Source organism: Pleurocapsa sp. PCC 7319 (genome assembly GCF_000332195.1).
Lineage (GTDB): Bacteria > Cyanobacteriota > Cyanobacteriia > Cyanobacteriales > Xenococcaceae > Waterburya.
The window spans coordinates 5,467,475-5,698,160 of sequence record NZ_KB235922.1 but is presented as its reverse complement, the minus strand read 5'-3'; the positions used below and the strand labels follow the sequence as shown (position 1 = coordinate 5,698,160).

The window sequence follows — 230,686 nt, the reverse complement described above, 5'->3', positions numbered from 1 at the left end:
GCGAAGATTACGGGTTTAAAATTGCTGAGAACGATGGTGTACTAGTAGTGCGAGTAATTCCTCGCTCGCCTGCTGCCAGAAGTGGTTTTAAGCCAGGAGATATTATTCTTAAAGTTGGTGATAGTCTTGTAAAAACGTCTCTCCAAGTACAAGAACAGGTAGATGTCAGCGAAATTGGTTCCGAACTCAGAATCGAAGTTTTACGAAATGGAAAGGTAAATAATCTCAAAGTTAAACCTAGTGCTTTTCCTAAAGCTGAATTTGAGTAATAGTGGAAACTACGACAGTCCTTTCTTGTAATTTAAGTTAAATGTGATTGAAGTAGAAGTCCATTCATCCCTGAGAAATTTTTTGCGGGAACATGGGGATCGTAATTTTCCTCATCATTTGACGATGTCACGCCTTATTGCCAGAGCTTTACGCTTAGGTCGTCCTGCTTTGATGCAGACTGGCAGTAGTGTTAGTCGGTATTGTCTCAGTTACTTAATGCCCATACTCTTGGGTGAATGGTCAGTAATAATCGTTACTCCTTCAGCAACGCAACAGTACTTGTTGGAGCAAGAGATTCCTCAATTACAGAATTGGTTGGGAACAAACAAAAAAGTCAGAATTGGCGATCGCTGGGAAGAGCACGATCAACTACTGTTAACTTCCCCTGATAATTGGCTGAGAGATCGTCTTGAGCACCTTGAGAGATTCCCCCTCAATATCCCGATAATTATCGACCGTGCTGACGATTTAGAAGAATGGGCACGACAAATATTGAGCATTAGTATTACCACTAAGGATTGGTCAGAATTATTACAAAATGTTCCTGATTTTAGTGAATTAATTCGCAACACTAGAGTCAAATTAACTAAGTCTATTTTTGCTCGTCCCGAAAATCCCTATCGTAATTATGTCTTACTTGATTCAGAATTAAAAATTCTGAGTTATTTATGTGAATTACTCAACGAAAAAAAACTATTAACGCCAAAATTTAGCCTCTTTTGGCAGCAAATATCTCATAAATCGATTATCTCTTGGATTTCACGCGATCGCAGTTTGGGTCTTTTTACGATTCATCTTGCTCCTGCTGATGTAGGAACTAAGCTACAACGGATTTGGCGTCAGCAACCAGTAGTTATCATTGGCAGTTTTCTGGATATCGAAGCCTCTGCACCAATCTATCGGCAACAGTTAGGTCTAGATTTAGAAATGCTAAGTCTTAAATTTACTCCTAACCGACAAAACGATCATATTCAGTTATACTTACCTGATCGCTTTCCCCTGCCCAACACTCCTAACTTTCAGTCGGCTCTAATTAAACAGGTTCTACTACTGGTAAGTCTTAGTAGCAGCGTCGAACAATTGGTTGTCGTCATTGTTGATGATATACCTCTTCAAGGACAAGTTGGTTCAGCTTTGGCTGGTGAAGTTGGTTCACGGGTTCAAGTCGAAAAAACGGCGATCGCAGATAATAGTGTTTTAATTTGTGGCTGGTCTTTTTGGAAACTACACCAAGAAGAATTACCTATTCCCAGACTTTTGATCATTGCTACGTTGCCCATACCATCCCTAGAAAACCCCCTAGTTGCCAACCGAGTTGCCTATCATAAACGTCAAAAACAGGATTGGTTTCGCCTATATCTGCTACCTACTGCCTTAAAAACTTTAGAACAAGCAGTAGTACCTCTTCGAGAATCTGAGGGTATTGTAGCTTTGCTGGATAATCGAGTTAACTTTCGGAGCTACGGCAAAACGATCTTATCTACTCTAGAGCCTTGCGCTCGCATTAATTATATCGATCCTACTTGGTTTGGATATCCTAATTCTTAAACTTATAGTCATTCCAAATAAAAATCATACGATTGTGTAAGGGCGAATCGCGATTCGCCCCTACGATAAATTATCTATCTAACAAAATCTCTCGTCATAGGTCAACTAATTGGAATGACTATACTTGAAAAACAAAAAAAAGGTTAGCCACCAAGCTAACCTCACTGTTACGGAATCTATAAAATAAAGTCTTTGGTCTTAACCTCCAGCAACTGCAGGCACAATACTGACTTCATCACCATCATTTAAAGCTGTATCCGTACCTTCTAAAAAACGGATATCTTCACTATTGACATATAGATTAAGAAAACGCCGGGGTTTGCCAGTTTCGTCACAAATACGAGCTTTAATTCCAGGACAATTAGTTTCCAGAGCATCAATTAGCTCATCTACATTGCTACCACCACATTCGATAGTAGCTTGATTGTTGGTAAATTTTTGTAGAGGGGTCGGGATTAATACTTTAACGGTCATATGAAATCAGAAAAAAATAGATAATTGATGATTAACGATGGCTACTTATTAATTAACTTAATTAACCACCTGTCGAAGATAGATTAAATTAAAGTTGAAAACTATACACTAGTTTGTTGCCATTCAAGACGCTCTAGAGTACGAGAACGTTCTAATGCACGCTCAAAACTGTCTAGCTTGGGTTCAATGATTAAAGGTTCGCCAATGTATCCTTGTACGGCCTCTTGGGTTTTTAAACCATTTCCAGTAATGTAGACAACTGTTTTCTCCTCGGGATTAATTTTGCCAGCTTCTACTAATTTTTTCAGCACGGCGATCGTAGTACCACCAGCAGTTTCAGTAAAGATACCTTCGGTTTCTGCCAGCAGCTTCATTCCCTCTACGATTTCGGCATCTGTTACAGATTCGATATTACCGTTAGTTTTGCGTGCTATATCTAAAGCGTAGAATCCATCGGCGGGATTACCGATCGCAATGGACTTAGCAATAGTATTAGGTTTAACAGGAGTAACAAAATCTCTACCTTCTTTAAAGGCTTGAGCGATGGGAGAACAGCCTTCTGCTTGTGCGCCACTAAACCGAACAGCTTTTTCTTCTACCAGACCCACTTTGACAAATTCATTAAAACCTTTATAGATCTTGGTAAACAGAGAACCAGAAGCAAGAGGAGCGACGATGTGATCGGGTAATTCCCAGCCTAGTTGTTCGGCTACCTCAAAACCAAGAGTTTTAGAACCTTCAGAATAGTAAGGACGAAGATTAATGTTGACGAAACCCCAACCGTAGCTATTTCCTACCTCAGAACAGAGACGGTTTACTTGGTCATAGTTACCTTTGACTGCCATTAATGTTGGGTTATAAATTAAAGTTCCCAGAACTTTTCCTGCCTCTAAATCCGCAGGAATAAATACACAACAGTCCATTCCAGCATGAGCAGCGATCGCCGCTGTGGAGTTAGCTAAATTACCAGTACTGGCACAAGAGACTGTAGAGAATCCTAGCTCTCTAGCACGAGTTAGAGCTACTGATACTACCCGATCTTTGAAGCTGAGGGTAGGCATATTGACCGCATCGTTCTTGATATAAAGATTTTTTAGACCCAGTTGACGAGCTAAACGATGAGATTTGACCAAAGGAGTCATCCCAGTACCAACGTCAATAGGATTTTCACTTTCTACAGGTAGAAACGCTTTATAACGCCAGATAGAATGAGGACCTGCTGCAATACTCTCCCGGCTTACTTGTCGACGGATTTCGTCATAGTCATAAGCCACTTCTAGAGGAGAAAAAGTTTCCTCACATACGTTAAGAGCTTTAAGGGGATATTTTACTCCACCTTCTTTGGACACTAAATTTGTGAAAGTCTTGCCTTTAGTAGTTTTGATTGGTGTCTGAGTCATGATTTAACTAGGATTCCGTCAACAGTGATTCCGATAGTATCACAGTCAAAAACTGTCGGTCAAATATACCCGATAATTTTAGTCGGGATTAAAAACAGTCATAAAAAAACGGGATTTTAATCCCGCGAATTCTTGATTTAGCAATAGTTTGACTGAATAATTAAACCTCTGCCAAAATACTTTGAGCTAATTCCTGCAAATATTTTTCTCGGGCGATCATCGCCGGACTGGGTTTCAGATCCAACGCGGCTAACATATCGCGCCAGCGGTAAGCCCAATCGTGCTTCAGTAAACAGTTCGCTACATTATGACGGCTGATACGTCCTAATCTTTCTGGTTGAGCATCTAGCTCGGCGATCGTTTCAACTACATCTGTTCCTGAAAAATCCACCTTAATCATTGCATCTTCCCAATCAAAATAACGGGGGAAAGCGTCTCCTGCGGGTGGCATTCCCACCATTACAGTTCCTGCTGCTGCTCCTTCGAAAAAGCGATAGCCAATCTCTTGAGTCCCCCCTGTTTCTTCAGTAGAGTTAAATTTAGCGTAGTTAGTAATGTTATAGCGACTTCTTTGAAAGAGACCTGCTAATAATAGGCGATGTTCTTTAGGATTACCTATTTCTAACTGACCTTTCATGGTGTCGTAGTAGTAAAAGAAGTTATCTTTTGATGCCCTTTGTACCAAAGCATCATGAATATTAGGCGATCGCCTTCCCACATAAGAAACATCAATTAGACGCTCAGGAGGATTGGGGTAAGGAGAAAATCTTAAAGTATCAACAGCAGGAGGCACATAAGTCACAGGAGGTTTAATGGACTTACTCAAGCCTTCTAGACATTTGGTAACTCCCAAGAAAACATGATCGAAATCCTCCCAAGGCTCTTGAAACAAACGCCAATTGTTTAAATCAGGCTCCCACATCTCCGCAATATAGCAAGCAGAGTGGCGACATTTATCTCGCCATCCCTGGATCGATTCTAATAGATGCATTTGCCAAGGATTATCCAGCACCGCAAACAACAGATCGTATTCATGGTCTAAGGACAACTCTTGGGGGAAAGGCGCAATATTAGCGGCAAAAGGATCTGAACGACTAATGTATTTAGCAATACGATAAATTTTCCTGGCAAAATCATGTTCTTGACTGGGAATAAATAACTCTGCCGATTCTAGATCGGTAAGTAAATCTTCAAACTCATAGATACAGCAATTAGCTGCTTGAAATCGATATCCACGAACCGAAACAACTAAAATACGAGGGGATTTATCCGCATCTATAGAAGAAGAATTATTTGACATGGTAAAACTGTCTCAATAGTTAATACTCAAAAACAAGCAAGATAGCATCCGACCATGTTACACAATAGTCAACCCTTTGTTAGATGAAGTTTTGAACAAGATTATGTATCAGAAATGATAAGTTTGTTAGTGCATAATTACTATTACTATTCCAGTCTGGTTAAACTGGCATTTTGATAATAGTGAACCAGAATTTGATGATAGTTGACTCCTTGTTTGGCCAAATAGTAAGCTCCCCATTGACTCAAGCCTAATCCGTGACCAAAACCACGACCGCGAACTCGAAGATTATTACCATCAGTAGAAACACGAAATAAGGTACTACGCAAGTCTAGAGCTTTACGTAACTTTTTGCCGCTAACGGTTGCACTTCCGCGATCGCCTGTAACTTTCATAGTGACGACCCGACCATGAGGAGTCATTTGGGCAGGTTGTAAACCTTTAATTTGACCGACACCAGCAACTAAACTTTGAATTCGGCTGACGGGAATTACCTGTTGCCACTCAAATACAGGAGATTGATGGTCGTAATCTATCACGGCTCGCAAATAGGGTAAAGGAGAAGTCCAGATATCTTCAACATTTTCCGTATGTCCTCCTGAGGAAGAATGAAACGCAGCTAAGATAACCTCGTTGTTATAAGTCATAATTTGACCAAGAGTACCATTAACTGCTTCATGGGTCGTAGTATATTCGCTATCCAAGCCTTTATAAACCTGAGTACTAATGGTCGTGTCTAAATCGTAAATATTATTGGCTTCGGTGTTGCGTTTGTAGAGGGCATAGGAGCGAGCGGCAACTGCTTGAGCTTTGAGGGCTTCAATCGGCCAAGTAGAAACAGCTTCCGCCCCAACTACACTATATAAATAGTGCTCTAAATCAACATGATTAATCGCAGTTATATTACTTCCTTGACGAATTAAACGAGTTCTTCCCCGATACCAGCGATCGCCAATCCACACATAACCATTATCTTGAGGTTCAATAATTAATTCCCCCGCACCAAGACGATTATTGATAGCAATCCCTTGCTTTTGAGGTTGTGCTGCCAGAGCAGACATCGGAGAAAGAGAGCCAATTTGTTTCCCGGCACCATCTCTGACTATAGCTGCGGTGGAGCTGCCAACTTTCAGACTATCGACGTTTTTTTGAATTGCCACTCTTAACTCTACTGCTTGAGCAGGCAAAACAAATAAAAGCCAAATTAGCCCAGAAAAAAGCCAGTGGTGTTTACGATGAAGAAAGATAGATTGAATAAGAAAATTAATAGAGTTTAAATTTAGTGATGTCATTCTCATTGATTTTAATTCTGTGAGATAAGAGCTTCATCAATAATACTGCTACATTTTACCAAGGATGACAATGACACTTTTCGACATGTTTTGGACATATTTTTTTATAGATTGTTGAAACCAAATTGCTTTTGATATTGACGCTAGCGATCTCTAGCAAGGGTTTGAATTGAACTAGCATCTCGAGAGCAGAAAGTACGTAATCTCAAACGTTTTATTTGTAGTCTTGATGATGATGACATTTTGCCCATAAAAAACGCTTAATTGATTTTTGCCTCCAAAACCTGTAACCGATCTTTAACCCAACGACGAAATGCTTTCATCCCTTTATTTCTGCCTTCAGTTCTACACTGGATTAAGTATTGAGGAATTACTTCAAGAAGAGGAAAATTGGGAAAGTTAGAACTAGTTTCAGACTCAATATATTTACCCTCTACCAACAGCAAAAACTTTAGCTTCTCTTTTTCGTATTGCCATAATTCGGGTACGCCTAAAGACTGGTATATCTCTGGATGAGAGCGATTGGTAATATCTATTTCCAAGGCAAGATCTGGTGGCGGATCGACATTCAAATCCAATCTATCTTTCCCTCTGACTGCTGTTTCATGCTCAATATAGAAACAGCTATCAGGTTCAATTCCTTTGAACATTACCTGATTTTTGAAAGTAGTAGAACCTAAAGGACAAAATTCAATATCTAGTTCTTCAAGCAGAACTTTGACAAAATTACCGATGTATTCTTTATTAACCTCATGTTCTGGTAATGGTGTCATTATTTCCAGAGTTCCTTGGTCATAAGCTATTCGAGAACTACGACTTTCTCCCAAATCTTCTAATATTGCTTCAAATTCATCCCAGCTAATGTCTTCCAGAACAACTGTTTGTCCTGGCGGAACTGTAATTCTTGTTATTTCTAACAGCATGGTTTTTTCATGGTGTGATTCATTTGCTCTTAGTATTTAAAAGCTAAGAGCTGCTAGCTGCTAACTAATAGCTAATAGCTAATAGCTAAAAACCTAATAAGTCTGAACGAAGCAAATTCATCTGTATAATCACTACTAAATCTGAGCCAGAATACTTTAGTTTAACAATTGATTTTAATTGAGAGCTTCGGCAGTATCGGGGGAATTAGCCAATTCCTCTAATCTTTCTTGCTGATCTTGGGAAATACAGGACTGAATCATTACTTCTATATCTCCTTCTAAGGAGTTCGCTAAAGTAAAGTTTTGTCCTAAACGATGGTCGGTAATGCGATTATCTTTGTAATTATAGGTACGAATTTTTTCAGAACGCGCTCCTGTACCTACTTGAGATAGTCTTAAGCCTCGAACTTCCTTTTGTTGTTCTGCTAGCTTAATCTCATATAGTTTTGCCCGCAGAATTTGCATAGCTCGTTCCCGGTTTTGCAGTTGCGATCGCTCTTCAGTACAAAAGATTCTAATTCCTGTAGGTTTATGAATTAAATCTACTGCTGTTTCAACCTTGTTAACGTTTTGTCCTCCAGCACCACCAGATCGAGCCGTTTTGAGTTCAATATCTTTGGGATCGATTTTCACTTCTACATCATCTACTTCTGGCATCACCGCTACCGTAGCTGTAGAGGTATGTACTCTACCTCCAGCTTCAGTTTCAGGTACTCGTTGTACACGATGTACTCCAGCTTCAAACTTGAGCTTACTATATACTGAATCTCCTGTAATTTCTAAAATTGCTTCTTTAAACCCCCCCATATCTGCTACAGATTCACTGAGTAAAAAAACTTTCCAGTTTTGACTTTCAGCATATCTAGAGTACATACGAACTAAGTCTCCAGCCCAAATACTCGCTTCATCCCCTCCTGTACCCGCACGAATTTCTAACATGATATTTTTATCATCATTAGGATCTCTGGGTAACAAGAGAACTTTGAGCTTTTTCTCTAACCCTTCTATCTTTTCTTCGAGCTCGCTGACTTCTAGACTAGCCATTTCCTTCATCTCAGGATCGTCAGCTTCCTTGAGAATTTCCTTGGCTCCTGACAGTTCTTCTGTCGCTTGCTGCCAATGCTTATAGGTCGTGACTGTTTCTTCCAATGAAGAACGAGCTTTCGCTATTTTTTGTAATTCATCAGGGTTGGTAGCAATGTCGGGATCGGCTAGACGATGGGTTAACTCTTGAAAAGTTTGTTCTACAGACTTTAGTTTATCTAGTAAATATGTTTCTGCCATTGGATTTTCTCCTGTCAAGACAAGATGGTTTATTAAGAAAAATTCATCAAAAATACAACAAACCCAGTAGTTAATTAAAGCTAACTACTGGGCAGATAATCTCTATTAAATGGCTATTTTTCGGCGTCAGAATCAGATTCGCTACTAGAATCGAGCATACCGTACTTACGTAAAAAGCGATCAACTCTACCTTCTGTATCAATGATTTTTTGGGTACCAGTATAAAAAGGATGATTACCAGACCAAACATCAACATGAATTTCTGGCTGGGTTGAACCGACTGTCATAACTTCTTTCCCATTACAGATAACCTTCGCGTCTGGATACCAAGTGGGATGTATATCGGGTTTAGGCATTTGTATGTCCCTCAAACAATTTATTAATTACTAATTTAAATTTATCTTGATGATATTTATCGTTTAGAGAACTGAGGCGCTTTGCGAGCTTTTTTCAGACCATATTTTTTCCGTTCCTTACAACGAGGATCGCGAGTTAAGTAACCTTCTGTCTTTAAAGGCTGACGGTTGTTAGGATCTTGTTTACATAATGCTCTTGCTACTCCTAATTTTACGGCATCAGCTTGACCAGTTAAACCTCCACCATGAGCATTGACTAGAATATCGTATTCGCTTTCAAAACCCAATGTTTCCAAGGGTCCTTTAATAGACATTAAATAGCTGGGAATACGATTGAAATAATCTTCTCCGGGCTTACCGTTAACTACGAGTTTGCCTTCACCTGGTACTAAACGCACTCTAGCGATCGAGGATTTACGTCGCCCCGTAGCCCAGTATACTACTTTGTCTTGTGTTCCTTCCATAATTTAGTTCCTCGCGGGGATAGTGTTAATAGTTAAAGTTTCAGGAGTTTGAGCAGCATGGGGATGATCTGGTCCGGCATAAACTTTGAGCTTAGTAAATAGCTTGCGTCCCATGACATTTTTAGGCAACATCCCCTTAACGGCTTTTTCGATAATTCGATTGGGAATTCTCCGTTGTAATTGGTCAAAAGTTTCAGTTTTCATGCCTCCGGGACGACCAGAGTGACGGCGATAAAGTTTTTGCTCGTTTTTTCTACCAGTTACCACAACTTTTTCGGCATTAACAACGATGACGAAATCTCCAGTATCCATATGGGGAGTGAAGCTGGGCTTATTTTTGCCCCGTAAAATCATCGCGATTTCTGTAGCTAAACGACCTAATCGCTGACCTTCGGCGTCAACCACATACCATTTTTGCTCTAGTGTTTGTTTAGTTGGTAAAGGAGTTTTGTTCATTTTTCAGTGATAGTATTTTGTGGATTATTTTAAATAAAAGAGGTTTACTGAGCTAAGAGAAAATTTGGCTGAGTATCAAACCATAAGTGATTAGAAAAGGGCATTTGAGGATAACCAACTCGCAATAAACACAAACCTTTGGCAGGAGCAGAATATTTTACTTCTTCTCGTCGTTGGTTTTGCCAAATGTTGGTAAAATCTTCGGGCGATCGCTTTCCTCCTCCTACTTCTACCAACATTCCCACTAATAGACGTACCATACCGTACAAAAAACCATTTGCCTGAATCTCTAAATATAAAAATGCTCCTTGACGATAGCATTCGGCAGCTTGGACATCTACTAGAGAATCATTTCTATCTGAACCAGTTCTTTTGAAAGCTGACAGATTGTGTTCTCCAAGTAAAGGTTTTAATGCTGCTTGAATTAAAGACTCCTCTAATACATACTGGTAGTAGTGCCAACAAGTTTGGTTAACAAACACGTTAGGCTGCTCATCGGTATAGATTGTGTAACGATAACGCCTCCAGACAGCCGAAAAACGAGCATGCCAATCAGCAGAAACCTGAGCCGAAGCTCTAACTAGTATACCCTCTGGCAGTCTCGCATTGATAATTTTTGACCACTTGTGTGCTGGGATCGGTCCTTGGTACTCAAAGTGAGCTACCTGAGCCGCAGCATGAACTCCCGCATCTGTCCTACCTGCACCATGAATTCTTACAGGATAACCAACGACATCTGAAATGGCATTTTCAAGATAGCCTTGGACACTAACTTGATTGGGTTGCCTTTGCCAGCCGTGAAAGTTAGTTCCCAAATACTGAATAACCAGCGCTACTCTAGTTGGCGAATTTACTTGTTGAGTTGGGCAGCTTACAACCATGCATCAAAACGCCCAGTTAAACTAGCTCAATAATAGCCATTTCAGCATTATCCCCACGACGACGCTTAGTTCTGATAATGCGAGTATAACCACCATTGCGATCGCTATAACGGTCATTTACAGCTTTGAATAGTTCGCTGACTAGCTCTTTGTCATAGATATAGCTTAAAGCTTGCCTTCTGGCAGCCAACGAGCCATCCTTAGCCAAGGTAATCATTTTTTCTACTTCACTGCGAACTGCTTTAGCCCGTGTTTTAGTAGTTTTGATTTGACCATGACGAATAATTTCTGTTGCCAAAGAACGCAGCAGCGCCTTCCTTTGATCTGCTGGCAACCCCAACATGGGAACTTTACATCGATGACGCATAATTTATAATCTTTCTTTATTGCTATGTTTACTTACCTGATTTTTCTTGAGGCAAAGTGATCCCCAAACGTTTCTGTAACGCCTCAATCACCTCATCAGCAGATTTCTGACCAAAGTTTTTAATTTCCAGGAGATCTTCTTGAGTATAATCGAGCAAATCAGAAACAGAGTTTATCTGCGCTCGCTTCAAGCAATTGTAGGCTCTCACTGACAATTGAAGTTCTTCAATTGGTATTTGACTTGTAGGATCTTCATCTGGTTCATAATCATCTTGAATTTCTTCCAGAGTCAGATCTTTCAAGGGATTAAACAAATCAACCACAATCCCTGCCGCTTGAGATAGGGCTTCTTCTGGCTTCACACTACCGTTCGTCCAGATTTCCATGATCAATCGTTCTCTAATACCAGAACCATCAACACGAGCATCTTCAACACTGTAATTCACTTTGGTAACAGGCATAAAGACAGCATCTATCTGTAAAAAGTCTAAAGAACTGCCTTCTTCTTTACTTCTTTCTACTGCACGATAGCCCTTTCCTTTCTCAACTCGAAATTCCATTTCCAAGCTAGTGCCTTCAGCAATAGTAGCTACGTACTGACTAGAGTCCACTGTTTCTATCTCAGAAGGTAACTCAAACTGCGCAGCAGTCACTGTTCCAGGACCAGTAGCTACTAGACGACCTATTTGAGGCTGATTAGTATAACTTTTGAGAACGATCTCTTTCATATTTAGAATAATTTCGAGAACGTCTTCTCTGACTCCCTCAATAGTGGCAAATTCATGAGTAGCAAACCCAAACTTGTGTTCTTGCTTACTTTCATCCTTTGCCATTCCGCCACCAATACGAATCGCTGTAACAGCAGCACCTTCTAAATTGGACAACAGAACTCTTCTCAAAGCATTACCAAGAGTAGTACCTTGACCACGCTCTAAAGGTTCAAGAACGAACTTACTATATTGATGTTGATTTTTGAGGGTTTTAGACTCTACACACTCAATTTGAAATTGCGCCACAGGCTGTTCTCCCTTCTATTCGACAAGCGATCTGGTAAATAGAGACCCATAAAAGTACTCTATCCAGTCGCAACTATGATAATTGCTAATTAAGGTTATACTCTACGTCGCTTGGGCGGACGACAGCCATTATGAGGAATAGGTGTAACATCACGAATCAAAGTGATTTCTAATCCTGCACCTTGTAAGGCTCTTATTGCTGTTTCCCGACCAGCACCAGGACCACTAACCATTACTTCTATTTGACGCATTCCCTGATCCATTGCTCTTCTTCCGGCACTATCAGCCGCCGTTTGAGCTGCAAATGGGGTTCCTTTCTTCGCTCCTTTGAAACCACTAGCACCAGCAGAAGACCAAGATATTACGTCTCCTCTAGTATCGGAAATGGTCACAATAGTATTGTTGAAAGTCGACTGGATATGAGCTACACCATTGGGAACATTTTTTTTATTTTTCTTTGCGCCGCTTCTTCTTTTTGGTTGCGCCATGTTACTTTTTCTGTAATCTAGTTATACTTAAGGGTGTGCTTGCAAATTATTTATTTTTTACCTGGAGCTTTCTTCTTACCGGCTACTGTTAATCGTCTGCCTCTCCTGGTACGGGCATTAGTACGAGTTCTTTGACCTCTAAGAGGTAAACCCATACGATGACGCCGACCGCGATAAGTACCGATGTCAGCCAAACGTTTGATGTTCATCGCTTCCCAACGTCTCAAGTCTCCTTCAACTTGATAGTTATCTTCGATATAGGCTCTCAGTTTAGTTACATCTTCATCCGATAAATCCCTTACTCTGGTATCTGGATTGACACCAGTTTCGGCGATCGCTTTTTGGGCTCGGGATAAACCAACTCCAAAAATATAAGTCAGCGCAACTTCCACACGCTTGTCACGAGGAAGGTCTACGCCAGAAATCCGTGCCACGTTTATTTCTCCCTAATTGCTTTAGTTTTTTAATTTTGCTTGACTTTATTAGCTATTAGCCGCTTTACTGCAAGTAGTAACATAGTAATTATTTCGTTATCCTTGGCGTTGCTTATGCTTAGGATTACTGCTACAAATCACCATTACCCGACCGCGTCTTTTGATGACACGACACTTTTCGCACATTTTTTTAACTGATGGTCTAACTTTCATGCCTTACTCTGGCCATATTGCAAGCCTATTATTATATCTATAAATTTGTTTCTATGTCAAATACACACTTATGCCTTTTAGACAAGTTATTTACTTGTTTTTGAGGCGATAAGTAATTCTGCCTTTGGTCAAATCATAAGGTGTTAATTCCACTTTGACTCGATCACCTGGTAAAATTTTGATGTAGTTCCGCCGAATTTTCCCTGAGATATGAGCTAGTACGTTAAAGCCGTTATCTAAATCGACGCGAAACATTGCATTAGGAAGAGATTCTGTTACTGTTCCTTCCATTTCAATTAAATCTTGTTTAGCCAATGTTCATCTTCTCCGCTACTTCGTGATGAATAGTCAACGGCAACTCCTACTATTCATCGGTTTACTTGGCAAATTGCCTGTAGTTTTTTTGACACAGCATCTCTCATCTTACCTTTTTTGGCTATTTTGATCGATAACATTCGATTATTAGGTAAATCAGTCTGCTATGATATTGCTTCACTCAAAGATTGAGTTACTTCTGTCATTGTTTGATTACCGTCAATAGTTTGCAAAATTTCTCTTTGCTGATAAAAATTGATTACTGGTACCGTATCCTGGTGGTAAACTTCTAAACGACGACGAATTGTTGATTCGTTATCGTCTTTACGTTTTCTGGCTAATAGCCTTCCTACCAGCACTTCATCTGGTACTTCTAAATTTAAAACGCAGTCAGCATTTTGCTCTAGTTTGGCCAGCAAATCCTCTAAAAAAGCGGCTTGATTGACATTTCTAGGAAATCCATCCAAAATCCACCCACTGACTGCATCTTCATAAGAGAGGCGATCTTGAATTAGGTTTAGAATCAGGACGTCAGGAACCAATTCTCCTCTGTTCATATAATCTTGGGCTTGTTTTCCTAGAGGAGTTTGCTGCGCAACAGCAGAGCGCAAAATATCTCCAGTGGATACATGAGGAATTTGGTGATTTTCAGATAGTATTTGTGCCTGTGTTCCTTTTCCTGCGCCAGGAGGACCAAGAAATATTAACCGCTTTGCCATATTAATTTCTAAAACTTAATTTTTAAAGTAGTGAGCTTTAACCAAATTAGCTTTAGCTCCCTATTGCTATTTTTGCCAGCCTATTGCTTAACCATACCTTCGTAACGCTGAGAAATCACGTATGTCTGGATTTGCTTGGCTGTATCAATTGCTACCCCCACCAAAATTAGTAAAGAAGTTGCTCCGAACCCACTAAAGACAGTCGTTCCTGCGGGAATTGCACTTTCTACTAGGGTCGGAATAGTGGCCACTAAGCCCAAGAAAATTGCCCCCAATAAAGTCAAACGATTGAGAACTTTTTCTAGGTAAGCACTAGTTGCTTTTCCTGGTCTGATCCCAGGGATCGATGCTCCCATTTTTTTGAGATTTTGGGACATATCCACCGGGTTGACAATCAGAGAAGCGTAAAAATAGCTGAAAAATAGAATTAGAACCAAATAAACTACGATATAAGCCCAGTTACCTGGTTGGATCGCCGCAGCGACTTGGTTGAAGACATTTTTGACTGCTCCATCGCCAGGTAAAAATCCAATTAATTGAGCCGGCAAAAACAAGACAGAAGAAGCAAAAATAATCGGCATTACGCCACCTTGATTTAATCTCAAAGGAAGATAGTTACTTCTCTCACGATATACTCTTCGACCTACTTGACGACGAGCTGAAATAATGGGGATACGACGAGTTCCTTCTTGGATAAAAACAATCCCCACAATCATGGTTAAAAATACCAACAACAGGATAATTACTTGAGCGATCGCTTCCCGTCCACCACTTTGGGCATATTCAATGGTATTACCTAAAGTTTTGGGTAATACAGCCACAATATTGACAAAAATCAGTAATGAAGCACCATTGCCAATACCTTTTTCTGTAATAAGTTCTGAGACCCACATGACAAACATGGAACCAGCCGTCAGAGCTAAGACTGTTTCACCAATAGGAAAGATACTTTTTTCAATAATGCCGTTATTGACTAATAAACCCAGGGTAATACCAAAACTTTGGATAATTGCCCCCCCTAAAGCAACATAACGCGTAATCTGAGAAATTTTGCGTCTTCCTGCCTCACCCTCGTTTTTTTGTAAATCTTCTAGAGTAGGAATGGCAGTTGCTAACAACTGCATGATGATAGAAGCATTAATAAAGGGTAAAATTCCCAGAGCAAAAATACCCAAAGCGGAAATCCCACCACCAGTAAAAATATCTAAAAATCCGACTATCGAAGCATTCCCAGAATTATTAATAAAATTACCAAAAATCTCGCGATCAATCCCTGGAACAGGTATAAATACACCTAGCCGCACTAATATTAGAAGACCAATGGTTACTAGCAGCCTGCCTCGAAGACCAGCTGCTTGCGCCATTTGTAAAAAGGTCTCTTGTGCTGAGGGAGTTTTTTCTCTAACCATGCAGGTTTACCTCTTATATGCCTAGTACTGAATAAGTTATTAATGGAGGAATATTATATAAATTTTAGATAAATTTAAAATTTTCACCTTCGCTCCTTATGATATACCAATCGCGATGCTTACCTAATTAGTAATAACTTCGCAAGTACCACCGGCTGCTTCTATTTTCTCAGTTGCACTCTTAGTAAAGGCTGCTGCTTTAACGTTTAAAGCCACCTTTAATTCGCCATCACCCAAAATTTTCAGTGGTCCATCATTATTAGTTACGATGCCATCTTCTAGTAAGGAATTTAAGGTGACTTCTGTTTTCGCTGGTAATGACCCTAGGGCTTTAACATTAATCGTGGTGTAATATTTCTGGTTGACCAAAGGAAAATGTTTGAGCTTAGGAACTCGACGGTAAAGGGGCATTTGACCACCTTCAAATCCAGCCTTAGTACCAGTACCAGAACGAGATTTTTGACCACGCATACCAAAGCCGCAGCTAGCACCTTGTCCTGCTGCAATACCACGACCTACTCTGCGTTTACGCCGTTTAGCCCCAGACTTGGGACCAAGATTTTCGATTTTCATTTATGTTCTCCAAACTATAGAGGGGTGAAATCTCTGAATTAATTAGTTTATGACTTATGAATTAGAGCTTTCTTAAGCGTATAGCTGTTCTAAAGGAATATCTCTTTCCCGAGCCACCTCAGCAAAAGTACGTAAACTCTCTAAAGCATCGATTGCCGCTCTAGCATTATTCAACGGACTATTAGAACCCAGTTGCTTCGCTAAAATATTTTTTACTCCTGCAAGTTCTAGTACTGTACGGACTGCACCACCAGCGATTACCCCAGTACCAGGAGCAGCAGGACGCATAAATACTTTAGCCCCACCTGCAACGCCATTGGTTACATGAACAATAGAACTAGCTTTGGTTAAGGATACTTCGACCAATTGCTTCTTGGCATCAGCAACCCCTTTACGAACTGCACCGATGACATCAGCAGCTTTGCCTACTCCTACTCCTACTTGTCCTTTCTCATTGCCAACGACGACGATGGCACGAAAACTAAGTTTTTTCCCGCCTTTAACTACTTTACTAACCCGGCGAATTTGTACTACTCGTTCTTGCCAGTTTGAGTCTTTTTCCTTTGCGCGACCTTTCTTACGCGACTTAGATTTAGCCATAGTTATTACTCTTGATATTTTGATTTAAAAGTCCAAACCTGATTCGCGAGCTGCATCAGCCAAAGCCTTAACTCGACCATGGTAAAGATTCCCGCCTCGATCAAAAACTACTTTAGCAATTCCTTTCTCTAATGCTCTTTGAGCTACTAGTTTGCCGACTTCTGCGGAAACTTCACAAGTTGCACCAGAGGTGGAACCAGATTTAACATTAAAGTCCGATGCCGCCGCTAAAGTATGCTGAGCGACATCATCTATAACTTGGGCATAAATGTGATTGTTGGACCGGAAAACACACAAACGAGGACGTTCGGCAGTACCGCTCACTTTTCTGCGTACCCGTCGGTGACGGCGTGTGACTGATTCTCTGCGTGAAAGCTTCATGATTTCTACTTACCTGTCTTACCAGCTTTACGTTTTACTTGCTCATCAAAGTAGCGAATTCCTTTCCCTTTGTATGGTTCGGGAGGTCTAACTGCTCTGATTTTGGCAGCTACATTACCCACTACTTCTTTGCTAATACCACTGATTATGACTTCTGTATTTCTATTTTCGACTGCCACATCAATTCCCTCAGGCATTTCTATTTCCACGGGCTTACTATAACCAACATTAAGGGTTAGTTTTTTCCCTTGTGCCTGAGCTCTATAACCCACTCCTTGGATCAAGAGACGTTTTTGAAATCCTTGAGATACTCCATCAACCATATTGGCAACTAGAGTTCGACAAAGACCATGACGTTGACGACCCATACGAGAATCATTGGTGGGATTAACTACTATTGTATTTCCTTCTTGCTTGACCTCAATTGGTTCGGGAATTTCTCTGGATAAAGTTCCTTTGGGTCCTTTGATAGTGACTGACTGTCCAGAGATTTGCGCACTGACTTTGTCAGGAATGGGGATGGGCTGTTTGCCTATACGAGACATGATTAAATTCTCCTCATTGATTACCAGACATAACAGAGGATTTCACCGCCAACTCCTTGGCTGCGTGCTTCTCTGTCCGTCATTACTCCGCGGGAAGTGGAAACGATCGCAATACCAATACCGCCCAGAACCCTGGGAATATCTTTTTTGCGCGAGTAAACCCTTAGTCCTGGTTTACTTACTCGCTTTAGGGTACTAATAATTGGTTGACGATTTCTGCCTTTGTACTTTAGAGAAATAACAATGAATTTTTGGGGTTCTTGCCCTGTTTCCTCATAACCTTCGATAAACCCTTCTTTTTGCAGAACATTAGCAATAGCACGGGTCATGCGAGTTGAAGGAACTTGAGTTGTTTGATGCTTGACCATACAGGCATTACGGATGCGGGTCAGCATATCTGAAATAGTATCGGTTGCCGCCATTATTTCCTATTTTTATGTTTAGATACTAAGAATATTAGTTGTCACGGAAAGGCATTCCCATCTCTTTTAATAAAGCTCGTCCTTCCTCGTCATTGTTGGCGGAAGTGACGATGGAAATATCCATCCCTCTGATTTGATCGATGCTATCGTAATCAATTTCTGGGAACATCAACTGTTCTCTGACTCCCAAGCTATAATTGCCTCGACCATCAAAGCTTGTGGGGCTAATACCACGAAAGTCACGAATCCGGGGTAGTGCCAAACAAATTAGTCGCTCAAGGAAGGCATACATCCGCTCTCCTCGCAGAGTTACCATTACTCCAACAGGCATTCCCTGACGAATTTTAAATCCAGCGATCGCTTTTTTGGCCCTGGTAACTACGGGTTTTTGTCCTGTAATCACCATCATCTCGTTAATCGAAGATTCTAAAGCTTTCGCATTTTGGGATGCTTCTCCTAAACCTCGGTTAACGACGATTTTAACTACTTTAGGAACTTGATGTACGTTACTGAAGCTGAATTGCTCAGTTAGCTTAGGAACGATATCTTCTAAATATCTGGTTTTTAGTGGTTTGGGCATAATTTTTATTTTTCCTGGGCTTGGTCAGGAGAAGTTAAATTTAAAATTTTCAGCGCACTGGATGCCTAGAAAACTAGTCAATTATTTCACCTGTTTTCTTCAGCATGCGCACTTTACGACCGTCTTCTGTAAAGGTGTAACCAACTCGACTAACGGTTTTTTCCTTACTGGAATAGAGCATGACATTTGAACTGTGGATCGGAGCTTCAAAAGTCACAATTTGACCAGATTCTCCTTCTTGTTGAGGCTTAACGTGCTTAGTACGGACGTTTACCCCTTCAACTACTACTTGACTAGTCTTGGGAATTACTCGGGATATTTCGCCTACCTTGCCTTTATCCCGTCCAGAGATCACTTGGATCGTGTCTCCTTTCTTGACGTGCATCTTATAGCGAGTAGGTGCTTGTTTACTTTTTGCCATTTAAATTACCTCTGGAGCTAAAGAGACGATCTTGGTAAAGTTTTTCTCTCTTAATTCTCTTGCCACAGGACCAAAGACACGAGTACCTCTAGGGCTACCCTGTTCGTTGATAATCACAGCAGCATTGTCATCAAAACGAATGCTCATCCCACTAGGACGATTGACTGACTGTTTAGTACGGACAATTACTGCTTTAACCACTTCGGATTTTTTGACACCCATGTTGGGTAAAGCATCTTTAACTACGGCAACTACGACGTCACCGATAAAAGCATAGGGGCTGTTTCCCTTGCCAATTACTCGTAAACACATTAGCTTACGGGCACCGCTGTTATCAGCGACATTTAGATAGGTCTGTTGTTGAATCATTTTGGAACTCGACCGGGGAAATTGGGTTAATAGAAGTTAGGATTTTGGGGATTCAATAATTTCCTCGACCGTCCAGCGTTTGGTTTTGCTTAAGGGACGAGTTTCTCTAATCCTTACGCGATCACCAATTTGACATTGGTTTTCTGCATCGTGAGCTTTATATTTTTTAGTTCTGACGACAATCTTGCCGTACTTGGGGTGAGGGGAACGGTTTTCAATAGCAACAACCACGGTTTTATCCATTTTGTCGCTCACCACTTCTCCGACTCTTTCTTTTACTGCCATGATTTACTCTTCTCCTTTAGCGGCGGCTAATTCACGCTCACGTTCTACAGTTAATAGCTGAGATAGACGATGTTTCGTGTGCTTAAACAGATGAGGTTTTTCCAGACGGCGAGTTGCTTGCTCTAACCTAAGCTGAAATAACTCTCGCTTAACCGCTAAAATTTCTTCTGCCAGTTCTTCATCACTCAGCTTTCTGGCATCTTCAATCTTTGGTAAAGCCATAATCTTAGTTATAATCCTCGTCACGAGTGATAAATTTAGTTTTGATTGGTAGCTTCTGTGCTGCTAAACGCATTGCCTCTTTAGCTATTGGTTCAGGAACACCAGCCATTTCAAACATGATTCTACCTGGCTTAACCACTGCTACCCAAAATTCGGGGGAACCTTTACCCGAACCCATACGAGTTTCCGCAGGACGCATCGTCACGGGCTTATCAGGAAAGATTCGAATCCAAATCTTACCACCCCGTTTCACATAGCGCGTCATCGCTCGGCGAGCAGCCTCAATTTGTCGAGAAGTAATCCAAGAAGGTTCAGTAGCCTGAAGTGCATAATCACCAAAGTTTAGGGTATTACCACGATAGGCCATACCTCTCATGCGACCGCGGTGTTGTTTCCGATATTTCGTTCTTCTGGGACTAAGCATAATAGTAATATTTTGCTAAATAAGTCTTGTTAATAATTACTCAGAGCGATCATCAAACTTTTGACGACGACGCTGACGGCGAGGAGCCTGACTGGGAACTGCAGCAGCAGCTTCCTCTTGTCCTGGGATAATTTCGCCTTTAAATACCCAGACCTTAACTCCGAGAATGCCGTAGATAGTTAAAGCGGTACGATAAGAGTAATCAATATCAGCTCTTAGGGTATGCAGTGGGACTCGACCTTCCCTAACCCATTCTGTGCGAGCAATTTCAGCCCCATTTAAACGCCCACTAACCTGGATTTTGATTCCCAAAACCTCAGCTCGTTGCGCTCTTTGAACTGCCTGACGCACAACACGACGAAAAGAAACTCTTCGCTCTAGTTGCTGACAGATATATTCAGCAATTAGCGCTGCATCAGCATCCACACGGGGTACTTCAATTACGTTAATGCGAATCTGACGGTTGTTGCCGACTTTAGCCTGTAACTCAGTACGTAACTTTTCAATCCCCGAACCACCGCGACCAACAACTACACCAGGTCTAGCGGTATGAATCGCCAAATCAATTTGATCGGCCTTGCGTTCAATTTTGACTTGAGAAATGCCTGCATTACTCAATTCTTTATTGACGTATTCTCTGATCAAGCGATCTTCTTGTAATAATTCTGGGTAGCGCTTAGTATCGGCATACCAGCAAGATTGATGATCTTTGGTTATCCCCAAACGAAAGCCCGTTGGGTGTATCTTTTGTCCCACAAATGTTTCCTCGTAATAGTAATTAATTAAATTCTGCCAATAAGGTTCTAATCGGTTACTTCAGGCGCAACAGCCACAGTAATGTGACAGGTGGGCTTACGAATTTGGTAAGCTCGACCTTGAGCCCTAGGACGATAACGTTTGAGAACAGGACCACCATCAGCAAAAGCTTTACTGATTACCAAGGTTGCTGGGTCTAACCCGTTATTGTGTTCTGCATTAGCTACAGCCGAGCGCAATGTTTTTAAAATTGGCTCACAAGCTTTATAAGGCATAAATTCGAGAATAATTAAAGCTTCTCGATATTGACGACCGCGAATTTGATCTAGCACCCGTCTGACCTTAAAAGGAGACATCCGGATGTACTTGGCGATCGCTTTTACTTCGTTATTAGTATCTATTGCCATAGTGGTATCTAATATCTAGCGTCTCCCTTTTTTGTCGCTTTTAGCATGACCCCTAAAAGTACGGGTAGGAGCAAATTCTCCCAGTTTGTGTCCGACCATCTGATCGCTAATGAACACAGGAATGTGTTGGCGACCATTATGTACGGCAATTGTATGTCCGACCATTTGCGGCAGAATAGTTGAAGCTCTAGACCAAGTTTTGATTACTTCTTTCTTGTTATTAGCATTCAACTTCTCAATTTTCTTGAGTAGGCTGTCGGCGATAAAAGGCCCTTTTTTTAAAGAACGACTCATATTTTTAAAATCAACAATGAATTAACGACGACGACGGACAATCAGCTTATTACTGAGTTTGTTTTTCTTACGAGTTTTCTTACCCAAAGCTGGTTTACCCCAAGGAGTAACCGGACCACTTCTCCCAATAGGGGCACGTCCTTCACCACCACCATGAGGGTGATCGCAGGGATTCATCGCGCTCCCCCGAACTTCGGGTCTTCTACCCAGGTGACGCATTCTACCTGCTTTACCTAGTTTGAGGTTGCGGTACTCAACGTTACCTACTTGTCCAATAGTGGCGTAACATTCCTTGCGTACCATTCTGACTTCTTTGGAAGGAAGACCAATGGTTACGTAGTCGCCCTCTTTGGCCATCACTTTGGCAGCAGCACCAGCAGCACGAACAATTTGTCCACCTCTACCTGCTACTAATTCCACGTTGTGAATCGTCTCACCTAAAGGCATATTACTTAGAGGCAAGGCATTACCTACTTCAATAGGAGCGTCAGGACTGGCAATGATTGGTGTCCCCACTTTCATACCCACAGCGGCTAAAATGTAACGTTTTTCACCATCCTCGTACTGCACTAGAGCAATCCGAGCATTACGGTTAGGATCGTATTCAATCGCAATTACCTCTGCGGGAATATTGCGCTTGTCGCGGCGAAAATCGATAATGCGATAAAGACGTTTATGTCCACCACCACGGCGACGACTCGTAATTACCCCTCGATTGTTACGACCTTTCTTACGATGTTTATATTTGGTTAAAGATTTTTCTGGCTTCTTTTTAGTAATTTCAGAAAAATCGGGAACTACGGCTTGGCGAGTTCCTGGTGTATACGGTCTAAATGAACGAGTACCCATAATTTGCTGTTATCTAGCTTTTTCGAGTTCTAAAATTCGGTTACATCTATACATCGGGGAATAAGACGATTGAATCACCCTCTTTGAGAGTAACGATCGCCCTTTTATATTGAGCCTTATAGCCTATAAATCTTCCTACACGACGTTTTTTGCGAGGTAGTGTCAAGGTATTGATCTTGACCACTGTGACATCAAATAAGCTTTCAATCGCTGCTTTAATATCGGGCTTGGTAGCTTTGGGCAATACATCAAAAACGTATTTATTAAGCTCCATTTGGATTGTGCCTTTCTCGGTAATGATCGGCTTGAGGATTAAGTCTGCTAAATCTCTCGCTTGATATTTAGTCTTCACCGTAAACCTCCTGAATCTGTGATAAAGCGTCTTTGCTGACTACAATTTTGTTAGCATGAAGGACATCAGCCACGTTGAGATTAGTTGCTTTAATCAACTTGACTTTAGCTATGTTGCGAGTAGACAAATTGACGTTCTCAGAAACTTCTTTCAGAATCAATAAAACTTTCTCGTCAGCAGCTACACCCCATCGTTCTAAGGCAGCGATCACTTCTTTAGTCTTGGGTCGTTCTAGTTCAGCACCAAAGTTCTCAACCACAATCATATCTTCAACACGGGAACTAAAGGCTGTTCTCAACGCCAAACGCCTTTCCTTGCGATTCATCTTAGTGCTGTAGTCTCTAGGTTTGGGTCCAAAGATTACACCACCACCACGCCATAGAGGAGAACGAATAGAACCGGCACGAGCACGTCCAGTCCCTTTTTGTCTCCAGGGTTTACGTCCCCCCCCCCGAACTTCGGAGCGAGTTTTGGTAGATGCTGTTCCCTGACGGGAGTTATTTAACTGCCGAACTAATGCTCGGTGAACAATATGTTCGGCGTTTTCCTCTTTGGCCACTTTTAGTTCTAGGGTTGCCTCGCCAGCATTTTCCCCCTGCCAATTTTTGACTACACAATTAACCATAGTTATTTGTTGTTTGCTATCTATCTCTGCTGTTCTTAAATAACTGACAAGTTGCTATTACTATCCCACGATGTTGCTGGGAGAAATACTGAGCAAAGCTCCAGGTTTACCTGGGACTGCGCCTTTAATAAGTAGCAAATTCTGCTCGGCATCAACTTTGACAACTTTTAGTTTGCGAGTAGTTACCTGTTTTCCGCCGTAGCGCCCTGCCATTTTCTTACCAGGATAGACACGACCAGGAGTAGTACCTGCTCCCGTAGAACCAGGCGCACGGTGATTTTTAGAACCGTGACTCATCAAGCCTCGTTTGAAGTTATGTCTTTTTTGATAACCAGCAAAACCGCGACCCATTGTTTTGCCACTAATATCCACAGTAGTGTCGGTGTTGAAAATCTCAGAAATGTCTAGGGTCTTGCCTAGTTCATAACTTGCCGTATCTTCAATGCGATACTCTTTAAGATGACGTAATGGATTAGCACCTGCTTTGCTTAGATGACCAATTTCGGGCTTCGACAAAGCTTTCTCTTTGACTTCGCCATAGCCAATTTGAATCGAACTATAGCCGTCTGTTTCTTTAGTTTTGATCTGAGTTACGACACAAGGCCCAGCTTGAACCACAGTAACGGGAATAGCATTTCCTGTATCCTGGTCAAAAACTTGGGTCATGCCTAATTTTGTGCCAAGAATGCCGACAGACACGAGTTTTAGCCCCTCTATAATTGCAACACGATAAACCTTAGTCTTGTTTAACGACTTCCGGTTAGGTTATCAACCGCCGACCACTGCTAGTCAACAGGCGGTTTAATTTTGCCTGACAAAAAAATAATCACCTTGTCGGCATTTACCATCAGAAACATTTATGTCTAAACACAAACGAATTCCTGGTAAAACCGCTATAAACAAGATGCACAGCAGCAAATATATAATTTTATTTTCTAAGATTTACAGTCAGATTTAGTTTTAGTTTGAGCTTCTACTGTTTCCAACTTTGACAATTACCTGAACCCCCGAAGACTTAAAGTAAGAAATACTTCAGTATCTTAACGAGGAGGTAGCAAATCCTATAAATTTCTCACTAACCCCATAACGAGATTGTTTTCATTTGTGAATGAACACCTTGAAAACTCACTTATTTAGCCTCAGAATTATAAGTTAATAACTCTCTTCCTTGGCTAGGGGGATGATTTAGACTTTTATCTAGAATGTGAGATTTGCCAGTTTTAACCACAATCATTAATGATACATGAATCTATGTAGCTATGACAATATTTTTTTTCAGTTTGGGGATTTTGTTGTAGGGATGGAGGGAGTAGAGCGATCACGTTAAAAAGAGCAATATGCGACGATAATTATAATAATTTAGTCTGAGTAAATTTAGTCCGAGTCATAGATGGTGTAGGCAGAGCAAAGAATGACTAATTCCTGGTTGGCATCTATTGTCAATGCAGTAGTAAGAATTAAAAAATTAAATCAAAGAGATAAAAATTCTTACTATATCAAAGCTACTGATTGGGATGATTATTTAGAAGAGGCTTTAGAGTTAGCTAGCTTGGAAGCAGCAAAAGAAGCTTTTGGGGGGATTTACTCAGTAGAACAACTATCAGAAAAATTCAATTGCGATCGCGTTTTAACTATAGCTTGGCAAATGTTAGAACTGACTTATCAGAAAGACTCTAAGGATTTACCACGGGCAATTAGAGGATTCATTGATAAACCTAGTATTTTATAGCTGCCTGTTATGAATGTTGCGATCGCAGTTTGTAATTCTGACAAAGATATTTTTTTGAAGCGATGGAGAAAGGAAGGTGAATACTTTTATTTACAATGAACAGATAGTAAACAATGTATATATTTAAATCGATGTTATAAAGACTTTTAATCGAGGGTTGAGATAAGAGTATTAAAGTTGCAATGCCAACATCGAAACCATAGGGAATGATAAAACACTCTAAGCAGGCAACCACAACACTATACGTATAGTTGATATGTTTATCAATGTATCTAGCAGAGAACAATATAACAATTGAAATACTCAGAAGAATTGCCATCAACCATACTAATAAAATCCAAAACCAAAGACCAGAATCATCATCGAATGCAAATATAATTAAAATTGGATATGCAGCTTTGTATATAGAGTAGAAAAAATAAGGAACACCTATAAATCTCAGCCCATAATGAGCAAATTCTAATATTTTGAGAAAAAAATTTGGTGTAAATCTATTCATCTAACGTCGTAAGGAAACCGACGATCGCATAGCTTCTTTTACCAAACAAACTATGACAATCAAATGAAACAGTAATTGTTGAAATTGCAAAATAGGATCTAGTCTCCAGCCATTGAATATTAAAATTCCCCCTGACAATAATAAAGCAATTGGACAAAATAATAATTCCAATACTTTTAAAATTATGTACAAAGAAGAATTGGATTTTCTGACACTTTCTAAAACTTGAGTGATTATTAAAATAAAATAGCCAATTCCCCCTAAAACATCAAATAAGCCAACTACAGAAATAAAATTAAGTCCAAAATTTACCATGAATTAAAAAGTGAATTACAGTATAAAGTATAACAATTTTTCTATATGCAGATCAATTACTAGCTCCATTGTAGTTTGATATATTTTAAAAATTGTTTTACTTATTTAAAATGATGCCAAACTAAAAGCGATCGCTCTGTGAGAAATTTAGAAAGAAATACAATCTTGAAGATAATTCAAGTACAGTTGCGATCACTTTTTGTATTTACTCATAATGAAACCTACAAGCTAAAAAGTCTATTTGGCTTTTATTAACTCTATAAATAAATCTATGTTCGAGATCGATTCTTCTCGACCAAATATTTGCATCCATATATTTGAGCGGTTCAGGTTTACCAATTCTCTTAAAAGGATTTTGCATTACTGCCGTTACCATATCCAAAATCTTGGCAGCTTTCTTCGGATTTTGTTTGAACCACCAACCTAAATCTTCTTTAAATTGGGAACTAAAACCAGGAACGCGATGGATAATAACAGGCTGTAATGGCTCAGTTTTATGCTTGTTCGATTGTTTCTTCTTTTTCGCCATCTATTCCTAATTCTTGCTTTAATTCTTTCACTGTTTGAGGCTTGATTTTCCCTGACTGAGACTCTGCGATCGCATTTAAGAGACGATTACCATTTGCAGGAGAACGTAGAAGATATACAGTTTCTATCAAGCTAGTTAAATCTGATTCAGAAATTAAAGCTACATTTTCGCCATCACGTCGATTAATCATATATACTTGATGGTTTTCAGCCACTTGTTCTAGTAATTTAAAAAACCCATTTCTAGCATCAGTAGGATTAGTAATTTCGTAAGAGAACATAGACTCATGTACGTATTAATGTACATAACAGTTTAACAAATCTCAGAGCGATCGTATTACCTGGACTTTAAGAAAATCATAAAGTGATTAAGCTAATCCACATTTAACTTGCATATTTATTAATCAGGAAATAAACCTGACAATCCTCTCCCCATCCCCCTATCTCCCTATCAGCCTCAACCAATAAATTTGATGTTGACCAGCTTATAGGCTTCTTATTTGGGATCGTTTCAGAAGAAGTCTGCTTTAAAATATAATCTAGGGAAACTATCACACAGACATAGAGCCTATGCCACTAATTACCACTGGAAAATCATTTATTCGTGCTTTAGAAAAAAATGGTGCTTTAGGCTTGTATATGCCTCTAGAGGGAGGATCAGAAGGACGTTATCAAAGACGTTTACGAGCTTATGGTTATCAGACTATTAATATCACTGCTAGAGGATTAGGTGATTTAGCAGCTTATTTGACAAGAGTACACGGGGTACGTCCTCCCCACTTAGGCAAAAAGACTATCGGACGTGATGCCTGTGTTGGTGATATTTATTATGTACCACCTATTGCTACTTATGAATTAGATACTTTACCTGCCAAAGCTAAAGGATTAGCATTGTGGATTATTGAAGGACAAATACTATCTCGCCAAGAAGTTGAGTATTTGGTTGATTTAACTAAAAGCGAGCCCAAGATAAAAGTAGTTTTGGAACTAGGTGGCGATCGTTATGTGAATTGGAAACCTTTGGCAGATACTTTAGCTGCTGCATAATTCATAATATAAATAAAGCTCTGGACAGTACAGTATTCTGAATAGCAAATGGGGTGGTATCTGTGTCGGATAAAGATATGAATGATTTATTGGCTCAGCTAAAAGAGGAGTTCGAGCCGAAAAGACAGTTAGAAACTCATAACAAGAAGTCGTCTAGTCATAAATCGCCGCAACCACCCCAAAATCAGGCATCTAAGCAATCTATGGAGCAGATGCTAACTGAACTAAGAACGGAGCTAGAGTCTGGTAGAGAGCAAGCAAGTGATCTATCTAGTAAACCCCAAGTATCTCCCAAACCTAATCAGACCAGTGCTAGTAGTAATTTAAGCAAATATCGTAATCGCCTTAACGCTCTGATCGATCAAGACTATCAGATGCAAGAGCGAAAACGAGAAGCCAAGTTTGCTGAAATAAAACGTCAGGAAGAAGCACGCATCGCTGAACAAAAACGCCGTCAACAAGAGCTAATTGAAGCGCAACGACGAGAAGAATTAAGAGAGCGTAGACGGAAAGAGGCATTACGAGAAAAGGCTCAGCAATGGCTCAAGAATCTAAATCTGCGCTCAGAAGAAGGCAGATGGTTTGAAGAATTTTCTTATTCTTATGAGGATAAGCTACAAGCAGCGATCGACTATTTGGAAGCAATGCGAGAAAGTGGACTTTAAATTTAGTTCGTAGTTCGTAGTTCGTAGTTCGTAGTTGCTAAGGCTGTTTTCCATTTTCGAGATCAATTTTTGTCAGAAAAACTAGAGCAAAATTACTAGCTAAAATCAACCATACTTAATCATTTTCTGCAATCCCCTATCGCCTGCACCCCCTGCCCTACTATAATCACACAGAAAGCCAAAGTAGGTTTCAGCAACCACAGTAACTAAATGCGGATTTTATTTGTAGCAGCAGAAGTAGCTCCCATCGCCAAAGTAGGTGGTTTGGGAGATGTCGTCGGTGCATTACCCAAAATATTAAGAAAATTAGGTCACGATGTCCGTATTTTGATGCCTTACTATGGCGGTTTACAGGACAAAATAGATATTCCTGCTGATCCTATTTGGTGGGGTTATGCCATGTTTAACGACTTTGCTGTTTATGAAGCTTGCTTACCAGATAGCGATGTTCCACTTTATTTATTTGGTCATCCCGCCTTTGATCCCCAGAGAATTTATGGAGGAAAAGATGAACCATGGCGGTTTACTTTCTTTAGTAATGGTGCTGCGGAGTTTTGCTGGAATTACTGGAAGCCAGAAATAGTACACTGTCATGATTGGCACACGGGTATGCTTCCCGTATGGATGAACCAATCCCCTGATATTTCTAGTGTTTTTACTATCCATAATTTAGCCTATCAAGGACCTTGGCGATGGTATTTGGATCAGATTACTTGGTGCCCCTGGTATATGCAGGGACATAACGTTATGGCTGCTGCGGTACAATTTGCCGATCGCGTCAATACTGTTTCGCCTACTTATGCTAAACAAATTCAGACTATTGAATATGGGGAAAAGCTAGAAGGGTTGCTTTCTTTTATCAGTGGTAAAACCAGAGGAATTTTAAACGGAATTGATACTGATAGTTACGATCCTGCTATCGACAAAGCTCTAAAACAGAATTTTACTCAGAATACTCTAGAAAAGCGCTCGGTAAATAAAGCAGCACTGCAAAAAGAGTTAGGTTTAAGCGTAGATGAAAAGGTTTTTTTAATTGGGGTTGTCTCTCGATTAGTCGATCAGAAAGGAATAAACTTGCTATTGCAAATTCTAGATCGCTTTATGGCATACAGTAACTCTCAGTTAGTGGTTTTAGGAACTGGCGATCGCCAAATTGAAACTCAACTATGGCAGGTAGCAGGTCGCTTTTCTGGTAGGATGTCGGTACAGTTGCTCTACAATGATTCTCTGGCACGCAGAATCTACAGCGGTTGCGATGTGTTTGCCATGCCTTCTAAATTTGAACCCTGCGGTATCAGTCAAATGTTAGCAATGCGCTATGGTTGCATTCCCATAGTGAGACGTACTGGTGGTTTGGTAGATACAGTAAGCCATCACGAGCCGATGAATCAAGCTGGCACTGGCTATTGTTTTGATCGTTATGAACCCTTAGATTTGTTTACCTGTATGGTTAGAGCTTCAGAGGGTTTTTTATATAAAGATAAATGGCAAAAACTACAACAACGAGCAATGAGTCAAAACTTTAGCTGGTTAAAATCAGCTCTAGAATACATCAAAATGTACAAAGAAGTACTTGGTCAATCGACCGATTTAACCATCCAAGAACAGGAAAAGCTAGAATCTTTGAGATCCTAAATAATTTGTATATATTTTTTTGTGCGTTGGAATCTATGAAACCAATTTACAATGACTAGGCTGTTGAGATAACTGTTTCGCTTGGTGAATAAATTCATCTTGTGGAACTGATTTAGACAGGTAAGCATCGGCACCAATAATATCGCCTAAAATAAAATCTGCTGGAGTAGTTTTAGTCGAACAAATAATCACAGGGATGGAGCAAGTCTTTCTACTTTTTTTGAGCTGGAGACAAAACTCAAAGCCACTTTTACCACCCATAACTACATCTAAAATGATTAAATTGGGCTCATAACTTTCTAAGGCTTGCTGTGCTTCTTCTACACTAGAAACTTTTTTGATAGTCCCAAATCCTGCATTATATAAATACTCACTGAAAACTTCTCTCATCATCAAACTATCGTCAACTACTAAAGCTTTTTTCATTATCAAATTACCAAGTTCTAAAATTTTTCTTTTATAAGCTTATGGTTCCCAGCTTCTATCAAGAAAAATCAACGATTAATAATTAGACATATATAGACATATAACAATAACTTCTGTTTCTTATCTTCTGACTACTAGTCTGCCAATTTTGAAATGATGGATGCTAAAAAAGTTCGGAGTTCAGAGTACTCGCTACCCTAAAGGACTCGCTTCGCATCGCGCGAGAAGCTACCCTAAAGGACTCGCTGTCGCGTCGCGCAACGGAATTCGGAATTAGAAGTTATAGGTTATAGGTTATAGGTTAATTTGGAGTCACAAGATTTACCCCTCAATTCAAACCTGTTAGGGTACTACCGCTTTCTCCGTCAAAGGTCGAAAAACAGGTATAATCTGATATTGGGGTAAATTGTTCAGACTCAAATAGAAACAAAATCAATGTCACAGTTAGAAAGATTAATCTTGATGGCAGAAGACGAACTAACTCAATACAGTACAGATGCACGGAAAATTGAACGTCTGCGTCGTAAAATAGGGATTTCTGTGACTCCAACTGAACAAAAAGAAGTAAAAGAGGCACTTATTGCTGAAATGCCGACAGGATTCTTGGGTAAGCTAATCGAGGAACAGCGTCAGACCGTAGCTCTCCCTTTTTGGGGGATTGCTGGATTAGGATTGTTATTTGGTATTTCCCTTCGACAACCGGTAGATTTTTTAGCTCCAGCTATTGGTATTCCGATTGCTTTCAATATTCAAAAGTGGGGTTGGCAACTACAAGCGAAGCGTATTTTGCTGAAAACCCTGGAAGAAATTGAGGAAAGAAGCAAAAATCCAATTACAGATCAATAATATTACAGGGCTTCTATTTGTAGAAGCCATAGGTCGTATATCTAAGCTAAATTATGGCGATCGCTCAAAATTTCGTAGCCATCTTGAGTGACTAATACAGTATGTTCAAACTGAGCCGATAGATTATTATCAACAGTTACGACTGTCCAGCGATCGCGCAACACTCTAGTATGCTTAGAACCAGCGTTAAGAATAGGTTCAATAGCGAGAGTCATCCCGGCTTTCAGCTTAACATTGGGCATCCATTTGGTACGGAAGTTAAACACTGAAGGTGCTTCATGCAGATTTTTACCAACACCGTGTCCAGAGTAATCTTCTACCACACTATAACCGTGGGCTTTTACATAATCTTCGATCGCCCCGGCAATATCTAAGAGGTGATTATCAGCTTTGACTTGCTTGATACCTTCATACAATGAATCTTCTGCAACTTTGATTAAGTTAGCAGCATCTTGAGATACTTTCCCGATGGCAATAGTAATACAGGAGTCACCATGAAATCCATCACAATAAGCACCTGTATCCACTTTAAGAACATCTCCACGGCGAATTACTTTTTTAGGACTGGGAATACCGTGTACTACCTCGTTATTGATACTGGCGCAAATGGAAGCCGGAAAACCATAATATCCTTTAAAACTGGGAGTTGCTCCCATTTCACGAATGCGTTTCTCAGCATATTCGTCTAAGTCAGCGGTTGTCATACCAGGCTTTACCATTGCCTCAATCTCTTTTAAGACAGTGGCGACGATTTTGGCCGAACGTCGCATTTTCTCGATTTCTGGTTGAGATTTAATATGAATACCACGAGGATTACGCTTTAAGGCAGGAAGTCCAGTAGATTTAGAATCTGTTGAACTTGCTTTAGACTTAGGAAATAATAAATCGGTCAGAATATTCATCAAATATTTTTATCTTAAATATTTTTAAAAAAGTGTATTGAATGTAGAAAAAACCAAGAATTAAAAAAAGACTGAGAGCTGTTGGTTAAGCTCTATATCTATTAATTTTTTACCAAGTTACTTATTTATTCCGTTCGTTATAGGCGGCATAAACACTCTGGACATTATACCAGTTGAGAAAAATACGGGCTACTTGCTCGGCTAATTGAGGTTGATTACGGGTAATTAGCCACTGTAATAAAGGTTTGAGGGTACGCTCATTAAGCATTCCTCTCAGGGAAAATAGTCCCCAGAGAATACGGTGTAAAATGGTCATTTGAATCATCATTTTTACTTCCCAAGTTGGATGTTTCTGATAAAAAACAACACCCATTTTTCCTCTTTGAATTTCTTGCTCGATTAACTTGGGAATTTGTTCTAAATTAAAAGCAGGATGCCAATGATAACCGACTGCTTGAGGACATTTGATTAATTTTAAACCTAACTTTTTTAGGCGCACTCCTAACTCTAAATCTTCCCAGCCATAGAGTTGAAAGCCAGTATCAAATAACCCAGCTTGTTCTAACCACTTACGAGCGATCGCAACATTGCCTGTAGCAAAATAGGCTGCCGAAAAATCAGTAATTTTATAGGGTTCGGCAGTTGGCTCGACAAAGTTATTAGTATTAATTACTGCTCCATAGGTAAATAAGCGATCGCTTTTAAGGTTTTGCTCTCCTAGAACTAAAGCATCTGCGTGAGACTGAAGAAAGCTTTCCGTTACTACTAAATCACTATCAATAAAAATTATGGTGTCACCGACAGCATTCATTACTCCGAAATTCCTGGCGGCAGCGGCTCCCTGATGCTTTTGCTTTAATATTTTTACGTGAGACAGTTGAGCTGAATTTTCTGTTAACCAGGCTAGTGTCTGATCTTGTGAACCATCATCAACTACCAGTATTTCGTAACCACCAATTTTATGATCGGTAAATTTTTGGTTTTCTAAAGCAGCCAGACTCTTTTGGAGAATTGGTAAACGATTATAAGTAGGAATTACGACACTAATATACATTCAAATTAAGCATTCAATGCCTAAATTAATAAGTTGCTACACGCTATTTATTTGTTGTAATAATTTCTTGATTGTTGGCGCATCTTCACTATTGGGAGCAATTTTGAGAAAATATTCCAAATCTAGAACTGCTTCTTGCCAACGCTTTACTTGATAGTACAACAAACCGCGATCGCGTATTTCAGCGGCATTTCCCGGAAATAACTTTAAGATACCACTCATAGTAGCTAAAGCTTTATTTAACTCTTGGCGATGTAAATAAATAAATTTAAGATTATTCAGCATTCTCGCTAAGATCTGTTTATTACTTACAGGCGCCAAGAAACTGGGTTCTAGCTCGACTGGCTGTTGATAAATTTGATTTAACTTTTCCTGACAGTCTTGTTTAAACAAAATCTCTCCTCGATTGAAAGGATCGATAAAAATTTCGACATCTTCAAATTCTGGGCGAATCAAGAAGTGTCCAGGCATGCCAATTCCTACCATGGGAAAGTCAAGACGCTTGGCAACTGCTAAATAAATTACAGACAGAGTGATCGGAATTCCTAATTTTCGTTCAATTACCCGATTTAAAAAGCTATTATCAGCATCATAATAATCTTGATTATTACCCTTAAATTTTAGGCAATCATAAAGATGATAGTTAATGATTTGAATTACTTTAAGGGGATAAAGTTCGGCTGGCAGTTGTGGTCTAATTTCTGAGGCGATCGCCTTAAGAATAGCCAAATATTTGTCAATATCTAAATCAGGATATTCTGCCTGAGCATAACAAAGAGCAGCTTTCGCTAAATCTATTTGCTCATCTGGTTGGTCAATTTCTTGATAAAAATTATGCCACAGTAACTGATTATCCATTGGGCTGATTGTTGAGTTTTATGCCTACTTGGAGATTATTTTAATATTTTTAGGGCATTTATCTCTGATTTTTTCCAGAAAAAATTGAATCGTCAATTAGATTTGCGATTTAAATAATAGTGCCACAATATTTTGGTAGCAATGGCTCTATATGGTCGCCATTGTTCAGCTATAAATTCTAATTCAGATGGCGGAGGAAGAGTCAGTAAATTTTTAATTTCTTTAACAGCGATTTTGACTGCCAAATCTTTTGTGGGAAATATATCTTGACGCTGTAATGCCATCATCAAATACATATCTACAGTCCAATCACCGATACCTTTGATCCTGGTTAATTTTCTTCTGATACTTAAATTATCTAATCTGACAAAACTGTCTAAATCTAAAATATTTTTAGTAATAGCCTGAGCTAATTCGCGACCATATGTAATTTTTTGGCGACTAAAGCCAATGCCTTTAAGCACATCATCTTCCAAACATAAAAAGGTTTCTGGTGTTAATCGATCCACTGCATTATTGAGACGTTTAAAAGTAGCTTGAGCTGAAGCTAGAGAAACTTGCTGTTCTAAAATAATCTGAATCAAAGTAGCAAACCCAGGTTCTCTTTGCCATTGCGGGGGATAACCTAGGGTGTCGATAATTTGAGCTAAATCAGGATCGCGTTGAGTAAGTACTTGTATACCTGCGATTAAGGATGTTTTTGCTTGAGCCATTTTTAAACATCAAACTTCGTTAGAATTTTAGGTGAAATCACTTTTAGCTGTCGATTATGAGCCAAACTACCATTAATTTTAAGGATATTGAAGTAGAAACCCCCACAATCGAACAAGTGACGGCAGAGTATCAAAACATCAATACTAATTTAGACCAGGCAACAACTTTGGCAGCCAAACAAGAAGCTCTGCAACAGTGGGAGAATTTACGCCGTCGCTTGGATAGCTGGACTGCTCTTACTTCTCTACACTTTAGTCAGGACACTGCCAACGAAGCTTTCAAACAAGCTCAAGAATATAGTGACGAACTACAGCCCAAACTAACTGCGCTGGAAATAGCTCTGAAGCGAAGATTATTAGATAGCAAAGAGCAAGCTGAATTAGAGTCTATTTTGGGTAAACAGGCCTTCAGCCTATGGTCTGCTGATGTGACTACTTTTGAATCGGCGATCGAGGATGATCTAGTTCAAGAATCAAAATTAGTTAATCAATACGTGCAACTGCTAGCTTCAGCTAAAATTGAGTTTCAAGGTGAGACGGTTAACCTTTCGGGAATTCGCAAATACACTCAAGACAGCGATCGCCAAACTCGATATCAGGCAGAAAAGGCACGTTGGAATTTTTTTAGCCAACATCAATCACAGTTAGATAGTATTTACGATCAGTTAGTCAAGCTACGTCATGGGATGGCGCAAAAGCTAGGCTACGACAACTATATTGGTCTGGGCTACAAAAGGATGCAGCGCGTTGATTATAACGAAACAGATGTAGAAAGCTATCGGAATGAGGTAGTAGCGCAAGTTGTTCCCTTGGCACAAAAAATTATGGCTCAAAAAGCTGCCAAGCTGAACTTAGATCGAGTTATGTTTTGGGATGAATCTGTATTCGATCTCCAAGGAAATCCCAAACCTCAAGGGGATCATGACTGGATGCTTCAGCAAGCTCAACAAATGTTCGACGCGATGCACCCTGAATTAGGTAGTTTTTTCAAGATGATGGTGGGGGGCAACTTCCTCGATCTCAAAACTCGCCCTGGTAAGGCTGGCGGTGGTTTTTGTACTAGCTTTCCTACCGCAGGTGTTCCCTATATATTTGCTAATTTTAATAGTACTAAGGGCGATGTTGAGGTGTTTACCCATGAGATGGGTCATGCTTTTCAAGCTTGGCAAAGTCGCGATTTACCTTTGATTGACTACCTCTGGCCCACTTTGGAATCATGCGAAATCCACTCTATGAGTTTGGAATTTCTCACTTGGTCACAGATGGATAAGTTTTTTGCTGATGATGCGGATCGTTTTCGTGAAATTCATCTAGCAGAATCCCTCTTATTCTTGCCCTATGGCTGTGCGGTAGATCATTTTCAACATCTTGTTTATACTAACCCTCAAGCCACTCCCCAAGAAAGAAATCAAATGTGGCAACAGATGGAAGCCCGTTATCTTCCCTGGCGACAATATGGAGACTTAGCCTATCCTGCCCAAGGTGGTTTATGGCAAGAAAAACAACATATTTATTGTTCTCCTTTTTATTACATCGATTACACTTTAGCTTTATGTTGCGCGATGCAATTTTGGCTAAAATCAGAAGCGAACTTTGAAGATGCTTTAACAGAATATATCGCTCTTTGTCAGCGTGGAGGTCAAGCACCATTTCAAGAGTTGGTAAGTTCAGCTAATTTAGTTTCTCCCTTTAAACCAGGTTCCTTGGCAGATGTAGTTGAGAAAGCCCAAGATTTTTTGGGACTATAAGTTTACACGACACGCTAAATTGCTAAGTCGTGAGTTTAATCAATTAAGTATTGGATTTATCAAATCAATATTTATGCCTAAGCTGATTTGTCTGGGAGATAGCATTACAGCCAAAGAAAAAGATCCTAATGGAACCTTAAAACTTACTCCCAGGCTCAAGCAAGTTTTGCCAGGTTGGACTATTGTTAATGCTGGTATCGGAGGGGATAACACCAGAGGCGCACTGAGAAGATTACAAACAGACGTTTTAAATTGTTGTCCTGACCTCGTGACAGTCTTATTCGGCACTGCTGATGCTAGTGAAAATAAAGGTATTGATATCAGAGAATATGAACAAAACTTGATATCAATAGTCGAACAGATTACACCTCAAAGGACACTGCTGATTACCTCTCCACCAATCAATCAAGCTCTCTTGTCTGCACGCAAAAAAGCTTTTCCCTCAGCTAATTTTGTAACAATGGAAATTTTAGAACAATATGTTCAAGTTGCTGCTAAAGTGGCAGTCTTAACAGGGAGCCATTTTCTAGATCTTTGGTCTTTAATGCGATCGCAATCAAACTACTCAAGGTTTCTCAAAAGTAAAGATGGTGTGCATTTTAATCAGCAAGGTTATGAATTTTTGACACAAGTTTTATCACAGAAAATTCAATCAATCGTATATTGAATCAGCGAAGTGGAGAAAGTAACTCGGTTAATCTTTCCATTATCATGCACAGCTAATGGCTAACAGGTAAGTAGGTAGGCATAATAATTTATAAAACCCAGGTAGTTAATTTTTTCCCTATCACCCATCCCCTAACCCCTGCCAAAACCGTTTTATATTTAATTTCACCCACCTACTTAATAGCTTTCATTGCGAAATAATACTCAACCCTACTTCATCCCGATCTTGTAGGGGTTGGCTACTACGAATTACATATCTTTCTCCTGGTGAAATTCCAGCAGTGATTTCTACTTTGCCATTTGCACGATCGCCAGTGACCACTTTCCGCTTAGTAACTTTGCCTTGATTATTTTCTTTTGTTTGAGTAACAGCAAAAATATAGTTGGCTCCTTCCTCTGTCTTAAGAGCTGATTCCGGTACAATCACCTTTGACTTACTGTCAGACACAAAGTTAACTCTGGCTAGGAGTCCTCCTTTAATCTGACGCTCGGGATTATCAACGATAATTTCTACGGGAATTTGACGAGAAGAATTATTGGTTGTAGGTGCAATTCGGCTAACTTGTCCTGTAAACTGGCGATCGCCATAGGCATCTAATTTGACTCCTACCCTTTGCCCCACCACAACCTGCCCCAAATCTAATTCTGAAAGCGGTACGACAATTTTAATCTGACTAAAATCACCAATGGTTACAACTTCTTCTCCAGCCTGAATCAGACTGCCAGGTTCACTAGCTCTTGCCGTAACTATGCCACTAATGGGCGCAACTATTTGAGAATAAGTCTGACGTTGTTGAGATTCAGCGATCGCCGATTGTTGGGTGGCAATTCTTCCTTGGACTACTGCTACCGCTTTTTCTTCAGTTTTGACGGCTTCCTGGGCAGTTAACACTACCTTTTCGGCGACTCGGGCTGCAGTTTGAAAAGATTCAGCTTGCTGTTGCGCAATTAATCCCGTTGCCGCCAGCCTTTGATATCTTTGGGCATCACTTTTAGCTTGTTCTAGCTGAATTTCCGCTTCTTCTAGACTAATTTGCGCGTTTTTTACCTGGATCTTTGCTTGTGCCAATTCTGATTCTAAGGTGGCTAATTCTCCTTCTCTTCCAGCAACGTCGGCTGCTAAGAGGAGATCGTCAAGTTGACCAATTAGTTCTCCTTTGGCTACTCTATCACCAACTTCTGTTGATAGTTCTAATAGTATTCCTTCAGTTTGCGATCGCCAAGATACCTCTTGTTGAGGTTGAGTTGTGCCAGTATATTTGCGTTCAGAGCTAATAAAACCTAAGCCAGCAACTTCGACATCAACATTGATCTTATTTTGCTCTAAAGATACATTGGTTAAATTTGATTTTGTTGGTTGAGATGTTTGAGATTTATTCTGTGACTCAAAGCTACAACCGATCAAGCTCATAGCACCTAAAACTAACCATATAAACTTTAAATTGCTTTTAACGAAAGGTTTTTCCCAGTTGTTTGCTTGCGAGGGAGCTGGCATCAAATTAATTTTAAGTCTTAATTTCTAGATCAATATCTATACTAAATCCAATTACCAAAGTATACTTTTTGAATATTTTTATTCATAATAAAGTTTCCAGCTCAACAATTAGATACTATCTTCTTAATTTACTAGTACTTTTGTACAATGCGACTTAACTCATTGGTGCAACCAAAAATAAAATTATGTCGCAATAATCTTCGATACATTAAATTATCTTGACGATGCCAGTCTTAATAGATTAAAACCTTGATGGAAAGTTTTGAAGCTTTAACCTTCAGTCCACTCCTTAACGGAAAATCTGCTTGTAGAGTAAGACAATAGAGATTTTGGAACTTAATCACTAAGGATCATCAACGTAAATTTTCTTTATGGGAGCTGTATCTACGTTGAAAAAACATTAAGTAAAATTTTCTGTTTGGTACTTTTTATTAGAGAGTAACTCGTAACAACAAGCAAAATTTAAAGTCTGCCAAAGGTTTGATGCTGGATTGAACCATAGTTTTTCAGTTTAACAATTTTTTACGGCTAGTTTATGAAATTTAGTTGCTGTTCGCCCAGAAGTATTCCTTTTACTATTAGTTGTGTAACTCTGATTCATTTATTTTCTCTCACTCCTGTTACCGCTGACACAGCTGCCCACCTAGACAACAATTTAGATGCTATTGAAATTCCTGTTCCTTTACCTGAAAATAATTCTCCTGGTATTTGCTCGAATTACATAGAACCAGTTATCGATCAAATCGTTGAACATCCCAGTCTCGAGAAGGTAAAGTGGGCAATTTTGGTTCAATCTCTCAGCGGAAGTAATATTTATAGTCGTAATCCTGACTCTTATATGGTTCCTGCTTCTAATATGAAGTTGTTAGTCACTGCTGCTGCTTTACAAAAGCTCAATCCAGATGGGCAAATTCGTTCTACATCGATTCGCGATTGGATTACAGTTACTAATCTTAAAAGTGACAATGATTATGCCAATGTTTTGCTGCGATACGTCGGCGGCTCTCAATCAGTTCAACAGGCTTTAACTAATTTGGGAATTGATTCTAACGGTTATCGATTAAAAGATGGCTCAGGTTTGTCCCGTAATAACTTGGCAACTCCTAGAACTTTAACTTCTACTCTTAGAGCTATGTTTGATGCTCGGGGAAATGATGTTTTCTTGGCTTCTCTTCCCATCGCTGGTATCAGTGGTACTCTCAGAAATCGTCTCCGCCACACTACTGCGGAAGGAACAGTAAGAGCCAAGACGGGTACCCTTAGAGGCGTCAAGGCTTTATCTGGTTATATCGATCACCCAGAATATGGGGTTTTTGTTTTTAGCATCATTACCAATCAACCCACTAATCAGTCAAATTATGCCGTAGTTGAAGCAATAGACGAAATAGTTCTGCGTTTGAGTACTATTACTAAGTGTTAAGTGTAATTCAAAACGGCAGAATATTGAGAAATATTACAATATTGACGTCATAGCGTCTTACTGTCTTGACAGAAAAAAATAAAATAAGTACATTGACCTGTATACCCGGGTGATTAATCAACTTAGTGATATGCAAAGTAAGCAGAAAGTAACTTTATATATACCTCCAGAACTGCATAGGAAATTAAAAATAAAAGCGGCTGTAGATCTTGAGTCAATGTCTGCTCTTGTCGAAAAAGCGATCGCCTTTTATATGCAGTATCCAGAAAAGGTAGAGGAAATTGAGGCAACTACCCAGGGTAAAACGCACCAAGTGCATTTATGTCCAGAATGTGATGCGGCGTTAGTGGTGAGAGAAGGAGAGATAGTCTCTCTAAACAGTCAAGCAGGAATGATAGCTGAAGAGATACCTCTGAAAGTAGCGAGCGAAACAGGTGGCTCGGATGGATTTAACGAAGAAGAGCTTGTTTCCTGTCTGTAAAGTTTTCGAGATGCAGTAAAAAGCTTAACCATAAATATTAAGGATTCAGCAAGGTCGATATCATGAAAGAAGAGCTAAATATTCTCGTACAAGCTCAATACCCGTTAATTTATCTAATTACTCCAGAGGAGGAGCGGGCAGAGCAAGCTATCTCTAATATTGTTAAAGATAATGCTGAATACAAGCGAATTTTTGTGTGGACTGTAACACGAGGAATGGTTGAATATGGTCAACCTCGTCAAGCAACCCAACACAATACTGTTTCCCCCGAGGCAGCAATTGAATGGACTATTAGGCAGAAAGATTCAGGAATATATATATTCAAAGATTTGCACCCTTTTATTGATGGTCCTGTAATTACTAGGTGGTTAAGGGATGGCATAGCATCTTTCAAGGGTACTAATAAAGTAATTATATTAATGTCACCTGTTCAAAACTTACCCATTGAGTTAGAAAAGGAAGCCGTAGTCCTAGACTATCCTTTACCAAATTTGACTGAACTGAATCAGGTTCTTTCAGAAAGACTGTTGAAAAGTAATAGTAGTCGTCTCAGTACAGAAACTAGAGAAAAGCTGCTGAAAGCTGCATTGGGTTTAACCAAAGATGAAGCCGAAAAAGTCTATCGTAAAGCTCAGGTGAAAGCAGGTCGTCTGACCGAAGAAGAAGTAGAAATTGTTCTTTCAGAGAAAAAACAATTAATTCGTCGCAATGGTATTTTGGAGTATATCGAAGAAGACGAGACTATAGACTCAGTAGGCGGTTTGGAGGAGCTTAAGCGATGGTTGAGACAGCGTTCCAATGCATTTACAGAAAGAGCTAGAGAATATGGACTCCCTCAGCCCAAAGGAATGTTAATTTTAGGAATTCCTGGTTGTGGTAAGTCTTTGATCGCCAAAACAACATCTCGTCTCTGGGGTTTACCTTTACTGCGCCTCGATATGGGTAGAGTTTATGACGGTTCAACAGTGGGTCGTTCAGAAGCGAATTTACGAAATGCTTTAAAAACAGCAGAATCTATTTCTCCCGTAATTCTTTTCATTGATGAACTAGATAAGGCTTTTGCCGGTGGGGGTGGCTCTGGAGATTCTGATGGTGGAACTTCTGGTCGCATATTTGGTTCATTTTTAACCTGGATGCAAGAGAAGAAATCTCCCGTATTTGTAATGGCTACAGCTAACCGTGTTGAAAGATTGCCAGGAGAGTTCTTACGTAAAGGAAGATTTGATGAAATCTTTTTCGTGGATTTACCTAGTTCAGCAGAAAGGGGAGATATTTTTAGAATTCACCTTGGAAAAAGACGCTCGGAGATCAATCGTTTTGATTTAGAGCAGTTAATCAAAGTGTCAGAAGGTTTTTCAGGTGCAGAGATTGAGCAAGCAATTATCGCTGCAATGTATGATGCTTTTGCTCAGGATAGGGAGTTTACGCAGCTAGATATTATTGCTGCTATTAAATCAACCTTACCTCTGTCACGAACTATGACTGAACAGGTAACAGCCTTGAGAGATTGGGCTGGGCAAAGAGCCAGACCTGCGTCAGCTTCCGTTGCTGAATATCAGCGACTGGAATTTTAACAGGCTTTCTTCTGCGAGTTAAAGTAATTCGCAGAAGCAGAGGCTAGCAATTGTAAAGCTAGCAGTTTATTAAATAGTCCGTCTCTCAAAAGAGCTTAGGCGGTTATTGATTTTAAAGTTGTTGTTTACTTCTCTTCTACTGGAGGAAATCATATGTCTCACTTTAGCACTCTACGCACCAAAATTAGCGATTCTGAAATTTTAACTAATTCTCTTCGCGATCTTGGTATTAATGTTCAAACTAATGCAGATGTTCGTGGTTATAACGGTCAGAGAATCCGTGCTGATATCGTTGCTACCTTGGAAGGCGAATATGATTTAGGCTGGTCCGAAAATAGCGATGGTACTTTTGATTTGATTGCCGATCTTTGGGGTGTAGCTAAAAAACACAACCAAACCGAGTTGATCAACTCTATTAACCAAAAATATGCTGTTAATAAAACTTTGTCTGAAGTCAAGCAGCGTGGTTTGCAGAATGCCAACGTTAAATTAGTTCTTCAGTAATAGCAAGAATTTGATTTTAAGTTGAAGCGCGTTCCCAAGCATGGGGGTTGACCAAAAGTAAGATGTCAACCCTTTTTTGTTGTTTTGCTTATTTATTTTGACCGAAGGTAATGGGATACAAGCCTCGTGCTTCTAGCACGACTTTATATGGCTGGACGGTTTTGCTCTTTAATATACTTGATTAATACTTCTATGGGTGCGCCACCTACAGAAACCGCAAAATAACTAGGACTCCATAATGCTTTCCCATTTTTAGGCTTTTTGAAACCAGCTTGCCCAAATCTACGACTAGATACCCCTTTAAGAGAGTTAACCATTTTAGATACAGATAACTTGGGAGGATATTCAACCAAAACATGAAGATGGTCTGTCTCTCCATTAATTTCGAGTATCTGTATATTCATCTTTTTAGCTACTTCATAAAATACTTTTTCAATTAATTCAATCTGCGGTGCAGAAAACACTTGAGCGCGATATTTGGTTACGCAGACTAAGTGTACTTTTAAATCTGTAACGCTATTTCTCTCTCTTCTAAACTTCATAATCTTATGTACAGACCAATGTTATCATACTGTACATGAAAGCTAGATACCAGTACAGAATTTATCCCAGACCGACTCAGATTGAGCCATTAGCCAAAGCTTTTGGTTGCGCTCGTGTAGTTTGGAATGATGCGTTATGGGTCTACAAGAAAGCTTTCAGAGAAGGTTTGCCAAGACCAAAGGATGTAGACAAACAGGTTATTACTCAGGCTAAAAAAACTGAAGAAAGAAGTTGGTTGGCTGAAGTCTCTAACATTGTTCTCCAACAGTCATATAGAGATTTATGCACTGCCTGGAATAATTATTTTTCTAGTTTAAAAGGAAAAAGAAAAGGTAAACCAGTAGGAAAACCTAAGCTCAAGAAAAAACAATCTAGACAATCAATTAGATTCAGAATTGGTGGCTTTAGTGTACATTCTCAATCGGTTAAACTTGCCAAAATTGGTCATATACCAATAGTTTTTTCTCGACCACTACCAAGCGAACCATCAAGTGTGACTATCATCAAAGATTGTTCTGGCAGATATTTTGCTTCTTTTGTAGTTGAAGTTGAGCAACCTGTTTCACCTGTTACGGAGCAATCTGTTGGGATTGATTTAGGTTTAACCTATTTTGCTATTTTAAGTTCAGGCGAAAAGGTTGAAAATCCTCGTCTACACAAGAAAATGCTCCGGAAAATCCAAAAAGCTAATCGAAGATTATCCAAAGCTACCAAAGGCTTAAGCCGCATGGAAGAATCTGAGCGGAGAAAAAGACGCAAGCATAGGCTAGCTAAACTTCATGCTAAGGTAAAAGACCAAAGAACAGATTTTATTCACAAGTTAACTACTCGCCTAGTACGCGAAAATCAAGCTCTGGCAGTAGAAGACTTGAATGTGGCAGGAATGGTTAAAAACCGTAAGTTGTCACGAGCAATTAGTGATGCAGGTTGGAGTAAATTTAAAACTACACTTGCTGCTAAATGCGACAAGTACGGTAGGCATTTAACTATCGTAGACAGATGGTTTCCATCATCTCAAAAATGCTCATGCTGCGGAGAGTCAGAAGGAAAAAAAGAGCTAGATGTTAGGGAGTGGGAATGCTTGTTTTGCAATACTATTCACGACCGAGATATCAACGCAGCAGAAAATTTAAATCGATGGGCGGGTGGGCAATCCGACCAATATATCAACGGACGTGGGAGCAAATGTCAGACTACAGTAGTAGCAGTTTGTGTTGAACCGTCTACCACCCCTAAACAGTTAACTTTGTTTTAGGGAATCTCCGTTCTTTAGCGTCAGCGCAGGACGGAGAGGATGTCAAAATCTAATGTTTCCGCTAAAGCTCAAAACGTTGGATTCTTAAGAGATTAAGAATTCTTCTCAATTGAGTGATTCCGAAGTAGGAAAAAACTGATAAATCAAACTAGAAACTAATGTCAATACAATTGAGCCAAATAAAGCCGGAAAAAAGCCAGCTACCGCTAATCCTGGGGTTAGATAGCCTACTAAGCCCAAAGCGATCGCATTTACTACTAGGAGAAACAAACCCAAAGTTAAAATTGTCAGTGGTAAAGTAAACAAAATCAAAATTGGTTTGATAATCGCATTAACTAAGCCTAAAACTGCTGCCCCCACTAATGCAGATGAAAAGCTTACTATAGTGAAGCCAGGCACTACAAAAGCAGTAATAATTAAAGAAACAGCTGTCGCTAACCATGTCAGCAAAAATTGCAACATCTTTGTTACCTAAATCAGTAGTTTATCTGATAATTTAACCACTTAAATATTAGTCGATTTCTGTTAGCCTTTTCTATTAGTGAAAGTTCTCTATTTTTGGTAACTTTAGTACGGGAAATAACATTGACATCTATAGCGTTTCTCAAATAAGTGAGGTACATATATAAACTTAGTCAAAAACCTTAAAACCTCTATTCCCTGTTCCCTATTCCCTATTCCCTATTCCCTGACTTCAACAAGGTGTATCTCATTAATACGAGAAACGCTATATACTAGATTGTCCTGTAAATCAGAAGGTGGCTAGATATTTTTATCAATTATTTAATATATTTAGCCAAGGCTAATTCCAAAGTTGCTATTAGTTGATCGATATTACCATCAGTAGCAGCAAAGCAATCGGGTGGAGTAATTTCGGGTTGAAAGTTAATTAGTTTGACTTGTCCTTTAGCAATGACAATAATTACTATTTCCGTTGCTCGATCAGAACCATCAACAATTCCGAGAATTTCCTGTAGCTGCCCTCTAGTATTATGATTTAACTTGTCCAAACTTTCCTGAGAACAGGCTACAAAGTGAGGAGTTGGTTCAAGATCAATACCCAATACATCGTTTACATCACCACTGTCTTGCCATTCCTGTTGCAATCCCCAGGCTAAAGCTGCAAGTTGATGTTCGTAATCATCAACAAAATGATCTAATTGCGATCGCCATTGCTGCTCTGCTATTTCTGGTCGATTATTACCCAAATTAAACATAGTTTAGCTGTTAAATATCCTGATATCTTTGGCTACAGCTAACAATTATCCCACCGACAGATTTAGATTTAGGGCTTTTGAAAACTGCATCATCATTTATCGTCTTCTGAGTCCAAACTAAAGTCAAATGATATTAAAGTCAAATAATAGAGTTATCTACAGTATTCATTGTATCCGAGCATCCGACCTGGAAAAGAAGTATTGAGTTAAAAACTTGGTTCCAACCTCCAACCCTGGTAATAACCAAAAAAACTATACTCAATTCTAGCAAAGCTAAATTTCGCACTCCATTAAAGCACAAATAATAGCATCAAACCCAAATGCAAAAATTAGAGGCATTGGTGATAGACAAAGATAACTGGAAATTAAAGCAAACACACTGACAACCCCCGCAGAGAGCAACCACTTTTGCTCACAGCGACTCAGACCTTTTTCACTCTTGATTACCCTCATCACTTTTTGTGGGATTGGCTCTGGCATGACGCAATTAGGCGGAAAAGCCCAGTAATGATCGTAGCGTTCTTGAAATAAATCTGTCCAACCATTATGATCACACCATTCTTGAATCCATTCGTCATGAAAATGTTGCATTGTAATACGAGAGTATTCAGTATAGTAAAAAAAATTATGAGATAGATATAACTTTAAAAATAAGTTCAATATTTACTGTTTAAATAGACTAGCAAAAGCCTTATTTTTTTTAAATACTTATCTTCTATTACTTAACAAAGCTTAAATTACGTTCGCTTTAATACTCATATAAACCGAGCACAATTACTTATTTCCTCATATTATCTTAAGAATATATCAATATAACTTAATGATTAAATTATTTCCCAGCTAAAATAAACTTGACCAAATTCTTAGACGATTTAATCTTCTTGGATTACGTTGCAACTTTTGTTGATAAAAATTATAGCTAGCTTGTTGTAGAATTTCAGCAAAACTTGGATAAATAGTAGAAACTGAAAACTCAGTTAGTCCTCGAAATGGATTATTATCTAGCCTGATATTGTGTTCCATCATCAACGCGATCGCAGAGATAAATTCTCTAGCGTTCTCGCCTACTAAACTACAACCTACTATTACTCCATTTTCTCTGACTAAAAGCTTACATAAGCCAGTGTTTTGGTCTAAAATACGTGCTTGGTCGGTATCATTAAAATATTGTTTAATAATGTAAATATTGACACCATATTGTTGTTGGGCTTGCTTTTCATTCAATCCTATTCTTACTAAATTAGGGTCGGTTAAAATCGCCCATGGTAGAGAAAAATAGTTGGTTTTATACCAAGGGGAAAATAATGAATTTTTCAGAATTAAATTAACTTCATATTGCTCAATATTAGGTAAACAATATCCTCCAATTAAATCACCACAAGCATAGATATTCGCATTAGTAGTTTGCAGCTTTTTATTAACATAAACTCGGCAATGATCGTATTTAACTTCTACTGACGCTAGATTTAATTCTTCGATATTAGGTTGACGACAATCAGCAAAAATAATCTCATCGGCTGACAAAGCTTGATCGCCAGCCTGTAACCATTTTTGCTCATTAATTATTTTGATTTGGCTAACTTTTGCTTCAGTTAAAATTCTGATCCCTTCGGCTTCTAGTTGTCCTTGAATTAAGATGGCAATATCTAAATCTTCCTGAGGTAAAATTCTGGGTTGATTGACAACTAAAGTGACTTTTTTATCAAATCTAGCTAAATTTTGAGCTAATTCTAGAGAAATTGGATCCTTACCAACAATAATTATACTTTGCGGTAATTTACCTAAATTTATCCTCCACAAGTCTCGTAGCGTTATGTAATTTTCTGTATTATTGCCATCAAGTAATCTGGGAACGAATTTAGAGCCGGTAGCTAGCAGGTAATGACGCGATCGCAGTTTTCTCTGACCTACTTGAAACCCCAATTTAGGTAGGGAAAAAAATTGACCCTTGCCCACAATTACATCTACCCCCAAAACTGCCAAACTGGATAGAGAATTTTCGGCTTTTATCCTTGAATTAATGCCTTTCGTCCAATCACTGGCTTCTTGCAAAGAAATAAACGGAGATTGTCTCTCTGATGCTATAGCAAAAGGATGATTTGCCAGTTGATAATTAAGCCGTCCTATCTCGCTCAGGCTATGATTGACTAGCACATCATTTGGTAAATATTGGTTTTGGCATTGAGTCACAAGGGCAACACGAGCTTGAAGTTGAACCGCATTCCTCGCAGCATAAATACCTGCCCAACTACTACCAATTACCACTAAGTCATAATCTACCGCCATATCGATTGAGTCTTACAATAAATTAACCCAAATTAAACGATAGCAGCAATAGCTTCTACTAAACGATCATTCTCTGCTGGTAAACGTACTGCAATCCGAAAATAGCGATCGCCCAATTCGGGAAAACTGAGACAATCTCGAATCACAATTTGATAGTTAGTTAATAATTTTTCTTGTAACTTTGTCGCCGAAATTTCTGTTTTCACCAAGAGATAATTGGCTGCACTTGGAAAAGGATGTAGCCCTGGAATAGCTTGTAATTGCTCAAATAATCGCGATCGCGCGGTTGCCAACCAGTTCCACGTCTGCTGCTGAAATTCTTGGTCTTGAATCGCAGCTTTGGTTGCTACTACTGCTAATGCATTAACTGACCAGGGATCACGCCACTTTTGCCATTTTTGTAATCTTTCTGGATGAGCGATCGCATAGCCAATTCTTAACCCTGGTAAACTATAAAACTTGGTTAAAGAACGCAAAATAACTAAATTAGGATACTTCCCAATTAAAGGAATTAAACTTTGCTCCTCAGATGGCATTAAAAAGTCCATAAAGGCTTCATCAACCACTACCAGGCTGAATTGCTGTAAACAAGGCAATATTTCTTCTCTTGTCCATAACTTGCCCGTTGGGTTGTGGGGATTGTTCAACAGTAACCCCGATTCGGAACGGGGCGATATGGGGATAGGGAGAGGGGATGTTTGGGGCGATGGGGCGAACGGCAGTTCGCCCTTACAGGAATTAAGTGGCAGTGGACAAGGATATATTTTGCCGTCAAAAGCATTCAATGCTCTGGCGTAATCACTAAAGGCTGGGGTAATTAAATATGTAAATTTTTGTTGCGCTAGTTCTCTGGCAGCCCAAGTTAACAACTCTGCTGAACCATTACCAGGCAAAATAAACTTATGATCAATTTTATGGTACTTGGCTAAATGCGATCGCAGATCGGCATATCCAGGATCGGGGTAGACAGTTAATTGTGAAATATTATTAATAATACTAGCGATCGCTGTCTTGGGAGTTCCCAAAGGATTAATGCTGGCAGAAAAATCTGTTAACAGAGAAACTGGGCAACCAGCAACAGTGGCTGCCCAATTTAAATTTCCACCGTGTAGTGGTCTGTTCAAGATCAATTAAGTATCTTGCCTATTACTTAGGTGCTACTTTCTCTTTAAACAGCTTCCCAGCTGAGAAAGCAGGAACTTTGGTAGCAGGAATAGACATTTTTTCTCCAGTTTTAGGATTACGTCCTTCCCTTTCCTTGCGATCGCGTCTTTCAAAAGAACCAAACCCAACTAAAGTTACTTTATCTCCTTCAGATACAGCTTCCATAATGGTTTCGATTGCTGCCGATAGCACTGCATCAGCTTGCTTTTTAGTTACAGTCGCTTTTTGAGAAATGCGATCAACTAATTCACCTTTATTCATTTTGATGGTCTCCTTCTTTTTGTTTGTGGCTTGTTTAATTTAGTCCTCGGTATCAGAGAACTTATGAATGTGAAAATTGGATTTACCAGCCATATTTATAACATCTGAGTTCAAAAAAACCACAGCAATTTATAGACTGCTTTTTTCACCAACAGTCACAACAGACTCCGTCGCGTGTAAGCGGAGTAATTGTGACTGCCTTATTCTAAGCTCTACTTGGCAAATATGGATCGTTGAAAGTGCTAATTTATATAGATTTCAACAATTTTTTTTATTTCAACCACCAAAAACAAGCCACAAAACAACCTATTCAGTCGGCTACTTAAGCAGTCCAACCCCTTCTCTCTGAAGGATTTCACGGCTTTCCTTGCTGGGTGAAAAGTTGCTGGCTAACCCTGCATCCTCTTCCACGATCTCGGGAGTTAACAAAACTACTACTTCTGATCTTTCGTTGGTTTTGTCAGTACTTCTAAACAGAGAACCAAGTAAAGGAATATCACCTAAGATAGGTACTTTAGAAATTGTAGTTCTTTCCCGGTCTTGAATAATCCCCGATAAGATTAGAGTCTGTCCATCTCTAACACGAATCAAGCCTGAACTTAGTTCTCTCGTCGCTAATAAATTTAATAAGTTTACTGCACCATCACCGCTATCGAATTCTTGAGTTGCCCCTATGGAACTAACTTCTGGTTCAACCCTTATAGAAATAAAGCCATTGTCATCAATTTTTTCTACTAATACTGGTAACAGCAATCCCGCTTCACCAATTACAGGAGTAATAGTTCTGGTACCTGATTCTCCATCAATATCAGTTTTAACGCTTTTCACAACTTCTTGGGTCAGTCTGATTGTTGCGATTTCACCTTCTTGTACCATTAAAGTTGGATCGGTTAGGATCTTGGCATTACCACTGGTGACTTGAGACTCCAATAGTGCTAGAAACTTATCTGGAATTTCATATAAGGTAGGTAGTTGAAACGTAATCTGCCCGTTGTCAGAGACTTCAGTAATCCCTGGTTGAAAAGGATTACTATCTGTACCAAAAGGTCCACGAGCATAAAATCCGGGAAAATTAGTTGAAGGAACTGATCCATCAAATAAAGCTCTACCTTGAACATTATCAAGGAAGCCAGCATTTTCAGTTGAGGTACCAGAAGGTATTGGCAAGGGAACAACTCGTGGAAACCCTGCTCTTGTAGTTACCGTCTCTGTTTCAGGGGGATTAACTCCGCCAAAATTTAGAGCTGCTGAACCTTGATCCTGGACAAAGAAAGTGTCGTTGATACCAAAGGAAAAACTACTGTTGTAAATATCTTGATTAAGCAAGTTGACATCGAGAACTTTTACGTTGACTGCCACTTGGCGGCGACGAGCATCCATTTGGGTTAAATAAGCAGTCGCGCGTTCGACAATTTGTGGTTCTCCAACTAAGGTAATGGAATTTAATCTTTCATCCACAGCAACGGCTAATCCATAAAATATTGTGGCACCTTTTGTATTCTCATTAACGTCCAATGTTAAGGCTTGAATTTCAGGTATACTACTGGTTGATGTTTTAATATCAAGACTTACTGAACCACCCCCACTACTTGAACCACCCCCACTACTTGAACTATTGCCACTACCTGAAGCATCAAATTCAATCTTGGATGACTGAAATATCCTAGCTTCAGCTCCCATTGATGATAAAAATGCTGCTGCGTCAAAAGCAGCAACTTGATTTAATCGAATAGTACGATTAACTAAGTTACGTGCCTGAGTAGGTAATTTTTCCCCAACATAGATAATGTTGCCTCGACGATTGGCATTTAAACCAGAAATAAGCAGAACGGAGTTAAACACTTCCTGGACAGGTTGATTTTGTATATCTAGAGAAATTTTTGGACCTGCTTCCTCATTGTTTTGCGAGTTATTACCTTGTGAACCTTGATTATCATTAGCGACAAAAACAACATTTAAACCCGCAGTTCGGGCAAGAAGCGATAAAGCTTCTCTTGCAGGAGCTTCACGCAAAACAAGGCGAGGAACTAAAGCTCCTGAGCCTAAATCTACCATGTCAGGCATGGTACTGATATTGGAAACTGCCATGTCGCCAACGGGAGGGGCAACGGCTCGAGGCAGAGTTTCTTGAGGTGTAGAATTATCTTGAGCCTGAAATAGCATCTCTTTTTGATTATTAACCCGATTATCGTTAATTACGATTTCTGGATTAGGAATTAAAACATCAGAATTTTTGGTGTTTTGTTTATTTTTTTTAGGACTAGTTGTGGATGATTTTTGATCGTCTTTGGTTTTTTTCTGACCTAGAGCAGTCTTATAAGTCTGCTTAATATTTTTGACTGCTTTATGGCTAAATTCCTTGACGTTCCTCTGGAAAGATTGGGTTTTAGTGATTCGATTTAGGCTCAGAATTAAATCATCTCCCTGTTGTTCTAGCAGATGTTCGATGGTGATATCTGGTTCAGTGGAAACTGTAATTTGAGTGTGTTCTTGATCGACTTGATTAATTTCTACTGTTTTAATTCCTGGCAGGGGATTTTCTTGTTTAAAAGAATCACCTTGAGGTAAATCTAGATTGGTGTTGAGTAGATTAGCTTCAATAGTATTACCTTTACGAACTGAGAAAAAAGAAGTATTATTACCAACTCGCTTGGATGTTGATAGTTTTATTTCTAGTTGAGTGTTTTCTTTTTCTAGCTCAATTTCCTTAATATTTAGTTCCGCAGCGAGAGTTGATTGGGCTGCCAAAAGTATAATTGTTAATGTAGTCAAAAATCCAAGGCGATCGCAATAATTTTTCACTGTTCAATCCTCAACCTATTCTATTAGTAAATATAATTTTCGTAGCCAGATTATTTAGTTGCTACTCTCAGTTTCTTCTGTATTATTTTTGCTACTTTTGCGTCTATTATTTCTTCGTTCTGCTTTTTCAGCTTCTTCTGCTTTAGCATCAGCTTCTTGAGCTTTTTCCAGTTCTGCTTGACTTAAGGGCAAAATGGCATCTAGCTTAATTTGCGTTTTTAACTGTGCCTGCTTTTGAGGCACAATTTCACTTCTACTACTGGTTAAAATTGCTGTTGGTTGCTCCTCAATACTAGAACTGATACTTTGCACCATTAATAATGGTTGTAGACGCTCTAAATCTTGCAGAATTTGTTTAGTTTCATTGAAAGTTCCTTCAAGAGTCAAAGAAATTCCCTGTCGCTTTAGTTTGCCTTGTACTTCAGCCCCCAGTGAAGCATCATCAATAGTGGTTATATTACTATCAGGTTGATATTGGGTTAAAACTCCCTGATTGGAGGTAATGAAGCTGTTTAAATCTAAGAGCAATGTTTCTAAGTCATTTTCGTTAGTAAACATGGATAAAACACGAGATCTAAGTACTTTTTGGGCTGCTAAATCAGACTCTAACTGAGCTAATTTAAGCTGTAAATCTCCTGTTTTAATTTTGTTTAATTGCCCCTTAAGTTCTTCTTGTCTAGTCACAGCCTCTTGATACCTTTTTTGCGCTGGTTGCACAAAATTGATAAAGCCATACACTGCCAAAGCAATTCCTGCTACTGCGATCGCTATCCCAGTAACTTGAGGGGTAAAGGTAATCCCAAAAGCAGAGGGGTAATCTTCGGCAAAACCTTGTTCTTCCGTTGCAAAATCATCAGCAAAGGTCATTTTGATAACGCTCCCTTACGTTCTAATGTTTTTAGTCTGGTTGCTACACCAACTGAGCCTTTTTGAGCAATTTCTTCAATTAGTTGAGAAGAAGGAACATTACTCAATTGAGCCGAAATTGTATACTTAATTCCTTGAGGAATCTCTAGTGTGGCGTTATCTGGTAAATCTTCTTCATTCTCTACTTCAACGGGAAATTCAACTAGATTAGCACCATTCAATTTAGTTTGTTTTTCACTAAAAAATGGCGATCGCTGGAGAAACAAAACAAAGTCATTGACATCGTTATATGAGCGGGCAACACCAGCTATATTGATTCCTGTTCCATTACCAGAACCACTCTGCTGAATTGAATCCACTAGAACTCCAGCAGGAGTGCGGTCGCTTACTTCTTGCATTATGGCAGCCCAAGGCTTGATGCTTTCAAATACGCTTACTAGGGCAGCAGTTTCTTGCTCTGCTTTTTGAATTTCTTCGTTTGCAGCTTCGATCCTCTTGTTTTGATTACCTAATTCAGCAATTTCACTTTCAATTTCTGTGATTTCTTGTTCAACACGTACTGTTTTCGCCTTAACACTTTGCAAATAGCCAAAAGCAATTGCTGGGGCTACTAGTGCGACAATAATTCCCGCAAAAATGGGAATTTTATCTGCCATTGTAGGTTCTTTTTTTTGTGCCAGACTACTAAGATCAGTAGACTGATCCAGACCCCTATCTCTAAGAAAATTAATATCTAAGTTATACATAAAGTCATACCGATTTCCAGAATAACGAATACTATAGTCAAGGCATGATTTCAGCTCGATGACTACTCAATAATGCACATCCAAAATTGATTAAAGATCCCGCATCCCTAACCCCAGGACAATGCCTAAACCGGGACGACTTTCAGGGGCGATATCTTGGCTAAGATCTAAACCTAAAGTTGTAATCGGATCGACTTTCATCGTGGGTAAATTTAATTTTTGAGTAAAAAATTCATCTACTTGACTAATACCAGCTCCAGGACCAGCCAAAAGTAACTGAGCTATTTCTAAATCTTCACTTTGATTAATATAAAAGTTAATTGAACGGCTCAATTCTTCGGTTAATTCTCCGAGAACTTTGATCAAGGCAGCTTTTCCAGAATCAATTTGCGATGAATCAATATCTCCACTATCTTGAATTCCATCAAGTATGTCTATGTCATGAAGCACTTGTGTGGCACCAGTGAGAGGTAAACCCATTGCCTGAGAAAATGCAGTACGCATTTGATAGGTACCAATCGGTACAGTTCTGGAAAATTGAGGAACTCCTTCCACAACGATCGCAATTTCGGTATTATCAAATTCTAAATCTACTAGAACCACAGCTTCCTTAGAACCAAACTGCCGTAATTGTTCCCTAATGGTTCTAATTAGAGCAAAACTATTGATTTCTAGAACCCTCATTTCTAAGTCTGCTTGCTCAAAAATTTCAGAATAAAGATCAGTGACTTCTTTTTTAGTTGCTACTAAGAGAACATTAACTTTTTCGATGCCATCTTCATCCATGAAGTAGCCGAGCTTAGCGTAATCTAGATCTACTTCTTCTCTAGGATATGGAAGGTACATTCCTGCTTCATGTACCAAAACCATATCTTTTAATTCTTCTTCATCTAATTCCGCAGGAACAGGAATAACACGTATTATTGCTTCCCTCATTGGTACAGCAGTTGATACTTTTTGAGCACTAATTTTATTAGCTTGTAGAGTATCTTTGATTAATTCAGACAAGGTCAAAGAATCGACAATTTGTCCATCTTCATAAACTCCTTCTGGAATATCAGCTGAGACATTTTTGAGCAGCTTATATTGCTGTCCCTGTTTAGCTATTTGAGCAATATTAATCTTTTGGGGATTAATTTCAATTCCAATGTTTCCATCATTCTTAGCAAAGATACTAGTTAAATTATTGAGCATATACCTGTCCTAAGTAATATTTCAAAACTTGTACTTTAACCTCAGATATGATGGTATGACTGTTTAGCTTATCCAGTAAAAACATATATAGTGTTTATCCTTGATAATTAGCATCGATTTAATATCTTAAATTTCATTATTTTATGGCTATTAAAATAGCTGATCATAAGTTAGAAATATCGGATTCAATCGATAATTGACTGGTCTCATTGGACATTGTAGCTGCTACAAATTGGATTTAAGATAAGTGGTTGTACCGAAAAAAACAGAATACATATATAGAGAAATAGTTAAAATCACGCATGGTTATTGCCATTTTTACTTATAAGTAATATTGTTTGTTTTGTTGTCTAGATCCAGCAAACTAATGAAAGTATTGTCTTTAACAAAAAGATTTGGCTTATACTTATTTATAGGAGTTGTTTTTAGTGGACTATCTAGCTGCAATCCCAGTACAGATAAAAACTCTAATCAGCTTGAGTTTTGGACAATGCAGCTTAAACCACAATTTGCTCAATATTTTGATAATTTAAATACTTCTTTTGAAGCTCAGAACGAAGGTATAAAGTTACGTTGGCTCGACATTCCTTGGTCAGCTATGGAAAATAAAATTTTGACCTCCATCTCCGCCAAAACAGCACCTGATGTAGTCAACTTAAATCCCAAATTTGCTTCACAATTAGCAACACGAAATGCTTGGTTAAATTTAAATGAGGTAATTGCCCCTGAAGTACAAGCGACCTATTTACCAAAAATATGGCAAGCAAGTACGATTGAAGTCTGTCAGGCTAATAACTGTAGTAGTAATACTTTTGGAATTCCTTGGTATTTGACTACTACAATTACTATTTATAATCAAAAATTACTAGCAGCAGCTGGTATTAAGCAACCGCCTCAAACCTATCAAGAATTGGCAACAGTTGCCCAACAAATCAAATCAAAAACGGGTAAATATGCTTTCTTTATTACTTTTGTCCCTAGTGATTCTGGAGATGTTTTAGAGTCCTTAGTCCAGATGGGAGTAACACTAATAGATGAGTCAGGCAAAGCAGCGTTTAATACTCCAGAAGGAAAAGCAGCCTTTCAGTATTGGGTCGATTTGTATCAGCAAAAATTATTGCCTCCTGAAGTTTTGACTCAAGGGCACCGTCATGGGATTGAACTATACCAAGCTGGAGAAACGGCGTTGTTAGCTTCAGGTGCAGAGTTTATTGAGAGTATTACTAATAATGCACCAACTATTGCTGAAGTTTCGGCTGCCGCACCACAAATTACTGGCAAGACGGGTAAAAAAAATGTGGCAGTCATGAATTTGGTAATTCCTCGTGATAGTGATAAATCACAGCAAGCAGTTGAGTATGCTTTGTATGTAACTAATACCAAAAATCAGCTTGCTTTTGCTCAAGAATCTAATGTGCTTCCCTCTACAGTTGAAGCAGTAGAGAAATACATTGACAATATTGAACAACAAGACCAAGAAACTTTAATCGAACAGGCAAAAAAAGTTAGCGCTATGCAGCTTGAGGATGCAGAAATTTTGATTCCTGTCAGAAAAGATATTCAGGTATTACAAAAAGCAATTTATGAAAACTTACAAGCAGCAATGTTAGAAGAAAAGAGTGTAGACCAAGCAATTAAAGATGCTGCCGAGGAATGGAATCGTCAAAATTGACCGAAAAGCTGGCAGCTTTTAAGTTAATACCTGCCAGATAATGCCAGGATGATATAAAGCTAGAGGCGATCGCAATAAATGACCAACTTCCAGAAATCTTAAATATAATTTAGGTTCATATGCCGACTTAGCTACTAATTTATTCATATAGCCTGCTAATAATTTGTTCATTGCTCCCTTTTTACTTGATTTACCTCCCACGGTGCTAGGAAAACGGGAGTCTTGACTAGTCGCAAACGTCCAATGAAAAGAGTTATTTTTTGCCAGTTGTTTTTGAAAACGATTATTGTCTAGTTTGTTAATTGATGATTTGTTTAGCCACATTTGTAAAGTCATTACTCCTAAAGCACTAACCGTCATTCCCTGACCATAGACAGGACATAAGGCACACACTGCATCTCCCAAAGTAATAAAATTTTGGGGAAGTTTGATTTTTTCATAGTTTCTTAAACGGTTAGCAGTTGCCCGATGAGCATAAATCGGTGACGTAGGAGTGGCATCGGCGATCGCCTGATAAAATTGTGGCTGGGCTAAACTTTGAGCAAATTTAAGAAACCCGCGATCTTCCAAAGGTGGAAAATCTTTACCGTATCCCCCTAAGGTGGCAATTAACTCGCCATTTTCAATTTGAGCTAAATATCCCAAACGAGTATTGTGGGGAGGAGTTTGGGAGATTAAATTGGAATTAGTTTAGCTGATGGCTGATAGCCGATAGCTCCTTTCATTACGTCCAATCTTGTTGTTCTCCTGTGGCTGTGCGCCGATATACCATTCCAGCAGCATGAATTGCCCGGGTTTTAGCGTAAAGTTCTGCTTCGGTTAGTTGCCAGGTGTTTAAAACTATCTGTAAATCCTTTTGTAAATCTCGCGCACCTGGAAAATCTCGGTAGCGAATAATTAAGCGCGCTAACTCTACCAACTCGCGCTCGCTTGGCTCAAGCTGCACTTTCAAAAGACTATCTACCGTAAGTCGATCTTTTTTACCCTGGGGATGCTTCTGGTCTAGCTCCTCTTTATTCGTAGTCATTAGTTGCCAAAAAAAGATAGAATTTCTCTCTTAAAAGCAGTTTATTTTCGGCGTTTGCTGCTTGTCAATAGAGGTAAAGGTTGGCGAGATGAACTAGGGGGAAGGAGATTTCTGACTGGTTCCGAAACAATCTCTTGAGATTTTTTTCCTCCTTGTTGCCAGCGCATGATCATACCTACCGTAGCAATTAATAAGCCGAGAGATAATAAACTCCCACGTCCACCGAATCCACCAATAAGAGCATCCGTTGCCCCTAAAATTAGGATAAACCCAGAAATTGGCTCCTTACGATACACTGACCTCAGAAATTTTGCTAAGAGAAAATTCACTATTTTTTGCCGCTATCTTTTTGCTGTAATCAAGGAAATTCAAGTTATAACAAGTTAGCCCATCAACTGGCACGTTGTGATCTTATTATAATCTTTCCCTATTATTAGTTGCTTATAGTAACCTTGATTGGAAATGAATTCAACAGATTAATGGTTGAAGGTAATATACAGAGCGATAGCATGGCAATTAAGCCCCGTAAAATAACTAAATTAATCACTCAAATATTTACATTTTTTCCCTCTTTAATTACAGTCAAACCTGTTGACTTAGCAGCAAGTTCATTAGTTGGCTATATTCTGTTATTTTCCCTTCAAACCCAGGCAAATCCCCAGCCATCTTCCATAAACTCTCCTTCAGGCAACCAGCTTTCACCCCAAGATGTTCCCGGGACAATTGTTTTGAGTAAGTTTGAGATTATCGGTAATCAAGTTTTGCCTCCATCAGAAATCGAGCAAATTCTTCAGCCTTATTTGTTTCGTCCTATTTCTTTTATTGAATTATTAGAAGCACAACAAGCCATTACCCAACTACTTGTTGAACGTGGCTATTTTACCTCTGGTGCTTTTATCCCGCCTCAGAAGATTAATAATCGAACCGTCAGAGTAGAAATTATTGAAGGGAAGATTGAAGAAATCAAAATCTCAGGTTTACGCAAACTAAAGCCAGAATATATTCGTAGTCGTATGACGATCGCGACTCAGCCCCCCTTAAACCGGGATAAATTACTTAATGCCCTACAACTATTGCAATTAAACCCTTTAATCAAAAATATCTCTGCCGAACTATCCCAGGGAGTGAATCCAGGAGGAAGTTTTTTGGAGATAGAAATAGAGGAAGCAGATACATTTGCTCTAGAGTTAAATCTAGATAATCAGAGAGCCCCCAGTGTTGGTTCACAGCGTCGTCAAGTATCTATAGGTGAGGGGAATTTATTGGGATTTGGCGATCGCTTGAATGTTTCATATATTAATACTGACGGTAGTAACTCCCTGGAAGACCTAAGTTATGTTTTACCTGTAGGAGCCTACAATAGTCAAATCAGGCTAGCTCATAGTCGCACTAATAGCCAAATTATCACCGAACCTTTTCAAGATTTAGAACTAGAAACTAAAAACCGGTACTATGAAGTTACCTATAGCCAGCCTCTGTATCAGACTCCTAATAGAGAGCTAACAGTCGGTCTCACCTTTTCCCGACAGAATTCCCAGGTCAGTCTGATGGATATCGGATTTTCTTCTCTGTCAAGGGGTGCAGACAGTGAAGGAAAAACCCAAATTTCTGCCCTACGTTTATTTCAAGAATATAGCGATCGCACCATGAAACAGGTATTTGCCGTTCGTTCTCAGTTTAGTATTGGTATTGATGCTTTTGACGCGACAATTAACGCTAATAACCTCCCTGATAGTAAGTTTTTGATTTGGCGAGGACAGACAGAATATCTGAGGATGCTAACCTCAAAAACTAACCTGTTTTTACGCTCAGAGTTACAGCTATCCGATCGCCCTCTCGTCTCTCTAGAACAATTTAGTGCTGGTGGAGCGTTAAGTGTGCGAGGGTATAGTCAAGATCGGATTTTAGGGGATAATGGCTTATTCTTATCCGCTGAATTGCGTAATACCTTATGGCAAGTACCTCAATGGGATTTACGTTTTCAGGTAAATCCTTTTTTTGATTTTGCGCGAGTCTGGAATTCTGATGATTTACTCCTAGATACTAATACTCTAGCTTCTTTAGGAGTGGGCTTGCAGCTATTAGTGAAAGATGACTTTGCGGCTCGTTTGGATTGGGGAATTCCTTTGATCGATGATGGTGAATCGGGGGATTCTTTACAAGAAAATGGGATTCATTTTTCCATCAAAGCAAATCTCTTTTGACCGAGAGAGCTAACATCTTATAGCTAATGGCTAACAACGCGACAATAACTATTATAATCTACCTAAAATTGTTGAAATACTAATAACCTGATAATCTGATGAGTGTTTTGCACCTTAACAAACGCTATTAACTGATAGATGTTAATTGAATGGTAACTACCTCTTGGACAAGACGACACATTCTTTCACTGATTGATTTTACAACGGAGGAATACGAAACAATTTTGCAAACTGCTGCGGGCTTTCGGAAGGTACTTTCCGGCAGAACTAAAAAAGTCCCTGCACTCCAGGGAAGGGTTGTCGCCAATATGTTTTTTGAACCCTCTACCCGTACCCGCAGTAGCTTTGAATTAGCAGCCAAAAGGCTCTCGGCAGATATCTTAAACTTTTCTCCTGGTACTTCTTCCCTCACTAAAGGAGAAACAATTTTAGATACGGCGAAAACCTATTTAGCAATGGGTGCAGACATCATGGTGATCCGTCACCAACAAGCGGGAGTTCCTCAGGCGATCGCCAATGAGATGGATCGATTGAATTCTGGCGTAACAATTCTCAATGCGGGAGACGGTTTACACCAACATCCCTCCCAGGCATTATTAGATTTGTTCACCATTACTTCGGTATTAGACCAAGATAATCCTCGTCTAGAGTTATTAACAGGCAAAAAAATTGCGATCGTCGGCGATATTCTTCATTCTAGGGTTGCCCGTTCTAATATTTATAGCTTGACTACAGCAGGGGCTGAAGTCCATCTAGCAGCGCCACCAACCCTTCTACCCAAAGCTTTTCTTTCAATGGTAAATGAACAACACCAAGATAGATTATTTCTCCATTGGAAATTAAACCCTGCCCTAGAAGATGCCGACTTTGTGATGACTTTAAGATTACAAAAAGAACGAATGACGGCTAATTTTATCCCTAGTTTAAGAGAATATCATCAACTGTTTGGTATTACTCGCGATCGCCTTAAACTATGTAAACCTAATGTCAAAGTGCTCCATCCTGGTCCCACCAATCGCGGGGTAGAAATTACCTCAGATTTAATGGATGATCCTAATTTAAGTTTAATTCCCCTTCAGGTAACAAGTGGGGTCGCAACTCGGATGGCATTACTGTATTTAATCGGTATTAGTGAACAATAAAAAACTGCCCCAGAAACAGAGCAGTCATTAAAAAAGAAATTATTTGAATTTTCTACATATATAGAAATAGTCGTAATAATTCTAAGCTAAACCGATTTCTTCAGATGAACGGTGCAACATAGAAGCCTGACGATTTCTTGCCGCTTTTTCTTGATTAATTGCCAACCAACGAGCGCGTTCTGCAACAGATGTAGTTTCTGGTTTTGGTGTTGGAGCAGATACAGGTTGGTTTGAATACTTCACACCTCGATAGGTTAGATTTAATCTTGGTTGAAGTGTTGGGGGTTTTTCTAGATTGTGGAATCTCCAGTCTAATCCCCGATATTTACCAGCTACTTCACCTTCGGAAACAGCAACGGCAGGTGGATTGTAGTCGTATTCTATTCCGCGATAACGTAATTTCATGATTTTCGCCTCCAATTGTAAATAACTAAATCGCGAGGCGCGTTCCTTCAGGAGTTTTTCCTTACTTCCGTTTCTCTAAGCTTTTACCAGAGAAATGAACGATTTTTAGTCTATGAGTATAGTATAGACAATAAAAATGCAAAGGGCAACTCATTTGTATTCGGTAAACTACACCTTGTTGGGCGTTGCTAATTTGATTCATTACCGTACCAAAAAATAATGCTCGTAGCTATCAGCTATCAGCTATCAGCTATTAGCTTCCTAATTTCCAACCAGAATGACCAAAAATAGAAATACTAATCTAACTCTAGAACAACAAGCAGCAGCCTATGCACCTTGCAGTGTGGTGATTACTGCAGGAGCTGGTACTGGCAAGACTCATATGTTGGCAGAGAGATATCTTTATTATCTGCGGGAGAGAAATTTATCCCCTTTAGAGATAGTTGCCGTAACTTTTACCGAAAAAGCAGCTATAGAATTGCGATCGCGTATTAGGGCTTTAGTTAATCAGCAATTACCCCAACGCTTAGATCTGCTGGCGGAGTTAGAAGCTGCCCAAATTAGTACTATTCACGCCCTTGCCGGAAGGATATGTCAAGAACACTTTCAGGTACTTCAGATTCCTGCGGATTTTCAGGTATTAGATGATTTAGAGGGGCAAGTTTGGTTAGAAGATGCTTTACAAAAGGCTTTAACCAAATTACCTCAACAAGTTTTTCAAGCAGTCCCCTATTCTCTATTACAAGATGTGTTGAGGAGATTATTAGATGATCCTTACACTGCCGAGCAAGCATTACGTCAGGGCATTCAAGACTGGAGTAAATTAATTGCTAATGCTCGCACTCAAGCAGTAAAGTTAATAGTCAATGATCCAGTTTGGCAGTCTACGTGGGAAACATTAGACCAGCATCAAGGTAAAGAAGGAGATAAATTAGAGACAATTCGTCAGTCTGTATTAGAAGCAATGACAGATCTTGAAGAAGCAGAGAATATTGATCGGGCAATTACGATTATCGATCAAGTCAATCTCAGGGTAGGTAGCAAAAAGAATTGGCAAGATGATGGACTCAAGACAGTCAAAGATGCTTTGAAATCACTTCGAGAATCTGTCAGAAGAGTCATTAATCAAGGATTATTCGATCTGGAATTATGTAATGCTGATGAGAAGCTAGAATTAATGCTTCCTGCTCTAACTGAAGCCTATCAGGAAGTAACTGGATATCTCAGTCATCTCAAGCTACAGAGAAAAGTACTTACCTTTAATGATTTAGAAATATATGCATTGCAAGCTCTAGCTAAAGTTCAGGTGCAAGAATATTATCGCCAGCGATGGCAAGTATTCTTAGTAGACGAATTTCAAGACACAAACCCCACCCAAGCAGAATTACTCAACACCTTAACTGCCAAAGCAGAATTAACTATTGTCGGGGATATTAAACAGTCAATTTATGGCTTTCGACGGGCGGATATTCGCGTTTTTGAACAGTTTCGCCGTCGTATTTTAGCCAATAACGGTAAAGAAGTTATTTTAAGTACCAGCTTTCGCACCCATCAAACTTTAATTAGCCTTTTCAATCAAATCTTTGCACCTTTACTAGCAGAAAAACATCAGGATTTAACTGCTTATCGTCAGGAAACTCCTATTCAGGAGCAAGCAGGTGAGATTTTCCACTATTTGCAAGTATTAACTATTGGCGATCGCTTCTTGAAGCAGTCGCTCATGGGGGTTTCCCCCAAGACCGCGCTGCTTCGCTTCAAACAAGAAGGAGAAGATAAATCCTCTAAACCTAATAAAGCTCAGCGTCAACGAGTGGAAGCATATTGCTTGGCAGAAAAAATCAAGCAAATGTTAGATAACAAGACTCCCGTATTTGATAAGCAAACCAGACGAACTCGCCCCATGGAACCAAAGGACATTGCCATCCTAACTCGGACTTGGCAGCCCCTGGAAATGTATAGCGAAGCGTTGGCTGCGGTGGGTATTCCTGTCGCCCCTGCGGGAGGAGGAAATTTATTAGCTACTAGAGAAGCCAAGGATGCCAGTGCGCTATTAAGGTTTTTAGCTAATCCAAGAGATGATATCGCCTTGGTGGCAGTATTGCGAAGTCCCTTTTTTGCCATTAGCGATCGCCTTTTGTTTCAAGTACGGAACTCATTTAAGCAATCGGATCGGGATTCTGAAGATAATTGCTGGTGGGATGAACTGAAAACAGCTCAGTTTCCCGAATTAAAGCATTCGATCCAAGTATTACAACAGCTATTAAAACAGCGTCAGTCAGAAACACCATCTCGTATTATTCAGATTGCCGATCGCCTTACAGGGTATACAGCGGTAATTGCTAACTTGGCTGGTGCAGCTAGAAGACTAGCTGACTGGCAAGGTTTTCAGCAGCTAGTTAAAAATTTGGAACAGGGGACATACGATTTATTTGGAGTAGTGCGTCGCCTCAAACGTTTATATGACCAAGAAGTAGCTGTATCACGCCCTGTATTGGCAGTAACTAATGCTGTATCTCTGATGACTATCTTTGCGGCTAAGGGTTTAGAGTGGTCTTTGGTTATAGTGGCAGATTTAAGTAAAGAACGTCCTAAATTATCTCCCTCAGTACGTTTTGATGCTCAATTAGGTGTGGCAATTAAAAGTAAAGATTACTCTGGAGAAATGCAAAAACCAGTGTTGTATAGCTGGTTAGAATACCTACAGGAACAGAAGGAAAGAGAAGAAGCAGTTAGAGTATTATACGTGGCCTTAACCAGAGCTAGAGATTATCTAATCTTAAGTGCTGCCGAACCCTACAAGGGTGAATTAAACCGCCTCCAGCGTGGTTTAACTGCTGCCAAAATCTCTTCTAATACTATTCCCTACAATGACAACAAAGCTCTGCCCCCTACCCCACAAACGTCTCCTATTCCTGAACATCTCCCACCCCTATTACTTAATTCCGTAGGTTCAGGATTATCGGAACTACCTGTCACTGCTTTAACCGATTATGCCCGATGTCCCCAACGGTTTAAACTTCGTCTAATTGATGGACATCCAGGTCTAGGGGAAGGGTTAGCTTATGGGATGCAGATTGGGACTTTAGTGCATAAAGCTCTTGAACATAACTTGACTCAAGCTCAAGATTTACTACCCTTCGCTGAAGGAGATTGGTCAGCAGAAGTTTTTACGGAGGCGATCTCCCTAGCCCAAAGATTCTTTCACCTGCCAATGTATCAACACTTTCGCCAGACAGCAGTAGCCAAAGAACAGCAAATAAGCTTGAAACTTGGTCATATAACTTTTAATGGGGTAATCGATCTCGTCGGTAATAATTGGGTACTAGATTACAAAAGCGATCGCCAGGTACAACCCGCAGATCATCGTTTCCAACTTGGGGTATATGCCCAAGCTTTAGGTCATAACAATGCACATATCGCTTATCTCCGTCACGATTACATACATAGCTTTAGCAGAGATGAATTAATTGCGATCGCTCAAGAAACTACCATTCTTGCCCAAAAAATCCATGCAGGAGATTACACTGCTACTCCGACAATGGTAAAATGCGCCATCTGTCCCTATATTGCCTTCTGCGACGATGCCATGATCTAAAATTGCCAATTATCCATTGTCAATTGTCAATAAAATCACTCTTCATCAAAAGACTCAATATCTAGTAAGTGAATATACGGCTCAACTAATTCCTCTCGCTGAAACGCGATCGCCCGAAGCAAATGCCAATCTTCTAAGGCTGCAAAAGGAGTATCATATTCATCCTGTTCCAAACGACTAGCAATAGTAGCTACCTCCTCTGCCGTCATTTGAGCAATATCTTGTTTCATCAACTTTAAAGTAGTCATTTAGTTCCATCCCCCAATTAACCAAATCCGCTTAAAGCCACACCAAAATTCTAACTCAAATAACCTTGGTTTTGGTTAGTTATATTACAAAGTCAATATTTTATAAGTCAAAATCAAAAGACTTTTTTATTCAAAAGCTTTTAAGTTATCAGCTATCAGCTATCAGCTATCAGTTTTTTGGGTTTTGCGCCAAGCAGATGATATTTAATAGCTACGCAGGAGGTTAACCAAGAATTAGAATTTACAAGCTTTAAAAGATAAATATTAAGTAAAAACTCTTATAAAATTACAATTCAAAATGCCATCAAACTTGTTTTGGTATGTTCTGTAATGACATTAGAATCATTGTTATTCTATTTTTCTTACTTATTATTCTCCTCATAAATCAATTAATTAAAGACTATTCATCCTGGTTAATTTGCGTAGATTCTCTAATGACGTTTATAAACTACTTATGTTTAATAATATATGTGTATTTTATAGATTTTTCCCTATAGTTGCCATTAGATTCTAGTATGTTAAATATTTATAATTACACCTCAGAATCTAGTAATTATATGACTACCAAAAAAATACAACAATCAATGATCTCGTTAGTTTTTTGTACAACAGAATTCATGACTTAAGATTGATTCTTCTATTTCTAGTTTTATAAAAGTACTAATTGAGTGCCTAAACTTTGAGTTTTTGGTACTGAGTAAATAGGTTTTAAGTGAATTGAAATAGTCGTTAAGACCAATTTTTTTGGGAATAAATATACCAGAAAAATATTTCAAAATAAACACTTATTTCTCGATCTAATTATTTTAAAAATTAAAAATGCCACAAAACACAAATTCTATCGGGTTTTTAGAGTGATTGCTATTTCCCTCGTAATTCTATTTATTACTAACAAAAATCAACACTATCAGCTAACTATCTTATGAATCAAACTTATGAATCAAAATAGTTTAACCAGAATGAAATACTATTCCCCATTAATTGCTGCTGCCTTAGCAACAGCCAGTCTATTTCGCTTCTCCCTTCCAGTATTTGCAGTCGGAACTAGTGCAGGATTAGAACTAAAAAACACTGCTACTGCTACCTATGAAAATGAAGACGGTAGCTCTACATTTGAAGCCATCTCCAACGATGTAACAGTTACAGTCGGGAAAATCGCAGGTATCACCAACGTTCCTAGTGGTTTTGTAAACGAAACCAACAGCACTGGGACCGTTAACGCTGGAAACACGATCAGTTTCGATTTTTTAATTACCAATACAGGTAATGATACAACGGATATTTTTATTCCAGATGTTGCCGATATTGGGCTATCCTCGAACTTGACTATTTTACCTGGTACATCAGCTATCCAATACAGAAACAATATCCCCAATACTCCCACAACCAATTTCACTGATCGACCTTCTACCGGTCTTGTTCCTAATGTTGTAGAAGATGGCTCAATTATTGTTCGAGTTAGGGTTATTATCGATAGTGGAGCCAGTGATGGTGATACTATTAGCGTTACTCTGGGTGATACTGGTCTGAATGATAACGGGATAGATACTCAAAACCAACCTGACAATAATGGTGCTGCCGATCCCCAAAATAAAGATGTTCGTACAGTAACCGCAGCTGACACTAGTACTGATGTTGATGGAGATCCTGTTAACGGACAAAGAGAAGCTAGTGCCAAACACGAATTAACAGTTGGTTCCAATCCACTTGCCTTTACAAGAATTGAGAAGACTAATACTGGAGTGGTGGAACCTGGTACAGACCCAAGTAACTTAAATGATGATGTAATTACCTACAATCTAGAGTTAGATGTCGCAGACGACATCGATCCCCAGATAGCTGCCTATAAATCTCTTAATCCTTCTTTTAACTTCAACGCAGCAGACTTAGAAGGTCGTAATTATAATGATGCGGCTAATCCTGGTAACTTTAATGGAATTGGAGATCAAAGTAACTTGATCTTAATTTCTGACGTTATACCTGTAAATACAACATTAGATACTAGTCCCATCATATCCCCTGCTAATTGGACACCAGTCTTTACAGATGACCCCCTTACTACAGCAGCGGAAAAAGCGCAATGGGAGGCTAATATTGCTAGTTTAACGAATCCTGTCACCAGAATAGGTTGGGTATATGATGCTGGTGGGAATGGAGTGATCGCAGCTGGCAGTACCACAACTGGCTTTAGCTTTAAGGTTGTCACTAGTGGCTTAAATAATACAGCTGCCAGTATCTACAATATGTCTCAGGTCTTTGGTAGTACGGATGATGGAGCTGCTGGAGCAGGTGGTGCCATCACTTTTGATGAATCTGGTGACCAAAACCCGAATAACTTTAATGACGATGGTACTCCTGGTCCTGATGAATCTGTTGCGGATGGCGGTAATTTTGGATTTGCCAACCCTGGCACTAATGAAGATAATGTAGACACAGCTGGAGACAACACCGCAACTGGTTCTGATGCTGGTGAGGTCAATAAAATTACCGTAGCATTACCCCCTACACCATCAAATCTACTGAATGGACCTGATGGTAACGCGGGTGCTACTGGAGATATTTTGAATGTCCCTACTCCTGATGATAACCATGATTTCCAAAATAAAGGGGCATCCACTCCGCCTATAACTGCTGGCACTAATCAAGCTACAACTTTCAACCCTGTTGCTGTCGACTTTAACAACACGATTGAAAACTCTCTCACAACTGCACTAACCAACGTTATTATTGAGCCTGTAAGTCCCGCAGATTTAAATCTTAGTGGAACTGCGGGTGATTTGCCCAATAATACTCGAGTCACAATTACTTATCAAGTTGGTGCAACTATCAATACTGCTGTATATGACTATAATGGTACTATCTTTACTCTGAACACTACTATCCCTGGTAGTGCTCAAATTGTTATCCCCAACATCAATGGTGGTGGAACAGCAAATTATTCAGTGTCAGTTGATCTTCCTGCCACAGCTTTATCTACTAGTGAAGTTACTCCTGGGGGAGCAAATGTTGGGGGTTATCCTGTTCCGATCGCTGCCTATGTGGATGATGATGGTACTCCTGGTTTAGCTGATACAGATACCTACAACGTTACTTTCAACCAAGTTTATCTTGGCTATCTCAAGCTAGAGAAGCAGGCTCGAATTTTAAGAAGGGATAATTTAGAAGATCCTACATCTACTAACTACTCTCCAGTAGCAGGAATGGGCTTTAATGACCCCAATGGAGATAAATTCCCAATTCCTGGAGACAGAATTGAATATCAAGTCACCTTCACTAATATCTCTGAGCCTCAAGGAGCTGGAAACGGAAATGTAACTCTTCGTGCTGATGATATCTTCATTGCTGAGGATGGTACTCTCGGTGACAATAATTGGGCGGAAGATTCAGATACTCCTAATGACCTGATGGACACTCTAAATGTACCTAGTAGTGCTGCGATTTCTGGTATCGGTGCAGGAGTAAGTACTAATATTACCTTCCAGAATGCTGGTGCAGTTGTGACGACTACAGACCAGATATTGACTAAATATGAAGCTAACATTGCAGAGTTAAATCCAGGAGAGAGTGGAATTTTCACTTTCCAACGTAAAGTGACGGAACAATATGACATTGAGACGTTGATTCCATAGAAAAACTGGGTCTTTAGATATTAGGTTTCCCTATCTATAGCCCAGAGGATTTAGATCGGTATTCACCATAGCACTCGTCAGGTAAATATTTCAGGTAAAAATAATGATCAAACGTCTACACAAACTATTAGGGGTAGGTACTTTAGGGCTAGCGATGATGCTGCCACTGCTCAGTAATCTACCAGCCGTAGCAGGTCTTCCTAATCCAGTGAAGATTATTACTCAAGCTGCCCAACGCCCTCAAGTAATTCTTAATTTAGCCGTAGCCAAAAAGATGATTAAAGTTACGGTAGATGGCAAAAAACAAGTTAATTGGCAGCAATTGGAAGATCAAGCACCAGTGGCTCCTGGAGACATTTTGCGCTATACAATTACAGGCGAAAATACGGGGGATAGTGCTGCCAATAATCTGGCAGTTACTCAGCCCATTCCTGACCAAATGACCTATAAGCTTAATTCTGCTAAGAGCAAGAACGATGCAGACATTACTTATAGTGTCGATCAGGGTGAAACCTTTGTCGCTCAACCAAAGATCAAGATTACTCAAGAAGATGGCACAGTCGTAGAGCGTGAAGCTCCTCCAGAAGCTTATACCCATATCCGTTGGCAGTTTCCCGCCGTAACTCCAGAAGCGGGTGCTACTGCTATGTATCAGGTTCGAGTTCAGTAATTTTTGGGCTTGGGGATTTAGCGGTTTTTTAGTACCTTTAAATCCTTCAAGTTTAGGGGTGCTAGGAGAGATCGTTATCAAGAGCATTAATCGAGAGATCCCCCTAAATCCCCCTTATGCAAGGGGGACTTTGAAAAGTTCAGTATTAATTCAGCCAATAGTATCGGCTGTGGTTTGAATTGAGAAAATAATTGTGTCTAAATTTTGGTTGACAACCATATCAAAATCCAGTCAAAAAGTTCAAACTATTTCAGTCACTATTTTGTTCCTGGCTGGTTTTATTCCTATTGGTAATCACCAAGTGTTTGCTCAAACAATTTTAAGTTGCAATTTAGCCAGTAAAGGTCAGGAAATTATAAATAAGGCGATCGCTGATTATGAACAACCAGATGATTCTAATAATAAAAGGACTATTGTTTCTAATACGCTCAGTTTAAATAGTATTGCTGGTCAAGATACTCAATTAATTCAAATTTCCAATCAAGGGGTAGAGGATGAAACTGGTAGGTTGGTCAGTGCTTTAGGAGTAATTGTCAGTGGTTTAGTTGACCTATTCCAACAACAGGGCTTAAACGCTGAAGAATCTAATGCTGCTAGTCTGACAACTATTGCTGAATGGGCAGCTTTGCCCGCAGATTCCTCCTCGGCAACGGTTGCCACAGCGATTAAACAAAAATTAATTGCGGCGATCGCCAGTGAGCAGCAAGCAATTATTGCACAAATCCCAGATTCTGAGTTATTAACCGCCCTGGCAGGATTGCAAGAGTCTAGTTTACAAGAATTAGGACTATCTGAACAGGAAATCAAAACTGCTAGCCAATCAAAACTTACTCCTCAAGCTGATAGCAGCTTTTTGGTTCAGATTCAAGATGCAACTAAATCAGCAGCAAACAGTATTTCTAGACCAGAAGCTAAAGTCATACTCATCGAGGCTCAAGCACAGTCAGAATTAGAACTAGAGAATATTCGCCAAGGCAATCAAACTACTCTTGCTCCCGGAAGTCAACTGCGCTATAAATTTCGCCTGGCTAATCAGAGTGATCGGGTAATTGGTATCGAGTTACCAAATGTGCAAACGATTACTGACAATGGCTTAACTGGTTCAGGAAAAGTTACGGCAATTAATTATCGTTTAACAACTGCCAAACCAGAAGATAGTAAGACTATTACTGATATCCCTCAAGTTGCTTCTATTCCTGGAGGTCAATCCCTAGAATTAGAGATTCAAGTTGAAGTGGGAGAAGTCTCCGAGCAAGAAATCTCAGCTATTGGCATCGATATACAAACCGATTGCAGCGATCGCAATACGGTTCAATCTGTAAATCTATTACCGCCAATAACCTTCGATAATAACGAGTTAATTGACCCTAGAGGACAGATTAGTGGCTGTGCAGGGGAAATTCTGGCAGATTATCAGGGTTTTTCCGTTGCTTTGTATGATATCGATGCCAATGACTCCACAGAGAGCGAAGTTAGTCAACTTACAGACCTAACTACCACAGAATTACCAGATGATCCTAATAATAATGTTCCTCCAGGTCTAGAACCCAATATTGAAAATAGTAATCCCTTCTTTTTGACCAATAGCGATCAAGGTCAATATAGTTTTCTCTTCGATGAGAATGCAGGTCAGTTAGATCGAGGTAGAAATTATATTTTACTGGTCGATCCTGGAGAAGATTCTATCTATGACCAAAGAAGGATCAAAATCACCATTGGCGATCGCCTAGAAAGAGTAGTTGAATACACAGCTACTTCCTTAGATGGGAGACCAATTACAGCATTTGATAATCAAACCACCATCACTGGAGAAATTGTTTTAGTCGAAGATGCCGAAAGAGTGGGCTTAAACCTGGCAGTTCTTGACTTGTCCACTAATATTTGTGATGCCCAAGAAATTGACATTACTAAAACAGGCGATCGGGCTTCTGCTCAACCTGGAGATATTATTTTATATCGTTTGGCTATTCGTAATCTTGCTTCTGTCCCGATCACTAATTTTCAAATTATCGATACCTTGCCCGCAGGATTTCGCCTAGAGTCAGGGAGCGTAAGAGGAGAAACAAGTTCAGGATTAGTAACGATTGAATCGATTCAGAACAGCGATCGCCTGGTCAGTTTCACTGCCAATATTGCTTTACCTCCAGAAGGAGTTTTAAATCTGGTTTATGCTGCTCAAGTTACTCCAGATGCAGTTAGAGGTTCAGGGGAAAACTCAGCAATTGTTAACGCTCAACGTACAGATAATAATTTTGCCGTTAAGGATGGTCCCGCAATTCACAGTTTACGTCTCGACCCAGGCATTCTCGAAGATTCGGGAATTTTAATCGGACGGGTCTTTGTTGATAAAAACTTTGATGGCGAACAACAGTCTGGGGAGCCAGGAGTCCCCAACGCCGTTATTTATCTGGAAGATGGCAATCGGATTATTACCGATGCTGATGGCTTATTTTCTGTGACTAACTTGCTTCCTGGACATCATACAGGAATTCTCGATCTTACTACTATTCCTGAATATCGCCTTGCCCCCAATTTACGATTTAGCGAAAGTAACAGCACTTCTCGATTAGTAAATTTAGAGCCAGGTGGAATGGTACGTATGAACTTTGGTGTTACTCCCACTGCGAGTGGAAAAGATCAAGATTCGGAATCAAGACCTAAAAATCCATCCTCTACCCCCGAAAACCCAAAAGAGAACCACCAATCTGAACAATCTGAACGATAGATAAATTGCTTATGAATACGCTGTTAATCGATTAAACTATGAAACCCAAAATCAGCCTAAAAAACAACTTATCACTCAAGCTAGTTACTTTTTTGGCTGCCGTTTTTAGTACAGTTTTTTATACAGCGATCGGCAATGCTGCTACCAGACAGCAACCAAAAATTAAAACTTCCCAACTCAAATTATTTAAGCAACAGTATTTAATTGCTCAAACTTGGTCAAATCTTGATAGCGAACAGCTAAGTTTAGGCAATAGTAACCCACAGCCAAGTAATCTCCCTTCAGAAACCCTCATTGAGTCAGATGAACTATTAATTGATCCACTTGATCTTCAGCAACAGCAGTTAATAGCTCAAACTTGGTCAGATCTTGATAGCGAACAGCTAAGTTTAGGCACTAGTAGCCAGGAAAATAATTTGTCTTCAGACAGTATTTTGGAGCGAGACGAATTAATAAATATCCCAGGAGAATTAAATCAAGAACAACAGTTAGTTGCTCAAACCTGGACAAATATTGAATCAGAACAATTGAGCCTTGCTGAACCAAGCGATCGCCTGAGAGCAATTACAACTCCCACAGAAATAAACACAGAACCAAAACCCCAATCAAAACCAATAATTAACCCTCCAGATAAAAGAGAAATTGCAGCTCGATTGACTTTACAAAAAGTACAAATTATTGCTCCTGCACCTGGAGTAATACTCGACAAAAACCATAATGACAGTGTGACGATTCAATATCCTCCCTCCACATCTGTCAAGCTCAAAGTTAATGGGGCAGAACTAGATGAGTCTTTAGTTACCCAACAACAACAAGACTCAAGACGGAATCTAATTACTAAAACTTGGAAAGGAGCAGATTTACGCAACGGAGCAAATACCCTAAGTTTAATTGCTAGCAAAGATGGCATCAAGACCAGAACTACCCAGGAGGTAATGGTGAAGGATACATCTGCTTTAGCCAGGTCAGAGGAAAATTCTGAATCATCACCTTCTAGTGATAACTCCCAAAATTCCAGTGATTCTGATTCTGAAGTAGAAATTACAAAACCCTCAAATAACCCTCCCAATTCAGCGGATATTGTTCAGCCCGAATCAAAACCCCTAAATGAGAATAAACCTCAACCAAATGCTAAAGGGAAATCAAAAAAACAATCAGTAAAAATTCTCAACCCAACTGCTAATTCGGTACTAGATACGATCCATAGCAGTGTCATTATTCAGTATCCAAAATCTGCCTCAGTTATTTTGCAAGTAAATGGTAAGTCGGTTGACTCAGCTCAAGTAGGACGTACCTTAGTAAATCCTGTCTCCCATGAAGTTACTCAAACTTGGTACGGGGTAATTTTTGCCACTGGAGTTAATACTCTTAGTGTTTTATCCACCACAGATGGAGTTAATTACTCTGAAACATCGATTCAAGTTACTGTTCCTGGTAGACCAGAAGCTCTCAAAGTGGAAACGGTAGAGGCGGAAATTCCTGCGGATGGCAGAGCGATCGCGACGGTCAAAGGTCGATTTGTCGATCAGTTTGGTACTACTACCCCCTGGAATGAAATCATCACTCTCCATAGCAGTGGGGGCAAATTTATTGGTACTGATCTGGAACCAGACATACCAGGGTTTCAGGTACAACCAGAAAAAGGCGAATTTACTGCTGCTCTACAGGCTAGCTACAATGCCAAGACAGTCAGAATTCGGGCTAAATCTAACCGACTAGAAGGTTATACCCAAACCAAGTTTAAGACTACTTTGCGCGAACAACCTCTCTTAACAGGTTTTGCCAATATCCGTATTGGAGCTAGAGGAACTGACTATTATGATAGTTTTCGTGATTTCTTGCCTTTGGATGAAGACAATAATGCAGAAATAGATTTAGATTCAGCGGCTTTTATTTCAGGTAGCTTTCGGAGATGGAGTTATACAGGAGCATTTAATAGCGATCGCCCTCTCAATGATGATAATGAGGGAGAAAATCGTCTGTTTCGCACTTATGCCGATTCGGAACAAGATTATCCTGTTTTAGGAGATAGCTCCAGCACAGAAGTAACAACCCCTTCCATTGATAATGTTTATTTTCGTTTAGAGCGTAATCCTCTGGTAGAGTTTGCCGATCCTGACTATTTCATGTGGGGTGATTATCGAACCGAAGAATTTAACACTGAAGCTCAAGAATTTAGTGCCATTTCTCGCCAGCTACATGGATTCAAATCTAACTACAATCTGGGTAATTTCCAATTTAATGCCTTATATGCCAACAATACTGAAGGATTCCAAAGAGATGCGATCTCCCCTGATGGCACATCTGGTTTTTACTTTCTGTCTCGTCGTTTGCTAGTTCCTGGCTCAGAAGACATATATATTGAACTCTCTCCTCTCAACGATCCTGGTAATGTAGTCAGTCGTCAACGTCTCAGCCTAGGTACAGACTACGAAATCAACTATGATCGGGGAACTTTATTATTTAACGACCCCCTACTAAGGACTGAAATTGCTCCCAATGGCGATATTTTAGTTCGTCGCATTGTTGCCACCTATCAATTTGAGTCTGAAGCCAGGGATTCAACTCTGCTGGCTGGTAGAGGACGCTATCATTTCGACCGTGACCTGGAAAATCCTATTTGGCTAGGAGCAACATATCTCAACGAACATCGAGGCGATCATGATTTTGAGCTGTGGGGTTTTGATAGTTATGTTTCTCTAGGAAATTGGGGCAATCTGATTGCAGAATATGCCCAGTCTGATAATCAGACTATATTTGCTAATGCGGATGGTTCTGCCTATCGCCTCGAAGGGGAGGTTAAATTTAGTAATAAAATTCGCGGTAGAGCTTATTATCGTGAAGCCGACGAGGGCTTTGCCAACAATGCCACCCTTAGCTTTATTCCTGGTCAGACTCGTTACGGAAGCCAGATCCAAGCGCAAGTTTCCGAGAGTACCGAATTACAGTTTAGCTACGAGCATCAGGATAACCAGGGAGTTGCGCCTCGACCCCTAGATGAATTAGAAGAATTTCTCGATAGTGGCTTTACTCCCGTTCCCGGTAATACTTTAGATAATAGTTTGACTACAATTACTGCAGGTGTTGAGCAAAAGATTGGTGAGGGGGATTTAGGAGTAGATGTCACTTGGCGCGATCGCAGCGATCGTAAATCTCCAGAGGCTTTAGACAGTACCTCTACTCAATTGCGATCGCGTTTCTCAATGCCAATTATTGATAAATTAAATTTTCATGCTCTTAATGATCTAACTCTATCCAACAATACTGATACTGTATTTTCTGATCGCATCGGTTTAGGTTTGGATTGGGAATTTTATTCAGGTTTAAGCCTCGTTTTAAATCATCAATGGTTTACTAGGGGCAATTTAGCAGGAGAGGCATTGACTAGCCTCGGACTTCAAGGAGAATATGAACCCTGGGCAAATGCCACCCTGACGGGTAGATATAGTCTGACTAATGGTGAAGACAGTATCAATAATATTGGTTCTATTGGTCTACAGCAAAAAGTAACTATTGCCTCTGGTCTAAACCTGGATTTTGATTATGAGCATACCTTTAGCGGTTTTGATAGCACCAGTTCGGGAAGACAATTTTCTCAACCTTTTGCCGTAGGGCAAGGAGCTTCATCTCTCGGTTTCAGTTCTGGCTCTACTTATGGTGTCGGTATTGAATATACAGATAATCCTAATTTTACTGCCAGTGCAAGATGGCAACACAGTGATAACTCCAGTGGAGGCAATACTGTTCTTTCAGCAGATGTTACAGGGAAATTATCCTCTGCACTAACTAGCCAGTTTACCTACAATCAAGCCAGTTCAGCTAACCAAGAATTTGATATCGGAACTTCGAGAAATCTTAGGTTAGGCTTAGCTTACCGCAATCCTCAACAAGATAAATTTAATGCTTTATTGCGTTACGAATACGAAGAAAATGGCGGAACTCTTCCTGAAACTATTTTGCTGGGTAAAGGAACAGGTTCTCAAGAACATCTCTTTGGTGTAGAAGCAATTTATGCCCCTAATTGGCGTTGGGAATTTTACGGTAAATATGCATTTCGACACAGTAAAACTTTTCTGGCCGATGATTTTGTGGGCAGCAGTAATATCTCCCTAGGACAGCTAAGAACTACCTATCGTCTGAACTACCACATGGATATAGTGGCTGAAGGTCGAATGATTTGGCAACCCTCGGCAGACTACACCGAATCAGGAGTATTACTAGAAGCTGGCTATTATGTCACCCCAGAATTAAGACTTGCCTTGGGTTACGTCTTTGGTAGTGCTGATGACGATGATTTTACTGGAACACGCTCCGCAGGAGGACCTTATGTAGGTATGACTATCAAACTAAATAGCCTACTAGATGGCTTTGGACAACATCGCGCTCCGTCTGTTCCCGAAGCAATTCCAAAAAAACAAAAGCCCAAGAAAAAGAAAACACATTCAGAAGTCAGAAGACAGGAGTCAGAAGACAGGAGTCAGAAGACAGGAGACAGGAGATAGAAGTCAGAAGTAAATCTAGACACTATTATTCATTACTTATTACTCATTACTTATTCAAAATGACAATTAACAGCGACATACAAAATTCAATATCCAAAGTCCTGTTAACTGCTTTAACTATAAGTGGTGTAATTGCTTTTAAGGCAGAGAACGCCCAAGCTCAATCTGAGTTTCAATCTTATAGAGTCTTGGTGAATAGCGATCGCGATGGCGAGATTGAGGCTGATCGAGAATTAACCCTCAGAGAAGCTATTGCGATTGTCAATAACACTTTATCCTGGTCAGAATTAAGTCCCGCAGAACAAAAACAAGTCACTGCTATCAATCAGCCAGAGGCATCTCGTATTGAATTCGATTTACCTGCACCGGTCAAAATCGAACTATTAGAGACTTTACCACCACTATTCAGTCCTGGATTGGTTATTGATGGTAGTACTCACCCTGATTACGACCCCAATTACAACGCTACAGTAGAGATTCCGATTCCGATTCCCGTAGTTACTCTAACAGCAGCAGAAGGCAAAAATGTTTTTCGTGGTCTAACAATTGCAGGCGATCGCATAAAAGTAAAAGGCTTAAGTATCTATGGTTTTAGTCAGCCCAGTAGTCGTACCGATACTACTCCAGGGGCAGACATTGTAGTTGGTTCTCGTTTGCCCATTCAATCTGATCTATTACCTTATGTTCCCGACCATTCTCCCCAAGATGTAGAGATTATTGATAACTGGCTAGGGTTGCCTCCCGATGAAAGTCTCAATAAAATCCCCTCCAGCTTTGGTGTGTGGGTATTTGATGGGGTAAATACCACAATTCAGCGTAACCGTATCTACCATCATGGCGGTAGCGGCATCCTTACTTCCGTTAATGCTCAAAAAACTCAAATTATCGAAAATATTATTGTCGGTAATGGCTTGAGAGGGATGCCTCATGCCATCTATTTAGAGGGATTAATTAAAGATAGTTTGATTGCTGATAACTTGATTTGTGGTAACGATGGCAGCGGTGTTTATCTATTTAAACCGAGAGGTCAAATTACTATCAATAACAACACAATTAAATTTAATGGTCGCAGAGTCCCCAGTGCAGCAGTTTATCTCATTGGTAACGAGCATCAAGTAACCAATAATAAAATTAGTTGGCAAACAGGAACGGGTGTAACCATTGCTGCTTACCCTCAAAGCGATCGCAATTTAATTACTAATAATTCTTTTTCTAATTTAGAAGGTTTGAGTATTGACCTTAATACCCGAGATCGAGTTAGAAATCCATTTTTTAAATTAGGCGATGGCGTTAACCCACCTCGTAATTCTCGCAATCGTAAGCGGGATACTGCAAATAGGGCTATCAATGCACCTCTCTTTTTGAGTCAAGACTTTTTTCTAATTGATGGCAAAGTAAATATTGATGGTATTGCCGATCCTGGTTCTAAAGTAACTCTTTATCGAGTTAATTTAGGTATTCCCAAAGATATTAAGAAGCGAAGTCCTCTCGCTAGCCAGAGTAAAAATTATGGTCCCTTAAGTGAACCCTTAACCGAAACGATCGCCGATAAAAATGGCAGATTTGGCTTTACTCTGGATAATCTTGCGCCAGGCACTATTATTAGTGCGATCGCGACTAAATCAGATTATGGTACATCAGAACCAGCTCATAATGCCGTCATTCGTTCTTTAGATGGCTCGACACCAACCATTGAGCGAACCTTAACCATACCTCAATGTACGACTAAACCTGTTGCCGAGATAAGTGAGCCACCTGTCAAACTTGACGTTCCTCAGGCTGTCAAGTTATCTGTACCGAACAATATTCATTTTGCCTTAGATAAGTCTACGATTTCTCCTGCTAGTGCCGCGGTGTTAGATCTGGTTGCTGCTGCATTAAAAGAATATCCCGTCCTCACTATTGAATTACAAGGACATACCGATTCCCGTGCCAGCAACCAATACAACTTGGCTTTGAGTCGCCGCAGGGCGATCGCCAGTCGAGACTATCTTTTACAGCAAGGAGTTCAAGCAGAAAGAATGACTATTCTTCCTTTAGGTGAATCTCAGTTGAAAAAACCAAGGAATACTACTCTCGACCACGCCTATAACCGTCGAGTAGAAATCATTTTCCACGATCTGCGTGGCGTAGACATCATTTTTGAAGAACAAGATAGAGATTTACAAATTGAACGAACGATATCAAGATAAGTTGAAATATAAGATGAAAACGATATCTAAACTAGAATTGAATCCACAAAAACTTGATTTGATCCGAAAGTTGCCATCTTGCTGGTTATCAATTAGTTTAACAGTTCTAGCTACTTTATTATCCTCGTTACCTGCATACGGGGAAGGTTCATTTCAAATTGGTTTGAACCAACCAATGTATGAATACAATGGCAGTAGCACTCTAATTTTACCGATTAATCGACCTCAATACGTAGATATTGTGCAGGCTGGAGAAGTAATTAATATATCACTCTGTGGAGATTCTGATACTGATCCAGTTCAAGTAGAAATTTATAATTCTTTAGGGTTCGAGGTATTTGATACTGGTATAGTTGCGTCTAATCTTTCCTGTAGCGACCCTTTAAATGCACCATTAAATAATCCATTTCGTTACGTTACTACTGCTGATGATACATATGAAATTCGCTTATTCAATAGAAGTGGAACTTTTATTAATCGCTTCGATATTACCGTAACCTCAGATGATGTTACCAACCCTGACCCAACTGAAGCACAAGGTAGACTTTACGCTGAAAGTTGGGCTTTTAATGCTAATGGTTATGGTCTCGATGAATCGGCGGATACTAACTACTATACTCTGGTGCCTGGTGGGAGACAAGGAGAAAACTTCGTTTGGCTATTAGATTTGAATAATTTTGCTGGTTTTGTCTACGAAATAGTAGCTAATCCTATAGGAGTTGACGCGCCTAATTCTGGACTAAGTACCCCTACAGGAGGGAATAATATAACTCCAGAATATCCCATTTATCTGAGCTATCCAGTAATTACAGGACCACGTCCAACAATCCCCCCCAATGTTGCGGGCTTTAGCTTTATTGATGATCAAGGCATAGATAACTCTATTTCTCCTGGGGGAACTACTGGAGTTCAAGATTCAGGTACATTTCAGTTTACTACAGATATTGACGGAACTTATGCTATCACCATTGATACCAATCAAGATGGAATTTATGGAGTTGGAGATACTCAATTATTGGGTCTAGCAACTCCTGGAGCTAATTCTGTTTTTTGGGATGGAAGAGATAATCAGGGACAAGTGCTACCCGAAGGAACTTATGACGCTCAACTTCAAGTGAGACTGGGAGAATATCACTTCATAGCCGCGGATGTAGAAACTAGTGGTGGCGGAACAAATAATGGCTTAACAATTTTTGAGGCTTTCTCAAATATTTCAAGTTCTGATACTTTGGTCTTTTGGGATGATTCGACTCTGTTGGCTGGTACCACTACTCTGCCTAATGGAGCTTTATCTTCTACGCCTCAAGGCAAACATACTTGGGGAAATTTTACGGCTGGAGGGTTTGGTAATAATAGATTTATCGATACCTATGTTTATGGTGATATTACCATTGCCACCAGCCAGGTAATTATCGAGATTACTGATACACCTCAAGCTACTACTCCTAATTTATTGCTTGTCAAGAGAATTACAGCGATTAACCCTGGACAGCCAGATGAGATTCAATTTAATGATTTTGTTGATGATTCTAGCGCAGATGACAACGATCCTAATTGGCCAGATTCTGATGATACTCCTAATAATGTAAATACCTATTTGCGCGGTGCAATCAATGGTGGACAAGTAAAACCTGGAGATGAAGTTGAATATACTATTTACTTTCTCTCTAATGGTGATGGTGATGCAGAAAACGTCAGTATTTGTGACGTTATCCCAGACAATACAACTTTTGTACAAAATAGCTATGATTTCGAGTTTGGTATCGCATTAGCCTTAGATGAGACAAATTTACCGACTACTCCCAATCAAACTTTCTCCAATTTGGTTGGAGATGATCAAGGCAATTTCTATGAAGCAGGTACTAATCCTCCAAATGGCTTATGCAAAAAAGTCGATTCTGGTAATCCTCCCAGTTTAATTGATGTTAATGGAGCTAATAATATTAACGGTGCGGTTGTTGTCGATTTAGGAAGTTCTTTGCCAACAGCTAATGAACCTGAAAATCCCTTTAGTTATTATGGATTTATTCGTTTTCGGGTGCAAGTTCAGTGAGAAATAATTTTTCTGCAATTCCAGTTAAAGAATTTTTAAGTCATTTTTCTGAGGTGATTTTTGACAGATAGAGATAAATTTGCTGATAACGAACATCAAAATAAAAGCAAACATCATTTTTGAGGAGCAGAATGATGATTTATAGCTAGTACAGTAATTTTGCAGGAATAATAGACTATGGTTTTAGACAAAAATTCCACCAATTATTTACTGGCTTTTTTGATTGGAACTATTACTTTATTTTTAACTTCGGTTAAAGCCAAATCTGTTTCTGCTGAGCACGTAGAATCTTATTGCGAAAGTATTGGCGGTACAATAAACACGGCAAACTTGTTTACAGAGGCAGACGGCGGAACTTTTGGGGAAGGAACTGCGGCAGATCAAACTTTTGAATTATCACCATCTAATTTGACTACATATATTTATGATCCCGATTATCCTCCTCAGGATGGAGAATATACTGTTTCAACTCAGACTACTGTTGAAGGATTTGGTAGTTGGCATCCTTTTTCTGGACACACTACAGGTACTGCCACTGATCGTTTTTTGGTTATTAATGCCAACAATCAGATTGTAGATACAGAAATGATTCAAAGCAGTGTAATATCGGGATTAACACCTAACACCAACTACACATTTACAGCGTATGTTTTAAATACAGTGGAGGATGATCCAAGTGGTCATATCGATCCCAATGTTTCTTTTGGTATTGATTTAACAGGAATTGATGATGATGATGATGGAACGATAGATGAGGATCAGGAAATCGAAGTTCGCTTTAGTTCGGGTGATATTCCCGAATCAACAGAGCCTACTTGGAATCAATTTGCATTCTTATTTAATACTGGTTCTGCAACTTCTGCTCGTTTCGTTATTCGCAATAATAAACTAGGTGGATTTGGTAACGATCTCGCCATAGATGATGTCGCTCTAGAAGGATGTGATTTGCCTTCAGTAGGTAATCTCGAAGGAACTCTATATTACGATAGCAATAGTAATGACAATTTTGATTCAGGGGAAGCAGGATTATCTGCTGGTTTAACAGTTCGTTTAATCGATACTCAAGGAACAGCGGATACAAACGATGATGTTATCGTCTCGCGACAAGCTAATTCGGATGGTGCGTATAGCTTTCTCAATATTCCGGCTAGTAGTAACTATCAAGTTCTCGTACCCAATGATGACGGTTTGGGTAATCCCATTGGCACCACTAATCCTCTGACTGGAATATCTGTTACTGGTGGTTCAACCACAAGTGATCAAAATTTTGGCTACGATTCCCTGGGTAGTTTGACTAAAGTATTCGATCCAGATACTATCGTTCCCACTGAAGTTTCTACTCTTACCTTTAACATAACTAACATAGCTGGTAATCCCGCGAGAAGTGATATTAACTTTACCGACGAATTTCCCACAAATGTCATCATTGCAGACAATGATATTGAGAACACTTGCAATGGTACTCTTACGAACTCTTCAGGGACAACAATTGACATAAATGATGATATCGATGATACGGGAATTACCTTAACCGGAGGTTCATTAGCTTCAGGCGAGACTAATTGCCAGATTATCGTAAAAGTAACTTCAAACCGAGATGTTGCCTCTACTACTACTTACACGAATGATAGCAGCAACATAAGTAACGAAAATAATATCAATGCCGAAAACCTTGATGACGATCTGATAGTCAATCCTTTTCCCGTTTCCCCATTAGCAGGAAATTTAATTATCAACGAAGTCCTATATGCTCAGACAAGAAATGGGGCGAGTGGCAACGATGAATTTATCGAACTGTTTAATGCTTCAAATGGAACGATCAATCTTAGTGGCTTAAAACTCTTTGATGGAAATTTATTAGCCACAGGAAATCCTAATGCAGACGATGAAAATTTTGCTGGTAGCGATAAATTCTATACTTTTGGCAATGGTATTACTGAATCTGGTAATTTGAGTCTCGAACCAGGGCAATATGCGGTTGTTTGGATTGGTAGTCAAAGCAATTCAGTAAATAATGCTACTGGAGCTACTTTTCAAGCTTGGTTAAATGTAGATCCTAAACTTAACAATAATGGAGACGATGTTTGGCTTTATGATGCCAACACAGAGCTGATCGATTATATCGCTTATGGTCGAAACACCAGCAGTAGTACAGCAATTAATGCTAGACCTGATTCGGAACCCGGTTTATGGAGTCAGTGGGATAATACCTATGAAGATAAATTAGATAAACGCGGTAGCACTTCTATTACTGGACAGTCTATAAGTCTGACTCCTAATGGTATTGATGGTAATACCAGTGCTTGTTGGGAAAAAACGACTATTGATGAAAGTGATCCTGATAGTGCTAGTGTTCGTTGCGCTAACTTCTTGGAAACTATTGACAGTGATACGTCGATAATTAATTCAACTGAAAGAACCACTAGTGTTGGTACTAACAACAATGGCAACCCTAATTTAATCCTCGTCAAACGTATTACTAACCTTGTGCCCAACCCCAATAGCATCGATTTCACTACTGTAGTTGATGACGGCGATCCTGATAGTGAGGATGACAACCCTAATTGGGAGAACAACTTTTTGCAAGGACAAATCAACGTTTCCGATGCGCAACCAGGTGACGAAGTAGAATATACAATTTATTTTTTATCTAACGGCACTGGAGAAGTTAGTAATGTCAAAATTTGTGATGTAGTTCCAGACAATATGAGCTTTGTCGAAAATAATTTTGGTAATGATATAGGTATTAGTTTATTTTTCGATGGCACGACTGAAGACTTATCCAATATTGCTAATGACGATCAAGGGCAATTTTACAGTCCCAATACCGAGCCACCAACATTCTGCCAAAAAATAGACTCTAGTACAGGCAACCTAGTTTCAGTAGATAGTAATAATAATACTGGGGCGGTAGTGGTAGAACTGGATAATCCTCTACCATCTGCCACTGGTTCGGGAACACCATCGGACTCTTATGGGTATATTCGTTTTCGAGTTCAAGTTCAGTAAACTTGAATTCGGAATTCTTAGTTCGGAGTTCGAAATTTAGATGAACGGTTTGATTTAAAACTAAAGCTATAGGAATAACAGTTTTTTAGATTCCCATAGCTCCCTGCCAAGGATGTCCAAATTCTAGCAAATATTATACTAGCCATTAAGCATTAGCCATTAGCCATTAGCCATTAGCCATTAGCCATTAGCCATTAGCTATTAAGCATTAGCCATTAGCCATTAGCCATTAGCCATTAGCCATTAGCCATTAGCCATTAGCCATTAGCCATTAGCCATTAGCCATTAGCCATTAGCTATTAAGCATTAGCCATTAGCCATTAGCCATTAGCCATTAGCCATTAGCCATTAGCCATTAGCCATTAGCCATTAGCCATTAGCCATTAGCCATTAGCCATTAGCCATTAGCCATTAGCCATTAGCCATTAGCCATTAGCCATTAGCCATTAGCCATTAGCCATTAGCCATTAGCCATTAGCCATTAGCCATTAGCCATTAGCCATTAGCCATTAGCCATTAGCCATTAGCCATTAGCCATTAGCCATTAGCCATTAGCCATTAGCCATTAGCCATTAGCCATTAGCCATTAGCCATTAGCCATTAGCCATTAGCCATTAGCCATTAGCCATTAGCCATTAGCCATTAGCCATCACCTAAAATACTTTAAGCAAATTTCTCTGGACGCATTAGACTCCAAGGTTGAGCTTGTTCTAGTTGAAATGCCAAACTAATGATTGTTGCCTCGTCGTTGGGTTTGCCAACTAGTTGTACTCCCAAAGGGACATTATTATTATCAAATCCCGCAGGAATGTTTACCACAGGTTGACCTGTAACGTTAAAGGGTGGACAAGGAAAAATCCAATTAACAATATTTTGAAAAGTATCTTCTGGGCTTAAATCTGCCCACTCACCAATCTTGATGGCTGGGTGCATATAGGTTGGTGCGACTAAGACATCAAGTTGAGTAAACAAACTCACTAACCGCCTGGCAAATAATTGCATTTGAGTCACCGCTTGTAGATATTCTCCAGCAGTACCAGATTGAGTATTTACCCACTGATTCATCGGGCTTAATGCCTCTAAAGGAATTCCTGAAGAGGCAACTGCTGTCGCCCAAACGGTAGTAAAAGGTTTAATTAAAGAAGTTAGATCGATTTCCTGAGGAATAATTGTATGGCTTAAAGCTTCCAATTGTTTGACTATAGTAGCTACACTTTGTTGATATTCTGGTGTAGGTTTACCCAGAGGTAATAAAGAAGTAATAAAGCCAATCTTTAAAGGGGGCAATGTCTGTTGAGTAGCCTCAACAAAAGGAATTTCTGGATTAGGTAGCCAATAAGGATCGCCTGTTATGTAGCCAGCAGTAACATCTAAAAACGCCGCAGCATCGGCGACAGTACGAGCTAAAACACCATGAGTTCCTAGTCCACTTATGCGATCGCCTACAGGAGCCATGGAAATTCTGCCCCGACTTGGTTTAATTCCTACCAAATTGCAACAAGCTGCAGGACCTCTAATTGAGCCACCGCCATCTCCTCCCAGAGCAATAGGACATAAGCCAGCAGCAACCGCAGCAGAAGAACCACCACTAGAGCCACCAGGTGTATAGTCTCGATTCCAAGGATTACGAGTCGGTGCAAAACCCTCTGGTTCTGTATAGGGGAAAGAACCTAGTTGAGCAGCTGCCGTCTTACCCAAAATAATAAACCCTGCCTGCTTTATTTTAGTTACTACTCCTTCATCAAAAGTGGCAATTTGCTCTTTGAGTGCTGGTACACCATAGGATATTGGCATATCAGCGACAGATTTAAGATCTTTAATCCCGATGGGTACACCAAAAAATGGCGGCAGCTTCCTAGTGTCTGACGTTTGAGCTAGCTGCTCAGTTTTTTGTTGAGCATCGGCGATCGCACTTTCATGGGCGACATGATAAAAACAACCCAACTGAGAATCATATTTTTCGATTCGCGATAAATATAATTGAGTCAACTCTAAGGGAGTAATTTGGCGATCGCGAATTAATTTTGCTTGTTCTAGTGCTGGGGTGAAGGCTAAATCAAGATGGTTTTTGGAAGACATAGAGAAAATTGTTAATTGTTAATTAAGAGGCCACTATTCGGCTCAAAGATAAATAGTTGTTCTAAATCGAATTTTACGGAGATGCGATCGCCTTGTTTGCCCTGCCAGTTAGCATCTGCTAGCAAATTAAGTTCTAAATTAGTTTCTGGAATCATTGCTTTAATTAAAGTTTCTCTGCCTAACGGCTCCACAACATTTACTTCCAATTTCAGCGAGTCTTGGTCATTACTAGTTAACTCAGAATGATTTAGAGTGATATGTTCGGGACGAATGCCAAGGTCAAATCGTTGTCCCTGGGAAGGGTTTATTTGCTGCCTAAGAGCAGACTTTAAGGATATAGATTGCTGATGACCAATGATTAAACAATCACTATCGTAGATTACAGGCAAGATATTCATCGGTGGATTGCCTAAAAAACTAGCCACCATTCTATTGGCAGGATGAGCGTATACAGTTTGAGGACTGCCTATTTGCTGTATTTTGCCATCTTTTAGTACCACCACCTGATCTGCTAAAGTCATCGCTTCTACTTGATTGTGGGTAACGTAAATTGTTGTAATACCAATGTTTTGGTGTAACTGCTTTAGTTCGGCTCTGGTGTCGTCCCGTAGTTGAACATCTAGATTGGATAAAGGTTCATCTAGTAAAAATACTTGAGGTTGACGGGCGATCGCTCGTCCCAAGGCTACTCGCTGCTGTTGTCCCCCAGATAGCTGTTTGGGCTTGCGTTTCAATAAATGTTCAATATCTAGAGAGCGGGCTACTGTCTGAATTCTTGTGGCGATCGCTTGAGGGGATTCTCGACGCATTTTTAAGCCGAAAGCGAGGTTTTCAGCTACGGTCATGTGGGGATAGAGAGCATAATTCTGAAATACCATCGCCACATCTCGCTGTCGTGCAGGTATATTATTAACTAATTGCTCGCCAATATAAAGTTTGCCTTTGGTAATTGATTCTAAGCCAGCGATTGTCCTCAAAATTGTTGATTTACCACAACCTGAGGGACCTACTAATACCCAAAAAGCATGATCAGGAACTTCAAAGGTAATATCTTCAATTGCCGTAACATTGCCAAATTGACGAGTAATTCCTTGTAGACTGACGTTTGCCATAAATAAAGTAGTGAGAAGTTCACTGATTTTTACCATCTCAAAGATTATACGTAATTAAAGTAAATTGTATTTATATCCTTAAACTTATTCTTCGTTGTTGATTATTTAAAACCGTTGCTACAATATGCTTATTTTCTGGAAGTATAAGAGCTAGGTATGTCTAGAACTTCGGCTACTTTGCGCGATGGAATCATCCTCAATAACCGTTACCGAATTGTCAAACAGGTTGGTAGAGGAGGCTTTGGCAGAGCTTATTTAGCTGAAGATACACATCGTTACCGAGAATTATGTGTCCTCAAGGAATTTGCTCCCCAAGTAGAAAGCGATCGCGAATTACGCCAAGCAGAAGATTTATTTGAACGGGAAGCAGGAATTCTCTATAAACTTCAGCATAAACAAATTCCTAAATTTGAGGCTCTCTTACAAACTCGGGTTGATGGAAAGCGATCGCTGTTTCTGGTTCAAGAATATATTGAAGGGGAAAGTTATTGGGAATTACTTAAACGAAAGGGTCAATTAACTGAAACTGAAGTTACGAATATGATGTGGGATATTCTTCCTGTATTAGATTATATTCATGACTCTCAGTTAATTCATCGTGATATCTCCCCCGATAATTTAATTCGTCGGGAAGTAGACGGCAAAACTGTGTTAATTGATTTTGGCTGTGTCAAGTTAGCCGCTAACGCTGTGTCAAAATCAACCGGACAGTCGCTTACTTTGATTGGCAAAAAAGGTTACTCTCCAGATGAACAACTACGTCGTGGTCAAGCTTTTCCCTGTAGCGATCTGTATTCATTAGCAGCTACGGCAGTAGTTTTGTTAACTGGCAAACAGCCCGAGGATTTATACGACAGTCATCAAGGGAAATGGAACTGGGAATCAGAGCTTAAAGTCAGTTCTTCACTCAAAAAAATCTTAAATAAAATGCTGGCTTATCGACCTTGCGATCGCTATCAATCGGCGGACAAAGTTCACCAGCAGTTGAGTAAAGAAAACAATTCTCGGGTTAATAGTTTTATCTCTCGTGTACGTACTTTAATAGTTGCACCAGGGAACCTAGAAAACACGACATCTCCTACTAGTTTTGCCTCTCAAATCCATAGCCATATTTCCCGTATATCTACTAAAGCTATGACTATTACCCACCAGGTTACTCATATTCCCACTCGGGAAGAGCTGAAAAAAATTAAGACCTGGCATTGGGGATTAATTACTGCGGGAGTAATTTTTATTCCTGGTTTAATTAGTTTTGCGGTGATCAAAACCAAAATTCCTCAGGATGGTAATTCTAACTCCGATACTAGCGTATCCAATACTTCTCTTAGTCAAAGTGAACAAACATTACAACAGGAAATATACCAGCAAATTCAAGCTTTAAACCTTGATGCTGGAGCTTTTTATAGACAAGTAGACACTATTTTTCACCAGCAATATCCAGAATTAGAAGGTGTACAGCTAACCGACAAAAATAAACATCGAAGCTATCGCCAAATCTGGTATGAAATTGCTACTAATTTATTAGCTAAATATGAAAAAAAAGAAAGTAAATATTGATAATACTAAGATTGCTTTTTACTAATTTTAGTTAAAGACTTTTGATCAAATAGTTGCCACCATTCTTGCAATTCACTGTCTTCAATATTATTGCCCTCAATTTGCACAAAAAATCGGTTGTTAACTAGCAAGTTTAAAGTTCCTTGCTTACTAGAGTAAGAATATTCTTCTCTTCCTGGAATATTACCTATTTTAATCCCCTTATTATAGCCTTCAGTTGATTCTTGACTAAATTCTGTAGTTAATAAAAAAGGTACGTACAAAGCAGAATTAAAAGCCCAATCAAATATACTAACGGTCATTTTTTTATCCCCTCGAGAATATCTTTGATTAACTTGGGTAATACTATAGTTACCAAAAGAATTTGTTTCCCCTTTGGGTTTATCTGCTTGCCAACCTTTTGGTGCTTGAGGTAAATACTTAAGTAGTTCTTTAAAAGTAATTGGTTCTACAGGTTCTTTGTTGGCTATTTCTTGCTGAATATTACTAGCGTTTTCACCTAACTTAACTACTTTTTGAATAGCTGATAAAGGGTCTTTATTAATATCAACCCCTTCTTCTACTTCAGAAGTTGATGACTTTAGGTTTTCATTCGCACCACAGCCAGACACTAGTATCAGAACAGCGATACCTCCCAAAGTAGGTTTAAGAATCGTCAAATATAAATTGTAAATAATAGTTTTCATAACTTAGTAAAAAAAAACAATAGATTTGTTTTTAGTGAATATTTTTACTTAGGCTCAATTACTTGGGCTAAATATACATACCAAAACTGTATCTAATATAACAATTCTCCCTGAGATACAATCATAAGTGAATTAGAAAACTTGAATTTGTCAAGGCTAAAGTGGATTAGTAGGATCGTACAAAGTTATCAAAATTAGCTTAAAAAAAGATGAACCAGAAAAGAGAAACCACAGTATTGTTATTGTCGTTACTGATAACTATAGGTGCAATAGCAGGTGGTTTATGGTGGTTGACTACCAAGACAAATAATTCCTTGAATTCATCTACTTCTAATTTAGATAACACTGCTAAAACATCAACCAATTTAACGCCAGAACAAATTAGTACGGGAAACAACATTTTAATTAGTCAAAATATTACTCCCGAAAAACAACTTGCTACCAAGGCACTCGCCCAGGGTAATGAGCCTGAAGCAGTATTGCTACTGGAAAAATCTTTAAGCAAACAACCTAACGATCCTGAAGCTCTCATTTATTTGAATAATGCTCGTATTGGAGATGTTAGATCCCATAGTATTGCTGTCCCTGTACCAATTGGCACCGAGATGACAACAGCTCAGGAAATACTTAGAGGTGTTGCTCAAGCTCAGAATGAAATCAATCAGCAAGGAGGGATTAACGGTGAACCTCTCAAAGTTTTTTTAGCTGATGATAATAATAATCCTGAAGTTGCCAAAAAAATCGCTCATAAGTTAGTTGCTCATCGGGATATTTTAGGTGTTGTTGGACATTTTTCTAGTGGTGTGACTTTAGCTACAGCACCTATTTATCAAGAAAATGGCTTGGTTGCTATTTCTGCCACTAGCACTTCTATCTCTCTGTCTGACGCGGGAAACTATATCTTTCGTACTGTTCCAAGCGATCGCTTTACTAGTAGTGTTTTGGCAAAATATTTTTTGGAAAAACTTAATCAGCGTCAAGCTGCGGTGATTTATAATTCCCAAAGCGATTATAGTAATTCCCTTAAAAATACCTTTACCACTGACATTTTGAGTAATGGAGGATTAATCGCCACGGAAGTCGACTTATCTCAAAGTAATTTTAATCCTGCCGATATAATTCAGAAAGCACGTAGTCAAGGTGCAGAAGCCTTAATTTTCTTGAATGACTCAACAACTGCAAATAAGGCTTATTTGCTGATGCAAGTTAATAATCGTCAGTTGCCTATGTTAGGTGGAGATAGTATGTATAAACCCCAGACATTACAGGTGGTGGGTCAGAATGCTGTGGATTTGGTGTTGAGTGTACCTTGGCATATCTTAGGAAATACTAGCTCTAATTTTCCTACCGCAGCACGTCGTCTTTGGGGAGGAGATGTTAACTGGCGTACAGCAATGGCTTATGATGCTACAAAATCCTTGATTGCGGGAATTACTAATGATCCTACTCGTCAGGGTATACAACAGACTTTATCTGATGCCAACTTTTCTTTCGAAGGTGCATCCGGCACGGTTAAATTTTTGGCTTCAGGCGATCGCAGTCAGTCGGTACAACTAGTTACAGTGAAACCGGGAAATCGTTCTCCCTTTGGTTATGATTTTGTTCCAGTCAAGTAACTATCTGACTACTACTCTAACAAGTTTGAATTGAAGGGTAAATCTTTTGACTCCGAATAAACCTATAACCTATAACCTATAATTCCGAATTCCGAATTCCGAACTTTTTTACCATCAATCATTTCAAAATTGGCAGACTACTACTCTAACTCTAGCTTTAAAGAAGGCATTAACCTCTGCAAATTCTTCAGAGATTTTCCTTGCCAAGGATTTTTCTGCGCTCCAATTACTACCATCTGGATATTTTTGCGCTTGCGAACATTAATCACAAACTTTGAGAGAATACTGATTCCAGAACTATTGAGAAAGCTCAATTCCTTAAGATCTAAAACAATTTTCTCAGGTTCTTGTTGAGCAACATGATTCAATAATTCAGAAATAGAAGCATATTCGGCAGTTCCGTTTAAACGCAGAGAACCATCAAAAACAATATTGTGAGATGTCTCATCATATATGACGTTGTAGTTTTCAGTTTTTATTTCCATTTTCATTCTAAAAAACAAATATTCGGACTAATCAACTCAATCATTCATTTATGACTTCAGATTACAGACATCAAGAAAAAAGTAATCATTCATAAGTTATCTTAGCCTTGAAAAGATTATTTATCCAAAATTATTTAGCCCCTAAAAGAATAAGAGTTAAATTGCTAGTTGAACCATTGTCGTCACCGCTATTTCCGTAGAATTTTGAGGAAAAGATTCAAATTTCCAACCTAGTTTGGCCCCATAATCATAAAGCATAGTTAATAATCCCAAACCAGATTCTTGATCCTCCTCATCTAAAGCATTTTTTTCCAGCTGAGAAATATATAATTCTCCGGGATCTGAATTAAGTAAAGTTTCTATCTGAGCCTGAAACTCTTTTGTTCGCTGGGGATGAATACTGTTTGTTAGCTGAAAAATAATTAGGTCGGGATTTAAGTGAATTTGAATACTAATTGGAAAGGGAGACATCTCCACGCCATATTTCATCGCATTTTCCAATAGCTCATTAGCAATGTAGCTGACCGCACTTTTAACCTCTGCCTGCTTTCCCGCATCTGCTTGCTGAAGGTCATCACTCAGAAAAAAGGTACTCAGATAATCAGCCAAAAAATCTGCCGATAAACAATTATTGCGCCATCTTTTTCGTAGGGGAATTGAGCCAGGAGAAAAACTCAGTATTAAATATTCTTGGCTCGGAGGTAAATTTTGAATAAAGTCGCCTAATATTTGATTAACAGCGATTTTACTAGTATTCATATAAATGCTTAGTGTATGGATTCAATCTAATTTTTAGTTTTGGCTCAATACTATTTTTGTTTTAGTACTACCAATGTAATGTCGTCGTATACTTTTTCTACACCAATATGCGATCGCAAATCTTGAATAACTGCAAGTCGAATATTCTGGGCTGACTGCTGCCAGTTTTGTTGCACAATGCGGCATAATTGCTCTAGTCCATAATGTTCACCCAGATGGTTTTCTGCTTCTGTAATCCCATCGGTATAGAGGATGACTACGTCATCTTGATTTAAATGAATTTGTGCTTGAAAGACAAAATCTTCGATAGTTTCTTCTAACCCAATCGGAAATCCTAAATCAATTGTGTCTACTCTTTCTATTGTTCCCCCAGAACGAACCACAACCATTTCTTCATGTTGACCACTTAAACTAAGAACACCTTCGTGATAATCAACTAAACATAGAGAAAGGTTTTTATCCGAATCCATGCGTTGAACGTTCTTGTAAATGGTACGATTAAGTACCTCAAAAAACTTTTTAGGATCGGTCTCATTGTTCTCCATGAGAGTACGAACGGCGGTCTGTACCATTAGCATCAAGACACCACTTTCTAAACCATGACCTGTTACATCTCCTATACCGATAGTTATCCGCCCATGGTGCTGCAAAACATCGTAGTAATCGCCCCCAACTTCATCGGCAGGTTCCATAAATCCAGCAATTTCTAGACCTTCGATTTCACTTAGCTCTTTTTCTTTGGGCAACAGCATCATCTGTAGACGCTGAGTAATCTCTAACTCTGTACTGAGGCGCATATTTTCGGCTTGTAAACCATTATTAAGCTGACTGATCTCCTCATTGGCAATAGCAAGCTGTTCCAAATAAGATGATTCTTGATCTCTGAGCCTTTTTTGTTCTAAACAAGCTCCCAATCTAGCTTTTAACAATGTCGGGTTGAAGGGTTTAGCTAAGTAATCTGCTGCTCCCAGTTCGATACACTTAACCACACTATCAATTTCATCGAGAGCCGAGATCATGATCGTGGGAATATGTCGCCAAGAGCCAGAACGAATCCACTTTAAGACTTGATAACCATTAATTTCTGGCATAATGATATCCAACAGGATTAGATCATAATTTCCGGTTTGAATCATTTCTATGGCTTGTCTGCCATTTGCTGCTGTGACGGCTTGATAACCTTGTGCTTCAACCTGACGATAAAGTAAATCCCGATTGGTAGGGTTATCATCTACGATCAAAATAGTATAGTCACTAGTTTCTAGAGATTGGTCAAGGTTCGCAGCTATAAGACTGCCTGTATCAATGATGATGTCGATTTCTGATGATTGAGTTGTGGTTCCCTTGGGAAAACTATCGAGAGAAATACTATTTTCTGACTGAGGTGAAATTTCCAGTAAATCATCAATTTCTTGTAGAAGCTTATTCGCAGCAGTGTTAATCTTGTTTAAATCGGTAATAAAATCTGCCTCAATCAGCGGAATTAGCTCCTGACAGTGATTAATCACTACTTTAGTTGGTTGTTGCAATTTGACTTTTAAGTCTGGATTAGCCAGAATTTTTGACAGATTTAGCTGACTATGAGGTAGTGCTGGCGGATTTAAAAAAGTATTAATTGAAGCCAGTAATTGAACACCACATTCTCGGATTTGCTCCAGCTCATTTAAATACTCTACTTGATGCTCTGTCTCTTCCAGTTCTTCGAGGATCATTTCACTATAGCCAATAATGGCATTGATCGGCGTACGCAGTTCATGGCGTAGATGAGCAAGTAAAGATATTTGAGATTGGCTATCTGTGGTCATTGAGATTAAGTGTGCGATGAGGACTAAGTTAATATTGTGCAATTACCATAACTGCTATGTCTTATTGATACGGTAAAATTTATCAGTCTAGGTTGCTGCGACAAAAGACTGAATTTTGATTAATAATCTAGATAGTTCGATCGGTTTGGTGTCGTAATCATCACAACCAGCAGCTAGAGCCTTTTCGCGATCGCCAGACATCGCATGAGCTGTCAGGGCAATAATCGGAATAGATCCAGTAGCAGGGGCTGCTTTAATATTTTTAGTAGCCTCCCAACCATCCATTACAGGTAAGCTCATATCCATCAAAATTAAATCCGGTACTTCTGAACTGGCCATCTCTACTCCATCAGCCCCATTTACCGCAATAACGACTTCGTATCCGCGACGTTTTAACCTTCGAGAAAGCATATCTCGATTCATTTCGTTATCTTCAACTAATAAGATTTTGGGCATGGTTTTGAAAAAATAAAACTGGCTATGACACTAGATAATTATTGAGATGCAGATATTGATGCATCTATGCAGAAACGGTAGTAGAAATTGACTGACTGATTTCGGGATTTTTCTGGCGAGCAATTGCTTCGTTAAGTAAATGATTTACTTCGTTAAATAGTACTGAGCGTTGATAGGAGCCTTTCTCAAAAATTTTGCTAACTCCTCCATTTAACATTTGACGTTCTTCGGTAGTAATACTTTTCGCTGTTAAAATAATCACCGGAATAGAACGCCATTTTTCATGTTGCCGTAGTTTATAAACCAATTCAAAACCATCCATTTCTGGCATCATCAGATCAGACAGAATAATTCCCGGAGAATGATTACTTAGTTTAAGCAATGCTTCTCGTCCGTTTTCTGCTTCGATAACCCGCCAATCTTCTTTCCTCAACTGGCGACACAACATTTCTCGAACACCAGGATCATCTTCTACGACTAAAATAGAATCAGAATTGGAGACTGGCTTAAATTTATCGAGGATGCTTTCTAATTGTTTATTGTTAACTGGTTTAAGTAAATATTCCGCAGCTCCCAGAGCATAACCTAGATTTTGATCATCGATCATACTCATCATGACTACGGGAATGTCTGCCGTCTGGGGATTAGCTTTGAGGGCTGTTAATACCGACCAGCCATCCATCCCAGGCATCATGACATCAAGAGTAATAGCTTCAGGTTGGAGTTGTTTGGCTAAACTAATTCCCTCTGCGCCACTGATGGCTGTTTTGACCTCAAATCCTTTTTTGCCTAAAAAGCGTTTCAGTAAATCGTGAATTGTGGGATCATCATCGATAACCAAAATAGTATTTTTGCGATGGGAATCATCACTAGACTGAGATTGTAGGTCTTCTAAAGATTGATTTGATAATTGTGATTGTGTAGTTGGGTCTACTACCTGAACTGGAAGACGAATTGTGAAGGTTGAACCCTCTCCTGATTCACTAACAACGCTAATATCCCCTCCCATCATTAGACAAAACTTTTTCGTAATTGCCAAACCCAAACCCGTGCCGCCATATTTACGGGTAGTAGAAGCATCAGCCTGGGTAAAAGCCTGAAATAGCTTACTAATTTGTTCGGGACTCATCCCAATTCCTGTATCAGCGACCTTAAAGGTTATCCAATCGCTGCTTTCACCAGTAAAAGAGGTAACATCCAGAGTAATCTTGCCATTTTTAGTAAACTTACTGGCATTACTCAGTAGATTGAACAAACTTTGACGCACCTTAGTTAAATCTGCGTGCATCATATCCAGATTTTCTGCCAGATTAAATTCTAAAGTATTATTGTTATTTTCAATTAATGGGCGAATAGTGGATACAGTTTCTTGAATCAGGTTCTTAATATCAAAAGTTTCTAAATAAAGTTCCATCCGACCAGCTTCGATTTTCGAGAGGTCGAGAATATCATTAATTAAATTGAGAAGATGTTTACCTGCACTGTGTATTTTACGTAAATCAGGTATAAAGTCTTCTTGTCCAATATCTTCCGCTTCTTCCATTAGCATCTCGCTATAGCCGATAATGGCATTCATCGGAGTCCTCAATTCATGACTCATATTAGCCAGAAATTGACTTTTAGCCTGATTGGCTTTTTCGGCTTCAGTCATGCTCTTAGCTAATTCTGCCGTACGTTCTCTGACACGAATCTCTAAATCTTTTTTTTGTTCTACCAGTTCTACTTGAGCCTGCCGCAAGGTTTTAAGGGTACGAGAAAGTTTATTGGTACGTTCTTCGACTCTTTTTTCGAGTTCTTGATTCAACTTCAATATAGAGCCTTCGACACGCTCCCGTTGGAGAATTTCTTTTTTGAGCATTCTATTCTGCTCTTCCAAAGTTCGGGCTAAATTACGCAGTTGTAACTGTACCCTAACCCTAGCTAATACCTCTTCTCGCTGAAATGGTTTAGTTATATAGTCAACTGCACCGATCGCAAAACCCTTAACCTTATGTCCAGTATCAGACAAAGCTGTCATGAAAATGACCGGAATATCAAAAGTATCAGGATTGGCTTTAATCTTCTGACAAGTTTGATAACCATCGATGCCAGGCATCATTACATCTAACAGAATTAGCTCGGGCTTATAATACTGTATTTGCTCTAAAGCATTCTCTCCGTCAATTGCTACAGCAACTTGAAACCCCGCTCTAGTCAAGGTTTCGGAGAGAACCTCTAAATTATTATGATTATCGTCCACAATCAAGATACTGTGGGAATTTGCATTTTCAGTCACTTGTAATACCCCGCTAATTTAAAATGTTTTTTACAATATTCAACAATCTCCAGCAACCACCATATTTTTATAAATTGACTTTTTGACGCAAGTGACTGACCAAATCATCGACTGACTTTTGACCATTACGCAAAGATAAATATCCAGTTACTCCGACTACCGCAAAAATTTGGCTCACAAAGGGAATTACAAGAACGCTTCGCAATTGAGCTGTTTTCTGTAGTTCCCGATGTCGTTGAGTTTTGAGCACACTGAGTTTCGATACCATGGAAGTTGATCCAGTGAATGATTTGATAGCTACATTTAGTCAGAGAGACTTTTAATTTTTAAAGGTATTGTTCAATAAAAGACTTAATTTGTCTTAATTTAAATCCCCTAGCTAGTTCCTGAAGTTCCTGCACAAAAGGTACAAATTTGGGGTCTAAATCTTCAATCCGTTCAATCTCTTTGAGTAAATCGTTAATCAAACCCTTGCGACTCAAATCATGAAGTAAGGCTACATCTTCTGCTGAAGGAGGAATAATTTCAACTTCTGGAGCGACTTCGGTTTTCTTGTCAACTGATGTTGTAGTGTGTTGACTAGACTCAGTCTCTTCTTCGTATATCCACTCCAGGTTTAAATGCTTTTGCAAAGACTGCAATAAAACTTCTTTCTGGATTGGTTTGGGGAGGAAATCATTGGCTCCTGCCTGTAAGCTTTTCTGGCGATCACTCTCAAAGACGCTGGCAGAGGATACAATCACAACTAGATCAGAAGCTATCTCAGAAGACTTACGCAGTTCGCCAAGCATTTCATGACCATCCATCACAGGCATGGCTAAATCAGTAATAATCAAATCTGGTTGCCACTCCAGTGCTTTAGTTAAACCCTCTTGACCATTTTCTGCTTCCATCATCTCAAAGCCCAGAGGTTCTAATAAGTTAACTACCACAGAGCTATTTTCCCAACGATCATCAACTACTAAAATCTTGCGTTTAGTACCTTGAAAACCGATAACTTTTCCTTTTAGCCCAGCTAGGCGAGTAGTTTCACTCCATTGTGTAGTTTCTTTTAGCTCTATTTCAAACCAAAAAGTAGTACCTTGATTGAGCTGACTAGTAGCCGACAAATCTCCACCCATCATGCCGACAATTTTTTGGCTGATAGCTAGTCCTAAACCAGTTCCCTCTGCTTGTTTTTTGACACTTCCTACCTGCTCAAAGGGTAAAAATATTTTTTCGATATCTTCGGGGTTCATACCAATTCCACTATCTTCCACTTCAAAACGAATACGATGGACTGTAGATTCTGAAAAACTAGTTGATTGATTTTGGACTCCTAGCTTAACCGCTCCTTTTTCCGTAAACTTAATTGCGTTACTTAATAAGTTCATTAAGACTTGACGCAACATTTTTTCATCAGCCTCGACTCCCATTGGTAAGCGAGAATCTGGTTCATAAATGAAATCAATCCCCTTTTGCTCAGCTTTAATCTTACAAATTTCCACAACTCCTTGAACAAAGGAAGGAAGATGCAACTCTACGGGATGCAGTTCCATTTTGCGAGCTTCAATTTTGGAAAGATCGAGGATATCATTAATCAAAGTCAGCAAATGTGTGCCACATTGATTGATAATATCAACTCCTTTTTTTTCTTTGCCCTCAATAGATCGAGATTGCTTGAGAATCTGAGCATAGCCCAAAATACCATTGAGGGGAGTTCTTAACTCATGACTCATATTTGCCAGGAATTCGCTTTTTGCTTGGTTAGCAGAATCAGCCATTTCCTTGGCATCTTGTAGCTCATTGGTCCTTTCTTGGACACGATTTTCTAGTTCAGCATTGGTTTCAGCTAAGGCAGTAAATGAGGAGCGCAACTGTCCCGCCATACGGTTAAATGATTGAGCCAGGACACTTAATTCATCGACTTTAAACTCTTCATCTACTTTTTGATCTAGTTCACCATTGGCGATCGACTCTGAAGCCTGATTTAATTGAAGAACAGGTTTAGTAATCCAACGAGAAGTATAGAAACCAGAAGCGATCGCCACTCCTAAAGCCAAGAGACACAACATAATTGTGGAGCGAGTATTGGCGTTAATCTGCGCCATAAAATCTGATTCAGGTACAGCTACAACTACTAGCCAATCTAAACCTAATTCATCTTGCCAAGGCGTTACCTGGAGAAATTGACGTTCTCCGTCAAGTTTAAAATCTAGTTGTTTAGCAGACTTAATATTATGTAAATCACCAAAGTATTGAACTAAGTTTTGAGATGCAGCTTTAATTAGAGAATCTTGACTGTCTATAGCTTTGATACGTTGAGGTTTATCATCATCAACTATGAAAGGCTGTTCATCTGTAGAAGTACCAATGAGAAAACCATTTCTTTCCAAAATAAAAGTTTTGCCAGATGGACTAATTTCTTCGCCTCTTAAAAAATCGCTAATTTGAGATAATCTTTGTTCTACTGCAATCACTCCATGTAACTGACCGTTGTCTTTATAAATAGGACGGCTTACAGCCACAGACAATGCGTAAGGAGGAACTTCCCAATTGTAGACAGGACTCCAAACAGTTTTTCCTCGTTTTACTGCCTCGGCATACCAACCTTCTTTCTTCATGGGAAATTCTCCCCAATCCTGAAGAATTTCTGTGCGTTGTCCTTCGCTATCCGTACCCCAGTTTAATAGATGAGCATTACCATTTTTTTCTTGATTAACTTCATCAATGGTTATCAAATCTCCTTCATAATTAAATCCTGCTGAGGCAAGATTTCCTGAATCAAAACCATAAAGAATATAAGGAATTTTAAACGCTTGGAGTTGTCGCCAAAAAAAGTGACCTAATTTCTCTGTATCTTCCATATCAAGAAATCCTTGGTCAATAGCATCCCAATTATTTTGTACCACCATATGAGGTACTGCCATATAACTATCTAGGTGCAAATCAATACGTCCACTTACTTCGTTACGTAACTTACTAGCTAAATCATTTACTGCCTTTTGTCCATTGCGTAAAGATAAATACCCTGTTAAACCAACGGCTGCAAAAATTTGCGCTACAAATGGAAGCACTAGCATTAAACGTAAAGGTATTTTTTGAGATTGTTTGGTGATAGAAGAATTTTGAGCAGAAGTTTTGTCTGAATAAGAAAGCATAGGGGTTCTATTAATATAAATAGTTTTTTGATTATCGAGCGGTATATGAGATATAAAGTAAGCGATTAAAAATAAATAGATATTTCTATAATTCCCAAATTAACCAAAAAAATAAATATGGGAAGAGAAATATATTCTCTTCCCACAAAACAATATTAATTTAATACCAATTAAATAAGTTTAAATATTAAGCTCAACTATAATAGTTGATACTATATTTTTTTTCTATAAGTGCTGAGAATAAATTGAGTTTTATGACGTGTTAGTAGGAGAACAATCATTGCATTAATGAATAATACATATAAGGGAGTGATAGCAATTTCAAACGACCAATTTGTAACAGCTAATACTGTAAATAATCCACCGACTGTATAAAGTACATACGTAAGTAAATCTTCTGAATCTGGCTCAAAGTAAGATTTTTTCAAAGTCGGTAATGCTGCTAAAATATCAATCAATAGAGGCAAGATAATTGCTATTATGTCATAGCTTAAAATTCGCCATAGTATAAAACTAATACCAGAGGCAATTAAACATCTACGATCAAAACAATTCCATCCACCTTCTCCATGTTTAATTGACAAGATAGCAATACACAATTGTGCGACTACAGCACAAATTAAAGGTAACATTGTGTAATCTGCACCAGCAGCTAGATTTCCTAAGCACAAGACAGAGCCGTTTATTCCCCAAACCCACCATGTTGCACGATTAGGTTTAGTTTTACCTTGTAAAGTAGTAGCAATATAAGGAATAAAACAAAGAACTGTAAATATACTTCCAAGTAAACCGAAAATAAGTTGCAATTGAATCATACTTAGTTCTTTCTAGAAAATAGTAGCCAATAAGAGAAAAATAATCAAAAAATTGCAGATCTCAGATAATTTAGTACAGAGTGATAAAAGAAACATCTACTGCGCCAAAAAATTGCTCGTAGTTACGATTTCCCATTTCACCATTTGTATCTCCTTGTCCTGAAATAAGACGAGATACACGGTAGCGGTGAAAATTAACTAATTGTTGAGATAGAGAGATATAGTTCACGTTTTTATCTTGAGCTAGTTCATTATCTAATTCAGGTATGCTATGCCAAGGGCATTTCATTACTGCATGGTGGGCATTGTGATAACCAAAATTTAATACTAGTAAATTGAGCCAAGGATAACGACGAGATATCAGATTAGAATAAGTATGTAGTTGTTCATGATCGCGATCGCGCTTAGGTAGTTGCGTACCCACAGGAAAAGCCTCGTAGGTATGTTGGAATGCATCTATCCAGCGCAATACTGTAATCATTCCCACATAGGATAAAAAATATAACAATAAAGCTTTAAAAGAAATTATGCCGATTAAAATAAAAGCAGTTAATCTAATTGCCAAAATGCAAGTGATTCGTTGAGTTTGTTCTGGTTTTTGCCAGTTTTTCCAGATTGCTCGCCAACGCGACCAAAAAGAAACGATGGGAAAGTAGCACCATTCCAAGGCAAAAATTATTTTACGGACTGGGGTAGATAATTTCTGGATTGCAGCGGGAATGTCAAAGGTAAAAACATCAACTCTGTCTATATGATGAGCTATATGTTGGAGAGTTAAAGCCTGTAAGCCATAGTAACAACCTCCATTAAGCCACACCATTAGTTGACCGAAGATAACGTTTCGACGACGATCTTTAAAAATCGTACCGTGCATAAATTCATGACTAAGATATGCTGAATAAATGAGGCTATGAGTTAATAAGACAACACCTACAATATTCAGCCAAGTATTAGTCAAAAAGAGTAACGCTATCCCACCTACGTATCCCAAGAAAGTATAGGTAATGGCAATTTCGTTCCAAAACGCTTTTTGCTTACTTACATAGGTGCGAAGATTAACGGATGTAGGGGTAGCAATAGTCACTGTGAAAAGTTCCTCAGTTAAAATGTTAGATTTTAATCAAAGTTAGAAAGATAAACTATCGATTTTCTTAGTTTTTCTAGCTTTAGTACTCCTAGAAGGCGGAATTGAAGATATTGCTTTTTCTTGAGCAAGTTCTAAACATTCACGACGAATCTCTCTGAGTAGGCGTTGTTGCAATTCGACAAAGGCACGGAAACCTGCTTGCGCCCAAATTTTCATTTGTTTTTCGGAAGCGGAACCGTATCTGACAGCCATGTTTAATGCAGATATTGCAAATTCACTATGTTCAACTTCTACACCCGAACCATCATGTCTACTATGAATTAAAACCCATGACCAAGGAGTATAGCGATGATCGTTAATTAAAACGGGTTTTGCTTCTTGTTTGAGGTAGCGGTCAAAACCAATGCCCTTATTCTCATAACGTACTACCATGTCCAGCAAAGCGTATTCGCGATCGCCTAACATTTCAGAAGCCATATGAAATCCCATGGCTTTAATTAGAGCCGCTTCATCATTGATTTTCCCTTCATAGTTTGAGATTACATCCCTCACAATTTCCTGTAACCAACTAGGAATTTTGGCAAATGTATTGCGTTCTTGATCTGTTAACTCAGCATAGTCACCAACGGTTTTAACAGTTAACTGGGCTAATGCTCGATGCACAGGTGTACCATTTGCTCCTTCATCGGCTGCGGCAGACATGACTTGAGCGGCAATATCCATACCCCGATCTGCTTCTTCTTTGACTATCAGTTCAGGATTAGAAAAAGTATAACGGGAAAGCCCAATTGTACTAGCTAATCGAGAGATCATTGCTGAAGCATAGCCATTAAAATGACTATATCTTTGGAAGAATAAATAAAGAGCAACGGGATCTTTGATAGCTAAACGAACAGTAGAGGTAACTGTTCTTTCAATTTGCTCGAAATCAAACAGATCGTGGAAAAAATCTTCAGAAAAAGTTGCCATAGTTATATAACTTTACGATTTAAATATATTTATCTAAGAGTTCATTAGAAAGAAATTTTTTAGTTCTCTTGTTATGGCAATTATCTGTGGAATTTAAAATACCAACTGTGATTTCAAACCAAGATCTCGAAGACTTCGATCATTGACTAAATCAAATAAATGAGATAAAAAAATATATTTAACTAACAAAAAAGTATGTTGAGAAGTATATATTTTCAGTTTCGACTTGAGTCTTTACTAAACTTACGAAGATTTACTTAGTTGCTCAGACTTATTATTAAAACTATATAAAATGCTTAGTGATATATATATTATTTTGATTTAAAAGAAGTTACGCTGTGATCGTAATCACAATATTATTTCGTCAGGTAATTTTATCCGAAAATATACTTAAAAGAAAGTCTCTGAAATATGATATTCAGAGACTTAATTAATTTACTAATTTACAAAAGTAATTAAAAAAATATAATTTCTAGAAGGTGAAAGTCGTTCTTAGGGTACCAATAACTACATCATCATTTCGACTGTCATGATCTGGAGCAGTAATCCAAATTGCACCAGGAGTAACAGCAATGTTATCTGATAACTGATATTGGTAAAAAGCCTCAACGTGGAGGGAAGTATCCCGATCAGTATTATCAGTTACGCTTGAAATATTAATACTAGAATCTGTGACTTTGGGTTCCATCCCGACAACAATTCCACCTAAATTACCTTCTTTAAGCAGATCGGGGAAGGCTAGAGTAACTGCCCAATTCCAAATATCTTGATCACCTCGACTAACATTTACTCCATTTGCCGTCACAGAACTTAAAACGCGACTAGTAGTATATCCACCCCAACCACTGATAATAAAGCGATCGCTTAAAGAAAAGGATGCTTGAACACCATAAGAATTACTGGTAATGGGAACTGTTTCACCTACTTCACCGAAAGCAAGGGTATTTAAATTGGCGAGATTACTACCAGTAAAGGTATCACTACTGTTATAGGAATTAACATAGGTTAAACCTAGCTTAAAGCGATCGCCTGGTTTAAATACTAGTTGTCCTAACAAAGAATAGGCACCATTAAATAAACCATTGCCATTGCGGGGATTCTGGGCATCGGGTGCTAAATATCCTGCACTCAGCTCAAAACTATCACTTAGTTCACTTCTGATCCCAACTCCTGCCCCAACAACCTGATTGTAAATAGGATTACGCACCCCAAAAGCGGAAATAGAACCACTGGCACTGTCATTATAGTGATCTAGAGGACTAATAGTATCGGCAAAATCATAGGCAATACCGCCAAATCCCTCCAGTACAACTGTAGTGCGATCTCCAAGAGGAAATGAATAAAGTGCGACCAGCAGATCTAGCTCATTGCCATTGTCAGCAATTAAGCCTAAATCTCCTTCAAAAGTTCCTGTTCTTTCACTAAAAAAGGGAAAATTACCAGCAGTAAACTGAGTAAACAGCAAGTCTTTGCCCGTAAAACTAGTATTAAAACCTAGACGGGCTCTTTGACCAAATACGACCTCACTGTCAATTTCTTGATTATTGACATTACTTCTATTGACATCATCTCCAGATCTAGTGATCTGATCTCCAGTAAAGATATGACCCAAACTAAAGACTGATTCTCCAGTTAATTTAGTTGTTGTGGAGAATTGATGATCTTCTAAAAAGGCGGTACGACCTTCAAGATCGTCAACTCGTTCATTAAGAGTCGCTAATTCAGCTTCGAACTCTTGTGCTAGCTGTCGTGCAATTTCTAAATCTTCAGCACTAACTGAATCCAAAGAAGCAATCAAACGTTCAATTTGATTCAGACAAGCATTTAAACCAGCAGCAAATTCATAGCGGGTAAGAGCCTGATTACCGCGAAATGTCTGATTGGGATAGCCAGCGATACAGCCATAACGATCTACTAAACCGCGAAGAGCCTCATAAGCCCAGTCTGTAGGAGAGACATCTTTCAGTTGTGAAATATTATTGACTTGACCCAGAGCATCATCCTTTGTAGGAATAGCATAGCGATCAATTTGCTCTAGTAAACTGTCATTATTAGGTAAAGATTCTGCTGTTTGAGAATAAGCAGCAGTTGTTATTCCAGAAAATAATAGCCCAGCCGTTCCCAAAGTAACACCAAGCTTTGTGCCCAAAGCCAAAAGTTTATGAGATCTAATTAAGTCGATATTTGTCGGCCCTTGTAAATATTGAGCCTTGATTAGATTAATCGTTTTCATTTCTCTCCTCAACCTCGCTGATCATCAGCGGGAAAACCACCCATTTATAGTTCCCATTTCTGCTGAGAAAGAAACAATTTCTAGATAAAAAAACTGAGATTGGTCTCAAAGCTTGGTAATTCAATGTTTTGACTTTCAGTATTATTAAGGATTATGTTTTATATATTCTCAAAACATTAGGCAACACTACTTAATCAAGCCTAAGGTGATCTTTGAATGTATTTTTAAATTTAGAGATGCTGTTAATAATTTTGATCTGAATCACAGCTATTTTGCATACTGTCGTTTTAACTTATAAAAGAGCTATTTACTTGATTTAACCAATATTTTTTATAGACAACCAATATTTTGACTTGATAGCTAATTAAGATGTTCTATGAAATGCAATTCAAACCCAGAAAAACAGCTCTTCTAGTTGAGGCTGATTTTTCTGCTGACTCTATTTCAACTTTAGATAATATTAGTAATGCGGTTATTATTTTTGATGATATTAAGAATTGCTTATTTTTAAATTACGCTGCTGAAAAGATTTTAGGCGATCGCTCAGATATTTCAATTTTGGGAGATTGGATTCGCTGTAGAACACAGAATATAGTGCAAAAAGAGGCAATTGCCTATAAAGCGCAAGAATTACCTGAGACAATAACATCAATTTGTGGACAAGTACTTGATGATTTAGAAATATTAGTTAGTAAGCTAGATATTTCTGATGATTACTGGCAAAAATTGGATAATCATAAGCCTTTGCCTATTAGAGGGCATAAGATTAAACCTAATTATCTTTCTAAGAATTATCTTTCTAAGCATGATTATTCCGGGTTAGAAGAAATAGTCCCTCATGTTGGTAGTTATGATCGACTCACTGGCTTACCAAACCACAACTTACTATTAGAATATATTGATAAGGAAATTGTGTTTTCTCGGCAAGAACCAAGCTATACATTTGCCGTTTTATTTATAGATATTAACCGTTTCAAAGTAATTAATAGTAGTTTAGGCAGAATTTTAGCAGATCGCTTATTAGTGGCAATTTCTGATAGATTAAAAACTTGTTTGCGATCGCAAGATTTTATTGCTCGGCTGGGAAATGATGAATTTGCCATCTTGCTGAGTAATGTTGAGCATCTTGAATATACTACCAATGTTGCCGAAAGAATTTATCGGAAATTAACTGTGCCGTTTAATATTGGCGAATACGAGGTATTCATCGAAGCTAGTATTGGCATTGCTCTAGGAGATCGAGAATATGCTCAACCTGAAAACTTGTTGCGCGACGCTGAATTAGCAGTATCTGATGTCAGAAGACAAAATAAATTTCCTTATCAAATATTTAATCAATCAATGCGCGGCAAGGCTTTAACTCTGCTGCAATTAGAAAACGATTTAAGAAGAGCAATTAAACGAGAAGAATTCATTCTTCATTACCAGCCGATTATATCTCTAGTGGATAATCAGATTAAAGGCTTTGAAGTACTGGTGCGCTGGCGACATCCCGAGAAGGGGTTAATTGCTCCGGGAAAATTTATTTCTTTAGCTGAAGAAACGGGATTAATTGTCCCCCTAGGTTTTTGGGTACTTAGAGAAGCTTGCCAACAAATGTATACTTGGCAGACTAAGTTTGGGGGCTTAATTGATTGGAAAGTAAGCGTTAATATTTCCAGCAAACAGTTAGCCTTACCCAATTTTGTGGCTCAGGTCAAACAAATTTTACGGGAAACTCACCTAGATCCCCATAATTTAAAATTGGAGATTACTGAAAGCTCCTTAGTCGAGGATGCTAAATCGACTATCATAATTCTTACCGAGCTTAAGGCTCTGGGAATTGAGTTTTCTTTAGATGATTTTGGTACTGGTTATTCTTCCTTGAGTTACCTGCATCAATTTCCTTTTGACACACTTAAAATTGATCGCTCTTTTGTCAGTAGTATTGGAAATAATGTCGAAAAATTAGGTATTGTGCGAGCTATCGTCACTTTAGCTCGTAATTTGGGTATGGACACCATTGCCGAAGGTATCGAAACAGTAAATCAGTTAGCACAATTAAAGGCATTAAAATGCCAATATGGTCAAGGGTATTTTTTATCTAAACCTTTGGATAAAAATATTTTAGAAAATATAATTACTACTGAAATTGCTAATCCCAAACCAATAGCTTCAGAAGATTATCGCTTACTTTTAGATGAACAAATTGCCAAAGAGCAATTATTGTTCCAAATTGAACATCTTCGCCAAGAATTAGAAGAGCTAAAACTGGAAAAAGCTGATTTAGAAATCATGCTGGATAACACTACTGAACATGCTGATTTAGTTGAATCCCAGCTACACAATGAAATTTGCGATCGTCAAAAAGCCCAAGCTGCACTCCGTTTAGCCAATCGGGAATTAGAAAAGTTAAGTGTATTGGACAGTTTGACTCAGGTAGCTAATCGCCGTCGGTTTGATGATTATCTAATTCAGGAGTGGCAAAAATTGAGACAGGAACAAGCTCCTCTGGCTCTGATTTTGTGCGATATTGACTATTTCAAGCTTTATAACGATACCTATGGTCATCCTATCGGTGATTCCTGTCTACAACAAGTAGCATTAGCTATTGAATGTGTCATTGAATCAATACCCGGTTTAGTAGCTCGTTATGGTGGAGAAGAGTTTGGCATTATTTTGCCTCATCTTAGTGGAGAAAAAGCTTTAAAAGTGGCGCAAAAGATTGCGATTAGTGTTAATCAACTGCATATTGTTCATCAACAATCTTCAGTCAGTGAATATGTAACCATTAGTTTAGGAGTACATAGTTTGATTCCTAGCGGAGAATTTAGTCCTGAGTTGTTGGTTGCTTTGGCGGATAAAGCCCTATATGAAGCAAAAGAGCAAGGAAGGAATCAAGCTTGTCTGTACGTTGCTGACTAAAGAAAATTCATCAAGATTCATAACAGTAGTGTTATAGACTTTTTAAAGTGCTGTCGTATTATCAAATATTTATACCAAATTCGTATTTATTGATAAATCAGCCAATCACAACATCATGCATTTTCGACGATCTCGAGCATTGGCAGATAATGTTGCAAGATATACCAAAAATGAGTATTGGCAGGATTGACTATATTGGGCACATGAAATTCATAAATAGAATCAGCAAAGGCAGGATGAACTTGCCCTAGGTCGGTGAAGAATTCAGAGGGATAGAGATGATGCCGATCAGGGTACTGATAGCAAAAGCGTTGCCAGATGTGCTCTTGAAGCCAGTGAGTCATTTTACCATGGGTAGTTTTAGCAAATTCTACAGTTATGAATGGTATATTTTGTCTCCGAGTAAATTGAATATAGTCGATAGGAACACCTATAGGAAAAATAATAGGCTCTTCGCGCTTCTTGCCGTCTTGATCGTGCCAATCGGTCATAACTTTAATCATTCCCTCTTGATTACCAATCTTCCTCCCTTGCTTTAAAGACTGCCATTGCCACCGTAAAACATCTCTTTCCAACCACTGCATCAAGTCAAAAAACAGATAAGGACTATTTTGCAAGCGGACATATTGAGTCAGATCGCGAATCATTGATGGTTTTAGCTTAGTTATATAAGAATAGGGATAAGTAAACGGCAAATTTTTCTGAGGTGAATTAGCTGCTATGAGTCGTCGCGTATTATCTGCTGGAAGCTCATAATTGTGGAGTTGGGGTGCAAAGGGATTGGCATTCATTTTTGGTATTAGTTCGCGAACATACCAAAAGCGAGCTTGCTGCTGCATTTGATTCAAAGCCGAATCAAATTCATTCTGAGAAGAAGACTTTAGTATTTTATCTACATGCAACCGAGGCGAATAGAATGTTAATTTCTCATGTAATTCCTTCAAGGGTTGAGGTATTCCCCGAAGCTGATTACTCATTCCTGGCTGAGTATTTTTATAGGGATTTAATTCAAATCTAAGAGCAGAAATTAAATAGGCATTTTTCACATCTTGTAATGCTTCGGTTTTTTCCAGACAAGCTACTGGAGAAGGAAGATCGCCAAATGGACATACATCGCCACTTTGGTTCTTGAATAAATGCCGAGAGATTGTGGGTAAATTCTTGAAGATAGGATTTCCAGCTTGATCGCGCTTTAATTGCCATGGATATTGGGGATAATTCTGCAAAGGTACTTCGCGGTCGAGATAGTATTTCCATTCAGAATCGTCAATTTGCAAAGTGAGATTGTTCTTCAATTGATTGTACAAACGTTGGCTAAAATTAGTGAAATAAATTTAAAACGGGAACAATTTCTGTTCGATAAATATCATAAATTAGATTCTAACTTTGCTCCTAAGGCTTGCAAAACAGCTATTTGAGTTGTACTTAATCCCTTAGCACCATAAATGTTCATTGCTTCATAAGGTCGAGTAGAGCGCATAGTTTTAAGGCAATGACCTGATGTTAAATCCCATAACTTAATTGTTTCATCGATACTGGTACTGGCAAGATATTTGCTATCGGGACTAAACGCTACCGAACTTACCCAGTTACTATGACCTGAAAGAGTATTAATACAGCGATCGCTTTTTAGCTCCCAAATTTTAATAGTTTGGTCTTCACTACCACTGGCAAGATATTGACCATTAGGACTATATGCCACTGATGATATATGGTTTTCATGCTCGCTGAAAGTGGTACGGCACTGACCGCTTTTGATTTCCCAGATTTTAATAGTTCGATCTGAGCTACTACTAGCAATGTATTGACCATCAGGACTATATGCTACTGAACTCACCCAGTTTTCATGACTAAAAGTATTAAGGCATTGACCGCTTTTGATTTCCCAGATTTTAATAGTTCGATCTGAGCTACCACTAGCGATGTATTGACAATCTGGGCTATATGCCACCGAACTCACCCAGTTTTCATGACCAGTGAAAGTGGCAAGGCATTGACCACTTTTTACCGACCAGATCTTAACCGTTGAATCTTCATTTCCACTGACAAGAGTTTTACTATCGGGGCTAAATGCTAGGGTTCTACTCCAGTTACCGTTTGTTTCCAATATCTCTTGAGATTTACCACTTTTAAGTTCCCATATCTCGATCGTACGATCGGGACTACTACTAGCAATGTATTGACCATCGGGGCTATATGCTACTGACTGAACCCAATTACTGTGTCCAACAAAATTTTTCAGGCATTGACCGTTTTCTACCAACCAAATCTTGACAGTTTTATCTTCTCCTCCGCTAACAAGATACTGACCATCAGGACTATAGGCTATGGCTCTCATCCAAATACTATGACCTTGTAAGGTTTGTTGACATTGACTGGTAGCTAAGTGCCAAATTTTGACTGTGCGATCTGTGCTACCGCTAGCAAGATATTGACCATCAGGACTATAGGCTATTGATTGAACCCAGTTTTGGTGGCCTGCTAAAGTTTGTTGACATTGACTGGTAGCTAAGTGCCAAATCTTGATGGTGCGATCAGCACTACCGCTGGCAAGATATTGACCATCAGGGCTATATGCTAAAGACCAAACCCAATTGTTATGACCAGTAAAAGTATCAAGGCACTGTCCGCTTGCCACTGACCAAATCTTGACGGTTTTATCTTCACTACCACTAGCAAGATACTGACCATCAAGACTAAACGCTACGGCTCGAATCCAGTTGTTATGACCAGTAAAAGTATTAAGGCACTGTCCGCTTGCCACTGACCAAATCTTAACGGTTTTATCTTCACTACCACTAGCAAGATACTGACCATCAAGACTAAACGCTACCGAACGAACACAATCACTATGACCAACAAAAGTTTTAAGGCATTGTCCGCTTTCCACTGACCAAATTTTTACAGTTTTATCTTCACCAGCACTGACAATTGTGGAACCGTCGGGGCTAAAGCTGACGACCCAAACTTGATTTTGAACATCATTTATCATTTGTATACATGAGTCATCAACCATCGACCAAATTTTAATGGTTTGATTTTCCCCCGTGCTGGCAAGAAATTGACCGTTTGGACTAAATGCTACGGAACGAATCCAATTGCTATCTGCTCTGATTCTCGATTTAAGCCTACCTTGATTAACTTCCCAAAGTATTATTTCTCCATTGGTATCTCCTGTGGCAAGATACTGACCATCAGGACTATAGGCTACGGATAAAACACCACCAAAAATTTTTGAGAAAACGCACTGGGAAAAATGAGAATAGGCAAAATTAACTTCTGGTAAATTGATATTCTGCAAATATGCTTGACGAATTGCCAGATGAGAAAAATCGTATTTTCGGAGATCGGATTGTAATTGACAGAGTAAATTGAGTATGTTTCCTGCCGTGTATCCAGCTCTGGGGGTAGATTCTGTTTTTTGTCGCCAAGTTGCTATAATTTGCTTTAGCTGGGACTCAACTTGGCTACGATCGCCTAAAAGAGCGAGCAATCGATTTTTGACAGGCTCAAGCAGCAAATGGGCTTGAGCATCTCTGATATATTCCTTGGCTGTAGCTTGAAGTAGAGCGTAATTGTTCAGAAATTCACTTTTTTGGGCAGTAATTTCCTGGCAAATTGATTCAATTAGGCGATCATAAAGATATTCAACGATGACATTTTGCAGGGTAAACTTACTTTCCCTTTCCTCTACTTCCACTAAAGACCTACGGGTTAATGACTCGATCGCCTCTAGGAGTTGGGGAATTGTTGGCGCGATCACAAAATTCGATTGCAACTGATTTAGGGTAGCTGGCTCCCGTTCAATTGCTAGCCAGTACATAATCTCCCGTTCTAGGTCTGATAACCGTACTAACTGTTCCCGAAGCAAGTCGCTAATATCCCCAAAAGTAATTACTTTTTGGGCGAGAAATCCATCGATGTTGCCCCCAAATAGATTTTTAATCGTCGTGGCAGCAATTCTTAAAGCTAGAGGATTTCCAGCATAGTTATCGATTAATTCTTGCAGCTTGGTCTCAGAACCAAATAAACCTTCGGCTTGGAGAATACTCTTTCCTGCTGTTTGTAATCCTTGCAAGCGCCAAATTTTTATCGGTTTGGTATTTCCTGCTAATAAGGCAACTTCTTTCGGTAGCTCTCTACTAGTTAGAACCACACAGCTTGAGTGAGGGATTTCGCCTATTTGCCGTAAAAATTCCCCATAATCTTCGCATCCTGGACGATAGGCTCCCGCACGAGTCTCACTTTGGAGAATAGACTCTAAATTGTCTAAAACAATCAGACAACGATATTGGCGTAAATATTCGTTTAGTAAAATCTTAGTGCGATCGCCAACATTGGCTGGTAAATCTTGTTGTTGTTGAGATAAAGAATTATAAATATCTTCAACCACATCGGTTATTGCTGGAGCACTGCGCAGACTTCTCCAGACTACAAAATCGAATTTCGGGGCAATCTTTTGTGCCAACTTAATCGATAAAGTTGTTTTTCCAATCCCTCCCATACCCAGAAGAGTTATCAAGCGACAATGCTCTTCAATTGCCCACTTTTCTATATGTTCTAACTCCAATTCTCTGCCATAAAAATCGGCGACATCAATCGCGTCACCCCAGTCTTGTGTAAATTGAACCTGCTTTACTTGTGATAGTTGTTGAGATCTCTCCGTAAGAATATTTTTCAGAGCTACCAATTTACCTGGACTCTTTCCTGGCAGGTCGAACTTTTGATATACCGAACCCAATCTCTTTCTAACTGCCACTGCACTCACATCTAGAACTGTGGCAATTTCTATAGCCGATTTACCCAACAGAGCCAATTTTAGAGTTCCTAATTCTATTTGCGAAATATTCTGCTCTAGGGCGATCGCCTGCAACAAGTCTTCGGAGATTTTGAACATAAAGATAAATAATTACACAACCAACTTATCAATAGTGAGCTTATATCTATAGTTTATCAGTCTGAAGCTCAAATCTAAGTCGTACAAACCCTACCAAATAGGGGCTGACAAAAATAGAACTTTCTTGACAAGAGATATATAAATTAGATATATTCTTTATACAATTAGTTATCAATTTGATACTTTTGATTGAATGTAGAGTAAAACAACTAATACAGAAATGAACTCTCCAAATTCACACTCTCTTGATAAGTCATTTAAATCTCTCAGTTCTGCCATATCTAGATATGAAGCCTGTGGAACAGGAGGTATTTGCCTTGATATTCAAATGCATCCTGGAATTGGCGGTAAAGAACATTTAAAAATTAACGCCAAAAATTTAATAGAAGCTCCATTTGCCTTTCCTAAAGAGGAATTTCAGAATTTTTTAGACTGCTCCCCGGTATTTAAAACTAAAGCTAACCAGATTTTTCGCAATAATCTATTGAAAATAATCAACAAAACTGGATTTGGCTCGATTGATATTAGTTTTACTAAAGATAAAAAGAAAACTTTAGTCTGTCGTGTAACTCATTCCTATAGATATTCTCTGGAATAAATGAGGATACTCAGTGCCAAGCAGGTTATAACAACCGCTGGTTAATGGAGATCGAGATTCTCCAAGAATAAATAGAATACTATGTCTAGTCAAGAGAGTGGGAAAATCCACTACGAGGCTGGTTAAGTGATTTATCGTCACTTTGCCAGCCTTTTTTTTCGATTTGTAATACCAATGATAGAATCACCAAATAATTCGGACACCACCAGAAATTCTGCCCCTTGGATATGTCAGGGAATTTCGGCTAATTCTCATCCAGAAATTGAAAACTGGGGAGATAGTTGTATGTTCCCAGGCTGTAAAAATAATCGAGAAGATTTATCTAAAGCTAAAAGCATTTCTCCTTCAAGTAATGATAGAAAACTTAAACCCATTCTGGGAATAGCTTTAGCTATCGTCGCTAGTCTAGGAAGCGGATTGTATCTATGGCAAAAATTCAAGCCCTGTCCAGAAGGTCAAGAAAAGCTTAATGGCACTTGTTCCGTTATTGATAAGCCCGAGTCTCAAGGTTCTGCACCTGGGAATTCAACCGACCAGATAAACTTAGTACCACGGACTAATAATAATACTTTAACTACACCTATTCCTTTCAATCCCGAATGGATTAGTCAAAGCGATCGCGTTTTATTTAAAGGTAACAGTAATAAGTATCGAGATAATGGCATTGAAGCCTTTAAGCAGGGTAATTATGCTGTCGCGATCAAAAATTTAGAAAAAGCTGTTTTCAGCGATCGCAGCGATCCAGAAGTACAAATCTATCTCAACAACGCCCAAGCTTCTTTTCAAGGCTCTCCACTGAAAATAGCAGTAGTAGTTCCTGTAGAAAATAAAGAAACTTCTGCCAAAGAAATGTTGAGGGGAATAGCAGATGCTCAAACTCAATTTAATTATGCGGGCGGAGCAGGGGGAAAATTAGTACAAGTAGATATTGCTAACGATGGTAATGAGCCTCAACGAGCTCAAACTATTGCCCAAAAATTAGCTAGCGATCTTAATATTTTGGGGATAATTGGACATAATTCCAGCAGTGCCAGTGAAATAGCACTCTTTGAATATGAAAAAGCTAATTTAGCGATTATTTCCCCTACCAGTACCAGTACTTCTTTAAAGAGTAATTATTTCTATAGAACCGTCCCTTCAGACGAAATAACTGGTAAGAAGCTGGCTCAATATGCTGACCAAACGGGTATTAATCGAGTTGCAGTTTTTTACAATCCTCACAGTAGTTATAGTAAAAGCCTACAAAACGCATTTGAAGCTCATTTCCAAAAGCTAGGTGGGAAAGTATCAGGTTCAATCGATCTTAGCGATTCTAATTTCGATCCTAGACAACAAATTCAAGCACTTCAAGGAAGGATAGATGCGATCGCTTTATTTCCTAATACCAACACTACTTCTGTCGCAATTGGTATTGCCAGAGCAAATACAGAATTGTCTGCACAAAAATTACCGATGATAGGAGGGGATGCTTTATACAGTTCTCAAACTCTGAATAATGGTGGTTCGGCGGTAGACGATCTAGTAATTGCAGTTCCCTGGTTTGCCACCAATCAACCCTATGCCGAACAAGCTAATCAACGCTGGATGGGTACGGTGAACTGGCGGACTGCTGCTAGTTATGATGCGACACAAGCCCTACTCAAAGCTATAGCTGCAAGCCCCAATCCTACTAGATCTTCTGTAGAACAAAATTTACGGCTGGTTAATCTTGTCTCCAGTGAAACATCTGGCGAACCACTTTCTTTTACGAATGGAGAAAGGTCTGGAGATGGCGTTCTCGTGCAAATCGCACCAGGTGCGCTAGGTAAACCAAGAGAAATGATTAACGGATTCAAATTAATCGAACATTAACGTAACCAGTGCTTTTTTCTCTGACATTAATCTAATTGTCCATTGCCAATTATCCATTGTCCATTAATAAATATTCCCCCATACCATGACTTTATCCTATCCTTCTTCCCCTTGGCGTTATCCAATTTTGCAACTTTCCGGCTTCTTAGTTTTAGTATTCCTCGTCGTTTCTTTGCTTACTAATACTTTGGGCTGGTTTTCTCCCCCTGTTTCCGTACAGATGATGCTCGATCTTAGTAGTAGTACTTATGATCGGGACTTTAAAAGTGGGAAAAGTTTGATGGCAGCTGAAATTGAAGCAGTCAAAGCCTACGCTAAAGAAAACGCTCTATCGCCCAACCCCAATAACTTATCTCTAGCTGGATTTGCCGATCTAGTGCAGCCGATTACTAATAATTTCTCTGCTGATTCTGAGGCGATCGCAACTGCATTAGAGCAGGCAGTACAGGCAAATATCTTCAAGCAAGTCGGAGGAGGAACGAATCTAACTCTAGCAGTAGAATCGGGTATAAATTCCCTTTCCAGCCAGCTCGAGCGCTGCAAAGAAATGCTGGTGGTTACCGATGGAGCAGCAAATTTAAGTCCCACACAAATTTTGCGTGCCCAGTCTCATCGGGTCAAACTAAATTTTTTGATTGTGAGTCAGACTATTCCCCATAATTTGGCTCAAGCAGCACGCGATACTGGCGGACTAGCTTTGTCTGCTGACGTGCAAAATATTCAATCTTTAATTACCAATCGACTGAGACAGAAATTTAGTTCTAACTCGAAATTTGTCAAATTTTTCTTGAGTCTGGCCCTGATTTCTCTAATGTGGATGTTGCTCTTTCCTCTAGACAGACTATTACAAAACTTTCTGCAGATCCGCTTTGACCATGCAGGCAGAATTGCTTTGTTTAATGCTGTTTTTTGGACAATGATGACCTTTTGGTGGATGGGATTGCCCGCATTACAAGGATGCTGACCACAAGCTTTCATTGGTAATTAACAGATTTATAAAGAAATAAAAATGCGAGAAGATAGAAAAACCATTGTTCCTACCTTAGTTATCGGACTTGGCGGTACGGGATTAGAAGTAATTTCCCGAGTTCGGCGTTTAATTAGAGAATCCTATGGCGATTTGGCTAACTTTCCCATTGCTGGTTTTTTACACATCGATACTGACCGTGAAGCCAAGCCCAGTAATCCTCTGATGTCAGGAGATACTTTGGAAGCATCAGAAAAATATCTTTCCCAGGTAGCTTTAGCCGAAGCCCAAAAAATCGTCCATCATCCAGAAATCTATCCTTGGTATCACCAGTGGCTCCCAACGGAACTGATTAATAATCCTCGACTATTAGTCTCCGAAACAGGAGCAGGGCAAATTCGAGCCTGCGGACGCTTTTCCTTATTTTTTAACTGCGATCGCATTAGTGATGCCTGTCAGAATGCCAAGAGAAAAATTTGCCGAGGGGAAAATATCGCTTTCATGTCCCAAAATTACAGTCTTCAGGTCAAGCCAAAACTAAATATATTTGTGGTTTGTTCCATTGCTGGAGGTACGGGTAGTGGCATGGTGATCGATCTGGGGTATTTGCTCCAACGCTGGTTTGAAGGAGAACAGGGAGTTCAAACTACCGCGATAATTTCGACTCCTGATGGTTTTAGCAGTATTAGTGCTAATGATCGTGTTAAGTGTAATGGTTATGCTGCCTTAATGGAACTAAACTATTACTGCGATCAAAACACCACTTTTTCTGCCCAGTATGGTGTTACTGGTGGTTCGGCTATTGAGTCGCAACAGCCGCCCTACGACTATATTTACCTCACTGGTACTACTAACGAACACGGTGTCAACCTGACTTTAGATGCTGTTAGAGAATCGATGGCTCAAAATATCTTTCTCGATTTAGTCTCCGATTTTTCTGCTTATAAACGTTCTATTAGAGATAATATCGTTCGGGCAGCAGCAGGACAAAACGATCTACCTCCCCAGGGCAGGAGTTATCCGCGCAACTTTATGAGTTTTGGCATAGCAACTGTTGAAGTTCCGATTCATCATATTCGCCATTATTTAGCTTATCTTCTAGCTACAGATTTATGTAAATGGTGGCTCAATAGCTCAGTTCCTTTACCTGTGGAACCTCAAACCATAGTTTATGCCCGCCTGAGAAGCATGAATTTGTTGGGTAATGAATTGCGTCGAGCAATTTTACAAACGACAGATCGTTCCTATCCTTATCAAGTTGTAATTCAGCAATGGCTGGGAAAAATTCGTCAAGAAATTACAACTGAAAACTTGCTGGAGTGTCGAGCAGATGGTGTTGTTAAAGTCTTTAGTCGTGAAACCGGTCAGATACTTGAGTTTGTTGACGGCTACCTCAGACCAAAGGTAGAGGAATATTTGCAGGATCATTTGCGAGAACCGCAAAATGATGAGCGAACTCACGGTGACTTTTTTAAAGTAATTTATGACAATCGCGATCGCTTGATTAATCAAGCAATAGGGGAATTACAAGAACGACTTTACACCGTGCTTGTCGATCGCAATTTAGGACTGAAGTTTCTTCAATTAGAGCTAGATTTAATGGAAGATAGCTTTGAACGTAATATTGCCAAAATGGAGCGAGAAGCTGAAAAAACTTGGCTGGTGGTGGAGCAAGCAGCCTGGCAAGAATATGAAGCGGCTTTATTCCGACTACACGAATATAAGGATTTGTGGGGTTTAACCAAACAATCAAAGATCAATCAAGAGTGCGATCTAGCTCTCAACAATCTGGGTCAAGCCCTAAATTCACTCCTGGAACGTAAATCAAGAATTGTCGCCGTGGGAATTCTCCGTCGCCTCAAAGAATATTTAGTAGAACTGCGCCATCAGTTAAACATCTGGCAGCAGAGAGTTTCCCAATCTCAAGCCAAATTTCAAGAACTTGCTAACCAACAAGCTAATAAAGCCGATGCCTTAGAAATTGTTGGGGAAAAACTTTTTGAGCGAGCTAGACTTAACGAAATTTATGAAGATTTTTTGACAAAAACTAACGGCGATCAAGAAGCTAATCTGGAAAATCCTGCTCAAAGAGGATTAGAAGTAATGGCTCAACAATTAAGCCAGGTAATATTAAATGCCAGTACGTCCTTATGGCAAAACTCTCGTCGAGCACAGGAGGTATTTCGTCTATTGGATATTGAAAAAATTCCTGAGATTCAATATCCTGATTTTGAAAAAATTGTCTATCAACATACTTTGCTTTGCTTGGAAAAAGCAGGAGTCAACACCAAACTATATCAAGATGCTGATGCCTGTACCCGCTTTATGCAAAGATTTTCCACAGAAGCAGATCGAGACACACGTATTCGTGAATTATTCGAGCAGTCTCAACCTTTAGTCCGATTAGATCGCAATATTCCCCAATCGTCTCAATTTAACTATATTAATCTAGCCAAGGCTGGCTTAATTGGTGGTGACAATCCCACAGAAATCGCAGCAATCAAACAAGTCGAGATACTGCGTAAATACTTCTCGGATGAAGAAGCGATCGCGCCAATTACCACCAAAGAAAGGCATAAAATCCTTGCCGTTCAGGAAGTAGGTGGATTTTCTCTTCGTTGCCTCCAAGGAACAGAGCAACTTCGTCGCGCTTATCAAAATTGGCGAGGACAAAGAATTATGGCAGAAAGAGCAAGACTTAGGGGACAACAAGTAGATTTACCCCCATCAGTACATCTGCAACAAGAAATAATCTTTTGGGATTTTATACCCCCAAACAAAGATACCGAAAAAATAGTCTTAATTCTTCGGACTTTAGAGATTTTAAAATCAGAAATTAATCAAAATACCAAGCAAAATGTCATCTGTTATTCAACGATAAATAAAGGAAAACAGGAAAAAGTTACTTTGGCTTCAAATTGGGAAAATGCCGTACAAGTTTTAGAGCTTCCTGATTGTCGCCGAGATCGACAAGAGCTGGAACGCAAATTAGCAGAAAAGCTAGAAGCAGCGGAAACTCCAAAACTGAAACAGGAGTTAAGCCAAAAACTAAAATCTTATTTAGAGATCCGACTGAGAGATTTCTCCCAAAAAGGAGGTCAGGATAATCTTCGTTATCTCCGAGAACAAGATATGATCAGAGACTTTATGGATTGCCATAAACTAGCTTAATTTTCTCTACCCAAAAGCACGTCTAGGTGAAATTTAATAGATTTATCCTAACTACTTTTTTCCTCTGATTTAGATGCGTTCGCCCTGATTCATAACACGGGGTCTTGAGCAAATGTTCGACGTATTTGTTCTAGCTGGTTGATTTTTTCTACGGTAGTTTGAATTTCCTGATAGTAATATTTCATCAGTTCCAGATCCTTGGTAGGGTTGAGATTTTGTAACTGTTTTATGCAGTAAAAATGACGCTTTTGATAGTTTACCTGTTCTAAAGATGCGATCGCCTCGGCTATGCGTACATCGGCACGAAAAACATCTTCTTGAGTTTTTTCATCTAAATGAAATAATCTTGTAACAGAAATCATATTTTCGGGAAAATCTAGACTACGATTATATAATTCGCTTAACAAAGGATTTAATCCTACTGTCGATTTTTCAGCAATTTCTGCTTCAATCCCTATTATTTGTTGCCACAGAAACCGATGAGCAACGACATTAAATAATAAGTCTCTGGTTTCTAACTGCTCAATAATTTGGTTTCGGTATCGAGGATAGTGAATATAGATCCTCAATAATAAAGCCTCTGCCTGTTCCAAGAGTTCGCTTTCAGGGTTGGTAGCAATTTTAAAAGCCAGTTGCGCCACAGAAGAATTATTTTTCTTAGTGGAGTAATTATTCTGATATCTGGGACGAGCAGTTTTAATCTGTGACTTCAGGGTAGCCAAATTCTGTAAGACTAATCTAGTATCTCCCTGACTCAATAATTCAGCACAGTGGGTTAAGTAATGGTTGCGTTGATTAGCATCTTGTAATTTATTCAATAGTCTAATCATTCCTGCTGCTACCTGTTGAAATTGATCGGCAGCTTTAAGATTTTGATCGGCGATTAAGCGATTTATTAGCCAGTCAAGCCACAGTGGAGCTTTAGCTAAAGCTTGATAGTAAATTACTGCTCCCTCTGCTCGGCTTTTAATAAATTCATCAGCATCTTTACTGTCAGGAAGATTGAGGATACGTAACTGTATTACTCCGCTATAAACTAAATCTTCCACTTCATTAATCGCTCTTTTAGTAGCCTTTTCTCCTGCTTTATCAGCGTCAAAGTTAAGAATTACTTGTTTAGAAGCGGTAAAGCGCAATAGTTGCTTAAGTTGATTTTGGGTAAAGGCTGTACCTAAGGAGGCAACGACATTGGCAATACCAGCTTCATGGAGAGCGATCGCATCGAAATAGCCTTCTACTACTACCGCACAATCCTCTTGAGCAATCTGACTACGTGCTTGATCGAGGGCAAATAAAGTTTTGCTTTTATCAAACAAAGGGGTTTCAGGAGAGTTTAAATATTTCGGCTGATCTTCATCTTTGAGACTACGGCTACCAAAGCCGATGATTCTGCCCTGAAGATCCTTGATCGGAATCATTAGGCGATCGCGAAATACATCGTAATATCCACTACCAGTTTTGCGAGGTTTAATTAATCCTGCTTGTTCAACCAGATTTACCGCATAGCGTTTTTGTTCAACTAGATATTTATATAGGGTTTCCCAACCCGCAGGAGCATAACCTAATTGAAATTTACTCACCGTAGCTTCTTCAATTTTTCTTTGGTGACGCAAATACTGAAAAGCAGCTTCTCCTTGAGACCGATGCAAAGCATGTTCATAAAAACTGGAGGTGATGGCTAAGATTTCATATAATTGCTCCCTCAAAGTTAGCTGGCGTTGAATTTCCTGTCTTTGTTCTGGTTCAACTGTCTTAATCGGCACCTGATAGCGACGAGCCAGATCTAAAACTACTTCAGCAAAAGATTGTTTTCCTGTCTCCATTAAAAACTTAAAGACGTTGCCCCCTTCTCCACAGCCAAAACAGTAATAGACCTGCTTATCCTGACTCACACTAAAACTAGGTGTCTTTTCATTGTGAAATGGACACAAACCCAGATAATCTTTACCTCGCTTACGTAAAACGATATGCTCAGAGATGATATCGACAATATCAATCCTGTGTTGGACTTCTTCAATGGTGTCTGGATGAAGACGGGGAACTTTCACTCAAATTTCGCTAGTTCAAATATTGCCTAGCTCATATCATAGTAAATTTTAATAATTACTGATTATTGATTACTAAGAATATGCTTTCTCAATGGGATTGTTTTCTGAAGAATTTAGGTGCATGGCATGGTTCATTTACTCGTTTTTCGCCTCAAGGAGAAGAAATAGCCGATACTCCGACCTTAGTTACCTTAGAAGGATTGAATGACAATCAAAACGTCCATCAAGTAGTTCGCTATCTACCACCAGATGAACCTGCTCGTGATGTGGTCGTCGATTATGACTCTCTTAATCGTAGTATTCTTTTTTTTGAAAATGGTGCTTTTTCTCAGGGTAGTATGCAATGGGGACCATATAGCACTTTCGGTGGTGAGTTTGGCTTGATTGATAACGATTTTGGTAACGGCGATCGCCGACTACGGATGGTAGAACTTTATAATAGTTCTTCTCAGTTAGAGAGAGTTGTCTTAATTAGAGAAAAACTTCCCGATAGTAATATTCCTGAAAGACCACAATTGAAAGTCTCTAGCTTACTGGGAGAATGGCAGGGAGAAGCGGTTAGTATGTACGCCGATCTAAGAAACCCTGATACTTTTTCTAGCTATCTAAAAATTAAACAGAAAGACAGTAATCACATCGAGCAAAGTTTGTCCTTTGGCGATCGCACTATTACTTCTAGCGCCAGAATAGAGGGTTCAAGATTGTTATTTGAAGATAGTGATTTACCAGCGCAAATTCTCTTATTACCTGATGGAGCATCTTGTAATTGTCCTTTAAAAGTCAAATTGGGTCATAATTTTGTTTTGGAGATGGGATGGCTATTAGAGCCTACGATTAGGCAGAGGATTATCCGCAGCTACAACAAAAAAGGGAATTGGGTTAGCTGTACCTTGGTGACAGAGAAAAAGGTTAAATAAAAGAATTGAGAATCTGTGCTGATTACTTAAGTTGGAATTATTAATCCTCAATTCTAAGTGAGCTTGAGGTAGGTATGAATATTAAGTCTGTTAGCAGGATTCCGCTAACCATAATTATTAAACTAAGCAATAAATTTTCTAGACTCATGAATTTACCACTCACTGTACTTAGAAGTACTTCAAAAATACCGCACGAAGATAGTAACCCTGTAAAAATCAACAATCTAGTATGGTGAGTTCTTAGTCTCGATAGTTTGACTATTAATCCAAAAATAAAGCCTAATGGAACAAATATTAGTCCATAATAGAAAATTTTACTGAGTTTATTGCTCAAACCATTAGAGTGAGGTGGCATAAAATTCCAAAATAGACGGGATCCAGGATGAAGTTCTAGGGAATATGATCGGGTCAAATCATCCAGAGAGATTTTAACAATCGATCCATCGTAAGTAATAATTAAATCATGAGGGTTAGTATCTGCAAAAATATTGGGAATAGTTAGTGAGGGTTTAGAGCCATTGTTACCAGTCAGAGGAGTTCGCAAGCGAAAATCCAGATTAGTTCCCTCCTGTCCCAGAGTAAAATTGCGTTGTAAGGGATTCGCTGAAAGTGAAATAATTCGGGCTGGACCAGTCTGGCTGGTATCATTGGTAGCAACCCTAGCGATCAATGTGAATTGAGAACTATCACTAATTCTCTGGGTTAATAAAGCTGGTGAAGCTGAAGTTTTCAGCCAATGATTAGAAGTCAAAAGTATACCCTTACCATCGAGGGAATTCGGTGGTGCTCCTCTCCAAGTTAAGTCTGGTAGATTACCTTTACCATCGGAGTAACTTCCTTGACCCCGCAACTGGTATGAAGCTACCAGAGAATCCTGGATTGCAGTCATAGGATTATGTTGAGATAAGACATATTCTACCTCTGAGGGGGAAAGAGCTCGGGTCGCAATAGAAAGCTGAGAAACCTTTCCTTGCCAAGGACGATCCCCTGTTTTTTCATTACCTAGCAATAACGGAAAATCAGAGTTCCAATTACTTAAATTTGTAGTATTTTGCAAGTAGCCTGACAGTAGAAAAGTTAATGTTAAATAAGCAACGAATATAAATATTAACCTCGAAAGATTGAGCGAGTTTTGAATTTTAAATATTAATCTAGCAACTAGAGCAGTGATTTTGTCCCTCCCTAGACGAAAGCAGAGAAAACCTACTAAACCACCAAAAGTATTGGCAAAAATGTCAGTTAGCATAGAGGTTCTTTCTGGTAAGAATAATTGTAGTATTTCTACTAGGAATGACAAACCAAAACTAAGAATTAAGACTCCTATTAGTAAAGCTGCTTCTTGCTCCTTGCTTTTGAACTTTAGGTAACTAAATCCAAACCCAAAAGGAATAAACAAAATTATATTTCTCAGCCAATCACCTAAAGAATCTGGTTTGACAAGCCTAAAATCAAACCCAGGGTTAACTCTAGTTGCAAAATCGAAAGGGAAAAGTGTGACATATAAAATAAAAAGAATACTAGCCGTAAGTAGTACCCTGTTGAAGCATTTTCCCTCTAGCTTTCGGAAAGCTAATGTAGATTTTCGTCTATTCATTTGATTATGCTGGTAAACAATCAGTAAGAAAAGGCAGAAGACCTATCCCTTGGTCGCATATATCCTAGCAATTAAAAATTGTTAGTAGATGTATAAATCAAGAAAATAGAGAAACAAGCACAAAATTCGCACTTTCCAGCAAATTTAGCTATTATCTCTCACAAACTTCAATGAGTTGAGGAGTTTGTGAGCTGCACTTAGATTATTATCTTAAAGCTTAAAGCCTTTAGCCTTTAGCTTTTAGCCTTGGTTTGACTGCTAAAAGCGTAATTGAGTTTAAGACTCCGACCTCTTAGGTCGTCGACAATCAGGTAGAGTTTAAGACTCTATTTGATTGAAGCTAAGAACTAAGAGCTAAGAGCTAATAGCTAATAGCTAATAGCTACGGCGTAGCCGTTTCTTTATCTAAAGAGCTGATAGCTGATAGCTACTAATGCTATCTTTAAGTTTTTTAATTCACATTAGGCGTTTAGTACCAATTTCTTATCTAGAATCTTGGGGAATAACTGACAATTCATGGTGATGGGTGATTTATCTATAATAAGAACAACAGCAAAACCAACTAATTGATTGTTTACTTTAGCTGCCACCCAAAGTAAATCTTATTTCTCTATTTTTGTAAAAGTTGTAGAGGCCAAGGTGCTTAGTTAACTTTCAAAGCGTAATTAGTATCCTGAAATACTATGGCTGCTGAATTTTCTAGTTCGTTTAATGATGATAATTCAGCAAATCCCGCTAACCCAATTCGATATTTATCTCTTATAAATTAAATATTAACCAGTAAAAAATATGGAAAACACTTATGAAGTTGCTATAATCGGTGGCGGTGTTTGTGGAACAGCACTACTATATACTTTAAGCAACTATACTAATATTAATAATATTGTTTTAATTGAAAAAGAGTCTGATGTTGCTCTCATTAATTCTGCTAAACATAGTAATAGCCAAACTCTACATTTTGGTGACATTGAGACTAATTACACTTTGACTAAAGCGACCAAGGTTAATGCCGGAGCGAGCTTAGTCAAGAATTATTTGCTAAACAAGGATCAAAAGCAAGAGATTTATACCAAGTACCATAAAATGGTCTTGGGTGTAGGTAAAGAACAAGCTGAAAAACTCAGAGATAGATATCAAGAATTTAAACAACTTTTTCCAGATTTAAAAATACTTGATCGAGCTGAAATAGTAAAAAAAGAACCAAGAGTATTAGAAGCAAGAAGAACAGAAGAAGAAATTATCGCTCTATTTACTCATGAAGGTTATACAGTTGATTTCAAACTTCTGTCTGAATCTTTTTTAGACAATTCTCTTGATATTTCAGGAAAAGATATTAATTTGATGTTTGATACAAAAGTTACGAAGATAACGCGAGAGAACCACTCATATCACATAAAAACTAAACACAAAAGTATTCAGGCAAAGGTAGTGGCGATCGCGGCTGGCGCACACAGTTTATTATTTGCTAAATCTTTAGGTTACGGGTTGGATTATGCTTTACTTAGCGTGGCAGGAAGTTTTTATTTTGCGCCACAGTTGTTAAATGGCAAGGTGTACACGGTGCAGCGTCAAAAATTACCATTTGCTGCCATACATGGCGATCCAGAAGTGCATGATAAGGCGATCGCCCGTTTTGGTCCAACTGCCAAAGTTTTACCAATGCTAGAACGTCATAAGTATTCTAGTATCATCGAATATTTTCAAACTGCCGGGTTAAGTTTGAAAGCAGTGAGTAGCTTTCTTAAAATCCTCTCTGACCCGATCATTTTTAAATATATTGCGCTTAATTTTGTTTATGATTTTCCTATTATTGGTAAGCGATTATTTATCAAAGAAGTGAGAAAAATAATACCCTCAATTAAGTTGGAGGATCTTACCTATGCCAGAGGCTATGGTGGGGTTAGACCACAAATTGTCAATCTGAATACCAAAGCTTTAGAAATGGGAGAAGCGAAAATTTTGGGGGATCAAATTATCTTTAATATCACTCCATCTCCTGGAGCATCTACTTGTTTACAGAATGCCCTAGAAGATACAGAAAGAATCATTGATTTTCTAGACCATAATTATCAGTTTGATCGTGAGCGGTTTATGGCCGATCTGAGTGACTGAGGGAAAATGTTAGTTGAACTATAAAAGTAGTTATAAAACTATAGCGTTTCTTGTATTAATGAGATATACCTTGGTGGAGTTGGGGAACAGGGAACAGGGAACAGGGGTTTTAAGGTTTTTGACTAAGTTTATATTTGTACCTCACCGATTTGAGAAAGGCCACATCAAACAATGTGTTTCTTTGATGAATTATATGTATCTTGAGACGCAGAATAGCTACAATTATTATATTCTCCTGAATAATTATTAAACAAATCGATATTTATGATTTTTAAATTTTCCCAAGATAAATAATCAATTGCTTATGGTTAATCCCACTCTTTTCTGGATAATTGCAGGAAGTATTCTCTGTTTAATGGAATTTGTTTTCCCTACAGCATTTGTTAGTTTTATGATGGGTGTTGCAGCTTTTCTAGTGGCAGCAGTATCTCTAGTTTTGCCACAATATACGGTATTGATGGGTTTGTGGTTGGTTTTTTCTACTGGATTAATTATTCTTTCTCGTCGTTTCTTTACACCCAAGCGCAGAATATCAATTACAGGAGATGATGTAGAAGCCACGGCCATTGGTGGTATTCCAGCAGGAAGTACAGGTAGGGTTCTATATGAAGGTAATTCTTGGCGAGCTAAATGTGCTGATGAATCTAGAGATATTGCCCCTAATGAAGCTGTTTATGTAGTTCGTAAGCAAGGAAATACCTTAATTGTGCTACCCAACCAAATGTTGGATCAAGATTAAGTACAGTATTGTAAATTAATTCAATATCTTGGGAGAAAAGTTATAACTAAAGCAATATTTAAATTTTTAATTTAGATTTAACTTGGAGAAATAAATTATGGGTCAATTTTTAACTTTAGTTTTAATTGCGTTTTTTGGTTCTGGACTTGCAGGTTCAGTCAAAATTGTTAAAGAAAAAGAAGAATATCTAATTGAAAGTTTAGGTAGCTATAGAAAGAAACTAGAACCAGGGCTAAACTTTGTCACTCCTTTTATCGATAAAGTAGTTTACAAGGATACAGTCAAAGAAAAAGTTTTAGATGTTCCTGCCCAATCTTGTATTACTCGCGACAACGTTAGTATCACGGTTGATGCAGTAGTTTACTGGCGCATCATGGATATGTATAAAGCTTTTTACAAAGTAGAAAGTCTGCGTGATGCGATGGTGAATATGGTCTTAACTCAAATTCGCTCAGAAATGGGGAAATTGGAGCTAGATCAAACTTTTACCGCCCGTACTGAAATCAACGAAATTTTATTGAGGGAGCTAGATATTGCCACCGATCCTTGGGGTGTCAAAGTAACTAGGGTAGAACTGAGAGATATTATGCCCTCAAAAGCTGTGCAGGATTCGATGGAATTACAGATGGCAGCGGAAAGGCAAAAACGGGCTAATATTTTAACTTCGGAAGGACATCGCGATTCAGCCATCAACTCGGCTCAAGGGGATGCTCAAGCTAAATTATTAGAAGCTGAAGCCGACAAAAAAGCTTCAATTCTGAGAGCTGAAGCCGAACAGCAAGCAATCATACTCAAAGCAGAAGGCGAACGCCAAGAACAAATCCTCAAAGCCGAAGCTACTGCCGAAGCGATGAAAATTGTAATGGATAAGCTAAAACATGATCCCAATGCTCGCGAAGCTTTACAGTTTCTTTTGGCACAAAACTATTTAGAAATGGGTAAAGAAATTGGTAATAGCGATAGTAGTAAGGTGATGTTTATGGACCCTCGCAGTATGATTTCCACTATCGAAGGAGTACAGTCAGTAATTTCCCAAAATGTTAATCGCAATGGTAATCAACAACCATTTAATCCTGTGCAATTAGATCTCGAAAAAATTGAGCGCGATATTAATCGTTAACTTCTTATTTCTTACTTAGGTCTAACTCTACCAGTTAACCACACTATTTATCCCCACCATCCCATTGATTAAAAATCTCTTTGATTTTGCTAATGGCTTCGTCTGCTGCTTGTTCGGGAGATAGATTGTCAATCGCTATTCGATTGAGAGCTTGACCCCAAATATTTTCTTGTAAAACTATTGAGTAAGCAGGATTTTGAGCTATGTAAAAAGGACGAGTTGGTTCTGTGGTTAATATCTTCGCAGCATGAGCCAGATGAGGATTTTTGGGATTAGTCCAGTATGGATCTTGCCATACTGATTTATGGACTGGTAAATTGCGATCGCCTGAAGCTTTTAGATAACTAGCAATAATTTCGGGTTGAGTTAAATAAGAGAGAAAGTCTTTTGCTAATTGCTGTCGGGGAGAATCGGCAAATACTACCGCCTGAGTCACTGTAACTAAATGGCTCATGGGCTTGCCATTGGGCTTAAGAGGAAAATCTAAAATTCCCAAGCGATCGCGATAGGTTTCTGCATCTTGACGCACAGTACCAGGAATCGATAGGGATGGATTAGGAGTCATCAAGAGCGATCGATCAGGTCTACCTCCATTCTTCAAAAATCTCTCTAATCCTTTCTATAGCTTCGTCTGCTGCTATTTCGGGATTGATTTGTTCAACAGTTACTTGAGTCAGAGCTTGACCCCAGATATTTTCTGCCAAAACTTGGCTATAAGCTGGATGAGAAACGATATAAGATAAACGTGTATGTCCTGCGGTTAATATTTTGGTAGCAGTAGCAATATAGGGATCTGAAGTATCTTGCCAAAAAGGGTCAGACAAGATAGCGGTTTGTACTGGCTGATACCTATTTCCAGTGGCTTTAAGAAAACTGATGGTAACTTCTGGCTGGATTAAATAACGTAAAAAGTCTTTGGCTAAAAATTTGTGAGTTGAATTTTTAAAAATAACTGCTTGTCTCACAAAAATTAAATAGCGCATTGGTTCCCCACTAGGTTTATGAGGGAATTCAAGGATTCCCAGTTGATTGTAATAAGTTTCCGGATCTTGACGCACAGTTGCAGGAATAGACAAAGTGTTGTTGGGGGTCATCAACACCAATTTGTTAAGTAAATTGCGGTTATTATCAATATTCGACCATTTCGCTGCATCTGGTGGAATACAACCTAGCTTATACAGTTGAACATACCAATTGAGACAGTCAATAATTCCCTGACGCACTTTTGGGTTATCCAGATCTAACTTCTCTTGCTCATTAAATAAATCAACATCATATGCTTCTAAAACTTGCTCGAAGAGATTATGAGTATCGTTTGTACTTTTATTATCGGAAAGGGTTAATCCCAAACCGAAAATTTCTTGATTTTGCTCTGTTTTGAGTTTTTCCTGCGCTTGCAGCCAAAACTGCCAAAAACCATCCCAATCTTGGGGAATATCTCTCGAGTCTAAACTAACTGAAGCTAATAGCTTCTGCCAGTAATAAATAAACATCGTAGCTTGATCGAGAGGAACTCCATAATAGCTACGTTTATTCTCACTAGCATTGTAATAGGTAATTGCTCTCAGAGTGTTATCGGAATAAGCATCTTTTATTGGCTCGATAATATCGGCAACATCCTCTAGTTCTCCTTGCCAAGCTAAACGCGGATAGAGAATCCTCTCTGCTTTTAGGTTCATCATTATGTCTGGAGTATGTCCCACTTTAACCGCTCTTTCTACTTTGGCTGTCAACTCGTCAAGAGTAAAAAAAGACAACTTAGCTTTGTTGCCAGTTTGTTCTTGCCAGTTATTGACTACAGTCCTAAGAGCTTCATCTTCTTCGAGATTAAAACCCTGTTCCCACCAGATATTAAGTTCAGTTGTTTCTTGTGCTGATTTAGTAGTTACAGAAGAATTGTTTTGAAGAAAATTCGAGCAAGCTATGGAGATAAAAATAATCGCGATCGCTATAACGAGCGACCAATATCTCACTTTGAAGCGTAAACGAAAGTTGCTCCCCATACTAAAAAGCAATTAGCAATTAAGTTGTCAGGACATCCTTAAATCTCGCATAGCTTAAACTTTAATCGGGAAAAACTAGGGAAGTTTTGCCGATAATTTGAATTTATTTCCAGGCAGCAAAAATTTCTTTGATTTGGGAAATTGCTTCATCTCCTGCTTGCTCAGGCGATATTTTATCTACAGCTATGCGATTAAGAGCTTGACCCCAAATGCCTTCTTTTAAGACCAAACTATAAGCAGGATTTAAAGATGTATAAGAAAGTCTAGTTTGTTGATTAAGAAAAGGTTGTGCTGCTGTGGAAATATGAGGGTCGGAAGGATCTGTCCAAAATGGGTCTGACCATGATTTATTATTAACAGGAAAAAAACGACCTCCTGCAGCCTTGAGATAATCTCCAATAATTTCGGGTTGAATTAAATAGGAGAGAAACTCTTTAGCTAATTTCTGATTTGGTGCATCAGCCAAAATAATTGCTTGTCTAACCAAAGCTATATATTTCATTGGCTCACCACTTGGTTTATTGGGATATGGGGCTGTTACCAATTTATTTTTATATTCATCTGAATCTCTGCCAAGAGCTGCCGGAATAGACAGGGAATTATTCGGAGTCATGGCTACTTGGTAGTTTAAAAGGCTGCGATTATTGTCTGGGTTCAGCCATCTCACTGCCTCTGGTGGAACATACCCCTGAAGGTAAAATCCAGCATACCAATCTAAACAATTAACGATTCCCTGGCGTATTTCAGGAAGATCGACTTGTAAATTGCCGTTAGAATCAACTGTAACAACGTCATAGGCTTCTAAAATTTGCTCAAAAATTTCATAAGTATCAACTGCTGCCTCACACAAAGGTAAACCAATTCCATAGATTGTTTCTTTTTGTTTAGCTTGTAGAGCTATTTGCGCTTGTTGCCAAAACTGCCAAAAACCGTTCCAATCTTGAGGGATATCTTGCTCGTTTTTTCCGATCTTTAGTAGCAAATCTCGCCAATAAAATATGTGGGGTATGCTCACGTGAATCGGTACAGCATAGTAACCTTGTTTTTGGGCAACATTGTTATACAGACTAACGCTGGATAACATGGTGTCATCAAGTAAGCTCTTTGCCGGTTCGATGACTTCAGACACATCAGCTAGTTGTCCCGACCATGCTAGAGAGCCTATAGTGCGATCGCCACCATCATTCATCAAAATATCTGGAGGATTACCAGCCTGAATTGCTCTCTGAGTCTTTTGTGACAGTTCATCATTAGTATAAAAACCTAGTTGAACCTGATTACCAGTTTGCTGTTCCCACTGACTGACAACTGCGCGTAGTGCTTCATCTTCTTCGGGATAGTAGCCTTTATCCCACCAGATTTGTAAAACGTTTTCTTGATTTGGCGATCGCGACTTAGTACCCGGAGTATGTTGTAGTTGAGTGTCGGAATTACAAGCAACAGTCAGCAAGAAAATGGCGATCGCCAGAGTAAAATACTTAACTAGTTTTATAATCATCGTTTCTCTATTTCCAGGCAGCAAAAATTTCTTTGATTCTGGTTATAGCTTCATCAGCTGCCTGTTCTGGAGTCAAGCCATTGAGCGCAATTTTTTCCAAACTCTGACCCCAGACATTTTCTTTAAGTACAACGCTATAAGCTGGGCTATTAGAAGGATAAATAGAGCGAATTTGGCTTTTGGTTAGAGTTTTAGTTACCTCAGAAGTATGAGGATCTTTGGGGTTGGTCCAATATGAATCTTGGTAAGCACTTGTGTGAGCAGGGGAATGTCTTCCTGACTCTTTGAGAAAACTATTGATAACTTTTGGCTGGACTAGATAAGCAAGGAAGTCTTTGGCTAATTGTGGATGTTCTGCATCATTAAAAATTACGGCTTGTTCTACCAAAAATATATGTTGCATTGGTTCGCCGTTAGGTTTATTTGGTAATTCGACAATACCCAATTTACTACTATAAGCATTTGGATCGTGACGTAATGCAGCAGGAATAGAGAGGGTCGCATTAGTTGTCATCAAGATTTCGCGATTAAGAAATAAGCGATTGTTATCGGAATTAGTCCAATCTAATGCTTCTTGAGGTGTATATCCCTGCAAATAAAACTGAGTATACCAATCTAAACAGTTGATAATTCCTTGACGCACTTGAGGACTATCAACTAATAAATTACCCTCGGAGTCGACAATTTTGACATTATAGGCTTCCAAAATATGCTCAAAAGCCTGATAGGTATCTCCTGCTTCCGTAGACATGGGTAAGCCGATGGGGAAAATATCTTGTTGATGTTTAGTTTTTAAATCTTCTCCAATGTCCAGCCAAAATTGCCAAAAATCATCCCAATCTTGAGGAATATCTGCTTCGGTACGACCGGTTTTTTCGACTAAATCTTTCCAGTAGTAGATATGCAGTGCGGCTCGATGAATGGGAACTGCATAATAACTATGCTTTTGAGCAACATTATTGTAGTAATAGGCTGTTTCTAAAGCTTGAGGATTGTAGACTTCTTTGACCGGCTCAATGATATCACTAACATCTATTAATTTGTTCTCCCATGCCAAACTAGGATTAAGAGTACTTTCTGCTTTAAAACTCATAAAGATATCGGGAGAAACTCCTCCTTGAAGATATCTTTTTGGCTTATTGGTGCGATCGTCTAAAGTATAAAAATGAATTTGTACTTTATTACCAGTCTCTTGCTCCCAGTTTTTAACTAGTTTTTGTAGTGCTTCATCTTCTTCTGGATTAAAACCTTTGTCCCACCAAAGTTTTAGAACCTTTTCCTGGTTTGGGTTGACTGTTTTATTAACTTGGGTCGTTATTAAATTGGTATCAGAATTACAAGCAACAGCTAGTATTAAAGTAGCGATCGCCAGAGCCAAATAACTTAGCGATTTTTTGATCATGAGTACTCGAACTTATAAAAAATGAAATTATTAAAGTTGATTTTGCTAATTTTGGTCTTCAGTATTGATTCAATTATTATGAAAATTATCAGCCCAAAAAGCTCTAAAAAGTCTGTTAGTGTTGAATTCTAATCTTTTTATGTTGTTGTTGCTCGTAATTCTAGTAATTATTAATAATTAAAGCTATTAAAAGTAATTTTCAGCCTGCGTCGAATAATCGTCCTCTCTGGCATGATTGTTCCATTGGGTATAATTGCACCACTTAAATCTGCTCCAGCTAGGCTGACACCCCGTAAATCTGCTCCTAGTAAGTTAGCACCAGTTAGTTCTGCACCTCGTAAATCGGCACCAAATAAGTTAGCACCACACAAATTAGCTTGGTATAAATTGGCAGCAGTTAGATCGGTACGAGATAAATCGGTTTCGATGAGGTTGGCAGCAGCCAAATCGATGCCTTCTAGTATTGAAATACTAAGATCTGCATGACTCAGATCGATTCCACTTAAATCTTCCCAACTAAGGTCGCGATCGCGGCATTTTATGTTGATGAAGTTGCGCCTACCAGTGGCATATTGTTGCAATAATTCTGTACTCTCCATATTGTCGTTCCTCGTGCACTTAAGTGATGAAAATCAAATTAAATATTGGCAACAAAAACTGTTCCCTTAGCAGTACCATCAGTTTTCCAACGTTGTTTCCCCTGAATACCTAAATCGACGACGAAATAGAAGATGCCTTCAACCTTTAGACTATTAAAATTCTGCAAAGCTAAATTGAGTTGACTTATTTGATTAGTCTGAGAAAAATTCATGATCTTGCTCTGTTGATACTTGTATGTAAACTAAATAACAATCGAGAATAACTAGAGATGAATTTGATCCTTGACATCCTCATCAACCTAAAAACTGATCGAGATTCTGAATCAGCAAGTAGAAATTACTAAATTGCCCAGAAGTTTAAATCAAAATTCCCGCTATACAAGCTGTCATAAAACAAGCAATGGAACCAGCAACCAATGCACTAATACTTAATTGAGCTAAATCTTGTTGACGAGAAGGGGCGATCGCACTGATGCCGCCGATCTGGATACCAATCGAGCCGAGATTAGAAAAACCACAAAGGGCATAAGTAGCAATAATTTTGGCTCGTTCAGAAATAGCTGGCGATTCTTCAGAAATTAATTCTTTTAAATCTAGATATGCTAAAAATTCGTTGAGAATCAGTTTCTTGCCTAACAAAACAGCTATTTGGTGACAGTCAGCTAAAGGAGTACCCATCAACCAAGCTATGGGATACATGGCATAAGAAAAAATCCACTCTAATGATAAAAAGGGAATTCCCGTGAGATTGCCAACAAATGCTAATAGGGAATTTACCAGAGCTGTTAAGCCCAAAAAAGCAATTAACATCGCTCCTACATTGAGAGCTAATTTTAATCCTTCAATTGTGCCCGTAGCGATCGCATCAATGCCATTTACGTAGTTTGATTGAGGTAGAGTATTAATCCTGTTTTGAGTCTGGGGTTTTTCGGTTTCTGGATAAAGAAGTTTAGAGACAGCTAAAGCTGCGGGGGCAGACATCACAGAAGCAGAGAGTAGATGTTCTGCGGGAATGCCAAAAGCAATATATGCTGCCATAACTCCACCGGCGATGGTGGCAAATCCCCCCGTCATCACTGAATGTAGTTCAGACTTAGTTAACTGGGATAGATAGGGTTTAATCATTAAGGGAGCTTCGGTTTGTCCCACAAAAATATTAGCAGCACAACTCAATGATTCTGCCCCTGAGGTTTTCATGGTTCGCATCATTATCCAGCCCATCATTGCCACAATGCGAGGCAAAATATTGTAATGATAGAGCAAAGAAATAAATGCCGAAAAAAAGATAATCGTCGGCAAAATTTTAAAGGCAATGAAATGCTCTTCAAAGCCATCACCAAATACTAACTTGGCACCTTGATCGGAAAAGTCTAAAAACTGACTGATGAGCGAACCCAGAAATTGAAAAACGGTTAAACCAATTTCACTTTTAAGTATCAGGACTCCTAAAATCAACTGTAAAGCAACTCCCCAAAGTACTGTCTGCCAGGGAATCAATCGTCGATTTTGAGAAAATAGATAGCCAATTCCAATGAAGACAATTAACCCAAACAGTGAAATCAAATGATAAACCATACTCAGCGATCGCAATTTTTAACCAGTTTTGTCCAGAACATTAATCTACAGCAGCAGAACTAGCTTTAGAAATTTAATTGAGTATCCTAAATTATTTCTAACTATGGCTTATGTATCTAATACATCAGGCGATCGCCGCATATTTCAATTAAGTAATTTATTGTGGATAGCGCAACATGGGGAAAATAGTTGGCGACTGTCCAACTTGAATCTGATCGATAATTTCAAACCCATGTTGTTCGTAAAACTTATTGTTGGCAGGATTAGAGGATTCCAGATAAGCAATTTGATGATCGCGATCGCAAATGGTTAGCACCTGTTTAATTAACGCTGAACCATATCCCTTTTTCTGTTGAGTTGATTCTACACCCAAGATTCCTAAATACCAATGAGGATCGCGGGGATGAAAATGGCTCGTCTTTTCTAGTAAACTAGATATTTCATCTTGCTGCGACTGAGATACTGTTTGCAGGATAACTTCTATTAATAAATCTGTGTCCGGCTCAATCTGAGGAGGAAACCACACAGCTGCGCCAGAATAATTTTCGGCGTAGTAAATAGTTTGAGAGTTGAATGCCCGACTACCAAAAGTGCTTACGAAATCTGGAAAACTTTTTAAATATTGATGGGCTGAAGGATACATCCAGCGAACTAAAGGATCAGTACTAAAAGCCAGTACAATCGAATCAATTATTGGTTCTACATCTTGTTGGGTAGCTTTCCTAACAGTTAACGCAGTCATAATGTACCTCGTTTGTATCTATGACTAGATCCTAAAAATGAATCGTGAAAAACTAGAGATAAATGACTTATAGACACTTTGCAGGCTCGTAGATCTTCAAGAAGCTAACAAACCATATCTTAAAAACGTTTAACATGAACAAAGCTTATTCATATTAAACGTTTTTACCGTCGCTCTGGGTTTAAAGCTTCTTCCTTTTAGGAAGACTTTTCGTTAGCTTTTAGCTTTTAGCTTTAGATTGCTACCTGCGTAGCTAAGTAATCTAGCTGCTCAACGGCAAAAACCGAAGGTAGCTAATGGCTAATGGCTAATAGCTAGAATCACCGACCTTTCAAGGCGGTGAGCAGTCAAACTCTAATACCTATTTAGAATTGGTTACGATAAGGTATTTTACCTTTCTTTTTCTTCTTGCCTTTGTTTTTCTCGTAATCGATTTCCTTGAGTTTTTTCATGATCCGACTAAAATACTCCTCCATATATTCTTCGAGAGTAGTAGTTTCTTGAGGATCTAGACCAAAAGTTTCATATACTTCTTCCATTGGGGCATCTAAGGGTTGACCACTAGCTAATACTTCGGCAAAAGTCAGACGATCTGCCGTATTTTGTCCCCATTCACAGAAACGAGTAATACGGCGCATTAAACCCAACACGGTCAAAGAGACGCGAGATATTCTAGCAGTTTTACCCGACAAATTTTCGCAGAGGTTCATAATCTCATAAGCACCCCAAGCTTTTGTTCCCACAACTGGAAAAGTTTTCTTTTCAGTAGCAGGTACTGTCAAAGCCCGAACAGCGAATTTAGCGATGTCTTGAGTATTCATATAGGCAATAGGAGTAGTTTCTCCTGTTATCCAGACGACTTGCTCTTCAAGGATGGGAATTGCATACTGGGCAATCAAGCCTTGCATAAAGCCGCCGAGTTGCAGAACTGTGTAATTTAAACCAGATTCAGCCAAAAATAGTTCAGTACAACGCTTAATATCCATTAGAGGGACTTCTGGATGTTTTTCGGCATTCAAAATTGAGAAAAAGATATATCTGTCAACTCCCGCAGCTTTTGTAGCTTGAATCAAATTTACTTTTCCTTCCCAATCTACTTCCCTGACACTAAGATTATCGGTAATTCTGGCGGTAGCAGCATCTATAACAGCATCTACACCCTCTAAAGCTCTAGGAAGAGTTGATTTGTCACATAAATCACCTTTAATTAATTCTGCACCCCATTCTTTGAGGAAAGTCGCTTTGTTAGGGTTGCGGACTAAACAAAGTACTTCATGATTTTCGTCTAAAGCCTGGCGTGCTACCTGTCTACCTAACGTGCCAGTCGCACCCACTACCAATAATTTCATTTAAGGAATTTTGTAATATTTTTTAATGTTTCTCTAATAATATTATCAAAGAGTCTTTTGTTTGTTCATATTAATTGTAGAAAGGTTAGCTAATCGAATCTTAGACCAGACTTTCGAGAACTGCTCCCACTACTCGATGGTCTTGATCTGCCTTAAGCTTATTTAATGCAGTAATGGCATCAGGATGATTATATTTGCCTAGTGATTTGGCAACTTGAACTCTGATACGCCAAGATCGATCTTCTACTAAAGATAAAAGCGATTTTAATCCTTCTTCCTGTAATTCTGTTTTTGCTAAAAGACCTAGACAACTAATACAAGATTCTTTGACGGGCAAATCATCGCCTCTTAAACCAATAGCACAGACTTCCCAGAGTTCTTGAGGGCAATCTAAATCTGCTAAAGCGGCAATAATACTACGACGTACTAACCAATGATCGTCTTGCTCATACATTTGTCTGAGATGAGCAATAGCTTTTGCTCCAAAAAAGGATAAGGAATTGGCTGCTTCTGCCCTTACATTGGGATCGCTATCGAACTCCATCATTGTGAGTAATCCAGCAAAAGACTGGGAATTTCGTTTTTTGCCCAATCCCATTGCCACAAAAGAACGCACTAAAAATTCTCGATCATCGACATGGGCTAAAAGTAGTGGAGTAGCAATATCTACTTCGTAATGACGTAATTCTCTAATTCCTTTCATTCTCTGTTGCGGATCGGAATCTTCTAAAGCATTTTTGATTTGATCGATATCCATGAGCTGAAAATTAAATTACAACTTTACTTTACTTTACATTTTGGCTAACGATCAGCAGTCTTGAGGAAGATATATAGTTAAGTCCTTATCTTTTAGAATTAAAATGCTCAGTGAACAAGTCAAAGAATTAATTAAAAAGTCCCGTATTGTTAGCTTTGATAATTGGCAAGATTATCCACCAGAAGTAATTAAAATTTTTCAGCAAGCAGATGATGAGGGACGGTATCTGACAGATGAGGATATTAAACAGATAAAAACTTTGGTTCCTGGCTTATCTGACGGTTTGGCTCAGGGAAAAGTTTTACGAGATCATGTTGTGGACATCGTTTCCCAAGCAAGAGAAGTGGTTCTAGCTGCCAATCCGCAGATTACTGAACCTGGAGGAGGTCTGTATCCTCCGAGCCGAGCTGAGGCTTGTTGGCGCGACTTTTGGCATTTTATGCGCTGTATTAGCTATGGCATTAGCGGTCAGTCAGTAGATTATACTAGCGATCGCGGTTTAGGCTATATGGAACAACTTTATCAAGAACTAGCAGTTCCGTTAGACGCGATGGTTTTAGGTTTGGAACAATTAAAACTTTTTAGTCTGCAAAAATTTCCAGCAGATCGACAAAGTGACTTGGAACCATATTTTGAACGCTTAATTAATTCGATGCGCAATTTTGCTCCTACTGCTTAATTTCTGTAAGAAGTGACCAATAAAACTCATATTCATACATAAATATTTCATTCTGCATCGTTTTTCTGGTCAAAATATCCCCTAGGAGTAATCATCCAATTGGCATAGTTGCGGGTGTTAGTGTTGCCGATAATTACCGTAGTTAACATATCTATAGGCTGGTCTAACATTTTATCTAGAGTAGTGAGAATGACTTGTTCATCCTCGCGATAGGCTCCATGAACGATCGCTACTGGAGTATCTGGCTGACGATGCTGAGAAAATATTTCTTGAGCGATAATTATTTGTTGCTGGCGTTTTTGCGATCGCGGATTATAAAGAGCAGTAATAAAATCGCCACTGGCTGCTGCCGTTAATCGTTTTTCAATCACCTCCCAAGAGGTTAATAAATCACTCAGACTTATGGCGCAAAAGTCATGCATTAAAGGTGCACCGACTCGAGAAGCTGCTGATTGAAGGGCTGAGATACCAGGAAAAACTTGTACTTGGGGGGTCTTACCTTGCCATCCTGTTGCCTGTAATTCTTCTAATACTAAGCCTGCCATCCCATAAATACCACAGTCTCCAGAGGAAACTACTGCTACAGTTAAACCCCACTGGGCTAGTTCTATGGCTCGTTGAGCCCTTTGTTGCTCTTGGGTGATGGGGGAAGATTCAATTATTTGTCCTGGTCGATGTAATGATTTGATTAGATCGGTATATAGACTGTAACCGATTACAACATCTGCTTGGACAATAGCCGTTTGGGCAGCAGGGGTAATTTGTCCTAAGTTCCCAGGACCGATACCGACCAAGTATAACTTACCTGTCCGACCAATATACTCTAGATTAGATTGGGAAACTGCTACTGTCACAGCTCCTGGTTGACTGTCGGATTTAAATATTTGTTTTGATACTAGTAAAATATCTCCTACCAGAATGGCAGCAGCTTCCGCAACACTGGGTGTTCCAACTTCTTGGGCAACTACTTTTGATGGAGTGGGCACTTCAACTTGATTTAATTGGCTAGCATCAAAAGTTTTAAAAGCTAAATTACGGCGACGACATACTTCCAGAATTCCTGTTTCGTCAGCTTTGAGATCGATACTGGCAATTCCGGCGATCGCTTCAATAGACAAATGATAAGTTCTACAAGTTTCATCTATGGCTGTCTCAATTAACTGTCTGGATGTTCCTCGTTCGCAACCAACCCCTATCCATAATACTTTGGGATGCCATTGTACCTCAGGAAAATCTGAGCGAGGTGCAAATTTTTTTTTCGTATGGCTAATCCAAATTCGAGCTTGGGGACTAACATTTTTTAGTTGAGAGTCATTTGTTAACTGGTTTTCAGCAGCAGTACTTTTGGTTAAAGTTCGTTGCGATTCAGAACAGTTGAAATTAAATGGATGTTTTTCAGGTAGATGTTCTTGCCATAAAGTTGAACCAGATTCTTGAATTACCTGGACAGATTCTTGTCTAGCGATCGCTGACATTACTCCTAACCAATCACCCGAACCTTTGCGCCAACCATAAGTAAATCCCAAAACATCAATAGCAGGTAATGATAAGTTATGAGATGCTCCCGTAATAATTGCGGTTGCGCCAATTTGACTAGCTACTAACTGAGCAAGTAAATCAGCTTTACCCTGATGTCCACTACAAAGGCTAATTACATAGTCACCTTGAGCATCAATTACCACTACAGCAGGGTCTTGCGACTTATTTTGCAGCAGGGGTGCAATCAACCTCACTACTGCACCTGTAGCTAGACAAAAGATCAAAGCTCGATTTTTTGTCCAAATAGATTCTAGATGTTGTTTAAGTGAACTGTCGTAGTGTTGAGAATTTTCTTGCTGCTCTACCGAGGAAGGCAACCATAATTGAATCTCAGCGTTTTGAGATAGAGGCTTAAGAACTTGCGCTGCTTGGGTATGAGTTGCGATCGCTGCAAGAGGAGAAAACTGGTTAAAACAAGAATTATCCAAAATGCTGCTTTCCTTAGGGTGAACCAATAAGTATAAACACTATAACAATCTTGCTAATTGAGCAAATGAATCTACTCCAACTTGCAGATTTTATTCAAGAGCTATATTCAACTCTAAAATTAACGACTTCCCCCACCAACTCTAAGGAGAAACAAGGAGGATTTAACTTGTCGTAAATAGCTTTCATTCTGAGCAGTTTTAGGCTCAAGTTTTCCTTGAGAAATTGCACCATCAACTAATGTCGTGGCATCAATTTTACCCAAATGAACTGCTTGTAGAAAAGTGGCATAACCAGGAATTCCTTCACTAGCTAGGCGACCCTGATAACCTTGAAACACAAGATTGGAAGGGGTTACTTCAGTTGCTATTCCTGGGGCAGCAAGTAGAACTAATAAAGATGTAAAACTACCAAATAAAACTTTTTTCATGACTCTACTATTTTAAATTTTATATATAGTTAATGCTATAAACTAATAATCCAAGAAAAAAGATGAGCAACTAGATTGAAATATAATTTGCTATATTTCTCAATATATTAGTTGGCATTATCTAAGTTTTTCTGATTTAAAAATTATCATTAATATTCAGGTAAATCTAGCCTGAATATTAAAATTAGTCATAAATTCACTGATTATTATCTATTTGGTAAATTATTTATTTCAATTTGTTTTAGAAGTCAAATCATCTTTACTTTAAATTAATCAATTAAATTACTAAGTAGGTGGGTGTAATTAAATAATAAAATGCCTACGGCAGGGGAATAGGGAACAGGGAATAGGGAATAGAGAAACAGCTTAATAGTATGGGTTTATAAATTATTCTGCTTACCTACTTAACTTGGATACAATTGAACGAGAAAAAATAGATAAGATATCACAATACTTCTAGCAAATTTAATTTTCCTAATTCTCCCAAGAAACAGATTAATTTTCAATTTAAACGTTTTAACAAAGCTAACGGCTAAGAGCTAATAGCTAACCGAAAAGCGGTTTAATCCTAACCTTTAACTTAGATGATTTTTTAAACAGTTACTTATAAGAAAGGAGTCTAGTGTTACTAAACTCCCACCAATAATTAATATGCTTAATTCTCTGATAGTCTTAAGCAGCAGTAGTTGATAATGTAGCTTCTTTTAGCTGTTGGGCTTTGTCAGTTTTTTCCCAAGGCAAATCTAAATCGGTTCTGCCGAAGTGTCCGTATGCAGCTACATCCTGATAAAAACGACCGCTTCTTTCTTGAGGTAAATTCCTTAGATTGAGAGTCTGGATAATACCCGCGGGACGCAATTCAAAGTATTGCTGAACTAGTTCTAACAACTTTTCTTCGGCAATCTTAGCAGTGTTAAAAGTTTCTACAAAAATACTCACTGGTTTTGCCACACCAATGGCATAACTAACTTGTACTTCACATTTATCTGCTAATCCAGCTGCTACTATATTGTTAGCAACATAACGGCAGGCATATGAGGCACTACGATCTACTTTAGTGGGATCTTTTCCAGAAAAAGCACCACCACCATGACGTGAATAACCACCATAAGTATCAACAATAATTTTGCGACCCGTCAGACCAGAATCACCTTGAGGACCACCAACTACAAACTTACCTGTAGGATTCACGAGAAAACGTGTTTTATCATCAGGTTTTAACTCTAAATCAGCAAATATTGGTTGAACTACTGCTGACCAGAGATCGTCTTTGATTTTTTTCTGCACAGAACTACCTTCAGATAGATCGCCGATGGTTTCAGTATGCTGAGTAGAGATTAAAATAGTGTCAATTCCCACAGGTTTGCCATCTTCATATTGAACCGAAACCTGAGTTTTACCATCAGGACGAAGATAGTCTAAATTTCCTTGCTTACGTACAAATGCCAAACGACGAGACATACGGTGAGCCAAACTAATGGGCATGGGCATCAATTCAGGAGTTTCATTGCAAGCAAACCCGAACATAATTCCCTGATCGCCAGCCCCAATTTGATCTAGCTCATGATCGCTCATATTTTCCCGTTGCTCTTGAGCAGAGGTTACTCCCTGAGAAATATCTGGGGATTGTTCATCTAGAGCAATTAATATAGAACAACTATTAGCCGAGAACCCATTTTCTGCATGAGTATAGCCAATTTCAGCAATTTTTTCTCTGACTAAATCTACATAATTGACCTGAGCTTTAGTAGTAATTTCTCCCGTGACTAAAACTAAGCCGGTATTTACTACCACCTCTGCCGCAACGCGACTTAAAGGGTCTTGGGATAATAAAGCATCTAAAATAGTGTCGGAAATTTGATCACAAATTTTATCGGGATGACCTTCTGTGACTGATTCGGAGGTAAATAAGTAGTTGCGAGACAATTCAGTATAACCCTCTATGAAATGTTATGATGATGCTGGAGTTGATCCCAACATCCGAGATTAAGCTACATAATACAGTTTTAATTTGAGGATGACAAAGTTTGAATTTCTGAAAGATTAGAAATTTGAATATTTGCTTGAGATAATTCCAGATTTCCGTGACGACAAACCGCGATCGTCCCGGCGGCATTTGCCGATATCCCCAAAGCAATGTCTACTTGAGAATCTCCAACCATAAGGGTTTGACTAGGACTAACCTCTAGTGCTTGGCAAGCTTCTATAAACAGTCTGGGATCTGGCTTAGTAATTTCATCGTCTACTCCCATATTTAGCTTGATGTAGTCCTCAAGCTGATGATTGACTACAAAGTTTGTCACTTCCTCCGTTGAATCTGCAGATAGAATTCCCAATTTTAAACCTTTACTAGCTAAAAATTCAAGTGTTGCTCTCACTTCAGGAAATAATGGGGCAGATTCAGGATTTTTAATCAAATATTTGGATTCTGATACTTCTCTAAACGCCTCTTGAGCAATTTGTTTCGCCTCGAACCAGCTTCGTCCTGTCTCAGCAATGTAAGCTGCGGCCGCAATTTCATTTTCCTGTCGGCTACCAACTGCTAACAAACCTGTAGGATCTAAGGCATTGTCCTGAATGCCAAATGACATCAGCAAAGGCTCTCCCACCCCTGGAATCTGAGCATCAATTATACGGGCTCTTCTAATACCTACTTCTCGCCAAAAAACTAAAGAATTTTCTAAAGTACCATCTTTATCAAAAATAATGGCAGATATGTCTTCAAATTTTAGATCTTGGCAAGCGATCGCGATCGACAAGGGCTTTCTCCTATGATAAACAGTTAATAAAAAAGAGAGGAAAATAATCCTCTCTAAATACTATTTTGCAACTAATCACAATAAAACTTATTCTTCTGCCGCAGCACCTACCATCTCTCCTTCAGAATCTTCGGTAGAATCCACTGCTACTGTTTCCTCTGTAGTTTCGTCTACTGTTTCCTCTGTAGTTTCGTCTACTGTTTCCTCTGTAGTTTCGTCTACTGTTTCCTCTGTAGTTTCGTCTACTGTTTCCTCTGTAGTTTCGTCTACTGTTTCCTCTGTAGTTTCGTCTACTGTTTCCTCTACATCTTCTGTATCTGTAGTCTCATTTACTACTGTCTCCTCGGCATCTTCTGCTACAACAGGCTCTTCCGATGCTGAGGGAATCTCTTCTTCTAGAGTAATTCCTTCCGCTTCAGCCAATAGTTTCTGGCGATACTTTTCAGCCATTTCTTCGGCTTTTTCAAATACTATCTCTCTATTTTTGAGCATATCACCAGGTTCTGGCTCTAGCTGCTTAGTGGAAAGAGATATACGACCTCTTTCGGCATCTAGGTCGATAATCATTACTTTTAGCTCATCATTCACACCAAATACGCTGTGGGGAGTATCGATATGATCGTGAGATATCTCGGAAATATGAAGTAATCCGCTAACCCCACCAATGTCAATAAATGCACCATAAGGCTTGATACCACGCACAGAACCTTTGACGACCTGACCTACTTCTAAGCCATTCATCTTACGCTCTACTAAGGCTCGACGATGACTAAGAACTAATCGATTACGTTCTTCATCTACTTCTAAAAATTTGAGTGGTAAATCTTCCCCTACTAAATCTTCTTTGGTTTCCCTCGCGCTGATGTGAGAACCAGGAATAAAGCCTCTTAACCCTTCAATTCTAACTAACGCACCACCACGATTAGTGGCAAATACATTGGAGCGCACCGTGGCATCTTCTTGCTGTAGTTGTCTAACCCGTTCCCAGGCACGCATATACTCAATACGTCTTATAGAAAGGGTTAGCTGTCCATCTTCATTTTCATCAGTTAAAATGAAAAACTCTCTGGTTTCATCTGCTTGAAGTACTTCGCTAGGGTTGTCAACGCGGTTAATTGACATTTCCTGAATCGGAATATAAGCAGCTGTTTTAGCACCAATGTCAATCAGAGCTCCCCTTGGTTCCATACTAAAAACTGTTCCCGCTACTATATCCCCAGGACTGAAGTGATAGTCATATTTATCAAGGAGAGCTGCGAAATCTTCGTGAGTGAAACCAATATCTTGAGTACTGTTTGCTTGCTGATTGACCATATGGGTTAGATGTCCTTGTTGTATTTTCTTATATTTTTGATTGATGAGCCTCCTGCTTGATGTACACTCACCTGATTATTGTGCAGCCTACACCTACATTCACTTAGTTTTCAGATACCGAAAATGAATTTAAGGTATGACCTTTAAAAAGTAGTTGCAAATGAAATACATTTGCTTGTCGGCAAGATGGCATTATATCATTCTAACTTTTTATTGGGTTAACTGTAACTTTTTTTTATGATTCTTGGTTGCTTTTGGTACCGAAAAAGTCGCCTAAAAAATTGAGTTTAGTTGGTATTTTATCGTGATGTTTGTTTTACTGATGTCATTACTGTTTCGCCACTTACAGACTATCGTATTACCACCTAAAAAACTAGCTGCTCAATTCTATGAAATACAGTCAATAATCTGAGGAGATGAAGTTGGGTTTTCCCCATCTTGCCAGATTAAATCTTGCGCTTGAGAATTTTCACTTTGAAGTAGATTTAAAGTTTCAATAAAGTCTTTAATTCCCTGAAATTTTCGGTAAACTGAAGCGAAGCGAATGTAAGCCACTTCATTCTCGTGACGCAAGTTGTTCAAAACCAGTTCTCCGATGTCCCTGCTGTGGAACTCTTTACCTGAATTTTGTTGGAGTTTAGCTTCAATGTCATCAACAATTGTTTCAATTTTTTGATATGATACTGTGGTCTTTTCACAAGCTCGTACTATTCCTCGAATAAGCTTAGAACGGTCAAAAGACTCTCTACTACTATCTCTCTTGATTACTGTAATGGGAACAAACTCAATTCTCTCGTAGGTGGTAAAACGTTGTTTACAGTTGAGACACTCTCTACGACGACGAATACTCTGCCCACTTTCTGTAGAACGAGACTCTAAAACTCGACTTTCTGTGTGCTGGCAATTCGGACAATGCATGAATCTAATAATTAATGTTTGTGATCAATGGGCTACATGATAATCAATATAAACGACAAATCTGAGCCATTTCCCATATCATAATCTGTCTTGTAACAGACTATGAGGGAAAAAGACTCAGAAAAGAAAAAATCTTCAAAATGCTTAACTCTAAGCTACTTAAAATTTAATTACTTTTCAATACGGGGAGGTTCACGGAAGGCGATCGCAAAAAAGAGAACTGCGAGTGCCATAGTCAAAACTAAAATGTATGCAACAGCTTCCATATTTAAATTCCTAAAATGCCTTTACTTGTTATTCTACCAACAAAATTACTATTCTTCAGAATTCTCTCAACTGATTAAAATCTTAGCCAGAAGGAAGATGATAAAAAATAAAAACTATTATACATTTACCATCTTCCCTCTTCAAATTATGCTTTAAAACAGCTTAGAGAAATTTCTAGGCTTCTTGTTGGGAACGAGTAGATTTATCACCCACTTTTTGATAGAAGCCCCATTCTACTTGCTCCTCTTCTAGTTCAGGGTCAACACCAGCAAATACATCTCTGTACAAAGTACGAGAACCATGCCAAATATGACCAAAGAAGAATAATAGAGCGAAACAAGCGTGACCGAAAGTGAACCAACCTCGAGGACTAGTACGGAATACACCGTCAGAGTCTAAAGTTTCTGTGTCAAACGAGAAAGCTTCACCTAGTTGCGCTTTACGAGCATATTTTTTGACAGTTGGTGCATCGTTAAATGTCTGACCATCTAAAGCACCACCATAGAAGCTGACGTTAACTCCACTTTGTTCTACACTCAGTTTAGATTCTGCACGACGGAAAGGTATATCGGCTCTGACAACTCCATCTGCATCTGTCAAAATAACAGGGAAGGTTTCAAAGAAGTTAGGCATACGACGAGCCTCCAGTTCACGACCTTCACTATCAGTGAATACAGCGTGTCCTAACCACTCTTGGGCAATACCATCACCACTATCCATTGCGCCGGTACGGAATAAACCTCCCTTAGCGGGACTATTTCCTACATAGTCGTAGAAGGCAAGTTTCTCAGGAATTCTTGACCAAGCTTCGGAGCGAGTTAAGCCATCATCCATGCTGGTTTCAACACGTCGTTCCATTTCCTGTTTAAAGTACCCCGAATCCCACTGATAACGAGTAGGTCCAAACAATTCGATAGGAGTAGTGGCATTACCGTACCACATAGTTCCTGTCACCACGAATGCCGCGAAGAATACTGCCGCAATACTACTGGAGAGAACTGTTTCAATATTACCCATCCTGAGAGCCTTATATAGTCTTTCTGGAGGACGAACACTGAGATGAAATAAACCAGCAATAATTCCGACCACACCAGCAGCAATGTGGTGCGCTACAACACCGCCAGGGTTAAAGGGATTAAACCCTGATGGACCCCATTCAGGAGCCACTGGTTGGACATGACCAGTCACACCAAATGCGTCTGATACCCACATTCCTGGTCCCCACAAACCTGTGAGGTGAAATGCTCCAAAACCGAAACAAAGAAGACCAGACAAGAACAAATGAATACCAAACATTTTGGGTAAATCCAAAGCTGTCTGACCAGTACGAGGATCTACAAATAAATCTAGATCCCAGTACACCCAATGCCAAACTGCTGCCAAGAACAGCAACCCGGATAATACGATATGCGCGATCGCAACACCTTCAAAAGACCAAAAACCGGGATTTAGTCCAGTTTCACCAGTAACACTCCAGCCACCCCAAGATGTATCTACACCTAAACGAGCCATAAAAGGCAAGACGAACATACCCTGCCGCCACATGGGGTTAAGTACAGAATCGCTGGGATCAAAAGTTGCCAACTCAAATAGAGCCATAGACCCCGCCCACCCTGCTACTAAAGCGGTGTGCATTAGATGAACTGATATAAGCCTTCCTGGGTCATTCAGGACGACTGTGTGAACTCGATACCAAGGTAGTCCCATAGACTACGCTCCTCCTATTCATTAAATAATTTGTCTAGTTGAACCAGATATTTCTGGCTTACGCAAATGCTATAGGTTTAATTAGAGCATCAACGTTGACTGTTATTTTGTAATCTGTATTTATGCCTCAAACCTTGTGGTTGACCAGGAAATCCTGAAACTAACCAACAAAAAAATGAGCTTATTCAAGCATCCCTTGAAATTACTATTATTTAAAGAAGTGTAACTATTGTTAGAACCTATTGCAAGATTTATCGATAGTTATCGACAAAAGTTAACTTATATGACAAAGATGAGGATAAATTAATTCTGAGTTGTTTGGTTTCTAATTTATTCAGACGAGTTGAAAATTGATTCGGAACGAGTCAAAACTTCGATTACTTGTTCAGCACTAATTAAACGCTTGAGTACAACTTGACCAATACTAGAAGATATATTTTGAGTTTTTGTATGAGGTTGAACCTCAACCATCAGCACAGCATCTTCTACAGCATGAAGCCATAAAGTTTCTCCTTGCTGTTTAGTGCCACAATTGAGTCGTTTGATTTTTGGTTTGCGTCCCCAACTATTTTGATCCCAAAGTCCTCCGAATTCCCATACTCTACCATATGTCCAGCCATCACTCAGAAAGAAATATTTCACCGTGTCAATCTCCAAGTGTCTTTCTTAAATTTTGGGATCTAGTTCTAAGAATTCTCTTCAGGAAAAGTTTCGTTAAACTCTTCAATTAATTCGTCTAATTCTTCTAATGCTTGGTCTACATCTATTCTCAGAGTTCCTAAATTAGGTCTTTCCAGTAATTCCACTAGAGAATCTCTTTTTGAGGCTATCTGAGTAATTCTCGCTTTAATATCAACTTGATCCATAATTTATTTAATTCGAGTATCCAATAGCTCTAGAATAGACAATATTGACAAATTTAAACAATTTTTTATTATGTTGCGTAAAATACCATTGGCGGCTGTAGGCTTAACTGTTGGAGGAATTCTAACTGCTGTTGGTTTTTATGCCTATGCTGTCGGCATGAACACTCTTAATTTAGCGGGTTTCTTTTATGGAATTCCTTTGTTATTAGGTGGTTTGGCTCTCAAGGCTGCCGAATTAAAGCCAGTACCTTATACTACTGAAACTACTCCTGAAGTTGAAAAACTGCGATCGCAGGCTACTCCAACCCAAGAACAGTTACGGAAAGATGTGACTCGCTATCGCTATGGACAGGAAGCACATTTAGACGAATCCTTAGAGAAATTAGGTTTAAGTCCTTCAGATGCAGACAGACCAGAGTTAGTTGGTATTCAAGAGCAATCTAGAGATGGTGCTTACACTTTATTGATGGAATTTGATTCACCATTTTTCTCCCTAGAACAATGGCAAGAAAGACGAGAAAAAATTGAGAAGTTTTTTGGCCCCGACATAATTGCTGAAATTACCCAACCTCAAAAATCTAAAATTGACTTGGCCTTAAAGTCAGTAATCAGTAATCAGTAATCAGTAATCAGTAATCAGTAATCAGTAATCAGTAATCAGTAATCAGTAGAGCCTTAGCTAATATATCCTTGATCTGTTGCTAAGTTTCCCTGTTGTGCTGCACTAACAGCAAGGCGATCGCATCTTTCATTTTCGGGGATTCCGGCATGACCTTTTACCCAAACAAATTCAACATCGTGGATTTGACAGAGTTCTAGTAATTGTTGCCACAGATCGGGATTTTTAGCCATTTCTTTTTTATTTCTTTTCCAACCGTTGGCTTGCCATTTTTTAGCCCAGCCTTTGACTATGGCATCGACAATATACTTAGAGTCGCTGTGAAGTTTTACCTTGGACTTATGTTCCAAGGATTTTAAGGCAGTGATCGCTCCCATCATTTCCATGCGATTATTGGTAGTGAGTTGATACCCACCAGAAATTTCCTGTCGTCGATCTCCAAAGATGAGTACTGCACCATATCCCCCCGCACCAGGATTGCCAGTGCAAGCACCATCTGTATAGATAATCACTTCTTCCTTAGGATGGGATAATTGCGAGTTGCTAACCAGATTTGTCTTGGGAGCGTCCGTCGATTTCGATTTGAGGGATTGGATAAAATTTAACACCTCAGGCAACAATGATTCGGAAATAGTCTCAATTTCGTCTAAAATTTTGTTTTTGTAATCCATTGCCAACCTTAACTAATCAATTTACGCCTTTATTAAGATGACACAAATCCACAAAATACATTTTATTCACAGCATTTCAAGCTGTTGATTAAATTTCATTCAGAGCAGTACTGTTCTTTTTGAGACAGAAAATTTATCCCAGTTAATTTTAGAAATTAATTTAACAAATGTAAGTTTTCTACACGCTAATAATCTTTAGGGTTGGAATTAGCAGTAATCTATAATCATCAGAAAAATCAAATGTGATCAAAATATTTAGGGTGAGAAATGCTTAATAAAATCTTATATGCAGATTCTGGTGCCGATAATGCTCAAGATATGCTCAAAATTTTGCTTGAGCTTCCTGCCACCAAAAACACTCAATTATCAATCCTACGTGTTGTATCACCCAAAACCACCAAAGAAACAGAAGAGGTCAAAGAAGCTGCACAATCGAATATTGATGACCTGGTAACTAAATTGGGAATAGACAAAGACAAAGTAAGTTATATAGTTGAAGAAGGAGACACTAAAACCACAGTGTTAAAAGTTGCTCAAGATACTGATGCTGACTTAATTATCATGGGCTCAAGAGGTTTAGGTAAACTACAGTCTATTTTGAGTAATTCTGTGAGCCAGTATGTATTTCAATTAACTGATCGTTCCATGCTGCTGATCAAAGACGATATCTACGTCAAAAAGCTGAAACGAGTTATGGTGGCGATCGACAAGTCTCCCTCTGCTCAATATGCTTTGGATGAAGCTTTGTCTTTACTTCAAGGATATTCAGATGCGGAAATATTCTTAACTCGTGTCAACCCTGATTTAGATCCCAATCTAGCTCTATCGAAAGAAGATATAGAAAATAATCCCATTCTGGCACCAGCGATCGCCAAAGTGAAAAGAATGGGTCTTGACTATCAATGTCTGCTATCAGGTGGTAGACCGGCACAAAAGATTTGTAGCTTAGCTGAAGCGAGAAATATTGATTTATTAATTTTGGGTTCTCCTGAACGTCGCCCTTCGATCGCCAAGAATTTACCTGATATAGATCGTCTGTTGGGTAGTTCCTTGTCTGATTATATTCGGATCAAAGCTCCCTGTCCTGTTCTTTTGGCAAGACAAGAAGTATAGGGGACATCTCAGTTTTACTGAGGATAAGCTAATATCATCTTACGCTTTTGCCCGTTAATTGAACAAATTAGCGGGTTTTATGTTGAATTGCGATAAAGATCGTCACAGTATAATGCCCAACCTATACCTAAAATCCCTGTTACCCCTCCCGCGATCAAGCCAGCAATTAACCAACCCAGAGAACCTAAAATAGCGATCAAATTATTAATATTTTTAGTAATTACTTTAGAAATAATAAAGGTGGTAATAAGGCTAACTAAAGTAATAGATAATAAATCTTGCAAGAAAGATAGAACACCTTTTTGACTAATTTTTTCATCAAAATAAGTATCCCAAACCATCAAAAACATTACTACATTAGCAAATGTCAAGAAAATATTTTTACTGTTTTCTATATTTAAAGTAGGTGTAGATGTTACTATAGCGTTACCGATAACTGCCGCCAAAACTACTATTAAAACTCGCTTTCTTTTATTATTTAACTTGCCCACAAGTTGTCTAATTTTAGATATTGATTTATTGAATTAAATATGGACTGTGCAGCTTATAACCAATGGCGAGGATAAGAACGCTCTGGCATGAGATTATTGAAACCTAAGGTGCAAAATAACAAAATAATTGAACCGGCCAACACTGGGGTCAATAAAAAACTCAAATCAGCCTCGCTCATCACTCCTACTAAAGCTACAGCACCTCCAGGAGGATGTAAAGTTTTAGTTAACTGCATCACTTTAATTGCGGTCGCCACTGATAAAGCCATCACCCAAGCTTCTGAACCAAAAAGATAGACCATCAGTATACTGACAATTCCACCAATCAAATTGCCAAAGATCAAATTTCGCGGTTGAGCTAAAGGACTATTGGGAACTGCAAATACCAAAACAGCAGCAGCTCCAAAAGGAGCAGCAATTAAAGGATAGTCGGAAACAATACTAAGATATGCTAATGCACCAATCCCAATAAAACTACCTAGATATGAAAATACAATTTGAGCAAGTGAAAACCGAGGTTGATAAGTAGAGCTTCCATGAATACTGGCAAAATATTGGGTTAATCTCCGCCAGAGACTTTTCCAACTTTTCTGACTAAATTTAGTTTTGCTAGGAGAATTTTTAAGCCGTTCTAATTCTCTGGTTAATAAATCTATTTGTTCCTGCTGATGCTTAAATATATCTTCGTATAATTCTAGTTTTTGTTCCACTTGGTGCGATTCTATTAAATCGGTCGCATCAGGTACTGACGGCCCCTGTTCTGCGGAATTTTCAATTTGAGTATTATTCATGACCAATTGCTCAAAATAACTCTTTTACTTACAAAATTAGCGATAATAGTATGATTTCTGTATAAGAACATACTTTCTATTATATTAGTTTAAATTGAGCGAAAACAATACAAATGCACTTATTTCAACTTATCAATGCAATTTATGAATCATTAAAATATTTATTAAATAATACAATATTACTTAATACTAAATTGAATAGCTTTGACTACACATTGATCGTAGGGGCGCATTGCCATGCGCCCCTACACAAACGATCTGTTGTCTTTTAAATTTAAAACGGTATAAGATATGTTTTGATATGTCAATCGTTTTAAGTGCAATTTTAAAGATTGATTGACAACAAATTGAATACCAATTTTCAGTCTAAAGCGTAACTGTTCATAGTCTATTTTGTCGAGCAAAACTCGACCAATCTGTGGAATCTAATCCCGAAAGAAAATAAAAATTCCCTACCCGAAGGCAAGGAATTTATTGCTTAACTACCTGATATGTCGTAACTGTTGCTAGCCAAACTTACCAGCAGTAGAAGCAATTAAGAACGCCGCATAGGTCAGAATATAGCCAACTGTAAAGTGAGCTAAACCAACTACACGAGCTTGAACGATTGAAAGAGCAACCGGCTTGTCTTTCCAGCGAACTAAGTTAGCTAGAGGAGTACGCTCGTGCGCCCAAACAATAGTTTCGATCAACTCTTGCCAATAACCACGCCAAGAGATGAGGAACATGAAACCAGTTGCCCAAACTAGGTGTCCGAAGAGGAACATCCAGGCCCAAACAGAAAGGTTGTTTACACCGTAGGGGTTGTAACCATTGATTAGTTGAGCAGAGTTTGCCCAGAGATAATCCCGGAACCAACCCATCAAGTAAGTAGAGTTTTCGTTGAACGTAGCAACGTTACCCTGCCATATACCAAGATGTTTCCAATGCCAGTAGAACGTCAACCATCCCAGGGTGTTGAGCATCCAGAACATGGCAAGGTAAAAGGCATCCCATGCAGAGATATCACAAGTACCGCCACGGCCAGGACCATCACAAGGGAAGGCAAAACCGAAGTCTTTCTTGTCGGGCATTAGTTTTGAACCACGAGCATCTAAAGCACCCTTAACTAGGATAAGAACTGTGGTATGTAAACCTAGAGCGATCGCATGGTGAACCAAAAAGTCGCCAGGACCAATGGTCAAGAAGAGGGAATTAGTACCACTATTAATCGCATCTAACCATCCAGAAAGCCAAACTGCACCGTGATTTGGCCAAGCAGTTGCAGCTAGACTGTCAGGATTGGAAAGCAAAGTATCAAATCCATATAGCACTTTACCGTGAGCTGCCTGAATCCATTGAGCAAAAACTGGTTCGATGAGAATTTGCTTTTCAGGAGTACCAAAAGCAACTACTACATCATTGTGAACATACAGACTCAAGGTATGGAAACCTAGGAAGAGTGAAACCCAACTTAAGTGGGAAATAATCGCTTCTTTGTGTTCTAGTACCCGATACAATACGTTATTTTTATTAGCTTCAGGGTCGTAATCTCTTACGAGGAAGATTGCACCGTGAGCAAACGCACCGACCATCAGGAACCCAGCAATATATTGGTGATGGGTATACAGAGCAGCTTGAGTCGTATAGCTCTTAGCAATAAACGCATAAGAAGGCATCGAATACATATGCTGAGCCACTAAGGAGGTAATTACACCTAAACAAGCCAAGTGCCAACCTAATTGGAAGTGCAGAGAATTGTTATAAGTGTCATATATTCCTTTATGACCTTCACCTAACATTCCACCAAAGGGAGTACCTTCAGGAGGTCTGTGAGCTGCCATAATCGTTTTCATATCGTGACCAATACCGAAGTTAGTACGGTACATATGACCAGCAATGATAAAGATTACGGCGATCGCTAAGTGGTGATGAGCAATATCTGTCAGCCAGAGAGACTCAGTTTGAGGATGGAAACCGCCTAGGAAAGTCAAGATAGCTGTTCCTGCTCCCTCAGAAGTACCAAATACATGACCAGCAGTATCAGGATTCTGAGCATAAACACCCCAGTTAAGGCTAAAGAAAGGTCCTAAACCTGCGGGATGGGGAGGAGTAGACAGGAAGTTATCCCAACCTACATGCTGTCCACGAGATTCGGGGATAGCAACATGAACTAGGTGTCCAGTCCAAGCCAATGAACTAACCCCAAACAAGCCAGCTAAATGGTGATTGAGACGAGACTCAGCATTCTTAAACCAAGCCAAGCTAGGACGGAACTTAGGTTGCAAGTGTAACCAACCAGCAAACAAAAATAGAGAGGAAAGAATCAATAAGAAGATCGATCCTTGGTAAAGCTCTTGGTTGGTTGTCATCCCAATGGTATAAAACCAATGGTATACCCCAGAGTAGGCAATATTTACGGGGCTAGAAGCACCACCCTGAGTAAAAGCATCGATCGCACCTTTACCAAAGTGGGGATCCCAAATCGCATGTGCGATTGGGCTTATGTTTAAAGGATCTTTTATCCACTGTTCAAAGTTACCTTGCCAAGCTACGTGGAACAGGGTACCAGAAGTCCACAAAAAGATGATTGCTATATGACCAAAATGAGAGGCGAAAATCTTTTGATACAGATTTTCTTCAGTCATACCATCATGCAGCTCAAAGTCATGAGCAGTGGCAATTCCGTACCAAATCCGACGAGTAGTCGGATCTTGTGCGAGATCCTGGCTAAATTTCGGGAATTTAGTTGCCATAGGTTATGGGTAGAATTCTCCTGTAGGGTGAAAAATGAGGCTAATATTGCTATTATTTACTACTCATTTTTGGCTTTTTGTTACCACCTTCAATATTAAATATTACTGGGCGGTAATTTTATTAAAACACGGCTGCTAAATGAGTCCACTGACTCAGTCATTTACCGCTGAGTTTTCTTCGCGAATACTAATCTTGAACAGAGGTTCAAGGTTATGGTTATACTAGCCAATCTCACAAGACAGATTCAACTATTTAAGCTTTAACCATCTTGAGAGACTGGCAGAACTTCTAAGTACATCTACAACGAAAGCGTCCTTGCTAAGAAGAATGCCCAAGTGGTAACAATTCCTCCTAAAAGGTAGTGAGCTACACCCACTGCGCGACCTTGAGTAATACTTAAAGCACGAGGTTGAATAGCTGGAGCTACTTTTAACTTATTATGAGCCCAAACAATTGACTCAATAAGTTCTTGCCAATAGCCACGTCCACTGAAGAGGAACATCAAGCTAAACGCAAAGATAAAGTGACCGGCTAAGAACATAATGCCGTAAGCAGATAGGGCTGAACCATAACTATTAATTACTTGAGAAGCTTGCGCCCACAAGAAATCACGTAACCAACCATTGATACAAATTGCACTCTGGGCAAAGTTACCAGCAGTTATATGGGACACCGTACCATCTGGAGAAACTGTTCCCCATACATCCGACTGCATCTTCCAACTAAAGTGGAAAATCACCACAGAGATGGAATTATACATCCAGAACAAGCCGAGGAATACGTGATCCCAGCCTGATACTTGACAAGTACCACCACGACCAGGACCATCGCAAGGGAAGCGGAAGCCGAGGTTTCCTTTATCTGGAATAAGGCGAGAACTACGAGCGTAGAGAACACCTTTCAACAGAATTAATACAGTTACATGGATTGTAAATGCGTGGATATGGTGAACCATAAAGTCAGCAGTACCTAAAGCAATAGGCATCATTGCCACCTTGCCTCCAACCGCTACTACACCACCACCAAAAGCATGGCTGACTGGCTCTAAAGCTGTTGGAGCAGTATTGCCGGGAGCAAGAGTATGGATATTTTGGATCCACTGAGCAAAGATGGGCTGTAGCTGAATTGCTGTATCGGAGAACATATCTTGGGGACGACCCAAAGCTCTCATGGTGTCGTTATGGATATACAATCCAAAGCTATGAAAGCCGAGGAATATACATACCCAGTTCAGGTGAGAGATAATCGCATCGCGAACACGAAGCACACGGTCGATCACATTATCAACATTCTTTGCCGGGTCATAGTCACGCACCATATAGATAGCACCGTGCGCTCCAGCACCAACAATCAGAAATCCACCAATCCACATGTGATGAGTGAATAACGATATTTGAGTACCATAGTCAATCGCTTGATATGGATAAGGAGGCATCGCATACATATGCTGGGCAACAATAATTGTCAGAGAACCAAGCAGAGCCAGGTTAACTGCCAATTGAGCATGCCAAGAAGTTGTCAGAACTTCATAAAGACCTTGGTGCCCTTTACCACCAAACAGCAAAGGATCGCCTTGATGACCGTCAAGAATTTCTTTCATGCTGTGACCAATACCGTAGTTGGTACGGTACATATGACCAGCAATAATAAACAGTACAGCGATCGCTAAGTGATGGTGAGCTGTGTCAGACAACCATAATCCACCTGTTACTGGATTCAAACCACCTTTGAAGGTCAAGAAGTCAGAATATACACCCCAGTTCAAGGTGAAAAATGGTCTTAACCCTTCGGCAAAACTAGGATATAGCTCAGCCATTTTACTACCACCATTCAAAATAAATTCATGGGGTAGAGGGATATCTGCTGGAGCTACTCCTGCATCTAAAAGTTTGTTGATTGGCAATGATACGTGAATTTGGTGTCCAGCCCAACCCAAAGAACCTAAGCCTAATAAACCAGCCAAATGGTGGTTCATCATTGATTCCACGTTCTGGAACCATTCCAATTTAGGAGCTTTTTTGTGGTAGTGGAACCAACCCGCAAAGATCATCAGGGCAGCCATCACTAATCCACCAATAGCAGTGCAGTATAGCTGGTAACTATTGGTGAATCCAGAAGCTCTCCACAAATAGAAGAAACCAGAAGTAATCTGAATTCCGTGGAAGCCACCGCCCACATCGCCATTTAAAATTCCTTGACCAACGATTGGCCATACTACTTGCGCGCTAGGCTTGATCGCTGTGGGATCACTTAACCAAGCTTCATAGTTGGAAAAACGGGCTCCGTGGAAATACATTCCGCTTAACCAAACAAAAACCACCGCTAGGTGACCAAAGTGCGCGCTAAATATTTTTCGCGAAATATCTTCTAAGTCACTGGTATGACTGTCAAAATCATGAGCATCAGCGTGAAGATTCCAAATCCAGGTGGTAGTCTTAGGACCTCTGGCTAAAGTTCGGTCAAAGTGACCTGGCTTTCCCCACTTCTCGAAAGAAGTAGGAACTGGATCTACATCAACTGTTACCTTGACTTTCGCCTCTTCTTTTTGAGGACTGATTGTCATGAGGATTCTCCTCTCAGGGCAATAGATTTTAGATTTAGACTTTCTTATTCCGAAGAATAAGTTCTTTATTATGTAAAAAGTTCAGCGAAAATCACTGCTTTTTATATAACCTAAGATAGCTTTCCTCCTTTAGGTTTAGAGTTTAAGCTACAGGCATTACTTTATATGATCATAAGGCTCAGAACTCGGCAATCTTGGGAAAGCTTAACAAAATTTTAAATGGACGCGACTATTGATTTATCAAGGTTTCCACCTCCGAAGTTTTTCGGCAAAAGTATACAAAACACAAATTATCTTTACAAAAAGCAATATGATCAGCTTGCTCAAAATGTTTCAGATCCTGATGTAATTTAGTAAAGGGAAAGGATTGATTCAAATTTGCTTGAAGTCTTGACAATTTTTTTATTTGTAAATTATTGATGGATGTCAATGAAAACTATTAAATTTTGCTTATTATTCATCTGTTTGAGTTATTTAGTTGGTTGTGGACAGGTCGGAATTGGTAATCCTTTGGATATTTTGGGAAAAAGTTTCGATAACAGCATCAACTCCACATCTTCTCCAAACAGCAACTTAGCTGAAATAGCCACACCTAAAACGATTAAAGAATTAAATAAAGAGCTGGAACAATACGCTCCTCAAGTCCAGATTATCTCACCCGAAGCTGAACAAGTATTGAATCAAACCGATATTACTGTTGAATTACAAGTACAAGACTTACCAATATTTCAAGATGATAAACTCAGGCTTGGTAATCATCTCAATTTGATATTAGACAATGAACCATCTCGACCTCTATACAATCTAGATGAGCCAATAATCTTAGAGAACCTCTCTCCAGGAACACACACCATTAGAGTCTTTGCTACTAGTCCTTGGGGAGAAAGTTTTAAAAATGAAGGTGCTTATGCTCAAACAACTTTTAGTGTTTTAACAGAAACTAATGATAATCGTCCTGATCCAAATTTACCTTTATTGACCTATAGTAATCCGACTGGAACTTATAGTGCGGAGCCGTTGATGCTTGATTATTATTTAACCAATGCTCCGCTACATTCCGTAGCCCAAAGTAGTTCAGAAGTCCAAGATTGGCGTATTAGAGCAACTGTTAACGGAACAAGTTTTATTCTCGAAAATTGGCAGCCAATTTACTTAACAGGATTCAACCAAGGAAACAATTGGATTCAGCTAGAATTGATTGATGAAACAGGAAATAATATTGAAAATACTTTTAACAATACGGTTAGGGTAATAAATTACGCTCCGGGACAAACCGATACTTTAGCTAAATTAGTTACAAATAAAATTTCTCCCACAGAAGCTCATGCAATAGTTGAGCAGAATTATTATATTCTGCCAGAGGAAGCAGCAGAAATTATTGAACCATTAGTTGAACCCGAAAATAATCTTATTGAATCCGAAATTATCTCTGAAGATTCGGAAGATACTTCTGAATCAGAAACAGAACCAGAAACAGAAACAGAAACAGAAACAGAATTAGAAATAACAACAACAGAAGACAATCAGTTAAGAGCAATTCCCAATTCAAAGGCTAATGCTGCCTCAGAGACAATAACGAAACAAGATAGCCCCAAATCAGTAGAAGAATCGGAAGCATCCCCTGCTGAGAGCTTGAACAAGGAATCAGAAGTCTCGCCAGAAACTCAAGATAACAATGATTCAGAAGTAATACCTGATATTGAAACCAGTGAATCTGAGTTTGTTAAACCAGAGTTGCCAAATATTGAAGTTGAGCCAGAAAAACCGGCTAAAACGATGACAATTGAAAAAGTTGATTCTGTTAAAGAAGAACCGTTAGCAACCATTGACATACCCCAACCCAAATCAGTTGAGTTAACTGAAGATCAGGTTGCGCTTACCATTCCTGAAATAGAATCAACAAATATTTCCCAGCTACAGCCAAAATCAGAAGCACCGCTCCGGTTGAAGAAAATCTTAATTAGCTTACGTCAGAAAATCGAAATTTTGATACAGCTTTTGCCAAGTGTAGTCTAGGGTTGGGAGTAGTTACTTGGTATGAGGAATGGTAAAAATTAGCTTTTAGAGTTCAATGACAAACAAATAATTAATATTGTGTTGAGAGTTAAAAAACTCGAAAGACTGAAAAGTACTGCCTAGATGGTCTCATTTGGTCTTAAATCCTTCGATTGCAGACGATACAATAATTGAAACGATTAAAACTATAAAATTATGTATCTTCAGTATTAATGAAAGCAGCAATAGCCATAAAATTCCTGATACTGAATACCATGAGCGATCGTCTGAAACAATTATGAGCGATGCCACTTACAATATTGCAGGATTTGATTTTGCCCTCACTAATCCCAATCAAGATAGTGAAATAATTAAACAGCTCGGCTTTATTCCTGGCTTAAAGGAGTTGCTTATCATACGTCAGGTTCACGCATTGGAACATGCTACTGTTTGGATGTTAAGCAATCCACTCAACTCGAAGAAAAATAAATTTTCTATTAATTATTTGTCCACTGATAATGAAACTATTGGTGGGCTTTCTACTGAAAAAGGGTTTTATCTCTATGGTGATATAAACCCCAACAAGTTAAGAAAGGCAGTAGCTTCAGCTTTAACTCGCCTCCAGCAAGGAGAGTGGAATTTAGCACTTCATCCTCGATGTGGTACAAATTCTTCCGTTGCTGTAATGCTTACCACGGGAATGGCTATAACAGCTCACTTTACCCTGCCACGAGAACCAATTCATCAGCTACTAGGTATAGGAATAGCCGCTTTTACTGCTAACTACCTTGCTCCTGACATTGGGATGTACGTACAGAAGTACATTACCACCGCTATTCCCTTCAATCTCAAGCTCAAAAATATAACCAAAATTGTCGATCGCTCTGGTAATTCAGGTTACTTTGTTAGCCTGAATTGGATTGCTAACTAACCTTTAAATTCCTGCATGTCCCAAAGCCAGACCTGTAAATAGCATTCCTAAAACCAGAAAAGGCTGGGCACTAGCTTGATATTTAACATCGTATTCCAGGGGATTCTTGAGAAAATATATATTCTGAAACACTATCTGAGGTACGACTAAGCAAAAAACAATAATGGCATAAATATTTTCATGAATTGCTACTAAATAACTGCCGATACCAAGTTGAAAAATATCGATCGCAATGACACAAATCCAAGCTGCAGTAGTTACTCCAAACATAACAGGCAGGGATTTTAAACCCAAAGCGCGATCGCCTTCTACACTCTTAAAATCATTAACAATAGCTATACCCAATCCAGCAAAACTGTAAATTAGGGTCAAAATTACAATTGTCCAGTTTAGATGACCAAACAGGGCATGACCAGTCCACCAGGGCAAGGCAATATAACTCGAACCCAAAGCATAAGTGCCCAACCAACCATTTTGCTTGAGTTTTAATGGTGGCGCAGAATAAATATAAGCGATAAACGAACCACCAAGAGCAATACAGAGAATAGTAGGAAAATCATGATCTACGGCTACATCCAAACCATAAGCCAATGCTAATCCTGCCAACAAGAGTACAAAAATCTGTACTTTTACTTGTGGTAGAGAAATTGCTCCCGAAGGAATGGGGCGATAAGGCTCGTTGATAGCATCAATTTCGCGGTCATATAGTTCATTAACGGTTTGGGTATATCCAGTCATTAATGGTCCAGAAAGGAACATACAGGCTGCTGCTAAAAGGACATTTTCCAGAGTCCACGAAAAATTACCGGAAGAGGCTGCTCCACACACTACCCCCCAAATTAAGGGAATCCATGTGATGGGCTTCATCAGTTGCAACCTTATTTTCCAGAGAGAAGTCTCTCCCGAGGCGGCACCTTTCATACCAAGCAATTGACGAGTTTTAGAATTGCCTGAGTTATCTGATTTGTCTAATTTGGTTGAAGAGGATTCGGACATGATAGTGTTAAATTTCGATTTTAACCAATAGTTACTTCTAAATATCCTTTTTGAAATTTCGCGCCAGTCACAGAATTACCACGCCAAGCAGGAGGAAGAGTAATATTACGTCTTTGGTCTCCTGCTTCAACTGTAATTTCTGGACCATATTGGGTTAGTTTTACGTCTTTTTTATCAAATCCAGGCAAGAATACTTTTATTTTGCGCTCTGCCATGACAAATTCTATTGGCTGAGGTGTATCTATCTCTTCACCAATAGTAGGCAGTCCATCCATGAGGGTTTGCCAGTTGCTGCCGTCGAAATTAGGTAGCTCGGTAACATTAAGTGGGGCAAAATCCGCAGAGATACTATCGGTAATTGAGCCCTGGTTAATCAAGACTCCGCCCACGCTTAGACCAACCTGCTGCGCACTACCCCAGAGATACTTGGCTGTGGCTACTGCTATGGGGTTAGGAGTAGTTACCAAATAACCCCAGACCTTGCCCTGACTTAAGGCTTCTGTTCCTTTTTCTAGCATTTGACTAGCAGGATTATCTGTATTTTCTGTAATATCTGCTGTGGTCCAAGCTGTATTCAACACCGCACTGGAAATTGGTTGCACAAAAGGGGACAGAGCTTTCACAATATCTGATTCAGTGAAAATACCTCGGAAACGCCGGAAGTACCAGCTCAATATTTCTGGCATACCGAACATTCTTAGAGTATCTATTCCTCCTGAACCATCATAAATAATTACGTCATATTGATTGCTTTGATAGTATTCACGAATTGTGTTAAGAGCTAAGGCTCGATCCATACCGGGTAGAATACCTAACTCTTGACCATATACTTGTTTAAGAATTGGCGATCGCAAGTATTGGGCTTCTAGTCGTTTAACTTCTTCCCAGCTATTTTCTAGCAATACAGTGGTGTTTAGTTGCATGGCAGCAAAATTAGCACTGACTGATTGCGGTTCGGTGGAGGGATCGATCCCTAATGCCATCCCCCAAGCAGGGCTAGAATCTTGTCCCATCAAAATAACTTTTTTTCCTGCTGCAGCTAGTTTTTTAGCAGTTGCGATCGCGCTAGTAGTGCGACCCGTACCGCCTTTACCCAAAAAGGTGACGATCGAGGACATATCTTAAATAATCTAGTCTGTATATAGAGTTTATTTTATCTAAAAGCTTTTAGCTTTTGGCTCTTAGCACTCAGCAAGAAAGGAGTGATGCCTCTGAAAAATTTTTAGCTGAAGTAATTATAGTTTCCAAATAGTAGCAGCTTATTGGAATAGATTTGCCGATAATTGCCGTTGCTAAAATTTTTCTTTCGAGCTGGCTTCAAGCTAATGGCCAATAGCTGGTTGACGCATGACTAGTTGACAGGTTGAATTTCATCCTCAAAGAACCAAGTAGCAGTGCGATCATCAAATTGAACAACCACGCCAACACCACTACCGTCAGTCATTTTATATTCTTTAACAGTACCGACTTTGCCGAGTTTGCTCGCCACACCTCCGTTTACTCGATCTTTGATTCTGCAAACTTTTACTTTTTGCCCTATTTCCATTGCTATTACTTTAATCCGAATATTAATGAGCCATCAACAGTTTAAAGCAAAACACCCCCTCTTTGAAGTCGCTAATCTTCTATTTTCAATCAAAAACAGCCTCTAGAGTACAGATTTTTTTCGTAATCAAAAAGAAGAATTGACAATCAAAAAAGGACAGTAGACAATTATTTTTACTTCAAGATAGGCTCGAGATTGCTGAATAGCTAGTAATTGATAGTCTTTTATGATGTTCGAGTCTGTTAACAAATGAGTTATTGATTTTCCACTTATAATGGTCACAATTGACCAAATTCATTATCCATTATCATTTTCTTGGCAACTTTTGCTTACAATACTCCCTGCACGTGACACTCGTAAAATTACTATATGGTTACATCTATTTTTAAAACCCAGGGTTATGGACAATTATCCTGGTATCGCGAATTACTAGTTGTTTTAATTAGACGCAACCTTAAAAGAAGATATCGAGGCTCATTTTTAGGGATCTATTGGTCGTTGCTAAACCCTCTAGCAATGACTGGTTTATATACGGCAATTTTTGGTGCGACTTTCGCTCAATATTATGGCAACTCTACCCTAAATTATGTCTTAGCAGCTTTTACTGGACTAGTAGTAATTAATTTTTTCTCTTCGTCTACTGCCCAAGCTCTAGCTAGTGTTGTAGAAAATGGAGGGATGGTTAACAAAATACGTTTACCTCTATTTATTTTTCCTCTCTCTACCATTGGAGCGAATGTCTTCCAATTATTAATGGGTACTTTGCCGTTACTGATTGTAGTTACCCTATTTATTTCTAAAAGTTTAGTTAATGTTGCGGCCTTAGCTCTACCCATTACAGGCTTAGTTTTAGTTTGCACTGGGGTTGGTTTGTTGATGAGTGCGCTCTATGTTTTTTTCCGCGATCTGTCTTATTTTTACGAGCTATTAACTTTTATACTGTGGATTAGTTCGCCTGTTTTTTATCCTTCAGATATTGTCCCTGAAGCTGTTGCTCGATTTTTAATTTTAAATCCTATCTTGCCCATTATTGAAAGTATTCGTCAAATTTCTCTCTCGGGAAATTTTCCCGATCTGATGTTAATTATTCATAGTTTGGCTAGCGGCTTAATTGTTCTCACTATTGGTGCTGTTGTTTTTTCTAATTGGCGTTCGCAGTTTATGGATCTACTATAAAAAATAAATTTATGATGCAAGAATCGATCAGATTAGATGGAGTTTCCCTATGGCGTAGAACTCAAGAAGAATTTTCCTACGACCTAAAAAAAACAATACTTTCCTTCTTGGAAGGCAAATATCGTCACCCCGCTAGAAAAGCCGTCTTAGACAATATCGATTTAACTATCGGCTGCGGTGAGAAAATTGGCATTATTGGGGCTAATGGCTCAGGCAAATCCACCATGTTGAAGCTGATTTCAGGTATTTTACAGCCCACTTCTGGTGTAGTTAGAGTCAGAGGAAAAGTTGCACCTCTAATTGAATTGGGAGCGGGCTTTGATTCAGAATTAGCTGTGATGGATAATATTATTCTTTATGGGGTAATGCTCGGCTATTCTCAGTCAGAGATGAGAGCCAGAGCCAAGTTTATTTTAGAGTTTGCCGAGTTAGAAAACTATGCTCTAGTGCCAGTTAAGGGATTATCTTCGGGGATGACTGCCCGTTTAGGATTTGCGATCGCCACAGATGTGAAACCTGATATTTTAATTCTAGATGAAGTACTTTCAGTAGGAGATGTTAGCTTTAAAAATAAATGTAGCCAAAGAATGGAAGAGTTTTGGCAAGATCACGTCACAGTGTTACTGGTTTCTCATTCCATGGAAATGATTCGTCAAAACTGTCATAAAACTATTTGGATGGAACAGGGTCAGATTAAAATGATTGGCCAAACCAATGAGGTGGTAGATGAATATTTAGGGTGTGTGGCTCCTGAGGAGAAAATCTCCCATTCGATTACAACCAAGGTTTAGCAATCACTTAATATCTATTCCAGGCTGAACTACTACAATGAATATATAGAAAAAATATTTTTTAATAAAATAGTATGGCTGCTGCCGTTTTAATTGAAAACTTACGGAAAAGCTATGGCGATGTCCAAGCGGTAAAAGATATCTCCTTTTCTGTTCAACCAGGAGAAATTTTTGGTTTATTGGGTCCTAATGGAGCAGGAAAAACTACGACAATTCGCTGTTTATGTACTTTAGCCAAACCTGATAGCGGTAAGATAGAGGTAGGAGGGGTTTCAGCTCTCTCATCTCCCAAAGCAGTCAGACAAAGACTCGGTTATGTCGCCCAAGAAGTAGCGATTGATAAAGTGTTAACTGGCAGAGAATTATTAAAGCTTCAAGCAGCACTTTATCACTTACCCAAAAAACTGATTAGCGATCGCATTGAGCAACTAATCGCAGTCTTAGGACTAACAGAATATGCTGACAATCAAACAGGCACATATTCTGGAGGTATTCGTAAACGTCTCGATTTAGCTGCGGGGTTATTACATCAACCGGAAGTTTTAGTTCTGGATGAACCTACAGTCGGTTTAGATATCGAAAGCCGAATGGTGGTTTGGGAATTTTTACGAGAATTGCAAACAGCAGGGACAACGGTACTAATTACTAGTCATTATTTAGAAGAAATTGATGCTCTAGCCGACCGTCTGGCTATTATCGGTCAAGGGGTTTTGATTGATGAGGGAACACCATCAGAATTAAAAAACAAGTTAGGCGGCGATCGTGTTACCCTCCGTATTCGTGAGTTCACCCCTGATGAAGAAGCAGATCGAGCCAAACATATCCTCGAATCTTTACCTTTTGTCGAGGAAGTAATTATTAATACTGTTCAAGGAAATTCTCTTAATTTAATCGTTAAATCTGGTCAAAGTTCCCTCAGCAAAATCGAGCAATCACTATCAGAGATAGATCTGCCTACCTTTAGTTTGGCTCAATCTCGACCCAGTCTTGACGATGTATATCTTGCTGCTACTGGTCAAACTATTATGGATGCTGAAATGGCAGCAGCCAGTACCAGAGATCTGAAAAAAGAGAAAAAACTGCAAATGAAGTAATTGTTGCTGCAATTAACAATTAGCGATTAGCAATTAGTAACTATCTCAACTTCTTCTAGAACTAATACTCCAACAAGATAGATAAATTATGAGTCAGTCAATTTCCAATAGAAATATCAAATCCGCCTTAGCACCAAACCCTGCAATCAGCAAACAAAGTAACGAGAAAAATAGCTCTTTAGGGGATTTTATTCAGGAAACATTAGCCCTTACCCAGCGTCTATTTATTCAACTACAACGTCGTCCTTCAACTCTAATTGCGGGAGTTATCCAGCCTTTTATGTGGTTAATTCTCTTTGGTGCGCTGTTTAGCAAAGCACCTTCTGGTTTATTTGGGAATGACTTAAGTTATGCTAAATTCCTGGCACCAGGAGTAATTGTATTTACCGCCTTTTCTGGAGCCTTAAATGCCGGGCTACCGGTAATGTTTGACCGCGAATTTGGCTTTCTCAATCGTTTATTGGTAGCACCTTTGTCTACTAGATATTCGATTGTGGCTGCTTCTACGGTCTATATTATTGCTTTAAGCTTTATTCAAACCGCAGTAATTATCTTGGCTAGTGCGATTTTGGGAGCAGGGTTGCCAGGAATTTCGGGCTTAAGTGCGATCGCTTTGCTCGTCTTTCTGATTGTTTTGGGAGTAACTGCATTAAGTTTGGGTCTAGCTTTTGCTTTACCTGGTCATATTGAACTGATTGCCGTGATTTTTGTAACTAATTTACCTTTGTTGTTTGCTAGTACCGCCCTTGCTCCCCTAGACTTTATGGCTGGTTGGCTTCAGGTGATTGCTAGTCTAAATCCTTTAACTTATGCGATCGAACCAATTCGCTATATCTACAGTCATGGAGATTGGGCAATCAACAGCATGGTAATGGATACACCTTGGATCGGATTTAGTTTTGGTGGTGTTATTCTAGTGTTATTGGCTTTTGATGCTTTAGTACTTCTAGCAATTCAGCCTCTATTGCGTCGTCGTTTTGCTTAACAATTAATCTTAAGTGATTTGATTTTTAACTGATTTTTATTGTGAGGTGTAATTATGGTAAGCAAGAGTAGATTAAACCAGCTTAGTATTAGTTTGGGACTAGGATTGACATTGACTTTGGTGGCTAGTTTGAATTCAGCTACTTTTGCCCAATCTAGATCTGATAATGAAGGTTATCAATCTAATGAAAAAAGTACTTTTTTTGGTGAAACTTCAGGAGATTTAGATCCCATCGATTTAATGCACCGCGCCCAACAATCAAATCGACGTAGCGCATTAGAATTTGATGAAGAATCTCAAGGGCAATTAAATAATTCGGCATCAGATTTTAAGCGTCTCCAGCAACAAAGGATTCTCGAACAACAACAGCAACAAAAACCTGTGGTGACACCAGCAGAAGCAACTGAAACAACGGAAGTCTCAGAATAAGCGATCGCCATTTAAGCACCAAAACCCAAAAAAACATCAATACTGTCTCGTCTAAATTATTTCAAATTTGAGACAGTATTTTTTGAGTCATACAGCCTCGATCTTACAAAAGACTCAATCTTATCGTTATTAATTACTCCTGGTTGCACCTGTTTGCCTCTACATCTTCCCTATCCCCTACCCCCTAAAACCCAACCCCTGTAACACTTTTAATTAGCTTGTCACCCCGCGAGCCTTTCACTCTTTCCCAGACAAAGTCAATCGTTTTGATGGCTATCCCTTAAAATATTGACCCATCTATTTAAATCTTCAGAGCGATTGCGCTCCGCCCACCGCCAGAGGCGATTACCCGCAGGGCTTGCACTCGAATGGGTGTACGCTTCGCGATTGGCTTCGCCACCGCTATAGCGATCGCATTATTACTATTTTCAGTTAAAACTACTTGTTACCTGACCAATAATATCTTCCAGTTTTATACTGCCCCAATGACGACTATCGGTACTTTCAGTGAGGTTATCCCCTGTTAAAAAGTAACTTCCATCTTTATTTATTGCTGTAATTCTTTTAACAATACTAAGTTCTGGATGATAGGGATGAGTTGTAACGATAATATCACCAATTTTTGGCATTAATTTTTGGTATGCATTGGGATTAATTAATATTTCTGTTCCTGGCTCTAACAAAGGAAGCATCGATTTCCCTATTACTTTCAACCGTTTTCTACAACGAAATATCCATAATAATAATTCTCTATAATTAGTTTCTGGTAACATTTGAGCCATACTTTTAAATTATTAATTTGGTAATCAAATTAGTGCAATTAAAATATTCAAAATTAAGCTAAGTAGCATGTAAATCTAGAATATTGATGCAATACTTTGCCTATTCCCTATTCCCTATTCCCTATTCCCTTTCCTCAAAACCAATTTAAACACTTAACATCTTATTGATTTATTTATGTATAAGTCAGAAATTCAAGATATCAATAACAAGATTCAACAAATTCGGATTATTACCGATAATCATTATCTTAGATATAGTGAAATAATTGATTTATGGCAGAGCAATCGTACTTTTCGCACATTTTTTATTTCACTACTAGCTAATGCACCTTTCTCAGCTTATGGCTGGGAAACTCCCGCTACAACCAAAAATACTCTAAATAAAATATTTGAATTTGTGGTGTTAGATAATCCTCTACTCAATAAAATTCCTGATTCTACCGCTTTTAATAATTATTTAGTTAAAAATGCGCCGGAAAGTATCATTACCTTTGCCAATCTTGGTAAAGATGCACTTTTAATTGTGCCTTCTCAGCAAGGAGCAAAATCATCCTATGGTCATTTAGCGAGCTTCATACGCCATGCCCCAGAGGAACAAAAACACAATTTATGGCAAAAAGTGGGGGCAGTTATGCAAAAGAATCTTAGTGATGCTCCGATTTGGTTGAATACTGCGGGCGGAGGAGTACCTTGGCTACATATCAGATTAGATTCTCGTCCAAAATATTATAAATATCAACCATACGTCTTCGCTTGATCAAAAAAATCCACACCTTGCTCGCGAAAGATGTGGATTTTACGCTCATACAATTAAAAATTATTTCTTAGTAAACTTCTCTATCCCACAGGGTTAGTTTGAGGTTCGGCGATCGCCTGTTCTTCTTGTAGCTTCTTGGCAGTTCTTTTACAATTGATGATGCCAAAAATGAGCCAAAAAGCTAGTAATCCAGCCGTTAAAAATAAAATCGATATCGAGCCAAACTGATTGATTAAAGCTGGAGCGGCAGCAGTAAACAAACCTCCGCCCACAATAGGTTCAAAAAACAATTGTTTATAGGCAAAGCTTTCAAATGCTCCTGTACGATTTTTGGGGTCAACCATACGAATCAACAGAATACCTGTAGCAGTTACACCCATTGACTGTCCCATGTCTCCAATTCCGCGCTCAAACCAATATACAGGCAAAATTCGAGGAGCAATATAAATAAATGCCAGAACATTCCACGTAATACCAACAATTGCTAAAGTTAGGAATACACCAATATTTGCTCCTAACACAGCCAAGTTAATTGAGGCCAAAGCAGTTACTACTAAAATATCTAAAGCGACCCCTGCGATTCGCTCTTGTAATCTTCTAATAATTAAGACATCGAGATCTAAGCGTTTCATGAACAATTGAATGATGATGCCACCAATCAATGCCATTGGAAATAAAGGTACTGCTCCTACTAGTTCTAAACCATTACGCCCCCAAGTAGCTGATTCAATTAAGGTCATGATTTGTAGAATTACCCACCCAATCGCGATCGCTATTCCTGTAAAACCGAAGTTAAGCGATAGAGGATCGACTAGCAAGTTTTGCATTAGTCTAGCTCTTTTTGCCAATACACTACTAGGTTCGGTGGGTGCTGTTTCTTGGAACTGGGCATCACCACTGGTAACGGAAACAGGCTCAGACTCAATATACCCTTTTTGACGACCCCAATGAGCCAGTACTGTCCCAAATATAATTCCGGTGACAATACCAACGGTAGCCAAACCTAATGCTAAGTCGCCTCCTTCAGGAAAACCCAACTCGGTCATGGTGTCTGCCATCCCACCAGCTGTACCATGCCCTCCCTCGAAACCAATTTCGATCAAGGCTCCTGCAATTGGATTAGCCCCTAACAAGGGAGTTAAAACCACTAAGGTAACTAAAATACCAATAACATATTGTCCCCAAGCCAAAGTTTGACCAAAAGCTACCTGAGGAGCGGTTTTACGCCATATTTCTTTAGGATTGGGAATGTGTTCTCCTAAAAATAAAGCTGCAAAGACTATATTGATAAATACTCCAGGGGATTGCGACCAAACTTCCCTCATTTCCTCAGGGAACAAACCCCCAGCTAAATAAGAGTCAGGATTAGCTCCTAATGATACGGCGATCGCCCCCAAAGCTCCTGAACCAAGTAGCAGAGCGATCGCACCAGCTATAATTGATTCTGGTAAATAAAGTGTTTGAAATAGCCTAATTTTATGTTTAATGAACCTTGCAATTAAGAGCAAGACTCCAACTACGATAAAAGCAAATAGGACATTAAGTAAGTTAAACATAATCTTTCAACCATCATTAATGGTAATTTGAAAAATTATCAGATTTTCAACTAAAGTTTTCTGTACGTAAAGTTACTTCAATTTATTCTCTAATAATCTTGCTCTTGATTATCCTATTTGCTCCCAGGACAAATATTAAAGTTGTAGTAATTTGTAATATTATCTAATTACTAAATAAACCAAAAATCCTAGTTATAAAAGCCTAGTAAACAATAATAATTAGGTTATTAACTATCTATCTACAATTAAGATATATTAAAAAACTGTATTCAGAACGAGGAGAAAATATTTAATTAATGACAATCAACTTAACGTAAACACATTAACTTTAGTAAATTGTAATAGTGAATGATAAATGTTTAGAATTAGAAAATTGGTTAGCAGTGGCCATTGGAAATTCTAGATTACATTGGGCTTGGTTTAGACATAATATCTTAATAGAACAATGGGATACACCGCATTTATCAACTGAAATCAGACTAAATCAAATTCCCCAGCAGTTTTTAGCGACTAATTTTAAGCAACAAAACTTAACCAAACCAACTCCAATTTATTTGGCTTCAGTTGTGCCGAAACAAACAAAATTATGGCAAAACTATGCTGATTTGAACTTAGTTACTCTCAAAGATGTTGACATCAAAAATATTTATCCTACTATGGGGATTGACCGTGCATTAGCTGTTTGGGGTGCGGGAGAAACTTATGGTTATCCCTGTTTGGTTATAGATGGGGGAACAGCTTTAACTTTTACAGCAGTAAACCCTATAAAGCAACTACTTGGAGGAGCAATCTTACCTGGTTTAAGACTGCAATTTACTAGTCTCAAACAAAGAACTGCTAATCTTCCAGAGATAACTCTCCCCAAAATATTGCCCCCTCGTTGGACATTGGATACCAATCAGGCGATCGCCAGTGGTGTTATTCATACCCAGATCGCTGGTATTCATAGCTATATCATTGATTGGCAACGAAAATTTCTAAACAGTAAAGTAATTTTTACAGGTGGAGATGCTAATGTACTAGCTCAATATTTATCCATACAATTTCCTGAAATCATGCCACAAATAATTGTCGATCAAAACCTGGTTTTTTGGGGAATTAAGTCAGTTTACAAGTCACGAAACTTAAGCTAAGAAAGATATTTATTTGAGTAGCAGCAAGAAGAAAATAAACAAAGAAAGAACAGATAATACATTAATAAAAAGTAGATTTATCTCAATTTTAATTCGACATAACAACTAACAATTGAATTAGTAAACAAGCACAGCAAGTATTTGTACTTATTACTATTTTTATTGTTGTCAATAATAATAAGGAAAATATAGTTACTTGAGCTTACAAAATGATGTCTGAAAATATTGTGACTTGGTACTGGATAATTACTTTGATGATCTTTACATATTGGTTTATACTTTTTTACCAAGATCGAAGCACACCCAATAATGATTTGATATCTTGGTCTTTTTTGTTAATTGCTTCTTTAGTATGGCCCATTACCTTGCCTATATCTAGTTGGGAACTAAGCCACAAAGCTATTAAAAATATTTTGAACTAAATTTTTTGATTGGGATAAACTACAGCTGAGGTTCAATTTGATCATGAGGAATTTCCGGAGAAATATTTCCTCTATTGGTTTTAGGCTGTAGTTTAGGATCTATTTGTAATTGGTATCCCATTCTCTCAAATTGCTCAACAAACTCGGTCTGATTATACTTTTGGTTAGATTTTACTTTTGCTTTATCTTGTTGCCGTATTTTTTTGAGCTTTGCTTTTTTACCCATGATTGTCCGAATCTAGTTGCATATGCAATCAATATTTAATAGTAATCTAGATTTTGGCAATCAATTATGGGATGAGATATAAATTATTAACTCATTGTCACTCCTCACGGCTACACTCCCTCCTTAAGTCGGTCGTTAAAGCAGTGGGATTCTTGGTTCAGCGAGTCTCCTTTAGATGATGTCTGAAAAGTAAATTTTGTTACTTAAAAGTTAGATCCAATACGTAGATGATGAAGTTGAAACCCAGTAATCCCGTTAGGATAAATTAACTCATAAGTAGCCATTGAGACTTTTAAGATATCCTCTTAGACAGCACAATGTTCCCATCAGTAATCAGTAATCTATTTTCTTAGCTTAATTGTGTGATCGACTAAACTTTGAGCAAATCCATCAAATCTTTCAGATAGCTTGGCATCCTTCAACTTACCATCTTGATCAAAAGCTTGCCATGCTTGTCCAACAGCAATTTGTTCGGGAATTACAAATCCATGTACCCAACGCAAAATAATTCTGAGGTCATTGAGCGCATTACTATTGGATTGCCCTCCCAAGACACTAATTAATCCAGTCACTTTATCTGATAAATGTTCAAAACTCATCAAATCTAGAGCATTTTTTAAAACTCCACTAACGCTACCGTGATATTCAGGAGTTGCCAAAATCAAACCATCACTAGCTTTCACCTGATCTCGCAACACATTCACATCGGGATAATCAGGATATTCACTACCTCCATCACAAAAAGGTAATTTTATATCTCTCAAATCAAGAAGTTCAACTTCTGCACCTAATGCTTGAACTCGATTTAGCGCTTGCTGCAATGCCAAAGCACTATAAGAATCGGTGCGAAGGCTACCTGTAATGCCAATTATCTTAATCATTTGATCTTATAACTCATACTCGTTATGACTACGTATAGGCTAACAAATTTTGGTGTTGATTGCCAAATTGCTGAATAGTAATTAAGTTAAATCTAACCAAATAGGCTGAGCAAATAAGTTGTATAACTGTGACATTAGACTTAGTTAAATGTCTTAATCAGTCAATGAAAAACAAATATCAACCAAAATCACTGGCAACTTGTAGCTAATAACTGATAATATAAGCGATGCCTCTGTGGGATTGAGAGAAAAAGATTATGGCTTTGGTTGTTCAAAAATATGGTGGTACATCTGTTGGCTCAGTTGAGCGCATCCAGGCTGTGGCGAATAGAGTGCGCAAGACTGCTCAACAAGGAAATAATTTAGTAGTAGTGGTCTCAGCAATGGGCAAAACTACAGATACTTTAGTTAAGTTGGCAAGTGAGGTATCGAGTAATCCCTGTCGTCGCGAAATGGATATGCTGTTGTCTACGGGGGAACAAGTGACCATTGCCTTGCTTAGTATGGCATTGCAAGAATTAGGGCAGCCAGCTATTTCCCTGACAGGGGCACAAGTGGGAATTGTCACCGAAGCAGAACATAGTCGAGCCAGAATTTTGCAAATATGTACAGATCGTTTGGAAAGACATCTAAATCAGGGAGAGGTGGTAGTAGTAGCCGGCTTTCAGGGGGTCAGCAGTACTGAAGATTTAGAAATTACTACTTTGGGTAGAGGTGGTTCTGATACTTCAGCTGTGGCTTTAGCTGCTTCGTTGAAGGCAGATCGTTGTGAAATATATACTGATGTACCTGGTATTTTGACAACAGATCCCCGTCTTGTTCCTTCTGCTCAACTAATGTCAGAGATTACCGCTGATGAAATGCTGGAATTAGCTAGTTTGGGAGCTAAAGTGTTACATCCCCGTGCAGTGGAGATTGCCCGAAATTATGGTATGCCATTGATAGTTTTATCTAGCTGGAGCGATCGCCCGGGGACCAAAGTAGTATCTCGCTTACCTCAGCCCCGTTCGCTACAGGGCATGGAAATTGCTAAAGCAGTAGATGGTGTAGAAATCGACCGAGATCAGGCTAAAATTGCAATGTTACATGTGCCAGATTCTCCAGGTGTTGCCGCAAAGCTATTTGGAGAGATAGCAAACCAAAATATTGATGTTGATTTAATCATTCAATCGATTCACGAAGGTAACACTAACGATATTTCCTTTACTGTGGTCAATCAAGTCTTGAAACAAGCAGAGGCAGTGGCTGAAGCGATCGCTCCATCTCTACGTACCCATCCAGCAGCCTCGACAGAAGCGGAGGTGATGATTGATCAAGAAATTGCTAAGGTTGCTATTTCTGGTGCGGGTATGATTGGTCGCCCGGGGATTGCGGCTAAGATGTTTAAGACTCTGGCAGATGCCAAAATTAATATTCAGATGATTTCTACTTCAGAAGTCAAGGTTAGCTGTGTTGTTCACGAGTCAGAATGCGATCGTGCCTTGCATATCCTTTCCCAGGCGTTTGATGTCGATCTCAGCTCTCAAAAAGAAATTACTGCCAATAGGTATCAGGGTGAACATCCTCCCGTTAGAGGCGTAGCTCTCGATACGAATCAAGCACGTATTGCTATTCGCCAGGTGCCAGATGTTCCGGGGATGGCGGCGCAGATATTTAGCTTGCTAGCCAAGAAAAGTATCAGTGTCGATGCTATTATTCAATCCCAACGTTGTCATATCATCAATAATATTCCTACCCGCGATATTGCTTTTACTGTTGCCCAAAGTGATGCCGATCTAGCCTGTGAAGCAATTACTGAGTTAAACCAAAAAATTGGCTGTGGTGACGTTTCTGGAGATAAAGCGATCGCTAAATTGAGCATAGTTGGTGCGGGAATGATCGGGCATCCAGGAGTAGCTGCCAAATTTTTTGCTGCCCTAGCTCAAGCTCAAATTAATATCCAAATGATTACTACTTCGGAAATCAAAATTAGTTGTGTAATCGATGAAGCAGATGGAGTCAAAGGTCTGAATGCAGTACATGGAGCTTTTGGTTTAGGAGGAGATGAAAAAGTAAATATTCCAGCCTAATTTATTATCTCTTGTCAGTTGCTAATGGTTTCGAAAGATTCAATCATTTTTTCTACCGTGGGCAAATAACTATCATAGCTATCTGGTTTTGCTGTGTAGGTAATTACGTAAGCTTGCTTATTTTTGACCGACCAGGTTTGCATTCTTTGGACTCGGTTGCCATTTTCTTCCCCATGATAGACTACTTGTCTAGCTTCACTTTGACCCAGAATTATAGACTGGGCTGCACCGACTTTGGGATCAGATAGTCTTTTAATTTCGGCGATTGATTCATCAGTATATTGCGCTAAAGACATCTCACTCGATAGATTTTCGACCAAGACACTAACTCGCTCTTTAAAACGATCTGAGTCATCTTCCAGGGGAGAAAAAAATACAACTCCAGTAGCAAAAAAATCATCTCGATTTTGTTTCGACCACACTTCGGGGTAATTGACCCGAAAACCTTGGCTAGGATTTTCATAAAGTGATAGTTCAATTTCCGGTTCGACAGTTCTATTGTTCCCATGAAGCCAAGTACCCAAAGCAGCTAGTAAACCTACTCCCACAAAAACAGCAGCTACAACCTTAGATTTCAATCCTGATTTTGATTTCGTTTGAGACTCCGAGCGATTGACACTGAGGAATTCATTATGATTACTCGAAAGATAAGCTGGATGATTTACGAGCTGAGGTTGCTGAATATTAGCCGTCTCTGACTGTTTACTAATAATTTTGGTTGTGAGATTGATATTAGAGCGTCCTTGAGGCTGTTGAGATTTAGTTACGGGTGGATTTTGATTAGAAATTACAATTGTCTCTTTATTATTGTTTTGTTCTGCGTCTAATTGCTCTAAATCAGATAGCACAACCCCTGCTGAAGTATATCTTTCTTGAAAACGATAGCGAACCATTTTATCTAAAATATTGAGAAAGCGAGGTTGGTAATTTACCTTTTTATTGAGTTTATTCCGCCAGATTATTTCCCCATTTTGGTTGAAAGTAAATTGTTTGGGAGTTACCCCAGTTAAAGCTTGGATGGCAATAATTCCCACAGCATAAATGTCACTATGAAACCCAGGACGACCCATCATTTGCTCCATAGGCATATAAGATTTGGTACCAACTGCTACAGTTTGTTTTATTTGTCCTGCCGTATCGATAACTTGCGTACTTACCTGTTTAACTGAGCCAAAATCAATTAAAACAATTTTGTTGTCTTTCGTCCGTCGCATTAAATTGGAGGGCTTTAAGTCGCGATGAATCACACTATGCTGTTGTACGACTAATAGTACCTCGAGAATGTCCTTGAGGAGGATAATGGTTTTCTCTTCCGACCACGGTTTGCCAGAAACTATTTCTTGACTTAGATCGTGCCCTTCAATTAATTCTTGAACGAGAAAAAAGTCTTTGTGATCTTCAAAATAGGCTAATAATCGCGGGATGCGATCGCAGTATCCCAGACGATTCATAATTTCTGCTTCTCGATTGAATAATCGCCGAGCTATTTCTAAAGTTTTGGGATTGTCTGATTTTGGTTTTAATTGTTTGACGACACACTGACTATCAAAGCACTGTTGATCTTGAGCTAAAAAAGTGACTCCAACGCCACCTCGTCCCAGCTGTTTGACGATATAGTAACGTCCCTGAATAGTTTTTCCTACGAGATTGGCATCCATCGGCACAGTTGCATCTATGGCTTTTATCTAAGTCTTCATAATTTTAATACCTACTTTACGAATACGGGAGGAAAATACCTGTCTATTGAAACATAAATTTTGTACCTGAGGATTGGTCAACAATTCCGCTATTCTACTTCTACTTCTTCATTATTTTCTGATTCAGCAATAGGAGGAACGGGAGCAACCGCAGCGATCGCATCATCCTGATCGAGCTTTTGGACTCTGACTCCAGTAGCAGTACGGGATTGTAATGATATGGCTTGAACTGCTTGACGAATCATAATGCCACGGTTGGTGACAATCATCAGTTCATCTTCTGGGTTAACAATATCAATTGCTACTAAGCAATCGTCTTTTGATTTAAACTTAATAGCTCTAACTCCCATTCCGGCACGATTTTGCAGGCGGAATTTGGATATTGGAACTCGTTTACCATAGCCGTTGTTGGTAATAGCTAATAACCAAGGGCCATTATCTACTCCTTCGTCCACTAACTCTTCGGCATTCTCGTCTTCCTCTTCATCTCCTGTTTCACCAATGGTGGCAACAATCTGGGAAGGAATAATATCCATGCTAATCAATTCATCATCTCCCCTTAGCTTCATAGACTTAACACCTTTGGTTGATCTACCTAAAGGACGGAGTTGCTGTTTATTAGTCTTAAAGTGAATTGCCTTGCCCTGGCGTGTACCAATAATTACGCTATCTTCTTCTGTGGCCAAACGTACCCAACGTAGTTCATCTTCTTCCTGGAGAGAAATAGCAATTAAGCCATTGGAACGAATATTAGCAAAAGCAGAAAGAGCGGTTTTCTTAATATTGCCTTTACGAGTTAGCATCACTAGATATTCATCTTCGGTAAACTCGCTCACTGAGATCATCGAAGTGATTTTCTCTGCCTGAGAAATGGGCAACATTTGGACGATCGGAATTCCCCTGGCGGTACGAGAAGTAGCAGGAATTTGGTAGGCATGGAAAGAATAGACTACTCCGCGATCGCTAAAGAATAAGACGGTATCATGATCACAACAGGTCATAAAGTGTTCTACACCGTCGTTTTCCTTCATCTTGGCCGCTGCTTTCCCTCTCGTTGCCCGACTCTGAGCTTCAAAAGTACTAACAGGCATCCGTTTGATATAGCCCTGTTCAGTGAGCAGAATTACCGACTGTTCGTTGGCAATTAGGTCTTTGTCTAAAAGTTCTCCCTCTCCTTGGACAATCTCAGTGCGACGCGGAGTAGCATGAACATTCTTGATATTGGTAAGTTCCGATTCGATAATCGCTTCGATGCGTTCTTTTCGTGCCAGAATATCGTTTAAGTCGGCAATCTGAGTCTGAAGATCTTCATGTTCTGCTTGAATTTTTTCCGCTTCTAGGGCAGTTAAGCGACGTAACTGCATTTGAAGAATAGCATCAGCTTGGGTTTGAGATAAGCCATAACTTTCCACCAACTCATTCTTAGCAGTAGCAGTATCGGCAGCCCCTCTAATTAAATGGATAATGGCATCAATGTTATCGAGGGCAATCAACAAACCCTGTAAGAGATGATCTCTTTCTTCCGCTTTACGTAGCTGGTAGCGAGTTCGTCTAGTGATTGCTTCGACACGAAAGTCTAAAAAGACCTGGAGAAAGTGACGAATGGTTAACAATTGGGGTTCACTGTTAACTAATGCCAGCATATTAGCCCCAAAGTTTGCCTGTACAGCAGTTTGTTTGTAGAGATTGTTGAGGACAACCCGAGGATAAGCATCTCGTTTGAGTTCAATCACCACCCGCATTCCGGTGCGATCACTTTCGTCCCGAATATCCGAAATACCGTCGATTTTCTTATCGTTGACCAGATCGGCAATCTTCTCAATTAAAGATGATTTATTGGTTTGGTAGGGTAGCTGAGTAATAATAATTGCTTCTTTATCGGCTCGACCGCTTTGTTGCAGGGTTTCAATTTCTGCTACCCCCCGCATGGTAATTGAGCCTCGTCCTGTGGTGTAGGCTTCTTTAATACCGGCTCTACCGATGATTTGCCCTCCTGTAGGAAAATCAGGACCTTTTATGTATTGCATTAATTCCAGGTCACTAATTACTGGATTATGAATCAGAGCGATCGCTCCTTCAATTAATTCTCCTAAATTATGTGGTGGAATATTGGTTGCCATTCCCACAGCGATACCCGATGAACCGTTGAGTAGCAACTGAGGAATTCTCGCAGGCAAGACTACTGGTTCTTGCTGTGAGCCATCAAAGTTATCGGCAAAATCTACTGTTTCTGCCTCAATATCTCGCAGTAAAGAATCCGTTGCCAAAGTTTGCAAACGACATTCGGTATAACGCATCGCAGCGGGAGGATCGTTATCAATCGAGCCGAAGTTACCATGTCCGTTAATTAGGGGATTTCTCATGGAGAAATCTTGTGCCATCCTGACTAAAGCATCGTAAACAGCAGTATCACCGTGAGGATGATATTTACCTAATACTTCCCCGACAACACGGGCACACTTACGAAAAGGACGATCTGGAGTTAATCCTAGTTCGTACATCGCATAAAGAATGCGACGATGGACTGGTTTTAGACCATCCCTAGCATCTGGCAATGCCCGGCCAACAATTACACTCATGGCATACTCCAGATAGGAGCGAGACATTTCGTTACTCAGATCAGTGGGGATAATCCGTTCCTGGGAAGTGGTCATACTGTGAAAAACTCCAAATATATGCGATAATTTGGATTAATGGCTAAAAAACTCGGATTATTTCTCTTTTATAGCCAATAAAGTCCAATATAGTAGCATTTCGTAAATAGATTCTAGCATATTTTGCTGCTTTCTGGTAGTAGGAAAAGCTTGCTGTATCTGCCATCGAAGACCCTTAGATACCAGTGTTTGATGTTGCTAGGCTGATTTTTTGGCTGTTAGCTATTAGCTTTGATTAAGGTTTTAAATTTTTGCTGTATTTTGGATATTGTTCGGTGGATTTTTAATTTCTCAATCCTAATTTTATTCAAGCCTTTAATATTCTCTGAATCTTCTAAACAATAATCGAAAAAGCAATTTATCTCGGTCAAGATTATTTCTAATTTGGATATCAAATTTTCACTACGATATTCTGCCAGCAAAGATTCAAGTAACTTTTTTGATGGCGATTGGTTAGCTACGGTAACATTCTTGCTGCGATCTTCACCCCCTGACAGTACGAATGAAGATGATTGTTCTAGACGTTCTAGAACGTGAGCAATTCTGGTCAAATCGTATCCTAGGCTATATCCGGCAATTTTGTGACAGTTAAATCCAGGATCGAGAAAATCTGCCAGCCCATGATTAACACTTGAGAATACTTCACAACCACAAGCTAAAGCTTCTAGAGGCGGTAAGCCAAATCCTTCTGTTACTCCACTTACTGCCCAATATTCTGCTGAGTCATAAAGGTAAATTTTACTGCGATTAAATAATCCTGCTAGGTCTTCAACATAGCTATCAATAATTTCTACTCGATAACGAGATTTTAAAGCTGGAATTAATTGTTTTAGTAAATACTCAGAAGATTTACGGGTTTGTACCAGAATATCAATATCTCTTGGTTGATTAAAATTGCGAAATTGAGCGCCAATTTGATTGGGTAAATAATAAATTAATCCATTTGCAGCTTGCTCTCCCCAATATCCCATTGTGTTACGACTGACGGTGATAATGGGAATTTCTGACGGTATTTTAAAGCCATAGTTCGCACTATGGGCATGATAGATAATATTTTGTCCCTTCAACTTAGGGATGATTTTGGGAACATCAAAACCCCAACCAATTATAAAAATTGATGATTCAGGTTTACATCCTGGCAATATATCAGCTAAAAAAGAATGCTCTGTTTCTCGTTGGCGATAAGTAACTATCTCCGCCTCACAAATTTGTTGCGCTAATGTACAGGTATTCAATTCTGCCCACAGCCCGCCACCACCAAACTTCCCCTTTGTTCCTGGCAACAAAAAATATAATTTTCGCATTAACAGATCAATTATTAATTATTAATTATCAATTGAGATCGGTAGCCAAACAATAAAAGTAGTCCCAGGACGATCTTCTAATAAATTGTTAGGACTGATTAATTCAATTTCTCCCTGCATTTTAATCACCAGTTCTTGAGCGATCGCTAGCCCCAGTCCCGTCCCCGGGATACTACTTTCTGCTTGAACACCTCGGTAATGGCGTTCAAAAATGCGCTCTTGGTCCTTACTGGGGATACCATAACCAGTATCTCGAATAACTACACCCAACATTTTGGAATTGGTTTTCAATTGTTTTGTCTGGATATCCAGCTCTACTTTTCCTCCAGCGGGAGTATACTTGAAGGCATTATCAATTAAATTATTAAAAATTTCTCTTAAAGCCGCAAGATCTCCCGTGATTTTAGGTAAAGCCTGGGGAATCTTACTCTGTAACTGGATATTTCTTTCAGCGGCGATCGCCTCAGCAGTCTTTAACAACGGTATCAATATTTGCTCTAAATCAACGGCTTCAAATTCAGCATTAGAGCTAGGTAATAAAAAATTACTTTGGTTAACTAGACTATCATTAGTTTCTAAATAGGGAACCGAAGTTTTCTTAAAAGCAGGAGAATTAATTGCTTTTACTTGCTCTGATTCTGCCTCAAATTGTTTTAATAACTCTTGAAAGCGATCGCTTTGTTCTAAAATGCTTTTGACGATTGAGAGATTCCGATCTGCTGGTAACAGACGCTTCATGAGTAATTTACTAAATGTCCTTAAAGCGGTCAGCGGATTACGCAACTGATGCAATAAGTCATCTAAGCGATCGTGTTCAATTCGGCGCAAATTTTCTTGGAGAGCTAACTCTTGTTGAGTCCATTTACGTTGTAATTCCAAAAAACGTGCGATCGCCAATGTACTAGCAATTTCCTCTATTTGGGTTAATTCTTGTTGATGCCATTCCCGATCTTTTCGTCCAGTTACCAATAATCCCAGAAAATTTTCTTGATAAATCAGAGGCAATATCAGTTGTTTTCTCTCTGGAGACTCAGACTTCCACTCTGATGGGGAAAGTTTTGGAGTACTGACAAAATTTGCAGGTAGCAACCGGGCTAGAGAATGATTTTGAGACTGTTGCCAGATTTCAGATAATTCAACAGCAGGAAGTTTTGATAAATTGTGATGATCCGTTTGAGGAAAAATTGCAAAGGGAAATAACTGAGTTTGTTCATCTTCAGTTGATTCTTCTGTTAAATAAACAATACTCCAAATTGCTCCCAAACTTCTATTTAACAGTGTCATTTGGGATTGGCATAAAGTAGTAAATTCAGTGCTGGAAATATGATTATTAGACATTAATGCTTCAAAGGCAAAAATTCCCAGAAAGTATAACTGATGGTAAATCTAGCATACCAACCCCAATAATTATCTTTCTTTCTAGGCAATACGCAACTTCTAATCTTAATTCTATTGGCTCTTGTTATCAATCATACATAATATATTTTGTAGTCTGCATTTTAGCTAGCTTTTTCGTCAATATTTTTGGTATGAGGAGTTGTGTTTTTTTGTTCATTACGATACAATTACTGATGAATTAGTAGCTATGATCACACAATATTTCAGCAGCAAAACTTAGGAGGTAATAGGGTTGGCAAGAAAACGCAAACGTAAGAGCCGCCGTCGTCAAGAAGGGCGCAAGATTTTAGAGCTCGTTCCTCAGTATCACATTGAAAGCGGTGAAGACAAGCCAGTTACAGCTGCCCGTAACTACATATCCTCCCTCGGTATTGTCCCTCCGGCACTCATGGTAGTTAAAAGGAACGAACACACTACAGATCGTTACTTTTGGGCAGAAAAAGGCTTATTTGGAGCACAGTATGTTGAGGAGAATCATTTTCTCTTTCCGAGTTTACAGGCTATTGAACTCCAGCAAGACTGGGATAATGGTAAGAAAGCTGTTGCTACCATGGTTAGTCGTTGAAAGTTTAACCATAAGGTAGTAATCAGCAGAATACAACCTAATATCAAGGAAATTTTGGGGATGGCAACTATAGTTATCCCCATTTTTAATGTATCTAAGTAAGTCTTTATTTCTAATTGGTTTCAGAGTCTCATTCTGCTGTTTGTACAGACAAATTTGCTTGTAGTTGAATCAGCTCATCTCTATGGGCAGTTACACCGATTAAGTTGCGATCGCGAAGCGTACACCCATTCGAGTGCAAGCCCTGCGGGTAATCGCTTTGGTTAGATATGACCTGAAGTAGTATTTCTTCCCAACGCCCTGCTTTGCGCCAATAAAATATACCAGCTAGAGGTGCTAATAAAACTAAAAGCCAGAAAACATTATCAAGATTAGGATTAGGAAATAACAGCAACAAAACTAAAGCTAAACAAGATAAGCCAACTCCTGCTAAAAAGCTGAGAAGAATAGCTAAAAATAGACTAGGTTGCACAAATCCCCTAAATGTTATTTTTTGCTTGTCTGCATCCACAGCAACTAGTTGATAAGCTCGAGCTTCAAAATACGACTGCAGTTTTTTGAGCAGAATATCCTCTGACTCAGAAGGAATTAAGCGAATTTGTGTCGTTCGGTCTTTGACTGAAGCCCGAATGAAGAAGAACAACCCAATCATCATTAACAGGGTGAGGAAAAAAGTTGAAGTAATAATTGGTATATCCACTACATTAATTAAATTATCAAGAGAACATTACAAAATATAGTCTATTTTCGGTCCGCGTAATAGTGACTATAGTAATTATGGCTGCCTGAAGTGCGATTTACGTGATTAGCTACTAGACCTAAAATTGGCACATTAGACATTTTAATATTGTCAATATTTTGTTTGAGTAAAGAACGATCAGTTTTACCAATTCTAACTACTATTACTACTCCATTAGTACGTGTTGACAAAATTCGACCATCAGCAAACCCTAAAATTGGTGGAGTATCGTAAATGATCAAATCATATTTTCTAATACCCTTGAGATGATCCATCAGAGAATACATCTTTTGAGAAGCAAGCAGACGAGTAGGATCGGGAGGAATATCACCGGCAGTTATCACCGATAAATTTTCCCATTGTGGAACTTTAATAATTGCTGACTCAACATCCAATCCAGTAGCCAGAATATTACTTAAACCCTCTTGATTTTCTACACCGATCCATCGATGTACTTGGGGACGACGCAAATCAGCATCAACCAGAAGCACCTTTTGACCCATAGCAGCGGCTGCTTGAGCTAAATGACAAGAGATAGTTGATTTACCCTCCGAAGGAGTAGAAGAACTGATGACAAAAGAGCGCATTGCCGATTCAGAACCCAGCAGCTTGATATTAGTATTAAGGGAACGAAATGCTTCCAAAAATGGTGATGCCCCATACCATTTATGCTTTCTATTTGAGCTAGGTAATTTAGCTTCAGAGGAAGAACTATTTACATTGAGAGTATTATTCCCAATTTGTAATTGAGGAAGACCCATTTTTTCTATCTTGGGTTCAGATTTAATCTCATCTAAAGGTTGAAGATCTTTCTGAACCGGAATCAGACCAAGTATTGGCAAATTAAAGCTCTCTTTCAATTCTTCAGAAGAATGAAATACTGGATCTAATCGTTCGGCTAATAATGCTGTCCCCACACCCAATAAGAGACCAGAAAATAAACCTAAAATCAGATTACGAGGTGGGTTAGGGGATACAGGATCTTCTGTCACCTTGGCCTCAGCAATTGTCTGCCACGGTAAGGCCTGTTGTGCTCCCTGAAGTTGCAATTCTTCTTGGGCGGTTAAAAAACGATTCAAGCTTTCGGTGGCTACTGTTAGCTCTCGCTGCAGATCTGTATATTGACGAGCAATTACGGGCATTTCTTGGACAAGTTCTTCGATATAAGATATTGCTTCTTGTAGAGCTTGCTCGCGAATTTTTAATAATTCAATCTCGTTTGTTGCTTGAATGTATTGTTGGTTAAGTCCTAAACGTAGAGAACTAGGAGATGCCAAATCAGGAGTATTATCTACAGTCCCCGATAGACTATTACCCAGAACACCAGAGGCTTCTTGTTTCAAGAGTGGCAGTAATCTAGCTTTCTTATCTTCTAATGCTTGTACAGTGGGGTTGGCGGGCAAGAAACGAGCAGATTCTTTGGCCAATTCAACTTCTACTTGTTGAAGCTCATTAAGTAGATTTTGATAACGAGGAGACTCACTTAAATAGCTAGCAGCTAATGCTTGTTGTGGTTCTAATCCTAATTGATTTTGCAAAAGAGCGTACAAAGATTGAGTCTCTTTTAATTTACCTTGCGTATCAAAGAACTGTTCTTCAAAGCGTACTTGTTGTTGTGCTAGTAAAGATGCCTGTTTATCGGGGTCAAGCAGATTATGCTTTTGGCGAAACTTTTGTACTTGCTCTTGCAGTTCATCTACCCTAGCTCTTGCTTCTGGCAATTGACTATCCAAAAACTCAACACCTTGTTTCACTTCGCGCCTTTTTTCTTCTAGGGAGTAGCGCAAATATTCTTCTGATAAAGTATCTAAGATAAACTGAATCTTCTGCGGATCAGTATCAATGTAAGATACTTCTATTATTTTAGTATCGTTTAGTTGCTCGATTTGTAGCGGAGATTTCTTGGGTTTGATTAGCTCGTGATATGCAATTTCAGGATATCGACTAGCTAAACTCTGGACTATAGGATTAAGAACACTAGGACTACGGAGAACTTCTATCTGAGTATCATAATCTAGACCGCCGAAATCCTGCTGCAAGATAGATAAAGGAGACAAACTATCTTCTTGTGTTTCCGATACTGGCTCAACCAAAAGCTGAAAACTACCTTCATATTTGGGTTCTTGGTTGAATGTAATAATTGCTGCTGTCGCTGTCGCACCGATCGCAATAGCACTGATTAATCTTAGACGATGTTTAACAATGTTCGTGAGTTGACGTAAATCGATACTATCCCCTTCAGCCTCATTTCCGGATTGATTAACAACCGGCAAAGAATAAATGTATTGCTCATTTCCATTACTACTACCAACTCCACTTCCATTCCCATTCATTAAGGAGGGATAAGTAGAACGATCTGAACTTCTATCGGGCATTATTGATCAATCCTCACAACACAGACTATTTTTAATTTGTCAAATAATAAAATAACTCATTGCTGTCAAGAAATGTGGACAAACAATGAGTTTAAATTGTTTTAAAGCTTAAAAAATGAGATTAAGCAAACCAAGAAATCCACCAAGGGGACTGAAGACTTGACCGGCCGTATCAGTAGCGGCTGTTGTACCAGAGCGACCAACGACCACAACATCATTATGATTGAGAGTAGGATTAGTCACATCATCAATTCCCGATGCTAGATCGACCTCTATCTGACGTTTATCTACTGTCCCGTCTGGTTTCAGGCTCACCAACTCAACTTTATTACTATTGGCACGCTGATTATCAAAACCTCCAGCAGCCAAAATAGCTTGGTTTAGCGGTGTTCCCGGTTGCACTTCTTGTGCTCCTGGAGAGTTCACTTCACCCACGACATTAACGGTAATTGTTTCACGGTTAAAACTAGCTGTAGCCAGGGCATCTACTTCTTCCTTACTCAAAGCATCAGCTTTGGGAACGACAATCTTATCTCCTTCTTGTAAGATTACGTCTTGTTTGGTATCTCCTGCCTGAATCAACTCCCATAAGTTGACCGCGATCACTTTCTCTTCATCATCCCAAGTAGTTCGACGTACCTCCACATTGCGAACATCTGCCAAAGGTTTAATTCCGTTAGCCACATTGATCGCCTGAGTAAGTCTGGGAGGGATAGATTCTTGCCGCTGTGCATTAGTGCCATTATTATCGTTGTTTCTACTCAGCAATTCTGGCTGAATAAAATGAGAGCCTGGACGAAATACTTCTCCGACGATCGCCACTTGGATCGGTTTGTCTGTTTGGAGACCAAAGCTGGCCTCTGCCAGTCGATTCAACTCCGAAGTATTAATTTCGTCGGTAGTAGGAACAAAGATATTATCACCATCTCTTAAGGAGATATCTTGCCTAACTTTACCTTCAGTTAATAGTTGCCACAGATTAGCGTTATAGACTACTTCTTTGCCTTTAACCTCTCTTTTGACTCTAACGTTGCGCACATCAGCAATCGTAGTAATCCCACCAGCCTGTCGAATAATACCAGTCACACTGGGGAACTGAGGGTTCTCCGCCGTAATCGGCACTTCATATGTCCCAGGGTTGTCAACCTCTCCTGAAACGCCAATTTTGAGTGGACGGGGGGCGACTAAACCAACGGTAATAATGGGTCTTTTGAGGTAAGTTGAATATTCTTGAGAAACCACATCAGAGGTTTCTTTCAGGGATAGTCCTCGGACATCAACTCGTCCGACTAGAGGCAAACTAATGGTGCCATCTACTAATACAGGGTACTCGCCACTGTACTCCTCTACTTGGAAGATATCAAGTTTAATCTGATCTCCTGCACCAAGAGTATAGTCAGTTTCTTGAGTGGCAAAATTAATGCTTTCAGTACTATCGGCACTTTCTGCTGGGAGAGGTGCTATGCCTTGTGCTGGGTCTGACTGAGGTGATTCACTATCTTTAAGTTCAGGTAATTCTCTATAATTAATTTCTGAATTTTCAGTGGGGGAATCGCTAGAATCTGAATCTTGTAATTCTAAAGTATTGTCTTGGGCAATTGCTGGAGTAGCTGAAATTGCTAAAAGTAAAGATAGAGCGATTGCGCTATATTTGTTAACTGGTTCTAAAAATAATTGATACAAAACGGACTTAATTTTCATAAAAATATCACAATGTAAAAGAGGTAGTTTATTGCGACTAGGCTAACATTATTATCTTTGGAAGTTAAAATGTCGAAAAAACAAAAACAAAAGTTCCCTTATTTAGTTGGCTCGAAATGGACTAACAAACAGAAAACATGGGGATGGCGACATTTCCAAGTAGTTAATCGCAAAAACCAAGGAAAATGGGTTTTTGCGGAAATGGTAGCATCTTGTGACCCCCAAACTCGCTTCTGGTTAAATGCAATTCAACTAAAAGATGACTCTCTCTGGTTACCTGGTTGGAAAACTTTGCAAGAGTTAGAGCTACTTGAGAACAATAAAGATGCTAATAATATCGGTTATTAAGCTTTTTTTATTGCGTTCAAGTTAAATCATATTTTTCATTTCAATATTCAACAAAATGGTTTTAAAAAATAATAACACTATCTTTGGTAATTGTTTTTTTAGTTTCTGTACAAACAGATAAAGTATAGATAAATAATGTAGATTGGCGTTGTCAAATGTTCGTAAAATAGATAACAAGGTTTGGCAGTTGATAATCTTTCTTTAATGATAGAAGAAAGAGAAATTTTCGGTCCGTTGAAATTAAATGGTGCCAAAAATCTCCGCTACTATCTGGATATTAATCACTCTGACACAATCCAACCAGTGGAAGATTCAACAGAGAGAAGATCAATTAATTTCAGTACTCGGGTTAAATTTGATTTAACCGTAATTTTAAAAAACTTGCATAATACTCAGTCAGAGAATCAATCAAATTACGAATATTACTTTGCCATAGATATCCTAATTATTGTTTACTGATAACTGGTCACTGGTTACTGATAACTAATAAATGATTCAAGCATTAAGAGGAACAAGAGATATTCTGCCAGAGGAAGTCGGTTACTGGCAGTTAATTGAAGCCACTGCCAGAGAGATCTTAGGTAGAGCGATCTACCAGGAAATTCGTCCGCCAATTTTTGAACAGACTGCTTTGTTTGAGCGTGGTATTGGCGAAGCGACCGACGTGGTAGGGAAAGAGATGTATACCTTTAAAGATCGTGGCGATCGCTTTTTAACTTTACGCCCGGAAGGTACAGCAGGGGTAGTGCGAGCCTATATTAGTAATAAACTCTATGGTCAGGGTGGTGTCCAGCGTCTCTGGTATACAGGTCCCATGTTTCGTTATGAACGTCCCCAAGCTGGTCGTCAAAGACAGTTTCACCAAGTTGGTTTAGAATTATTGGGTAGTAAAGCACCTCGTGCAGATGTGGAGGTTATTGCTTTAGCAACTGATATTTTGCAAGCTTTGGGTTTAAAAAATCTCCAGTTAGATATCAACTCTGTCGGTAACGGTAGCGATCGCCAGCAATATCGGGAGGCACTAGTTAATTACCTTGAACCCTATAAAGAGGAACTCGACCAGGATTCACAAGATCGTTTAACGCGTAATCCTCTGAGAATTTTAGATAGTAAAGATCCGAAAACCCAAGAAATTGCGCGCAATGCCCCCAAAATCACCGAACATCTTAGTGATGAGTCGAAAAAACACTTTGATACTGTGTTGCAGTTACTTACTGATTTAGATATCAAATATCAAATCAATCACTGTTTAGTCAGGGGTTTAGATTACTATACCCATACTGCTTTTGAAATTATATCTGCTGACTTAGGCGCACAAGCAACGGTATGTGGTGGCGGACGTTATGATGGCTTAGTGAGCGAACTAGGTGGTCCTGAGACTCAAGCAGTGGGTTGGGCGATCGGCATGGAAAGGTTAGTGCTATTGCTGCAAGAACTACAAGGGAACCCAGTTAATAATCCTGATTTATATCTTGTTTCTCGTGGCGAAATTGCTGAAGCGAAAAGTTTAATTTTGGCGCAAAAACTACGCAATGCTGGCTTGAGTATCGAATTAGATCTTAGTGGAAGTGCCTTTGGTAAACAGTTTAAACGTGCCGATCGCAGTGGTGCAGTTGCTTGTTTAATCCTAGGCGATGCCGAGGCCGAAAATATGACTGTTAACTTAAAATGGTTAGCATCAGGAGAACAACAGACTCTTTCTCAAAGTAATTTATTAGGAATGACAGAGGAGTTGAAAACTAAAATTGCTGAGATAAAAAGAAGTTTTTAGACAATACTGTAGTCAATTGGTATGAGCAGGAAATCCCAGAAATATTTGAGTAAACATTACACTACTTTAAATTAAGCAAATTAAGCTCTCTTACGCATTCTGCGGGACACAATTTTTGTAGCATCCACCTTGGCGATCGCTTTTCTGAGGGGCATAATGCGAAGACGACCATCTATAGTATTGGCCTGGTAAACCTTATGATGATTAAGATCTACGGCAGTCATCCAACCACTGTTGTGATGATATGCTCCTGTTTCAATATCTAACCACCCCTTTCCTGCTGCTATTTGTCCTGGCTCCACTCCAGGTAAAGTGAAGGTGATTGTATGCCCTGTGATAATAAGTTTTTTGGAAAAATAAGCTTGTTCACTACTATGAAAATCATCCCTAATCCAACAAAATTGGTCAGAGCCTTGTTGTTGCAGAGGCAGATTAGGATTTACTCCCGCGTGAACTAACCAAAAATCTCCTAAATCTAGGTATAAGGGTAAGCTTTTTATCCAATCGATATGTTCTTGAGGAATCTTGTTATCGTAGCTAGCTACCGTAGCATGACCACCACTATACAACCAGCCTTGGTATAGTTCCATTGACACCTCTCCACTCCCCACCACATCTAGCAGCATTTCTTCATGATTGCCTCGAAGGCATTGATATTGATTACGCATAACGAAATCAACTACTTGCGCGCTGTTGGGACCTCGATCAATTAAGTCGCCTAAAAAATATACTTGATCTTCGTTGTTAGGTGAAATCGAGTCTAATAATGCAATTAAAGTGTCATAGTGTCCGTGGACATCACCAATGACAATTCGACGGTAGTTCATATTAGCTGTTGTGACGATGTGCATATTAGCAGTGGCGTTACAGGTTACTCTTATTGCTCGATTGTGTTTCAGATCATAAAAGTAAATTGTTAACTTACTAGTAAGTATTCCCTATTAATTGAGAATAATAATTAGACCAAATATATATATTTTGCTCAAAATATATATCAATGATTAAGAAAACAGAAAATTTATGCTTATTTAGTATAAGAGGACAATGACTAATCGAGTAGTTCCTTCAGCAACAATTGCCAAAATTAAAATTCTGCAACAACCAACTAAATCAGCTTGGATCGAGCAGGCGATCGCTAACCTAGATACAATTTTACTAGATCATTCTCATTGTGAACGTAAAGCAGCTGGGGTCGCAATTAATATGATGTTTCGTTATCCTGCTCATCAGAAGTTGGTACGGCAGTTAACAGCGATCGCCCAAGAGGAGTTAGAACATTTTGAGCAGGTCAATCAATGGTTAGAAAAACGAAATATTCCCCTGGCACCTTTGAATTCTCCACCTTATTTTGCCAAGTTGAAATCTCAGATTCGTCACTCAGAACCAGATCGTTTAATTGACTCTTTATTAATTTCGGCAATTATTGAAGCTCGCTCTCACGAAAGACTCGGTTTAATAGGTGCCAACTGTCCCGATCCAGAATTAGCCAAATTTTATTGCGGTTTAATGGCATCAGAAGCACGCCATTATGGAATTTACTGGGTATTAGCAGAACACTATAGCGATCGCTTAACCGTTGAACACCGCTTAGCAGAGCTAGGGGAATATGAAAGCAGCATTTTAGCGACTCTACATCACGAGCCCAGAGTACATAGTTAGGGGCGAACTGCTGTTCGCCCATACAGAATCAAAAAAGTGGCAATTCGCAAGTAATTAAAAATGGACAGTAAGTATCGCGATTTTTGGGTAAGAAACTGGCAAAAGAGCGATCGCTATGCGGCAGCAGAAGTAATCAGAAAGGTATTGCTGGAGTATGGTTTACCTTGGCAGCCAGAATTAGCAGATCGCGATGTGATAGAAGTAGAGTCTGCTTATTTAAATATCGGAGGCGAGTTTTGGGTTATCGAGAGAGATTCAACTATAGTTGGTACCGCAGCATATCAGCCGATTGCTAGGGGGGAAAACGCCGTAGAAATCCGTAAAATGTACTTGTTACCAGAAATAAGAGGAAAGGGATTGGGTAGATACCTGTTATCAGAATTGGAGAAAGCGATCGCTATTAAGGATTATCAAGAAATTTGGATTGAAACCGCTTCTGTGCTGGAGGAAGCAGTAAAATTATACGAACGTAATGGCTATCAACCTGCTACTGGTGTGGAAACAGAAAGGTGCGACTTAGTGTATCTCAAAAAGCTCAACCATTCAACAGATCAAGAATAGAGAGAAAGAAGCGGACTATGTTTTTACTAGCTGGTGATATTGGTGGAACAAAGACGATCTTACGTCTAGTAGAAGTCACAGAAGTAACTCTGACTGAAAAGTCTTTTAAGACCGTTAAAGAAGCTCAGTATATTAGTGCGAATTTCCCTGATTTAGTACCCATGGTGCAAGAATTCTTGGGACAAGATAAATATCTCAAGCCTCAAATAGCTTGTTTTGCGATCGCCGGACCTGTAGTCAACGATACTTGCAATTTGACCAATCTCAACTGGGTTTTGGATACACAACGCCTAGAGATGGAATTAGACATACCCAAAATTAGCTTGATTAATGATTTTGCTGCTAATAGCTTTGGTATTTTAGGGTTAAAAGATGTTGACGTACATACGTTGCAAACTGGAGAAGCCCGAAAGGACTCTCCCATAGCAGTAATTGGTGCGGGAACAGGTTTGGGAGAAGCTTTTTTAATTCCTCAGGGAAAAAAATATCAAATTTTTGCCAGTGAGGGGGGACACGCGGATTTTGCTCCTCGCAATGATTTGGAAACAGAATTGCTGAAATATCTGCGAACCAAATTAAATGTAGAACACATCTCGGTAGAAAGAGTAGTATCTGGTCAGGGTATTGTTAATATTTATCAATTTTTACGAGATCATGACTTTGCTCCGCAATCATTGGAAATAGGGACAAAGATTAAAGCCTGGGAACAAGAAAATAAAAAAAATATTGACCCCGCCGCAATTATTTCTCAGGCAGCTTTCAAACAAAGCGATCGCCTCTGTGAAAAGACAATGGAGGTATTTATTGAAGCTTATGGCGCAGAAACAGGAAATCTAGCTCTAAAATTGCTTTCTTATGGTGGAATCTATATTGCAGGGGGAATTGCTGCCAAAATTTTACCTTTAATGCAAGATGGTAGGTTTTTGAATACTTTTAAAGATAAAGGCAGAGTTAGTCCTTTAATCCAAGAAGTTCCGGTTCATATTGTTCTCAATCCTCAAGTAGGATTAGTTGGTTCGGTATTATATGGTTTACAACATCAAGATTAATTAAATTAATTATTAATTAATTAGGGCTTGCTGCTTGCTTAATTGACTCCAGTAAACTCAAGGGTAGATTGAACTGATTTAGTTGCCAGCGTTCATTTTCTGGATGTTCTAGATCGCTGCCATGATAATCCGTTCCCCCCGTAATTAATAAATCATATTGCTGACATAGTTGTTTTAGGCGATTTACCTTATTAGCAGCATGATGAGGATGATAAACCTCAACACCCATTAATCCAGCCTCAACAAGTTCAGGTAAAACTTCTTCCACTTGCCCTCCACGAAACAAATAAGGATGCGCCCAAACAGGAACACCTCCACAAGAGCGAATCAAGCGAATACCTTCTTGAGCAGAAAATTTCTCATAATGGACATAAGCTGGTTTGTCTTCGCCGATAAAACGTTCAAAAGCTTCTTGCGTCGAGTTAATATAACCTGCCCTAACCATCGCATTGGCAATATGGGGACGACCTAAAGCCATATTACCGTCAATATTTTCTAATTCTAGAGGATAGCCCATTGTGGCTAAGTTCTCTACCATTTTTTGGGCTCGGCGCTTTCTGCCGGCTAAACGTTCGGCAAGAGGAGCTTCTAATAGGTCTTTTTGAGGATAGTAACCTAAAATATGAAGAGATCGCCCATTATAAACAGTACTTAATTCTACTCCTGGTACAATTTCCATCTCATAGACAATAGCTGCGGCGATCGCTTCATCCCAACCGTGTAAAGTATCATGATCGGTAATTGCCAAGGCTTTAACTCCTGCGTTTGCAGCTCTTTCTACCAACTGTTGTGGAGTTAAGATGCCATCAGAATAGGTGGTGTGGGTATGTAGTTCAATCATGATTATTTGGGTTTCGGAGTTCGGAGTTTGGAGTTTGGAGTTCGGAGTTCGGAGTACTCCCTGCGGGAGAAGCTACGCAACGGAGTTCGGAGTTTGGAAGCGAGAGTAATCAGTAATCAGTAATCAGTAATCACTAACTGCTAGTTGCCATCAGTTTTTCAGTCATTTCAAAGTTGGCAGTGACGTTTTGAACGTCGTCGAGAGATTCTAAAGTATCGATGAGTTTTAAGAGCGATCGCGCTTGTTCTGGGTCAGTTACTTCAATATTATTGTTGGGTATCCAACGGAGTTCTACGTCTCTAATTAAAAAATCGTACTTTTTTAAAGTCTGATTCAAGTTTTCTAAGTTGGCAACTTCGGTAAATACTTCTGCAACATCTCCATCATCATATATTTCGTAGTTATCTGCTTCTCCTTCCATAGAAGCTTCTAATAGTTCTTCTTCTGCAACTTTTTCTAAAGTGATTACTCCTTTCTGCTCAAACATCCAGCTAACACAACCAGTTTCGCCTAGATTGCCCCCGTTTTTGGTAAATGCAGATCTAAGATAGGCAGCGGTGCGATTACGATTATCGGTTAGGGCTTCGATTAATACGGCTACTCCACCAGCACCATATCCTTCATAACGAATTTCTTCGAGGATGGCATCATCATCTTGATATGTTCCTGCCCCTTTAGCTAGCGATCGCTCAATATTATCATTAGGAATCCCTGCTGCTTTAGCTTTATCAATTGCTGTGCGAAGTTGAAAATTACCATCAGGATCGGGAATACCATTGCGGGCAGCGACAATAATAGCGCGAGACAATTGGGTGAATGTTTTACCTTTTTTGGCATCGACCCTAGCTTTTTGTCTTTTGATATTAGCCCACTTACTATGTCCTGCCACGGTTTATATTTACCTCTTTTTGATCAAGCTATTTTTTTTATTTTACAAGTTAGACATAATCACCGAGGCTACTGATTACTGATTACTGATTACTGATTACTAAGCTCCTTCGAAGCTAAAGTAGCAAATAGCAAATAAGTAAGTAGGCATAATAATTTATAAAACCTAGGTAGTTAATCTTTTCCCTATCACCCATCCCCTAACCCCTAACCCCGGCCAAAACCGTTTTATATTTAATTTCACCCACCTACTTATGACTGATTACTTATTCTGAGCCATCTTATACATCTTCTCTTTGACTGTCATACTCATCAAAGAACGCAGTAGCAGAATAAACCAAAAGGTGGAAAAACAAAAGAGAGCGATCGCGACACCTTGTAACTGTCCAACTAATAATACTGAACCCGATAATAAGCAGAAACCAGAAAGACAAGTATAGATTAAACTTTTAATTCCCAACTGAATTTGTTTCAGGGCTCTTTCACTCTCAGTTGCTCTAACTTTTACCTGTAATTCTCCCAAATCTAAGCGTGATTCCAAGCGCATAATCGATAGTTGTGTGCGATTGGGCTGCTTCAGTTGATATTGAATAAAATCTTTAGTTTGTCTGGCTAAAGTACTGAGCATACTACCTTGTTGTTGAGAAAAGGCAATTTGTTTTAAAAAAGGTTGAGCCGCAGCGAGAAGATTATATTGAGGATCGAGAGCGCGAGCAATACCATCGAGGGTAGTCAATGATTTAACAATAAAAGTCATCTGGGGCGGGAGACGAAATGGCTGTTGCTCAAAAATAGAATAAACTTCATCAGTTATCTGTTCAAATGCTCTAACATCAACAGGTTTATCGCTAAACTCTTGAATCATAAAAGCAATCATACGCTTGACGGGTGTCATGTCAGCAACGGGTTCAATTAATCCCATATAGATCAGGGTTTCGACTACCTCGTCGGCATCTTTTTTTAAGACGGCAAAAAATGTTTTAACCATTTGCTCTTTGGCAATGGTTTTAACTTCTGCCATTGTGCCAAAGTCATAAAAAATAATTTCTCCCCGTTGACTGACTGCCATGTTACCTGGATGGGGGTCAGATTGAAAAAAACCGTCTTCTAAAAGCTGTTTTAAATAACAGGTAATTCCTAGCTTAATTACTTCTTTAGTATTGATTTTATTGGCTTCTAAAGCAGGGCGATCGTCAATCTTGATACCTGGTAAATATTCTAAAGTTAAGACTTTTGAGGTGGTATATTGCCAATAAACTTGAGGTACTGAAACCCGGTGATACTGTTGAAAATTATCTCGAAAGCGTTCAGCATTTTTTCCTTCATGGATATAATCAATTTCTAAATATAAAAGCTCAAAAAATTCGCGATAAATTGCCTCTAAGTTAAATTTTCTGATGTCTTTAATTAAACGATTAAGCCATCTAACCAAACGGTGTAGAATCTCAAAATCTAAATTAAATAATCTCTCTAAACCAGGACGTTGCACCTTGACCACAACATCTTCTCCTGTGTGCAGCCTAGCTCTATGTACCTGACCTAAACTAGCTGCTGCCAAGGGGGTAGGGTTAAACTCAGCAAATAGTATCGAGACAGACTTACCCAGTTCCTGTTCAATAACAGCGATCGCTAACTCGGAACTAAAAGGTGGTACTCGATCTTGTAGTTGACTAAATTCTTGGATAAATTCAATCGGAATCAAGTCAGCGCGGGTAGATAGAGCTTGCCCCAGTTTAATAAAAGTTGGTCCTAGATCGAGAATATTTCTGACCAACCATCTGGCTAATCGATGTCGTCGTCGGGGTGAACTACTACCAGTGACTTTATCCCACCATAGAGAAGTTAACAGTTTAATGGCAATACCAAAAATTTTAAGCTGACGACAAAATGGCGTATAAGGGTAACTTCCTAAGGATAATCGGAATGATCTTAAATTGGAGAGCTTTTTACTTTGATGCCATTTCATAAAAAGATGGTTAATTCGACCGGATATTAGGTGAGACTAATTGAAAGCGATCGATTATAATCATTGCTAATTGTTAAATAAATATTAACAGCCTAACGGATAGATGGTTGAAATTGAGGTAATCGGACGATAAAAGTGGTCAAAAATAGCAACGAATCATCTTCTATTGGTTCGCTAGTGACTTCGATCTTACCGTTAAGATGTTCGACCAGATACTTGACTAACGTCAAGCCCAGTCCTGTACCCGGTACTGCATGATCGGTTACACCTTTGCCACGACGAAACTTATCAAAGATATAGGGCAATTCTTCAGAGGTGATTCCGGCACCACAGTTAGAGATCGCAATTACGATATCTTTGCCTTTTGTAGTCTGGTGACTTTCGGCTGTTAATTGAATAACAGTATTACGCTCAGAGTATTTACAAGCATTTAAAAGCAATTCATTAATAATATGTTCTAGGCTTTCGGCGTCAGTATCTATTTTTAAATTGGAATCTGAGATTGAAGTTTTGATTTGAACTCCTATGTCTGATTGCCATTGGACAGTAAAAGATTGAGCTAATTTATTAATTATTTGACCTAAATCCAGTTCTTGAGGACGATAGATCAATTCTCCAGATTCAACCTGTTGCAAAGTTAACAAGTCTTTAATTAGACTATATTCGCGCTCCCACTCCTGTTCGAGAATATTTAAATATTTGGTTTGCATATCGGAAGGTAGTTGAGCTTGACGCAACATTTTAATAGCCATTTTCATGCTGGTTAGAGGAGTTTTTAACTCATGACTCATGCTATTCATAAAGTCATCTTTCAACTGATTTAACTTTTCCAACTGCTCAATATGTTGGCGCATTTTTGCCGATAATTTGCCTTGTACATCAAGACTCCATTTCAATTGTGCAGTTCTTTCTTCAACAATTGACTGTACTTGAGTTAAGGTTTGGTGATGAATAACAGCAGTGCTAATTTGCACACTAACCCAATCAACTAAATTCAGTTCCTCTTCTAACCAAGGACGAGCAGCGTTCTGTTGTAAAACTAGAAACCCCAAAACTACTCCTGGCTGGGACTTACTATTTTTTTTGCCTATTAAAGGCATCATCAATAATGCTGAACCAGTTTTTTGAATGGCATCGGGAAGCTGTTGCGGACTTAGATCGGGAAAAGCCACATTTGACTCAAATTTTGAGCATTGGGGAGCGATTTGCCAAGCTTGCTGACACAAATTGGAATCATCAAAGCTAAAAGAAAGTTGACCTGGAGATGGTAAACTTTCTGTCTGAGGACTCCACTTAGAGACAACTTGAACTGTTCCTTGGACAAACTGTTGGCGATGACCTTGGGCTTTTAAGGGATGTTGATACTTCAACATTAATACCATGCCTCGATCTACTTGGAGAGTTTTACAGATCTCCCCCAAACAGTTATCAAACAATAGTTGAGGATTGGAATTTTGACTAATACCTTGACTGAGCTTATTCAGCAGAGCTTGATATTGAGTTTTGGTAGCTACTTGTTGCTGAAGTTGTATTTGAGCTAATGAGATCGCCATTGATTCTGCAATCTTGGCCAGCAATTCTTGTTCGGAGTTGGTCCATCCCGAGGTAGCAGATTTAAATAATAAAACTAAACCGTTAGTTTGATGCTGATATTTGGTTGCTACTCCCAGCCAAGTTTTGGTCGGTAAAATTTTCTGAAGTGAGTATTCAAGAGAATTGACATTAGGAGATGCTACACCGCTAATAATATGAGATTGGCAAGCATCGTCAGTCTTGAGAGGCAAATTTGACAATTGCTGAATAATTTGGTTGCGAACAATTTCAGAATCAGGCTTCTCTTGCCAATAGCTAATTTCGTTAGCACTACTGGAGTTGACCTTAGTAGAAACAACAATACAAGTATCTACTGCAAATAGTTCACCAACCCTGCCCGCCAAGGCTAACAGAACGTTGGAAAAATTTGAGCTGTCGAGAATAACTTGCAGAATACTCTTGCTAATCTGGTCTATCTCTGAGGTTTGTTGCATGGTTTTGGACCAATCTTGCTGCTTCATAACCAGAGGTGAGATTGTAGGGGGGGATGATGTTGATAAGCTATTATCAGTTTTACTTCTCATAATCTAAAATATTTATCTATTCTCTACACAGAGATGAAACAGATTAGTTAGGAAGCTTATAAGTTTCTCTCACAAGTACTAACATTCCCATTTCTACTCAATTTATATCCAAGGTAAAGATTTTTGCTGAGATGATTAAACCAGTTTTATTGCTAGTAACTTCTATCTACTTTGTTAGTTACCTCCAACACAAAATAGACTGTAATATATTTAGCATTCTAGGATGACTCACCATAATTAAAAATGTTGAAATCCTTTACCTATATTTAATACTTGTTCTTGATTTAAATCGTTGGTGTTGTCAATTTGAATTTCTGGATTCAAAGTCACTTCACCAATAACTGCAGCTTCACAACCCAACTCTTTCACTAATACAGCAGCAAAATCCTTAGGAAGACATAAAACTAGTTCAAAATCTTCTCCTCCGTAAAGCAACCATTCCCAGGCTGTCTTTATTTCTGCTAGCTTAGTTAATCCTGGAAAAATTGTTAAGCTTTCTTTATCGATTCTTGCCCCTACACCACTACACCGGCAAATTTGTATGACTGCATCGGCCAATCCATCACTACTGTCCATACCAGCGATCGCAATCTCAGGGGGTATTTTGGCTAAATATCTGAGAATATCCAATCTGGGTTTGGGTCGTTGGTGAGCTAAAATTAGTCGTTCACGCTCTGGAAATTTTAAACCACTTCCTTTGCTAGAATCAAGCAATAATTCTAATCCTCCTCGAGAAAGCCCGTGAAGACCAGTAATGACAATCGCATCTCCTGGTTTTGCCTGGGAGCGCCGAATTACTTTCTGGGGAGAAACCTGCCCAAAAGCAGTAATAGCAACACTAGCTACGGTGGAGCGACAGATATCTCCCCCAACAATTGGAGTCTGATAAATCCCCAAACAAGCATTCATCCCTTGATAAAGTTCCTCGACCCAATTAACTTCCTGTTCCCCTGGTAGAGATAGACCCACTGTAATTCCCAGAGGTTCAGCTCCCATAGCTGCCAAATCGGACAAATTAGCGGCAGCAGCCCGCCAACCGACATCAAAAGCAGTAGTGGTGCGATCGCTGAAATGAACTTGATCCACCAACACATCGGTAGTAACTACTAAAGAGCGATCGGGATTAGTTGTCAGAACGGCTCCATCATCTCCTACAAGATCTTGAGGACAAAAACACTGTAGCTTATTTAATAAACTGTGTTCACCTAGATCTTTAACGAGAAGCGATCGATCACTCATAGCAAATTAAAATTTATGGTCTGAAAATATTTAATTTTCAGTTCTGTCCTTCAATGTGTTTGTGGAGAATTATTTTATTCTTCAATCTTAGTCATTTGAACCTCGCCAAAACATAACTCAAATTGGAAACTAAAGATTAAGAATCACAAAAAACTTTACAAGATTTCTATTTGTCTCTGATCCATTGTCCATTTTGGAAAAACAGGGATTAATTATTCGGAAACTAGATCACACCCTGTGGAGATATTTACGTGTTAAAAATGGACTATATATCTGCAAAATTAGTTAGATCTAACTATTGAAGTCAAGATTCAATTGTATTTAATGGAAAAGGCGACATTAGCGACCAATAAATCTACCGTATTACCTAACGATATTTTAATTGTTGATGATACTCCCGATAACTTACGTTTATTATCAAAAACCTTGATTAGAGAAGGTTATAAGGTTCGTTGTGCTATCGATGGGTCAATGGCGCTATTGACGATTAAAACTAAGCTTCCCGATCTAATTTTGCTGGATATAAATATGCCAGGTATGGATGGTTTTGAAATTTGTCAACATCTAAAACAATCAGAATCAACTAAAGATATTCCGATTATATTTGTTAGCGCTTTAGACGAAATTTTTGATAAAGTTAGAGCATTTGAACTGGGAGCAGTAGACTATATTAGTAAGCCTTTTCAGATTCCTGAAGTACTCTCTAGAGTTAGTAATCAATTAAATCTACAAAATTTGAGAAAGCAGTTAATCCAAAAAAATCAGCTTCTGCAAATAGAAATTAGTAATCGAATTGCTGCTGAAGTAGAAATACGTCAGCTTAATTTTGATTTAGAACAAAGAGTTGTCCAAAGAACGTCTCAATTAACAGCTGAAATTAACGAACGACAAAAAATTCAAAAAAAATTAGAATACTTGGCTTGGAATGATACATTAACAGGTTTACCTAATCGATTATGGCTGATTGAAAAGTTAACCAAAATATTGTCTCTGACACCTCAAGAAGCAAAGTCTCAATTCAGCTTGATTATCTTAGACTGTAATCGTTTCAAAATAGTTAATGATTCTCTTGGTCGTCAAGCAGGAGATAAATTATTGGCAATGGTAGGAGAGAGATTAAAATCAGAGATTATAGCTCAAGATATTCATCTCACTCATTTTGGAGAAGACAAATTTGCGTTCTTACTAGAAAATTTAGAAGATACAAATTGTGTAATCGAACTTGCTCAAAGGATACAGCAATGCTTGTCCCCCGCATTTATTGTTGAACAAAGAGAAATCTTTATTGCATTCAATATGGGAATAGTTTTAGATAGTTCTAGTTATCTAAAACCAGAAGATATCTTTAGAGATGCAGATTTGGCAATTCAAAAAGCGAAAAATTCTAGTAGTAATTACTATCAAGTATTTGATGCCACAATTCAAAATAATGCTCTCGAAATCCTCGAAATTGAGACAGATCTTCGTCTCGCATTGAAACGTCAAGAATTCTATCTCAATTATCAACCGATAATTTGTTTGCATACAGGCAAGACCAGAGGATTTGAAACTTTAGTACGTTGGCAACATCCTCACAAAGGATTAATTTCTCCTGGAAAATTTATTCCGATTGCCGAACAAACCAATTTAATTCTGCCGCTAGGAATGTGGATTCTCCATCAAGCTTGTCAACAATTAAGTATCTGGCAAGAACAATTAGTCAATCAGGAGAATTTATTTACCATTAGCGTTAATATTTCTGCCAAGCAGTTTGAACAAGAAGATTTTATTGAGCAATTAGACCAAATCATTGACGATACGGGGATTGATGTTAGGCATCTCAAGTTAGAAATTACCGAAACATTATTAATGGAGAATGCAGCGATCGCCGATCGGGTAATCAATCAACTTAAAGCTAGACAAATCAAGCTGGCAATCGATGATTTTGGGACAGGTTATTCTTCCTTGAGCTATTTAGATCGTTTTCCCGTAGATACTCTCAAAATAGATCGTTCTTTTGTCAATCGCTTAGATGAAAAAAATCAAGCTTCGACGATTGTTAAAGCGACATTAGATTTAGCTCACAATCTTGGTTTTAATGTTGTCGCTGAAGGAGTAGAAACCCAAGAACAGGCAGAACAATTAAAAGATTGGGGTTGTGAATTTGCCCAAGGATTTTTTTATGCCAAACCTTTAGATGTCCAGTCTGCATGGCAGTTTCTCCCCAAGAATCTAGCTAATTAAATATCTAAATCGCAAAATTCTGGTTTTAGATCTCGCTCCATAAGAGCCTGAATAGCCTCCTGAGGGGTTATCTTACCTCTTAATAATCGATGTACTTGCCGCGCGATCGGAACCGCGATCGCTTCTAAATCTGCCATTTTAATCAGTACATTTGCTGTATTGACTCCTTCTGCTGTGCCTTCAAGATTTTCTAAAATCTCGTCTAAGGTTTTTCCTTGAGCTAGTCCATAACCGACTTGATAGTTACGAGATAAAGAACTGTCGCAAGTGGCAATTAAATCTCCCAGACCAGACAAACCAAAGAAAGTCTCTCCTGATGCTCCTAAATGAGTACCAATACGGATCATTTCTGGTAAAGCGCGGGTAAGCAAGGCCGCTTTAGCATTAGTGCCTAACTTCATCCCATCACAAACCCCCGAGGCGATCGCAATGACATTTTTTAACGTACCTCCTAGTTCTGTACCGATAGGATCTTCATTGACATAAACTCGAAAAGTATCTGAGGCAAAAATCTCTTGTACTTTTTCCGCTGCGGTCAAATTATTACTAGCAACTACCGTCGCCGCAGGTAAGCCTTTCGCAATTTCTTTGGATAAATTAGGACCCGATAACACTACTACAGGATTTTCAGGAAAAGCTGTTTGCCATATTTGTGATGGAGTACGAGTAGTTTCCGGGTCTAATCCTTTAGTCGCAGTGACTATTATTTTGTCTGAAGGAAAATTGAGTTGCTTTAACTTCGCAATAGTTGGAATTACTCCTTTCATCGAAACGGCAGAGATAACAATAGGTGCCTCTTTAACCACAGATTCGAGGGATTTGTCACCACGATGTGACCAAAAATGAACGTCATGGTTATTGTTCTTGGCAATCGTGCCCAAAGCAGAACCCCATACTCCAGTTCCTAAAATAGCGACAATATAAGATGGAATATTCACAAAAACGATCTCAAAATAATACTTTTAAACTTTATTAATACTGTAAAAGAGATTGTGCTTTTTATTAGCTCGGCATACAAAAATAAACACCATTGTTGATTTAAACTATCTCAAAACTCTTGGCACAAGACCCACTTAAATGACTAATTATAGAAAAATATTACTTGGCTCTATATACCGATAGTAGCGAGATTCAAAAATTTTAACGAGATTAATATCGGTAACTTAAAGTCAAGAACTTATCTACAACCGCCATCCTCAGGTTCGGAAAACTACACTACCTAAGAGCTATCATCAGCTTGCACTATGTATAAAGATGATGTGAAAACTGAGGCGAGTAAAGCAAGCCAATTTTAAAGTCACAAATAATCTATCGCATTGTATATTGCACTGACTCAAAAAAATTTTAGTTTTTGTTGTTAAATTTCGGAGTATTACATAAAGTATGGCAAAAGTTGTTGGTATTGACTTAGGAACTACTAACTCTTGTGTAGCAGTGATGGAAGGGGGTAAGCCCACAGTTATCGCTAACGCGGAAGGTTTTAGAACTACTCCCTCAGTTGTCGCTTATGCTAAAAACGGCGATCTTCTAGTTGGTCAGATTGCTAAACGTCAGGCTGTAATGAACACTGGCAATACCTTTTATTCAGTTAAACGCTTTATTGGACGCAAGTACGATGAAGTAACTAACGAAACCAAGGAAGTCGCCTATAAAGTAATTAGAGACAGTAATGGTAACGTTAAGCTCGACTGTCCTGTACAAGAAAAGCAGTTCGCACCAGAGGAAATTTCGGCTCAAGTTTTACGTAAATTAATTGAAGATGCTAGTAAGTATCTAGGGGAAAAAGTCACTCAAGCGGTTATTACTGTACCAGCGTACTTTAATGATTCTCAGCGTCAGGCGACAAAGGATGCTGGAAAAATTGCTGGGGTAGAAGTTTTACGTATTATTAACGAGCCTACCGCGGCATCTCTGGCATATGGTTTAGACAAGAAAAGTAACGAAACCATTCTTGTGTTTGACTTAGGTGGTGGTACTTTCGACGTTTCTATCCTTGAGGTGGGAGATGGCGTATTTGAAGTGCTGGCTACTGCGGGTGATACCCACTTGGGTGGTGACGACTTTGATAAAAAAATCGTTGACTATTTAGCAGAAGAATTTCAAAGAAACGAAGGTATCGATCTTCGCAAAGACAATCAAGCTTTACAGCGTTTAACTGAAGCTGCAGAAAAAGCCAAGATTGAACTTTCCAGCGCGACTCAAACTGATATCAACCTTCCTTTTATTACTGCAACTCAGGATGGACCCAAACACTTAGATGTTTCCTTGACTAGAGCTAAGTTTGAAGAACTCTGTTCCGATCTAATCGATCGCTGTCGTATTCCTGTAGAGCAAGCCCTTAAAGATTCTAAGCTGGCTAAAGAGGCGATCGACGAAGTAGTCATGGTGGGTGGTTCAACTCGCATTCCTGCGATCGTTGCAGTTACCAAAAGAGTTTTAGATAAAGACCCTAACCAAACTGTTAACCCTGACGAAGTAGTAGCTATTGGTGCGGCAATTCAAGCTGGGGTTTTGGCTGGAGAAGTTAAAGATATCTTGCTCTTAGACGTTACACCTCTCTCTCTTGGTGTAGAAACCTTGGGTGGTGTAATGACCAAGATCATTCCTCGTAACACTACTATTCCTACCAAGAAATCGGAAACTTTTTCTACTGCCGTTGATGGTCAAACCAATGTAGAAATTCATGTTCTACAGGGCGAAAGGGAATTTGGCAAAGACAATAAGAGTTTGGGAACATTCCGTCTGGATGGTATCCCTCCTGCTCCTCGCGGTGTACCCCAAATTGAAGTTACTTTTGATATCGATGCCAATGGTATCTTAAACGTGACTGCCAAGGATAAAGGTACTGGTAAGGAACAATCAATTAGTATTACTGGGGCATCAACTCTCCCCGATGATGAAGTCGATCGCATGGTTCAGGAAGCTGAGTCTAATGCTGCTGCGGATAAGGAACGTCGTGAAGCAATCGATCGCAAAAATCAAGCTGATTCCTTGGTTTATCAAGCAGAAAAACAACTTAGTGAACTTGGAGACAAAGTACCTGCCGATGACAAAACTAAGGCTGAAGGTTTAATTAAAGACCTTAAAGAAGCTGTGGCATCGGAAGATGATGAGAAGATTAAAACTCTCTTACCTGAATTACAACAAACTCTCTACAGCATTGGCAGCAACATCTATCAACAAGGTGAGGGGGCAGCAGATGCTGCACCAGGAGGCGCACCAGGCGCAGAAGCTCCTCCAGAAGATGCTGAAGGTAGTAGTAGTGGCGATGATGTCATCGATGCTGAGTTTTCCGAAACTAAGTAAGTGAAATAGAAATAGTTAGAGAAATATCTCAAGTATGAATATATAGAGACACACCACCATAGATGTGTCTCTTTTTTTTGCGAATATCGAAGCTAATAGCTATTAGCTAAGAACAAAGCTTGTTGATCGACATATTTGAAATGGTAAGCTATATTTTTGGAGCAGTAGTAGATTTGTTTTAATCAAAGTTTTAAGAATTTTGTGAGTTCATAAAACAAATATAAACAGCAATAGTATTACTACTAAAACCCGATAAATAAGTAATTTCTTCTTGGAAAAAAGTTGAACTGAGTGTAGATGATTAAACAACGAGTAAAGAAATTTGCAGAGAAGATTACTCCCATATTTGCTGCTGCTGTACTTGGTTGTTTTACCAACCCAAATCAATTCGCAACTGCTCATAGCGTATGTGGACTTAATAAAAAGCAAGCATCTTATAGAACTAATAATTATTTAATTTCTATTTGTTTAGGAGAAGCAAGTTATCAAGGTGTAGTCACTTACCTTGATGGAACAGGATACAAGCGTTTTCCAATACAAAAAGAAGGTCGAAAATATGTCGGGATTGAGGGCAATAACAACTACATTATCGATGAGAAAACATTTGTTCTTGGAACAGATGGAGAAGAGCCCATAAGAGAAAGAGTTGTTGAAGTGAATCAAGAAGCAGCTTTTGATAAATGCACTACTCCCTTTCCAACTAGTTCTACTGCCAATGATTTACTAATGTATGCTGAGTCTAATGGGCTAATTATTACTTGCTATCCTGAAAATATGCAGGTAAGGGGCAATTACTGTAGTACTGAGGGATGTGGATATTCCTTTACCTTTAAACCTCAAAATAACGCTTTAGATGATGCTGAAGTTCAGATCTTTCTACCAACTGGAGTTGCCACATCTAGAGCAGCAGAAAGGTTTGTGACTGGTGATAATGGACTATTAGAAAATAATGGCTGGACGATTGTAAAAAAAGCTACTCCCCCTCAAGATTTAAGATATCCTTGGGTCAAAAAAATTATTACCTTTGCCAATGATTACGAAATGATGGGACATATTCTTTTGGGAGAATCAATGGGTCAAGCAATTCAGGTTACAGTGTTTTTTCCAGCGGAAATGTCTAGTGATTATTGGTCTTCAGCTAAGCCAATTTTAGATAATCTTGAGTTTAATTTTTATTGATTTTATTTAACTATTCTAAATGATGAAAAAATACAAATTGCTAATTGGAGTTTCTCTGTTAATTAGTATTGCTTTGTTTGAAAAAGCGATCGCGATTCCCCTACCCAAAGCCTATATTAACCTGGCGGGGGCTGGTGGAGACTTTAGTTCTCGAACAGCAACTTTTCGAGTAAGGGATCACAGCACTGCTACGAGCATTGGCAATGGTTTGAGACTTTATGATGCCCATGTAGAAAAAATGATCGAAGTAACTAATCATTTTTGTAAGGATGAAGAGTCAGAATATATTTTTTATTGGAACTATGAAGCAGATGCAGGAAGAGTTTTTATGGGAGAGTTTCCTATCTCTTGTCAATTTGCCAGAAAAACTTTTCAGAAATTTGGTATTAGTGCAAATGAGACTATAACTGTCAATCATCGTGGTAATCCCAAACCAGAAGCAATAGCTACTCTGGCTCTAAATCAGCATAACGGCAAACAGTTTGCTGCATTTGTACAAACAATTAAACCTCAATGTCTGGAGACGACACCAAAAGTATGCCCAGGCGATCGCTTATAACCTATTTTTGCTTGCTGCTTGGCAATTAACTTTGTTTTTGGGCTAACACCATGTCTTTATCCGATCCAGTTGCGATCATTCTTCCTTTTCTCTTTTATATTTGGTTAGTGCTACAAATAGATCGCTACGAAAAAGAGCCCTATGGATGGATAATTGCAGTTTTTTTTTGGGGTGCTATCCCCGCCACCATGCTGAGTATGGTAACAGAAATTGGCTTGACAATTGCCATACGACCCTTTTTCGACCAAAATACTTTGACCTATATCAATTATGGTTTGATTACTCCGATTGCAGAAGAGACATTCAAAGGATTGGCAGTTGTGCTGATGTATTTTTTGGTGCGTCGAGAATTTGATGATTGGGTTGATGGCATTATCTATGGCTCCATGGCAGGATTTGGCTTTGCAGTAATCGAAAAGCTGTTGCAGTCTAGCAGCGTTATCGATCCAGAAGTCTGGCAAGAAAATTATCTGATCAACATCATTGCTTTTGGATTTGCTCATGCTATCTATACCGCTTTTATTGGAATTGGTTTCGGTATAGCCCGCCTTGCTCCTAAACAAAGAACTAAGTGGCTTGCGCCTCTTGGTGGATGGCTCGGTGCTGTATTAGCCCACAGTGCTTATGATTTAGGTAATTTCTATGGTCAATCCCATGGCAATCAAACCCTAATTTGGAATGCGATCGCCTATTTGATTCCAGCAGGAGTCATGATTTATCTGATTATACGGGCAATTGCCTATCAAAAAAGCAGATTGCGACAGTATTTACCTGAAGAGGTCCCCCAAACAATTTTAGAGTCAAATTACTTTGCTCTTTGTGGCAAAAAAAATAATCAGCAATCCCGTTTTCAGCTTCAAAAACCTCAACCCCGTAAATTCATTCAGCTTTGTGGAGAATTAGCTCAGCGTAAGGAACAACTTGCCAAGCTAGGTGAACAGGCTAAATTCAGCCATGATATTGAACCTTTAAGACAGAAAATTAGAGCCTTACAAAGTCTTTAAAAACCCGATCAAGATGGATATTGAGATTTACGAAGAAATTCTGTTTAGTTATTTATTTTTACGACTTCCAATTATATTTTTCTTCAGCTTGGCTGCATTAGGTTTGGAATGGATGAGGAGCCGACTTTATCAAGGTCGCTTTTATAAACCCTTCCTGCTCAATATTATTCTTGCCTGGATTCCATTCCTACTTTCGATCTCTGCCTATATCTTATTTCTCAGAAGTGGATTTAATGAAACTTGGACAGTATTAGTTCTATTGGCTATTTGGTTCGTTTTCTTTCCTAATTCAGTATATTTAATCACTGAAGTTCATCACTTTCGCGATCGCTTTGCTGATGATGCCAAAGACCCTTTTTGGTTTGACAATATCGAAATTCTTTCAATTGTCGGGGTAGGACTATTAATTGGTAGTCATTCCCTAGCTATCATCCACTTTTTATTACGAAATCATTTAACTAATGCATTAAGTTGGATCGCTATAATCAGCTATGTCTTGTTGGCTAATTTCGGTATTTATATCGGTCGGTATTTGCGATTTAATAGTTGGGATATTGTTCGTAATCCTATTAACCTTTTTAAACAGGTTATTAATGAATTAAGTGTCTATTCTAAGGCAAAAGCTTTAGTTCTCTACACATTTTTATTTAGCTTTTTTATAATCACGTTTTACCTATTCGTTAACTTGAATATCGAGAATCTTTATACTTTAGGAATTCGCATTCAAGAACTCCAGTGATCATCTCTGGAAATAAATACTGCTCTCCAATATTTGAAAAACATTAATTTCTCGCTAAATTTCACTGTGAAACTTTCTAAAAAACACATGAAAAGCTGATAGCTGATAGCTGATAACTTAGAGCTAATCTTACTTTTTAAGATTAGGATATTGCTGAGAGATCAAGCCTTTTAGCAAATAAAGTAAATGACCTTCCAATTGAGGGGAGAGTCTAAGAGGTAAATCTTTAGTGCTGAAATTAATATCTCTTTGGGGAAAGGGAATCTGAATTTGTTGTTCGCGAAAAATTTCTTCAATTCTAAAATACAGATCACTTTTGAGCGGTGCTTGGCGGCTAGGATCGGACGTCCAAACCAATAGCTCAAAATCAAGAGAACTATCACCAAATTCAGTAAAAAATACTTGAGGCTGAGGGTTACGCAATACCTCCAAATGCTCTTCTGCTGCTTTTAATAAAGCCGATTTAACTTTGGTCACATCAGAGCCATATTCTACTCCAATAGGTAAGTGTATACGGGAGACGCTTCTACGGTGATTCCAATTGACTACTTCTTCACTCAAAAAGCGTGAATTAGGCACAATGATAGAAATTCGATCTAAAGTTTTGAGTACAATACTGCGGGCATTAACTTCTTCCACTACGCCTAAGTGTTCTCCCACCTGAATAAAGTCTCCTACTTGAACTGAACGTTCAAATAGCAATACAAGTCCGCTAGCAAAGTTACGAGCAATATCCTGAAAACCCAAGCCAATACCTACACCCAAGGCACCACTTGCAAATGCTAAAGAACTTAAATTTAAACCATAAGCCTGAAGCAAAACTATGGTGACGAAAGAGATTAAACCATATTTAACAACAAGTGAAATTATCTCTTGCGAACCCCTAGTCATTCTGGTAGCTTGCAAGACATTGGTACGCAGCAAATTAGCAAGATAGTTACTAATATAGAATGAAATAATCAGCAATCCTATTAAAATTAGTAGACCAATAATTGAAACGTCATTCCCCCCCAAAGGAAAGAAGGGTTCTTTAAAGGTCTTAACTGCTATATCGAGAAGTAAGTATAACCCATCCCTGGTGAAGTAGAATAGATGGCAAATAACCACAATTGCGACTAACCATAGAGCAAATTGAGCAAATCCTAATTTAAGACGAAATAAGGTAGTTAAGTTAGAAGCTTGAGAACTAGTATTGCTAGGTAATCCTGGGATAACTCTTTGAATTGCCCGCCTTAGGGGATAGGTTTGTAGCTGATCTAAAAGTCTCGATCCCAATAAAGTCAGTACCAACAAGATACAGGCGATAATTGCTTGACGCTGGATATAAGCAGGAGTTCTCTCTTTTTTCGCTTGCGCGATCGCATCTGTTATTTTTTCTTGTAAATCTTCCGCAGCTTGACGTTTAGTCTGCCCACCGATAGTTTCTTTTTCAGTAACGGTCAGCAGCTCTTGGGGATCTTCTCGAGAAACTAATTCTGACTCGCTATCTGGATTTTGCTCTGGCTGCCTTTGATACAATAAATTAAGTACAGGCAGTCGATTTTTTTCTCTAATTATTACCTCGTCAAAGTCATCATCTTCAACTGCTTCTCTCAATTTTTCACGAATATATTCTGCTCTTTCTTCTGCGGAGCTATTACCAGCTGTACCTACAGAGAATATTTTTCGACCATCAATCAATACAGTAGCTTCGGGCAAGCCAGAGTCGTTATTTTGACTCAGTCCAGGACTAATATTGGTTACTAGAATTAGGATAGCAGTAACTACTGTCAAAACAACCTGGGAAAGTTTTTTAGACCACATCGATTATTCAAGATTTAGGAGTTGATTTAGTATTTCTATTCTTTAAAAACCATTGAATTGTGTTAGTAGCACAAAAGTTCGTGGGTTAAGTGGCTACACTAACAATACTTACTTTTTAGCAGAATTTTGTTCCTCGTTTTCATAATGTACTCTAGTCCCTGCCCATTGTAGTTTTTCTCTCAACGTATCGTAAAAAGAATAACTTTCTCGCAGAAGGATAAAGTGCGCTTGGCAATTGGCCATTTTAATTACTACTCTTTGACCGGGCCAAATAGTTGCACCTAATGCACCATCTGTCCATAGTTTAGTGTTAACTTCATAGTCTCTCAGAGGGCTAACGCTAACTACACTTCCAGGAGGTAAAACTAGTGAACGACCAGAAAGACTAAGAGGACAAATGGGAGTAACCGCGATCGCCCACATTCCTGGATGTAAAATTGGACCACTGGCCGAAACAGTATAACCAGTAGAACCAGTGGGAGTTGAAACTAATAATCCATCTCCACTATACTGATCGACTAGTTGACCATCTGCTTCCATTTCTAAGATTGAGGTAGGCATACGATCAATACTTGCTGGTTTGATGCACATTTCATTCAGACAATGAAATGTCTCGCTGACAGGGGTTAATTTAGTTCTTTCGCCCTCAAATATCTGTGCTTGGAGCATCATGCGTCTCTGAACAGCATAAAGATCCGACTGTAAACGCTCCCATATAGTCTCTGTTTGCCGAAATAGTTCAAACGGTTCAGTCAAAAATCCTAAATGTCCACCCACATTTACCGCCAAAATTGGTATTTTTTGGGGTGCTAATTGTCTAGCAGCAGACAAGATAGTACCATCTCCACCTAAAACAACTGCCAAATTAATGTTAACCCCCGAAGAAGCTAAAAATACAGGATAGGGATTATCTTTAATGCCGCTAGGTCCTAATAGAACCTTACATTGGCGAGCTTCTAATTCTCCTGCGCATTTTTCAGCCCATTGTCTACTATTTTTGTCCCCTGCCTTATAGGCAATGATTACGTTTTTTAGCTCCACTATACTTTTGAGACGGGTAAATCGATCAATACCTTCTCATACTATCGTTCTCATCTAACTTTGTGGCTGAATACAGGTTACAAAAAATTATTCCTCATCTCTTATTCCTCTATTTCCCCCTTGCTAAATCTAAAAAACTGATTATTATAGTTAAAGTACCACTACTGCGTTGGTGACTACCTGCTAAGTTTATTGATCTATGCTTAATTTTATGAGGGAATAGCGAGTATTTCCGTGGAAGTATACCGAGCTAGTACTCGGAAATGGAAGCGAAAGTAGCCAATTCCCATCCTGGTTCTCCAGGTCATAAACTAAGGTAAAACGGCGTGGCGGTGGGCTATATTTATCTTCAAAAAATTAATTTTAGTTGCATATCTACAACTTGTCACAAGTTTCTGTAAAAAATTTTACAGGTAAGACAAAATAGAAAGAGTTATCATTGGCTATACTCAATGCTAATGTAGCTAGTTGATGCCAAATTTATCACAATCTCTTTACCCAGTACAGTTTAAAGCTAATACTTTTAAATTAAGCAACGGATTAACTGTAATTCACCAGTATTTACCTGCGACATCTGTGGTGGTTACGGATATCTGGGTTAAAGCGGGAGCCATCTCTGAACCTGGGGAATGGTCGGGAATGGCACATTTTCTAGAACATATGATTTTTAAAGGTTCTCCTAACGTGATGGTGGGAGAATTTGACTGGCTGATTGAAAATACTGGGGGAATTACCAACGCTGCTACAAGTTACGATTATGCTCATTTCTATTTGACTAACGCCGCATCTCACATCGAAAAGACCTTGCCTCTTTTAGCCGACATCTTGTTGCGAGCAACTATCCCCGATGAAGAATTTATTCGCGAACGAGATGTAGTTCTGGAAGAAATTTATTCAAGTCATGACGACCCGGATTTTGTGGGATTTCAAGCTTTGTGTCAAAACACTTATCAGTGTCATCCCTACCGACGTCCGATTTTAGGAGAAAAAGAATTATTACTGGAACATACCCCCAATCAAATGCGCTGTTTTCATCGGACTTATTATCAGCCAGAAAATATGACAGTAGTAATTGTTGGCGGAATTGAACCAGAAAAAGCTTTATCTTTAGCCAATGAGAATTTTAGTGAGTTTAGTGTGCGTTCTGAATGTCCCCCTATATTGATAGAAGCAGAACCTCCCGCGATCGCTATTCGCCGCCAAGAACTATATCTCCCCAGAATTGAACAGTCACGTCTTTTGATGGCCTGGATTTGTCCTGGTGCAGAACTTTTGGAGGAGGCGATCGCTCTAGATTTAATTGCCTTGATTTTGACTGGAGGTCGCAGTTCGGGATTAGTACGAGAACTTAGGGAAGAACGACAGTTAGTTCTGAATATTGACTGTGGTCTTTCTTTGCAAAAAGACTCGAGTATGTTCACCATCAATGCTTGGTTAGAAATTGAATATTTAGAGATGGTAGAAAATATAATTTGCGATCGCCTTAACCGATTACAAACCTATCTGATCCCTGAAGCAGAGATCGCCCGTGCGAAACGACAGTTAATTAATGACTATATTTTCTCCACTGAGACCCCTAACCAGTTGGCAGGATTATATGGATTTTATAATATCATCGCCACAGCCTCTGATTCGGCTCTTTATCCCCAAATCATTAGTCAACTACAGCCCGAACAATTACAGGCGATCGCTAGCCGGTATTTATCCCCTGAACGTTATGCTGTTACGATATTAAAGCCTTGTTAGTTAATAAAGGGAGCGAAGCTCTTGGCTATCAGCTTTTAAAGATAAAGTTCTTAGTCGTTAGTCATTAGTTTTTAGTCGTTCAGATATAGTCTTGAACTGCGGAATGCAGGGGACAGCGGGTAGTGGGACGGGGCTTATAAACTAAGGAGGAAACCTCCCTAGACAGCCCCTCGTCTTATACTCAAACGAGTTTTTAGCACTCTTTTTTAAACTAAATACTAAAAACTAAATACTAAAAACTTCAGATAAATATTCAATAATTGAAAATTGATAATGGACAATGGACAATTACTTCTCCTTAAATAAGAGGAAGATTGACATTATTAATTATTAATTGCTCTGTTTATGGCTGCTATTGTTAAATCATGGTGTATGCTCATTGTTGCATTTTGCCTAATTTTATTTATATTGAGTCCCTTAGAAGCCAATGCTCAATCAGAACAGCGTATTTATTTGACTCCAGAAATACTTGACCAGCAAGTTAATAATCTAGTTCAACAAGAAGGAAAAGATACGATTGATTTAAGTAATTATATTATTGATATCTCCAATCCAGATAGTGAATTTAGTCAACAATTTTATCGGGAAATCAGAAGTACTATCAATAGGGCTACTAATTCTATCAGTCTTGACTTAAGTAACTCAATTATTCAGGGAGACTTACAACTTAATCAACTGGGTATTTTGACTTCTTTAGGAACAGGAATGCTGTCTTCAACTTTTACTCCTTTAGAACAAGAAAAAATCAATCAATATTACCCTTTAGTAAATAATGTCAGCCAGCAAATTCCTAGAGCTAATATCTTGCGTTGTGGATTTAAACTTGACAGCACTATTTTTACAGGAGAAGTAAATGCAGCTAATAGTCTTTTTTTACAGCAGCTAACAGCTACCTCAGCCAAATTCCAAGGAGTAGTTAAACTTGAGCAGAGTATTTTTGGTCGAGAAGTAAACTTTAGTCAAGCTATTTTCAATCAGAATATTAATCTATCTCGATCTCATTTTTTTGCCCCAACAAAATTATATCAAGTCGAATTTCAAGGAATTTTGGATTTTAGCAATAGTCAAATTGAAGCATTTATTGAATTTAACGAAGCTAAATTTTATCAGTTAGCTGATTTTACTCGTAGTGTATTTATTCAACCAGCAGATTTTAGTAAGACTATTTTTCGCGATCGCTTAGTTTTGGCAAAAGCTAAATTTCTAGATGCCCTCATTTTTATTAATAGTACTTTTGAGAAAAATATTACTTTTCGTGATATTTATGCTAACTCAATTATTAATCTACAAGATGCTCATTTGCTTGATAGAATTGACTTTAGTAACGCCTTTTTAACTCCCACTGTAAGTCTTAATGTTTCTGGCTTAGCTTTCGATTCGGCTGAAGCAAAAATCATCGGTGAAACCAATGTAATTGGTAACTTCATTAGAGTCGAACGTTTGGAAGGAAATGAAACAGTATTGCGTAATTTGATTCGTAACTTTCGTAGCTTAGAACAAATAGCTGATGCCAATCAGATCGAATATCAACGAGAGCAATTAAGAGCTAAACAACTAAGCGATCGCTTAACTAAAATATCATGGTCTAAAATATTTAGCTGGAGCTGGCTTAGTCTCATACCCCAATGGTTGAGTTTGAATTTATTATTATTACTCGGAGATTATGGTACCAATATCAATTTACTGTTCAGTATTGGTATAGTCATAATCGCTTTTTTTGGTTTTTTATTTTGGCTGCTTGATCGCTATCGACCCAGAATTTCTCAGCCAATAATACCTAATAACTACGAAATTATTGTGATGGGTATTAGTTATCTTATCCTGACTTTTTTAAGTATTCTCAATATTTTTATCGCCAGTAATCGACCTGGGCTAACCTTAGTCTGTATTGCACTAATTTGCTTACCAATACCAATACTTATAATAAGTTTGATTTATAGACGAGGAAGATATCATAAGCTGTTAGATACGACTTACTTTGTAGAAGATGGTTCGATGCGGCAGTTTCGTCTACTTTTGGGTCGTTTGCCTATTATGCCGCGATTTCCTTTTTTTCGCGATCGCTATCAGCCAATTTTATGGCAAAAACGTTGGAATTGGTTAAACTATTACGACTTTAGTGCCAACAACATCTTCAAGTTAGGATTTAATGATATCCGCCTTCGAGATCGACATCTACCAGGACTGATTGCTACTTTAGTCTGGTATCAATGGTGCATAGGCGTTTTATATATTATTCTGCTATTGTGGACACTTTCACGAACTATTCCTGGTTTAAACCTGTTAATTTATTTTTGATTAGTACATTTCTATTTGATTAACAAAAACTGCAACTTGGGTGCGATCGCGCAAATTTAACTTACTCAAGATACTAGTAACATGATTTTTAACCGTTTTCTCAGAAATATATAATTTTTCCGCAATTTCTCGATTATTTGCCCCCTGAGCGATTAAATTTAAGACCTCTCTTTCTCTAGGGGAAATTTCAGCTAGTTGGCTAGAGATATTAGAGGTTGCAAGTTGAGGTTTAGCAGATGTCTGTAACATCTTCTCCAATAAACCCGAGCCCATATAAGTATGACCTTTATTGACCGCGCGGATTGCCATTGCTAAGTCTTCCGGGGGACTATCTTTAAGTAAATAGCCCTTGGCTCCATAGTTCATGGCTTGGGAAATGTATTCATCGTCATCGAAGGTAGTGAGAATTAAGATCTTTATTTCAGGATAATGCAGATGTAATTCTTTAGTGGTGGCTACGCCATCCATAATTGGCATTCGGACATCTAATAAAACGACATCTGGTAATTGAGATTCTTGTTTTAAAGAGGCGATCGCATCCAAAGCTTCTTCTCCATTTCCGGCATCTCCGACCACAGATAAATCATCTTGAAGTTCTAATAGGCTTTTAAGCCCATGTCTAATGATAGTTTGGTCGTCAACGATTAATATGCGAATCACGTTTAATCATGAATTAATTATGGATAAATATGGTAATGGTCAATTGTCAATAGATAAGATTATTTGTTGAGGAATAATGATAGTGATGGTGCAACCACAGTTAAAGTCGCTACATATTTGTATATTGCCATTTGAAGCAGTGACTCTTTCTTGCATTCCCTGAAGTCCAAAGCCTGTCGTATTTTGTTGGGGATTGAAACCTTTACCATTATCCTCAATTAAGAGACATAGATGTTCGGGTAGAGTTTGTAATTCTACCTTAACTGATGTGGCTTCACTATGTTTAGCGATATTAGTTAAAGCTTCTTGCACTATACGATAAACAGTTAGTTTTACTTCTTCTGTAAGAGAATAATTAAGGCTTATTGAATAGTCAGGAACAATTCTGGTTCTGCTAGAAAATTCTTGAAACAACGAAATAATTGCTGGTTCTAAGTTTTTCCCTTCTAAAGGATCGCTGCGGAGAGTATTTATAGAGTGGCGAATTTCTTGGAGGGCTGTAGCGACTAATCCCTTAGCTTCAGTCAAAAATTGATAAGCTTTATGGGGATCGGCTTGCCAAAAAGCGATCGCATTATTTAATTGTATTGTTTGGGCAGTTAGAGCATGACCAACTGAGTCATGAATTTCTCGGGCGATACGGTTACGCTCATTTACTGTTGCTCTATCCTCGGCTTTTAAGGCATATTGACGTAGTTGTTGCCGCGCAATAGCTAGCTGCTGCTGGCTTTTATATTCTCGCAGCACAACATTAACTAAGATACAGATTAAAGTTATACACAAAGCAACTTCAATTAAACTGCTGATAATGGTCATGCTAATTATCTTGTCATATTCTTCTACAGAAATGCTCTGAAACTTAGATACACGAGCCTGAAATTTCGGGAAATTGCGCATATAGGCTGTAGAGGGAATTAGAGATACAAATAGCAAAATATTCGCCAGCCAATATTGTCTCGGCTTGAAGATTAGACCGTTACGCATCGCAACAATCAAATAGGCATATATAGACCAAAAAGACTTTTTCGTTAAGATAGTTGCGAATATAATGAGTGCTAATTGTAAGCTAAAGTAAAGCCATTTATGAAAATCACTTTTTTTGGGTAATTTGAAACCCATCGCTCCAAGTAATAATAAACAAAGAAGAGATAGGGTGAACGTTAGAAAAATTGATTGCTCGGGTGTATCGTATTCTGCTGTAATGTAATGGTCAGGTAGCTCGCCCAAAATTGCCGAACCTAACAACATACACTCTAACCAAAGAAATAAACCAAAAGGATAAGTTTTAAGTTGCTTGAGACGATTCATTAGTAACCAGTAATCAATAGCTTGTTTCGATCATAAATCCAGTATCTTAAACTATTGGTTGGGATAGAATTAGTAAGATCTACAAAATCTTCGGGAGATATTTCCAGCTCAGTTGCGATCGCTCCACTTAATTCTTCACTGAAATAAGGTTAAGTTATCTATAGCTTCCATTACTAGAGTCTTAAGTCCCAATTTAGTGATTAGAAAATAGTTCTAAAGTCCTATCTATCCAACCATACTTTAGTCACACCTATTTTAGGTCTTCCGCCTCATGTGTTCGTTGATAGTAAATTCATAAGATTTTGCATTAGATCCCACTGTTTTGGTCACTTTCTCATAACGTCAGCATCAGCTTAAAAAAAGACAAGAAGACCATCGCTAGATTATGAAAATTATCTATCTCTTGCTCCAAAATTCTGGCAAAAATTTGTTCATCGCAGCCATATCGAGCTTTATAAGTGGTGCTAGTAGTGCTGGGGTTATCGCTGTGATTAATTATGCGATCGCCAATCTCTCTAATTTACCTATTTGGCTACCATGGTTGTTTATTGGTCTGTGTTTGATTTTATGGATTTTCCGCTTTATTAGTTGGGTTTTGATAACTCGTTTAGCTCAAGAGATTATCTACAATTTGCGTTTGGACATGACTCAACGTATTTTGAATTGCCCTCTACAACATTTAGAAACTGTTGGTGCGCCTAAACTATTAGCGACGTTGACAGGAGATATCAATGCGATCGCGACAGCTTCGATTCAGCTATCAGTAGCGATTGTCAATCTTGCTGTATTGTTGGGGGTTTTTGCTTATTTATGTTGGTTATCTCCCCTACTATTTTTAGTAGTATTGACTAGTGTTATTACTGGTTTTTTGATTTACCAGTTTCTACAAAAGCAAGGCATCAAAGATTTTGAAAAAGGTCGTCAAATTCAAGATGTTTTATTTGGACATTTTCGCTCGCTTACAGAAGGTACCAAAGAACTAAAATTACATCGTCCTCGAAGAAATACCTTTATTGAAGAGGAATTAAAACTGACTGCTAAACAAGCAAAATATTATTGGGTTAAGGGAATTACTGCTTTTGCATTTGCCGGTTCTTTAGGGACTATTCTATTTTTTATACCCATTGGCTTAATTTTGTTTGTCTTTCCCAAGTTAATGATAATTTCTCTAGGAGTTATATCTAGTTACGCTTTAGCTGTTTTATACATGATTAATCCCATCAGCGAAATTGTTACTTCTTTACCTCAGATAGCTCAAGCAAATGTCTCTTTAAATAAAATTGAATCTTTAGGTTTATCTTTAGCCAAACCAGTTAGAGAGCCTGAATTTCCCACAGAAGCCAAATTTGATTCTAATTGGCAAAGCTTAGAGTTAGTTGATATTAATCATGCATATCGTGGAGATCGAGAAGAACATCAATTTACTCTAGATAGTATTAATCTTAAGTTTCAACCAGGAGAAATTATCTTTATTGTTGGGGGCAATGGCAGCGGTAAATCAACTTTAGTTAAATTAATTACGGGTTTGTATATCCCCGATCGCGGCACTATTGTATTTAATAATCTCCCCGTTACAGACGAAAATCGCGAATGGTATCGTCAACAGTTTTCCGTAGTATTTTATGACTTTTATCTATTTGATCGCTTGATAGGAATAGATACTAGTCATCAAACAAAAATTGACAAATATCTGAATCAACTAGAAATAGACCATAAGGTAACAATCAAGGATAATATTTTGTCTACCACTAATTTATCTCAGGGACAGCGTAAACGTCTGGCATTATTGACTGCGTATCTAGAGGATCGCCCAATTTATGTCTTTGATGAATGGGCATCCGATCAAGACCCTGTATTTAAACAAGTATTTTATGAAAAGTTACTCCCAGAATTGAAAAATAGGGGTAAAACTGTCATTGCTGTCAGTCATGATGACCGTTATTTTGCTCAATGCGATCGCCTGATTAAATTAGATTATGGTCGTATAGTTAGGCAAGATAGTAATCACTAATAACTAAAGAATGTTGTTAAGACGTCAACTGCGACTTTTTGTAATTTTTACTATCGTTATTTTTTTACTGGCGATCGCAATATTACTTAATCCCTCACCGAGAATAATTTCCAGTTTATCTACCTATATCTGTCCAGCAGCCAGATATTTCTACAGAGTAGATCGACCCGTAATCGCGTTAACCATTGATGACAGTCCAGATAATAACGGATTAGTTCCTAATACAACATCAGCGATTTTAGATACTTTAGCTCAGTATCAAATTAAAGCAACTTTTTTTATTATTACCAGCAAGGCAAAAAATAATCCTCAATTAATTAATCAGATTGTCAAACAAGGACATGAATTAGGTAATCATCTAACAGTCGATGAATCTAGTATTAAATTAGGCAACCAATTTGAAGCCGAATTTGTGAAAGCAGATCGATTTTTAGCTAAATTTGCTGCTATTAATTGGTTTCGTCCCGGTCATGGATGGTGTAATTCGAGTATGACTCAAATAGTTCATAAATATAATTATGAGATTGCCTTGGGGTCAGTATGGTCTTACGATACAGCAATTACTTCTGATAGATTTTCTAGCTGGTATATTCAGCGAAATATTCGCCCGGGCTCAATAATTATTCTTCATGATAGCGACGATAAAAGTGATATTAGAGGTATAAATACTGTAAAGACATTAAATAAAATTATTCCTCAATTGCAACAACGAGGCTATCATTTTGTCACCCTTTCAGAATTGGAAAAAATGATTATCTAGTATGGTGATAGATGTTTTATGGGATCAAAATTGATTAGTTTTGCACTCTACATTAGCGGGGATTTCGCAGGTTGAGGAATAAAGATAGGGTATTAAAATGAAGAGTTAAAATAACCTCTGAATGGATATCCAAGTTAAAAACTTAGACCACCTAGGTATAGTAGCAGGAATCGTTGACCAAATAGGATTAGTTGAAGAAATAGATAAGCAAATAGAGCAACATCCCCAACAAATCATCAGCACAGGACAAGTGGTGAAAGCTATGATTCTCAATGGATTAGGGTTTGTCAGTGCACCGCTGTACTTATTTAGTGAGTTTTTCGTTGGCAAAGCAACGGAACATCTTTTAGGAGAGGGGATTAAACCAGAACATCTGAATGATGACCGAATTGGAAGAGCTTTGGATAGCTTGTCGAATCAAGGATTAACGACCTTATTCACTAGCATTGCGATGTTAGCCCATCAAAGATTTAACCTTTTGACCAAGAGTCTACATCTAGATTCGAGTAGCTTTAGTTTGGAGGGAAGCTATGAAATAGAAACCGCAGATGAATCAACCGAATCAACCGAATCAATCGAATCCGTCAAGATAACTTACGGCTACTCCAAAGATCATCGACCAGATTTAAAACAATTCATGATGGATGTTATCTGTACAGGAGATGGAGATGTCCCCCTGTTTGTGAGGATAGGAAATGGAAACGAATCCGACCGTGCTGTTTTTGCTCAATTGATCGAGCAATTTAAACAGGAATGGAATCTGGATAGTATCTACGTTGCTGACAGTGCGCTTTACAGTTCAGCAAATATTCAACAACTGGGAGAGTTAAACTGGATTACCCTTGTCCCTCGAAGTATAAAAACCGCCAAAATCTTAGCTGAATCAATCGAAGGCGAGGTGTTGGTTGAGAGCAAAATTCCAGGTTATCGTATTGCATCATGTTGTTGCGATTATGGAGGAGTTCATCAACGTTGGCTAATTATTGAAAGTGAAAAGCGTCTTAATAGCGATCTCAAGCAACTCGAAAAGCGACTAACAAAACAACTTAAAATAGCGACAAGTGAACTTAAGTCACTGATGAGACAAGATTTTGCCTGTGCTGCCGATGCCAAAAAAGCGGCGGAAAAACTTAGCCGCAACTGGAAATATCATTCCTTAGAATTAATCGACATTGAGACTGATGCTCACTACACAAAGGCAGGACGACCTAGGAAAAATCAGTCTCCTGAACATTTTACCTATCGTATCAAGGCTCAAGTTGTTCCTGTAGATGAGGTAATTGAGATTGCCAGAAGACAAGCAGGAAGGTTTGTTCTCGCTACTAATGTTCTCGATGAGAAGATTCTGACTAATGATGAGATTTTAACTGAATATAAAGGTCAGCAAAGTTCGGAAAGGGGTTTCCGATTCTTGAAAGATCCTCTGTTTTTTACTTCGAGTGTCTTTTTGAATACTCCTCGGCGAGTGGCAGCCCTGGCAATGGTTATGGGTTTGTGTTTGCTAGTTTATACTCTCGGTCAACGTCAATTAAGACAAGTCTTAGCTCATTCCGAGCAGACTATTCCCAACCAACTCAAGAAACCCACCTCTACTCCTACACTAAGATGGGTATTTCAGTGTTTTCAGGCGGTTCATCTTGTTCATTTGAATCATCAAATACAAGTTTCTAATCTTACTGACACCCGACTGAAGATCTTACGGTTTTTTGGAAACCCTTGCCAAAAATATTATTTAATCTGCTGACTGACCTGCGAAATGTCCGCTACATTAGCTGCAAAATGCGCACGTAGCAGACATTTCATCCGACTGCATGCGCTTGTTAGGCATCAATTGCACCTACTTCAAATAGTGTTCGATGAACCTGTCTAATTCCACCTACATGAACACCATGAATTCCGAGTCTTTTAGATGCCTTGATATTATTCTGGTTATCATCCATAAATAATATGTTATTTGGCTCAACATTCATCTCGCTAATAACATGCTCAAATATTTCTAAATCTGGTTTCGCCATTTTCAATCTGTGAGATGCGAATATATGTTCAAAATAACTGCTAATCCCAAATTCACTTGTAATTCTAGGCCAGTGAAGCTCATTGGTATTTGATAAAACGGCGAGCCTGAATTTATTTTCTACACTCTTCAATATTTCATGTGAGCCAGTAAATGGACCGATAGGCCAATCAGTAAAGTGTTGTATTATTTCCTCGGAAGAGGCTTCGATGTTTAGGTCTATTCTTAATGTTTCCGCAAATGTCTGTGCATTAATTAATCCTTTCTCAAAAGATTTTGCTATCTCGGAGGCAAACCAATTTGAAAGATTAAACTGGCTATCACCAGGCAACCATTCCATGGGAATTGGAGTATTGCCTAATTCGACTAGCACTCCACCTAGGTCGAATAAAATTACTTCAATAGTTGGGTTCATATTTCAACTTGATGCCTAACTATTTATTATGCGGAAACTTTCTGGATATCTACCCTACCCAGCATGATATCAAGAAACTTTCAGTATATTCATTGATGATATCGAGAAACTTTCTGAATATCATGCCAAATAATTATAAGATTAAGAATTTTTCGGGATATCATTTCGTGGAAAAGCCGCCCAAAAACTAGACCTCTTGCAAAAATAATTCGTGGTACAATAGGGGATTGTCCAAAAATTATGACAACTCTTGGTAGCAAATCTTTTCCAAGTCAATTTTGAAAGAATTTAGCGATCGCCAACAAAGACATTGCTGAAAAAACTATAGTCCTTCATTATATCATAAAAGACTTTTGCAAGAGGTCTACTGCTTGAAGAAGTTAGTGATGTTGTTCGTCTGAAGCATTATTCTTAAGCTGTGTATATTTACCAAATAGGACAATAGCGATCCGTAGGCTACGGGTCGCGTCGGAATCACCTTCAATTAGCTTGAATTCTTTAAACTCAATTCCTAGTTTTAGAGGTTTTTACGTATAAATTGCGATTGCGTAGCGCCTCAGCTTCGCCGAGATAGCAAAGTGCCTTATTTTACGCGATCGCTATTGTTAACCGTGTGAGCGTGAAATCCATATCTTCGGCGTAGCAAGGTATGGACGGAGCTTATAAATGCCGCGGCGGCTACGATATTGGGATTGTACTTTTAACATAGAACCAGACTGGATAATTGAAATTTTATCTCCCAATCAAAGTCAAACTAAAGTAACAAAAAATATTCTTCATTGTTTAGATAATGGTACGAAATTAGGATGGCTAATCGATCTTAGCGAACAGTCTGTATTTGTTTATTTTCCTAAGCAACAACTAGCATTATTTGAAGCCGCAACAGATGTTTTACCTGTACCTGATTTTGCTCAAGCTTTTCAGTTAACTTTAGGGGAATTATTTGCTTGGTTATTGGAGTAGTATAAAGTTTTGGCTAGTAGTAGTAATTCAGTGATATGAAGTAAATAATACTAACTAACTAGTTAGAAGCAATGGCAGTTGTGAATTTAGGTATCATTCGTTTTTTGGGATTAACCAGCAGTTTATTCCTAGCAATGGTTCTGAGTGTATTGGCTCAGTCGAAATCCGGTTGGCAAGACTGGCAACCTGTTCCTTCGTCTCGAGAGTCTCTTCCCTTTCATGCTGGGTTCTCTAATACGGAGTTGGGTAGTCATCTAGATTATAAGGATCTTTGTGAGCAAAGAGCGAATGCATTAGATGTCTCCCCTACCTATTGGTACCGCCTAAGTGACCTTTTCTGGGAAATTGGTACAGGCGAAGTAGAGTTCGGCTGCCAGGTAGAGGGGCAGTTTGTGGTGACCCAGACCAGTAGAGCTATACAGGTTGGTCTAGATGATCGGGTTTGTCTTCAGGTTCAGAGCGACTTTGGTAATGGATTGCGTGTGCGGCAAGAACCCAAGATATCTTCGCGACAGGTGGGTACACTGCGCAATGGCGAAGAGGTTTTTTATATGCCCCCACCGGCACTAATCATTACAGAATCCAGGGGTCGACAATGGATAAATGTACAACAAGGTGAGTTAGATGCCTGGGTTTCTCTATCGACTGGAGAAGGAGAATATGTGAATTTTCAACTGTGCCTACCTGATGTTTGAGTCCTGGACACGGAGAATCAACTTTTATTTTGGGAGCTTTTATCTGTACAATCTTGTTACTGCTTATTTAAGAATCAATCTTTAAATATAGCATAGATTGTATATCAATACAAAAGCAAAGGTTATTAATGAGTCTTCGCAGCTATTTCCAAGATTTGAGCATTAGAAAACCCGATCAAAAAGAAAGAAAAAAAATACACTCGGATCTTTTAGAAGATTCAAAACTCGATATTTCTTATCTAGCGTTAACGGTAGGTGCTTGTGCCATCGCTACTTTAGGACTTCTTTCTAATAGTACGGCTGTAATTATTGGTGCAATGATTGTCGCTCCTTTGATGCTGCCGATCAGATCCCTCGCCTTTGCAGCCCTAGCAGGTAACAGTGTTTTGTATCGCAAATCGGGCATAGCAATTATCGCAGGAACGCTAATTTCAATTGCTCTGGCTTGTTTACTGGGTTGGCTGGGTTTGATAGTAGCAGCTCCCGAATTTGGTAGCGAAATAACATCGCGATCGCAACCTACTCTAATCGATTTGGGAATTGCGCTGGCAGCAGGGGCAATCGCTGGCTTTGCCAAAGTAGAGCCAAAAATTACTTCTAGTTTAGCTGGTACGGCGATCTCTGTAGCTCTCATGCCACCACTTTGTGTCATTGGCTTAGGTCTATCACAAACAGACTGGAAACTCAGTATAGGTGCAACACTGTTATATGTAACCAATCTACTGGGCATTACCCTCTCTTGTATGCTCATCTATCTTCGTGTGAGAGAGTACACCTACTAAATTTAAAGGATGGGAATTTAGTGGGTGGTGAATCGAACTTAAATACGAAGGGGATGGGTTTACATATTTGACATGAAATCTTCATCTAACAAGGGTTGTAGCCGTTGTATAATACCTTTGTACGCGACACGAGTTTAAATTACTGGACTGCGTACAGAACCTAGTAAATTGAATAGTTAAAGTATGTGGTTCTAGCAACTAATTGACTTTTGTTGAAGTCAACAGGTCGATTACACATGCTGGGGAGACCCCAGCGTGTCTCGACCTCAAATCCTCTTGCTAGGTAAAACTTTAAGAGTTCCAATTTAAAATATATTTTGTCCCAGGGCATGGGATGGGCTGGATCAGAAACCAGTTTCTAAGTTGCCTGTGGTGGCGGTCTGACGGGGTGAAACATGAGTCATTTTAGGGTGATGCTTGAGTGCGTAGTTAGTTAAGAGCCGAACTGAAATAAGCAGGAAACTCAAGTCGTGAGTCTTGAGAATCTCATTCTAAATCTTTGATTTAGGATGAGAGTGTGTCAATTAATTACAGGCTGTGCCTCACTGCGTTTTGGTCGAAAAGCTTTGATACGGACAGCAATTTTTACTGCCATATTGATTATTCCTTTGGGCATTAGCTTTGTTAGATTAACGCAACAACAAAGACTCGAACTTTTAATCCGAGATGCATTAGTAAGCTCTAATATGAAGTCCGCTTAATTAGTTCTAAAATTAATTGAAGCTATCAATATGACATAAATCAATGCCCAGCTCCCTCAAATTAAAATCTCATCTGAGTTTAGAAGAACTAAAACAACGTTATCGAAACAGTTGTGACTCAGTAGAACGTTCTCATTATCAAATCATATGGCTTTTAGCTAGTGGCAAGACTGTAGCAGAAGTAAGTAGTATTACCAACTATAGTACAAAATGGATTTATAAGTTAGCTAGTCGCTATAACCATTTAGGAGAGGAAGGGTTAGGCGATCGCCGACATCAAAATCAGGGGAATAAACCTTTGCTAGATGATGTGCAGTTAGCTCATTTGTGGCAAAGATTACAAACCCCACCAGTAGATGGAGGTTTATGGAATAGTCGTAAAGTGGCAGACTGGATGTCGGAGCTTTTAGAACGTCCCGTGAGTAAACAAAGGGGATGGGAATATCTTAGAGGGTACGAACTCAGACTCAAACAACCGAGACCAGCTCATACTGAATCAGACCCTTTTGAGCAAGAAAAATGGAAAAAAAACTTCAAAACAGATATCAAAAACTATGCCGAGATAATCCCCAGGCCATAGTAGAACTATGGACTATGGATGAACACCGTTTGGGATTAAAACTAATTCCAAGACGAATTTGGGCAGAAATTGGCGAAAATCTGACAGCAGATGTTAATTGGAAGTATCAATGGCTCTGGTTGTATGGTTTTGTAGCTCCCCAGTCAGGAGAAACTTACTTTTGGATTCTTCCCTATGTCAACAAAGAGTTGTTTTTACAAGTTTTAGAAGATTTTGCGCGAGAGTTTAATCTTGGTGAAAGTAAACAGATTCTGTTAGTTTTGGATGGGGCTGGCTGGCACGTCAGCAAAGAAATTACTCAAAATTTACCATTAGGTTTACATCTGGAATTTCTCCCTCCTTATTCCCCTGAATTACAGCCAGCCGAAAGACTGTGGCCGATAGTAGATGAGCCTCTGGCTAATCGTAGCTTTACTAATTTGGAGCAATTAGAAGAAATCTTGTACACCAGATGTCAAGTCATTTTGCAACAACCAGAATTGGTCAAAGGAATTACTAATTTCTCTTGGTGGCCACAGTCTAGTTTAGCAACAGCCGTTTAATTAGAACTAATCAAACGGACTTCATATAACCCTCTTCTGTCAGACTCCGAGATTTAAGAGTAGGAAATAAGAAGATTTATCCAGAAAGAGGCAGTGTTGTTAATTGATTGATGCTATCAATTAAGTTATGTAATCCTAGCAATAAAGAAGAATTAGGAAATATCTCTAGCCAAGGAAAAATTAACCACAAAAGAAGGCTTGGTTGAATCAGAAGACGAAAATTATTCAAAACATTCTTCCATCCAGTTTGATAATTCCATTGTGGATGAGTAGTAAAACTAGCTGAGATTTCTGTTTGATGATTTTGACTATCAGATGTATTCAAAGATAAGAAAACTTGGGTATTTAAACTAATCATCAAATAGGTACTCATGACAATTTCCCACCATCTATTAATTTCAGCAAAATTAGTAAATCGATAATCAGTCCAACCAAGTTCTTGTTTGCATTGTCGAAAAGCATATTCCACCCATGTTCTTAATCCATATAAGTTACCAAGAGTCTTTTTCATCTTACTTTTAGTGTCTTGAATATTGGTCATAACAAAAGAAGTAGAATTCTCTGGCATGGTTTCTGTATCAGTGGTTAATTGCCAATAAGTTATGTGATGTCTTTTACCATAAATGATTTCGCGAATATATCTATTTTCAGATTTTTGATTGCTAAAAGTTCTGGTAAATTTACACCATTTATTAGCTCTTACTCTTTGATTGTTAGGCATCCAGACTCCGTGATTACTTCTAATGGAGACAATCCACGGTAATTTGTATTTATTCAAAGTTGAGAGAAAATTACTGGCTTCGCCATATAGACTATCTGCCAATACTAATTCGATATTGAATCCAAATTCTACTAATTCTGTAATAATTATTGATGCTAGTTCAATCTTCGTTTTATACTTATCTTCTGGTTTTAGTGTTCCTTTTGGCTTGAATATTTTAAATATTAAGGGAAAAGTAACATTTTCATAGACTCCATAAGCGTTTACTGAGACAATACCGCTATCTATTTTACCTACACTTCCTAAATACTGTTTGGCAACATAATCAGTTTTTTTTCCTTTCTTTCTATCTCCTGTTTCATCAATTATCACTGTAATTTTTTTCTCTTTTAAAGCTTTAATCGTCAATTCCAATCTTTTCTGCTTTAAATCTTCTACTGACCAAGGCGAGTTAGCTATAAAATGATGTAACGATTGGGGTGATGATATTCCCACTACCTTTGCTATTTCTGGCAATGACTTCCTTTTAATTGGTGAGATAATACCTTGATGTAAATATTTGAAACATTCGTAACTTCTAACTTCAGGAAATAGGTCATGATAAGCAAAGCAATATTGGTCAATGATTGATATTGTCGGGCGAGCATCTCGTTTCAAATGTTTGAGAATCTGTAGCTCCACATCCATTGCTCTGGTTACCTTTTACTTGTCTTCTGATTGATTTAATTATAATTCTTTTTTCGGAGTCTGACAGAAGAGGGATAATACCTTCGAGCGTATAGAAATAGTTAACAGTAAGATCGACTGGCTAACTGCTCCTCCAGAGGCCCGCTTTGATGTTTTCCTGACGGGTACTTTAACCCCAAAGCAAGTGGGGCTTTTAGAAGATTTTGTTACTAAACAATCAGGTAAGCGCGTCACCTTGATTTTTAACATTGGCCGAACTAAACAAATTAGGAGTTCTGTTCTATCCGACGATTGATGAGTCGGATGAACTATAAAAATAACCCGATTTTTCTTTTTTCTTTTTTAAAAGCGCGACTTTAGTAAATCCTTTAGTTATACCCCATGCATATATAGCGAAGGTTAGTCGATTTCAATGGGTTTGAGCAGTTCCCAATCAAGGATTGAGTTTCTCAACCTTGACAGACCGATCAATCTCGTTGATGTAAGCCAGAATTTCGTTCAAGCTATTGGGCATATACAATCGAATCAGCATATTCCAACCCGGCACGATGTTGATGTTGTTTTCAGCGTTAGGGCTGTTGAATCGGAAGGTATAGGACCCATCTTCGTTCGGCTTAGCCTGTCGGTTGTTAAGCGCGAATGGCTCTGTTGCGATCCACCCGTCCTTGTCATAGGCGGTCACAGAAAAGAAGCCGCCCTGTTCAAAATTGAGAGGAGGAACGGGCAGTGTTAGAGATGCTGCTTCGCCAGATGAAGAGAGATCAGGAGATGGCTGAATCGTGACCGAGTAACTCGCGTGCTCTGCTGGCAGCCCACCCCAGCCTGCCGCACTAGCGATCAGAAATTTTTCAGGATCTACTTCGTTCTTGGTTCCGAACATCGGCCATGGCTTGATGATTTCTTCCTTTCGAGCTTCCAGTTCCGCGCGGATCTTGTCGAGGCTCTCGCGGTCGAATCCTTTCGAAATGTAAGGTTTGGCTGACTTAGCAAAAATTCTGATGTTATCCTGATGCTCATGGGCTTCCTTCATGCCTGCCTCGTCCAGACTTCTGACGCCAGTGCGAATGTTGAGGAACACATGGTCTCCGAGTTCGACCATATCGGAGCTGATAGTGACTTCGTCTCCCGGATAGACGACTGCGATGGTGTAGTGGTGCTCGTCAATTACCTGAATCACAGAATACACGTCCCAGGCTGGATTCACGAGGGTTGCCCCTTCCGAGATATCAACTACCGCGTGACTGTAAAGGACATCCTGGTTCTCACGGATCACAAA

The 230,686-nt window shown here is 38.9% G+C and carries 200 protein-coding genes, 1 other RNA gene, 3 pseudogenes and 1 riboswitch (2 of these 205 cut by a window edge); of the genes and pseudogenes, 72 read left to right on the top strand and 132 right to left on the bottom strand.

Features of this window, described 5'->3' with window-relative positions; genetic code table 11:
- Together PLEUR7319_RS0129950 and PLEUR7319_RS0129945 are read left to right on the top strand one after the other, a co-directional pair.
- Positions 1–269, top strand: partial view of an HhoA/HhoB/HtrA family serine endopeptidase gene (locus tag PLEUR7319_RS0129950; protein WP_026102872.1) — the 3' end only. It extends 946 nt beyond the left edge of the window; only the last 269 of its 1,215 coding nucleotides appear in the window; its start codon lies beyond the left edge, outside the window; the stop codon is at positions 267–269.
- 43 nt (positions 270–312) lie between these two features.
- The gene (locus PLEUR7319_RS0129945) at positions 313–1,818 is read left to right on the top strand and encodes a helicase C-terminal domain-containing protein (RefSeq protein WP_026102871.1); all 1,506 of its coding nucleotides are present in this window, start codon (positions 313–315) and stop codon (positions 1,816–1,818) included.
- A gap of 198 nt (positions 1,819–2,016) precedes the next feature.
- On the opposite strand, the gene PLEUR7319_RS0129940 is transcribed toward PLEUR7319_RS0129945, so the two are convergent.
- The 36 genes from PLEUR7319_RS0129940 to rplC form a co-directional block, all read right to left on the bottom strand.
- A complete protein-coding gene (locus PLEUR7319_RS0129940) occupies positions 2,017–2,292 on the bottom strand; it encodes a MoaD/ThiS family protein (RefSeq protein ID WP_019508922.1) in 276 nt (91 codons plus the stop codon).
- Positions 2,293–2,393: 101 nt separating this feature from the next.
- Positions 2,394–3,692 carry a threonine synthase gene (thrC, locus tag PLEUR7319_RS0129935; protein WP_019508921.1) on the bottom strand — a complete coding sequence of 433 codons (1,299 nt, stop codon included), beginning with the start codon at positions 3,690–3,692 and terminating at the stop codon, positions 2,394–2,396.
- Positions 3,693–3,852: 160 nt separating this feature from the next.
- On the bottom strand, positions 3,853–4,992 hold the full coding sequence (locus PLEUR7319_RS0129930) for a glycosyltransferase (protein WP_019508920.1): 1,140 nt from the start codon (positions 4,990–4,992) through the stop codon (positions 3,853–3,855).
- 146 nt (positions 4,993–5,138) lie between these two features.
- Positions 5,139–6,284, bottom strand: a complete 1,146-nt coding sequence (locus tag PLEUR7319_RS0129925) for a SpoIID/LytB domain-containing protein (protein WP_019508919.1) — start codon at positions 6,282–6,284, stop codon at positions 5,139–5,141.
- Positions 6,285–6,544: 260 nt separating this feature from the next.
- Complete coding sequence (locus PLEUR7319_RS0129920) at positions 6,545–7,207, bottom strand: Uma2 family endonuclease (protein WP_019508918.1); 663 nt, start codon at positions 7,205–7,207, stop codon at positions 6,545–6,547.
- Positions 7,208–7,381: 174 nt separating this feature from the next.
- On the bottom strand, positions 7,382–8,491 hold the full coding sequence (gene prfA, locus PLEUR7319_RS0129915) for a peptide chain release factor 1 (RefSeq protein WP_019508917.1): 1,110 nt from the start codon (positions 8,489–8,491) through the stop codon (positions 7,382–7,384).
- A gap of 113 nt (positions 8,492–8,604) precedes the next feature.
- The gene (rpmE, locus tag PLEUR7319_RS0129910) at positions 8,605–8,847 is read right to left on the bottom strand and encodes a 50S ribosomal protein L31 (protein ID WP_019508916.1); all 243 of its coding nucleotides are present in this window, start codon (positions 8,845–8,847) and stop codon (positions 8,605–8,607) included.
- A gap of 56 nt (positions 8,848–8,903) precedes the next feature.
- Positions 8,904–9,311, bottom strand: coding sequence for a 30S ribosomal protein S9 (rpsI, locus tag PLEUR7319_RS0129905; protein WP_019508915.1), 408 nt, complete (start codon positions 9,309–9,311; stop codon positions 8,904–8,906).
- A gap of 3 nt (positions 9,312–9,314) precedes the next feature.
- A complete protein-coding gene (rplM, locus tag PLEUR7319_RS0129900; RefSeq protein ID WP_019508914.1) occupies positions 9,315–9,767 on the bottom strand; it encodes a 50S ribosomal protein L13 in 453 nt (150 codons plus the stop codon).
- Positions 9,768–9,811: 44 nt separating this feature from the next.
- Positions 9,812–10,648, bottom strand: coding sequence for a tRNA pseudouridine(38-40) synthase TruA (truA, locus tag PLEUR7319_RS0129895; RefSeq protein WP_019508913.1), 837 nt, complete (start codon positions 10,646–10,648; stop codon positions 9,812–9,814).
- 16 nt (positions 10,649–10,664) lie between these two features.
- Positions 10,665–11,015 (bottom strand): 50S ribosomal protein L17, encoded by a 351-nt coding sequence (rplQ, locus tag PLEUR7319_RS0129890; protein ID WP_019508912.1) that lies wholly within the window; start codon positions 11,013–11,015, stop codon positions 10,665–10,667.
- 28 nt (positions 11,016–11,043) lie between these two features.
- Positions 11,044–12,030: a DNA-directed RNA polymerase subunit alpha gene (locus PLEUR7319_RS0129885; RefSeq protein ID WP_019508911.1), complete on the bottom strand. Its 987-nt coding sequence runs from the start codon at positions 12,028–12,030 to the stop codon at positions 11,044–11,046.
- Positions 12,031–12,125: 95 nt separating this feature from the next.
- Complete coding sequence (gene rpsK / locus PLEUR7319_RS0129880; protein ID WP_019508910.1) at positions 12,126–12,518, bottom strand: 30S ribosomal protein S11; 393 nt, start codon at positions 12,516–12,518, stop codon at positions 12,126–12,128.
- A 50-nt stretch (positions 12,519–12,568) separates the two neighbouring features.
- Positions 12,569–12,952, bottom strand: a complete 384-nt coding sequence (rpsM, locus tag PLEUR7319_RS0129875; RefSeq protein WP_019508909.1) for a 30S ribosomal protein S13 — start codon at positions 12,950–12,952, stop codon at positions 12,569–12,571.
- Between the two features lie 96 nt (positions 12,953–13,048).
- Positions 13,049–13,165 carry a 50S ribosomal protein L36 gene (gene rpmJ / locus PLEUR7319_RS39755; RefSeq protein WP_071592945.1) on the bottom strand — a complete coding sequence of 39 codons (117 nt, stop codon included), beginning with the start codon at positions 13,163–13,165 and terminating at the stop codon, positions 13,049–13,051.
- A gap of 90 nt (positions 13,166–13,255) precedes the next feature.
- The gene (gene infA / locus PLEUR7319_RS0129870; RefSeq protein ID WP_019508908.1) at positions 13,256–13,480 is read right to left on the bottom strand and encodes a translation initiation factor IF-1; all 225 of its coding nucleotides are present in this window, start codon (positions 13,478–13,480) and stop codon (positions 13,256–13,258) included.
- 164 nt (positions 13,481–13,644) lie between these two features.
- Positions 13,645–14,199, bottom strand: a complete 555-nt coding sequence (locus PLEUR7319_RS0129865; RefSeq protein WP_019508907.1) for an adenylate kinase — start codon at positions 14,197–14,199, stop codon at positions 13,645–13,647.
- A gap of 80 nt (positions 14,200–14,279) precedes the next feature.
- The gene (gene secY, locus PLEUR7319_RS0129860; RefSeq protein ID WP_019508906.1) at positions 14,280–15,608 is read right to left on the bottom strand and encodes a preprotein translocase subunit SecY; all 1,329 of its coding nucleotides are present in this window, start codon (positions 15,606–15,608) and stop codon (positions 14,280–14,282) included.
- Between the two features lie 123 nt (positions 15,609–15,731).
- Positions 15,732–16,181 carry a 50S ribosomal protein L15 gene (rplO, locus tag PLEUR7319_RS0129855; protein WP_019508905.1) on the bottom strand — a complete coding sequence of 150 codons (450 nt, stop codon included), beginning with the start codon at positions 16,179–16,181 and terminating at the stop codon, positions 15,732–15,734.
- Between the two features lie 72 nt (positions 16,182–16,253).
- Positions 16,254–16,781, bottom strand: a complete 528-nt coding sequence (gene rpsE / locus PLEUR7319_RS0129850; protein ID WP_019508904.1) for a 30S ribosomal protein S5 — start codon at positions 16,779–16,781, stop codon at positions 16,254–16,256.
- Between the two features lie 24 nt (positions 16,782–16,805).
- The gene (gene rplR, locus PLEUR7319_RS0129845; protein ID WP_019508903.1) at positions 16,806–17,162 is read right to left on the bottom strand and encodes a 50S ribosomal protein L18; all 357 of its coding nucleotides are present in this window, start codon (positions 17,160–17,162) and stop codon (positions 16,806–16,808) included.
- Positions 17,163–17,167: 5 nt separating this feature from the next.
- On the bottom strand, positions 17,168–17,707 hold the full coding sequence (gene rplF, locus PLEUR7319_RS0129840; protein WP_019508902.1) for a 50S ribosomal protein L6: 540 nt from the start codon (positions 17,705–17,707) through the stop codon (positions 17,168–17,170).
- Between the two features lie 20 nt (positions 17,708–17,727).
- Positions 17,728–18,129 carry a 30S ribosomal protein S8 gene (gene rpsH, locus PLEUR7319_RS0129835; RefSeq protein ID WP_019508901.1) on the bottom strand — a complete coding sequence of 134 codons (402 nt, stop codon included), beginning with the start codon at positions 18,127–18,129 and terminating at the stop codon, positions 17,728–17,730.
- A gap of 34 nt (positions 18,130–18,163) precedes the next feature.
- Positions 18,164–18,709: a 50S ribosomal protein L5 gene (rplE, locus tag PLEUR7319_RS0129830; protein WP_019508900.1), complete on the bottom strand. Its 546-nt coding sequence runs from the start codon at positions 18,707–18,709 to the stop codon at positions 18,164–18,166.
- 73 nt (positions 18,710–18,782) lie between these two features.
- Positions 18,783–19,130, bottom strand: coding sequence for a 50S ribosomal protein L24 (gene rplX, locus PLEUR7319_RS0129825; protein WP_019508899.1), 348 nt, complete (start codon positions 19,128–19,130; stop codon positions 18,783–18,785).
- Positions 19,131–19,499, bottom strand: a complete 369-nt coding sequence (gene rplN / locus PLEUR7319_RS0129820; RefSeq protein ID WP_019508898.1) for a 50S ribosomal protein L14 — start codon at positions 19,497–19,499, stop codon at positions 19,131–19,133.
- A gap of 36 nt (positions 19,500–19,535) precedes the next feature.
- Positions 19,536–19,784, bottom strand: coding sequence for a 30S ribosomal protein S17 (rpsQ, locus tag PLEUR7319_RS0129815; RefSeq protein ID WP_019508897.1), 249 nt, complete (start codon positions 19,782–19,784; stop codon positions 19,536–19,538).
- 3 nt (positions 19,785–19,787) lie between these two features.
- Entirely contained in the window at positions 19,788–20,006 is a 219-nt protein-coding gene (gene rpmC / locus PLEUR7319_RS0129810; protein WP_019508896.1) for a 50S ribosomal protein L29, read from the bottom strand.
- 4 nt (positions 20,007–20,010) lie between these two features.
- The gene (gene rplP, locus PLEUR7319_RS0129805) at positions 20,011–20,430 is read right to left on the bottom strand and encodes a 50S ribosomal protein L16 (protein ID WP_019508895.1); all 420 of its coding nucleotides are present in this window, start codon (positions 20,428–20,430) and stop codon (positions 20,011–20,013) included.
- Between the two features lie 36 nt (positions 20,431–20,466).
- Positions 20,467–21,186 (bottom strand): 30S ribosomal protein S3, encoded by a 720-nt coding sequence (rpsC, locus tag PLEUR7319_RS0129800; protein ID WP_019508894.1) that lies wholly within the window; start codon positions 21,184–21,186, stop codon positions 20,467–20,469.
- 47 nt (positions 21,187–21,233) lie between these two features.
- A complete protein-coding gene (gene rplV / locus PLEUR7319_RS0129795) occupies positions 21,234–21,593 on the bottom strand; it encodes a 50S ribosomal protein L22 (protein ID WP_019508893.1) in 360 nt (119 codons plus the stop codon).
- A gap of 15 nt (positions 21,594–21,608) precedes the next feature.
- Positions 21,609–21,887 (bottom strand): 30S ribosomal protein S19, encoded by a 279-nt coding sequence (rpsS, locus tag PLEUR7319_RS0129790; RefSeq protein ID WP_019508892.1) that lies wholly within the window; start codon positions 21,885–21,887, stop codon positions 21,609–21,611.
- A 21-nt stretch (positions 21,888–21,908) separates the two neighbouring features.
- On the bottom strand, positions 21,909–22,736 hold the full coding sequence (rplB, locus tag PLEUR7319_RS0129785; protein WP_019508891.1) for a 50S ribosomal protein L2: 828 nt from the start codon (positions 22,734–22,736) through the stop codon (positions 21,909–21,911).
- Between the two features lie 46 nt (positions 22,737–22,782).
- Positions 22,783–23,088 (bottom strand): 50S ribosomal protein L23, encoded by a 306-nt coding sequence (locus PLEUR7319_RS0129780; RefSeq protein ID WP_019508890.1) that lies wholly within the window; start codon positions 23,086–23,088, stop codon positions 22,783–22,785.
- The gene (gene rplD, locus PLEUR7319_RS0129775) at positions 23,078–23,713 is read right to left on the bottom strand and encodes a 50S ribosomal protein L4 (RefSeq protein ID WP_019508889.1); all 636 of its coding nucleotides are present in this window, start codon (positions 23,711–23,713) and stop codon (positions 23,078–23,080) included. Before rplD ends, PLEUR7319_RS0129780 begins: the two co-directional genes overlap by 11 nt.
- Positions 23,714–23,773: 60 nt before the next feature.
- Entirely contained in the window at positions 23,774–24,412 is a 639-nt protein-coding gene (gene rplC, locus PLEUR7319_RS0129770; RefSeq protein ID WP_019508888.1) for a 50S ribosomal protein L3, read from the bottom strand.
- A gap of 712 nt (positions 24,413–25,124) precedes the next feature.
- Between rplC and PLEUR7319_RS37175 the strand changes: the two genes are divergently transcribed.
- Positions 25,125–25,442: a hypothetical protein gene (locus PLEUR7319_RS37175; RefSeq protein ID WP_019508886.1), complete on the top strand. Its 318-nt coding sequence runs from the start codon at positions 25,125–25,127 to the stop codon at positions 25,440–25,442.
- Between the two features lie 499 nt (positions 25,443–25,941).
- Here PLEUR7319_RS37175 and PLEUR7319_RS0129755 read toward each other — a convergent pair whose 3' ends face one another.
- From PLEUR7319_RS0129755 to PLEUR7319_RS0129745, 3 genes are all read right to left on the bottom strand, one after another.
- Positions 25,942–26,256 carry a Ycf66 family protein gene (locus PLEUR7319_RS0129755; protein WP_019508884.1) on the bottom strand — a complete coding sequence of 105 codons (315 nt, stop codon included), beginning with the start codon at positions 26,254–26,256 and terminating at the stop codon, positions 25,942–25,944.
- A 205-nt stretch (positions 26,257–26,461) separates the two neighbouring features.
- The gene (locus PLEUR7319_RS0129750) at positions 26,462–26,785 is read right to left on the bottom strand and encodes a Txe/YoeB family addiction module toxin (protein ID WP_019508883.1); all 324 of its coding nucleotides are present in this window, start codon (positions 26,783–26,785) and stop codon (positions 26,462–26,464) included.
- Positions 26,751–27,065 (bottom strand): type II toxin-antitoxin system Phd/YefM family antitoxin, encoded by a 315-nt coding sequence (locus PLEUR7319_RS0129745; protein ID WP_019508882.1) that lies wholly within the window; start codon positions 27,063–27,065, stop codon positions 26,751–26,753. The genes PLEUR7319_RS0129750 and PLEUR7319_RS0129745 overlap by 35 nt, the downstream gene beginning before the upstream one ends.
- Positions 27,066–27,354: 289 nt before the next feature.
- Here PLEUR7319_RS0129745 and PLEUR7319_RS0129740 point away from each other — a divergent pair, with 289 nt between their 5' ends.
- The 3 genes from PLEUR7319_RS0129740 (at position 27,355) to glgA (ending at position 30,131) form a co-directional block, all read left to right on the top strand.
- On the top strand, positions 27,355–27,831 hold the full coding sequence (locus PLEUR7319_RS0129740) for an NAD(P)H-quinone oxidoreductase subunit N (protein WP_019508881.1): 477 nt from the start codon (positions 27,355–27,357) through the stop codon (positions 27,829–27,831).
- A 77-nt stretch (positions 27,832–27,908) separates the two neighbouring features.
- A complete protein-coding gene (locus PLEUR7319_RS0129735) occupies positions 27,909–28,496 on the top strand; it encodes a salt stress protein, Slr1339 family (protein WP_019508880.1) in 588 nt (195 codons plus the stop codon).
- A 210-nt stretch (positions 28,497–28,706) separates the two neighbouring features.
- A complete protein-coding gene (gene glgA, locus PLEUR7319_RS0129730) occupies positions 28,707–30,131 on the top strand; it encodes a glycogen synthase GlgA (RefSeq protein WP_019508879.1) in 1,425 nt (474 codons plus the stop codon).
- Between the two features lie 33 nt (positions 30,132–30,164).
- Here the strand turns inward: glgA and PLEUR7319_RS0129725 are convergent, their stop codons facing one another.
- Complete coding sequence (locus PLEUR7319_RS0129725; RefSeq protein WP_019508878.1) at positions 30,165–30,557, bottom strand: PleD family two-component system response regulator; 393 nt, start codon at positions 30,555–30,557, stop codon at positions 30,165–30,167.
- Positions 30,558–30,992: 435 nt separating this feature from the next.
- Here PLEUR7319_RS0129725 and PLEUR7319_RS0129720 point away from each other — a divergent pair, with 435 nt between their 5' ends.
- Positions 30,993–31,403: a hypothetical protein gene (locus PLEUR7319_RS0129720; RefSeq protein ID WP_019508877.1), complete on the top strand. Its 411-nt coding sequence runs from the start codon at positions 30,993–30,995 to the stop codon at positions 31,401–31,403.
- Positions 31,404–31,444: 41 nt separating this feature from the next.
- On the opposite strand, the gene map is transcribed toward PLEUR7319_RS0129720, so the two are convergent.
- The 4 genes from map to PLEUR7319_RS0129700 form a co-directional block, all read right to left on the bottom strand.
- The gene (gene map / locus PLEUR7319_RS0129715) at positions 31,445–32,305 is read right to left on the bottom strand and encodes a type I methionyl aminopeptidase (protein WP_019508876.1); all 861 of its coding nucleotides are present in this window, start codon (positions 32,303–32,305) and stop codon (positions 31,445–31,447) included.
- Positions 32,306–32,426: 121 nt separating this feature from the next.
- Positions 32,427–33,359, bottom strand: coding sequence for a glycosyltransferase family 2 protein (locus tag PLEUR7319_RS0129710; protein WP_019508875.1), 933 nt, complete (start codon positions 33,357–33,359; stop codon positions 32,427–32,429).
- Positions 33,360–33,395: 36 nt separating this feature from the next.
- Entirely contained in the window at positions 33,396–34,217 is an 822-nt protein-coding gene (locus PLEUR7319_RS0129705) for a SirB1 family protein (protein WP_019508874.1), read from the bottom strand.
- A 92-nt stretch (positions 34,218–34,309) separates the two neighbouring features.
- Positions 34,310–34,930 carry a DNA-3-methyladenine glycosylase gene (locus PLEUR7319_RS0129700; RefSeq protein WP_019508873.1) on the bottom strand — a complete coding sequence of 207 codons (621 nt, stop codon included), beginning with the start codon at positions 34,928–34,930 and terminating at the stop codon, positions 34,310–34,312.
- Between the two features lie 56 nt (positions 34,931–34,986).
- Here PLEUR7319_RS0129700 and PLEUR7319_RS0129695 point away from each other — a divergent pair, with 56 nt between their 5' ends.
- The gene (locus PLEUR7319_RS0129695) at positions 34,987–36,678 is read left to right on the top strand and encodes a M3 family oligoendopeptidase (protein WP_019508872.1); all 1,692 of its coding nucleotides are present in this window, start codon (positions 34,987–34,989) and stop codon (positions 36,676–36,678) included.
- 73 nt (positions 36,679–36,751) lie between these two features.
- Complete coding sequence (locus PLEUR7319_RS0129690) at positions 36,752–37,345, top strand: GDSL-type esterase/lipase family protein (protein WP_019508871.1); 594 nt, start codon at positions 36,752–36,754, stop codon at positions 37,343–37,345.
- A 186-nt stretch (positions 37,346–37,531) separates the two neighbouring features.
- Here the strand turns inward: PLEUR7319_RS0129690 and PLEUR7319_RS0129685 are convergent, their stop codons facing one another.
- Positions 37,532–38,839, bottom strand: a complete 1,308-nt coding sequence (locus PLEUR7319_RS0129685; RefSeq protein ID WP_019508870.1) for an efflux RND transporter periplasmic adaptor subunit — start codon at positions 38,837–38,839, stop codon at positions 37,532–37,534.
- A 535-nt stretch (positions 38,840–39,374) separates the two neighbouring features.
- Between PLEUR7319_RS0129685 and dacB the strand changes: the two genes are divergently transcribed.
- The 4 genes from dacB (at position 39,375) to PLEUR7319_RS0129665 (ending at position 42,818) form a co-directional block, all read left to right on the top strand.
- On the top strand, positions 39,375–40,259 hold the full coding sequence (gene dacB, locus PLEUR7319_RS0129680) for a D-alanyl-D-alanine carboxypeptidase/D-alanyl-D-alanine-endopeptidase (RefSeq protein ID WP_019508869.1): 885 nt from the start codon (positions 39,375–39,377) through the stop codon (positions 40,257–40,259).
- A gap of 130 nt (positions 40,260–40,389) precedes the next feature.
- The gene (locus PLEUR7319_RS0129675) at positions 40,390–40,740 is read left to right on the top strand and encodes a hypothetical protein (protein WP_019508868.1); all 351 of its coding nucleotides are present in this window, start codon (positions 40,390–40,392) and stop codon (positions 40,738–40,740) included.
- A 62-nt stretch (positions 40,741–40,802) separates the two neighbouring features.
- Positions 40,803–42,314: an AAA family ATPase gene (locus PLEUR7319_RS0129670; protein WP_019508867.1), complete on the top strand. Its 1,512-nt coding sequence runs from the start codon at positions 40,803–40,805 to the stop codon at positions 42,312–42,314.
- A gap of 153 nt (positions 42,315–42,467) precedes the next feature.
- A complete protein-coding gene (locus PLEUR7319_RS0129665) occupies positions 42,468–42,818 on the top strand; it encodes a DUF1257 domain-containing protein (RefSeq protein WP_019508866.1) in 351 nt (116 codons plus the stop codon).
- A gap of 143 nt (positions 42,819–42,961) precedes the next feature.
- Here PLEUR7319_RS0129665 and tnpA read toward each other — a convergent pair whose 3' ends face one another.
- Positions 42,962–43,360, bottom strand: coding sequence for an IS200/IS605 family transposase (tnpA, locus tag PLEUR7319_RS0129660; protein WP_019508665.1), 399 nt, complete (start codon positions 43,358–43,360; stop codon positions 42,962–42,964).
- A 35-nt stretch (positions 43,361–43,395) separates the two neighbouring features.
- Here tnpA and PLEUR7319_RS0129655 point away from each other — a divergent pair, with 35 nt between their 5' ends.
- A complete protein-coding gene (locus tag PLEUR7319_RS0129655; RefSeq protein ID WP_019508865.1) occupies positions 43,396–44,616 on the top strand; it encodes an RNA-guided endonuclease TnpB family protein in 1,221 nt (406 codons plus the stop codon).
- A gap of 105 nt (positions 44,617–44,721) precedes the next feature.
- Here the strand turns inward: PLEUR7319_RS0129655 and PLEUR7319_RS0129650 are convergent, their stop codons facing one another.
- From PLEUR7319_RS0129650 to pilM, 10 genes are all read right to left on the bottom strand, one after another.
- Positions 44,722–45,078: a phage holin family protein gene (locus PLEUR7319_RS0129650; RefSeq protein WP_019508864.1), complete on the bottom strand. Its 357-nt coding sequence runs from the start codon at positions 45,076–45,078 to the stop codon at positions 44,722–44,724.
- A gap of 317 nt (positions 45,079–45,395) precedes the next feature.
- Positions 45,396–45,833 carry a hypothetical protein gene (locus tag PLEUR7319_RS0129645; protein ID WP_019508863.1) on the bottom strand — a complete coding sequence of 146 codons (438 nt, stop codon included), beginning with the start codon at positions 45,831–45,833 and terminating at the stop codon, positions 45,396–45,398.
- A gap of 273 nt (positions 45,834–46,106) precedes the next feature.
- A complete protein-coding gene (locus PLEUR7319_RS0129640) occupies positions 46,107–46,424 on the bottom strand; it encodes a hypothetical protein (protein WP_026102867.1) in 318 nt (105 codons plus the stop codon).
- A gap of 249 nt (positions 46,425–46,673) precedes the next feature.
- On the bottom strand, positions 46,674–48,119 hold the full coding sequence (locus PLEUR7319_RS37170; RefSeq protein WP_019508861.1) for an NAD(P)/FAD-dependent oxidoreductase: 1,446 nt from the start codon (positions 48,117–48,119) through the stop codon (positions 46,674–46,676).
- 32 nt (positions 48,120–48,151) lie between these two features.
- Entirely contained in the window at positions 48,152–49,243 is a 1,092-nt protein-coding gene (cobD, locus tag PLEUR7319_RS0129630; RefSeq protein WP_019508860.1) for a threonine-phosphate decarboxylase CobD, read from the bottom strand.
- Between the two features lie 22 nt (positions 49,244–49,265).
- Entirely contained in the window at positions 49,266–49,544 is a 279-nt protein-coding gene (locus PLEUR7319_RS0129625; RefSeq protein WP_019508859.1) for an HU family DNA-binding protein, read from the bottom strand.
- Between the two features lie 318 nt (positions 49,545–49,862).
- Positions 49,863–52,346 (bottom strand): AMIN domain-containing protein, encoded by a 2,484-nt coding sequence (locus tag PLEUR7319_RS0129620; protein WP_019508858.1) that lies wholly within the window; start codon positions 52,344–52,346, stop codon positions 49,863–49,865.
- A gap of 54 nt (positions 52,347–52,400) precedes the next feature.
- Positions 52,401–53,213: a hypothetical protein gene (locus PLEUR7319_RS0129615; protein WP_019508857.1), complete on the bottom strand. Its 813-nt coding sequence runs from the start codon at positions 53,211–53,213 to the stop codon at positions 52,401–52,403.
- Positions 53,210–53,959 carry a PilN domain-containing protein gene (locus PLEUR7319_RS0129610; RefSeq protein WP_019508856.1) on the bottom strand — a complete coding sequence of 250 codons (750 nt, stop codon included), beginning with the start codon at positions 53,957–53,959 and terminating at the stop codon, positions 53,210–53,212. Before PLEUR7319_RS0129610 ends, PLEUR7319_RS0129615 begins: the two co-directional genes overlap by 4 nt.
- Before the next feature lie 90 nt (positions 53,960–54,049).
- A complete protein-coding gene (pilM, locus tag PLEUR7319_RS0129605) occupies positions 54,050–55,153 on the bottom strand; it encodes a type IV pilus assembly protein PilM (RefSeq protein WP_019508855.1) in 1,104 nt (367 codons plus the stop codon).
- Positions 55,154–55,520: 367 nt separating this feature from the next.
- Between pilM and PLEUR7319_RS0129600 the strand changes: the two genes are divergently transcribed.
- Complete coding sequence (locus PLEUR7319_RS0129600; RefSeq protein WP_019508854.1) at positions 55,521–56,825, top strand: sugar ABC transporter substrate-binding protein; 1,305 nt, start codon at positions 55,521–55,523, stop codon at positions 56,823–56,825.
- An 18-nt stretch (positions 56,826–56,843) separates the two neighbouring features.
- Here PLEUR7319_RS0129600 and PLEUR7319_RS37165 read toward each other — a convergent pair whose 3' ends face one another.
- The 3 genes from PLEUR7319_RS37165 to PLEUR7319_RS0129585 form a co-directional block, all read right to left on the bottom strand.
- The gene (locus PLEUR7319_RS37165) at positions 56,844–57,470 is read right to left on the bottom strand and encodes a hypothetical protein (protein ID WP_019508853.1); all 627 of its coding nucleotides are present in this window, start codon (positions 57,468–57,470) and stop codon (positions 56,844–56,846) included.
- Between the two features lie 79 nt (positions 57,471–57,549).
- The gene (locus tag PLEUR7319_RS0129590; RefSeq protein WP_019508852.1) at positions 57,550–57,852 is read right to left on the bottom strand and encodes a DUF3288 family protein; all 303 of its coding nucleotides are present in this window, start codon (positions 57,850–57,852) and stop codon (positions 57,550–57,552) included.
- A gap of 41 nt (positions 57,853–57,893) precedes the next feature.
- Positions 57,894–58,181, bottom strand: a complete 288-nt coding sequence (locus tag PLEUR7319_RS0129585) for a hypothetical protein (RefSeq protein ID WP_026102866.1) — start codon at positions 58,179–58,181, stop codon at positions 57,894–57,896.
- A 180-nt stretch (positions 58,182–58,361) separates the two neighbouring features.
- On the opposite strand from PLEUR7319_RS0129585, the gene PLEUR7319_RS0129580 reads away from it, so the two are divergent.
- Positions 58,362–60,056 (top strand): ShlB/FhaC/HecB family hemolysin secretion/activation protein, encoded by a 1,695-nt coding sequence (locus PLEUR7319_RS0129580; protein WP_158441891.1) that lies wholly within the window; start codon positions 58,362–58,364, stop codon positions 60,054–60,056.
- Between the two features lie 149 nt (positions 60,057–60,205).
- Positions 60,206–61,198, top strand: a complete 993-nt coding sequence (locus PLEUR7319_RS0129575; RefSeq protein WP_019508849.1) for an aspartate carbamoyltransferase catalytic subunit — start codon at positions 60,206–60,208, stop codon at positions 61,196–61,198.
- 81 nt (positions 61,199–61,279) lie between these two features.
- Here PLEUR7319_RS0129575 and PLEUR7319_RS0129570 read toward each other — a convergent pair whose 3' ends face one another.
- Positions 61,280–61,603 carry a DUF4278 domain-containing protein gene (locus PLEUR7319_RS0129570; protein WP_019508848.1) on the bottom strand — a complete coding sequence of 108 codons (324 nt, stop codon included), beginning with the start codon at positions 61,601–61,603 and terminating at the stop codon, positions 61,280–61,282.
- A 36-nt stretch (positions 61,604–61,639) separates the two neighbouring features.
- Positions 61,640–61,706: riboswitch (Glutamine riboswitch) on the bottom strand.
- Between the two features lie 174 nt (positions 61,707–61,880).
- Here PLEUR7319_RS0129570 and PLEUR7319_RS0129565 point away from each other — a divergent pair.
- Positions 61,881–65,198, top strand: coding sequence for an exodeoxyribonuclease V subunit beta (locus PLEUR7319_RS0129565; RefSeq protein ID WP_019508847.1), 3,318 nt, complete (start codon positions 61,881–61,883; stop codon positions 65,196–65,198).
- 35 nt (positions 65,199–65,233) lie between these two features.
- Here the strand turns inward: PLEUR7319_RS0129565 and PLEUR7319_RS0129560 are convergent, their stop codons facing one another.
- Positions 65,234–65,446: a DUF2555 domain-containing protein gene (locus PLEUR7319_RS0129560; RefSeq protein ID WP_019508846.1), complete on the bottom strand. Its 213-nt coding sequence runs from the start codon at positions 65,444–65,446 to the stop codon at positions 65,234–65,236.
- A gap of 959 nt (positions 65,447–66,405) precedes the next feature.
- Between PLEUR7319_RS0129560 and PLEUR7319_RS0129555 the strand changes: the two genes are divergently transcribed.
- From PLEUR7319_RS0129555 to PLEUR7319_RS0129525, 7 genes are all read left to right on the top strand, one after another.
- On the top strand, positions 66,406–69,075 hold the full coding sequence (locus PLEUR7319_RS0129555; RefSeq protein ID WP_158441890.1) for a hypothetical protein: 2,670 nt from the start codon (positions 66,406–66,408) through the stop codon (positions 69,073–69,075).
- A gap of 103 nt (positions 69,076–69,178) precedes the next feature.
- A complete protein-coding gene (locus PLEUR7319_RS0129550; protein WP_019508844.1) occupies positions 69,179–69,745 on the top strand; it encodes a DUF11 domain-containing protein in 567 nt (188 codons plus the stop codon).
- 193 nt (positions 69,746–69,938) lie between these two features.
- Entirely contained in the window at positions 69,939–72,470 is a 2,532-nt protein-coding gene (locus PLEUR7319_RS42300) for a DUF11 domain-containing protein (RefSeq protein ID WP_019508843.1), read from the top strand.
- 38 nt (positions 72,471–72,508) lie between these two features.
- Positions 72,509–76,972, top strand: a complete 4,464-nt coding sequence (locus PLEUR7319_RS37155; RefSeq protein ID WP_019508842.1) for a hypothetical protein — start codon at positions 72,509–72,511, stop codon at positions 76,970–76,972.
- A 59-nt stretch (positions 76,973–77,031) separates the two neighbouring features.
- On the top strand, positions 77,032–79,164 hold the full coding sequence (locus PLEUR7319_RS37150; RefSeq protein WP_019508841.1) for an OmpA family protein: 2,133 nt from the start codon (positions 77,032–77,034) through the stop codon (positions 79,162–79,164).
- Between the two features lie 13 nt (positions 79,165–79,177).
- Positions 79,178–81,217, top strand: coding sequence for a DUF11 domain-containing protein (locus tag PLEUR7319_RS0129530; RefSeq protein WP_019508840.1), 2,040 nt, complete (start codon positions 79,178–79,180; stop codon positions 81,215–81,217).
- 177 nt (positions 81,218–81,394) lie between these two features.
- The gene (locus PLEUR7319_RS0129525) at positions 81,395–84,226 is read left to right on the top strand and encodes a lamin tail domain-containing protein (RefSeq protein WP_019508839.1); all 2,832 of its coding nucleotides are present in this window, start codon (positions 81,395–81,397) and stop codon (positions 84,224–84,226) included.
- Between the two features lie 663 nt (positions 84,227–84,889).
- On the opposite strand, the gene PLEUR7319_RS0129520 is transcribed toward PLEUR7319_RS0129525, so the two are convergent.
- Together PLEUR7319_RS0129520 and PLEUR7319_RS0129515 are read right to left on the bottom strand one after the other, a co-directional pair.
- A complete protein-coding gene (locus PLEUR7319_RS0129520) occupies positions 84,890–86,305 on the bottom strand; it encodes an amidase (protein WP_019508838.1) in 1,416 nt (471 codons plus the stop codon).
- Between the two features lie 11 nt (positions 86,306–86,316).
- Complete coding sequence (locus PLEUR7319_RS0129515) at positions 86,317–87,417, bottom strand: sn-glycerol-3-phosphate ABC transporter ATP-binding protein UgpC (RefSeq protein WP_019508837.1); 1,101 nt, start codon at positions 87,415–87,417, stop codon at positions 86,317–86,319.
- Between the two features lie 156 nt (positions 87,418–87,573).
- Between PLEUR7319_RS0129515 and PLEUR7319_RS0129510 the strand changes: the two genes are divergently transcribed.
- Positions 87,574–88,974, top strand: coding sequence for a serine/threonine-protein kinase (locus PLEUR7319_RS0129510; RefSeq protein ID WP_019508836.1), 1,401 nt, complete (start codon positions 87,574–87,576; stop codon positions 88,972–88,974).
- Between the two features lie 5 nt (positions 88,975–88,979).
- Here the strand turns inward: PLEUR7319_RS0129510 and PLEUR7319_RS0129505 are convergent, their stop codons facing one another.
- The gene (locus PLEUR7319_RS0129505) at positions 88,980–89,660 is read right to left on the bottom strand and encodes a hypothetical protein (protein ID WP_019508835.1); all 681 of its coding nucleotides are present in this window, start codon (positions 89,658–89,660) and stop codon (positions 88,980–88,982) included.
- A gap of 209 nt (positions 89,661–89,869) precedes the next feature.
- Here PLEUR7319_RS0129505 and PLEUR7319_RS0129500 point away from each other — a divergent pair, with 209 nt between their 5' ends.
- The gene (locus tag PLEUR7319_RS0129500; protein ID WP_019508834.1) at positions 89,870–91,276 is read left to right on the top strand and encodes an ABC transporter substrate-binding protein; all 1,407 of its coding nucleotides are present in this window, start codon (positions 89,870–89,872) and stop codon (positions 91,274–91,276) included.
- A gap of 140 nt (positions 91,277–91,416) precedes the next feature.
- Here the strand turns inward: PLEUR7319_RS0129500 and PLEUR7319_RS0129495 are convergent, their stop codons facing one another.
- From PLEUR7319_RS0129495 to PLEUR7319_RS0129445, 11 genes are all read right to left on the bottom strand, one after another.
- Positions 91,417–91,761, bottom strand: a complete 345-nt coding sequence (locus PLEUR7319_RS0129495) for an STAS domain-containing protein (RefSeq protein WP_026102865.1) — start codon at positions 91,759–91,761, stop codon at positions 91,417–91,419.
- A gap of 156 nt (positions 91,762–91,917) precedes the next feature.
- Positions 91,918–92,520, bottom strand: coding sequence for a DUF6272 family protein (locus PLEUR7319_RS0129490; protein ID WP_019508832.1), 603 nt, complete (start codon positions 92,518–92,520; stop codon positions 91,918–91,920).
- A 50-nt stretch (positions 92,521–92,570) separates the two neighbouring features.
- Complete coding sequence (locus PLEUR7319_RS0129485) at positions 92,571–94,325, bottom strand: SpoIIE family protein phosphatase (RefSeq protein WP_019508831.1); 1,755 nt, start codon at positions 94,323–94,325, stop codon at positions 92,571–92,573.
- Between the two features lie 87 nt (positions 94,326–94,412).
- Positions 94,413–94,781 (bottom strand): response regulator, encoded by a 369-nt coding sequence (locus PLEUR7319_RS0129480; protein ID WP_019508830.1) that lies wholly within the window; start codon positions 94,779–94,781, stop codon positions 94,413–94,415.
- A gap of 64 nt (positions 94,782–94,845) precedes the next feature.
- The gene (locus PLEUR7319_RS0129475; protein ID WP_019508829.1) at positions 94,846–97,056 is read right to left on the bottom strand and encodes a response regulator; all 2,211 of its coding nucleotides are present in this window, start codon (positions 97,054–97,056) and stop codon (positions 94,846–94,848) included.
- Between the two features lie 67 nt (positions 97,057–97,123).
- The gene (locus PLEUR7319_RS0129470) at positions 97,124–97,324 is read right to left on the bottom strand and encodes a hypothetical protein (protein WP_019508828.1); all 201 of its coding nucleotides are present in this window, start codon (positions 97,322–97,324) and stop codon (positions 97,124–97,126) included.
- 58 nt (positions 97,325–97,382) lie between these two features.
- A complete protein-coding gene (locus tag PLEUR7319_RS0129465) occupies positions 97,383–100,196 on the bottom strand; it encodes a hybrid sensor histidine kinase/response regulator (RefSeq protein WP_019508827.1) in 2,814 nt (937 codons plus the stop codon).
- Between the two features lie 212 nt (positions 100,197–100,408).
- A complete protein-coding gene (locus PLEUR7319_RS0129460) occupies positions 100,409–101,011 on the bottom strand; it encodes a hypothetical protein (RefSeq protein ID WP_019508826.1) in 603 nt (200 codons plus the stop codon).
- Positions 101,012–101,081: 70 nt separating this feature from the next.
- Positions 101,082–102,095, bottom strand: a complete 1,014-nt coding sequence (locus PLEUR7319_RS0129455; protein WP_019508825.1) for a fatty acid desaturase — start codon at positions 102,093–102,095, stop codon at positions 101,082–101,084.
- Between the two features lie 42 nt (positions 102,096–102,137).
- Positions 102,138–103,067: a hypothetical protein gene (locus PLEUR7319_RS0129450; RefSeq protein ID WP_019508824.1), complete on the bottom strand. Its 930-nt coding sequence runs from the start codon at positions 103,065–103,067 to the stop codon at positions 102,138–102,140.
- A 472-nt stretch (positions 103,068–103,539) separates the two neighbouring features.
- On the bottom strand, positions 103,540–105,300 hold the full coding sequence (locus tag PLEUR7319_RS0129445; RefSeq protein WP_019508823.1) for an iron uptake porin: 1,761 nt from the start codon (positions 105,298–105,300) through the stop codon (positions 103,540–103,542).
- 381 nt (positions 105,301–105,681) lie between these two features.
- On the opposite strand from PLEUR7319_RS0129445, the gene PLEUR7319_RS38670 reads away from it, so the two are divergent.
- Positions 105,682–108,204, top strand: a complete 2,523-nt coding sequence (locus tag PLEUR7319_RS38670; RefSeq protein ID WP_144054399.1) for a diguanylate cyclase domain-containing protein — start codon at positions 105,682–105,684, stop codon at positions 108,202–108,204.
- A 113-nt stretch (positions 108,205–108,317) separates the two neighbouring features.
- On the opposite strand, the gene PLEUR7319_RS0129435 is transcribed toward PLEUR7319_RS38670, so the two are convergent.
- Positions 108,318–109,499 carry a hypothetical protein gene (locus PLEUR7319_RS0129435; RefSeq protein ID WP_144054398.1) on the bottom strand — a complete coding sequence of 394 codons (1,182 nt, stop codon included), beginning with the start codon at positions 109,497–109,499 and terminating at the stop codon, positions 108,318–108,320.
- Positions 109,500–109,570: 71 nt separating this feature from the next.
- The gene (locus tag PLEUR7319_RS0129430; protein WP_019508820.1) at positions 109,571–113,101 is read right to left on the bottom strand and encodes an NB-ARC domain-containing protein; all 3,531 of its coding nucleotides are present in this window, start codon (positions 113,099–113,101) and stop codon (positions 109,571–109,573) included.
- A 220-nt stretch (positions 113,102–113,321) separates the two neighbouring features.
- Between PLEUR7319_RS0129430 and PLEUR7319_RS0129425 the strand changes: the two genes are divergently transcribed.
- The 4 genes from PLEUR7319_RS0129425 to PLEUR7319_RS37135 all read left to right on the top strand — a co-directional run bounded on the left by PLEUR7319_RS0129425 (position 113,322) and on the right by PLEUR7319_RS37135 (position 119,688).
- Entirely contained in the window at positions 113,322–113,699 is a 378-nt protein-coding gene (locus tag PLEUR7319_RS0129425) for a hypothetical protein (protein WP_019508819.1), read from the top strand.
- A 174-nt stretch (positions 113,700–113,873) separates the two neighbouring features.
- Positions 113,874–115,550 (top strand): ABC transporter substrate-binding protein, encoded by a 1,677-nt coding sequence (locus tag PLEUR7319_RS37140; protein WP_019508818.1) that lies wholly within the window; start codon positions 113,874–113,876, stop codon positions 115,548–115,550.
- An 85-nt stretch (positions 115,551–115,635) separates the two neighbouring features.
- Positions 115,636–116,514: a vWA domain-containing protein gene (locus tag PLEUR7319_RS0129415; protein ID WP_019508817.1), complete on the top strand. Its 879-nt coding sequence runs from the start codon at positions 115,636–115,638 to the stop codon at positions 116,512–116,514.
- Between the two features lie 45 nt (positions 116,515–116,559).
- Positions 116,560–119,688: a tubulin-like doman-containing protein gene (locus PLEUR7319_RS37135; RefSeq protein WP_019508816.1), complete on the top strand. Its 3,129-nt coding sequence runs from the start codon at positions 116,560–116,562 to the stop codon at positions 119,686–119,688.
- An 89-nt stretch (positions 119,689–119,777) separates the two neighbouring features.
- Here the strand turns inward: PLEUR7319_RS37135 and dnaG are convergent, their stop codons facing one another.
- A complete protein-coding gene (dnaG, locus tag PLEUR7319_RS0129405) occupies positions 119,778–121,736 on the bottom strand; it encodes a DNA primase (RefSeq protein ID WP_019508815.1) in 1,959 nt (652 codons plus the stop codon).
- 80 nt (positions 121,737–121,816) lie between these two features.
- On the opposite strand from dnaG, the gene PLEUR7319_RS0129400 reads away from it, so the two are divergent.
- Positions 121,817–122,653, top strand: a complete 837-nt coding sequence (locus PLEUR7319_RS0129400; RefSeq protein ID WP_019508814.1) for a DUF3598 family protein — start codon at positions 121,817–121,819, stop codon at positions 122,651–122,653.
- Positions 122,654–122,693: 40 nt separating this feature from the next.
- Here the strand turns inward: PLEUR7319_RS0129400 and PLEUR7319_RS37130 are convergent, their stop codons facing one another.
- On the bottom strand, positions 122,694–124,247 hold the full coding sequence (locus PLEUR7319_RS37130; RefSeq protein WP_019508813.1) for a VanZ family protein: 1,554 nt from the start codon (positions 124,245–124,247) through the stop codon (positions 122,694–122,696).
- A 789-nt stretch (positions 124,248–125,036) separates the two neighbouring features.
- Here PLEUR7319_RS37130 and PLEUR7319_RS0129390 point away from each other — a divergent pair.
- From PLEUR7319_RS0129390 to PLEUR7319_RS0129380, 3 genes are all read left to right on the top strand, one after another.
- The gene (locus tag PLEUR7319_RS0129390; RefSeq protein WP_019508812.1) at positions 125,037–126,359 is read left to right on the top strand and encodes an FAD-dependent oxidoreductase; all 1,323 of its coding nucleotides are present in this window, start codon (positions 125,037–125,039) and stop codon (positions 126,357–126,359) included.
- Positions 126,360–126,663: 304 nt separating this feature from the next.
- On the top strand, positions 126,664–127,098 hold the full coding sequence (locus PLEUR7319_RS0129385) for an NfeD family protein (RefSeq protein ID WP_019508811.1): 435 nt from the start codon (positions 126,664–126,666) through the stop codon (positions 127,096–127,098).
- A gap of 97 nt (positions 127,099–127,195) precedes the next feature.
- Entirely contained in the window at positions 127,196–128,218 is a 1,023-nt protein-coding gene (locus tag PLEUR7319_RS0129380) for an SPFH domain-containing protein (RefSeq protein ID WP_019508810.1), read from the top strand.
- A gap of 43 nt (positions 128,219–128,261) precedes the next feature.
- On the opposite strand, the gene PLEUR7319_RS0129375 is transcribed toward PLEUR7319_RS0129380, so the two are convergent.
- The 10 genes from PLEUR7319_RS0129375 to PLEUR7319_RS0129330 form a co-directional block, all read right to left on the bottom strand.
- A complete protein-coding gene (locus tag PLEUR7319_RS0129375) occupies positions 128,262–128,819 on the bottom strand; it encodes an ABC transporter substrate-binding protein (RefSeq protein WP_237743635.1) in 558 nt (185 codons plus the stop codon).
- The gene (locus tag PLEUR7319_RS0129370) at positions 128,803–130,221 is read right to left on the bottom strand and encodes an ABC transporter substrate-binding protein (RefSeq protein ID WP_026102863.1); all 1,419 of its coding nucleotides are present in this window, start codon (positions 130,219–130,221) and stop codon (positions 128,803–128,805) included. Before PLEUR7319_RS0129370 ends, PLEUR7319_RS0129375 begins: the two co-directional genes overlap by 17 nt.
- 103 nt (positions 130,222–130,324) lie before the next feature.
- Positions 130,325–131,719 carry an ABC transporter substrate-binding protein gene (locus tag PLEUR7319_RS0129365; protein WP_019508807.1) on the bottom strand — a complete coding sequence of 465 codons (1,395 nt, stop codon included), beginning with the start codon at positions 131,717–131,719 and terminating at the stop codon, positions 130,325–130,327.
- A gap of 7 nt (positions 131,720–131,726) precedes the next feature.
- Positions 131,727–133,121: an ABC transporter substrate-binding protein gene (locus tag PLEUR7319_RS0129360; RefSeq protein ID WP_026102861.1), complete on the bottom strand. Its 1,395-nt coding sequence runs from the start codon at positions 133,119–133,121 to the stop codon at positions 131,727–131,729.
- Positions 133,122–133,291: 170 nt separating this feature from the next.
- Complete coding sequence (locus PLEUR7319_RS37125; protein WP_019508805.1) at positions 133,292–133,720, bottom strand: pentapeptide repeat-containing protein; 429 nt, start codon at positions 133,718–133,720, stop codon at positions 133,292–133,294.
- 38 nt (positions 133,721–133,758) lie between these two features.
- A complete protein-coding gene (locus PLEUR7319_RS41015) occupies positions 133,759–133,932 on the bottom strand; it encodes a hypothetical protein (RefSeq protein ID WP_019508804.1) in 174 nt (57 codons plus the stop codon).
- Positions 133,933–134,077: 145 nt separating this feature from the next.
- Positions 134,078–135,295, bottom strand: coding sequence for a NupC/NupG family nucleoside CNT transporter (locus PLEUR7319_RS0129345; protein ID WP_019508803.1), 1,218 nt, complete (start codon positions 135,293–135,295; stop codon positions 134,078–134,080).
- Between the two features lie 157 nt (positions 135,296–135,452).
- Positions 135,453–136,037 (bottom strand): N-acetyltransferase, encoded by a 585-nt coding sequence (locus PLEUR7319_RS0129340; RefSeq protein WP_019508802.1) that lies wholly within the window; start codon positions 136,035–136,037, stop codon positions 135,453–135,455.
- Between the two features lie 365 nt (positions 136,038–136,402).
- The gene (locus tag PLEUR7319_RS0129335; RefSeq protein ID WP_019508801.1) at positions 136,403–137,386 is read right to left on the bottom strand and encodes an SDR family oxidoreductase; all 984 of its coding nucleotides are present in this window, start codon (positions 137,384–137,386) and stop codon (positions 136,403–136,405) included.
- Between the two features lie 100 nt (positions 137,387–137,486).
- Entirely contained in the window at positions 137,487–138,143 is a 657-nt protein-coding gene (locus PLEUR7319_RS0129330; RefSeq protein ID WP_019508800.1) for a HEAT repeat domain-containing protein, read from the bottom strand.
- Positions 138,144–138,246: 103 nt separating this feature from the next.
- On the opposite strand from PLEUR7319_RS0129330, the gene PLEUR7319_RS0129325 reads away from it, so the two are divergent.
- Positions 138,247–138,822 (top strand): hypothetical protein, encoded by a 576-nt coding sequence (locus PLEUR7319_RS0129325; protein WP_019508799.1) that lies wholly within the window; start codon positions 138,247–138,249, stop codon positions 138,820–138,822.
- Between the two features lie 47 nt (positions 138,823–138,869).
- Here the strand turns inward: PLEUR7319_RS0129325 and cobJ are convergent, their stop codons facing one another.
- The 10 genes from cobJ to PLEUR7319_RS0129275 form a co-directional block, all read right to left on the bottom strand.
- Positions 138,870–140,789 (bottom strand): precorrin-3B C(17)-methyltransferase, encoded by a 1,920-nt coding sequence (cobJ, locus tag PLEUR7319_RS0129320; RefSeq protein WP_051044482.1) that lies wholly within the window; start codon positions 140,787–140,789, stop codon positions 138,870–138,872.
- 119 nt (positions 140,790–140,908) lie between these two features.
- Positions 140,909–141,217, bottom strand: a complete 309-nt coding sequence (locus tag PLEUR7319_RS38665) for a hypothetical protein (protein ID WP_019508797.1) — start codon at positions 141,215–141,217, stop codon at positions 140,909–140,911.
- Positions 141,218–141,889: 672 nt separating this feature from the next.
- Positions 141,890–143,143 carry a methionine adenosyltransferase gene (gene metK, locus PLEUR7319_RS0129310; protein WP_019508796.1) on the bottom strand — a complete coding sequence of 418 codons (1,254 nt, stop codon included), beginning with the start codon at positions 143,141–143,143 and terminating at the stop codon, positions 141,890–141,892.
- Between the two features lie 80 nt (positions 143,144–143,223).
- Complete coding sequence (locus PLEUR7319_RS0129305) at positions 143,224–143,976, bottom strand: HAD family hydrolase (protein ID WP_019508795.1); 753 nt, start codon at positions 143,974–143,976, stop codon at positions 143,224–143,226.
- 87 nt (positions 143,977–144,063) lie between these two features.
- Positions 144,064–145,290 (bottom strand): 30S ribosomal protein S1, encoded by a 1,227-nt coding sequence (locus PLEUR7319_RS37115; RefSeq protein ID WP_019508794.1) that lies wholly within the window; start codon positions 145,288–145,290, stop codon positions 144,064–144,066.
- 387 nt (positions 145,291–145,677) lie between these two features.
- Entirely contained in the window at positions 145,678–146,208 is a 531-nt protein-coding gene (gene nrdR, locus PLEUR7319_RS0129295) for a transcriptional regulator NrdR (protein WP_019508793.1), read from the bottom strand.
- 170 nt (positions 146,209–146,378) lie between these two features.
- A complete protein-coding gene (locus tag PLEUR7319_RS37110) occupies positions 146,379–146,474 on the bottom strand; it encodes a photosystem II reaction center protein T (RefSeq protein ID WP_036799200.1) in 96 nt (31 codons plus the stop codon).
- Positions 146,475–146,649: 175 nt separating this feature from the next.
- The gene (gene psbB / locus PLEUR7319_RS0129285) at positions 146,650–148,182 is read right to left on the bottom strand and encodes a photosystem II chlorophyll-binding protein CP47 (RefSeq protein WP_026102860.1); all 1,533 of its coding nucleotides are present in this window, start codon (positions 148,180–148,182) and stop codon (positions 146,650–146,652) included.
- A 330-nt stretch (positions 148,183–148,512) separates the two neighbouring features.
- The gene (locus PLEUR7319_RS0129280) at positions 148,513–148,824 is read right to left on the bottom strand and encodes a hypothetical protein (RefSeq protein ID WP_019508790.1); all 312 of its coding nucleotides are present in this window, start codon (positions 148,822–148,824) and stop codon (positions 148,513–148,515) included.
- Between the two features lie 44 nt (positions 148,825–148,868).
- Positions 148,869–149,048, bottom strand: coding sequence for a hypothetical protein (locus PLEUR7319_RS0129275; protein ID WP_019508789.1), 180 nt, complete (start codon positions 149,046–149,048; stop codon positions 148,869–148,871).
- Positions 149,049–149,118: 70 nt separating this feature from the next.
- Here PLEUR7319_RS0129275 and PLEUR7319_RS0129270 point away from each other — a divergent pair, with 70 nt between their 5' ends.
- Positions 149,119–149,670, top strand: a complete 552-nt coding sequence (locus tag PLEUR7319_RS0129270; RefSeq protein WP_019508788.1) for a DUF2854 domain-containing protein — start codon at positions 149,119–149,121, stop codon at positions 149,668–149,670.
- A 53-nt stretch (positions 149,671–149,723) separates the two neighbouring features.
- Here the strand turns inward: PLEUR7319_RS0129270 and rnhA are convergent, their stop codons facing one another.
- Positions 149,724–150,218, bottom strand: coding sequence for a ribonuclease HI (gene rnhA, locus PLEUR7319_RS0129265; RefSeq protein ID WP_371265405.1), 495 nt, complete (start codon positions 150,216–150,218; stop codon positions 149,724–149,726).
- A gap of 387 nt (positions 150,219–150,605) precedes the next feature.
- On the opposite strand from rnhA, the gene PLEUR7319_RS0129260 reads away from it, so the two are divergent.
- Positions 150,606–151,451, top strand: a complete 846-nt coding sequence (locus PLEUR7319_RS0129260; protein WP_019508786.1) for a universal stress protein — start codon at positions 150,606–150,608, stop codon at positions 151,449–151,451.
- 77 nt (positions 151,452–151,528) lie between these two features.
- Here PLEUR7319_RS0129260 and PLEUR7319_RS0129255 read toward each other — a convergent pair whose 3' ends face one another.
- The 4 genes from PLEUR7319_RS0129255 to psaA all read right to left on the bottom strand — a co-directional run bounded on the left by PLEUR7319_RS0129255 (position 151,529) and on the right by psaA (position 158,032).
- The gene (locus PLEUR7319_RS0129255; protein WP_019508785.1) at positions 151,529–151,942 is read right to left on the bottom strand and encodes a hypothetical protein; all 414 of its coding nucleotides are present in this window, start codon (positions 151,940–151,942) and stop codon (positions 151,529–151,531) included.
- Between the two features lie 53 nt (positions 151,943–151,995).
- Positions 151,996–152,733 carry an HPP family protein gene (locus PLEUR7319_RS41010; protein ID WP_019508784.1) on the bottom strand — a complete coding sequence of 246 codons (738 nt, stop codon included), beginning with the start codon at positions 152,731–152,733 and terminating at the stop codon, positions 151,996–151,998.
- A gap of 506 nt (positions 152,734–153,239) precedes the next feature.
- Entirely contained in the window at positions 153,240–155,468 is a 2,229-nt protein-coding gene (psaB, locus tag PLEUR7319_RS0129245) for a photosystem I core protein PsaB (protein WP_019508783.1), read from the bottom strand.
- 299 nt (positions 155,469–155,767) lie between these two features.
- On the bottom strand, positions 155,768–158,032 hold the full coding sequence (psaA, locus tag PLEUR7319_RS0129240; RefSeq protein ID WP_019508782.1) for a photosystem I core protein PsaA: 2,265 nt from the start codon (positions 158,030–158,032) through the stop codon (positions 155,768–155,770).
- Between the two features lie 429 nt (positions 158,033–158,461).
- On the opposite strand from psaA, the gene PLEUR7319_RS37105 reads away from it, so the two are divergent.
- Together PLEUR7319_RS37105 and PLEUR7319_RS0129225 are read left to right on the top strand one after the other, a co-directional pair.
- Positions 158,462–160,048: a hypothetical protein gene (locus tag PLEUR7319_RS37105; RefSeq protein WP_019508780.1), complete on the top strand. Its 1,587-nt coding sequence runs from the start codon at positions 158,462–158,464 to the stop codon at positions 160,046–160,048.
- A gap of 277 nt (positions 160,049–160,325) precedes the next feature.
- The gene (locus PLEUR7319_RS0129225) at positions 160,326–160,958 is read left to right on the top strand and encodes a DUF6391 domain-containing protein (protein ID WP_019508779.1); all 633 of its coding nucleotides are present in this window, start codon (positions 160,326–160,328) and stop codon (positions 160,956–160,958) included.
- A 3-nt stretch (positions 160,959–160,961) separates the two neighbouring features.
- Here the strand turns inward: PLEUR7319_RS0129225 and chlG are convergent, their stop codons facing one another.
- The 3 genes from chlG to PLEUR7319_RS0129210 form a co-directional block, all read right to left on the bottom strand.
- A complete protein-coding gene (gene chlG, locus PLEUR7319_RS0129220) occupies positions 160,962–161,954 on the bottom strand; it encodes a chlorophyll synthase ChlG (RefSeq protein ID WP_019508778.1) in 993 nt (330 codons plus the stop codon).
- A 20-nt stretch (positions 161,955–161,974) separates the two neighbouring features.
- On the bottom strand, positions 161,975–163,072 hold the full coding sequence (locus tag PLEUR7319_RS0129215) for an ArsA family ATPase (RefSeq protein ID WP_019508777.1): 1,098 nt from the start codon (positions 163,070–163,072) through the stop codon (positions 161,975–161,977).
- A gap of 233 nt (positions 163,073–163,305) precedes the next feature.
- Positions 163,306–163,500 (bottom strand): DUF2862 domain-containing protein, encoded by a 195-nt coding sequence (locus PLEUR7319_RS0129210; protein ID WP_019508776.1) that lies wholly within the window; start codon positions 163,498–163,500, stop codon positions 163,306–163,308.
- 369 nt (positions 163,501–163,869) lie between these two features.
- Between PLEUR7319_RS0129210 and PLEUR7319_RS0129205 the strand changes: the two genes are divergently transcribed.
- From PLEUR7319_RS0129205 to PLEUR7319_RS38660, 5 genes are all read left to right on the top strand, one after another.
- Positions 163,870–164,676 (top strand): ABC transporter permease, encoded by an 807-nt coding sequence (locus tag PLEUR7319_RS0129205; protein WP_019508775.1) that lies wholly within the window; start codon positions 163,870–163,872, stop codon positions 164,674–164,676.
- A 14-nt stretch (positions 164,677–164,690) separates the two neighbouring features.
- On the top strand, positions 164,691–165,467 hold the full coding sequence (locus PLEUR7319_RS0129200) for an ATP-binding cassette domain-containing protein (protein WP_019508774.1): 777 nt from the start codon (positions 164,691–164,693) through the stop codon (positions 165,465–165,467).
- A gap of 74 nt (positions 165,468–165,541) precedes the next feature.
- On the top strand, positions 165,542–166,561 hold the full coding sequence (locus PLEUR7319_RS0129195) for an ATP-binding cassette domain-containing protein (protein WP_019508773.1): 1,020 nt from the start codon (positions 165,542–165,544) through the stop codon (positions 166,559–166,561).
- Positions 166,562–166,649: 88 nt separating this feature from the next.
- On the top strand, positions 166,650–167,546 hold the full coding sequence (locus tag PLEUR7319_RS0129190) for an ABC transporter permease (protein ID WP_019508772.1): 897 nt from the start codon (positions 166,650–166,652) through the stop codon (positions 167,544–167,546).
- Between the two features lie 54 nt (positions 167,547–167,600).
- Positions 167,601–167,975: a hypothetical protein gene (locus tag PLEUR7319_RS38660; protein WP_019508771.1), complete on the top strand. Its 375-nt coding sequence runs from the start codon at positions 167,601–167,603 to the stop codon at positions 167,973–167,975.
- A 428-nt stretch (positions 167,976–168,403) separates the two neighbouring features.
- On the opposite strand, the gene sodX is transcribed toward PLEUR7319_RS38660, so the two are convergent.
- Positions 168,404–168,757 carry a nickel-type superoxide dismutase maturation protease gene (sodX, locus tag PLEUR7319_RS0129180; RefSeq protein ID WP_019508770.1) on the bottom strand — a complete coding sequence of 118 codons (354 nt, stop codon included), beginning with the start codon at positions 168,755–168,757 and terminating at the stop codon, positions 168,404–168,406.
- A gap of 175 nt (positions 168,758–168,932) precedes the next feature.
- Between sodX and PLEUR7319_RS0129175 the strand changes: the two genes are divergently transcribed.
- Positions 168,933–169,514 (top strand): hypothetical protein, encoded by a 582-nt coding sequence (locus tag PLEUR7319_RS0129175; protein WP_019508769.1) that lies wholly within the window; start codon positions 168,933–168,935, stop codon positions 169,512–169,514.
- A gap of 80 nt (positions 169,515–169,594) precedes the next feature.
- Here PLEUR7319_RS0129175 and PLEUR7319_RS0129170 read toward each other — a convergent pair whose 3' ends face one another.
- Positions 169,595–171,070 carry a sodium/glutamate symporter gene (locus PLEUR7319_RS0129170; RefSeq protein ID WP_019508768.1) on the bottom strand — a complete coding sequence of 492 codons (1,476 nt, stop codon included), beginning with the start codon at positions 171,068–171,070 and terminating at the stop codon, positions 169,595–169,597.
- A gap of 344 nt (positions 171,071–171,414) precedes the next feature.
- On the opposite strand from PLEUR7319_RS0129170, the gene PLEUR7319_RS0129165 reads away from it, so the two are divergent.
- Entirely contained in the window at positions 171,415–172,203 is a 789-nt protein-coding gene (locus PLEUR7319_RS0129165) for a pantothenate kinase (RefSeq protein ID WP_019508767.1), read from the top strand.
- A 441-nt stretch (positions 172,204–172,644) separates the two neighbouring features.
- Here PLEUR7319_RS0129165 and PLEUR7319_RS0129155 read toward each other — a convergent pair whose 3' ends face one another.
- Together PLEUR7319_RS0129155 and PLEUR7319_RS0129150 are read right to left on the bottom strand one after the other, a co-directional pair.
- The gene (locus tag PLEUR7319_RS0129155) at positions 172,645–172,851 is read right to left on the bottom strand and encodes a hypothetical protein (protein ID WP_019508765.1); all 207 of its coding nucleotides are present in this window, start codon (positions 172,849–172,851) and stop codon (positions 172,645–172,647) included.
- Positions 172,852–173,192: 341 nt separating this feature from the next.
- Positions 173,193–173,732 (bottom strand): NADPH-dependent FMN reductase, encoded by a 540-nt coding sequence (locus PLEUR7319_RS0129150; protein WP_019508764.1) that lies wholly within the window; start codon positions 173,730–173,732, stop codon positions 173,193–173,195.
- 257 nt (positions 173,733–173,989) lie between these two features.
- On the opposite strand from PLEUR7319_RS0129150, the gene PLEUR7319_RS0129145 reads away from it, so the two are divergent.
- Positions 173,990–175,801: an aspartate kinase gene (locus PLEUR7319_RS0129145; protein WP_019508763.1), complete on the top strand. Its 1,812-nt coding sequence runs from the start codon at positions 173,990–173,992 to the stop codon at positions 175,799–175,801.
- A 14-nt stretch (positions 175,802–175,815) separates the two neighbouring features.
- Here PLEUR7319_RS0129145 and PLEUR7319_RS37095 read toward each other — a convergent pair whose 3' ends face one another.
- The 4 genes from PLEUR7319_RS37095 to PLEUR7319_RS0129120 form a co-directional block, all read right to left on the bottom strand.
- Positions 175,816–177,459, bottom strand: a complete 1,644-nt coding sequence (locus PLEUR7319_RS37095) for a serine/threonine-protein kinase (RefSeq protein ID WP_019508762.1) — start codon at positions 177,457–177,459, stop codon at positions 175,816–175,818.
- Positions 177,460–177,587: 128 nt separating this feature from the next.
- Positions 177,588–180,152 carry a DNA topoisomerase (ATP-hydrolyzing) subunit A gene (gene gyrA / locus PLEUR7319_RS0129135; RefSeq protein WP_026102855.1) on the bottom strand — a complete coding sequence of 855 codons (2,565 nt, stop codon included), beginning with the start codon at positions 180,150–180,152 and terminating at the stop codon, positions 177,588–177,590.
- 218 nt (positions 180,153–180,370) lie between these two features.
- Positions 180,371–181,456, bottom strand: coding sequence for a glycosyltransferase (locus PLEUR7319_RS0129125; RefSeq protein ID WP_019508759.1), 1,086 nt, complete (start codon positions 181,454–181,456; stop codon positions 180,371–180,373).
- 21 nt (positions 181,457–181,477) lie between these two features.
- The gene (locus PLEUR7319_RS0129120; protein ID WP_019508758.1) at positions 181,478–182,794 is read right to left on the bottom strand and encodes an ATP-binding protein; all 1,317 of its coding nucleotides are present in this window, start codon (positions 182,792–182,794) and stop codon (positions 181,478–181,480) included.
- Between the two features lie 292 nt (positions 182,795–183,086).
- Between PLEUR7319_RS0129120 and PLEUR7319_RS0129115 the strand changes: the two genes are divergently transcribed.
- Positions 183,087–183,419: a DUF3155 domain-containing protein gene (locus tag PLEUR7319_RS0129115; protein ID WP_019508757.1), complete on the top strand. Its 333-nt coding sequence runs from the start codon at positions 183,087–183,089 to the stop codon at positions 183,417–183,419.
- Positions 183,420–183,549: 130 nt separating this feature from the next.
- Here the strand turns inward: PLEUR7319_RS0129115 and PLEUR7319_RS0129110 are convergent, their stop codons facing one another.
- The 3 genes from PLEUR7319_RS0129110 to PLEUR7319_RS0129100 all read right to left on the bottom strand — a co-directional run bounded on the left by PLEUR7319_RS0129110 (position 183,550) and on the right by PLEUR7319_RS0129100 (position 188,234).
- On the bottom strand, positions 183,550–184,119 hold the full coding sequence (locus PLEUR7319_RS0129110) for a cofactor assembly of complex C subunit B (protein ID WP_026102854.1): 570 nt from the start codon (positions 184,117–184,119) through the stop codon (positions 183,550–183,552).
- Between the two features lie 41 nt (positions 184,120–184,160).
- Positions 184,161–186,533, bottom strand: coding sequence for a polysaccharide biosynthesis tyrosine autokinase (locus PLEUR7319_RS0129105; protein WP_019508755.1), 2,373 nt, complete (start codon positions 186,531–186,533; stop codon positions 184,161–184,163).
- 108 nt (positions 186,534–186,641) lie between these two features.
- Positions 186,642–188,234 (bottom strand): polysaccharide biosynthesis/export family protein, encoded by a 1,593-nt coding sequence (locus PLEUR7319_RS0129100; RefSeq protein WP_019508754.1) that lies wholly within the window; start codon positions 188,232–188,234, stop codon positions 186,642–186,644.
- 69 nt (positions 188,235–188,303) lie between these two features.
- Here PLEUR7319_RS0129100 and PLEUR7319_RS0129095 point away from each other — a divergent pair, with 69 nt between their 5' ends.
- From PLEUR7319_RS0129095 to hisS, 3 genes are all read left to right on the top strand, one after another.
- Complete coding sequence (locus PLEUR7319_RS0129095) at positions 188,304–188,582, top strand: TIGR02450 family Trp-rich protein (protein WP_019508753.1); 279 nt, start codon at positions 188,304–188,306, stop codon at positions 188,580–188,582.
- A 180-nt stretch (positions 188,583–188,762) separates the two neighbouring features.
- Positions 188,763–189,041, top strand: a complete 279-nt coding sequence (locus PLEUR7319_RS42945; protein ID WP_019508752.1) for a hypothetical protein — start codon at positions 188,763–188,765, stop codon at positions 189,039–189,041.
- A 31-nt stretch (positions 189,042–189,072) separates the two neighbouring features.
- Complete coding sequence (hisS, locus tag PLEUR7319_RS0129085; RefSeq protein ID WP_019508751.1) at positions 189,073–190,353, top strand: histidine--tRNA ligase; 1,281 nt, start codon at positions 189,073–189,075, stop codon at positions 190,351–190,353.
- Between the two features lie 80 nt (positions 190,354–190,433).
- Here hisS and PLEUR7319_RS0129080 read toward each other — a convergent pair whose 3' ends face one another.
- The gene (locus PLEUR7319_RS0129080) at positions 190,434–191,204 is read right to left on the bottom strand and encodes a metallophosphoesterase family protein (RefSeq protein ID WP_019508750.1); all 771 of its coding nucleotides are present in this window, start codon (positions 191,202–191,204) and stop codon (positions 190,434–190,436) included.
- A 193-nt stretch (positions 191,205–191,397) separates the two neighbouring features.
- On the opposite strand from PLEUR7319_RS0129080, the gene PLEUR7319_RS0129075 reads away from it, so the two are divergent.
- From PLEUR7319_RS0129075 to PLEUR7319_RS0129065, 3 genes are read left to right on the top strand one after another with little or no spacing between them, the layout of a single operon-like run.
- Complete coding sequence (locus PLEUR7319_RS0129075) at positions 191,398–192,012, top strand: tRNA-(ms[2]io[6]A)-hydroxylase (protein ID WP_019508749.1); 615 nt, start codon at positions 191,398–191,400, stop codon at positions 192,010–192,012.
- Between the two features lie 60 nt (positions 192,013–192,072).
- Positions 192,073–192,573: a GNAT family N-acetyltransferase gene (locus tag PLEUR7319_RS0129070; protein ID WP_019508748.1), complete on the top strand. Its 501-nt coding sequence runs from the start codon at positions 192,073–192,075 to the stop codon at positions 192,571–192,573.
- Between the two features lie 17 nt (positions 192,574–192,590).
- Positions 192,591–193,622, top strand: a complete 1,032-nt coding sequence (locus PLEUR7319_RS0129065; RefSeq protein ID WP_019508747.1) for a glucokinase — start codon at positions 192,591–192,593, stop codon at positions 193,620–193,622.
- 16 nt (positions 193,623–193,638) lie between these two features.
- On the opposite strand, the gene PLEUR7319_RS0129060 is transcribed toward PLEUR7319_RS0129065, so the two are convergent.
- The 5 genes from PLEUR7319_RS0129060 to thiL form a co-directional block, all read right to left on the bottom strand.
- Positions 193,639–194,463, bottom strand: a complete 825-nt coding sequence (locus tag PLEUR7319_RS0129060) for a PHP domain-containing protein (RefSeq protein WP_019508746.1) — start codon at positions 194,461–194,463, stop codon at positions 193,639–193,641.
- Positions 194,464–194,596: 133 nt separating this feature from the next.
- The gene (locus PLEUR7319_RS0129055; RefSeq protein WP_019508745.1) at positions 194,597–195,352 is read right to left on the bottom strand and encodes a YebC/PmpR family DNA-binding transcriptional regulator; all 756 of its coding nucleotides are present in this window, start codon (positions 195,350–195,352) and stop codon (positions 194,597–194,599) included.
- Positions 195,353–195,613: 261 nt separating this feature from the next.
- A complete protein-coding gene (locus tag PLEUR7319_RS0129050) occupies positions 195,614–197,317 on the bottom strand; it encodes an AarF/ABC1/UbiB kinase family protein (protein ID WP_019508744.1) in 1,704 nt (567 codons plus the stop codon).
- A 92-nt stretch (positions 197,318–197,409) separates the two neighbouring features.
- Positions 197,410–199,371, bottom strand: a complete 1,962-nt coding sequence (locus PLEUR7319_RS0129045) for an ATP-binding protein (protein ID WP_019508743.1) — start codon at positions 199,369–199,371, stop codon at positions 197,410–197,412.
- A 300-nt stretch (positions 199,372–199,671) separates the two neighbouring features.
- Entirely contained in the window at positions 199,672–200,673 is a 1,002-nt protein-coding gene (gene thiL, locus PLEUR7319_RS0129040) for a thiamine-phosphate kinase (RefSeq protein WP_019508742.1), read from the bottom strand.
- A 324-nt stretch (positions 200,674–200,997) separates the two neighbouring features.
- Between thiL and PLEUR7319_RS0129035 the strand changes: the two genes are divergently transcribed.
- Complete coding sequence (locus tag PLEUR7319_RS0129035; RefSeq protein WP_019508741.1) at positions 200,998–202,896, top strand: EAL domain-containing response regulator; 1,899 nt, start codon at positions 200,998–201,000, stop codon at positions 202,894–202,896.
- Here the strand turns inward: PLEUR7319_RS0129035 and PLEUR7319_RS0129030 are convergent.
- Complete coding sequence (locus tag PLEUR7319_RS0129030; protein ID WP_019508740.1) at positions 202,893–203,834, bottom strand: NAD(P)H-dependent glycerol-3-phosphate dehydrogenase; 942 nt, start codon at positions 203,832–203,834, stop codon at positions 202,893–202,895. The genes PLEUR7319_RS0129035 and PLEUR7319_RS0129030 overlap by 4 nt on opposite strands.
- Before the next feature lie 445 nt (positions 203,835–204,279).
- Here PLEUR7319_RS0129030 and dnaK point away from each other — a divergent pair, with 445 nt between their 5' ends.
- The 5 genes from dnaK (at position 204,280) to PLEUR7319_RS0129005 (ending at position 209,683) form a co-directional block, all read left to right on the top strand.
- Complete coding sequence (gene dnaK / locus PLEUR7319_RS0129025) at positions 204,280–206,202, top strand: molecular chaperone DnaK (protein ID WP_019508739.1); 1,923 nt, start codon at positions 204,280–204,282, stop codon at positions 206,200–206,202.
- Positions 206,203–206,499: 297 nt separating this feature from the next.
- Positions 206,500–207,381, top strand: coding sequence for a hypothetical protein (locus PLEUR7319_RS41005; RefSeq protein ID WP_019508738.1), 882 nt, complete (start codon positions 206,500–206,502; stop codon positions 207,379–207,381).
- A gap of 19 nt (positions 207,382–207,400) precedes the next feature.
- Positions 207,401–207,940, top strand: a complete 540-nt coding sequence (locus tag PLEUR7319_RS0129015; protein WP_144054397.1) for a hypothetical protein — start codon at positions 207,401–207,403, stop codon at positions 207,938–207,940.
- Between the two features lie 50 nt (positions 207,941–207,990).
- On the top strand, positions 207,991–208,944 hold the full coding sequence (locus PLEUR7319_RS0129010; protein ID WP_019508736.1) for a PrsW family intramembrane metalloprotease: 954 nt from the start codon (positions 207,991–207,993) through the stop codon (positions 208,942–208,944).
- Positions 208,945–208,957: 13 nt separating this feature from the next.
- Positions 208,958–209,683, top strand: coding sequence for a DUF1361 domain-containing protein (locus PLEUR7319_RS0129005; RefSeq protein WP_019508735.1), 726 nt, complete (start codon positions 208,958–208,960; stop codon positions 209,681–209,683).
- A gap of 129 nt (positions 209,684–209,812) precedes the next feature.
- On the opposite strand, the gene PLEUR7319_RS0129000 is transcribed toward PLEUR7319_RS0129005, so the two are convergent.
- Positions 209,813–211,486 (bottom strand): mechanosensitive ion channel family protein, encoded by a 1,674-nt coding sequence (locus PLEUR7319_RS0129000; RefSeq protein ID WP_019508734.1) that lies wholly within the window; start codon positions 211,484–211,486, stop codon positions 209,813–209,815.
- Between the two features lie 108 nt (positions 211,487–211,594).
- Positions 211,595–212,527, bottom strand: a complete 933-nt coding sequence (locus PLEUR7319_RS0128995) for an NAD(+) kinase (protein ID WP_019508733.1) — start codon at positions 212,525–212,527, stop codon at positions 211,595–211,597.
- A 155-nt stretch (positions 212,528–212,682) separates the two neighbouring features.
- Here PLEUR7319_RS0128995 and ssrS point away from each other — a divergent pair.
- From ssrS to PLEUR7319_RS0128985, 3 genes are all read left to right on the top strand, one after another.
- A non-coding RNA gene (gene ssrS / locus PLEUR7319_RS39000) (6S RNA) lies at positions 212,683–212,867 on the top strand.
- A gap of 131 nt (positions 212,868–212,998) precedes the next feature.
- The gene (locus PLEUR7319_RS0128990) at positions 212,999–214,273 is read left to right on the top strand and encodes a pitrilysin family protein (RefSeq protein WP_019508732.1); all 1,275 of its coding nucleotides are present in this window, start codon (positions 212,999–213,001) and stop codon (positions 214,271–214,273) included.
- A gap of 345 nt (positions 214,274–214,618) precedes the next feature.
- Positions 214,619–216,571, top strand: a complete 1,953-nt coding sequence (locus PLEUR7319_RS0128985) for a pentapeptide repeat-containing protein (protein ID WP_019508731.1) — start codon at positions 214,619–214,621, stop codon at positions 216,569–216,571.
- Here the strand turns inward: PLEUR7319_RS0128985 and PLEUR7319_RS0128980 are convergent, their stop codons facing one another.
- Both PLEUR7319_RS0128980 and PLEUR7319_RS0128975 read right to left on the bottom strand, forming a co-directional pair.
- Positions 216,572–217,231: a response regulator transcription factor gene (locus PLEUR7319_RS0128980; RefSeq protein ID WP_019508730.1), complete on the bottom strand. Its 660-nt coding sequence runs from the start codon at positions 217,229–217,231 to the stop codon at positions 216,572–216,574. It lies immediately after the preceding gene.
- 39 nt (positions 217,232–217,270) lie between these two features.
- Positions 217,271–218,539 (bottom strand): sensor histidine kinase, encoded by a 1,269-nt coding sequence (locus PLEUR7319_RS0128975; protein ID WP_019508729.1) that lies wholly within the window; start codon positions 218,537–218,539, stop codon positions 217,271–217,273.
- 385 nt (positions 218,540–218,924) lie between these two features.
- Here PLEUR7319_RS0128975 and PLEUR7319_RS0128970 point away from each other — a divergent pair, with 385 nt between their 5' ends.
- The 3 genes from PLEUR7319_RS0128970 (at position 218,925) to PLEUR7319_RS0128960 (ending at position 223,054) form a co-directional block, all read left to right on the top strand.
- Complete coding sequence (locus PLEUR7319_RS0128970; RefSeq protein ID WP_019508728.1) at positions 218,925–220,550, top strand: cyclic peptide export ABC transporter; 1,626 nt, start codon at positions 218,925–218,927, stop codon at positions 220,548–220,550.
- Between the two features lie 10 nt (positions 220,551–220,560).
- Complete coding sequence (locus PLEUR7319_RS0128965) at positions 220,561–221,310, top strand: polysaccharide deacetylase family protein (protein WP_019508727.1); 750 nt, start codon at positions 220,561–220,563, stop codon at positions 221,308–221,310.
- Positions 221,311–221,431: 121 nt separating this feature from the next.
- Positions 221,432–223,054 carry an IS1634 family transposase gene (locus PLEUR7319_RS0128960; protein WP_019505039.1) on the top strand — a complete coding sequence of 541 codons (1,623 nt, stop codon included), beginning with the start codon at positions 221,432–221,434 and terminating at the stop codon, positions 223,052–223,054.
- 76 nt (positions 223,055–223,130) lie between these two features.
- On the opposite strand, the gene PLEUR7319_RS0128955 is transcribed toward PLEUR7319_RS0128960, so the two are convergent.
- Entirely contained in the window at positions 223,131–223,739 is a 609-nt protein-coding gene (locus tag PLEUR7319_RS0128955) for an HAD family hydrolase (protein ID WP_019508726.1), read from the bottom strand.
- A gap of 696 nt (positions 223,740–224,435) precedes the next feature.
- Between PLEUR7319_RS0128955 and PLEUR7319_RS0128950 the strand changes: the two are divergent.
- The 4 genes and pseudogenes from PLEUR7319_RS0128950 to PLEUR7319_RS40320 form a co-directional block, all read left to right on the top strand.
- Positions 224,436–224,702, top strand: a pseudogene (locus PLEUR7319_RS0128950) (Uma2 family endonuclease); the annotation flags it as partial.
- A gap of 71 nt (positions 224,703–224,773) precedes the next feature.
- Positions 224,774–225,397, top strand: coding sequence for an SH3 domain-containing protein (locus PLEUR7319_RS0128945; protein WP_019508724.1), 624 nt, complete (start codon positions 224,774–224,776; stop codon positions 225,395–225,397).
- Between the two features lie 128 nt (positions 225,398–225,525).
- Positions 225,526–226,155: pseudogene (locus PLEUR7319_RS37085) on the top strand (DUF389 domain-containing protein); the annotation flags it as partial.
- Between the two features lie 768 nt (positions 226,156–226,923).
- Positions 226,924–228,002, top strand: a pseudogene (locus PLEUR7319_RS40320) (IS630 family transposase).
- A gap of 76 nt (positions 228,003–228,078) precedes the next feature.
- Here the strand turns inward: PLEUR7319_RS40320 and PLEUR7319_RS0128920 are convergent.
- Together PLEUR7319_RS0128920 and PLEUR7319_RS42940 are read right to left on the bottom strand one after the other, a co-directional pair.
- Complete coding sequence (locus tag PLEUR7319_RS0128920; protein ID WP_019505945.1) at positions 228,079–229,410, bottom strand: IS701 family transposase; 1,332 nt, start codon at positions 229,408–229,410, stop codon at positions 228,079–228,081.
- A 433-nt stretch (positions 229,411–229,843) separates the two neighbouring features.
- Positions 229,844–230,686, bottom strand: the 3' portion of a protein-coding gene (locus PLEUR7319_RS42940; RefSeq protein ID WP_237743633.1) for a DUF1254 domain-containing protein. It continues 1,098 nt past the right edge of the window; only the last 843 of its 1,941 coding nucleotides appear in the window; its start codon lies beyond the right edge, outside the window; its stop codon occupies positions 229,844–229,846.

Bases quoted from the DNA above. Each gene is read 5' to 3' on its own strand.
- PLEUR7319_RS0129480 (WP_019508830.1), bottom strand. From the start codon at position 94,781: ATGCCCAAAATCTTATTAGTTGAAGATAACGAAATGAATCGAGATATG.
- PLEUR7319_RS0129685 (WP_019508870.1), bottom strand. From the start codon at position 38,839: ATGCCAGCTCCCTCGCAAGCAAACAACTGGGAAAAACCTTTCGTTAAA.
- PLEUR7319_RS0129690 (WP_019508871.1), top strand. From the start codon at position 36,752: ATGCCTAAGCTGATTTGTCTGGGAGATAGCATTACAGCCAAAGAAAAA.
- PLEUR7319_RS0129485 (WP_019508831.1), bottom strand. From the start codon at position 94,325: ATGACCACAGATAGCCAATCTCAAATATCTTTACTTGCTCATCTACGC.
- PLEUR7319_RS0129725 (WP_019508878.1), bottom strand. From the start codon at position 30,557: ATGAAAAAAGCTTTAGTAGTTGACGATAGTTTGATGATGAGAGAAGTT.
- PLEUR7319_RS0129555 (WP_158441890.1), top strand. From the start codon at position 66,406: ATGAAATACTATTCCCCATTAATTGCTGCTGCCTTAGCAACAGCCAGT.
- PLEUR7319_RS0129610 (WP_019508856.1), bottom strand. From the start codon at position 53,959: ATGTATAACTTAGATATTAATTTTCTTAGAGATAGGGGTCTGGATCAG.
- PLEUR7319_RS0129010 (WP_019508736.1), top strand. From the start codon at position 207,991: ATGTCTTTATCCGATCCAGTTGCGATCATTCTTCCTTTTCTCTTTTAT.
- PLEUR7319_RS0129570 (WP_019508848.1), bottom strand. From the start codon at position 61,603: ATGAAATTACGTTATCGCGGAATAGAATACGACTACAATCCACCTGCC.
- tnpA (WP_019508665.1), bottom strand. From the start codon at position 43,360: ATGAAGTTTAGAAGAGAGAGAAATAGCGTTACAGATTTAAAAGTACAC.
- PLEUR7319_RS0129460 (WP_019508826.1), bottom strand. From the start codon at position 101,011: ATGATTCAATTGCAACTTATTTTCGGTTTACTTGGAAGTATATTTACA.
- PLEUR7319_RS0129505 (WP_019508835.1), bottom strand. From the start codon at position 89,660: ATGAAAACTATTATTTACAATTTATATTTGACGATTCTTAAACCTACT.
- PLEUR7319_RS0129750 (WP_019508883.1), bottom strand. From the start codon at position 26,785: ATGGCGAAAAAGAAGAAACAATCGAACAAGCATAAAACTGAGCCATTA.
- PLEUR7319_RS0129170 (WP_019508768.1), bottom strand. From the start codon at position 171,070: ATGTTTAACTTACTTAATGTCCTATTTGCTTTTATCGTAGTTGGAGTC.
- PLEUR7319_RS37140 (WP_019508818.1), top strand. From the start codon at position 113,874: ATGATAGAATCACCAAATAATTCGGACACCACCAGAAATTCTGCCCCT.
- PLEUR7319_RS37125 (WP_019508805.1), bottom strand. From the start codon at position 133,720: ATGGAGAGTACAGAATTATTGCAACAATATGCCACTGGTAGGCGCAAC.
- PLEUR7319_RS0129520 (WP_019508838.1), bottom strand. From the start codon at position 86,305: ATGTCTTCCAAAAACCATCTTGATTTAGCCTTCACCCCAGCACTAGAA.
- PLEUR7319_RS0129920 (WP_019508918.1), bottom strand. From the start codon at position 7,207: ATGCTGTTAGAAATAACAAGAATTACAGTTCCGCCAGGACAAACAGTT.
- PLEUR7319_RS0129530 (WP_019508840.1), top strand. From the start codon at position 79,178: ATGAAAACGATATCTAAACTAGAATTGAATCCACAAAAACTTGATTTG.
- PLEUR7319_RS37170 (WP_019508861.1), bottom strand. From the start codon at position 48,119: ATGGCGGTAGATTATGACTTAGTGGTAATTGGTAGTAGTTGGGCAGGT.
- chlG (WP_019508778.1), bottom strand. From the start codon at position 161,954: ATGTCCGAATCCTCTTCAACCAAATTAGACAAATCAGATAACTCAGGC.
- PLEUR7319_RS0129175 (WP_019508769.1), top strand. From the start codon at position 168,933: ATGTATAAGTCAGAAATTCAAGATATCAATAACAAGATTCAACAAATT.
- PLEUR7319_RS0129515 (WP_019508837.1), bottom strand. From the start codon at position 87,417: ATGGCAAACGTCAGTCTACAAGGAATTACTCGTCAATTTGGCAATGTT.
- pilM (WP_019508855.1), bottom strand. From the start codon at position 55,153: ATGCTCAATAATTTAACTAGTATCTTTGCTAAGAATGATGGAAACATT.
- rplF (WP_019508902.1), bottom strand. From the start codon at position 17,707: ATGTCTCGTATAGGCAAACAGCCCATCCCCATTCCTGACAAAGTCAGT.
- PLEUR7319_RS0129665 (WP_019508866.1), top strand. From the start codon at position 42,468: ATGTCTCACTTTAGCACTCTACGCACCAAAATTAGCGATTCTGAAATT.
- PLEUR7319_RS0129710 (WP_019508875.1), bottom strand. From the start codon at position 33,359: ATGTATATTAGTGTCGTAATTCCTACTTATAATCGTTTACCAATTCTC.
- PLEUR7319_RS0129755 (WP_019508884.1), bottom strand. From the start codon at position 26,256: ATGGTAAATTTTGGACTTAATTTTATTTCTGTAGTTGGCTTATTTGAT.
- rpsS (WP_019508892.1), bottom strand. From the start codon at position 21,887: ATGAGTCGTTCTTTAAAAAAAGGGCCTTTTATCGCCGACAGCCTACTC.
- PLEUR7319_RS0129740 (WP_019508881.1), top strand. From the start codon at position 27,355: ATGCCACTAATTACCACTGGAAAATCATTTATTCGTGCTTTAGAAAAA.
- PLEUR7319_RS0129735 (WP_019508880.1), top strand. From the start codon at position 27,909: ATGAATGATTTATTGGCTCAGCTAAAAGAGGAGTTCGAGCCGAAAAGA.
- PLEUR7319_RS0129190 (WP_019508772.1), top strand. From the start codon at position 166,650: ATGAGTCAGTCAATTTCCAATAGAAATATCAAATCCGCCTTAGCACCA.
- PLEUR7319_RS0129385 (WP_019508811.1), top strand. From the start codon at position 126,664: ATGGTTAATCCCACTCTTTTCTGGATAATTGCAGGAAGTATTCTCTGT.
- PLEUR7319_RS0129575 (WP_019508849.1), top strand. From the start codon at position 60,206: ATGGTAACTACCTCTTGGACAAGACGACACATTCTTTCACTGATTGAT.
- rpsH (WP_019508901.1), bottom strand. From the start codon at position 18,129: ATGGCGGCAACCGATACTATTTCAGATATGCTGACCCGCATCCGTAAT.
- PLEUR7319_RS0128975 (WP_019508729.1), bottom strand. From the start codon at position 218,539: ATGAATCGTCTCAAGCAACTTAAAACTTATCCTTTTGGTTTATTTCTT.
- PLEUR7319_RS0129450 (WP_019508824.1), bottom strand. From the start codon at position 103,067: ATGGCAACTTTTTCTGAAGATTTTTTCCACGATCTGTTTGATTTCGAG.
- PLEUR7319_RS0129745 (WP_019508882.1), bottom strand. From the start codon at position 27,065: ATGTTCTCTTACGAAATTACTAATCCTACTGATGCTAGAAATGGGTTT.
- PLEUR7319_RS0129275 (WP_019508789.1), bottom strand. From the start codon at position 149,048: ATGGATCAAGTTGATATTAAAGCGAGAATTACTCAGATAGCCTCAAAA.
- PLEUR7319_RS0129650 (WP_019508864.1), bottom strand. From the start codon at position 45,078: ATGTTGCAATTTTTGCTGACATGGTTAGCGACAGCTGTTTCTTTAATT.
- rplE (WP_019508900.1), bottom strand. From the start codon at position 18,709: ATGCCCAAACCACTAAAAACCAGATATTTAGAAGATATCGTTCCTAAG.
- rplV (WP_019508893.1), bottom strand. From the start codon at position 21,593: ATGGCAATAGATACTAATAACGAAGTAAAAGCGATCGCCAAGTACATC.
- PLEUR7319_RS0129500 (WP_019508834.1), top strand. From the start codon at position 89,870: ATGAACCAGAAAAGAGAAACCACAGTATTGTTATTGTCGTTACTGATA.
- PLEUR7319_RS0129205 (WP_019508775.1), top strand. From the start codon at position 163,870: ATGGTTACATCTATTTTTAAAACCCAGGGTTATGGACAATTATCCTGG.
- PLEUR7319_RS41005 (WP_019508738.1), top strand. From the start codon at position 206,500: ATGATTAAACAACGAGTAAAGAAATTTGCAGAGAAGATTACTCCCATA.
- psaA (WP_019508782.1), bottom strand. From the start codon at position 158,032: ATGACAATCAGTCCTCAAAAAGAAGAGGCGAAAGTCAAGGTAACAGTT.
- PLEUR7319_RS0129415 (WP_019508817.1), top strand. From the start codon at position 115,636: ATGACTTTATCCTATCCTTCTTCCCCTTGGCGTTATCCAATTTTGCAA.
- PLEUR7319_RS0129655 (WP_019508865.1), top strand. From the start codon at position 43,396: ATGAAAGCTAGATACCAGTACAGAATTTATCCCAGACCGACTCAGATT.
- PLEUR7319_RS0129700 (WP_019508873.1), bottom strand. From the start codon at position 34,930: ATGGCTCAAGCAAAAACATCCTTAATCGCAGGTATACAAGTACTTACT.
- rplN (WP_019508898.1), bottom strand. From the start codon at position 19,499: ATGATTCAACAACAGACCTATCTAAATGTCGCTGATAACAGCGGTGCC.
- hisS (WP_019508751.1), top strand. From the start codon at position 189,073: ATGATTCAAGCATTAAGAGGAACAAGAGATATTCTGCCAGAGGAAGTC.
- rpsE (WP_019508904.1), bottom strand. From the start codon at position 16,781: ATGGCTAAATCTAAGTCGCGTAAGAAAGGTCGCGCAAAGGAAAAAGAC.
- PLEUR7319_RS41015 (WP_019508804.1), bottom strand. From the start codon at position 133,932: ATGAATTTTTCTCAGACTAATCAAATAAGTCAACTCAATTTAGCTTTG.
- PLEUR7319_RS0129470 (WP_019508828.1), bottom strand. From the start codon at position 97,324: ATGGTATCGAAACTCAGTGTGCTCAAAACTCAACGACATCGGGAACTA.
- PLEUR7319_RS0129695 (WP_019508872.1), top strand. From the start codon at position 34,987: ATGAGCCAAACTACCATTAATTTTAAGGATATTGAAGTAGAAACCCCC.
- rpmJ (WP_071592945.1), bottom strand. From the start codon at position 13,165: ATGAAAGTTAGACCATCAGTTAAAAAAATGTGCGAAAAGTGTCGTGTC.
- PLEUR7319_RS0129060 (WP_019508746.1), bottom strand. From the start codon at position 194,463: ATGATTGAACTACATACCCACACCACCTATTCTGATGGCATCTTAACT.
- PLEUR7319_RS0129080 (WP_019508750.1), bottom strand. From the start codon at position 191,204: ATGCACATCGTCACAACAGCTAATATGAACTACCGTCGAATTGTCATT.
- PLEUR7319_RS0129430 (WP_019508820.1), bottom strand. From the start codon at position 113,101: ATGTTCAAAATCTCCGAAGACTTGTTGCAGGCGATCGCCCTAGAGCAG.
- PLEUR7319_RS37095 (WP_019508762.1), bottom strand. From the start codon at position 177,459: ATGGATGCCAATCTCGTAGGAAAAACTATTCAGGGACGTTACTATATC.
- rpsK (WP_019508910.1), bottom strand. From the start codon at position 12,518: ATGGCGCAACCAAAAAGAAGAAGCGGCGCAAAGAAAAATAAAAAAAAT.
- PLEUR7319_RS37135 (WP_019508816.1), top strand. From the start codon at position 116,560: ATGCGAGAAGATAGAAAAACCATTGTTCCTACCTTAGTTATCGGACTT.
- thrC (WP_019508921.1), bottom strand. From the start codon at position 3,692: ATGACTCAGACACCAATCAAAACTACTAAAGGCAAGACTTTCACAAAT.
- PLEUR7319_RS0129625 (WP_019508859.1), bottom strand. From the start codon at position 49,544: ATGAATAAAGGTGAATTAGTTGATCGCATTTCTCAAAAAGCGACTGTA.
- PLEUR7319_RS0129270 (WP_019508788.1), top strand. From the start codon at position 149,119: ATGTTGCGTAAAATACCATTGGCGGCTGTAGGCTTAACTGTTGGAGGA.
- rplX (WP_019508899.1), bottom strand. From the start codon at position 19,130: ATGGCAAAAAGTAAACAAGCACCTACTCGCTATAAGATGCACGTCAAG.
- rplQ (WP_019508912.1), bottom strand. From the start codon at position 11,015: ATGCGTCATCGATGTAAAGTTCCCATGTTGGGGTTGCCAGCAGATCAA.
- PLEUR7319_RS0129215 (WP_019508777.1), bottom strand. From the start codon at position 163,072: ATGTCCTCGATCGTCACCTTTTTGGGTAAAGGCGGTACGGGTCGCACT.
- PLEUR7319_RS0129645 (WP_019508863.1), bottom strand. From the start codon at position 45,833: ATGTTTAATTTGGGTAATAATCGACCAGAAATAGCAGAGCAGCAATGG.
- dacB (WP_019508869.1), top strand. From the start codon at position 39,375: ATGAAATTTAGTTGCTGTTCGCCCAGAAGTATTCCTTTTACTATTAGT.
- PLEUR7319_RS0129705 (WP_019508874.1), bottom strand. From the start codon at position 34,217: ATGGATAATCAGTTACTGTGGCATAATTTTTATCAAGAAATTGACCAA.
- PLEUR7319_RS0129155 (WP_019508765.1), bottom strand. From the start codon at position 172,851: ATGGGTAAAAAAGCAAAGCTCAAAAAAATACGGCAACAAGATAAAGCA.
- PLEUR7319_RS0129225 (WP_019508779.1), top strand. From the start codon at position 160,326: ATGAGCGATGCCACTTACAATATTGCAGGATTTGATTTTGCCCTCACT.
- PLEUR7319_RS0129335 (WP_019508801.1), bottom strand. From the start codon at position 137,386: ATGAAATTATTGGTAGTGGGTGCGACTGGCACGTTAGGTAGACAGGTA.
- PLEUR7319_RS0129380 (WP_019508810.1), top strand. From the start codon at position 127,196: ATGGGTCAATTTTTAACTTTAGTTTTAATTGCGTTTTTTGGTTCTGGA.
- PLEUR7319_RS0129150 (WP_019508764.1), bottom strand. From the start codon at position 173,732: ATGATTAAGATAATTGGCATTACAGGTAGCCTTCGCACCGATTCTTAT.
- PLEUR7319_RS37175 (WP_019508886.1), top strand. From the start codon at position 25,125: ATGACTAATTCCTGGTTGGCATCTATTGTCAATGCAGTAGTAAGAATT.
- PLEUR7319_RS0129065 (WP_019508747.1), top strand. From the start codon at position 192,591: ATGTTTTTACTAGCTGGTGATATTGGTGGAACAAAGACGATCTTACGT.
- PLEUR7319_RS0129095 (WP_019508753.1), top strand. From the start codon at position 188,304: ATGTCGAAAAAACAAAAACAAAAGTTCCCTTATTTAGTTGGCTCGAAA.
- PLEUR7319_RS0129495 (WP_026102865.1), bottom strand. From the start codon at position 91,761: ATGGAAATAAAAACTGAAAACTACAACGTCATATATGATGAGACATCT.
- PLEUR7319_RS0129510 (WP_019508836.1), top strand. From the start codon at position 87,574: ATGTCTAGAACTTCGGCTACTTTGCGCGATGGAATCATCCTCAATAAC.
- dnaK (WP_019508739.1), top strand. From the start codon at position 204,280: ATGGCAAAAGTTGTTGGTATTGACTTAGGAACTACTAACTCTTGTGTA.
- PLEUR7319_RS0129580 (WP_158441891.1), top strand. From the start codon at position 58,362: ATGGCAATTAAGCCCCGTAAAATAACTAAATTAATCACTCAAATATTT.
- sodX (WP_019508770.1), bottom strand. From the start codon at position 168,757: ATGGCTCAAATGTTACCAGAAACTAATTATAGAGAATTATTATTATGG.
- rpmC (WP_019508896.1), bottom strand. From the start codon at position 20,006: ATGGCTTTACCAAAGATTGAAGATGCCAGAAAGCTGAGTGATGAAGAA.
- PLEUR7319_RS0129600 (WP_019508854.1), top strand. From the start codon at position 55,521: ATGAAAGTATTGTCTTTAACAAAAAGATTTGGCTTATACTTATTTATA.
- PLEUR7319_RS37130 (WP_019508813.1), bottom strand. From the start codon at position 124,247: ATGAATAGACGAAAATCTACATTAGCTTTCCGAAAGCTAGAGGGAAAA.
- PLEUR7319_RS0129200 (WP_019508774.1), top strand. From the start codon at position 164,691: ATGCAAGAATCGATCAGATTAGATGGAGTTTCCCTATGGCGTAGAACT.
- truA (WP_019508913.1), bottom strand. From the start codon at position 10,648: ATGGTTGTAAGCTGCCCAACTCAACAAGTAAATTCGCCAACTAGAGTA.
- PLEUR7319_RS0129000 (WP_019508734.1), bottom strand. From the start codon at position 211,486: ATGTGGTCTAAAAAACTTTCCCAGGTTGTTTTGACAGTAGTTACTGCT.
- PLEUR7319_RS0129445 (WP_019508823.1), bottom strand. From the start codon at position 105,300: ATGAAAACGATTAATCTAATCAAGGCTCAATATTTACAAGGGCCGACA.
- PLEUR7319_RS0129045 (WP_019508743.1), bottom strand. From the start codon at position 199,371: ATGAAGCAGCAAGATTGGTCCAAAACCATGCAACAAACCTCAGAGATA.
- rplB (WP_019508891.1), bottom strand. From the start codon at position 22,736: ATGGGTACTCGTTCATTTAGACCGTATACACCAGGAACTCGCCAAGCC.
- PLEUR7319_RS0129015 (WP_144054397.1), top strand. From the start codon at position 207,401: ATGATGAAAAAATACAAATTGCTAATTGGAGTTTCTCTGTTAATTAGT.
- PLEUR7319_RS0129550 (WP_019508844.1), top strand. From the start codon at position 69,179: ATGATCAAACGTCTACACAAACTATTAGGGGTAGGTACTTTAGGGCTA.
- PLEUR7319_RS37110 (WP_036799200.1), bottom strand. From the start codon at position 146,474: ATGGAAGCTGTTGCATACATTTTAGTTTTGACTATGGCACTCGCAGTT.
- nrdR (WP_019508793.1), bottom strand. From the start codon at position 146,208: ATGCATTGTCCGAATTGCCAGCACACAGAAAGTCGAGTTTTAGAGTCT.
- rpmE (WP_019508916.1), bottom strand. From the start codon at position 8,847: ATGCCTAAACCCGATATACATCCCACTTGGTATCCAGACGCGAAGGTT.
- PLEUR7319_RS0128990 (WP_019508732.1), top strand. From the start codon at position 212,999: ATGCCAAATTTATCACAATCTCTTTACCCAGTACAGTTTAAAGCTAAT.
- PLEUR7319_RS0129120 (WP_019508758.1), bottom strand. From the start codon at position 182,794: ATGTCTAATAATCATATTTCCAGCACTGAATTTACTACTTTATGCCAA.
- PLEUR7319_RS0129565 (WP_019508847.1), top strand. From the start codon at position 61,881: ATGACCAAAAATAGAAATACTAATCTAACTCTAGAACAACAAGCAGCA.
- secY (WP_019508906.1), bottom strand. From the start codon at position 15,608: ATGGTTAGAGAAAAAACTCCCTCAGCACAAGAGACCTTTTTACAAATG.
- psaB (WP_019508783.1), bottom strand. From the start codon at position 155,468: ATGGCAACTAAATTCCCGAAATTTAGCCAGGATCTCGCACAAGATCCG.
- PLEUR7319_RS0128965 (WP_019508727.1), top strand. From the start codon at position 220,561: ATGTTGTTAAGACGTCAACTGCGACTTTTTGTAATTTTTACTATCGTT.
- PLEUR7319_RS37105 (WP_019508780.1), top strand. From the start codon at position 158,462: ATGAAAACTATTAAATTTTGCTTATTATTCATCTGTTTGAGTTATTTA.
- rplD (WP_019508889.1), bottom strand. From the start codon at position 23,713: ATGGTTAATTGTGTAGTCAAAAATTGGCAGGGGGAAAATGCTGGCGAG.
- psbB (WP_026102860.1), bottom strand. From the start codon at position 148,182: ATGGGACTACCTTGGTATCGAGTTCACACAGTCGTCCTGAATGACCCA.
- PLEUR7319_RS0129670 (WP_019508867.1), top strand. From the start codon at position 40,803: ATGAAAGAAGAGCTAAATATTCTCGTACAAGCTCAATACCCGTTAATT.
- PLEUR7319_RS0129260 (WP_019508786.1), top strand. From the start codon at position 150,606: ATGCTTAATAAAATCTTATATGCAGATTCTGGTGCCGATAATGCTCAA.
- PLEUR7319_RS37150 (WP_019508841.1), top strand. From the start codon at position 77,032: ATGACAATTAACAGCGACATACAAAATTCAATATCCAAAGTCCTGTTA.
- PLEUR7319_RS37115 (WP_019508794.1), bottom strand. From the start codon at position 145,290: ATGGTCAATCAGCAAGCAAACAGTACTCAAGATATTGGTTTCACTCAC.
- PLEUR7319_RS0129210 (WP_019508776.1), bottom strand. From the start codon at position 163,500: ATGGAAATAGGGCAAAAAGTAAAAGTTTGCAGAATCAAAGATCGAGTA.
- PLEUR7319_RS0129490 (WP_019508832.1), bottom strand. From the start codon at position 92,520: ATGAATACTAGTAAAATCGCTGTTAATCAAATATTAGGCGACTTTATT.
- rplP (WP_019508895.1), bottom strand. From the start codon at position 20,430: ATGCTTAGTCCCAGAAGAACGAAATATCGGAAACAACACCGCGGTCGC.
- PLEUR7319_RS0129360 (WP_026102861.1), bottom strand. From the start codon at position 133,121: ATGATCAAAAAATCGCTAAGTTATTTGGCTCTGGCGATCGCTACTTTA.
- PLEUR7319_RS0129330 (WP_019508800.1), bottom strand. From the start codon at position 138,143: ATGGATATCGATCAAATCAAAAATGCTTTAGAAGATTCCGATCCGCAA.
- PLEUR7319_RS0129865 (WP_019508907.1), bottom strand. From the start codon at position 14,199: ATGGCAAAGCGGTTAATATTTCTTGGTCCTCCTGGCGCAGGAAAAGGA.
- PLEUR7319_RS0128955 (WP_019508726.1), bottom strand. From the start codon at position 223,739: ATGAACCCAACTATTGAAGTAATTTTATTCGACCTAGGTGGAGTGCTA.
- PLEUR7319_RS0129720 (WP_019508877.1), top strand. From the start codon at position 30,993: ATGTCACAGTTAGAAAGATTAATCTTGATGGCAGAAGACGAACTAACT.
- map (WP_019508876.1), bottom strand. From the start codon at position 32,305: ATGAATATTCTGACCGATTTATTATTTCCTAAGTCTAAAGCAAGTTCA.
- PLEUR7319_RS0129940 (WP_019508922.1), bottom strand. From the start codon at position 2,292: ATGACCGTTAAAGTATTAATCCCGACCCCTCTACAAAAATTTACCAAC.
- thiL (WP_019508742.1), bottom strand. From the start codon at position 200,673: ATGAGTGATCGATCGCTTCTCGTTAAAGATCTAGGTGAACACAGTTTA.
- PLEUR7319_RS0129465 (WP_019508827.1), bottom strand. From the start codon at position 100,196: ATGCTTTCTTATTCAGACAAAACTTCTGCTCAAAATTCTTCTATCACC.
- PLEUR7319_RS0129325 (WP_019508799.1), top strand. From the start codon at position 138,247: ATGCTCAGTGAACAAGTCAAAGAATTAATTAAAAAGTCCCGTATTGTT.
- PLEUR7319_RS0129525 (WP_019508839.1), top strand. From the start codon at position 81,395: ATGGTTTTAGACAAAAATTCCACCAATTATTTACTGGCTTTTTTGATT.
- PLEUR7319_RS0129035 (WP_019508741.1), top strand. From the start codon at position 200,998: ATGGAAAAGGCGACATTAGCGACCAATAAATCTACCGTATTACCTAAC.
- PLEUR7319_RS0129370 (WP_026102863.1), bottom strand. From the start codon at position 130,221: ATGGGGAGCAACTTTCGTTTACGCTTCAAAGTGAGATATTGGTCGCTC.
- PLEUR7319_RS0129590 (WP_019508852.1), bottom strand. From the start codon at position 57,852: ATGACTACGAATAAAGAGGAGCTAGACCAGAAGCATCCCCAGGGTAAA.
- PLEUR7319_RS38660 (WP_019508771.1), top strand. From the start codon at position 167,601: ATGGTAAGCAAGAGTAGATTAAACCAGCTTAGTATTAGTTTGGGACTA.
- PLEUR7319_RS0129125 (WP_019508759.1), bottom strand. From the start codon at position 181,456: ATGCGAAAATTATATTTTTTGTTGCCAGGAACAAAGGGGAAGTTTGGT.
- PLEUR7319_RS0128970 (WP_019508728.1), top strand. From the start codon at position 218,925: ATGAAAATTATCTATCTCTTGCTCCAAAATTCTGGCAAAAATTTGTTC.
- PLEUR7319_RS0128920 (WP_019505945.1), bottom strand. From the start codon at position 229,410: ATGGATGTGGAGCTACAGATTCTCAAACATTTGAAACGAGATGCTCGC.
- PLEUR7319_RS0129390 (WP_019508812.1), top strand. From the start codon at position 125,037: ATGGAAAACACTTATGAAGTTGCTATAATCGGTGGCGGTGTTTGTGGA.
- PLEUR7319_RS0129930 (WP_019508920.1), bottom strand. From the start codon at position 4,992: ATGTCAAATAATTCTTCTTCTATAGATGCGGATAAATCCCCTCGTATT.
- PLEUR7319_RS0129615 (WP_019508857.1), bottom strand. From the start codon at position 53,213: ATGACCTTTGCTGATGATTTTGCAACGGAAGAACAAGGTTTTGCCGAA.
- PLEUR7319_RS0129425 (WP_019508819.1), top strand. From the start codon at position 113,322: ATGAACTCTCCAAATTCACACTCTCTTGATAAGTCATTTAAATCTCTC.
- PLEUR7319_RS0129005 (WP_019508735.1), top strand. From the start codon at position 208,958: ATGGATATTGAGATTTACGAAGAAATTCTGTTTAGTTATTTATTTTTA.
- PLEUR7319_RS0129345 (WP_019508803.1), bottom strand. From the start codon at position 135,295: ATGGTTTATCATTTGATTTCACTGTTTGGGTTAATTGTCTTCATTGGA.
- PLEUR7319_RS38665 (WP_019508797.1), bottom strand. From the start codon at position 141,217: ATGAAAAAAGTTTTATTTGGTAGTTTTACATCTTTATTAGTTCTACTT.
- PLEUR7319_RS37155 (WP_019508842.1), top strand. From the start codon at position 72,509: ATGAAACCCAAAATCAGCCTAAAAAACAACTTATCACTCAAGCTAGTT.
- rplM (WP_019508914.1), bottom strand. From the start codon at position 9,767: ATGAACAAAACTCCTTTACCAACTAAACAAACACTAGAGCAAAAATGG.
- PLEUR7319_RS0129925 (WP_019508919.1), bottom strand. From the start codon at position 6,284: ATGACATCACTAAATTTAAACTCTATTAATTTTCTTATTCAATCTATC.
- PLEUR7319_RS0129400 (WP_019508814.1), top strand. From the start codon at position 121,817: ATGCTTTCTCAATGGGATTGTTTTCTGAAGAATTTAGGTGCATGGCAT.
- gyrA (WP_026102855.1), bottom strand. From the start codon at position 180,152: ATGACCACTTCCCAGGAACGGATTATCCCCACTGATCTGAGTAACGAA.
- PLEUR7319_RS0129640 (WP_026102867.1), bottom strand. From the start codon at position 46,424: ATGCAACATTTTCATGACGAATGGATTCAAGAATGGTGTGATCATAAT.
- PLEUR7319_RS0129100 (WP_019508754.1), bottom strand. From the start codon at position 188,234: ATGAAAATTAAGTCCGTTTTGTATCAATTATTTTTAGAACCAGTTAAC.
- PLEUR7319_RS0129050 (WP_019508744.1), bottom strand. From the start codon at position 197,317: ATGAAATGGCATCAAAGTAAAAAGCTCTCCAATTTAAGATCATTCCGA.
- rplO (WP_019508905.1), bottom strand. From the start codon at position 16,181: ATGAAAATCGAAAATCTTGGTCCCAAGTCTGGGGCTAAACGGCGTAAA.
- PLEUR7319_RS41010 (WP_019508784.1), bottom strand. From the start codon at position 152,733: ATGAATAATACTCAAATTGAAAATTCCGCAGAACAGGGGCCGTCAGTA.
- PLEUR7319_RS0129105 (WP_019508755.1), bottom strand. From the start codon at position 186,533: ATGCCCGATAGAAGTTCAGATCGTTCTACTTATCCCTCCTTAATGAAT.
- PLEUR7319_RS0129075 (WP_019508749.1), top strand. From the start codon at position 191,398: ATGACTAATCGAGTAGTTCCTTCAGCAACAATTGCCAAAATTAAAATT.
- PLEUR7319_RS38670 (WP_144054399.1), top strand. From the start codon at position 105,682: ATGCAATTCAAACCCAGAAAAACAGCTCTTCTAGTTGAGGCTGATTTT.
- PLEUR7319_RS0129145 (WP_019508763.1), top strand. From the start codon at position 173,990: ATGGCTTTGGTTGTTCAAAAATATGGTGGTACATCTGTTGGCTCAGTT.
- PLEUR7319_RS0129365 (WP_019508807.1), bottom strand. From the start codon at position 131,719: ATGATTATAAAACTAGTTAAGTATTTTACTCTGGCGATCGCCATTTTC.
- PLEUR7319_RS0129560 (WP_019508846.1), bottom strand. From the start codon at position 65,446: ATGACTACTTTAAAGTTGATGAAACAAGATATTGCTCAAATGACGGCA.
- rpsI (WP_019508915.1), bottom strand. From the start codon at position 9,311: ATGGAAGGAACACAAGACAAAGTAGTATACTGGGCTACGGGGCGACGT.
- PLEUR7319_RS0129340 (WP_019508802.1), bottom strand. From the start codon at position 136,037: ATGACTGCGTTAACTGTTAGGAAAGCTACCCAACAAGATGTAGAACCA.
- glgA (WP_019508879.1), top strand. From the start codon at position 28,707: ATGCGGATTTTATTTGTAGCAGCAGAAGTAGCTCCCATCGCCAAAGTA.
- rplR (WP_019508903.1), bottom strand. From the start codon at position 17,162: ATGAAGCTTTCACGCAGAGAATCAGTCACACGCCGTCACCGACGGGTA.
- PLEUR7319_RS0128960 (WP_019505039.1), top strand. From the start codon at position 221,432: ATGGATATCCAAGTTAAAAACTTAGACCACCTAGGTATAGTAGCAGGA.
- PLEUR7319_RS0129675 (WP_019508868.1), top strand. From the start codon at position 40,390: ATGCAAAGTAAGCAGAAAGTAACTTTATATATACCTCCAGAACTGCAT.
- PLEUR7319_RS0128945 (WP_019508724.1), top strand. From the start codon at position 224,774: ATGGCAGTTGTGAATTTAGGTATCATTCGTTTTTTGGGATTAACCAGC.
- prfA (WP_019508917.1), bottom strand. From the start codon at position 8,491: ATGGCAGAAACATATTTACTAGATAAACTAAAGTCTGTAGAACAAACT.
- rpsQ (WP_019508897.1), bottom strand. From the start codon at position 19,784: ATGGCAGTAAAAGAAAGAGTCGGAGAAGTGGTGAGCGACAAAATGGAT.
- PLEUR7319_RS0129195 (WP_019508773.1), top strand. From the start codon at position 165,542: ATGGCTGCTGCCGTTTTAATTGAAAACTTACGGAAAAGCTATGGCGAT.
- PLEUR7319_RS0129070 (WP_019508748.1), top strand. From the start codon at position 192,073: ATGGACAGTAAGTATCGCGATTTTTGGGTAAGAAACTGGCAAAAGAGC.
- PLEUR7319_RS0128985 (WP_019508731.1), top strand. From the start codon at position 214,619: ATGGCTGCTATTGTTAAATCATGGTGTATGCTCATTGTTGCATTTTGC.